The sequence below is a fragment of the Flavobacteriales bacterium genome (genome assembly GCA_016713875.1).
In the GTDB taxonomy this organism is placed as follows: domain Bacteria; phylum Bacteroidota; class Bacteroidia; order Flavobacteriales_F; family PHOS-HE28; genus PHOS-HE28.
Window position 1 is genome coordinate 2286375 of the sequence record JADJOI010000003.1, and the last position, 230686, is coordinate 2517060.

At 64.9% G+C, this 230686-nt stretch carries 185 protein-coding genes, 1 tRNA gene and 4 pseudogenes (2 of these 190 only partly in view); 96 read left to right on the forward strand and 94 right to left on the reverse strand.

Features of this window, described 5'->3' with window-relative positions; all coding sequences use genetic code 11:
* Positions 1-1165, reverse strand: partial view of a tRNA lysidine(34) synthetase TilS gene (tilS, locus tag IPJ87_11325; GenBank protein ID MBK7942443.1) — the 5' portion only. It extends 131 nt beyond the left edge of the window; the window shows 1165 of its 1296 coding nt (coding positions 1-1165); its start codon is at positions 1163-1165; its stop codon lies beyond the left edge, outside the window.
* Positions 1152-2408 (reverse strand): anthranilate synthase component I family protein, encoded by a 1257-nt coding sequence (locus IPJ87_11330; GenBank protein ID MBK7942444.1) that lies wholly within the window; start codon positions 2406-2408, stop codon positions 1152-1154. Before IPJ87_11330 ends, tilS begins: the two co-directional genes overlap by 14 nt.
* Before the next feature lie 225 nt (positions 2409-2633).
* Between IPJ87_11330 and IPJ87_11335 the strand changes: the two genes are divergently transcribed.
* Complete coding sequence (locus tag IPJ87_11335) at positions 2634-3971, forward strand: hypothetical protein (GenBank protein MBK7942445.1); 1338 nt, start codon at positions 2634-2636, stop codon at positions 3969-3971.
* A gap of 47 nt (positions 3972-4018) precedes the next feature.
* Here IPJ87_11335 and lnt read toward each other — a convergent pair whose 3' ends face one another.
* The 3 genes from lnt to IPJ87_11350 are packed head-to-tail and all read right to left on the reverse strand — an operon-like array spanning position 4019 to position 11846.
* Positions 4019-5677 (reverse strand): apolipoprotein N-acyltransferase, encoded by a 1659-nt coding sequence (gene lnt / locus IPJ87_11340; GenBank protein MBK7942446.1) that lies wholly within the window; start codon positions 5675-5677, stop codon positions 4019-4021.
* A 23-nt stretch (positions 5678-5700) separates the two neighbouring features.
* Positions 5701-10821: a hypothetical protein gene (locus IPJ87_11345; protein ID MBK7942447.1), complete on the reverse strand. Its 5121-nt coding sequence runs from the start codon at positions 10819-10821 to the stop codon at positions 5701-5703.
* A complete protein-coding gene (locus IPJ87_11350; protein MBK7942448.1) occupies positions 10818-11846 on the reverse strand; it encodes a PorV/PorQ family protein in 1029 nt (342 codons plus the stop codon). Before IPJ87_11350 ends, IPJ87_11345 begins: the two co-directional genes overlap by 4 nt.
* A 187-nt stretch (positions 11847-12033) precedes the next feature.
* On the opposite strand from IPJ87_11350, the gene IPJ87_11355 reads away from it, so the two are divergent.
* Positions 12034-12831 (forward strand): CDP-alcohol phosphatidyltransferase family protein, encoded by a 798-nt coding sequence (locus IPJ87_11355; GenBank protein MBK7942449.1) that lies wholly within the window; start codon positions 12034-12036, stop codon positions 12829-12831.
* 94 nt (positions 12832-12925) lie between these two features.
* Positions 12926-13183 (forward strand): phosphoribosylformylglycinamidine synthase subunit PurS, encoded by a 258-nt coding sequence (gene purS, locus IPJ87_11360; GenBank protein MBK7942450.1) that lies wholly within the window; start codon positions 12926-12928, stop codon positions 13181-13183.
* A 100-nt stretch (positions 13184-13283) separates the two neighbouring features.
* Here purS and lptB read toward each other — a convergent pair whose 3' ends face one another.
* Genes lptB through tatC form a run of 3 tightly spaced genes read right to left on the reverse strand, consistent with a single transcriptional unit; the run spans position 13284 to position 17399 of the window.
* Positions 13284-14015, reverse strand: a complete 732-nt coding sequence (gene lptB, locus IPJ87_11365; protein ID MBK7942451.1) for an LPS export ABC transporter ATP-binding protein — start codon at positions 14013-14015, stop codon at positions 13284-13286.
* Positions 14012-16507 carry a carboxypeptidase-like regulatory domain-containing protein gene (locus tag IPJ87_11370; GenBank protein ID MBK7942452.1) on the reverse strand — a complete coding sequence of 832 codons (2496 nt, stop codon included), beginning with the start codon at positions 16505-16507 and terminating at the stop codon, positions 14012-14014. Before IPJ87_11370 ends, lptB begins: the two co-directional genes overlap by 4 nt.
* A 1-nt stretch (position 16508) precedes the next feature.
* Entirely contained in the window at positions 16509-17399 is an 891-nt protein-coding gene (tatC, locus tag IPJ87_11375) for a twin-arginine translocase subunit TatC (protein MBK7942453.1), read from the reverse strand.
* A gap of 157 nt (positions 17400-17556) precedes the next feature.
* Here tatC and recQ point away from each other — a divergent pair, with 157 nt between their 5' ends.
* Entirely contained in the window at positions 17557-19737 is a 2181-nt protein-coding gene (gene recQ / locus IPJ87_11380) for a DNA helicase RecQ (GenBank protein MBK7942454.1), read from the forward strand.
* A 50-nt stretch (positions 19738-19787) separates the two neighbouring features.
* Positions 19788-20123 (forward strand): hypothetical protein, encoded by a 336-nt coding sequence (locus tag IPJ87_11385; GenBank protein ID MBK7942455.1) that lies wholly within the window; start codon positions 19788-19790, stop codon positions 20121-20123.
* A 3-nt stretch (positions 20124-20126) separates the two neighbouring features.
* Here the strand turns inward: IPJ87_11385 and IPJ87_11390 are convergent, their stop codons facing one another.
* The 3 genes from IPJ87_11390 to IPJ87_11400 all read right to left on the reverse strand — a co-directional run bounded on the left by IPJ87_11390 (position 20127) and on the right by IPJ87_11400 (position 24955).
* Positions 20127-21269: an amidohydrolase gene (locus tag IPJ87_11390; GenBank protein ID MBK7942456.1), complete on the reverse strand. Its 1143-nt coding sequence runs from the start codon at positions 21267-21269 to the stop codon at positions 20127-20129.
* Between the two features lie 62 nt (positions 21270-21331).
* On the reverse strand, positions 21332-21700 hold the full coding sequence (locus IPJ87_11395) for a sulfite exporter TauE/SafE family protein (GenBank protein ID MBK7942457.1): 369 nt from the start codon (positions 21698-21700) through the stop codon (positions 21332-21334).
* A gap of 3 nt (positions 21701-21703) precedes the next feature.
* Positions 21704-24955: a PD40 domain-containing protein gene (locus IPJ87_11400; protein ID MBK7942458.1), complete on the reverse strand. Its 3252-nt coding sequence runs from the start codon at positions 24953-24955 to the stop codon at positions 21704-21706.
* Between the two features lie 71 nt (positions 24956-25026).
* On the opposite strand from IPJ87_11400, the gene IPJ87_11405 reads away from it, so the two are divergent.
* Complete coding sequence (locus IPJ87_11405) at positions 25027-25677, forward strand: MBL fold metallo-hydrolase (GenBank protein ID MBK7942459.1); 651 nt, start codon at positions 25027-25029, stop codon at positions 25675-25677.
* A 103-nt stretch (positions 25678-25780) separates the two neighbouring features.
* Here the strand turns inward: IPJ87_11405 and IPJ87_11410 are convergent, their stop codons facing one another.
* Complete coding sequence (locus IPJ87_11410) at positions 25781-26647, reverse strand: hypothetical protein (GenBank protein ID MBK7942460.1); 867 nt, start codon at positions 26645-26647, stop codon at positions 25781-25783.
* A 108-nt stretch (positions 26648-26755) separates the two neighbouring features.
* Here IPJ87_11410 and IPJ87_11415 point away from each other — a divergent pair, with 108 nt between their 5' ends.
* Positions 26756-30127, forward strand: a complete 3372-nt coding sequence (locus IPJ87_11415; protein ID MBK7942461.1) for a VCBS repeat-containing protein — start codon at positions 26756-26758, stop codon at positions 30125-30127.
* On the opposite strand, the gene IPJ87_11420 is transcribed toward IPJ87_11415, so the two are convergent.
* From IPJ87_11420 to IPJ87_11435, 4 genes are all read right to left on the reverse strand, one after another.
* The gene (locus IPJ87_11420) at positions 30124-31476 is read right to left on the reverse strand and encodes an FAD-dependent monooxygenase (GenBank protein ID MBK7942462.1); all 1353 of its coding nucleotides are present in this window, start codon (positions 31474-31476) and stop codon (positions 30124-30126) included. The two genes, IPJ87_11415 and IPJ87_11420, sit on opposite strands and share 4 nt — an antisense overlap.
* Before the next feature lie 166 nt (positions 31477-31642).
* Positions 31643-32914, reverse strand: a complete 1272-nt coding sequence (kynU, locus tag IPJ87_11425) for a kynureninase (protein MBK7942463.1) — start codon at positions 32912-32914, stop codon at positions 31643-31645.
* Between the two features lie 52 nt (positions 32915-32966).
* Entirely contained in the window at positions 32967-33857 is an 891-nt protein-coding gene (locus IPJ87_11430; GenBank protein ID MBK7942464.1) for a hypothetical protein, read from the reverse strand.
* 5 nt (positions 33858-33862) lie between these two features.
* Positions 33863-34480, reverse strand: coding sequence for a hypothetical protein (locus IPJ87_11435; protein ID MBK7942465.1), 618 nt, complete (start codon positions 34478-34480; stop codon positions 33863-33865).
* A gap of 118 nt (positions 34481-34598) precedes the next feature.
* Between IPJ87_11435 and gcvP the strand changes: the two genes are divergently transcribed.
* From gcvP to IPJ87_11460, 5 genes are all read left to right on the forward strand, one after another.
* The gene (gcvP, locus tag IPJ87_11440) at positions 34599-37460 is read left to right on the forward strand and encodes an aminomethyl-transferring glycine dehydrogenase (GenBank protein ID MBK7942466.1); all 2862 of its coding nucleotides are present in this window, start codon (positions 34599-34601) and stop codon (positions 37458-37460) included.
* A 203-nt stretch (positions 37461-37663) separates the two neighbouring features.
* Complete coding sequence (locus IPJ87_11445; GenBank protein ID MBK7942467.1) at positions 37664-39505, forward strand: hypothetical protein; 1842 nt, start codon at positions 37664-37666, stop codon at positions 39503-39505.
* Between the two features lie 75 nt (positions 39506-39580).
* Positions 39581-41341 carry a hypothetical protein gene (locus IPJ87_11450; GenBank protein ID MBK7942468.1) on the forward strand — a complete coding sequence of 587 codons (1761 nt, stop codon included), beginning with the start codon at positions 39581-39583 and terminating at the stop codon, positions 41339-41341.
* Positions 41342-41456: 115 nt separating this feature from the next.
* The gene (locus IPJ87_11455; GenBank protein ID MBK7942469.1) at positions 41457-43364 is read left to right on the forward strand and encodes a T9SS type A sorting domain-containing protein; all 1908 of its coding nucleotides are present in this window, start codon (positions 41457-41459) and stop codon (positions 43362-43364) included.
* 134 nt (positions 43365-43498) lie between these two features.
* Entirely contained in the window at positions 43499-45331 is a 1833-nt protein-coding gene (locus IPJ87_11460) for a hypothetical protein (GenBank protein MBK7942470.1), read from the forward strand.
* A 49-nt stretch (positions 45332-45380) separates the two neighbouring features.
* Here IPJ87_11460 and IPJ87_11465 read toward each other — a convergent pair.
* Together IPJ87_11465 and IPJ87_11470 are read right to left on the reverse strand one after the other, a co-directional pair.
* Positions 45381-46144, reverse strand: a pseudogene (locus tag IPJ87_11465) (ATP-binding cassette domain-containing protein).
* On the reverse strand, positions 46141-46881 hold the full coding sequence (locus tag IPJ87_11470) for an ABC transporter permease (protein MBK7942471.1): 741 nt from the start codon (positions 46879-46881) through the stop codon (positions 46141-46143). The pseudogene IPJ87_11465 and the gene IPJ87_11470 overlap by 4 nt, the downstream one beginning before the upstream one ends.
* Positions 46882-47186: 305 nt before the next feature.
* On the opposite strand from IPJ87_11470, the gene IPJ87_11475 reads away from it, so the two are divergent.
* The 11 genes and pseudogenes from IPJ87_11475 to IPJ87_11525 all read left to right on the forward strand — a co-directional run bounded on the left by IPJ87_11475 (position 47187) and on the right by IPJ87_11525 (position 57859).
* Positions 47187-47822, forward strand: a complete 636-nt coding sequence (locus tag IPJ87_11475; protein MBK7942472.1) for a SprT-like domain-containing protein — start codon at positions 47187-47189, stop codon at positions 47820-47822.
* Between the two features lie 13 nt (positions 47823-47835).
* Entirely contained in the window at positions 47836-48927 is a 1092-nt protein-coding gene (locus tag IPJ87_11480) for an NTP transferase domain-containing protein (protein ID MBK7942473.1), read from the forward strand.
* 183 nt (positions 48928-49110) lie between these two features.
* Positions 49111-49880 (forward strand): annotated as a pseudogene (gene ygiD, locus IPJ87_11485) (4,5-DOPA dioxygenase extradiol).
* Positions 49881-49913: 33 nt separating this feature from the next.
* Positions 49914-51044 carry a ribonuclease D gene (locus IPJ87_11490; protein MBK7942474.1) on the forward strand — a complete coding sequence of 377 codons (1131 nt, stop codon included), beginning with the start codon at positions 49914-49916 and terminating at the stop codon, positions 51042-51044.
* A 68-nt stretch (positions 51045-51112) separates the two neighbouring features.
* Positions 51113-51427: a winged helix-turn-helix transcriptional regulator gene (locus IPJ87_11495; GenBank protein MBK7942475.1), complete on the forward strand. Its 315-nt coding sequence runs from the start codon at positions 51113-51115 to the stop codon at positions 51425-51427.
* 3 nt (positions 51428-51430) lie between these two features.
* Positions 51431-52237 carry a sulfite exporter TauE/SafE family protein gene (locus IPJ87_11500; protein MBK7942476.1) on the forward strand — a complete coding sequence of 269 codons (807 nt, stop codon included), beginning with the start codon at positions 51431-51433 and terminating at the stop codon, positions 52235-52237.
* Positions 52238-52359: 122 nt separating this feature from the next.
* Entirely contained in the window at positions 52360-53772 is a 1413-nt protein-coding gene (locus IPJ87_11505) for an MBL fold metallo-hydrolase (GenBank protein MBK7942477.1), read from the forward strand.
* Between the two features lie 103 nt (positions 53773-53875).
* A complete protein-coding gene (locus tag IPJ87_11510; GenBank protein ID MBK7942478.1) occupies positions 53876-54439 on the forward strand; it encodes a YeeE/YedE family protein in 564 nt (187 codons plus the stop codon).
* A 16-nt stretch (positions 54440-54455) separates the two neighbouring features.
* Positions 54456-54956, forward strand: coding sequence for a YeeE/YedE family protein (locus IPJ87_11515; GenBank protein ID MBK7942479.1), 501 nt, complete (start codon positions 54456-54458; stop codon positions 54954-54956).
* Between the two features lie 162 nt (positions 54957-55118).
* Positions 55119-56075, forward strand: a complete 957-nt coding sequence (locus IPJ87_11520; GenBank protein MBK7942480.1) for a c-type cytochrome — start codon at positions 55119-55121, stop codon at positions 56073-56075.
* Complete coding sequence (locus IPJ87_11525) at positions 56072-57859, forward strand: bifunctional metallophosphatase/5'-nucleotidase (protein ID MBK7942481.1); 1788 nt, start codon at positions 56072-56074, stop codon at positions 57857-57859. The genes IPJ87_11520 and IPJ87_11525 overlap by 4 nt, the downstream gene beginning before the upstream one ends.
* Here the strand turns inward: IPJ87_11525 and IPJ87_11530 are convergent.
* Both IPJ87_11530 and IPJ87_11535 read right to left on the reverse strand, forming a co-directional pair.
* On the reverse strand, positions 57844-59436 hold the full coding sequence (locus tag IPJ87_11530; GenBank protein MBK7942482.1) for an STAS domain-containing protein: 1593 nt from the start codon (positions 59434-59436) through the stop codon (positions 57844-57846). The genes IPJ87_11525 and IPJ87_11530 overlap by 16 nt on opposite strands.
* Before the next feature lie 1334 nt (positions 59437-60770).
* A pseudogene (locus IPJ87_11535) lies at positions 60771-61127 on the reverse strand (sodium-independent anion transporter).
* Positions 61128-61357: 230 nt separating this feature from the next.
* On the opposite strand from IPJ87_11535, the gene IPJ87_11540 reads away from it, so the two are divergent.
* From IPJ87_11540 to IPJ87_11570, 7 genes are all read left to right on the forward strand, one after another.
* Complete coding sequence (locus IPJ87_11540) at positions 61358-61771, forward strand: DsrE family protein (GenBank protein ID MBK7942483.1); 414 nt, start codon at positions 61358-61360, stop codon at positions 61769-61771.
* 111 nt (positions 61772-61882) lie between these two features.
* On the forward strand, positions 61883-62674 hold the full coding sequence (locus IPJ87_11545) for an outer membrane porin, OprD family (protein ID MBK7942484.1): 792 nt from the start codon (positions 61883-61885) through the stop codon (positions 62672-62674).
* A gap of 45 nt (positions 62675-62719) precedes the next feature.
* Positions 62720-63202: a hypothetical protein gene (locus tag IPJ87_11550; GenBank protein ID MBK7942485.1), complete on the forward strand. Its 483-nt coding sequence runs from the start codon at positions 62720-62722 to the stop codon at positions 63200-63202.
* Positions 63203-63280: 78 nt separating this feature from the next.
* A complete protein-coding gene (locus tag IPJ87_11555; GenBank protein ID MBK7942486.1) occupies positions 63281-63595 on the forward strand; it encodes a rhodanese-like domain-containing protein in 315 nt (104 codons plus the stop codon).
* On the forward strand, positions 63592-63828 hold the full coding sequence (locus IPJ87_11560; protein ID MBK7942487.1) for a hypothetical protein: 237 nt from the start codon (positions 63592-63594) through the stop codon (positions 63826-63828). The genes IPJ87_11555 and IPJ87_11560 overlap by 4 nt, the downstream gene beginning before the upstream one ends.
* Positions 63825-64136 carry a thioredoxin gene (trxA, locus tag IPJ87_11565; GenBank protein ID MBK7942488.1) on the forward strand — a complete coding sequence of 104 codons (312 nt, stop codon included), beginning with the start codon at positions 63825-63827 and terminating at the stop codon, positions 64134-64136. The genes IPJ87_11560 and trxA overlap by 4 nt, the downstream gene beginning before the upstream one ends.
* Before the next feature lie 2 nt (positions 64137-64138).
* Positions 64139-64543, forward strand: coding sequence for a rhodanese-like domain-containing protein (locus IPJ87_11570; protein MBK7942489.1), 405 nt, complete (start codon positions 64139-64141; stop codon positions 64541-64543).
* Here the strand turns inward: IPJ87_11570 and IPJ87_11575 are convergent.
* From IPJ87_11575 to IPJ87_11600, 6 genes are all read right to left on the reverse strand, one after another.
* On the reverse strand, positions 64540-65217 hold the full coding sequence (locus IPJ87_11575; protein MBK7942490.1) for an acetolactate decarboxylase: 678 nt from the start codon (positions 65215-65217) through the stop codon (positions 64540-64542). The two genes, IPJ87_11570 and IPJ87_11575, sit on opposite strands and share 4 nt — an antisense overlap.
* Positions 65214-66608 (reverse strand): class II fumarate hydratase, encoded by a 1395-nt coding sequence (gene fumC / locus IPJ87_11580; protein ID MBK7942491.1) that lies wholly within the window; start codon positions 66606-66608, stop codon positions 65214-65216. The genes IPJ87_11575 and fumC overlap by 4 nt, the downstream gene beginning before the upstream one ends.
* A gap of 91 nt (positions 66609-66699) precedes the next feature.
* Positions 66700-67797, reverse strand: a complete 1098-nt coding sequence (gene prfB / locus IPJ87_11585) for a peptide chain release factor 2 (GenBank protein ID MBK7942492.1) — start codon at positions 67795-67797, stop codon at positions 66700-66702.
* 46 nt (positions 67798-67843) lie between these two features.
* Entirely contained in the window at positions 67844-69412 is a 1569-nt protein-coding gene (locus tag IPJ87_11590) for an Rne/Rng family ribonuclease (protein MBK7942493.1), read from the reverse strand.
* 191 nt (positions 69413-69603) lie between these two features.
* Complete coding sequence (locus IPJ87_11595) at positions 69604-70125, reverse strand: hypothetical protein (GenBank protein ID MBK7942494.1); 522 nt, start codon at positions 70123-70125, stop codon at positions 69604-69606.
* The gene (locus IPJ87_11600; GenBank protein MBK7942495.1) at positions 70122-70580 is read right to left on the reverse strand and encodes an integration host factor subunit beta; all 459 of its coding nucleotides are present in this window, start codon (positions 70578-70580) and stop codon (positions 70122-70124) included. The genes IPJ87_11595 and IPJ87_11600 overlap by 4 nt, the downstream gene beginning before the upstream one ends.
* On the opposite strand from IPJ87_11600, the gene mutY reads away from it, so the two are divergent.
* The 4 genes from mutY (at position 70483) to IPJ87_11620 (ending at position 74044) form a co-directional block, all read left to right on the forward strand.
* Positions 70483-71550 (forward strand): A/G-specific adenine glycosylase, encoded by a 1068-nt coding sequence (gene mutY / locus IPJ87_11605; GenBank protein MBK7942496.1) that lies wholly within the window; start codon positions 70483-70485, stop codon positions 71548-71550. The genes IPJ87_11600 and mutY overlap by 98 nt on opposite strands.
* A gap of 70 nt (positions 71551-71620) precedes the next feature.
* A complete protein-coding gene (locus tag IPJ87_11610; protein ID MBK7942497.1) occupies positions 71621-72082 on the forward strand; it encodes a single-stranded DNA-binding protein in 462 nt (153 codons plus the stop codon).
* 38 nt (positions 72083-72120) lie between these two features.
* A complete protein-coding gene (gene gldE, locus IPJ87_11615; protein ID MBK7942498.1) occupies positions 72121-73446 on the forward strand; it encodes a gliding motility-associated protein GldE in 1326 nt (441 codons plus the stop codon).
* On the forward strand, positions 73430-74044 hold the full coding sequence (locus tag IPJ87_11620; GenBank protein MBK7942499.1) for a hypothetical protein: 615 nt from the start codon (positions 73430-73432) through the stop codon (positions 74042-74044). Before gldE ends, IPJ87_11620 begins: the two co-directional genes overlap by 17 nt.
* Here IPJ87_11620 and IPJ87_11625 read toward each other — a convergent pair.
* Complete coding sequence (locus tag IPJ87_11625; GenBank protein MBK7942500.1) at positions 73928-75010, reverse strand: COX15/CtaA family protein; 1083 nt, start codon at positions 75008-75010, stop codon at positions 73928-73930. The genes IPJ87_11620 and IPJ87_11625 overlap by 117 nt on opposite strands.
* A gap of 98 nt (positions 75011-75108) precedes the next feature.
* Positions 75109-75636, reverse strand: coding sequence for a heavy-metal-associated domain-containing protein (locus IPJ87_11630; GenBank protein MBK7942501.1), 528 nt, complete (start codon positions 75634-75636; stop codon positions 75109-75111).
* Positions 75637-75728: 92 nt separating this feature from the next.
* On the opposite strand from IPJ87_11630, the gene IPJ87_11635 reads away from it, so the two are divergent.
* From IPJ87_11635 to IPJ87_11655, 5 genes are all read left to right on the forward strand, one after another.
* Positions 75729-76634, forward strand: coding sequence for a DMT family transporter (locus tag IPJ87_11635; GenBank protein MBK7942502.1), 906 nt, complete (start codon positions 75729-75731; stop codon positions 76632-76634).
* 59 nt (positions 76635-76693) lie between these two features.
* On the forward strand, positions 76694-77446 hold the full coding sequence (locus IPJ87_11640) for a glycosyltransferase family 2 protein (GenBank protein MBK7942503.1): 753 nt from the start codon (positions 76694-76696) through the stop codon (positions 77444-77446).
* A 2-nt stretch (positions 77447-77448) separates the two neighbouring features.
* Positions 77449-79056, forward strand: a complete 1608-nt coding sequence (locus IPJ87_11645; GenBank protein MBK7942504.1) for a glycosyltransferase family 39 protein — start codon at positions 77449-77451, stop codon at positions 79054-79056.
* A gap of 195 nt (positions 79057-79251) precedes the next feature.
* The gene (locus tag IPJ87_11650; protein MBK7942505.1) at positions 79252-81051 is read left to right on the forward strand and encodes a hypothetical protein; all 1800 of its coding nucleotides are present in this window, start codon (positions 79252-79254) and stop codon (positions 81049-81051) included.
* Between the two features lie 54 nt (positions 81052-81105).
* Positions 81106-82269 carry an aminotransferase class I/II-fold pyridoxal phosphate-dependent enzyme gene (locus IPJ87_11655; protein MBK7942506.1) on the forward strand — a complete coding sequence of 388 codons (1164 nt, stop codon included), beginning with the start codon at positions 81106-81108 and terminating at the stop codon, positions 82267-82269.
* Between the two features lie 39 nt (positions 82270-82308).
* On the opposite strand, the gene IPJ87_11660 is transcribed toward IPJ87_11655, so the two are convergent.
* From IPJ87_11660 to IPJ87_11735, 16 genes are all read right to left on the reverse strand, one after another.
* On the reverse strand, positions 82309-84720 hold the full coding sequence (locus tag IPJ87_11660; protein MBK7942507.1) for a TonB-dependent receptor: 2412 nt from the start codon (positions 84718-84720) through the stop codon (positions 82309-82311).
* 106 nt (positions 84721-84826) lie between these two features.
* Positions 84827-85378: a hypothetical protein gene (locus tag IPJ87_11665; protein MBK7942508.1), complete on the reverse strand. Its 552-nt coding sequence runs from the start codon at positions 85376-85378 to the stop codon at positions 84827-84829.
* Between the two features lie 189 nt (positions 85379-85567).
* Positions 85568-87742: a hypothetical protein gene (locus IPJ87_11670; GenBank protein ID MBK7942509.1), complete on the reverse strand. Its 2175-nt coding sequence runs from the start codon at positions 87740-87742 to the stop codon at positions 85568-85570.
* Positions 87743-87748: 6 nt separating this feature from the next.
* Positions 87749-89053 (reverse strand): ribosome biogenesis GTPase Der, encoded by a 1305-nt coding sequence (gene der / locus IPJ87_11675; protein ID MBK7942510.1) that lies wholly within the window; start codon positions 89051-89053, stop codon positions 87749-87751.
* Between the two features lie 103 nt (positions 89054-89156).
* Entirely contained in the window at positions 89157-90032 is an 876-nt protein-coding gene (gene era, locus IPJ87_11680) for a GTPase Era (protein ID MBK7942511.1), read from the reverse strand.
* Positions 90033-90102: 70 nt separating this feature from the next.
* Positions 90103-90175: transfer RNA gene (locus IPJ87_11685), tRNA-Met, on the reverse strand.
* Between the two features lie 36 nt (positions 90176-90211).
* A complete protein-coding gene (locus IPJ87_11690) occupies positions 90212-92140 on the reverse strand; it encodes an ABC-F family ATP-binding cassette domain-containing protein (protein MBK7942512.1) in 1929 nt (642 codons plus the stop codon).
* A gap of 111 nt (positions 92141-92251) precedes the next feature.
* Positions 92252-93118: a gliding motility protein GldN gene (gene gldN, locus IPJ87_11695; protein MBK7942513.1), complete on the reverse strand. Its 867-nt coding sequence runs from the start codon at positions 93116-93118 to the stop codon at positions 92252-92254.
* A gap of 20 nt (positions 93119-93138) precedes the next feature.
* On the reverse strand, positions 93139-94791 hold the full coding sequence (gene gldM, locus IPJ87_11700) for a gliding motility protein GldM (protein ID MBK7942514.1): 1653 nt from the start codon (positions 94789-94791) through the stop codon (positions 93139-93141).
* Positions 94792-94843: 52 nt separating this feature from the next.
* Positions 94844-95632, reverse strand: coding sequence for a gliding motility protein GldL (gene gldL / locus IPJ87_11705; protein MBK7942515.1), 789 nt, complete (start codon positions 95630-95632; stop codon positions 94844-94846).
* A gap of 94 nt (positions 95633-95726) precedes the next feature.
* Positions 95727-97076: an SUMF1/EgtB/PvdO family nonheme iron enzyme gene (locus tag IPJ87_11710; protein ID MBK7942516.1), complete on the reverse strand. Its 1350-nt coding sequence runs from the start codon at positions 97074-97076 to the stop codon at positions 95727-95729.
* 104 nt (positions 97077-97180) lie between these two features.
* Entirely contained in the window at positions 97181-98113 is a 933-nt protein-coding gene (locus IPJ87_11715; GenBank protein MBK7942517.1) for a type IX secretion system membrane protein PorP/SprF, read from the reverse strand.
* A 133-nt stretch (positions 98114-98246) separates the two neighbouring features.
* Complete coding sequence (locus IPJ87_11720; GenBank protein MBK7942518.1) at positions 98247-99416, reverse strand: formimidoylglutamase; 1170 nt, start codon at positions 99414-99416, stop codon at positions 98247-98249.
* 128 nt (positions 99417-99544) lie between these two features.
* Positions 99545-102151 (reverse strand): type I DNA topoisomerase, encoded by a 2607-nt coding sequence (gene topA / locus IPJ87_11725; GenBank protein MBK7942519.1) that lies wholly within the window; start codon positions 102149-102151, stop codon positions 99545-99547.
* 167 nt (positions 102152-102318) lie between these two features.
* Positions 102319-103056 (reverse strand): hypothetical protein, encoded by a 738-nt coding sequence (locus IPJ87_11730; GenBank protein MBK7942520.1) that lies wholly within the window; start codon positions 103054-103056, stop codon positions 102319-102321.
* A gap of 22 nt (positions 103057-103078) precedes the next feature.
* The gene (locus IPJ87_11735) at positions 103079-103792 is read right to left on the reverse strand and encodes a hypothetical protein (GenBank protein ID MBK7942521.1); all 714 of its coding nucleotides are present in this window, start codon (positions 103790-103792) and stop codon (positions 103079-103081) included.
* A 137-nt stretch (positions 103793-103929) separates the two neighbouring features.
* Between IPJ87_11735 and miaB the strand changes: the two genes are divergently transcribed.
* From miaB to IPJ87_11810, 15 genes are all read left to right on the forward strand, one after another.
* Positions 103930-105294, forward strand: a complete 1365-nt coding sequence (miaB, locus tag IPJ87_11740) for a tRNA (N6-isopentenyl adenosine(37)-C2)-methylthiotransferase MiaB (GenBank protein ID MBK7942522.1) — start codon at positions 103930-103932, stop codon at positions 105292-105294.
* Between the two features lie 39 nt (positions 105295-105333).
* Positions 105334-106548 (forward strand): sigma-54-dependent Fis family transcriptional regulator, encoded by a 1215-nt coding sequence (locus IPJ87_11745; GenBank protein ID MBK7942523.1) that lies wholly within the window; start codon positions 105334-105336, stop codon positions 106546-106548.
* 101 nt (positions 106549-106649) lie between these two features.
* A complete protein-coding gene (locus IPJ87_11750) occupies positions 106650-107171 on the forward strand; it encodes an LptE family protein (GenBank protein ID MBK7942524.1) in 522 nt (173 codons plus the stop codon).
* A 4-nt stretch (positions 107172-107175) separates the two neighbouring features.
* Positions 107176-108225: a hypothetical protein gene (locus IPJ87_11755; GenBank protein MBK7942525.1), complete on the forward strand. Its 1050-nt coding sequence runs from the start codon at positions 107176-107178 to the stop codon at positions 108223-108225.
* 72 nt (positions 108226-108297) lie between these two features.
* Complete coding sequence (secG, locus tag IPJ87_11760) at positions 108298-108645, forward strand: preprotein translocase subunit SecG (GenBank protein MBK7942526.1); 348 nt, start codon at positions 108298-108300, stop codon at positions 108643-108645.
* Between the two features lie 147 nt (positions 108646-108792).
* Complete coding sequence (gene groES, locus IPJ87_11765) at positions 108793-109086, forward strand: co-chaperone GroES (protein MBK7942527.1); 294 nt, start codon at positions 108793-108795, stop codon at positions 109084-109086.
* A gap of 102 nt (positions 109087-109188) precedes the next feature.
* Positions 109189-110832, forward strand: coding sequence for a chaperonin GroEL (groL, locus tag IPJ87_11770; GenBank protein MBK7942528.1), 1644 nt, complete (start codon positions 109189-109191; stop codon positions 110830-110832).
* Between the two features lie 210 nt (positions 110833-111042).
* A complete protein-coding gene (locus tag IPJ87_11775) occupies positions 111043-113259 on the forward strand; it encodes a tetratricopeptide repeat protein (protein ID MBK7942529.1) in 2217 nt (738 codons plus the stop codon).
* Positions 113260-113583: 324 nt separating this feature from the next.
* Positions 113584-114882 carry a hypothetical protein gene (locus tag IPJ87_11780; protein MBK7942530.1) on the forward strand — a complete coding sequence of 433 codons (1299 nt, stop codon included), beginning with the start codon at positions 113584-113586 and terminating at the stop codon, positions 114880-114882.
* 209 nt (positions 114883-115091) lie between these two features.
* Positions 115092-118193, forward strand: coding sequence for an outer membrane beta-barrel protein (locus IPJ87_11785; GenBank protein MBK7942531.1), 3102 nt, complete (start codon positions 115092-115094; stop codon positions 118191-118193).
* A gap of 32 nt (positions 118194-118225) precedes the next feature.
* The gene (locus IPJ87_11790; GenBank protein MBK7942532.1) at positions 118226-119533 is read left to right on the forward strand and encodes a T9SS type A sorting domain-containing protein; all 1308 of its coding nucleotides are present in this window, start codon (positions 118226-118228) and stop codon (positions 119531-119533) included.
* Between the two features lie 80 nt (positions 119534-119613).
* Positions 119614-121002, forward strand: coding sequence for a T9SS type A sorting domain-containing protein (locus tag IPJ87_11795; protein MBK7942533.1), 1389 nt, complete (start codon positions 119614-119616; stop codon positions 121000-121002).
* Between the two features lie 5 nt (positions 121003-121007).
* On the forward strand, positions 121008-121811 hold the full coding sequence (locus IPJ87_11800; GenBank protein ID MBK7942534.1) for a hypothetical protein: 804 nt from the start codon (positions 121008-121010) through the stop codon (positions 121809-121811).
* Positions 121812-122041: 230 nt separating this feature from the next.
* Positions 122042-123628: a hypothetical protein gene (locus IPJ87_11805; protein MBK7942535.1), complete on the forward strand. Its 1587-nt coding sequence runs from the start codon at positions 122042-122044 to the stop codon at positions 123626-123628.
* An 86-nt stretch (positions 123629-123714) separates the two neighbouring features.
* The gene (locus tag IPJ87_11810; GenBank protein MBK7942536.1) at positions 123715-127239 is read left to right on the forward strand and encodes a T9SS type A sorting domain-containing protein; all 3525 of its coding nucleotides are present in this window, start codon (positions 123715-123717) and stop codon (positions 127237-127239) included.
* Between the two features lie 54 nt (positions 127240-127293).
* On the opposite strand, the gene IPJ87_11815 is transcribed toward IPJ87_11810, so the two are convergent.
* Genes IPJ87_11815 through IPJ87_11825 form a run of 3 tightly spaced genes read right to left on the reverse strand, consistent with a single transcriptional unit; the run spans position 127294 to position 131836 of the window.
* Entirely contained in the window at positions 127294-130536 is a 3243-nt protein-coding gene (locus IPJ87_11815; protein MBK7942537.1) for a CHAT domain-containing protein, read from the reverse strand.
* 2 nt (positions 130537-130538) lie between these two features.
* A complete protein-coding gene (locus IPJ87_11820; GenBank protein ID MBK7942538.1) occupies positions 130539-131261 on the reverse strand; it encodes a hypothetical protein in 723 nt (240 codons plus the stop codon).
* Positions 131258-131836 (reverse strand): sigma-70 family RNA polymerase sigma factor, encoded by a 579-nt coding sequence (locus IPJ87_11825; GenBank protein MBK7942539.1) that lies wholly within the window; start codon positions 131834-131836, stop codon positions 131258-131260. The genes IPJ87_11820 and IPJ87_11825 overlap by 4 nt, the downstream gene beginning before the upstream one ends.
* Before the next feature lie 213 nt (positions 131837-132049).
* Here IPJ87_11825 and IPJ87_11830 point away from each other — a divergent pair, with 213 nt between their 5' ends.
* The 20 genes from IPJ87_11830 (at position 132050) to IPJ87_11925 (ending at position 151950) form a co-directional block, all read left to right on the forward strand.
* Entirely contained in the window at positions 132050-132451 is a 402-nt protein-coding gene (locus IPJ87_11830; GenBank protein MBK7942540.1) for a hypothetical protein, read from the forward strand.
* 30 nt (positions 132452-132481) lie between these two features.
* Complete coding sequence (locus IPJ87_11835) at positions 132482-133027, forward strand: hypothetical protein (protein ID MBK7942541.1); 546 nt, start codon at positions 132482-132484, stop codon at positions 133025-133027.
* Positions 133024-133521, forward strand: a complete 498-nt coding sequence (locus IPJ87_11840; protein ID MBK7942542.1) for a hypothetical protein — start codon at positions 133024-133026, stop codon at positions 133519-133521. The genes IPJ87_11835 and IPJ87_11840 overlap by 4 nt, the downstream gene beginning before the upstream one ends.
* Positions 133522-133524: 3 nt before the next feature.
* On the forward strand, positions 133525-134469 hold the full coding sequence (locus IPJ87_11845; GenBank protein ID MBK7942543.1) for a T9SS type A sorting domain-containing protein: 945 nt from the start codon (positions 133525-133527) through the stop codon (positions 134467-134469).
* A 145-nt stretch (positions 134470-134614) separates the two neighbouring features.
* On the forward strand, positions 134615-136225 hold the full coding sequence (locus tag IPJ87_11850) for a mucoidy inhibitor MuiA family protein (protein ID MBK7942544.1): 1611 nt from the start codon (positions 134615-134617) through the stop codon (positions 136223-136225).
* Positions 136226-136257: 32 nt separating this feature from the next.
* A complete protein-coding gene (locus IPJ87_11855) occupies positions 136258-136929 on the forward strand; it encodes an MBL fold metallo-hydrolase (protein MBK7942545.1) in 672 nt (223 codons plus the stop codon).
* Between the two features lie 110 nt (positions 136930-137039).
* Complete coding sequence (locus IPJ87_11860; GenBank protein ID MBK7942546.1) at positions 137040-139316, forward strand: DUF11 domain-containing protein; 2277 nt, start codon at positions 137040-137042, stop codon at positions 139314-139316.
* An 86-nt stretch (positions 139317-139402) separates the two neighbouring features.
* Positions 139403-139585 carry a hypothetical protein gene (locus IPJ87_11865; GenBank protein ID MBK7942547.1) on the forward strand — a complete coding sequence of 61 codons (183 nt, stop codon included), beginning with the start codon at positions 139403-139405 and terminating at the stop codon, positions 139583-139585.
* Complete coding sequence (locus tag IPJ87_11870) at positions 139585-139728, forward strand: hypothetical protein (GenBank protein MBK7942548.1); 144 nt, start codon at positions 139585-139587, stop codon at positions 139726-139728. The genes IPJ87_11865 and IPJ87_11870 overlap by 1 nt, the downstream gene beginning before the upstream one ends.
* A 23-nt stretch (positions 139729-139751) precedes the next feature.
* Positions 139752-140222 (forward strand): GNAT family N-acetyltransferase, encoded by a 471-nt coding sequence (locus IPJ87_11875; protein ID MBK7942549.1) that lies wholly within the window; start codon positions 139752-139754, stop codon positions 140220-140222.
* Positions 140223-140240: 18 nt separating this feature from the next.
* Entirely contained in the window at positions 140241-142058 is a 1818-nt protein-coding gene (locus IPJ87_11880; protein ID MBK7942550.1) for a class A beta-lactamase-related serine hydrolase, read from the forward strand.
* Between the two features lie 129 nt (positions 142059-142187).
* Positions 142188-143909 (forward strand): hypothetical protein, encoded by a 1722-nt coding sequence (locus IPJ87_11885; protein MBK7942551.1) that lies wholly within the window; start codon positions 142188-142190, stop codon positions 143907-143909.
* Between the two features lie 2 nt (positions 143910-143911).
* Complete coding sequence (locus tag IPJ87_11890) at positions 143912-144541, forward strand: hypothetical protein (protein MBK7942552.1); 630 nt, start codon at positions 143912-143914, stop codon at positions 144539-144541.
* Between the two features lie 353 nt (positions 144542-144894).
* A complete protein-coding gene (locus tag IPJ87_11895; GenBank protein ID MBK7942553.1) occupies positions 144895-145212 on the forward strand; it encodes a hypothetical protein in 318 nt (105 codons plus the stop codon).
* A gap of 24 nt (positions 145213-145236) precedes the next feature.
* Entirely contained in the window at positions 145237-145644 is a 408-nt protein-coding gene (locus IPJ87_11900) for a hypothetical protein (GenBank protein MBK7942554.1), read from the forward strand.
* 240 nt (positions 145645-145884) lie between these two features.
* Positions 145885-147210: a DNA (cytosine-5-)-methyltransferase gene (gene dcm, locus IPJ87_11905; protein MBK7942555.1), complete on the forward strand. Its 1326-nt coding sequence runs from the start codon at positions 145885-145887 to the stop codon at positions 147208-147210.
* Between the two features lie 17 nt (positions 147211-147227).
* Entirely contained in the window at positions 147228-147809 is a 582-nt protein-coding gene (locus tag IPJ87_11910) for an ATP-binding protein (GenBank protein ID MBK7942556.1), read from the forward strand.
* Between the two features lie 97 nt (positions 147810-147906).
* Entirely contained in the window at positions 147907-148767 is an 861-nt protein-coding gene (locus IPJ87_11915; protein ID MBK7942557.1) for a hypothetical protein, read from the forward strand.
* A 3-nt stretch (positions 148768-148770) separates the two neighbouring features.
* Positions 148771-150987: an alpha-1,4 polygalactosaminidase gene (locus IPJ87_11920; protein MBK7942558.1), complete on the forward strand. Its 2217-nt coding sequence runs from the start codon at positions 148771-148773 to the stop codon at positions 150985-150987.
* A gap of 276 nt (positions 150988-151263) precedes the next feature.
* Positions 151264-151950 (forward strand): PD-(D/E)XK motif protein, encoded by a 687-nt coding sequence (locus IPJ87_11925; protein MBK7942559.1) that lies wholly within the window; start codon positions 151264-151266, stop codon positions 151948-151950.
* Between the two features lie 161 nt (positions 151951-152111).
* Here the strand turns inward: IPJ87_11925 and IPJ87_11930 are convergent, their stop codons facing one another.
* The 5 genes from IPJ87_11930 to IPJ87_11950 form a co-directional block, all read right to left on the reverse strand.
* Positions 152112-152852, reverse strand: coding sequence for a transposase (locus IPJ87_11930; protein MBK7942560.1), 741 nt, complete (start codon positions 152850-152852; stop codon positions 152112-152114).
* A gap of 461 nt (positions 152853-153313) precedes the next feature.
* Positions 153314-155716, reverse strand: a complete 2403-nt coding sequence (locus IPJ87_11935) for an ABC transporter permease (GenBank protein ID MBK7942561.1) — start codon at positions 155714-155716, stop codon at positions 153314-153316.
* An 11-nt stretch (positions 155717-155727) separates the two neighbouring features.
* Positions 155728-158178, reverse strand: a complete 2451-nt coding sequence (locus tag IPJ87_11940) for an ABC transporter permease (protein MBK7942562.1) — start codon at positions 158176-158178, stop codon at positions 155728-155730.
* A gap of 11 nt (positions 158179-158189) precedes the next feature.
* Positions 158190-158885, reverse strand: a complete 696-nt coding sequence (locus IPJ87_11945; GenBank protein MBK7942563.1) for an ABC transporter ATP-binding protein — start codon at positions 158883-158885, stop codon at positions 158190-158192.
* 36 nt (positions 158886-158921) lie between these two features.
* A complete protein-coding gene (locus tag IPJ87_11950; protein MBK7942564.1) occupies positions 158922-160109 on the reverse strand; it encodes an efflux RND transporter periplasmic adaptor subunit in 1188 nt (395 codons plus the stop codon).
* Positions 160110-160506: 397 nt separating this feature from the next.
* On the opposite strand from IPJ87_11950, the gene IPJ87_11955 reads away from it, so the two are divergent.
* Positions 160507-160863, forward strand: a complete 357-nt coding sequence (locus IPJ87_11955) for an RNA-binding protein (protein MBK7942565.1) — start codon at positions 160507-160509, stop codon at positions 160861-160863.
* Between the two features lie 146 nt (positions 160864-161009).
* A complete protein-coding gene (locus IPJ87_11960) occupies positions 161010-163502 on the forward strand; it encodes an outer membrane beta-barrel protein (protein ID MBK7942566.1) in 2493 nt (830 codons plus the stop codon).
* A 5-nt stretch (positions 163503-163507) separates the two neighbouring features.
* Here the strand turns inward: IPJ87_11960 and IPJ87_11965 are convergent, their stop codons facing one another.
* The 6 genes from IPJ87_11965 to IPJ87_11990 form a co-directional block, all read right to left on the reverse strand.
* A complete protein-coding gene (locus IPJ87_11965; protein ID MBK7942567.1) occupies positions 163508-164470 on the reverse strand; it encodes an HmuY family protein in 963 nt (320 codons plus the stop codon).
* A gap of 2 nt (positions 164471-164472) precedes the next feature.
* Positions 164473-166701, reverse strand: coding sequence for a TonB-dependent receptor (locus tag IPJ87_11970; GenBank protein MBK7942568.1), 2229 nt, complete (start codon positions 166699-166701; stop codon positions 164473-164475).
* A gap of 67 nt (positions 166702-166768) precedes the next feature.
* Positions 166769-167986, reverse strand: a complete 1218-nt coding sequence (locus IPJ87_11975) for a T9SS type A sorting domain-containing protein (protein MBK7942569.1) — start codon at positions 167984-167986, stop codon at positions 166769-166771.
* Between the two features lie 164 nt (positions 167987-168150).
* Positions 168151-170667: a T9SS type A sorting domain-containing protein gene (locus IPJ87_11980; GenBank protein ID MBK7942570.1), complete on the reverse strand. Its 2517-nt coding sequence runs from the start codon at positions 170665-170667 to the stop codon at positions 168151-168153.
* Positions 170668-170702: 35 nt separating this feature from the next.
* On the reverse strand, positions 170703-173696 hold the full coding sequence (locus IPJ87_11985; protein MBK7942571.1) for a hypothetical protein: 2994 nt from the start codon (positions 173694-173696) through the stop codon (positions 170703-170705).
* A gap of 180 nt (positions 173697-173876) precedes the next feature.
* On the reverse strand, positions 173877-175454 hold the full coding sequence (locus IPJ87_11990; GenBank protein MBK7942572.1) for a glycosyltransferase family 39 protein: 1578 nt from the start codon (positions 175452-175454) through the stop codon (positions 173877-173879).
* Between the two features lie 63 nt (positions 175455-175517).
* Between IPJ87_11990 and IPJ87_11995 the strand changes: the two genes are divergently transcribed.
* The 3 genes from IPJ87_11995 to IPJ87_12005 are packed head-to-tail and all read left to right on the forward strand — an operon-like array spanning position 175518 to position 179770.
* The gene (locus IPJ87_11995; GenBank protein ID MBK7942573.1) at positions 175518-176849 is read left to right on the forward strand and encodes a sensor histidine kinase; all 1332 of its coding nucleotides are present in this window, start codon (positions 175518-175520) and stop codon (positions 176847-176849) included.
* Complete coding sequence (locus tag IPJ87_12000) at positions 176846-177544, forward strand: response regulator transcription factor (protein MBK7942574.1); 699 nt, start codon at positions 176846-176848, stop codon at positions 177542-177544. The genes IPJ87_11995 and IPJ87_12000 overlap by 4 nt, the downstream gene beginning before the upstream one ends.
* A 21-nt stretch (positions 177545-177565) precedes the next feature.
* The gene (locus IPJ87_12005) at positions 177566-179770 is read left to right on the forward strand and encodes a tetratricopeptide repeat protein (protein MBK7942575.1); all 2205 of its coding nucleotides are present in this window, start codon (positions 177566-177568) and stop codon (positions 179768-179770) included.
* A gap of 755 nt (positions 179771-180525) precedes the next feature.
* On the opposite strand, the gene IPJ87_12010 is transcribed toward IPJ87_12005, so the two are convergent.
* The 4 genes from IPJ87_12010 to IPJ87_12025 all read right to left on the reverse strand — a co-directional run bounded on the left by IPJ87_12010 (position 180526) and on the right by IPJ87_12025 (position 185462).
* The gene (locus tag IPJ87_12010; protein ID MBK7942576.1) at positions 180526-182535 is read right to left on the reverse strand and encodes a tail fiber domain-containing protein; all 2010 of its coding nucleotides are present in this window, start codon (positions 182533-182535) and stop codon (positions 180526-180528) included.
* A 159-nt stretch (positions 182536-182694) separates the two neighbouring features.
* On the reverse strand, positions 182695-183699 hold the full coding sequence (locus IPJ87_12015; GenBank protein ID MBK7942577.1) for a hypothetical protein: 1005 nt from the start codon (positions 183697-183699) through the stop codon (positions 182695-182697).
* A 537-nt stretch (positions 183700-184236) separates the two neighbouring features.
* On the reverse strand, positions 184237-184512 hold the full coding sequence (locus IPJ87_12020) for a hypothetical protein (protein ID MBK7942578.1): 276 nt from the start codon (positions 184510-184512) through the stop codon (positions 184237-184239).
* A 194-nt stretch (positions 184513-184706) separates the two neighbouring features.
* On the reverse strand, positions 184707-185462 hold the full coding sequence (locus IPJ87_12025) for a hypothetical protein (protein ID MBK7942579.1): 756 nt from the start codon (positions 185460-185462) through the stop codon (positions 184707-184709).
* Positions 185463-185483: 21 nt separating this feature from the next.
* Between IPJ87_12025 and IPJ87_12030 the strand changes: the two are divergent.
* Positions 185484-186517 (forward strand): annotated as a pseudogene (locus tag IPJ87_12030) (IS630 family transposase).
* Positions 186518-186527: 10 nt separating this feature from the next.
* Here the strand turns inward: IPJ87_12030 and IPJ87_12035 are convergent.
* The 3 genes from IPJ87_12035 to IPJ87_12045 all read right to left on the reverse strand — a co-directional run bounded on the left by IPJ87_12035 (position 186528) and on the right by IPJ87_12045 (position 188737).
* On the reverse strand, positions 186528-186755 hold the full coding sequence (locus IPJ87_12035; GenBank protein MBK7942580.1) for a hypothetical protein: 228 nt from the start codon (positions 186753-186755) through the stop codon (positions 186528-186530).
* Between the two features lie 473 nt (positions 186756-187228).
* The gene (locus IPJ87_12040) at positions 187229-187708 is read right to left on the reverse strand and encodes a hypothetical protein (GenBank protein MBK7942581.1); all 480 of its coding nucleotides are present in this window, start codon (positions 187706-187708) and stop codon (positions 187229-187231) included.
* Between the two features lie 24 nt (positions 187709-187732).
* On the reverse strand, positions 187733-188737 hold the full coding sequence (locus IPJ87_12045; GenBank protein ID MBK7942582.1) for a T9SS type A sorting domain-containing protein: 1005 nt from the start codon (positions 188735-188737) through the stop codon (positions 187733-187735).
* A gap of 1432 nt (positions 188738-190169) precedes the next feature.
* Between IPJ87_12045 and IPJ87_12050 the strand changes: the two genes are divergently transcribed.
* The 4 genes from IPJ87_12050 to IPJ87_12065 all read left to right on the forward strand — a co-directional run bounded on the left by IPJ87_12050 (position 190170) and on the right by IPJ87_12065 (position 192871).
* Positions 190170-190748: a hypothetical protein gene (locus IPJ87_12050; protein MBK7942583.1), complete on the forward strand. Its 579-nt coding sequence runs from the start codon at positions 190170-190172 to the stop codon at positions 190746-190748.
* A gap of 23 nt (positions 190749-190771) precedes the next feature.
* Positions 190772-191383 (forward strand): hypothetical protein, encoded by a 612-nt coding sequence (locus tag IPJ87_12055; protein MBK7942584.1) that lies wholly within the window; start codon positions 190772-190774, stop codon positions 191381-191383.
* Positions 191384-191790: 407 nt separating this feature from the next.
* Entirely contained in the window at positions 191791-192012 is a 222-nt protein-coding gene (locus IPJ87_12060) for a hypothetical protein (GenBank protein ID MBK7942585.1), read from the forward strand.
* Between the two features lie 103 nt (positions 192013-192115).
* Entirely contained in the window at positions 192116-192871 is a 756-nt protein-coding gene (locus tag IPJ87_12065; GenBank protein MBK7942586.1) for a response regulator transcription factor, read from the forward strand.
* Between the two features lie 72 nt (positions 192872-192943).
* On the opposite strand, the gene IPJ87_12070 is transcribed toward IPJ87_12065, so the two are convergent.
* Genes IPJ87_12070 through mraZ form a run of 15 tightly spaced genes read right to left on the reverse strand, consistent with a single transcriptional unit; the run spans position 192944 to position 209298 of the window.
* Positions 192944-193399, reverse strand: coding sequence for a GatB/YqeY domain-containing protein (locus IPJ87_12070; GenBank protein MBK7942587.1), 456 nt, complete (start codon positions 193397-193399; stop codon positions 192944-192946).
* Positions 193400-193410: 11 nt separating this feature from the next.
* On the reverse strand, positions 193411-195030 hold the full coding sequence (gene ftsZ, locus IPJ87_12075) for a cell division protein FtsZ (GenBank protein ID MBK7942588.1): 1620 nt from the start codon (positions 195028-195030) through the stop codon (positions 193411-193413).
* Positions 195031-195075: 45 nt separating this feature from the next.
* Positions 195076-196368: a cell division protein FtsA gene (gene ftsA / locus IPJ87_12080; protein MBK7942589.1), complete on the reverse strand. Its 1293-nt coding sequence runs from the start codon at positions 196366-196368 to the stop codon at positions 195076-195078.
* A gap of 12 nt (positions 196369-196380) precedes the next feature.
* The gene (locus IPJ87_12085; GenBank protein ID MBK7942590.1) at positions 196381-197184 is read right to left on the reverse strand and encodes a hypothetical protein; all 804 of its coding nucleotides are present in this window, start codon (positions 197182-197184) and stop codon (positions 196381-196383) included.
* The gene (locus IPJ87_12090; GenBank protein ID MBK7942591.1) at positions 197181-198551 is read right to left on the reverse strand and encodes a UDP-N-acetylmuramate--L-alanine ligase; all 1371 of its coding nucleotides are present in this window, start codon (positions 198549-198551) and stop codon (positions 197181-197183) included. The genes IPJ87_12085 and IPJ87_12090 overlap by 4 nt, the downstream gene beginning before the upstream one ends.
* Complete coding sequence (murG, locus tag IPJ87_12095; GenBank protein ID MBK7942592.1) at positions 198548-199690, reverse strand: undecaprenyldiphospho-muramoylpentapeptide beta-N-acetylglucosaminyltransferase; 1143 nt, start codon at positions 199688-199690, stop codon at positions 198548-198550. The genes IPJ87_12090 and murG overlap by 4 nt, the downstream gene beginning before the upstream one ends.
* Positions 199650-200837: an FtsW/RodA/SpoVE family cell cycle protein gene (locus tag IPJ87_12100; protein MBK7942593.1), complete on the reverse strand. Its 1188-nt coding sequence runs from the start codon at positions 200835-200837 to the stop codon at positions 199650-199652. Before IPJ87_12100 ends, murG begins: the two co-directional genes overlap by 41 nt.
* 10 nt (positions 200838-200847) lie before the next feature.
* Positions 200848-201360 (reverse strand): hypothetical protein, encoded by a 513-nt coding sequence (locus IPJ87_12105; GenBank protein ID MBK7942594.1) that lies wholly within the window; start codon positions 201358-201360, stop codon positions 200848-200850.
* Positions 201361-201379: 19 nt separating this feature from the next.
* Positions 201380-202714: a UDP-N-acetylmuramoyl-L-alanine--D-glutamate ligase gene (murD, locus tag IPJ87_12110; GenBank protein MBK7942595.1), complete on the reverse strand. Its 1335-nt coding sequence runs from the start codon at positions 202712-202714 to the stop codon at positions 201380-201382.
* A complete protein-coding gene (locus IPJ87_12115; GenBank protein MBK7942596.1) occupies positions 202711-203958 on the reverse strand; it encodes a phospho-N-acetylmuramoyl-pentapeptide-transferase in 1248 nt (415 codons plus the stop codon). Before IPJ87_12115 ends, murD begins: the two co-directional genes overlap by 4 nt.
* Positions 203959-203960: 2 nt before the next feature.
* Entirely contained in the window at positions 203961-205424 is a 1464-nt protein-coding gene (locus tag IPJ87_12120) for a UDP-N-acetylmuramoyl-L-alanyl-D-glutamate--2,6-diaminopimelate ligase (GenBank protein ID MBK7942597.1), read from the reverse strand.
* Entirely contained in the window at positions 205421-207535 is a 2115-nt protein-coding gene (locus tag IPJ87_12125; protein MBK7942598.1) for a transpeptidase family protein, read from the reverse strand. Before IPJ87_12125 ends, IPJ87_12120 begins: the two co-directional genes overlap by 4 nt.
* Positions 207536-207537: 2 nt before the next feature.
* The gene (locus IPJ87_12130) at positions 207538-207942 is read right to left on the reverse strand and encodes a hypothetical protein (protein MBK7942599.1); all 405 of its coding nucleotides are present in this window, start codon (positions 207940-207942) and stop codon (positions 207538-207540) included.
* Positions 207939-208844, reverse strand: coding sequence for a 16S rRNA (cytosine(1402)-N(4))-methyltransferase RsmH (gene rsmH / locus IPJ87_12135; protein ID MBK7942600.1), 906 nt, complete (start codon positions 208842-208844; stop codon positions 207939-207941). Before rsmH ends, IPJ87_12130 begins: the two co-directional genes overlap by 4 nt.
* The gene (gene mraZ / locus IPJ87_12140; GenBank protein ID MBK7942601.1) at positions 208834-209298 is read right to left on the reverse strand and encodes a division/cell wall cluster transcriptional repressor MraZ; all 465 of its coding nucleotides are present in this window, start codon (positions 209296-209298) and stop codon (positions 208834-208836) included. The genes rsmH and mraZ overlap by 11 nt, the downstream gene beginning before the upstream one ends.
* A gap of 389 nt (positions 209299-209687) precedes the next feature.
* On the opposite strand from mraZ, the gene IPJ87_12145 reads away from it, so the two are divergent.
* Together IPJ87_12145 and IPJ87_12150 are read left to right on the forward strand one after the other, a co-directional pair.
* Positions 209688-210449, forward strand: coding sequence for an alpha/beta hydrolase (locus IPJ87_12145; GenBank protein ID MBK7942602.1), 762 nt, complete (start codon positions 209688-209690; stop codon positions 210447-210449).
* A 46-nt stretch (positions 210450-210495) separates the two neighbouring features.
* Complete coding sequence (locus IPJ87_12150; GenBank protein ID MBK7942603.1) at positions 210496-211125, forward strand: YihA family ribosome biogenesis GTP-binding protein; 630 nt, start codon at positions 210496-210498, stop codon at positions 211123-211125.
* 57 nt (positions 211126-211182) lie between these two features.
* On the opposite strand, the gene gldC is transcribed toward IPJ87_12150, so the two are convergent.
* The 3 genes from gldC to IPJ87_12165 are packed head-to-tail and all read right to left on the reverse strand — an operon-like array spanning position 211183 to position 212506.
* Positions 211183-211515 (reverse strand): gliding motility protein GldC, encoded by a 333-nt coding sequence (gene gldC, locus IPJ87_12155; GenBank protein ID MBK7942604.1) that lies wholly within the window; start codon positions 211513-211515, stop codon positions 211183-211185.
* 8 nt (positions 211516-211523) lie between these two features.
* Positions 211524-212033 (reverse strand): hypothetical protein, encoded by a 510-nt coding sequence (locus IPJ87_12160; GenBank protein MBK7942605.1) that lies wholly within the window; start codon positions 212031-212033, stop codon positions 211524-211526.
* Entirely contained in the window at positions 211991-212506 is a 516-nt protein-coding gene (locus IPJ87_12165) for a hypothetical protein (GenBank protein ID MBK7942606.1), read from the reverse strand. Before IPJ87_12165 ends, IPJ87_12160 begins: the two co-directional genes overlap by 43 nt.
* 62 nt (positions 212507-212568) lie before the next feature.
* Between IPJ87_12165 and IPJ87_12170 the strand changes: the two genes are divergently transcribed.
* The 4 genes from IPJ87_12170 (at position 212569) to IPJ87_12185 (ending at position 216221) form a co-directional block, all read left to right on the forward strand.
* Positions 212569-213315, forward strand: a complete 747-nt coding sequence (locus IPJ87_12170; protein MBK7942607.1) for a PorT family protein — start codon at positions 212569-212571, stop codon at positions 213313-213315.
* Between the two features lie 64 nt (positions 213316-213379).
* Positions 213380-214177: an NAD(+) synthase gene (gene nadE / locus IPJ87_12175; protein MBK7942608.1), complete on the forward strand. Its 798-nt coding sequence runs from the start codon at positions 213380-213382 to the stop codon at positions 214175-214177.
* A 12-nt stretch (positions 214178-214189) separates the two neighbouring features.
* The gene (locus IPJ87_12180) at positions 214190-215278 is read left to right on the forward strand and encodes a DUF4421 family protein (protein MBK7942609.1); all 1089 of its coding nucleotides are present in this window, start codon (positions 214190-214192) and stop codon (positions 215276-215278) included.
* A 43-nt stretch (positions 215279-215321) separates the two neighbouring features.
* Positions 215322-216221 carry a hypothetical protein gene (locus IPJ87_12185; protein MBK7942610.1) on the forward strand — a complete coding sequence of 300 codons (900 nt, stop codon included), beginning with the start codon at positions 215322-215324 and terminating at the stop codon, positions 216219-216221.
* Positions 216222-216293: 72 nt separating this feature from the next.
* Here IPJ87_12185 and IPJ87_12190 read toward each other — a convergent pair whose 3' ends face one another.
* The 3 genes from IPJ87_12190 to IPJ87_12200 are packed head-to-tail and all read right to left on the reverse strand — an operon-like array spanning position 216294 to position 217657.
* The gene (locus tag IPJ87_12190) at positions 216294-217049 is read right to left on the reverse strand and encodes a serine/threonine-protein phosphatase (GenBank protein ID MBK7942611.1); all 756 of its coding nucleotides are present in this window, start codon (positions 217047-217049) and stop codon (positions 216294-216296) included.
* A gap of 53 nt (positions 217050-217102) precedes the next feature.
* Positions 217103-217378, reverse strand: coding sequence for a hypothetical protein (locus tag IPJ87_12195; protein ID MBK7942612.1), 276 nt, complete (start codon positions 217376-217378; stop codon positions 217103-217105).
* A 9-nt stretch (positions 217379-217387) separates the two neighbouring features.
* Positions 217388-217657 (reverse strand): hypothetical protein, encoded by a 270-nt coding sequence (locus IPJ87_12200; protein MBK7942613.1) that lies wholly within the window; start codon positions 217655-217657, stop codon positions 217388-217390.
* Between the two features lie 145 nt (positions 217658-217802).
* Here IPJ87_12200 and IPJ87_12205 point away from each other — a divergent pair, with 145 nt between their 5' ends.
* From IPJ87_12205 to IPJ87_12220, 4 genes are all read left to right on the forward strand, one after another.
* Positions 217803-218369 (forward strand): sigma-70 family RNA polymerase sigma factor, encoded by a 567-nt coding sequence (locus IPJ87_12205; GenBank protein MBK7942614.1) that lies wholly within the window; start codon positions 217803-217805, stop codon positions 218367-218369.
* A gap of 3 nt (positions 218370-218372) precedes the next feature.
* Positions 218373-220472 carry a hypothetical protein gene (locus IPJ87_12210; GenBank protein ID MBK7942615.1) on the forward strand — a complete coding sequence of 700 codons (2100 nt, stop codon included), beginning with the start codon at positions 218373-218375 and terminating at the stop codon, positions 220470-220472.
* A 63-nt stretch (positions 220473-220535) separates the two neighbouring features.
* Entirely contained in the window at positions 220536-220772 is a 237-nt protein-coding gene (locus tag IPJ87_12215) for a hypothetical protein (protein MBK7942616.1), read from the forward strand.
* The gene (locus tag IPJ87_12220; GenBank protein MBK7942617.1) at positions 220750-221049 is read left to right on the forward strand and encodes a type II toxin-antitoxin system RelE/ParE family toxin; all 300 of its coding nucleotides are present in this window, start codon (positions 220750-220752) and stop codon (positions 221047-221049) included. Before IPJ87_12215 ends, IPJ87_12220 begins: the two co-directional genes overlap by 23 nt.
* Before the next feature lie 43 nt (positions 221050-221092).
* Here IPJ87_12220 and IPJ87_12225 read toward each other — a convergent pair whose 3' ends face one another.
* From IPJ87_12225 to trmB, 8 genes are all read right to left on the reverse strand, one after another.
* On the reverse strand, positions 221093-222124 hold the full coding sequence (locus IPJ87_12225) for a 2-oxoacid:ferredoxin oxidoreductase subunit beta (protein MBK7942618.1): 1032 nt from the start codon (positions 222122-222124) through the stop codon (positions 221093-221095).
* The gene (locus IPJ87_12230) at positions 222121-223983 is read right to left on the reverse strand and encodes a 2-oxoacid:acceptor oxidoreductase subunit alpha (protein MBK7942619.1); all 1863 of its coding nucleotides are present in this window, start codon (positions 223981-223983) and stop codon (positions 222121-222123) included. Before IPJ87_12230 ends, IPJ87_12225 begins: the two co-directional genes overlap by 4 nt.
* Positions 223984-224078: 95 nt before the next feature.
* Complete coding sequence (locus IPJ87_12235) at positions 224079-224342, reverse strand: NifU family protein (protein MBK7942620.1); 264 nt, start codon at positions 224340-224342, stop codon at positions 224079-224081.
* A gap of 3 nt (positions 224343-224345) precedes the next feature.
* The gene (locus IPJ87_12240; protein ID MBK7942621.1) at positions 224346-225410 is read right to left on the reverse strand and encodes an Mrp/NBP35 family ATP-binding protein; all 1065 of its coding nucleotides are present in this window, start codon (positions 225408-225410) and stop codon (positions 224346-224348) included.
* A 51-nt stretch (positions 225411-225461) separates the two neighbouring features.
* Positions 225462-225893 carry a hypothetical protein gene (locus IPJ87_12245; protein ID MBK7942622.1) on the reverse strand — a complete coding sequence of 144 codons (432 nt, stop codon included), beginning with the start codon at positions 225891-225893 and terminating at the stop codon, positions 225462-225464.
* Between the two features lie 54 nt (positions 225894-225947).
* The gene (locus IPJ87_12250) at positions 225948-226382 is read right to left on the reverse strand and encodes an MGMT family protein (protein ID MBK7942623.1); all 435 of its coding nucleotides are present in this window, start codon (positions 226380-226382) and stop codon (positions 225948-225950) included.
* Between the two features lie 46 nt (positions 226383-226428).
* Positions 226429-227847, reverse strand: a complete 1419-nt coding sequence (locus tag IPJ87_12255) for a hypothetical protein (GenBank protein MBK7942624.1) — start codon at positions 227845-227847, stop codon at positions 226429-226431.
* Positions 227848-227883: 36 nt separating this feature from the next.
* Entirely contained in the window at positions 227884-228564 is a 681-nt protein-coding gene (gene trmB, locus IPJ87_12260; protein ID MBK7942625.1) for a tRNA (guanosine(46)-N7)-methyltransferase TrmB, read from the reverse strand.
* Between the two features lie 85 nt (positions 228565-228649).
* Between trmB and IPJ87_12265 the strand changes: the two genes are divergently transcribed.
* Both IPJ87_12265 and IPJ87_12270 read left to right on the forward strand, forming a co-directional pair.
* On the forward strand, positions 228650-229720 hold the full coding sequence (locus tag IPJ87_12265; GenBank protein MBK7942626.1) for a glycosyltransferase: 1071 nt from the start codon (positions 228650-228652) through the stop codon (positions 229718-229720).
* A 25-nt stretch (positions 229721-229745) separates the two neighbouring features.
* Positions 229746-230686, forward strand: partial view of a DNA/RNA non-specific endonuclease gene (locus IPJ87_12270; protein MBK7942627.1) — the 5' portion only. It continues 298 nt past the right edge of the window; 941 of the gene's 1239 nt are visible here — the first part of the coding sequence; its start codon is at positions 229746-229748; its stop codon lies beyond the right edge, outside the window.

Sequence of the window (230686 nt, forward strand, 5' to 3'; positions counted from 1 at the left end):
CCCGAGACACCTTGGCATCGATCAGGAGATCGCTCACCAGCCGCGAGCCTCGCCCACCATGAGGCCTGAAGCGATCGCCCGCGCGCCAGGGCCGGAGGACCAACGGGCCATGCAATCTGGCCGCTGCAAGCCGCACCACATGGCGTTCGTCCACCACGCCTCCCGGATCATCCCGCAGCAACCGTACTGGTGCTGACCCGGGCAGGGCGAGGTCGGCTCCGATGGTATAGGAGGGACCGGCTTCCGCCGGGCAGGACCAGCGCAGCCGGTCGCGGTCCACCAGCAACTCGCCATCCTTCAACGGGAACCGGGCACCTGTCCGGCGATGGGCCACAGCGCGCAGGATCCGCTCCAACTGGTCCGGATGCACGCCACGATGCCGGAGCGCCTCATGCAGAACGAGCCGGGGCAGCGGGGCCGACTCCAGGAGCTCGAAAGGGATCCCCTCCTCATCGATGGGCCGTTCGGCCGAGTGGGCCTCCCAATGGTCGATGAGCTCGCGCAAATGTCCAACGGACCGGGCGATGGCCCGATCGCACCCCGGGCTCATCCGCCGCATGAGCGGCAGCAGTTCATGGCGTACGCGGTTCCTTCTGAAGGTTGCGTCGGCGTTGCTCGCATCCTCGCGGAACGGAATGGCCTGATCGGACGCATATGCGGCAATGGCCTTCCGTGGGACATCGAGCAAAGGACGGATGAAGGGGCCACTTTGGCGAGGGATGCCGCGCCATCCCCTCAGGCCGGTCCCGCGCATGAGGTTCAACAGCAGGGTCTCGATCACATCGTCGCGGTGGTGGGCGGTGGCCACCGGACGGATGCCGAGCCGAAGGGCCACATCGCGAAGCCATTCAGCACGGGCACTGCGGGCCAGCATCTCCACGGAGCCGTGCGCCGTTCCGCGAAGTCGTGGCACATGCAGGGAGGTGGTCTCGAAAGGGACCTCTTGTTCACGACACCACTGACGGAGCCAGGCCTGATCCTGTTCACCGACCGGGCCGCGCAGACCGTGTTCTGCATGGGCGGCCACCACAGGTTGGCCCAGTTGCCGGAGGATATGGAGCATGACCATGCTGTCCAGCCCCCCGCTCAACGCAACGAGCACGGTTTCGCCCGGGGATACCAGCCGGTGCACGCGAAGCGCCTCCCGCACCTCAGGGATCAGCATCACCCAGGGCGTTGATGACGGAGTTGGCCTTCAGAGCACATTCTTCCCACTCGCGCTCTGGATCGCAGGTGGCGGTCAGGGCACTGCCCGTCACCAACCGGGCATCCCCGGTACGCGCGTCGTATTCCACGGTCCGGATCACCACGTTGAGGTCGAGGTCCCCGGCGCCATCGCACCATCCGAAAGAGCCACTGAAAAGCCCTCGGCGTTGGTCCTCATGAAGGTCGATCAGGGCCATGGCGCGGTGTTTCGGCGCGCCGGTCATGGAGGCCATGGGAAAGGCGGAGAGGACGGCATCGATCGGGGTACGACCATGCGCCAGGCGCGCTTCCACCTTGGATACCATTTGATGCACATGACCGGTGCTGCGGATGCCGCACAGTTCAGGCACGATGACGGACCCCGGCACGGCCACACGGCTCAGGTCGTGACGGACCACGTCCGTGGCCATGACGTTCTCCGCACGCTCCTTCGGGTCATGGGCAAGCTCCCAGGCCATGGCCCGATCGGTGTCGGGGTCGCTCGACCGGCGCCGGGTCCCTTTCATGGGTTCGCAGTGCACGCAGCCGTTCGCGGTCCACAGGAACCGTTCCGGCGAAAGGCAGATGGCGTAGCGGTCGTCCCACGCGTGGAAGGCGGCGAAGGAGGCCTGCGTCGTTCGGATGGCGCGCATGAACGCGGCGTGCGGATCCCGGTCGGGGAGATGGGCCTTTCGCTCCACGCAGTAATTGACCTCGTAGATGTCCCCGCGCTGCACATGCTCAAGCAGTTCGGCCGTATGGCGCAGGTAGGCGTCCTTGTCCGTCGAGAGCGACCATCCGCCCCACGATAACACCGGCTCCTGGGGCAATTGAGCGCACAGCCGGTCCGCCAGTTCGTCCACGGCCGCGAGGTCTGTGCCAAGGAAATGCGTGCGACCACCCACCCAATGGACCATGACCTCGGGGACGAACCAGCGGATCAAGGGCCAGTGACCGGTACGCGGATGCCTGCTGGACTGACCGAAAAGGGATCCACGCAGGTCATAGGACAGGTAACCCATGGAAGGTCCGCTGCACTTCAGCAGTACGCGCCACGCCTCAAGTGCTTGGTCGGTCTCATCGGTTTCCAAGAGCGTCCGGCAGCCCATTCCCAGGACCGCCTCATCCCGGTCGGCGGCGCGGCGATACAGCCACCGCGGCTCGTTGCGCAGGGTGCGCGCATCGAACGGGACCGGATGATCGAGCGTTCTGACCAGCCGCATGAGCGACCGAAGTTATCCCAAGGAAGCAACCCCTGACGACCGATCGCGTCATCCACCAGAAGTCGAACGTTCCAGCCCCCACCCGCATCCAAGCACCTTCATCAAACGCCTGATCTCCAGGAAAATAACAACCAGGTTCCAGGGCACAGGAACCCCAGCTTCGAGGACGCATTTGAAGAAGGGGGGTTGAACTGGTCCGAAGAACCGCATAGATTTGAGGTTGCCATGATGAAAAAGTTACTCACGTCGTCCTGTGTTCTGATCGCCGGTGCCGTCCTCGGGCAGGCCCGGTTGGTGATCAACAACAACGCCTACGTGGTCTTCGACCCGAACACGCCGGCGGCGCAATCCACCTATCTGGTGGTGGACAATCCGAACGCCAACGCCATCACGGTGGCGGGCACCGGAGCGAACATCGTCTCGGAGCGTGAGCGCAACTTCATCCGATGGTCCATCGGAACCAGTACGGGTGCCTACTCCATCCCCTTCACCAACCCCGGCAACGTGAAAATGCCGCTGACCTATACGGTCCTTGCGGCCGGTAGTGCAGGTGGGTCCGTGTTGTTCTCCACCTATAACTACGATGGCACCGACGCGGCTGTGCCTTTGGCCAACCGCTGGAACAACGCGCTGTATCAGCCCTCGGACGTCACGCATATGAACAACTGGGATACCGGGAACAACCTGACGCCGGGCGCGACGAACGAGTCCGGTCATGTGGTGGACCGTTTCTGGATCATCGATACCGAGGCATCCGGCTTCGCCTATGTCAACAAGCCGGATGCGTCCATCGTGTTCCAGTACGATGCAGCGGAGATCACGGCAGGCAACACCATCGGCGTCGGCAACCAGCTCATCGCGCAACGATTCAACTCGGGCACCAACAAATGGGGTGACTATCTGCCCACCTGCGTGTGGAACACGGCTCCTTACTCGGTGGCCGTTCCGGCTGCGGGCGTCATCGCCGACGCTGACTTCTTCCGCTCGTGGACACTTTCAGACATCGGCAACCCGCTGCCTGTCGAGCTGGTGGATTTCAAGGGTGCGTGCGAGGACGGTCAGGTGCTGTTGAACTGGACCACCGCATCGGAGCGTGACAACGATTATTTCGTGGTGGAGAAGTCCCTGAACAACATCGAGTGGATGATGATCGGGCAGGTGGATGGAGTGGGCAACAGCGTGAGCACCACGAATTATTCGTACGTCGACCCGAACCCGACCACGATGGCCTATTATCGACTGATCCAGACCGACCTGGACCGCACGACGACCATCAGCAAGGTGATCGCGGCCGGGTGCGGCATGGGCACGGGCATCGAGATCGTGAACGCGTTCGATGCAGGTGACGTGATGGTGGTGACCGTAAGCAGTTCCTTGGATGATGTCTACGACCTGACCCTTCTGGATGCGCAAGGGAAGGTGATGACCACGCAACCCCGCGCCGCGATCGCGAACGGGATCACCCAGCTAGTGGTTCCTACGGAGTCCATTGCGACCGGCATCTATGTGGTGCAGTTGGAGAACTCCGGCAACCGCATGAGCCGTCGTGTGCACCTCCAGTAAGTGCTCCGGTCTACCTAGCACGAAAAGGCGCCTCCGGGCGCCTTTTCTCATTCCCGACGGCGTGCGGACGGAACACCCCAGGGCAGAAAGGCGGCCAACAGGGCAGTCGCACCGGCCAACAGGGACGCCCACCGCACCACTTCGCCCAGGGCCACGAACGGCGAACGAGCGCCGTTCAGGAGCACGGTGCTGCGGATCACGGCTTCCTGCCACCAGGCCGTGGGTTGGTGGATGATACCCCGTTGGTCGACGAAGCAACTGACGCCTGTATTCGCCGAACGAGCGATGGCGCGACGGCATTCGATCGCCCGAAGGCTCGCGTAGGTCAGGTGCTGTCGGTATCCGTAGCTATCTCCCCACCACCCATCGTTGGTGATGATCGCAATGAGGTCGGCCCCGTTGCGCACGTAATCGGCCACGTAGTCACCGAAGACGGATTCATAGCAGATCACCGGGGCCGCTCCGTACCGGCCGTCGGCTGGGCGGAACACGGTGCGCTCCTCCTGTTGGGCGAGGCTTCCGGTGGTGCCCCCCATATCGATGGAGAGGGCTTCCAGCCCGCCCAGCAACGCCTCGAAAGGAAGCTGCTCCACCCCAGCCACGAGCTTGCTCTTGCGGTAGGCGGCAGCGGGTTCGCCAGGCGCCACATACAAGGCGGCGTTGGCCGCATCATAAAACCGGTCGATACCACCAATGGGGCGGGAGCTCACCGTGCGTTCGTTCCTGTCGAGCAGGCGGGAGCTGGACATACCGGCCAGTACGGCGCACTGTGGATGGCGCTTCTGCCAAGCACGGATGCTACGCACGCTCCCCGAGGCCTCCAGGTCATTCTCCCAAAGGCCTTCGAGCTCCAGCTCGCCGCCATCGGTGATGAACACGCGCGATGCTTCCTGCAGTGCGGTCTCCGGTAGCAGCAGCAAACGTGTGCTGTCGGTCATCCTGGGTTCGGCCAGCTCGAGCATGCCTTCCAACTGCATCAACGGATCGATGCCGCCGAACTTCTCCGAATAGGGATCGATGTTCGGCTGAACGATCAACACCTCCAGAGGGACACCGCGCTCCTCGTAGGTGGTGAAGCGCGCCCAGGAGAGCAGCACGGGCAGGGTCATCACCAGCAAAGGGGCCCATGCCGCCCGGGCCCGACCACCGGAGAGGAACCAGCGCAGTACGAGCAGGTTGGTCAGGAGCACCCACACCGATCCACCCAGGTGTCCGGTGAGCTCGTACCACTGCACCCATTGCGGTCGTGCGGCGAACCCATTGCCCAGCGTCAGCCAGGGCCATTGCAGGTCCCAACGCATGTGCAGGACCTCCCAGGCCATCCACCACCCAGCAAAGGCGGCCCAGCCCGTCCATCGGCCGTACCGGCGTCTCACCCGTCGGCCGATCGCGAAGGGGATGAGCTGCAGACCGGCGTTGGCGAGCATCACGCCTAGGCCCAGCAGCACGCGGGTGCCCCAGCTTTCCTGCACCTGACCGAGCCACGAGGTGGTCACCAGGTTCCAGAGCGCGAGCCCGACGAAAAGCATCCAACCGGTGCCGTGCCGGGCGCATGGCTCACCTGGAGGGCAGCGCAGTTCCACCACCAGCATGAAAGGCACAAGGCCCACGAACAGGAGGGGTGAGAGGCTTCCTGAAGCGGGCCACGCCACAGTGAGCAGGACGCCGCCCAGCAGGGCCAGGCACAGATGGGTGAGGTCGCGCACGATGGCGCCGAAGGTAGCTGGGCTTAGTAGAGCAGATACATCTTGCCGAAGCCCTTCTCGATGTGAGGCGAGGCTCCCGACTCACGCCGTTCCATCTCCTCCCCGTGCAGTTGGGCGATCACACGATAGAGGTAGACCCCACGGCCAAGGCGATCGCCGAACTGGTCGGTACCGTCCCACGCGAACTCGGTGATGTTGCGGCCCACACGCACCGGCCCCAGCTCGGCGAGACCGATCTCCCGCACCACGCGTCCTGTGATCGTGAGGATCTGCACCTTGAGGTAGGTCGGCGGCTCAGTACCGGTCACTGTGAAAACGAAACGCGTGCTTGTGGTGAAGGGGTTCGGGTAGTTCAGGACATCGGTGATGGTGGGCCGGGTGATCACCTCGAACCGGATGTCGTAGTTGCGGTCGCCGGAGATGTTGCCGCTGGCGTCGTTGGCCTGCACGGTGAGCTTGTACACGCCGTCCGCGGTGAACGTGGGCCGGTAATCGATGCGCGCGATGTTGTCGGCACCCGTGGCGGGCATGAACCGCATGACCTCCGCGCCGGCACCGTCGCGGAAGTGGATGCGGCGCACCGAGCCCGAAGGCTCCGTGAGGAACACCTTGAAGTTGACCGTATCGGACGGTTGGTCCATCAGGAGGACGGGGTTCTCGTCATCCAACGTCACCAGGATCTCGGGACGCGCGCTCACGATATCACCGTCCAGGATGTGCACTCCGTCGAAGGTCACGTCCAGCAGCGGATTCTCGTTGTCTTCGCTCACCGTGAAACGGAGCTGGGCGATGTTGTTGAAGTGGTACTGCTCGTACTGGTCGTAGCGCCCGGTCGCGCTGTCCACCGGGTTGGCCTCGATGATGATGGTGTTGAGGCCGCCAAGACCGTTCGTGCTGAACCGGATGGTGTCCATCAGCACGCCACCGGCCGGCAGGGGTGCGTTGCGCTTGTCATGCACGGACCGGCGCTGGCCGGAGGCGTTCACCACCCAGGCATGCATCAGCAGGCTGTCCATGTCGAAGGGGCTGATGTTGTGCACGGCCACGGCCAGCTCGGCCTGCAGCGGTTCTGCGATGCCTGCCAGGTTGCTTACGAAACCCAGCGGGGGATCGATGGCGCACTCCGGCTCCGGCGTCATCAGCAATTGCCAGCGATCGAGCTGGGAAGGCAGCGGTTCGGCGACCGAGTCGTTGAGGAGCTTGGCGCGGAGCCGCACGTAGGGGAACTGGGCCGCATGGATGCCGCTCTGGAAGACCGTCTGCGGGATGGAGTCCAGCGGGCCGCCACGCTCGAACACGAGCTGTTCGGCACCCTGCGGGGACACCCCGTACACCTGGATGTTGACGCTGTCGCGCACATCGTTCGGGAACTCGTCCCAGTAGAGCCCCTTCCACTCTGACGCGGGGCCGGCCCAGGGCGCCACGATATCACCGGCCACCCCCTGGGTGGTGATGAAGGTCGACAGGTCGATGGCCGCATTGCTGGTGGCGCCCATCACCTGGATCACCGACCCGGGATCGCCCTTGGTGCCGAAGAAGATGTAGGGCACCGTGTCCGGAGCGCTCTGCACGTCGGTGGCGCCGATGCCGTTGAAGGCGTCGTACAGGTCCTGCCCTCCGTTGGCGTCCATGCCCGGTTTGTTGAGGCCCACATAGGTCCACATCAGGATGTGGTAGCCGGGAGGCACCTGGTTCTCCAGCAGGTCGGTGAGGCCGGCCATGTGCGAGGGTCGGGAGGGCCAGTAGGAGAAGTACTTCTGGGGCCTGCTGCTGCGCTCGCACAGACTGTCGCAGCTGTTGATGTTCCCGAATTGATGGTCGAGGTCCTGGCCGTTCCAGCAGGTCTTCCACGGCTCGAAGGTGGCGGGGTCGATCACCGACACATGCAGCGCCCGCTCGCCACCGCAGCCCTGGCCATCCACCCACTGCAGATCGATGTAGTAGTTGCACGTGAGCCCGCTGTTGCCCGTCACCTCGCACCGGATGCCGCGCGGGGCGTCGTTGAAGCGGAAGAGCCGCTGCGGACGGTCGTAGATCATCTGCGGGAAACCGTCCTCCTTGAACTGGAAGAAGTGGGCCTGGCCCCAGCCCCGCCGGTCGGTGATGTGCTGGAACGAGGACTCCCGCCAGTCATAGGAGCCGTCACCAGTGCTGTCCGGCGTACAGCGCCAGAAGAACACCAGACTGTCCTGCTGGGTGTTGAGCCCGAAGATCTGCTGGGGCGTCCAGCTGACCACCCCGCCCGGCGCGTTGATCACGACCTCCTCGAACGCCGGACTGTCGTAGGTGTCCACCGTGTCGATCTGGAGCCGGTAGGCACGCATGGGCGCGAAGGGGTCGCCGGTGCTGGCCTTCAGCACGGGGTTCGCATCGGGGATGATGGCGAACTTGAACGGCTCCACGGGGAAGATCTCGCCGCTGGTGATCAGCAAGGAGGCCTGCACTGTGTTGTTGCCCAGGTCATCAACCTCATCGATCAGGTCCTGATCGATGTCCACGCGGATGTTCAAGGCGTTGAGCCCCTGCCCGCCCTCGTTCGCAAGCACCGGCAGCCTGAAGCGCACCGTGCTCCTGAGGGTGTCCGCTGAAACGGGGGCGATCATCGGCTGAAGCACCTGGTTCTCCTCCACCAACCTGCGCTCCAGCACCACGTTGGTGGTGGCCCCGATGCCCTTGCCCAGGTTGGTCACGATCACATCCACGGTGAAGGTGTCCAGGTCGGCGGTCACGGGATCGGGCGAGATCAGCACATCAGGCTCGCTCACCGAGAGATCGGGCAGGTCGAACGAATGCAGGACAAGGGTGGGATCCCCGTGCAGGGTGAAGGTGTGGGTGTTGTTCACGTTCAGGTACCCGCTCCCTTGCAGTTGCTGTTTCGCAGCGTAGCGCATGTGCTCCCCGATGCCGGCGCCGTGGTTCACCTTGCTGAAGCTCCGGTACCACTCCAGCGTGTAGAAATAAAGCAGATTGCTCAGGCCGATGTCCACCGAGGCCATGAAGGCGATGGCGCCCGCATTGGGCACCAGCACGTTCTTCTCACTGGCGCTTTCGGAAGGGGCCAGGTGCACATTGCCCGCATAGCACGAGTTGCCGATGATGGCCGGGTACTTGCCCCCCCAGTTGTAGTTCACCGGGTTGTCGATGGTGATATCGAATCCACCCCCCGAGGCGTGCGCGAAGAAGGTCATCAGGGTCACGCCTTCATCCTCGATCAGGTGCTTCACGCTGTCGGCGGAGGCCTGCCCATAGACGCCCGGTGTGTTCTTGTTGAACTGGGTGACCTTGCCGATGAAGTTGGTGTCCTCGGCGAGAAGCTCATATTGATGCAGGTAACTGTCGAACGCGTCAAACTCCGAGTCTGCGAAGCCGCCGCGGAAGTGGAGGATGTTCTTCATCCAGGGCTCGGGTTCGTCCCAGCTCTCGAACTGCTCCACCTTGGCCCGGTACAGGTCCACATCGGCCGGTGTGCGCGCCGCCAGGCGGCCCACCGGGATCACCATATCCGCGGGATCGCCGTTCAGGCCGAGGGTGAAGCACATGTCGCTGGGCGGGAAGCCGAGCGTGGGCACCAGGCAGGAGGGGTATACCGACGGATCGTCGCGGTGCCCGTTGAGGCCGTTGATGGAGGGCGCCAGCACGGACTTGCCCACCAGGAACAGCGCCCGTGGGTCGGTGTCCCATTGGTCGAGCGTGAACTTGGCGAAGCGGCGGATGGCCAGGGGATGCTTGGGCACACCGCCCCCGAACTGGTCGTACAGCTCATCCACGTCCACCACCACCGCGTTGTAGGGGTTGGTCGGGCTGGTGGCCCGGGTCATGGCGTACTGCTCCGCGGCGGTGCGCAACGAGGCGTGGGTGATGATGAGCATGGCCGAGTCCTGCTGGGCCTGCACGAGGTCCGTGAACTGGCCGGTGGCCGTCACGGGGCGCAGGCCCGTAGGCGCCGTGATCTGCTCCTGGCGGTACATGAAGACCCGCGTCTCCGTGGCGTTGGGCGCGAGCGGGATCAGGGCCTGCCAGAAACCGAAGCCGTCCTGCACCACCTGCACACGGCGAAGGGTATCGCCGTAGGCGTACACCACAGGGGTTCCCCAAAAGCCGATGAAGCGCAGGAAGGCCAGGGTGTCCGTGGTGCCGTTGTGCGGGACTCGCACGTCGGCGATCGGCTCCCCGCCGAAGTTCATCGCGCGGGGGTAGCGGAGCTTGATGTAGGCGATGTTCTGCCGGTCCTGGTAATTGGCCCCGGCGCAGGCCTGCAGGTCGTACACCGCACGTGTCTGGATGTTCGTGGCCCAGGTGTCCAGGGCGCCAGTGGGCAGGTCGAAGCCCAGGCGCCGATACTGGTAGGCGCGGTAGGTGGTGTCCAGGGCCTGCACCAGGTTGGCGCCGTAGTACACCCGCAGGTGGTGGTCGTCGCAGGCCCCGTTGCTCGGGCTGTTCGCGCCGGCCACGGCCATGTCGATGCGCGAAGGCGGTGCGTCGGGCTGCTGGTAGGGGTTCTGCGAGGGCACCTGGAAAAGGAGGGTGCCATCGGCCCCGTAGGTCTCCATCGGCCAGCTTCGGAAATAGCCCTCCCCTTCCACCATGAAGGAGGACGAGGCCCCGAACAGGCCCCGGTCACCGAGGTAATAGGCAAGCCCGAACTGCGACAGGGTCTCGCGCCAGACCCACGGCCGCGGCGTATGCGGCGTGTAGTCGGTGTTGGTGTAGGGCTTCACGCGCCGGGGAGCGGTGGTGCCCACCGTCCACGTGATGTAATACCGGATGCTGTCGTTGTAAAGGCTGTGGAAGGGGTTGCTCTGTGTCCCAGGCACCTCGTACAACGCCCCGTCCATCCAGCCATCGTTGCGCATGGCCTGCAGCTCGATGTGGTCGGCCGTGTTCAGCACGCCATCGGCCTCGCCTTCGATGAAGATGGGCACCTCCTGCTCACGCCCGAAGACCTGGATGGTGCGCGGATCCACCGTACCCACGGGAAATCCCGCGTTGGCCAGGGCGGCGCTGTCGATGCGGTAGATGCCGTCGGCCGCGACGGTGAAGCGCCAGTAGGGCCGGGACGGGTCGATCCACTCGTTGCCGTAGGGCTGGGCACTGACCACCGAAGCGGCCAGCACCGCGAGAAGGACCGATCCCGTTCGCCTCATGAGCCGCTTCGTTTGAAGATGTCGAACCGCAGGCTGAAGACGTTGCTGTACAACGCGATGGAGTTGTCGCCGATGTCGGTGAGGGCGTAGTCGACCGCGATGCCGCGGATCTTGAGCCCGGCGCCGATGTTGGGCTGGAAGTTCAAGCGGCGGGTGTCGGTGATGTCGGTGACGTATTGGAAGTTGTTGACGCCGGCACGGACGAAGACCACACCGGCATAGCCCACCTCCAGACCGAAGCGCGGGTCGGCGCTCCAGGTGCCCGTGCTGATCAAGGTGTTGCGCTGGCCGTCGAAGGTGTTCTCCAGGTTGAGCTCGGTGATGAGGCCGACCTTGTTGCCGAAGCGGAACTCACGCGCGGCGCCCAGGGTCAGCCGGGGCAGGGTGACCTCGGTGCTGTTCTGCGGCAGGTCGTTGTCGGTGAGCTGGAAGGTCTCGATGGTCTGTGGGTCCAACGAATAGCTCCACGCGTTGTAGGTGCCGGTGATGTCGCGGGCCACGGCAGCGAAGCGCCACTTGTCCTTCTCGTACTGGGCGGCCAGGTCGAGGCCGAAGCCCCAGGCGTTGGCGAACTCGCCCACGCGCCGGTAGATCACCTTCACGTTGCCGCCCACCACCAGACCGGGGATGCGCATGCGACGGGCATAGCTGATCAGCAAGGCGTGGTCCGCCGCGGTGAAGGTGCTGATGCGGTCGTAGTCCACGTTGCCGTCGTTGTCGATGAGGGCGGTGGTGTTGGGGATGTCGTCCACCCCGAAGCGCACGAAGGTGACCCCCAGGGTGCTGGCCGTGTCCAGCGGCTTGGCCACGCCCACGAAGTCGTACTTGGCGATGCCGGCGAAGTACTCGCTGTGCATGGCGCCGATCTGCAGATCGCCGCGCACGCGCATCAGGCCGGCGGGGTTCCAGTAACCGGCGGTGACGTCGTTGGCGGAGGCCACGAAGCTGTAGCCCATGCCGAGAGCGCGGGCGCCCACGCCGATGGCGAGGAACTCGTTGCTGTACTTGGGGGCGTCCTGGGCCATCAGGCCCGGGGCGGTGGCGCAGGTGATCAAGGCCGCCGCGATGCCGCGCAAGCCGGTGCTGCTCAAGGTCCTCATCCGTTGGGTGGTTGACGCAGCTTAGAACAGAAGGTGGCCTGCTTTATTGCCCCGAAATTATCCCAATTTCGGCCCGGGACGGTGCCTTCCGGGACCGCCCGCCCGAACCTCCATGGCACGGCTGCCGCGGCTTCCCGACCTGCTCACGACCGCGAACCTAGCCTGTGGCGTGGCGTCCATCCTGCTGGCCTCCCAAGGAGAGCTAACAGCGGCGTGTTGGCTGGTGTTCGTTGCGGCCGTGTTCGATGTGTTCGATGGCCCGGCGGCCCGGGCCCTGGGCGGGGGCTCGCCGCTGGGCGCCCAGCTGGACAGCCTGGCGGACCTGGTGAGCTTCGGGGTGGCACCGGCGTTCGCGTTGTTCACGACCGCATCGGTCCTTTCGGATCCGGGAAGCGTGAACATGGTCCATCCCCGTCTCTCAACTCTACTTGCATCGGTGGATGGCTCGCCCTGGCCGCTGTTCGCCACCGCCATCGTGCTGGTCATCGCCTCGTGCTGGCGCCTGGCCAAGTTCAACTTGGACACCCGTCAGACGAGTGGCTTCCTCGGGCTCCCCACGCCATCGAACGGGCTTTTCTGGGTCTCGATGACACTCGGATCGACCGGTGCCGCGGTGCATCCGGGTCCCGGCCACGACCAGCTCATCGCGACCGCCCGTTCGCTGCTCAGCAGTCCGTTCGCCCTGCTGGCGGTGGCGCTCGTGCTTTCCGGCCTCATGCTCTCCGAGCTCCCCCTCCCCTCTCTGAAGTTCAAGCACTTCCGCTGGCGGGGCAACGAGGTGGTCTACCTGTTGGGGGGCATCGGGGCGGTGTTGGCGGTGCTGTACGGCATCCTGGCCGTGCCGCTGCTCCTGGTGCTGTACCTCCTCAGCCCGGTGTGGGGGCGGCTGTTCGCCAAGGTGGGGCAGTGAACGATGTGGACGGGCATGGTCGCACCCCATTGGTCGGCCCAGTGGGTCGACGCTACTGGCGCGCGGGAAACGCTGTCGTTCCCATCTTTGCCCCATGAAGACCTTCCGCGCCGCGATCGACGTGATGCCCCACGACAACCTGTTGGACCCGCAGGGGAAGGCCGTGAGCGGGGCGATGCCCAACCTGGGCCTGCCCGAGGTCACCGGCGTGCGCATCGGCAAGCACATCACGCTGCACGTGGAGGCCAAGGACAAGAAGGCCGCCGAGGCCAAGGTGGACGAGGCCTGCAAGAAGCTGCTGGCCAACCAGATCATGGAGAAGTACTGCTTCTCGATCGAAGAGCTGGCCTAGCAGGTACCGTGAAGGGGGCCCCAGGCACCCGTAGCGTCGACCCATGGGGTCGACCGATCGGATCCGTCCAGGCCGGTCCGGTACACTGCGGCAGCATGCGCTACACCTTCCGCCGCAGCTCGAAGTTCTTCCCCAGGTAGACCTTGCGCACGGTCTCGTCGGCCGCCAGTTCCTCGGCCGTGCCCTGCTTCAGGATCTTTCCCTCGAAGAGCAGGTAGGCGCGGTCGGTGATGCTGAGGGTCTCCTGCACGTTGTGGTCGGTGATGAGCACGCCGATGTTCTTGCGCTTGAGCTTGCTGACGATGCCCTGGATGTCCTCCACCGCGATGGGGTCCACGCCGGCGAAGGGCTCGTCGAGCAGGATGAACTTGGGCTCGGTGGCCAGGGCGCGGGCGATCTCGGTGCGGCGGCGCTCCCCCCCGCTCAGCACATCGCCGCGGTTGGTGCGCACGTGCTGCAGGCTGAACTCGTTGAGCAGCTCCTCGAGCCGCCGTTCCTGCTCGGGGCGCGGCTTGCCGGTCATCTCCAGGATGGCCAGGATGTTGTCCTCCACGCTGAGCTTGCGGAACACGCTGGCCTCCTGCGGCAGGTAGCCGATGCCCAGCTGCGCGCGCTTGTACATCGGCAGGTCGGTGATGTCGTGGTCCTCCAGCCGGATGCGGCCGCTGTTGGGCTTGATGAGGCCCGTGATCATGTAGAAGGTGGTGGTCTTGCCCGCCCCGTTGGGCCCCAGCAGCCCCACGATCTCGCCCTGGGCGACCTGCACGCTGACGCCGCCCACCACGGTGCGCCGCTTGTAGCGTTTCACAAGGTCGTCGGCACGCAGCATCAGAAGTCGAAGCGGAACTTCAAACGTATGGCGAAGAGCCCGATGTTGGGGTGGTCCTGGTAGGTGAGGCGCCACACGCCGTCGATGCGGATCACGTTCAGGATGTTCTCGATGCCGGCGCTGGCCTCCACGAAGGGGCCGTCGTACAGGCTGTACATGCCGGGCAGCAGCAGCATCTCCTCGCTGTGCTTTCCGTCGAGGTCGCCGATCACGGCCTTGCCGGACACCACTTCGCGCAGCTTGAGCTTGCGCAGCAGCGGCACCTTGTTCAGGAAGAAGCCCTCGAAGTGGTGCTCCAGCTTCAGGCTCACGTACCGGTCGCTGATGAACTCGAAGAAGTTCATCGTGTTGAAGGCGTCATCGTAGTAGTAGAAGGTCTCGTTGCCCGTGTGCAGGATGAGCAGCGGATAGGGGAGTGTGCCCCAGATGCGTCCGCCTTCAAGCCGGTAGCGGGACCAGCCGATGGCCCCCAGCTGCACCCGCTGGTCGATGCGGGCGATGGTCTTGTAGTACTCGTATTCGCTGCCGAAGACCCCGGGGATGCCGACCGCTCCGTAGAACTCGACGATGGGCTTGAAGGTGCCGAGGCTCACCCGGCGGAAATCGCCGCTCACGTATTTCTCGCCCCAGGCGAAGCGGGTGTTGAGGGCCACCTCGAGGCTGGTGATGCTGGGCACCTCGGTGAGGGCGAAGCCGTCGTCGAAGGAAGGCCGGAGGTAGCGCAGGTCGCCGCGGGGGAAGAGGTTGCGGTGCCGGATGGTGAGCTGGTGGTTGAGGCCGGTGAAGGGTTCCAGCTCATAGAAGAAGCGCAGCTCGTCGACCAGGGTCAGCTTGTTGGCGGGGTTGCGGCGGAAGGTGCTGCTGAGCACGTTGTCCGAGCGGAAGGCGCTCTGGCTTTGGCCCAGCTGCTCGATGTCGTGGCGCAGGTACAGGCCGGTGAGCTGGCGCGGCTGTTTGGTGATGAAGGTCTGGCCGCCCACCATGCCCTTCAACGAGCGGTCCAGCAGGCCGTAGGCGGCGTAGCCCTCCAGCTCGGTGCGGCGGCTCCAGTCGTTGCTGGTGCGCAGGCCCGCGCGCAGGCGGGTGCCCTCCACCTCGTTGAAGCTGTAGATCGTGTAATACGGTCCGTACTCGAGCGGGCCGACCGGGTAGTAGCCCGTGACGAGCATGTTCACGAGGTCCACGAAGGTGCGGAAGCGCGGGATGGTCTGGATGGTGTCCACCATCTCGTAGATGGTGCTCTCCCTTTCGTTCAGCGGTTCGTGGCGGCGCCCCTCCCAGTAGTCGGGCGCGCGGGACGCGCTGTCGGCTTGCATGCGCACCAGTTCGGCCCCGTCGTAGAAGGCCGGGTCGGCCGGTTCGTTGATGCTGAAATCGCGGTAGGTGGCGGTGCGGCGGCCATAGAAGCCCTTGGTGCGGCGGCGGAAGATGCTCAGGTCCACCACGAGCGCGTCGCGGGTGAGCATCCACACCTCGTTCTTCACGGGCTCGTACTGCTGCTCCACCCAGAAGCCCTGCACGAAGTTGAGGTTGATGGCCTCCGGGAATCCGGCCTGGATGCGCTTCACCGCATAGGCCGTGTCCGCGATCCACATCTCCCCATCGAAGGCGAGCTCGCTCTTGCGCTTGGGATGGAACTCGAGCCGGTAGCACCAGTTGGTGCCCACCCAGGCGCTGTCCGTGAGGTAGTAATCGTAGAAGAGCCGTCCCCCGTCGGCGATGGGGCTGATGAAGTTCTTTCCGAAGAGCACCAGGAAGTTCTCGTAGATGTTGACGTTCTGGTACATGTCGCCCATCAGCTGCGAGATGCTCTGGTTCTGGATGCCGCTCTGCTTGGTGGCGCGGATCACCTCGCGTTTGGCACGGGGCTGCTGGCGGTAGTGCACATCACTGATCGACTCGCTGATGAAGATGGGCAGGTAGGGCTTGGCGGCCGAGCTGTCCATGTTGTCGAACACGAAGCGGAACGGCTTCCACAGCTTGTTCTCCACGAACCTCCGGGTAAGGTTGTTGACGTCGAACTCCACCTTGTTGTAGGTCTCGTGGCTGTAGTAGGCGAGCTTCTCGCGGTTGTTGGCGGGCTTGTTGGCCACCACGCGGTCCAGGATCTCGAAGGCGGGATTGCGCTCCTGGCGACGGATGGTCACCTCCTGCAGCTCGGCCGTACCGGAGGCCAGGGCGAAGTCGATGCGCTGGTCCCTGTCGCGGCGCACACCCCGGGTCTGTGCGGCGTAGCCCAGCATGCTGGCGCGGAGCGAGTCGGTGGCGTAATACGTATCGAGGGCATAGCGCCCGTCCATGTCCGTGGTGGTGGCCACGCGGCTGTTGACGAAGCCCACGTTGACGAAGGGCAGCGGCTCGTCGGTGCGGGCATCGGTGACCGTGCCGGAGACGCGGGTGGTCTGGGCGGCGGCCACGGCGGTCCAGAGCAGCAGAAGGACGACCACGGCCCGGTGGGACCGGCGCAGGTCGTGACGGAGCGCCTTCACCGGCATCTCAACGCGCTTGGGCGATGGGGGTTCGGGGCTTCTCGGCGGCCAGGGCCTGGCGCTCTACCCGGGCGGCCAGCAGGATGCTCACCTCATAAAGCGCCAGCAGCGGCAGGCTCACCAGGATCTGACTGGTCACGTCGGGCGGCGTGATCACGGCGGCCACCACCAGGATGCCCACAAAGGCATGACGCCTGTAGGTGCGCATGACGGCGGCGCTCATGAGCCCGAGGCGGGCCAGCATCAGCACGGCCAGGGGCAGCTGGAACATGACCCCGGTCCACAGCGGCACGGAGGTCATGGTGCCGATGAAGCTGTCCAGGGCGATGGTGTTGCGCACGGCCTCGCTCACCTTGTAGCCGCCCAGGAACTGGATGCTCATGGGGGCGATGACGTAGTAGCCGAAGGTCACGCCGAGCAGGAAGAGCAGACCGGCGAAGACGACGGCCGACCGGGCGGCCCGGCGCTCCCGTTCGTTGAGGCCCGGGGCGATGAAGCGCCAGACCTCCCAGAGCACATAGGGAGAGGCGGCCACCAGGCCGGCCACGAAGCTCACCTTCAGGTGGGTGAGGAACTGGCCGCTCATGCTGATGTTCTGCAGCTCGAAGCCCAGGTCGCGGATGCAGAGCGCGTCGCCGAGGCCTAGGCGCTGGCTGAGCGCACAGAGGGCGCGGTAGGTGATGAAGCCGGGGTCGCGCGGGGCCAGGATGATCGTGTCGAAGACCAGTTCCTTCCAGAAGAAGGCCACCAGCATGGCCGCCAGGATCACCACGGCGCTGCGCATCAGCGTCCACCGGAGCTCCTCCAGGTGCTCCAGGAAGGTCATTTCCTTGTTGGCCACGGTGATCGGCGCCCTTTTCGACGAAGGGGCAAAGATAGCCGGGGGTCGGAGGGGCATCCGCGGAGGCGCGTCGATCCTTCAACAGCGGAGCCGGCAACAGAAGGAAGCCCTCCGGCGTTGAAGCGGACGGCTGTGCACCGGCAGCTCGTGATCCGGAAAGTTGCCATACCTTAGAGAGCGCCGGAGCACGGCATAGAAGCGTACAGAACTCGTGATGATCAACGTCGACCTGACCCCTCGGGAAGCCCTCGAGCAATTCTTCGGATTCAGCACCTTCAAAGGCACTCAGGAGGCCGTCATCCAGAGCGTGCTGGAAGGCCGCAACACCTTCGTGATCATGCCCACGGGCGGGGGCAAGAGCCTCTGCTACCAGTTGCCCGCCCTGATGAGCGAGGGCACGGCCATCGTCGTCAGCCCGCTCATCGCCCTGATGAAGAACCAGGTGGATGCCATCCGCAGCTTCAGCTCGGAGAGCGGCGTGGCCCACTTCCTCAACAGTTCGCTGACCCGGAACGAGTCGCTGCGGGTGAAGAAGGACATCAAGGACGGGCGCACGAAGCTCCTCTACGTGGCGCCGGAGAGCCTCACCAAGAAGGAGAACATCGAGTTCCTCAGCGACATCCGCATCAGCTTCTTCGCCATCGACGAGGCCCACTGCATCAGCGAGTGGGGCCATGACTTCCGCCCCGAATACCGGCGGCTGCGCACCATCTTCGACGAGATCAAGCGGGTGCCGGTGATCGCGCTGACAGCCACGGCCACCGAGAAGGTCCAGGAGGACATCCTGAAGAACCTGGACATCCCCGATGCGGTGGTGTACAAGTCCAGCTTCAACCGGCCCAACCTGTACTACGAGGTGCGCCCCAAGCAGATGGTGGCGCGGGAGATCATCCGCTTCGTGAAACAGCACGAGGGCCGCAGCGGTATCATCTACTGCCTGAGCCGCAAGAAGGTGGAGGAGATCGCCCAGTTGCTGGTGGTGAACGGCATCAAGGCCCTGCCCTACCACGCCGGGATGGACGCCGGCCAGCGGGCCGACCACCAGGACCAGTTCCTGATGGAGAAGGTGGACGTGATCGTGGCCACGATCGCCTTCGGCATGGGCATCGACAAGCCCGACGTGCGCTTCGTGATCCACCACGACATCCCCAAGAGCCTGGAGAGCTACTACCAGGAGACCGGCCGTGGCGGCCGCGATGGCGGAGAGGGCAAGTGCGTCGCCTTCTACAGCTACAAGGACATCGAGAAGCTGGAGAAGTTCCTGCAGGGCAAGCCCGTGGCCGAGCAGGAGATCGGCAAGCAGCTGCTGCAGGACACGGTGAGCTACGCCGAGACCAGCATGTGCCGGCGCAAGTTCCTGTTGCACTACTTCGGCGAACAGCTCGAGAGCGACAACTGCGGCAGCTGCGACAACTGCCTGAACCCGCGCGAGGGCTTCGATGCGACCGAGGACCTGGGCGTGCTGCTCGAGGCGGTGAAGGAAAGCAAGGAGCGGCACCGGGCCAAGTTCATCTGCGACCTGCTCACCGGCACCGAGAGCGCGGAGATGAAGACCTACAAGGGCTCCGGCATGGAGAGCTACGGCCGGGGCAGCGACCACGACGCGCATCACTGGCTGGCCATCGTGCGGCAGGCCGTGGTGGGCGGCTTCCTGCACAAGGACATCGAGACCTACGGCATCCTCACCCTCACCGACCAGGCGAAGAAGTTCCTGAAGAAGCCCTGGAAGGTGGAGTTCGTGAAGGAGCGGGACTACAGCGACTTCGACGAGGGGGACGAGCCCGAGGGCAAGGGCGGCGCAGCTGCGGACGAGAAGCTCATGGCCATGCTGAAGGACCTGCGCCGCAGCCAGGCGCAGAAGCTCAAGCTGCAGCCGTGGGTGCTCTTCGGCGACCCCTCCCTGGAGGAGATGACGATGCGCTACCCGGTGACCATCGAGGAGCTCACCCAGATCACCGGCGTGGGGCCCGGCAAGGCGCAGAAATACGGCAAGCCCTTCGTGGAGCTGATCAAGCGGTACGTGGAGGAGAACGAGATCGAGCGCGCCGAGGAGGTGGTGGTGCGCAGCGTGGTGAACAAGAGCGGCAACAAGGTCCACATCATCCAGAACATCGACAAGCGGCTGTCGCTGACCAGCATCGCGCGCAGCCGCAACCTCAGCCTGGCGGACCTCATCTCCGAACTGGAGAGCATCGTGATGAGCGGAACCCGCCTGGACATCAGCTACCACCTTGACGAGAGCATGGACCCCGACCTCCAGGAGGAGATCATGGACTACTTCCGCGAGGCCGAGAACGACAGCCTGGAGGCCATGCTGGAGGAGTTCGGGCGCGATGTCAGCGAGGAGGACCTGCGGCTCATGCGCATCCGCTTCCTCAGCGAGGTGGCGAATTAAGGTCGATCGGCCTTCCAGCCCGTTCCGAACGCGGATCACGACGCTCGACCATGAGCCCCGCCGACCTCACCCTCGTCGCCCGCCACGCGGTGAAGCTGCTCGTGGAGCGGCGCTTCGCGGAGCTGGAGCAGGCCACGGGCGGGGTGCGCCTGAGCGTGGACGACATGGAGGCCGCCGTCGATGACATGGGCGCCACACTGGCGATGCCGCCCGAGAGCGTGTGGCGTGAGCTGCGTCCCCGGCCCGTGCGGAACCGGCCCGGGGCCTTCGAGCTCTCCATCCCGCTCTGGACGGCACGCGGCCGCACGCCGCACACGGTGGAGCTCACCGTTCACAGCGCGAACGGCCGTCCGGTGATCGAGGTGGATGACCTCATCGTGGGCTGAGGATCACTGCAGCTCGTTCAGCGCACCCGCCATCATCATCGCCGCTCCCAGCATCATCGCGTCCTCATCGATGTCGAAGGCCGCGGTGTGCAGTCCGCTCTGCGTGCCGGGCTTCCTGGGATCGCCGGTGCCGAGCCGGAAGAAGCAGCCGGGCATCACGTGCGTGTAGTAGGCGAAGTCCTCGGCGCCCATGCGGATGTCCATGTCCACCACGTTGTCCGCGCCCACCAGTTCCACGGCCACGTCCCGCATCCGAGCAGTGAGCGCCGGGTCGTTCTTCACCACGGGCGAGCCCTTCACGATCCGCAGCTCCGCCTCCCCGCCCATGTCCTTCGCCACACCCGTGCACACGCGCGGCAACAGGTCATGGAGCATGGACCGCAGCTCCTCGTTGAAGGTGCGCAGGGTGCCGTCCAGGCGCGCCTCGTCCGGAACGATGTTGGTGGCGCCCTGGGCGAGGAATCGACCGAAGCTCATCAGCATGGGCTCGCCGGCCGGCTTCGCGCGTTCGGCCGCCTCGTACAGCACGGGAAGAAGGCGGGCGGCGATGAGGATCGGGTCCACGAGCTCGGCGCGCTTGGCGGCATGTCCGCCACGGCCACGCACGGTGAGGTAGAGCTCGTCGGCGGCGGCCATGAAGGGACCGCTGCGGAAACCGAGCTTGCCCGAGGCCAGTTCCGGGGTGACGTGCTGCCCCAGGATGCCCGTTGGTGTGGGATCCGTGAGGGCCCCTTCCTTCACGAAAAGGCTGGCCCCGCCGGGCTCCTTCTCCTCGCCGGGCTGGAACACGAGCATCACGGTGCCGCTCCAGGCCTCACGCATGCGGTGCAGCGCGAGGCCCGCTGCGAGCACCATGGCGGTGTGCGCGTCATGCCCGCAGGCGTGCATCACGCCCGGGTTGAGCGAACGATAGCCGTCCTTGCCCACCTCCTGGATCGGCAGGGCGTCCATGTCGGCGCGCAGGGCGAAACAGCGGTCGGACGGGGAGCGGGACCCGGTGACGAGGGCGATGAGGCCCGTGCCGGCCGGCCGGTCCGGATGGCGGGCGAGCCCTTCGCGCACGATGAGACCTTCGGCCTTCAGAACAGAGGCGACGTAGGCGGCGGTGGCCTCCTCGTGGAAGGCGAGCTCGGGGTGCTGATGCATCCACCTGCGCCACTGCACAGGCCGGTCCCCCAGGGCCTCCAGTTCCTTCCGGATGCGTGCGATCACTTGCCGAGGATGAGCTTGAGGGCGGCCACCAACATCACCAGGCCGAAGACACGCTTGACGGCATCGGCGGGGATGCTAAGGGCCATGCGGCTGCCGAGGTATCCGCCCAGCACGAAGGCCCCGGCGATGAGGCCCACGGCGCGTAGGTCGAGCGGGTGCTGGCGGTGGTAGTTCCAGGCGGCGATGGCCACCACGGGCAGCACCAGAACGGCCAGGCTGGTGCCCTGGGCCTGATGCTGGCCGTAGCCCATGAGCCACACCAGGGCAGGCACCATGATGATGCCTCCGCCCACGCCGACGAAGCCGCTGAGCATGCCGGCCAGCAGGCCGATGAGCAGGAGCAGACCGACGGCCGTGGCGGACATGGGTCAGATATCGAGGCTGAGGGAGAGGTGGAACACGGGTTTCAACACGCGGCCGTCATCCACGCCCCAACCCCAATCCGCACGGACGAAGTAGCCGAGCAAGCGGGCACGCAGGCCCGCGCCATAGCTGCCTACGATGGGTTCCCGCTGGTTCTTGATGGTGATGAGCAACGGGTTGCTGTCGATCACCTGCTGGTTGAAGGTGTTCTCCTCGCTGTAGGGATCGGGGCCGGTCCATGCCACGCCCAGATCGCCGAAGGCCACGATCTGGAAGTTCTGGAGGAAGTCCGACCGCATGGGCCGGTTGACGAGGTAGCGGAAGATCGGCCAGCGGATCTCCGTGTTGAGCACCCCGAAGGAAGTGCCATTACGCGCATTGAAGTAGAAGCCCCGCATCGGCGTCGCGTTGCTCTGGTAGAAGTAGTTCTGGTCGAAGTCGATGGGGATGCTGTTGTCCACGCGCGGGAAGAGCCAGTTGTCCACCCCGCCCAGGAAGTGGATGATGCGGCGGCTGCCCAGGCTGGTGGCACCGGCCAGGCGGTTCACCAGCACCAGGTCGCGATGGATGCGCAGGGAATGGCGTGCGTCCAGGCCGAGCACCTGCATGTCGCTGTTGCCCTCGTCCGGCTGGATGTAGTACTCACCGAAGACCTTGAACTTCCAGCCGGTGTAGAGGTTCAGCCCACGGGGCACCGAGCTGTCATACACATACTCCAGCTTGCCGCCGGCCATCTGGTCGTGGAAGTTGGGCTCCTGCAAGCTGAGCAGGTCGGTGCTCTGCAGCACGTAGCGGTCGTGGCGGTACAGAAGTGAGGCGCGCACGCTGGCCAGCTCGCTGAACGGCCAGCTCACCTGGTAGTTGGCCAGATGGGTCTGCACCTTCACCACCCCGAAGCGGGAAACGCCCTGCAGGGTCTGGCGCTGCACGGTGAACCGTTTGTCCAACCGGCGTTTGAGGTTGATGTAGGTCAGGAAGTAGTCGTTGTTGTTGAGGTCGAGCGCCAGGCGGAAGCCACCGATGATCTTGTGGTCCTCGAAGAGGTCGCTGATCCCCATCTGGATCATGCCGCTCAGGCCCGGGTTCAGGTTCTGCGCGCCGGTGAAGGGCTGGTAGAAGGCGGCGTTGTAGCTGTTGTCCACCTGGGTGAGCACCGCGTCGGTGGCGAAATTGACGTGGTAGTTGCGTTGCTCGGGGAACACCAGGGGCCGGTCCGCCAGGGTGTCCCCGGGGGCTGCGGCGGTGGGGTTGGCGGCGATGGTCTGGGGCAGCGCTTCCAACGGACGGGCGGGCGGCGGGGCGCTCTCATCGCTGAACTGGTAGTTATCCACGTTCACGGGTTCCCCGGCAGGACGCTGCACGCGTGGATCCACCTTCACCACCTGGTCCAGCGGATCGGTCAGGTCGCTCAGCGGTTCGCGACGATCGGGGCGGACACCGGACGGGGTCTCCTCACCCAAACCCGCCAACCCCGAACTGGTGCGGCCCATCCGCAGCCGATAGCGGCCGTTCTCGAACACGAGCTCGGCCAGGCGACCGTTGCGGGCGTGCACATCGTGCTCCAACACCGAGCGACGGCCCCGGGTGATCCGGTCGTTGACGGCGAAGTAGCGGTAATGGATGGTGGTGTCCACATGGCTCACCACACTGTCATACCGCACCCGGTAGCGGTCGCGGAGCCCCGAAGCATCACCCAGGTAGGTGAAGGCCACGCTGTCCAGGGGCATCGGGGCCGATTCATCGGCATAGGTGGTGCTTGTGAGCCGGCGCACGAGCGACGATCGGCCGGCGAGGTCGTAGAGGAAGATGTCCTTGTGCCCGTTCACCAGGGCCACTTCCGCGTTGGCCGGCTGGCTGCGCAGGGTGTCGTCCGTGCGGTCACTGGCGAACAGGATGCCGCGGCCGTCCAGGGTGAACGACGGTTCCAGGTCATCGAACTGGTCGTTGGTGAGCTGTTCCTGCCGGTTGCCGATGAGGTAGTAGAGGTACAGGTCCGTGCGTCCCTCCCGCACGGCACTGAACACCATGTTCTGACCATCGTGCGAATAGGCCATGGAGAGCAGTTTCTCAAGCATGAATACCGGCCGGGAGGAGGTCTTGCCGTCGTCCAGGGTATAGGTCTTCAGGTAGAGCTCACCCTTGCGCTCCACGGCGAAGCTGAGGGCGCGGCTGCCCGGATGCCAGGCCAGCACCGGATAGCTGCGGTCCACGATGCGGTTGAGCTTCTTCTCCCCCTTGGCGATGCGCCAGGTGCGCTGCTCGGACAGATCGCGGACGAAGACCTTGTACTGGCCCAGCTCGTTGGTGACCCAGGCGGCGTAGCGCCCGTTGGGGCTCAGCTTGAACTGTGACCACGTGGTGCGCTTGCGGTGGCGGATCGGCAGTTCCTCGAGCGTCAGCGCCTCGCGCATCTGTTCCTCCTTGGTGAACCGGTCCTTGTAATGGCCCAGGCAATCGATGGCGAGGTTCTTCAAGGGCACGCCGAGGACGTACATGAACCCGCTCTCCACGTTGCGGCTCACGCGGGTCATGTACAGGATGTTGGGGATGACGCCCTGGCCGTACACATCGGCCACGTAGGACCAAATGGCCTGGCCCATGAGCACGGCGTCCTCGCCTTCGAGCCTGTTGAAGCGGTCGAAGCGACCCGCGAGGATGCCATCCCGAAGCCGGCTCGCCTGCATCGCGTCCATCGGACCCGACACATGGGCCACCAGCCCCTTGGTGTACCACTCGGGCAGGTTCATCAGGGTGCTGTTCTTGAGCACCTCGCGCCAGTTGCCCCCGAACATCATCTGGTCCAGCATCACCTGGGCCACCCCGCTGCGCACCTGCTGATCCAGCCGCGCATGATCGCCCTCGAAGTACACGAAGACCTTGGTGCCCACGATCCGCGTGACGCCACCGATGTTGTACTGTTCATCACCGGTGATGCCGATGTTGCTCTGGCGGAAGTCCGACAGGGAGTTGTACACCACGAACTGCACCCGCTCGTCCAGGGCGATGTCCAACTGCTTCTCCAGGTCCTTCAGGTGCTTGTGACCGCTGAGGGAGACGTAGCGCGCCAGATCACGCCCGCCCTTGTAGAAGTAGGTCTCGAGCCGGTCGAACCGGTAGTACTGCCACAGGAACTCCTCGTGCTGGACCCGGTTCTTCCCGAACTCCTGCTGGGCGCCGTTGTAGAACTGGCCATGCGCTGAGGATGCCGCCAGCAGGGCGGATAGAGCGAGCAGTGTCGACCGGATGATCCTGAGCACAGCGATGAAGATAACTACATCCGGCCGCCCTTGTTCGGCGCGCCCTGCGCGAAGTTCAGGCTTTTCCGGGCATGCTGTATTGCGAACCGTTCGTCTGCAACCCCTTTCAGGAGAACACCTGGCTGCTTCATGATGGCCGGGAGGCGCTGTTGGTGGACCCGGGCTGCTGGAACACGACGGAGGAGCATCGGTTGGAGGCCTATGTAACGCAGCACGGCCTGCGTGTGGTGCGTTGCCTGAACACCCACGGCCATATCGACCATGTATTGGGGAATGCCTGGGCCCATCGCCGGTTCGGTCTGTTGCCGGAGATCCACATGGACGACTTGGAATTGCTGCGGCGGGCCCCGACGATCGGCCAGCTGTACGGCGTGCCTTGCGAGGCCTCGCCGGAACCCGTGGCCCACCTGGCGGACGGGGATGAGGTACGGCTCGGGGACCTTCGCTTCGAGGTGCTGCATGTGCCGGGCCACAGCCCCGGGCATGTGGTGCTGTACTGCCAAAAGGAGGGGCAGCTCGTGGGTGGCGACGTGCTCTTCCAAGGGAGCATCGGGCGCACGGATCTGCCCGGGGGCGACCGGGAGCAGCTGCTGCACAGCATCCGCACCCGGATGCTGGTGCTGGGCGATGCGGTGGTGGTGCATAGTGGCCATGGCCCGGACACCACGATCGGTGCCGAACGGCGCGGCAATCCCTTCCTTCAGCCTTCTTCGTTCCGGTGAGCCCCGCTGTTGGCCCGTGCAGTGTCGGCCGGCAGTGGCCTGGCCTTCGAATGTCCGCTTCATTGAGCCGCCACCGGCCTTGGGCGGGCAGGGCCTGCGCCGATCACGGGTGGTAGCTGTCCGGCTTGTACACCTTTTTCTTCCCTTCAAGCGCGTTGGGCTTGATGGCAGGTGGGCAGGCAAACCCCTTCGGGTACCGAAGGAACAGGAAACGGATGCTCAGGATGAGCGGGCGGTAGCGGCTGTTGAACCACTGTAGTTGACCAAAGCCCTTGTCCCCGGGCACCACGCTCACCACCGGGGTCTCCAGCGTGGGGATGATGAGCGATCGGCCGCGCGTGCGGAAGCCGTAGCCCACCTTAACGTGCGCCTGGCCGATGAACGACGGCGGAAGTTCCTGATCGGCCAGCACGAACGGATCGCCGGTGTAGCTGCGCGCACTGCCCACGTCAAGGTCGGCGTTCACACCCAGGCTCAGTTGGACGAACTGCCGGTCGGCCGTTTGGAAGAACTTGTTGGCGTTCACATGCACGCTGGCATAGTGGTCGCGGAAGCTGCCTGAACCGGGCAGCACCACGGAGGAGTCCGTTTCGTTCGGTCCGTACCGCAGCACGCCGATGTGGTCCTGGCGACCGTTCAAGCCTTTGTAGGCCAGGCCGAAGTCCCAGTGGTCCAGGATCACCGGATCACGGGTCGCATGGAACCAGCCCACCTCCACATAGGGTCCGAAGCGTCCGTTGGGATCGAAGGTGGCCGTGTAGGTGGTGTCGGCGTTGCGGAACAGTTCGCGTTCCTCGTCGCCGAAGCGGGCCAGGGTGTAGGTGGCGCCGAGGCCGAAGTACAGCCCCCCTCGGCGCATCTTGCCATCCGTGGGGATGATCTCCGGCCGCTTGCGCTCGAACAGCCGTTGAGCGTGCAGCTGCGCGGGCAGGAGCAGGAGGAGCAGCAGGCCGGCGAACGGATGACGCATGGAACGAAGGTCGGTGTCCATGCACGTCCAACGTGGTGACCCGAGGACAACGTATGAACGATCCCCCGTGGGTGCGGCCACCTATCTTGGGCCAACGAACCCCGTCCCATGGCCTTGCGTCCCGTCGCTGTTCCGCTTTCCACCGTCCTCCTGCTGCAGACGCTTCCCGTGATCACCGGTTGCGGTGGCCAGGGATCCGGTGCCATGGAAGGTACGGCCGGCGACAGCGCAGCGGCACCCCGGTTCGTGGTGCTCCCTGGCGACAGCACGGGGCTCACCCTCCGCAACGACCTGCGCGAGTCGCCGGAGATGAACTACTTCGCCTATCCCTACCTCTACCACAGCGGCGGGGTGGCCATCGGCGACGTGGACGGCGACGGTCTGCCGGACGTATACCTCACCACCAACCGCAATGGCAGCCGGCTGTATCGGAACCTGGGCGGCCTACGCTTCGCGGACATCACCGACCAGGCCGGTGTCGGCACGGCCGACCGGTGGTGCACCGGGCCATCGATGGTGGACATCAATGGCGACGGCCATCTGGATATCCATGTATGCGTGGGCGGTCCACCCACCGGACCCGAGCGGCTGCGCGGCCTGGTGTTCGTGAACAACGGTAACGGGACCTTCACCGAACGGGCCGCGGAGCTGGGCCTCGCCCTGCCGATGCATGCCCTGCAGGCCTACCACGCGGACGTGGACGGCGACCTGGACCTGGACGTGTTCATCGTGGCCACGCGCACCGATTTCAAGAACAACACCAAGGTGGCGCGGTACAGCATCGGCCCGAGGTCCAACACCTCGCACCGCCTGCTGCTGAACGATGGCACCGGACGCTTTGAGGACCACACCGAGCAGGCCGGACTGTTAAGCCACGCCTGGGGCCTGAGCGCCGTGATCGGCGACCTCAACGGCGACGACCGGCGCGACATCTACGTGGCGCACGACTTTCTGGAGCCTGATGCCGTGAAGCTGAACGACGGCGGCGGACACTTCACGGAGGCCGGGACCCGCACCCTGCGGCACACCAGCATGTACAGCATGGGGGCCGACATGGCCGACATCAACAACGACGGGCTGGATGACCTGTACGTGTTGGACATGACCCCGCCGGAGCACCAGCGCAGCAAGCAGAACATGGCCAGCATGCGGCCCAGGCAGTTCTTCGGCATGGTGGCCCTGGGCTGGAACCACCAGTACATGGCCAATGTGCTGCAGCTGAACAACGGCGGTGGCAGCTACAGCGATATCGCGCACCTGGCCGGGGTGGACCGGACCGACTGGAGCTGGGCCCCGCTGATCGCCGATCTGGACAACGATGGCTGGAAGGACCTCTTCGTCACCAACGGTGTGTGGCGCGACATCACGAACAACGACTTCAAGAACAAGCTCGATGAACTGACGGCCACCCGCGGCAGCGACCTGCCCTTCAACGAGGTGATGGCCTTGATCCCCACCGAGCGACCGGAGAACTTCATGTTCCGCAACCGGGGCGACCTCACCTTCGAGAAGGCGATGGGGCCCTGGGGCTACCACCACAATAGCGTGAGCACGGGCGCGGCCTATGGCGACCTGGATGCGGATGGCGACCTGGACCTGGTGGTCTGCGATGTGGGCGAGGCACCGAAAGTGGTGCGGAACCTCACGCGCGAGCAGGGCGGCGGGGTCTGGATCCAGTTGGTGTTGAAGGGCTCTGCTCCCAACACCCAGGCCATCGGCACACGCGTCACGGTGCACAGCGGCGACCGCCGACAAGTGGTGGAACAGCGGTTTGAGCGCGGCTTCCAAGGCAGCATGGAGCCCCTCATCCACTTCGGCCTCGGTGCGGCGAAGGCGGACAGCCTGGTGATCGACTGGCCCGACGGTACCCGCAGCGTGCTTCGGGAGGTGGCGGAGAACGCCCGGACCATAGTGGACATGGCCAAGACACCGCGGGCAGCTCGACCGGGCCCATCGGACGAACGGCCCTACTTCACGGAGCAGGCCGTTGCGCTGGGGCTCGACCACCGGCATGTGGAGAGCAGCTTCGACGACTTCGCCACCGAGATCCTGCTGCCGCACCGGCAGAGCGACCACGGGCCCGCGCTGGCGATCGGCGATGTGGACGGCGATGGCCACGATGACGTCTTCGTGGGCGCGGCGGCGGGCAGCCCGGGGTGCCTCTACCTCCAGGGACGCGCAGGTCGGTTCCGCAAGGCGGGTCCCCAACCCTGGGCGGCGCACAGCCACCAGGAGCTCATCGGTGCGCTGTTCTTCGACGCCGACGGCGATGGCGACCTGGACCTGTACACCGCGGCAGGCAGCACCGAGGCGGGCCCCAGTGGAGCCGCCTACCAGGACCACCTGTACCGCAACGAGGGCGGTGGCACCTTCGCCGAGATACGGGATGCGCTGCCGGTGATGCCCGGTTCCACGCAACGTGTAGCGGCAGCGGACGTGGACGGCGACAAGGACCTGGACCTCTTCGTGGGCGGCCGCAACGAACCGGGCGCCTATCCCGCCGCACCACGGAGCTTCCTGCTGGTGAACGATGGCAGCGGCCGGTTCAGCGACGCCACCGCCGACCGCGCTCCCGTGCTCGACCGCGTGGGCATGGTGACCGATGCGCTCTTCCACGATCTCGACCACAACGGACATCCCGACCTGCTGCTGTGCGGCGAGTGGATGGCCGTGAGGCTTTTCCTCAACGACGGCAGCCGGTTCACCGACGGCACCGGACAGTGGCTGGACAGCACGCTGGTGGGCTGGTGGAACGACCTCGAACTGGCCGACCTGGACGGGGACGGTGACATGGACCTGCTGGCCGGCAACCACGGGCTCAACAACAAGTTCCACCCCAGCAAGGACAAACCGCTGGAGATCTACATGGACGATCTGGACGGAACGGGCACCAAGGACATCGTGCTCGCGAAGCACGGCGCGGGCGGTGCCTGCTTCCCGGTGCGTGGGCGCGAGTGCAGCAGCGAACAGATGCCGTTCCTGAAGGACCGGTTCGGCACCTACAAGGCCTTCTCCGAGGCGGACCTCGACGTGCTGTATGGCCGCGAGAAGCTGGCCAAGGCGCTGCACTACAGCGCCACGGAGTTCGCCACCCTGCTGTTCCGCAACGAGGGTGGGCGTTTCCGGGCGACGCCCCTGCCGAACGAGGCGCAGACGGCCCCCTGGCGCGGTACGGTGGTGATGGACGTGAACAGCGACGGCCACCTCGACCTTGTGGGCGCGGGCAACCGGTGGGGCGCCGAGGTGGAGACCAGCCGCTATGACGCGGGCAACGGTTGGGTCCTGCTGGGCGACGGCCGGCTCGGGTTCACCCCGATGCCCGGCCGGTCAAGCGGCTTCCGAGCAGAAGGGCATGCCTGTGCGGTGGCCCCGCTGCGGATCAATGGAAGCACCGCCGTGGTGGTGGCCAACGGCGATGGTCCGTTGCAGGTGTTCATGCACGGATCACGACCGCCTGCGGGCACCGTGGCCCTGCGCTAGATGCGCGGAACGGACTCCAACAGCTCCAGCGCCTTCTTTTCCACCGCCTCGCTCTCCCACTGCTCCTCGATGCGCGGCAGGGCGAGCACCTGCTCCATGATGCGGTCGTGGCGCAGGCCCTCGTTCCACGCGTCGGCATAGGCGATGTCGCTGAACTTCACCTGGCTGTAGAGCGGCAGCCACTTGTCCGGGTGCTTCGCCTGCAGGCGTCCTTCGATCTTCTTGCGCAGGATGAACCGGGGGTCGGCCACCAGGTCGCGCATCTCCACGAAGTTGCGCAGGCTGAGGTCGGCGATGGCGTCGCCATTGGGCTTGCGGGCCTTGTGGTAGGCATCGAGCACCGCGCCCCAATGGTCGTCGCCGTGCGCGTTCAGCAGGTCGTTCAGCACCTTGCAGTCCTCGTAGCCGGCGTTCATGCCTTCGCCATAGAAGGGCACGATGGCGTGGGCCGCATCGCCGATCAGGGCCACCTTGTCGCGGTGCGTCCACGGCGAGCAGCGGATGATGGCCAGGCTGCTCTGGGGGTTGCGGAAGTACTGCTCGGCCAGGTCGGGCAGCAAGGGGATCGCATCCTTGAAGTGCGCATCGAAGAATCGCAGGAGGTCCTGCTCGTCCTTGATGGTGTCGAAGGAGAACTCGCCCTCGTGCGGCATGAACAGGGTGCCGGTGAACCCGCCGTCCTGGTTGGCGAGGCCCATCATCATGAAGAGCCGGCGCGGCCAGATGTGCAGGCAGTTGGGGTCCATCCGCGGCGTGCCGTCGGCGTTGGGCGGAAAGGCGATCTCCTTGTAGTCGTGCTCGATGTAGGTCTGGCTGAAGGTGAACCGCCCCTTCATCATGGACTGGCGTACGGCGCTCGGAGCCCCGTCGGCGCCGAACACGACATCCGCCTTGATGCTCGCCACCGAACCGGTGATGTCGTTGCGGAAACTGCAGCGTGCATGGTCCAGGTCCACCTCCACGCACTGATGGTTGAAGTGCAGGTGCACGTTGGGCAGGGCCTCGGCCTCCGTGAGCAGCACCTTGTTGAGCTCCGCCCGGCTGACGCTGTGGATGGCCCGTCCATCGATGCTGTAGGGCAGTCGCGTGAGCCCGCCGTCGCGGTCGTGCGTCATCCGCGCGTGCACCGGCACCACGATGCGTTCCACCGCCTCGTGCACCCCCGCCGCCCGCAGGGCCGTCCAACCGCGGTGGCTCACCACCAGGTTGATGCTGCGCCCGGCGTACACGTTGGTCCGGCGCGGATCGCCCCGCCGCTCGAACACGTTGACCCGATGACCGCGCTTGGCGAGGAACACGGCCAGGAGGCTTCCGACCAATCCGCCGCCGACGATGGTGATGTTCTTCATTGAATTCGTGAATGGCGAATGGTCAATGGTGAATGGGCGTTGCAAGTAGCGAATGGCGAATGGTCCTTGGTGAGTGGGGCGTGCCGGAGCGATGAGCAGCTGATCGAGCGGGTCCAGCGTTCAAAGAAGGGTTCGTTCCTACCATTCGCCAGTCGCCATTGACCATTCACCGGACCAAGCACTTCTTGAGTATCTCCCCGAACCGCCAAACGTCCTCGAACGAATTGTAAAGCGGCACCGGGGCCACACGGATGACGTTCGGCTCGCGCCAGTCGGCGATCACACCACGTTCGGTGATGCGATCGAAGAGCGCCTTGCCATGACCGTGCGCCAGGATGCTCAACTGGCAACCGCGCTGGGCAGGGTCCGATGGGGTGATCACTTCGAGGCGTGTGCCGGTGGCCTTCTCCACGTCGGCGATGATGAACGCGAGGTAGGCCGTCAATTGTTCGCTCTTCGCGCGAAGCTGCGCGATGCCGGCCCGGTCGAAGAGCTCCAGGGCCACGCGGTGTACGGCCATGCTGAACACGGGCGCGTTGCTCACCTGCCAGGCCTCGGCCGTGGGCATGGGCTTGAAGGTGCGCTCCATCCTGAAGCGTTCACCCTTGTCGTGGCCCCACCAGCCGGCGAACAGCGGTAGGTCCTTGCCCAAATGACGCTGATGCACGAAGGCCCCGGCCACGCTGCCCGGGCCGCTGTTGAGGTACTTGTAGCTGCACCAGCAGCCGAAGTCCACGTTCCAGTCGTGCAGCTTCAGGTGCAGGTTGCCGGCGGCGTGCGCCAGATCGAAGCCGGCGATGGCCCCCGCCGCGTGCGCGGCCTGGGTGATCGTCGCCATGTCGAAGGCCTGGCCCGTGTAGAAGTTCACCCCCCCGAAGCAGACCAGTGCGAGCTCCTCCCCCAGTTCTTCGATCCTGGCCACGATGTCCTCCGTGCGCAGGATGTGCTCTCCGGCGCGGGGCTGCACCTCGACCAGGTCGCTGGCCGGGTCGCCGCCGTGGAAGGCGATCTGCGAGGCGAAGGCATAGGTGTCGCTCGGGAACGGGCGCGTCTCCGTCAGGATCTTCCTGCGCATCCCTTGAGGCCGGTAGAACGACACCATCAGGAAGTGCAGGTTGCTCGTGAGCTGGTTCATGGCCACCACCTCCTCGGGAAGCGCGCCCACGAGCCGCGCCAGCGAAGGCGTGAGCTCCTCATGGTAGCTGTACCACGGGTGCTTCGCCTGGAAATGCCCCTCCACCCCGAAACGCGCCCAGTCATCGAGCTCCTGCTTCAGCGCATCGGCCGCGCCCTTGGGCTGCAGCCCGAGCGAGTTGCCGGTGAAGTAGAGCACGTCACGGTCATGGTGCCGGGGGAACAGGAACTCGTTCCGATAGGCACGCAACGGGTCCGCCGCATCGCGTGCCTGGGCGAAGGCAAGGCTGTGCTCAAAGGTCATGGACGCCGCCAAAAGTAGGCCCCTACCGGTACGCCGGGCTGATGATCGTCGTTCAACCGAGCAGGGTCAGGGCCGCTGCGAGCGGCGGAAGGAAGAGCGTACCGTCGAGGACCAGCCCGTAGTGGAGCATGCCCCGACCGGCCGACGTGCCACCCACGAGCATGGCGACCGCGAGGTAGGCCGCGGCGGCCAGCACCATGTCCATCGGCCAGGGGGCCGGCCCATCGATGGGCCGCAGCGCCCTGCCGACGAACGCCAGGGTGGTGAACACGCCGACCGGGTAGAGCATGAGGAGCGTGGCCAGGGTCCGGGTACCGGGCCCACCGAGCAGCTGCGGCAGGGTGAGCACCACATCGCGATCGATCGCCCGGTCGCGCAGGTCGAACGCCAGGGCCAGGGACAGGAAGAAGCAGCCCTGCATGACGAACAACCAGCCCGTGCCCTGGGGCGGACGGTCCGCTGGTGCGAACAGCAACGGCAGGTGGACGGTGGTCCAGGCCCAGCAACCGGCAATGAGGAAGGCTTTGAGCAGAGGCACCCGCCGCAGACCCATCGTGCGTCCGCGGACCCAGCGCGCGGGCACCACGTAGAGGAGCACGGCCAGGGTGACCGGAGCGCTGCGGAGCAACAGATCCGGCAGGTGCTGTGCGGCCACCCCCAGGGCGGCGATGGCGGTGATCGACGCCACGCCCAGCAGGGCAGTACGATGGCGCAAGGTCCATTGCAGCTGCGGCGCCGCGCCCAGGGAAGGGTGATCCGCGCGCGCCGACCGCATGAACGCATATCCGGCGAAGGTGGCCAGTGCCGACAGCGTTGGAGCACGCCAGCCGGACAGGCCCATCAGGTGCTGCATGAGCCAGGTCTGCGCCGCGGCCCCGCACGCGAGCCACACATGGCCGTAGATCAACACGCGGAGCAGGGGGCTGCGCAGGTCCGCGTCCATCAGCCCTACGGGTCCAGGTTGGGATTGATCACCAACTGGCGCACGGCCAGACCCACGGCCACGCCGGCCAGGGTGCTGTAGAGCGTGCGCAGCACCCGTTTGGTGCGGCCCGTGCTGGCGTACCCGGTGGCGTAATAGGGATCGCCTTCCATCAGCGGGTCACGGATGGAGCCGCGGGTGACGTGGACCCGGGGCAGGGCCATCACCCCGGCGTAGATCGGCGGCAGCAGCAGGGACATCACTTCCAGATCGAGGGCCACGACCGTGCCCGCACCGAAGACGAAGCCACCGATCATGGGCCACAGCGGCCGGTAGCCGTCGCGCGCGTCCTGCTCACCCTTGATGATCCACCGCATCTGGTCCACGCTGTAGTCGTTGCCGAACACGGTATCCATGAAGTACCACACGCGCTCGCGGCCCAGGCTGTCGGTGACGCTGAACACGCTCTCGGTCGGCTCGCTGCGCTCGATGAGCCGCGCCCCTTTGGGCACTTGATAGCGGATCTCCAGGGTGCTCTGCCCGAGGACCCTGCCCTGGACGGTCTGGCCGTTCATCAGCAGGATACGGTCCTGGGCCCGCCCCCCCATGCACAGGAGCAGAAGAAGGAGCCAGAGGGAACGCATCGGAAGCGGCCAAAGATAGGCGGTGCCGAACATCGCGCCGGCCGCGTTGTTGCTGGGATGGAGCGCGCCGACCGGCCTCATCGAGGTCCGTATATTCGCCGCGCCTTCAGGCCACCCCATGAACACCGTCACCTACCAAGAGCGTCACATCGGACCCCATGCTGCGGACACCCAGGCCATGCTGAAGGCCATCGGTGTGACGTCGCTCGATGCACTCATCCAGCGCACCGTACCCCAGGGCATCCGTGCGGCGCAGGCGCTTGCCACCGGCGATGCGTTCACCGAGCGCCAGCATCTGGACCACATGAAAGCGCTGGGCGCGAAGAACAAGGTCTTCCGCAGCTACATCGGCTTGGGCTTCAGCGGCACGGTGACCCCGCCGCCCATCCTGCGCAACATCTTCGAGAACCCCGGATGGTACACGGCCTACACGCCTTACCAGGCCGAGATCGCACAGGGCCGACTGGAGGCGCTGCTGAACTTCCAGACGATGTGCATCGACCTCACGGGGCTGCCCATCGCCAACGCCAGCCTGCTCGATGAGGCCACCGCCATCGCCGAGGCCATGCACATGCTGTACGCCGCTCGCCCGAAGGAGCTGGCCAACGCGAACAAGTTCTTCGCCGACAAGGGCCTCTTTCCGCAGAACATCGATGTGTTGCGCACCCGCTGCGCGCCCATCGGCGTGGAGCTGGTGGTGGGCGATGTGAAGGACCTCGACCCCGCCGGCGGCTACTTCGGCATCGCGCTGCAGTATCCCGCCATGGATGGTAGCGTGAACGACCACCGCGCCATCGTGGCCAAGGCCAAGGCCGCCGGTGTGAAGACCGCCGTGTGCGCCGACCTGCTCGCACTGGTGCTCCTGACGCCTCCGGGCGAGTGGGGGGCCGACGTGTGCGTGGGCAACAGCCAGCGCTTCGGAGTGCCCATGGGATATGGCGGACCGCATGCCGCCTTCTTCTGCACCACCGAGGATTTCAAGCGCCTGATCCCCGGCCGCATCATCGGCGTGAGCCAGGACCGCCGCGGCCGTCGGGGCCTGCGCATGGCGTTGCAGACGCGTGAGCAGCACATCCGCCGCGACAAGGCCACCAGCAACATCTGCACCGCGCAGGCCCTGCTCGCCGTGATGGCCGGCATGTACGGCGTGTACCACGGTCCGGACGGACTGAAGCGGATCGCCCGCAACGTGCACGCCCACACCCGCAACGTGGCCGAGGCCGCGAAGGCGCTGGGCTACACGGTGGCCAACGGCAGCTTCTTCGACACCGTCACCCTCGGCGGTGCCCACGTGGACAAGGTGCGCGCAGCGGCCGGGAAGCGTGGCATCAACTTCCGGTATGACGGCGGCCAGTTGAGCATCGCGTTCGATGAGACCGTGCGCATGAACGATGCGAACGACGTGGTGGCCGCCCTGGCCGAGGCCGTGGGCAAGCCCGCTCCCGCGCTCAGCGGCAACGGCGCCAGCATGGCCGTGCCCGCCGACCTGCAGCGCAAGAGCGACCTCCTCACCCACCCGGTGTTCAACACGCACCATACCGAGCTGGAGCTGCAGCGCTACATCAAGAAGCTCGAGAACAAGGACTTCAGCCTGATGCACGGCATGATCCCGCTGGGCTCGTGCACCATGAAGCTGAACGCCGCCAGCACGCTGATGCCGCTTAGCTGGCCTGAGTGGAACGCCATCCACCCCTTCGCGCCCGTGGAGCAGACGGAGGGCTACCAGGAGCTGTTCCGTGAACTGAGCGACATCCTCGCCAAGGCCACCGGGTTCACCGCCGTGAGCCTGCAGCCCAACAGCGGCGCGCAGGGCGAATATGCCGGCCTGATGGTGATCCGCGCCTACCATGAGGCTCGCGGCGACAAGCACCGCAACATCGCCCTGATCCCCAGCAGCGCGCACGGCACCAACCCCGCCAGCGCGGTGATGGCCGGCATGCAGGTGGTGGTGGTGAAGGCCACCGAGGACGGGCAGATCGACGTGGCCGACCTGAAGGCCAAGGCCGAGCAGTACAAGGACACGCTGAGCTGCCTGATGGTGACCTACCCCAGCACGCATGGTGTGTACGAGGCGGCCATCAAGGACGTGACCGGCGCCATCCACGCCAACGGTGGCCTGGTGTACATGGACGGCGCCAACATGAACGCGCAGGTGGGCCTCACCAGCCCCGGCGAGATCGGTGCGGACGTGTGCCACCTGAACCTGCACAAGACCTTCGCCATCCCGCACGGCGGTGGCGGCCCCGGCATGGGCCCCATCTGCGTGAACGACAAGCTGAAGCCCTTCCTGCCCGGCCACCCGCTGGTGAAGACCGGTGGTGAGGAGGCCATCCCCGCCGTGAGCGCGGCGCCCTGGGGCAGCGCGTTGATCCTGCTGATCAGCTATGGCTACAGCAAGATGCTGGGCGGCAGCGGCCTCACCGATGCCACGCGTTACGCCATCCTCAACGCCAACTACATCAAGGCGAAGCTGGAGAAGCACTACCCCATCCTTTACCTGGGCGATCAGGGCATGGTGGCGCACGAGATGATCCTGGACTGCCGTGAGTTCAAGCGCACCGCCGGGGTGGAGGTGGAGGACATCGCGAAGCGCCTGATGGACTACGGCTTCCATGCGCCCACGGTGAGCTTCCCCGTGGCCGGCACGCTGATGGTGGAGCCCACCGAGAGCGAGGCGAAGCCGGAGCTGGACCGCTTCATCGAGGCCCTGATCGGCATCCGCCACGAGATCGCCGAGATCGAGAGCGGCAAGGCCGACAAGGCGGACAACGTGCTGAAGATGGCCCCGCACACCAGCGACGAGGTCTGCGCTGATGCGTGGAACCACGCGTATGGCCGCGAGAAAGCCGCCTTCCCGGCGAGCGTGAACCGCGACTGGAAGTACTGGCCCACCGTGAGCCGGGTGGACAACGCCTATGGCGACCGCAACCTGGTGTGCACCTGCCCGCCCGTGGAGGAGTACGCGGCGGCTGAGGCCTGACCAGCGGGAACCGTTCACCCTGGAACGCACCACTGCTCATCCGGTGGTGCGTTCGTGTTCCAGGGCGCTCGACCTTCGATGGTCTGTGGCCGCGCCAACCGTTCGTGGAAGGGCTCCGGGTCCGTCACAAAGGCCATCCGTTCCGCCCCTTCGGGCCCACAGCTTCGGCCCGGGTCAGCGTCCGATCGCCGGCCCCAACGCCGATGCGGAACCGTGTGAACCCCCTTCTTCTTTCCCTGGCCAGCACGATGGTGCTCGCTCAGGAACCCGTGCAGCAGATGCCGTTGTGCTGGAATGCGCGCACACCGATGACCCAGGCCCATGGCCATGAGCGCCCGATCGCGATCGCGGAGGAACGTTCAGCTGCAGCAGTGCTTTGGTCGGAGGACTTCGAGAGCGGACTGGGCGGCTGGACGGTGAACACGCAGACCGGAGCCGTGAGCTGGCAGCTCACCAGCACCGGCAACACGGGCGGCTACACGCCCGGTCCCTTGCAGAGCACCACGGGCTATCCGGGCGGCACGTGGATCGTGGCGGACTCCGACGAACAGGGCACGGCGGGTGTGGCCGAGAACACGACGATCACCTCGCCCCCGATCACCGGCCTGGACACGGTGCCGTTCATGCTCCTGCGGTTCGAACAGAGCTTCCGCCAGCTGAACAACGACATCACCCAGGTGGAGGTGAGCAGCGATGGAGGGACGAACTGGACCGTGTTCCCGGTGAACGGGGAGGTGCCCGGCAACCAGAGCACACCCGGCGCTCCCGTGAGCCAGACCGTGGTGCTCAACATCAGTGCAGCACTGAACGGCGGCTCGGGCGACATCCGCATCCGCTTCCACTGGCTCAGTTTCGAAGGCTACACCTACAGCTGGCAGGTGGACGACATCGCCCTGTTGACGGTGGAAGCGAACGACCTGCGCCTGATCTCGGCCACCTACGCTGACTGGAGCCCCGACGAGCCCGACTTCGACGGCCTGCCGTACACCATCTATCCGATCGATGAGCTCCGCGAACTGAAGTTCAAGGCCGTCGCGATCAACAATGGTTCGCAGCCGCAGACCAACGTGCGGCTCAAGGCCGACATCGACGGGCCCGGCACCAACGATGTGGTCCTGTACAGTGCACCGATCACACTTTCTCCGGGGGCCGTGGACAGCCTGTACATCACGGGCTATACGCCCGTGGCCGCGCTGGGCACCTACCTCCTCCAGCTCTCGGTGGTGCAGGATGAACCCGAAGCCCTGCCGGACGACAACGGAAAGGTGATGCGTTTCGAGGTGCAGGTGGACCGCTTCGCACGCGACGAGGATGCGATGCAGGGCGACCGCAACAACGGGATCGACGCCTACGAACTGGGCAACTGGTACCACATCCGCTCCTCCGACCGGACGCTGTACGCCATCGAGGTGGCCCTGAGCGCGCGTACCGACCCGGGCACGCTCATCACCGCATCGCTCTACGACGAGGAGCTCGAGCTGCTCATGGGCACCGAGGAGCACGAGGTCCTGGCGGGCGAGCTGAACCTGCAGGGGCAGCACAAGTTCATCACCCTTCCGCTGATCGCACCCATGCCATTGGAGGAGGACCAGGACTACTTCGTGGCCCTATCGCACTATGGTGGCAATGAGGAAGTATGGACGGCCACGAGCGGCACGAGCGCGCCGCAGAGCTCGCTCATCTTCGATGGCGGCAACGGGCAGTGGTACTACGTGACGGTGACGCCGATGGTCCGCATGAACTTCGACCCCGCGGCGAGCGTGGTCGAGGGACCGGGACGCCCGCACGGGCTCCTGGCCATGCCCAGCCTGTTCGACGACCGCACGACGATCCGGATCGACCTGCCCGTGGCCTCGCAGGTGCGGTGGGAACTGCGGGATGCGGTGGGCCGCATGGTGCGGAGCGGAGAGGAGGGCATGCGGCCGGCAGGCCCGCACGGCATCGACCTGGACGGGGCGGGGCTTGCACCGGGGGTGCATGCCTTCACCGTGATCGACGGCGAGCGACGGTCCACGATCCGCATCGTGCGCAACGGGGCGCGGTGACCGGACCGCTAGCAAGCGGCGAAGCCCCCGGATGACGGGGGCTTCGTGCGTCGCACCGGGCTATCTTTGGCCGCCATGACGCGCCGCCCCCTGTCCGGTCCACCGCCCTTCCGGGCCTTGACCGGCGTGCTCCTCGTTGCCCTCATCCCGGCCTTCGCCACAGCCCAGGTCTGCGTGCTGAACGAGAACTTCGAAGACGCGGCGTTGCCGGCCGGCTGGGACATCGGCCCGGCGGTGGAGCGGATCGATGTGAACGGCGCCGGCACCGGGGAGTTCGTACCCGCCTGGCGCGTAGGCACTGCCGCAGAGGCCAACGCCAACGGCTACTTCCCCGTGCCCGATGGTCCCGTCGACGACCGGTTCGTCATGGTCAACGACGATGCGCCACCCTGCGACTGCGATCTGGACAGCGCCCGGTTGACCACACCGGCCATCGACCTCACCGGCGCGGACCATGCTCTGCTCACCTTCCGGTACTTCCTGGATGGCGCTTTTGGCGGCGATAGCTCGTGGGTGGAACTGACCCTCGATGGCAGCTCATGGACGCGCGTGGCCGACCTCGACCCAGGCACCGGGTGGCAGCAGCGCAGTGTCGACCTCACGGCTGCGGACGGAGCCCCGTCAGCGCGTGTGCGCTTCCATTGGACGGACCGGGGCGGCTGGGCGTCGGGCCTGGCCCTCGATGATGTGTGCGTGCGCGGCCGTGCGCCGCATGACCTGACCTTGGAGCGGCTCGCGTTCGGCGACCTGCACACCTCCCCCTTCAACAGCACCATCCCCGGGCTCGACCCGGCGGAGGTCCCGGTGACCCAGGCCGCATCGCCTTCCATCTCCATGGTGGTGCGCAACAAGGGCCACCTGCCGCTGTTCGGAGTCCACACCACCGTGGACCTTGCACTGAACGGTGGTCCCCAAGGTCAGTGGACCAGTGACACGCTTGCGTTGCTGGCCGCGAACGACGCGGATACGCTGGTGGTGCGGACGGACTGGGTGCCCACGGGACCTGGAGTGCTCACGGCCACCGCCACGGTCGGTTCGGGCGGTTCGGAGGATGTTCCGGGGGACGAGACAGGGACCGTGCAGCGCTTGTTGACCGCGACCGGCTGGGCCGAGGGTGATGGTGCGTACTCACAACGCAGTGGATCCACCCTGGGGGGCATCGATGCCGGGGGCGCGGGCTACATGGCCGGATGCAGGTACGAGTTCCAAGTGGATGACCTGGTGCATGGCCTGGGGGTGCGGCTGGATGTCGGCACCGAGGTGGGCGCCCAAGTGATCGGTCGCTTGCTGAACTCCGATCTGCAACCGGTGGCGAGCACCGACACGTTCCACATCACCGATGCCGACGTTCAGGCGGGCCTGTCCTGGGCCTGGACCTACCTGCCGTTCGATGCGCCGGTGCCGGTGGATGGAGGTACGGATATGATGGCGGTGGTGGAACAGGTCCCGGACAGTGGCCTGATGCGGATCGCCTTGGGCGGCGAGGTGCGACCGGGAACAGCCGTGGTGCACGAATTGAACGCACTGGACTGGAGCTATCCGCTGCGCGCGCCCTTGGTGCGCCTGCACCATAGCCCGGTGGCGGTGGCGCTGGCCCAGCCCTTGGTGCGTCCCGACCTGATCCTCCGGCAGGAGGGGACGCAGCTCGTCATCCGGGCCCCGTGGCCCATCCGAAGGATACGCGTGCTTGATGCGGCGGGGCGGACCGTGCTGGCGGAGGGCCCCTCTGGAGCGACTTCATCTTTACCTGTGGTCGGCTTGGCCCCGGGCTCATACACGCTGGTGGTGGACGGCCCGGACACCAGGGCCACAGCGCGGTTCGTGCACAGCCGCTGAAGCCTTGCGGGGCCTATGGGCCGAACGGTTCCACTGATCTGAGGAACGGGGTGCTTGTGGAAGCAGCGGGATGGCTACCTTGGGCGTCCTTAATCAAGGAACAACCCTTCAACCGATGGTCACTCGATACACGACAGCCCTTTCGTTCATGGGCCTTGCCATGCTGGCGAGCGCCCAGTGGGTCCGCAACACGCCGGCCCGTTCCACGTTCGGTCCCGATGAAGCCACGCCGCTGCGTGCCCAGCCCCTGAGCCAAGGCCAGGCCAAGGCCGGTGGCGATGTGGTGTTCTATGAGGATTTCGCCAATGGCCTTGCCGGCAACAACGGTGTGGGCCCTTGGACCGTGTCCGGCCCCGACGGCAACCTCTGGGTCCACCAGTTCACCGGCCCCAATGGCGCCTACAGCGACCCTGCTCAGGAGATCATCCAGTCCGAGAGCGTGGCCAACGGCTTCATGCTGTATGCGGCCGACTCGGCCAACTGCACCTGGGCCGGTCAGACCCCCACGGCCAACGCCACGTTCGTGAACTGGGAGGGTTCCCTGGTGAGCCCGACGATGGACCTCAGCGCCACGCCCTTCGTGCAGCTTGAGTTCCAGCAGGCCCGTCGCTATTGTTGCGGCGACGCCCCGTACTTCGTGGAAGTGAGCACCGACGGCGGCGCTAGCTGGCCCTTCCGGTTCGACGTGAACAACGGGACCGCGGCCAATGCCGGTGTGGACATCGACGTGCGTTCCGTGAACCTGTCCCAGGCGATCGCCGGCAATCCGGCCAACGTGCAGATCCGGTTCTTCTTCGATGGGACCACGGCCGGAACCTCCCACTACTACTGGCAGGTGGATGATGTGCGCATCATCGAGCTGTACGAGTACGACCTCGCCGTGACGGGTGCGGCGGCGACCCAGTGGGACCCCGCCACCTCGCTGACCTACGACTCGCTGCGCTACTCGCTGTATCCCTTCAGCCAACTGCGCCCGATCGGTCTGAACATGACCGTGCTGAACAACGGCTCCCTGGACCAGTCGAACGTGACCGCGAACTTCCTGGTGGAGCGCTCGGGCACCACGGTGCTGGATCAGGACCAGGCGATCGCCAACTTCCCGGCCGGTGACATCCAGACCGTTTTCGTGAACCCGGACTTCACGCCTCCCGCAGTACCCGGCACCTACGATGTGACGTACACCATCAGCTCCGGCCAGGTGGACAACACCCCGAACGACAACGAAGGCGACGCCTCTTTCGGTGTGGCGGAGTTCGACTATGCGCGTGACCTGGGCACGGTGGCCTCCTTCGAGGACGGCAACGGCAACAACGACCCGTACGAGCTGTGCAACGGCTTCCACATTTCCAGCGCCACGAACCTGTACGGCATCAATGTGGCGCTGCGCAACGGCGGCACGGGCACCGTGGGCCTGCTGATCCGCGGCACCCTCCGCGCCGGTGACCTCACGACGATCATCGCACAGACCCAGGAGCACGAGATCGTGTCCAGCGACCTGAACGGCGCCAACGGCACCAAGTTCATTCCGCTGGTGTTCGATACGCCCCAGCCCCTGGATGCCGCCAGCGACTACATCGTCTGCATCGAGCACTTCGGTGGTGGCCAGCTGCGCATGGGACAGAACGGTGTGAGCGAGGAGCAGTCGTCCTTCATCTATTTCGACGGTCCTGCCGGCCTGGACTGGTACTTCACCACCACCACGCCGATGATCCGCATGAGCTTCGACCCGACCGTGAGCATCACCGAAGCTGACCGTGTTGGCGGTGTGGGCCTGGGCCAGAACATGCCGAACCCGGCCGATGAGAGCACTGCGGTGACCTTCGAGCTGAAGGAAGCCAGCGCCACCACCCTCGAGGTACGCGACCTCAGCGGCAAAGTGGTCCGCATGGACAACCTGGGCAACCGCGGCGCCGGTGCGCACCGGGTGACCATCAACACGGCCGACCTCACCGAAGGCGTGTACTTCTACACCCTCACCGCCGCCGGGCAGCGCCTGAGCAAGCGGATGGTGGTGGTGCATTGATCCAAGACGATCCTTGCGGAAGCCCGACCGGTTGGTCGGGCTTCCGTTTTTCTGGACGGAACGTTCGACAACGATCCTTGCGCATGGAGGAGAACGCCCAAGTACCTTGGCTGAACAACGAACCTACCCCGACCATGAACAGAACCCTACTCGCCTTGATCGCCCTGGCGGCCGCCCATGGACCGCTGAACGCCCAGCAGGTGCGCCAGGTGCCCGAGCACCCTGAGCACAAGCACCACGGTCCGTCGATCGCCCCGGCCACCGGCCCGGCGATCAACCCCAAAGGCTCCGCGTTCTACACTGAACCGTTCGACAACGACCTCAACGGATGGACCGTGGTGAGCGGCATCGGCAGCCTGGATTGGGCCTGGACCAACAGCGGCCCCGGCCCCACCTCGAGCACCTATCCCGTTCCCGCGTTGATCACGAGCACGCCGAGCGGATGGGTGATCATCGACGATGACTACCTGGGCTCTCCGGGGCAACAGGCCGAGAGCAGCTTGGTGAGCCCGGTGATCGACCTCAGCGCGGCACCGACCAACCTGAAGGTGGAGTTCGACCAGTACTTCCAGGAGTTCTCCGATCCCGACGTGGAAACGTGGGTCGGCGTGAGCACCGATGGAGGCACCACTTGGGATGAGGTCCTCATCAATGAAGGCGTGGGCCGCGACGGACGCCCGAACCCGGAAGTGATGGACGTGGACATCAGTGCCTGGGTGGCGGCCAACCCCTCCAATGTGCAGCTTCGGTTCCGCTACCTGGCCACGTGGGATTACGGATGGCAGCTGGACAACATCGCCATCCGCGAGCTGCCGAACAACGACATGGCCCTGGTCGCCTTCGCCAAGACCGACTTCGACTTCGACCTGACGGGCGTGGCGAACATGGACTACAGCATCTACCCGCTGTCCCAGCTTCGGCCCATGCAGATGTCAGGGCTGCTGAAGAACAAAGGCTATCTGGCACAGACCGGGGTGTCGATCACCTCGACGGTGACCGAACCGGGCGGCGCGAACGAAGTGCTGACGGGAGGTGGTCTCAGCTTCGCCCCCGGAGAGACCGTGGCCGTGCCGGTGACAGGCTACACGCCGCCGAACACAGTGGGGATCTACACCCTGGACCATGCCGTGAGCCAGAACGAAACGGACGAAGTGCCGGCGAACAACAGCGGTACGGACCAGTTCGCCGTGAGCACCACGACCTGGGCGCACGACGATGGAGCCGTACAGTCCTTCATCCTACAGGGCCCGGATTTCGCCGGAGAGCAGTTCGGGGTGGGGAACCGCTTCGACGTGGTGGCGGACGCCCAACTGGTGGCCGTGCAGGTGGCGATCCACGACACCACGGAAGCGGGCACCCTGATCGCCGGGGAGATCTACGACGCGGATGACAACCTCCTTGACCAGACCACCGACCATGAGATCGTCCCCTCCGAGCTGAACACGGTCGGCGGCAACACCTTCATCACCCTGACGTTCGATGCACCGATCGACCTCTTCACCGGCAACGCCTACCTGGTGATGGCGCACTACTTCGGAGGCCCCGAGGTCGTGGGTTTCGCCACCAGCGGGGCCAGCGCCGCGCAGGTGAGCATCGTGCACTACCCGGACGATCCGCAGGGCAACTTCTTCTACTACGTCACACGGACGCCGATGGTGCGTGCGGTGCTGGCTGGCGCGATCGGCATCGATGAGGCGAACGGGCTGCTGGCCCGGGCCCCGCTGGCCTGGCCGAACCCCGCCACCGAGCAGACCCGCCTGAGCTTTGAGCTGTTGGAGGCCGTGCCCGTGCGCTTCGAGCTGCACGCGGTGACCGGTGATCTGGTGCAAAGCGCCGATCTCGGCCGGATGAGCGCCGGTGAGCAACAGCACGTGATCGATGTGAGCGGACTGTCCCAAGGCCTGTACACGTGGACGGTGATGCTCGACGGCCGCCGGTTCAACGGCAGGCTGGCCGTGCAGCGCTGAGCGCGGAATGCTGATGCGAAGGCCCTGCTCCGGCGGGGCCTTCGTGCGTTCAGGCCGGTCCGAGCAAGCCTTTCCGCGCCTGCCGCATCAGTTCGCTGGCGAACACGAAGGCCTTCAGTTCCTCGTTGCCCGAGGCGAGCAACGCGTCGCGGTCCCCCGTCCACCAGCATCGGCCCGTGTGCAGGAAGAGGATGTTCTGCCCGGTCTCGATCACCGAGTTCATGTCGTGCGTGATCACGATGGTGGTGGTCCCGTACTCCTCGGTGATCTCCTTGATCAGCTCGTCGATGAGGATGGAGGTCTGGGGATCGAGCCCGCTGTTGGGCTCATCGCAGAACAGGTACTTGGGGTTCATGGCGATGGCCTGGCGATGCCGACGCGCTTCTGCATGCCGCCGCTCAGCTCGGCGGGAAACAAGGCATCCTTGCCTACGATGTTGACGCGTTCGAGGCAGAAGCGTGCGCGCTTCTCCATCTCGGCCACGGTCAGGCTGGCGAACATGCGCAGGGGGAACATCACATTGTCGAGCACGGTCATCGAGTCGAACAGGGCCGCGCTCTGGAACAGCATGCCGATCTCCTGGCGGATGGTCCGTTTCTCGGCCAGGCCGAGCTCGTGGAACGGACGGCCATCGTACAGCACACGGCCCTCGTCAGGCCGGTGCAGGCCCACGATGCACTTGGCCAGCACGCTCTTGCCGCTGCCGCTCTTCCCGATCACCTGGTTCACCACACCCTTGGCGAACGTGGCCGTGATGTCCGTGAGCACACGTGCGTCGCCAAAGCGCTTGCTGAGCCCCAGGACCTCGATCATATGAGCAGCAGCTGGGTGAGCATGTAGTTGGCGATGAGGATCACCACGCTGCTGAACACCACCGCGGTGGTGCTGCTGCGGCCCACCTCCAACGCCCCTCCCTGGGTGTGATACCCGTGATAGGCCGCCACGCTGGTGATGATGAAGGCGAACACCACCGTCTTGATGAGGGCATAGGTGACCGTGAAGGGGTCGAAGTCCCACTGAAGCCCCTGGATGTACGCGTTGGGGGCCACCACGCCGGTGAGGCCGCTCACCACCCAACCGCCGAAGATGCTCAGGAACATGCTGATGACGATGAGGAAGGGGTTGATCAGCATGGCCGCCACGATCTTGGGCAGGATCAGGTAGCTGGCGCTGTTGACCCCCATGATGTCGAGCGCATCGATCTGTTCCTTCACCCGCATGGTGCCGACCTCCGCGGCGATGTTGCTGCCCACCTTGCCGGCGAGGATGAGCGAGATGATGGTGGGGCTGAACTCCAGGATCACGCTCTGGCGCGCGGTGAAGCCCACCACGTAGTCCGGGATCCAGGCCGCATCGATGTTGCTGGCCGTCTGGATGGTGATCACCGCGCCCATGAACACCGAGAGCAGCGCGACGATGCCCAGGCTCTTGACACCGAGCTGATCGATCTCCTCGGCGACGCGACGGCCATACAGGCTCATCCGCTCCGGCCGGCCGAACACCTGGCCCAGGAACTCGAAATACCGCCCGACGTGGTAGAGGATGTTCATGCGCCCGGGGCGAAAATAGGCCCGCCGACCCCAGCCCCCCCGGCTTCCGGTGCCCGAAGGGGTGTTCCCCTACCTTTGCCGGCCATGTGGCGCACCCGGTCCCTGCCCTCGTTCCCGGCCTTGTTGGGCGTGTTCCTGCTGGTGGCGCCACTGATCGGAGGGTGCGCCACACGCCCACCGCACGTCACCAAGCACAAACGCGGGCGGAAATGCGATTGCCCCAAATGGGACCATCACCCACCCCAAGGCGCGCGGGACTGGCGGCATCACGCATGGAACACCTCCTCCGGCGCACGTCCCCTGGCATGAGACCCACGAGCGGACCGGATGCGCTGCGCGAACGGCTGCCTGCCGGAGCCGTGCCGGTGGTGCTGGACTGGCTGCACCGCAACCGGGTGCAGGTGCGGATCACACCCCGCCGGGCCACGAAACTGGGCGACTACCGCACGCCCGTGGCCGGTCGGCCCGCGCGCATCTCGGTGAACCGGGACCTCAACCCGTACGCCTTCCTGGTGACGCTCGTGCATGAGTTCGCCCATCACGCCACCTTCGAAAGCTGCGGCCCTCGTGTGCGCCCCCACGGTATCGAGTGGAAGCGGACCTACGCCGAACTGATGCGTCCGTACCTGGCGCCGGCCGTGCTGCCCGAGGATGTGCGCGGGATCCTGGCCGGCCACCTGACCGACGCGACGGCGAGCAGCTGTTCCGACCCGGCGCTGGTGCGCGTGCTGCGGCGGTATGATGACCATGCGATGCCCTTGCTCGAAGAGCTTCCGGAACACACCATCTTCCGCTTCAATGAGCGCCTGTTCGTGAAGGGCGCGGTACGCCGCTCCCGGGTGGCCTGCCGCTGCCTCAACGACCGCCGCACCTACACCATCGACCGGCTGGCCGGCGTCGAGGTGGGCTCCCCGGTACCGCTCGTCATGCAAGAACCGTGAACGACAAGACACGATGACCGACCCTCGAACCTATTGCGTGATCATGGCCGGCGGCATCGGAAGCCGATTCTGGCCCATGAGCCGCACCGCCTATCCCAAGCAGTTCCTGGACTTCCTGGGCCTTGGACGCACGCTCATCCAGCAGACCTACGACCGTTTCCTCGCCCTCTGCCCCCCGGAGAACATCCTGGTGGTGACCAATGCCCAGTACGCGCCGATCGTGAAGCAGCAGCTGCCCGGCATGAAGGACGCACAGATCCTGTTGGAACCGGCCCGCCGCAATACCGCCCCTTGCATCGCCTACGCGAACCATGTGATCGCCAAGCGCGACCCCGAAGCCCGGATCATCGTGGCCCCGAGCGATCACTTGGTGATGAAGGAACAGGAGTTCCATGACACCGTGCGCCTCGCCCTCCGCCAGGCCACGGACCATGACTGCCTGATCACCCTCGGCATCATGCCCAACCGCCCGGACACCGGGTATGGCTACATCCAGTTCGTGGAGGAAGCGGGCACGGCCCATCCCCGTGTGAAACGGGTGCGCACCTTCACCGAGAAACCCGACCACGACACGGCCTTGCGCTTCATCGAGAGCGGCGACTTCCTGTGGAACAGCGGCATCTTCATCTGGACGGCGCGAAGCATCCGCAACGCCTTCAAGCGGCACTTGCCCGACATGGAACGGGCCTTCGAGGCCGGCGAGGAAGCGTATGGCACGCCGGACGAGCGCGCCTTCATCGCAAGCGTGTACGGGGACTGCGCCAACATCAGCATCGACTACGGCGTGATGGAAAAGGCCGACAACGTCTTCGTGGTCACCAGCGACTTCGGCTGGAGCGACCTGGGCACCTGGGGGAGCCTATACACCCACTTGCCGCACGACGAGGCCGGCAACGCGGTCGTGGGAGACCAGGTGAAGCTCTACGACTGCGCGCGGACCGTGGTGCATGTGCATGATGACCGACTGGTGGTGCTGCAAGGGCTGGAGGACCACATCGTGGTGAGCACCAAGGATGCACTGCTGGTGGTGCGCAAGCACGACGAACAGAAGATCAAGCAGTTCGTGAACGACGCCACCGCGGAGTGGGGCGACAAATACGTCTGACCAGGGTCCGGGGGGTGGCATGCCCCGGATGGGCGCGATGATCTTTCTTTCCATGTAAACTATCTTCGCGGCAGGCACAGGCGGCAGTCCCTCGGGCTCGCCGCCCTTGCGGTCGGCGGTGCGGGTGCCAAGCGCTTGACCGACCTCGACCAATTGAGCCGTGACCTGGGCAGGGGTCCGGTGATGCCAACCGTCCTCATCGGGTATGGAAGCCCGATGAACGCCATCCAGGACAACGACTTCACTCGGTCGCTCGCCCGATCGGGGAGGCGCTTGGACCGGCCGAAAGCGGTGCTGGTGGCACATTGGCTGACCCCGGGCCGGACCATGGTGGCCGTTTCCCCGGCGCCGGAGACCATCCACGACTTCGGTGGGTTCCCCGATGAACTGTTCCAGGTCCGCTATCCGGCCCCTGGTGCGCCGGAAGCGGCGCGAAAAGCCGCGGCCGCGGTCACCAGCGTGCAGGTGCATGCGGACCACGAGATGGGATCGGATCACGGCGCCTGGTCCGTCCTGAAGCACATTTGGCCTGCGGCCGATGTCCCTGTGTTCCAAATGAGCCTCAACTGGGGCATGACCCTGCCGAGCACCACGCCCTGTCACATGAGCTGAAGGCCCTGCGCCACGACGGCATCCTGGTGCTCGGAAGCGGCAATGTGGTGCACAACCTGGGACGGCTGAACTGGAGCGACCCATCCGCTCCTCCCTACGACCGGGCGCAGGAGTTCGACGCCTTCGTGGAGGGGCGGCTGGCCGCCGGGGATCATCAGGCGCTGGTGGACTACAGCTCGCTGGGCGCGATGGCCCGGCTCGCCCATCCCACGAACGACCACTCCCTGCCCCTTTTGTACACCTTGGGCACGGCGGGCATCGACGAGCCGCTCACGGAACCGCACAGCGGTCCGAAGATGGGCAGCATCAGCATGCGCAGCTTCATGCAAGGACCGGGCTGACCGCCAGCGGCTACCTTCGCGCGCCTTGTGCCCATGAGACCCGTTGCCTATCGCACCATCACCACGCAGGAGGACCTGGCCCGGATGACCGAGGCCCTCACCGCCTCGTCCGTGATCGCGCTGGACACTGAGGCGAGCAGCTTCCACCGGTATCGGGTCCGTGTGTGCCTTGTCCAGGTGAGCGATCGGGACCGCACCTGGCTGGTGGACCCCTTCACCGCCGGCGATCTGGCCCCCCTGGGCACCCTGCTGGGCCGCCCTGAGATGGAAGTGGTGATCCACGATGCCGATTACGACCTGCGCATGCTCGCCCAGGAGCAGGGCATCCGCGTGGAGAACGTGTTCGACACACTGGTGGCCGCGGAGCTCCTGAACGAGCCCGAGATCGGCCTCGCCTCGCTGCTGCAGAAGTACATGGGGATCCATGTGGACAAGAAGTTCCAGAAGGCGGATTGGAGCAAACGTCCACTGCCCGATGCCATGCTCGACTATGCCGCCGGCGATACGGCCCACCTCATCGCCCTGCGCGACATCCTGGAAGCCCGGCTGAAGGAAAAGGGACGGTGGAGCTGGGCACAGGAGGAGTTCGCGCTCCTCACGGACGCGCCGTTCAACCTGCAGGAGAACCTCGAGCCGGGCTATCTCCGCATGAAGGGCGCCAAGCTGCTGAAACCCCATCAGCTCGCGGTGCTGCGGGAGGTGCACACCTGGCGGGAAGGCGTCGCCGAACGCATGGACCGGGCACCGTTCATGGTCATCGGTAACGAGGTGCTGCTGGACCTGGCCAAAGCACCGCCGACCGATGAGCGCGACCTATCGGCGCGCAAAGGCATCGGCGAGAAGGTGATGGCGCGACATGGTCGGGCGCTCTTGGAGGCTGTCCGCCGGGGGACCCTCCTGCCCAAGGAGCAGTGGCCGCGCCTGGAACGCCCCAAACGCTGGGACCGTGATCCTGACCATGATGAGCGGCTGAAACGGTTGAAGCTCGTGCGCGACCGCCTCACCACGGAGCACGATCTGCGGATGGGCATCGTGGCCAGCAATCAGCTGCTTCAGGAGATCGCGCGCACGCGCCCCGGCGATCTGCAGGCCCTGGCCGCACTTCCGGGCATCCGCCGCTACCAAGCGGAGCTCTTCGGTGCCGAGCTCCTCGGCGCCGTGTGACGATGTGACCCGGGTCACATTGTAACATAGATATCCCACTATACTTTTGTCCCCGGAACCCGAGGACCATGGCGACCCTGACCCTGGAGGAACGTGTGGGCACCGAGAAGCTGATGCGCGCGAGCGAACTGTTGCGCATGGCGGCGCACCCGCAGCGGCTGGCCATCCTGGACCTGCTCGGCAGGGAGAAGCGGTTATGCGTACTGGAGCTCCGCGAGCGGCTGGGCATCGAACAGGCCATCCTGAGCCAGCACCTCACCCTGATGCGCGACAAAGGGTTGGTCGACTTCGAGAAGGAGGGCCGCTACAGCTTCTACTTCCTGGCACGGACGGAGTTCATGAAGATCATCCGCGACATCGAGACCTGCTGCGACAAGCTTTAGGGCATGGAGATCATCGGGTACATCGGCGCTGTGCTCATGGGCCTGTCCCTGGGCCTGATCGGCGGGGGGGGCTCCATCCTCACGGTGCCCATCCTGGTGTACCTCTTCGGGGTGGACGCGGTGCTGGCCACGGCCTACTCGCTCTTCATCGTGGGTCTCACCAGCCTGATCGGCTCCTTCAGCCACATCCGCATCGGCAACATCCATTGGCGCACGGCCGTCGTGTTCGGCATCCCCAGCATCGTAGCCGTGTTCGCCACGCGCGCCTGGCTGGTGCCGGCGCTGCCCGATCCGCTGTTCAGCCTCGGCGGCACGGCGGTGAGCAAGGCGCTGGGCATGCTCATCCTCTTCGCCGTGCTGATGGTGGCCGCCGCCTACAGCATGATCCGCAGGCCGAAAGCCGCGGCGGCCGGCAGCGACGGCGCCGTGGCCTTCAACTACCCGCTGATCCTCGGCGAAGGCTTGGTGGTGGGCACCATCACCGGTCTGGTGGGCGCGGGCGGTGGCTTCCTCATCATCCCCGCGCTGGTGCTGCTGGCACGCCTGCCGATGAAACAGGCCGTGGGCACCTCATTGATCATCATCGCCGCCAAGAGCCTCATCGGTTTCACCGGCGACCTGAAGGGCGACGAGGTGATCGACTGGAGCTTCCTGCTCCTCTTCTCGGCCATCGCCATCGGCGGCATCATCGCCGGAAGTCTCCTGAGCAAGCGCATCCCGAACGAGAAACTCAAACCCGCCTTCGGATGGTTCGTGCTCCTTATGGGTATCTACATCATCGGCCGCGAATTCTCGCACATGGCAGCTTGAGTACATTCACCACAGAGGCACAGAGAAACCCAAGAACGAATTAGCCACAGCACAAAGCACGATGCACTATTCGCATTCCTCCGTGCCCTCTGTGCCTCTGTGGTGATACTCCCCACAACAACATGAAGATCGAACAGATCTATACCGGCTGCCTGGCGCAGGGCGCCTACTACATCGAGAGCGATGGCGAAGCGGCGATCATCGATCCGCTGCGCGAAACGACCCCCTACCTCGAGCGGGCCGTGGCGCGCAACGCCAAGATCAAGTACGTGCTGGAGACCCACTTCCACGCGGATTTCGTGAGCGGTCACCTCGACCTGTCGAAACGGACGGGCGCGCCCATCGTGTACGGTCCCAACGCCAGGCCCGCATTCGACGCGCACATCGCCACGGACGGTGAGGAGCTGAAGCTCGGCAAGGTGACGATCAAGGTGCTGCACACACCCGGCCACACCATGGAGAGCACGTGCTACCTGCTCATCGACGAGAACGGCAAGCCGCACAGCATATACACCGGCGACACCCTCTTCATCGGCGACGTAGGCCGCCCGGACCTGGCGCAGAAGGCCGGGTCCATCACGCAAGAGGACCTCGCGGGCTACCTCTACGACAGCTTGCACAACAAGATCATGCCGCTGCCCGATGACGTGATCGTGTATCCTGCCCACGGGGCCGGCAGCGCGTGCGGCAAGAACATGAGCAAGGAGACCTTCGATACACTGGGCAACCAGAAGACGAACAACTATGCGCTGAAGGCCGCCACCAAGGAGCAGTTCATCAAGGAGGTGACGGAGGGTCTGCTCCCTCCCCCCGCCTACTTCCCGCAGAACGTGGCCATGAACAAGGGCGTGATCGAAAGCGTGGACACGGTGAAAGAGAAAGGCCTGCGCGCGCTCACGCCGGACCAGTTCGAATTGGTGGATGAGACCGAAGACGCATTGGTGTTGGATACGCGCGGCGCGGAAGACTTCAAGGACGGCTTCATCCCGCGCAGCATCAACATCGGTATCAAAGGCGACTTCGCACCCTGGGTGGGCAGCATGATCCCCGACGTGAAGCATCCGCTGCTGCTGGTGACCGATGAAGGCATGGAGGATGAGGTGGTGACGCGCCTGGCCCGCGTGGGATACGACAACGTGAGGGGCTACCTGAAGGGCGGCATCGCCGCGTGGAGATCGCTCGGCAAGGAGTTGGATGCCATCGATCGCATCGATGCGGAGGATTTCGCCAAGCGCTTCAAGGCAGGCAAGATCCGCGTGATCGACGTGCGCAAGGACGGGGAGTACACCGCCGAGCACGTGGACGGTGCCTGGCACGCCTCCCTGCAGTTCATCAATCAGAACCTGGCCGCCTTCAGCAAGGAGGAAACGAACTACGTGCACTGCGCCGGCGGCTACCGCAGCATGATCGCCGCGAGCCTGCTGAAGTCGCGCGGCTACCACAACATCGTGGAGGTGCGCGGTGGCTTCAATGCCATCAAGAAGACCGACGTGAAGGTGACCGACCACGTGTGCCCGAGCACCCTGCTGAAGTGACCTCTACCGAAAGCGAATGGTGAATGGTCAATGGTGAATGGGCTGCCATCAAGGCATTCCCATTCGCCATTCGCCAATGACCATTCACCAATACATGAAAACCATGCTCGAAAGCCTCAAACACCCCTGGCCCTGGTACGTCGCCGGCATACTGATCGGCCTCACGGTGCCATACCTGCTCCTGGTGGGCAACAAGACCTTCGGCATCAGCAGTTCACTGCGGCATCTGTGCGCCGCCTGCATACCCGGCGACGTGAAGTTCTTCAAATACGACTGGAAGAAGGAGGCGTGGAACCTCTTCTTCGTCGGCGGCATCGCGCTCGGCGCGTTCATCGGCGCCACGCTGCTCGCCGATCCGGCGCCGGTTCAGCTGGCCGCGCCCACCGCGGAATACCTGGCCTCGAAGGGCATCACGGACACATCGCGCCTGATGCCTCCGGAGATCTTCTCCTGGTCCGGCCTTTTCAGCCTGCGCGGCCTGGTCTTCTTCGTGATCGGCGGCTTCATGGTGGGCTTCGGTACGCGCTACGCGGGCGGCTGCACCAGCGGCCACGCCATCATGGGGCTCAGCAGCCTGCAATGGCCCAGCCTGGTGGCCACCATCATGTTCATGGTCGGCGGCATCGCCATGACCTGGTCCATCCTCCCCCACCTGCTCACCCTCTGACCCCGTGGCACAGAACATCCAACGCTCACCGGCGGAACTGAAGGACCTTCAGAACCGCGAGCTCGACGCGATCTGCGTGAACGAGAGCGTGCTGAAGCACCCGTGGTGGTACAACCTGAAGTACAGCGCCTGGGGCATCCTGTTCGGCATCGTGTTCGTGAAGGCGGAGATCATCAGTTGGTTCCGCATCCAGGAGATGTTCCGTTTCGAGAGCTTCCACATGTACGGGGTGATCGGCACCGCCGTGATGGTGGGGCTGATCAGCCTGTTGATCATCAAGCGCACCAAGGCCCGCACCATCTATGGAGAGGAGATCCACATCCCGAACAAGGAGTTCAGCAAGGGCCAGATCCACGGTGGTCTCATCTTCGGAATGGGTTGGGCCATCACGGGCGCCTGCCCGGGTCCGCTCTTCGCCCAGGTCGGCGCAGGTTTCGGCGTGGTGATCGTCACCTTCCTGAGCGCCGTGGCCGGGACCTATGTGTACGGAGCGGTCCGCGACAAGCTCCCCCACTGAACCTGCGCGATGACCGCGCCGCTGATCGTCCTGTTCGCCGCCCTGGTGGTGTGGGTGTACCTCGCCGTGGTCGACGAGGCCACCGAGGTGCTGAGCCGACGCGCCGGCATCCCGCACGACCCGAAGCGGCCCCGCACCGCACGCGCGCTCGTGCTGGTGGTAATGGTGGGTATCATGGCGCTGATGATCACGCCCAAGGACCTGTTCGAGGCACCTCCACGCGTTGTGGCGAGTTGGACCGCGGACAGCCTGTGGCTCGGGCCCGACACCACCGGGCTCGACCGGCTCGATGACGATCATGAGGCGCTCGTGCGCTACGGCCGCGAGCTCATTCGCAACACAGCGCACTACTTCGGCCCGAAGGGCACCGTGGCACAGCTCACGAACGGCATGGACTGCGAGAACTGTCACCTCGATGCGGGAACGCGGCCGTGGGGCAACAACTACGGGGCGGTGTGGAGCACCTATCCCAAGTTCCGCGAGCGAAGCGGTTCGATGGAGTCCGTTGAGAAGCGCATCAACGATTGCTTCGAACGGAGCTTGAATGGAACGGCACTGGACAGCAACAGCCACGAGATGCGTGCGCTGGTGGCGTACATGGAATGGCTGGGCTCCGGCATCCAGAAGGACGTGAAGCCGAAAGGTGTCGGGCTTGTTGAACTGCCCGTCCTCGACCGTGCCGCCGACCCGGTGAAAGGTGAGGCCATTTACACAGCGAAGTGCGAGAGCTGCCACCAAAAGGATGGCGCAGGAATGAAAGCGGCGAGCGGTATCATCTACCAGTATCCGCCGCTCTGGGGCGAGCACAGCTACAACAGCGGCGCCGGGCTCTATCGCATCTCACGCTTCGCAGGCTATGTGAAGAACAACATGCCGCAGGGCGCAACATGGGAGAACCCGATGCTCACCGACGAGGAGGCTTGGGATGTGGCAGCCTACGTGAACAGCCAGCAACGGCCCGAGCACGACCTGTCGGGGGATTGGCCGAACATCGCTGGCAAACCGGTGGACTATCCCTTCGGGCCCTTCGCGGACAGCCTACCGGAAACGCAGCACAAATTCGGGCCCTTCGGTCCGATCGCGGAGATCAAAGCCGCAGCCAAGAAGAACAAACCATGAGCGATATCCAACACCCCGAAGGCTGCACGTGCGGCGCGCACGACGAAGCAGTGAACGCCGTGAGCCGTCGACAGATGCTCCGCTCGCTGGGCGCGCTGGGCGCAGGCTTGACGCTGGGGCCCACCCTCGCCATGGGCGCCTTGAGCGACCCGCAGCGCCGTCAAGAGCTTACCGGCAGTCGTGCGGTGGCGCATGGCATAGCGGATAAATTCACGCTGCTGTTCACGAGCGATATCCACGCGCAGCTCCACACCCACGACGAGTTCTTCCTGGAGAACGGTCAGGTCGTCTACAAGAAGCGCGGAGGCTATGGCGTGCTGAAGACCATGATCGACACGCTGCGCGCGGCGGACCCGGCGAACACGCTGGTGATCGACGGTGGCGACTGCTTCCAGGGCGGTGGCGTGGCGGCGATGAGCGAAGGCCGGGCCATCGTGCCGTTGATGAATCGGATCGGCTACGACCTCATCCTGCCCGGCAACTGGGAGGTGGTGTACGGCAAGGAGAACATGCTGAAGGACCTCGGCGGATACCGCGCAGCGAAGATCTGCGCGAACATGTACCACGAGAAGCTCGCCGACTATTGCGGCGACATGCAAGATCCCAACGCCGACCTCGCGGGCGAAATGATCTTCCAGCCCTACTGGACACGAATGATCGCTGGCATCAAGATCGGCTTCATCGGCTACAACGATCCGCTCACGCCCAAGCGTCAGTCACCGGCATACAGCTGTGGTATCAAATTCACCAAGCCGGAGACCAACGTAGCGAAGTACATCCGCATCCTGCGCGATTACGAGCAATGCGCCATGGTCTTCCTGGTCACCCACATGGGCCTGGCACAACAGGTGGACCTGGCGAACAAACCCGAGGTGGAAGGCGCGGACCTCATCCTCGGTGCCGACACGCACGAGCGCGTGCGCAAGCCCATCAACGCCAAGTACAGCAAGGTGGTGGAGCCCGGCGCCTTCGGCTCGTTCGTGGCGCGCCTGGATGTGGTGGTGGAGGACGGCAAGGTGAAGGACAGCCACTATGAACTGCTCGACGTGGACCCGGAGAAATACCCGGCGGACAAGGGCATGCTCGCGCTCGTGGACGAGGTGAGCGCACCGTACAAGGAGCAGCTCAGCAAGGTGGTGGGCAGCACGAAGAACACGCTGGTGCGCTACTACGTGATCGAGAATCCGATGGACAACCTGATCACGGATGCGCTGATGTGGAAGTTGGAGCCGGACATCGCCATCAGCAATGGCTTCCGCTTCTGCCCGCCGATCGTGGCCGATGGGAAGACCCCCACCCCAATCACCAACGACCACCTATGGAGCATGATACCCGTGGACAGCGAGGCCAAGTACGGCGAGGCGACCGGTCAGCAGCTATGGGACTGGCTGGAGCAGGAGCTGCACAATGTCTTCGCCAAGGATCCCGCGAAGCGCTTCGGCGGCTGGGTGGTGCGCTTCAAGGGGATGACGGCCAACTTCACCATGCACAACGAGAAGGGCAAGCGGGTGAACTGGATCAAGGTGGGCAGGAAGCCCATCGACCTGCAGAAGACCTACCTCATCGCCGCCTGCGAACGGGACGGCGACCCGGACGACACGCTCTGCCGCCTGGAGAAGGTGAAGAACCCGCGCCGTGCGAACGCAACGATGCACAACATCCTGCGCGATTACTTCGCCGCCTTCAGCCCCGTGGCCCCGAAGGTGGAGGGACGCATCACCGCGACGGATGCGCCGCCGACGCTCCTCAGCCAGCTGGAGGGCTACGCCTACGAGTTCCGCTGAGCGCCCGCCAGCGCCATCGCTGAACGCACATCCGGACAGAGCCGGCCTTCCGTCAGCAGGCCGGCATCGCGCAAGGAGTTCCGGACGTCCGGCAGCACATCCGTGAGCAGCACGTGCACATGGCGCCGTTCCATGGTCTCGATGATGTCCGCTAGACGGTGCAGCCCCGTGGCATCGATGAAGGGCACATGGCGCATGCGCAGGATCAGCACGCGGTGCTGATCGCCCACCTTGCGGATCGTCTCGGTGAAGGTCTGTGCCGCGCCGAAGAAGAGCGGGCCGTTGATCTCGTACATCACCACGTGCGCCGGCACCTTGCCGAACTCCGCCTCGAACAGCTTCTCACCGGCCGCGTCCGGCGCGCCCAGTTCGCTCAGCCGCGTGCTGTCGCTCATGCGCTTCATGAAGAGGAAAGCGGCGAGCACCAGGCCGATCTCGATGGCCACCACCAGGTCGACGAAAGCGGTGAGCAGGAAGGTGACGAGCAACACGGCCATGTCGTAGCGGCTGGTGCGGAACACGGCGATGAAGCTGTGCACCTCGGCCATGTTCCAGGCCACCACCACCAGGATGCCGGCCAGACAGGCCATGGGGATCAGCGCGGCCCATTGCCCGGCCACGAGCAGGATCAGCAACAGCACCACGGCGTGCACCATGCCCGCCATGGGTGTGCGCCCACCGTTCTTGATGTTGGTGGCCGTCCGGGCGATGGCGCCGGTGGCCGGTATGCCGCCGAAGAGCGCGGACACGACGTTCGCACCGCCCTGCGCCACCAGTTCCATGTTGCTGCGGTGCCGGCCACCGATGGAGCCATCCGCCACCACCGCGCTCAGAAGCGACTCGATACCGCCCAACAGCGCGATGGCCAGCGCGGGCCGCAGCAGCTCCTTGAAGGTGGCGAGTTCGACCCAAGCGAACTGTGGAGCGGGCAGGCCGGTGGGGATGCCGCCATACCGGGAACCGATGGTGTCCACGGGCAGGTGGAAGCCGGCCACCACCGCCGTGGCCAGCACGATGGCCACCAGTGGGCCGGGCACTGCCGGCAGGATCCGCGGCATCAGTAGCGTGATGGCGATGGTGCCTGCGCCCACCGCGAAGGTCAGCGGGTCGAAGGCCCCGGCATGCCGCACGTAGGTGCTCCACTTGTCCAGCAGGTCCGCCGGCACGTGGGCGATGCCCAGCCCCAGCAGGTCGTTGATCTGCGTGGAGAAGATGATGACCGCGATGCCGGTGGTGAAGCCAACGATGAGCGTGTGCGGGAAATAGCGCAGCAGGGCGCCAGCGCGCATCAGACCGAGCGCCACCAGCAGCACGCCGGCCATCAAGGTGGCGATGGTGAGCCCCTCCACACCGTGCTCCTGTACGATGCCGTACACGATCACGATGAACGCGCCGGTGGGTCCGCCGATCTGCACGCGGCTCCCACCGAACGCGCTGATGAAGAACCCGGCGACGATCGCCGTGATGAGCCCCTTCTCCGGCGCCACGCCCGAGGCGATGGCGAAGGCAATGGAGAGCGGCAGGGCCACGATGCCCACGATCACCCCGGCCAGGGCATCGCGCCGGAACTGCGGCATTGTGTAGCCCCTGCCCAGCACCGAGAAGGATTTCGGCACGAACTCCGACCGGTCCCGATCATGTTTCACAGCGGCGAAAGTACCCGCAGCACATGCGGACGTGTCGTTCCCCACAGGCGGGATGCGCACCGGCGGCGGTTGACGACGGTGCCACCGTCCGTGACATGGATCACCGACCGACCCGGCGCGCCCCGGACGCTGTTGAGCCAGTTGGAGGGGTACGACTACGAGTTCCAGTAGTTCGACGATCCCTGGCCCGCAGGGAGCGTATTTTCACGGCATGGGAAGCAGGCATCTCATCCTGACGACGACCATTCTCCTGCTGGGGGCATGCTCCTCAGCGGGTCCGACGATGCACGATGGGTCCCATCCACCAACGGAGGTGGATGCGCCGTCGGCCATGGTGCCATCGATCGTTCTCTTGGACGCGACGGCCCAGAGTTGGATAGCCGGAATGGAAGGCGGGGGAAGAGGTGTGAACTACCGATTCAAGGTGATGGTCAAAGGGGATGGCCCAGTGCGATTCACGGCGGCCCGGATCGGGGGGACCCTGCACCGTCTGGACACCTATGTGCTTCGTGGGCTTTTCGGAAGTACGGCCATTGAGGTCGCGGCCGGGGACACAGCGGAACTTTCCGCGGTCGAAAGCTCCAGAACCGGCAATGTTCCAGTTCACATGGATGCCACTTTGCATTGGAACTATGCTGATCGCTCGGATTCAGTCACTATCCCGGCCATTCGCGTCCTTCCTCCACAGCTACGTCCTTGAGCGGAGCCGTGCCCGCAAGGATCCTGATGACGCGATGTACCACTTCAATGAAGCCCTATCGCGCCAATTCGATCATGCGCAACATCCTGCCGTAGTGCGTCGCAAAGTTCAGCCCAGGCACACCGCAGGCGCTGTTGAGCCAGTTGGAGGGGTGCGATCATGAGTTCCGGTGATCGATAACCAGGATGGGTTCGATCCCTTGGAACCTCTTTGGAGCTCCAGGGGATCGAGCCATTCTGATCCGTGGGTCGGGTCACACCTGTAACGTCCCTGGTGCAGGAGGTCAAACCTCCAACTTCACCCCCGTCGCCGTGATGCTCAGCGGCGCATTGTTCAATCGTGCCTGGGGCTTGCCGTTCTCCAGCTTCAACACGCCCCGTGGGCACACGGACGCACAAAGGCCACAACCCACGCAACTTGCACGCACGATGTTCTCGCCGCGCTGCGCATAGCTGCGCACATCGATGCCCATCTCGCAGTAGGTACTGCAATTGCCACAGCTGATGCATTGGCCGCCGTTCGTGGTGATGGGGAAACGCGAGAAGAAGCGCCCCTGCAGGCCGTTGATCCGCGTGGAGAAGATGATGACCGCGATACCGGTGGTGAAGCCCACGATAAGCGTATGAGGGAAGTAGCGCAGCAGGGCTTCTGCGCGCACCAGACCGAGCACCACCAGGAGCAGGCCCGCCATCAAGGTGGCGATGGTGAGCCCCTCCACGCCGTGCTCCTGCACGATGCCGTACATGATGACGATGAACGCCCCGGTGGGCCCGCCGATCTGCACGCGGCTGCCCCTGAAGGCGCTGATGAAGAACCCGGCGACGATCGCCGTGATGAGCCCCTTCTCCGGCGCCACGCCCGAGGCGATGGCGAAAGCAATGGAGAACGGCAGGGCCACGATCCCCACGATCACCCCGGCCAGCGCATCACGCCGGAACTACGGCAACGTATAGCCCCTGCCCAGTACGGAGAAGGACTTGGGCACGAACTCCGCTCGGTCCCGTTCGTGCTTCACGGCGACCAAAGTACCGGAGCACAGCGTCGCACGGAGCGTCGCTCGCCCTGCCCTTGCGGACCTGTCCCGGTTGGCAACGACTCGGTCCGGTGACATCGATCACCGGCCTCATGCACAGGGAGCAGGACCTTTGCAGCATGAAACCGATCCTTCTGCTGCTCGCACTTCTGACGGGTCTCACTGCGGATGCGCAGGATCAGGTCCGTCAGCACCGCATTGTGATGCAATTGACCAGCGGGGACACCCTGGTGCACAAGAACCTGATGAAACAGTTCAAGAACATGCTGGAGGCGGCGCCCACGGCGCGGATCGAAGTGGTGTGCCACGGCCCCGGCATGGACATGCTGATGAGCGACCGCAGCGTTGCGCAGGGCAAGGTGAAGGAGTTCGCGGTGAAGGGCGTGGTCTTCCTAGCCTGCGACAACACCATCCGCGAGCGCCAGTTGGACCCCTCCAAGGTGATGACGGAGGCCGGTCATGTGAAGGCCGGCATCATCCACATCGTGGAGCGGCAGGAGGACGGCTGGAGCTACATCAAAGCCGGGTTCTAGCGCATATTCCGTTCTCGAACGGACCGGTCGTCGGGCGGCCTGGCCGCGCTTGCGCTGGCCTCTGCGCTCGTCCTGTCCTGGACCCTGGTCGCCCAGCATGGCGAGCAGGACATGCCCAGCAACGACAGCCTCCGGGGTACCGGTCACCTGTACGACATCATGAAACGCGGCGAGCTTGAAGGCCGATTCCGCCAGTACAACATGTTGACGGTGAACGACGGCACACCTTCGGACTATCACGCAGTCGCTTTCGGAGGCTCCCTGGGCTTCACCTCCCAGCGCTGGCACGGTGTGCGGTTCAAGCTGAGCGGCGGATACACCTTCGACCTGGCCACGAGCGACCTCACGGAACCCGATCCGGTGACCGGTGCTGCCAACCGGTATGAGATCGGCCTCTACGATGTGAACGATCCCCGGCACACGAACGACCTGGCCTACGTCCATGAGTTCCAGCTCGACTGGATGGCGCGCCACCAACGCACGCACGTCACTGTCGGCAAGCAGGAGCTCAACACCCCCTTTCTGAACCCGCAGGACGGACGCATGCACCCCAGCCTGCCCGAGGGCCTCTGGGCGGAGCACCGGACCACGCGTGGTACCGCGTTCCAAGGTGGTTGGATCTACCGGGTGGCCCCGCGCGGGGCCAGCGAGTGGTATGCGGTGGAGGAGAGCATGTCCGCCTTCCCGGCAGGTCGGAACATCCACGGGGAGGGCGCACAATATGGTGAGCACCTTCGCTGCGCAGGGATCCTCGCGGCCAGCTTCGGACAGCACCTGGATCGCAGCTGGCGGGTCACGCTGTGGGACCTGTACACGGAGAACGTGTTCAACAGCGCCTTGGCGCAGGTGGACGTGGGAGGCCATGAGCATGGGTGGAGCGCATCGGCGATGGCCATCCGGTAGGACGCGGCACCACAACGCGGGGGACTTGCGGATACCCTGCTCCACATGCCCGCCAGCGAAGGTTCATGGGCGTTCAGCGCTCGGATCCGGCATGTCCCCGGCCGTTCCCGCTGGCAGCTCAACTACACGTGCATCACGGCCCACGGCCGCTACCTGATGCCGCGCGAATGGGGGCGCGATCCCTTCTTCACCTTCCTGCCACGCGAGCGGAACGAGGGAGCGGGTGACGTGCATGCCGCCACGCTGAACCTCATCTGGCGCACCGACGGCGGTTGGCGCATCCAGGTGGACGGGGGATGGTACAGCCTGCCCGCGTTGGCCGATGTCCGACTGAACGAATACGCGATGCCTTCCTACACCCAGTTCGATGTGAACGCCCAGTACAGGTTCAACGGCGGGTGGAAGGGCCTCGCCGTGCCACTGCTGGCCCTGGTCAAACTACCTGTGGATGAGGACCTCACCGAGAAGGTGGCCATCAACAAGGTGGACATGCTGCACGCCGACCTGATCATCAACTACGTGTTCTGACCGGCCGTCGGTGACGGTGGTCACCGGTGAGGCGGCAAGGCCACGCGGAACTTTGCGGCAGAACGGAACGACATGGGTATCCTGGACATGATCAAGAGCGCTTTGGGCGGTGGACCGAAGGTCGACCTCGGTGCTCTACTGCGATCCGGCGCGGTGGTGCTGGATGTCCGTAGCAAGGAGGAGTTCGCCGCCGGACATGTGAAGGGGGCGAAGCACATCCCGCTGGACCGGTTGGGCTCCCACGTGGCGAAACTGGACCGCTCCAAGCCCATCATCACCTGCTGTCGCAGCGGCATGCGCAGCCGTGCGGCCGCCGACCTGCTGCGCCGCCAGGGATTCGACGCCCACAATGGTGGGTCATGGACCAGCGTACGTGCGCTCAAGGCCCGATGAACCGCCTGTCCTTCCCGCTCCTCCGCTGGCTGAACGGCGCGTTGGGCGTGGCGTTCCTGGCCCAAGCCGTACATGGCGGCGATGGGATCGCTCTCGGCTTGGCGATCCTCTTCGGCTCGAAGGCCCTCCTGAAGTTGGGCTGCTGCTCCACCGGCCCTTGCACCCTACCCGACCGCGGACCCGGACGTCGTGCGATGAGCGAGGCCGCCGGCATCCGAGCGGACCAGCCATGAACACACGACCGCGCAGCTTCCAGGATCTCATCTCCGGCGACACACCGGTGCTGGTCGACTTCTTCGCCGAATGGTGCGGTCCCTGCAAGGCGATGGCACCGATCCTTGAGGACCTCAAACGACAATTGGGCGACAAGGCGGTGGTGGTGAAGGTGGACGTGGACCGCAACCCGGCCGCCGCACAGGCCTATCGCATCCAGGGCGTGCCCACGCTGGCGCTCTTCAAGCAGGGCCGGCTGATCTGGCGCGCGTCGGGCGTGATGAGCGCCGCGCACCTGAAGAACGTGATCACCCCTCACCTCAACTGACCTTGGACAACCGCTCACGGATCGCGCTCAGAACGGGAATGCTCGTTCTCCTCATGACCGTCCTCGTCGCCTGTGGCGCGAGCGGACCGGGGGCGCCGCTTTCACCCGCCGACTTTCAGGCCGCGATGCGTGCATCGGATGCACAGGTGATCGACGTCCGGACCCCGGCGGAGTTCGCTTCCGGTCATCTGGACGGTGCGGTGAACCTGGACTGGACCGGTGGTGTGCTCGAACAGCACACAGCGGAACTGGACCACGATACCCCCATCCTGGTGTACTGCGCCTCGGGCGGTCGAAGCGCGGCAGCCGCGAAAGCGCTTCAGGGGGCGGGCTTTCGCAACGTCTCCGACCTGGACGGCGGCATCAGTGCCTGGCAGGGAGCCGGGCTTCCGGTGGCAGGCCGCTAGCGTCCCACGAGCAGGCGCATCGCTCCGGGTCGCCATGTCACCTCGTCCGCATGGCCCATCCGCCTGCGGTCGGGAGAGATCAGGTGCGTGTGGATGTTGCTGTCGTGATGGGTGAACACGGTGCGATGCGTCGTGGAGAAGAAGCCGACCAACTCCACGGGCTCCTGGGCGAAGCGCACATGCACATCGTACGCGTGGGCCTCCTCCCGCGAACGCACCTGCATGTTCTCGGGCACGGCCAGCACATGGGCCGAGGCGCTGTCCACTTCACCGACCAGACGGAACGCGAACGGGCCGGGATCCGCGCCGGACCGGTCCGTCAGCAAGGCATCCAGCCCGGCCAGGTCCACGACATCATCCGGCAGCGCCACCGGCTCCCATCGCTCCACCCGGGCATGCACGAAGAACGGAGCGCGCACATCCCGGTTCACCGACACCCGCACGCTGTGGTTGATCACCCGGGCCACATGGCACACTCCGTCCACCACCGTGATCTCCCCACGCAGATGCTCCAGCGGACCCACACCGTACAGCCCGGGCCCAGTGAGGCTGTCCATCGCGATCACGCCGGTCCCCTGTCCGTTGAGGATCACATCGCGCATGGCGCCGGTGGCGATGACCTGCGCGGGCAGGTCCGCTGCGGTCAATAGAACGAACAGGGCGAGCGGCCTCATCCTTCGCTGCACATCTTGGCGGGATCCACCCAGCGGTCGAAGTCCTCCGCGCTGACATGGCCGAGCGCGATGGCGGCCTCCTTCAGCGTGGTGCCCTCCTTGTGGGCCTTCTTCGCGATCTCGGCCGCCTTGTAGTAGCCGATGTGCGGGTTGAGGCTGGTGACGAGCATGAGCGAGTTCTCCAGGTGGCGCTTGATCACCGGGCGGTTCGGCTCGATGCCCTCGGCGCACCTGTCGTTGAAGCTCACGCAGGCATCGCCGATCAGCCGGGCGCTCTGTAGCACGTTCGCGGCGATGAGCGGCTTGAACACGTTGAGCTCGAAGTGGCCATTGCTGGCACCGATGCCCACGGCCACGTCGTTGCCCATCACCTGGGCGGCCACCATGGTGAGCGCCTCGGGCTGCGTGGGGTTCACCTTGCCGGGCATGATGCTGGATCCGGGCTCGTTGTCGGGGATCACGATCTCGCCGATGCCGCTGCGTGGGCCGCTGCTGAGCATGCGGATGTCGTTGCCGATCTTCATCAGGCTCACGGCCAGACGCTTCAGCGCGCCGCTCAGCTCCACCATGGCATCGTGGGCGGCGAGCGCCTCGAACTTGTTGGGGGCGGTGACGAAGGGCAGGCCGGTGAGCTCGGCGATCTTCTTCGCCACGAGCACGCTGTAGCCCATCGGCGCGTTGAGGCCCGTGCCCACGGCCGTACCGCCGAGCGCCAGTTCACGCACCATCTCCAGCGCATTGTTCACCGCGCGCAGCCCGTTGTCCAGCTGCTGCACGTAGCCGCTGAACTCCTGGCCCAGCGTGAGCGGCGTGGCGTCCATGAAGTGGGTGCGACCCGTCTTCACCACGTCCTGAAAGGCCCCGGCCTTCTTCGCCATCGTGTCACGCAGCTTCCGCACCCCGGGGATGGTCACCTCCACCGTGAGCTTGTAGGCCGCGATGTGCATCGCCGTCGGGTACGTGTCGTTGCTGCTCTGGCTCTTGTTGACGTCGTCGTTCGGGTTGAGCACCTTCTGGTCATCGCTGAGCTTGCCGCCGCTGAGCACGTGCGCGCGGTAGGCCACCACCTCGTTCACGTTCATATTGCTCTGCGTGCCGCTGCCGGTCTGCCAGATCACCAGCGGGAACTGGTCGTCCAGCGCACCGGTGAGGATCTCGTCGCAGACGCGGCCGATGAGCTCGCACTTCTCCTGCGGCAGCTTGCCCAGCTCCAGGTTGGCGAGGGCGGCCGCTTTCTTCAAATAGGCGAAGGCATGCACGATCTCGCGCGGCATGCTGCCCGGCGGTCCGATGCGGAAATTGTTGCGGCTGCGCTCGGTCTGCGCGCCCCAGTACTTGTCGGCGGGCACCTTCACCTCGCCCATCGTGTCCTTCTCGATCCGGTGGTCCATGTCAATTGCCAGTTGGCAGTATGCAGTAGGCAGTACGATTATCGTGGGTCGGACAACTGCCTACTGCCAACTGGCAACTGCCGACTTGAGCTCAGACCTTCTGACTCTGTCCGTGCATCATCAAATAGGCCTTCAGGAATTCATCGATCTCGCCGTTCAACACGTCGTCCACGCTGCTGGTCTCGTGCTCCGTGCGCACGTCCTTCACCAGCTTGTAGGGCTGTAGCACGTAGTTGCGGATCTGGCTGCCCCACTCGATCTTCTTCTTGCCCGCTTCGATCTCGCTACGCTTGCTGCGCCGCCGCTCCAGCTCGGCTTCATACAGCTGTGACTTGAGCAACTGCAGCGCCTTGTTCTTGTTCTCCAGCTGACTGCGTGTCTCGGTGTTCTCGATGATGATGCCCGTGGGCGCGTGACGCAGGCGCACGCCGGTCTCCACCTTGTTCACGTTCTGTCCGCCCGCACCGCCGCTCCGGAAGGTGTCCCAGGTGATGTCGCTGGGGTTGATGTCGATCTCGATGCTCTCGTCCACCAGCGGGTACACATAGACGCTTACGAAGCTGGTGTGGCGACGCGCGTTGCTGTCGAAGGGGCTGATGCGCACCAGGCGGTGCACCCCGTTCTCGCCCTTGAGCATGCCGAAGGCGAACTCGCCGTCCACCTCCATGGTGGCCTGCTTGATGCCCGCAGCCTCTCCGTCCTGGTAGTCGAGCACCCGCGCGGCGTAGCCGTTCTTCTCGGCCCACATGCGGTACATGCGCAGCAGCATCAGGGCCCAGTCGTTGCTCTCGGTGCCACCAGCGCCGCTGGTGATCTGCACCACGGCGCTGAGGGGGTCCTCCTCGGCGCTGAGCATGTTCTTGAACTCAAGCTCCTCCAGTTCATGCGCGGCCTTGGCGAACTGGGCCTCCAGCTCCTGTTCGCTCACCTCCTTGGCCTTGAAGAAGTCGAACATCACCTCCACATCGTCCAGTTCCCGCTTCACCCCCTCGTACAGCTCCACCCACCGCTTGAGCTCGCGGATCTTCTTCATGGTGGCCTGGGCCTTCTTCTGGTCGTTCCAGAAGTCGGGGTCGTGGGTGTACTTCTCCTCCTCGAGGATGAGCCCGCGCTTGTCCTCGATGGCGAGGTAGCCCTTGAGGGCCTCGAGCCGCTCGCGGAGCGCGTCGATCTTGTCGATGGTGATCATCCGGATGAAGCGGCCGCGAAATTACGCCTTGCGCCGCAGGCCCGGACTAAAGGGGGATGTCCTTGCCCGAGGCATCGACCACCCGGAAGTCGAGGTATTGGCTGGAGCCCTCGCCCACCACCTTGACCCACTTGCGCCAGCGCCACCACCAGCGGTGCTGCACGCTGGGCAGGCCCTTGGTAAGGTAGGCGGCGATGAAAGGGTGCACCCGCAGGGTGAGGCCGCTCATGTCCTTCTCCACGAGCAGGTGGTTCAGGGCGTTCTCAATGCCGTCGATGATCAGCACAGGAGCCCCCACCTCACCGCTGCCGCCGCAGGTGGGGCAGCTCTCGGTGGTATCGATCTCGGTCTCAGGACGCACGCGCTGGCGGGTGAGCTCGATCACCCCGAAGCGGGAGGGCGGAAGCACGTTGTGCTTCGCCTTGTCATCGGCCATGGCATCCTTCAGGGCCTTGTGCAGCTCGCGCCGGTTGTTGGCGTCGTACAGGTCGATGAAGTCGATGGCGATGATGCCGCCCATGTCGCGCAGGCGCAGCAGCCGGGCGATCTCGCGGGCCGCCTCCACGTTGATGTCCAGAGCGTTCTTCTCCTGGTCCTGATTGCCGCCCTTGCGCGCGCCACTGTTCACGTCGATGACGTGCATGGCCTCGGTCTTCTCGATGATCAGGTAGGCCCCGCTGGGCAGCATCACCTGCTTGCCGAAGGCCTGCTTGATCTGCTTGTTGACCCCGAACTGGTCGAAGATGTCCAGTTTGCCCTTGTAGGCCTTGACGATGCCGGCCTTTTCGGGGGCGATACGTTCCAGGGTCTGCCGCACCTCGTCCGTCAGGGCCTCGTCATTGACATGGATGCTGGTGAAGTCCTTGTTGAGGAGGTCGCGCAGCACGGCGCTGGTGCGGTCGATCTCGCCCAGCACGCGCTTGGGCGGGATGGCGTTCCGCAGGTTGTGGAAGCAGGTGTCCCAGCGCTGGAGCAGGTTCTTCAGGTCGGCCTCCAGGTCCTCGGTACGCTTGTTCTCGGCGTTGGTGCGGATGATGACGCCGTGGTTGGCCGGGCGGATCCGCTGCATCAGGTCCTTGAGCCTCCGGCGTTCCTCCTCGTCCTTGATGCGCGTGGAGATGCTCACCTTGTTGGTGAAGGGCACCAGCACCATGTAGCGGCCGGCGAGGGTGACCTCGGCGGTGAGGCGGGGACCCTTGGTGCTGATGGGCTCCTTGGCGATCTGCACCAGCACGCTCTGGCTGGCACTGACCACCTCGGCGATCTTGCCGTCCTTGTGGATGTCGGGGTCCAGCTTCCACCCCGCGAGGTCGCTGGAGGTGATGGTGCCGCTGACGGCCCCCTTGGCGAACTTGAAGCTGTTGCGGTACTGCGGACCGAGGTCGAAGTAGTGAAGGAAGGCGTCCTTCTCGTGCCCCACGTCCACGAAGGCGGCGTTGAGGCCGGGGGCCACCTTGCGCACCTTGGCCAGGTGGATGTCGCCGACGGTGAACCCGCGTTCGGTGCGCTCGCGATGGAGCTCCATGAGCACGGGGTGCTGCCGCCCGGGCACCGTGCGGAGCAGGGCGAGGGCGACCTCACCGGCCGAGGAGCGGATGACGAGATCGACGCTCACCGGAGGAGTGATGTAGGGGGTTCGGGCACGATCCTGAGGGATGTGCGCAGCCGACGCCGACCGGGCGCGTGCCGCTCAGGGCACGGCCCCGGCGCTCAGCTGAAGCGTCCTACCGGAGCTTCTTCTTGTGGCGGTTCTTCCGCAGGCGCTTCTTGCGCTTGTGGGTGGCCATCTTGTGGCGCTTCCGCTTCTTACCGCAGGGCATGGTCCTGTTCGTCTAGGTTGATCCTCAATTCCTCCAATGCCTTGTCCGTGGCCTTTTGGGCCTCGGGGTCGGGCGTCAATTGCCTGTATCGTGTCAACGCTTCGATGGCCGGCAGGATGCTGTCCATCATCGCGTAGCTCTGCCCCAGCATGGACCACGCTTCGGGGAGCGTGCCGGCCGTGTCCAGCTCCACCACCTTGCGGAAGCGGGCCGCGGCCTTGTCCACCTGCCCGCTCTGCAGGCTGAAGAGGCCCAGGTGCCAGTGCACCTCGGGCCGCTCCGGATGCTCCTCGGCCAGCTGGCGGAGCAGCATGATGCCCTGCATGGGCTCCTGGCCGTTCACCAAGGCCACCGCCTCATCGAGGCGGCGTTGCAGGTCATCCGGCGCCGGTGCCGCCTGTTCAGGGACGGGCGCCGTGCGCGGTGTGCGGGGCAGCAGGAATAAAAGAACGACCACCGTCAACGCCCCGGCCACGGCCAGGTAGTGGACGGTGCCCCAACGCCTCATCCCTTGGCCGGGCGGTTCTTCACCCGGTCAACGAAGACGTCCGCCGGCTTGAAGGCGGGCACATCGTGGGCAGGGATGACGATGGTGGTGTTCTGGCTCAGGATGCGGCCGGTCTTCTGCGCCCGGTGCTTCACCACGAAGCTGCCGAAACCGCGCAGATGCACGTCCTCACCCTTCTCCAAGCTGGCCTTCACCTCTTCCATGAAGGCCTCGATGGTCACAAGCACGGCGTTCCGCTCGATCCCGGTACGCTTCGAGATGATGCCGACCAGCTCTGCCTTCGTCATGCCCTTCAGACTTTTTGGGGGCGCAAAGATAGGGTTCTTTCCATACCGCGCAATGCATCTTTGTGCTTGGATGTCAAGCCGTTCTTGGTTCAGCAAGGCCCTGCGCGGCTGGTACGCCGCCGGCCACCGCGACCTGCCCTGGCGCCGCACGCGCGACCCGTACCGCATCTGGCTCAGCGAGGTCATCCTCCAACAGACCCGGATCGACCAGGGTACGGCCTATTACGAGCGCTTCGTGGAGCAGTACCCCACGGTGCAACAACTGGCCTCCGCACCGGATGACGACGTGATGCGGCTCTGGCAGGGCCTGGGCTACTACAGCCGCGCGCGCAATCTGTTGCAAGCCGCCCGGTCCGTGGTGACCGACCACGGGGGGCGTTTCCCCGATACGGTGGATGACTTGCGCGCGCTGAAGGGCGTGGGCGACTACACCGCAGCCGCCATCGCCTCCATCGCCTTCGACCGTCCGGCGGCCGTGGTCGACGGCAATGTGTACCGTGTCCTGGCCCGGGTCGTCGGCATCAGCACCCCCATCGATCCCACAGCGGGGCGTCGGGCGTTCGCCGCCTTGGCCGACGACCTGCTCGACGCGGCTCACCCCGGCGACCACAACCAGGCTGTGATGGAGCTGGGGGCCACCGTGTGCCTGCCACGCGCTCCGCGCTGTGGTGAATGTCCCGTGGCCTCCCGGTGCGTCGCCCGGCGCGAGGACCGCATCGGCGAGCTCCCCGTCAAGGCCGGACGCACCACTGTTCGCGAGCGCCATTTCAACTACCTGTGCATCGACGTGGAGGGCGGCCTGGTGCTCCGCAAGCGCGAGGGCCGGGACATCTGGCAGGGGCTCTACGAACCGCCGCTGCTGGAATCGGAGGCCCCGTTGGAACTGGCCGGATTCCGCGAGGCCCTGCACGACCGGCTGGGTGCGGGTTGGGACGTGACCGGCCGGAACGGCCCTGTCCGCCACGTCCTGAGCCACCAGGTGCTGCATGCGCGGTTCTGGTCGGTGACCCCCCCACGGACCTTTGTGTCTCCGCCCGATTGGCGCTTCGTGCCCGCCAACGAGCTGGATCGGTTCGCCGTGCCCCGACCGATCGAGCGCTACCTCCTTCAACGACGCTCGAAGGACCTGTTCGCCTGAGGACAGTTTTCCACGATCCCGGGGTGACCGGACCCGCGGGGTTACCTTTGGGCATCTTCCACCCCATACCATGTCCGGAGTCAACAAAGTGATCCTGATCGGCAACCTGGGTGCCGACCCCGAGGTGCGCCACCTGCAGAACGGCGCTACTGTGGCCAACTTCCGCATCGCCACCAGCGAGACCTACAAGGACCGTCAGACCGGCGAGAAGCGCGAACAGACCGAATGGCACAGCATCGTGGCTTGGCGCGGATTGGGCGAGATCACCGAGAAGTATCTGCGGAAGGGCAGCAAGGTGTATGTGGAGGGCAAGCTGCGCACGCGTTCCTGGCAGGATCGGGACGGCAACACGCGGTACACCACGGAGGTACATGCCGAAGAGATGACCCTCCTGGACCGGCCCTCGGGCGAACGCCAGGAGTTGGGTGGTGCGACCGGACCAGCCACCGCGGCTTCGGTGACGCGGAGTGCCGAACCCGTGGGCGCCGCTCCGGCCGGCCTGCCCAACGAGATGGACGACCTGCCTTTCTGATCTGAACGCGCCCCTGCCCGTCCACCGTCGGGCCGCCCATGGAGCCTCCGCCTGTTCCGCTCACCACTTTCCTGCTCGCCGGCCTGGATCCGTTGACGGCCACGGCCTTGGTGGTCATCGTTCTGTTGCTGATCGTTTCGGCGGCCATGTCGGCCAGCGAGGTGGCGCTCTTCAGCCTGGACCCCACCCAGCTGCGCGACCTGCGCGAGCGCGGCGGACGCAGCGGGACGCGTGTGATCGACCTGCTCTCCAAGCCGCGCCGGTTGCTGGCCACGATCCTCATCGCGAACAACTTCGTCAACGTCGGGGTCATCATCCTCAGCACCATCGTGCTCAATGGGCTGGTGGACACCACGGGCATGTCGGACCTGCTGGTCTTCAGCATCCAGGTGCTGGGGGTCACCTTGGTGATCCTGCTGCTGGGCGAAGTGCTGCCCAAGGTGTACGCCACCAGCCACGCCATGCGCGTGGCCACCACCATGGCCGCGCCCCTCACGGGGCTGCGCTGGGTGCTGAGCCCGCTGAACGAACTGCTGGTCCGAAGCACCACCTTCATCGAGAAGCGCTACAAGAAGAAGGCGGCCAAGGGCATCTCGGTGGACAGCCTGGGCCATGCCCTGGAGCTCACCAACGACGCCAGCACCACCGCGGAGGAACAGCGGATCCTGAAGGGCATCGTGAAGTTCGGCAGCGTGGAGGTGAGCGAGGTGATGCGCCCGCGCACCGCCATGGTGGCCTTCGACAAGGAGCTCACGTTCCAGGAGCTCGTACCCGCCATCATCGAGAGCGGATTCTCCCGTGTACCGGTGTACGAAGGCACCCTGGACCGCGTCATCGGGGTGCTTCACATCAAGGACGTGCTGCCTTTCCTGGACAAGCCCGACATGGACTGGTTGGCGCATCTGCACGAACCCTGCTTCGTGCCGGAGACCAAGAAGCTGGACGACATGCTCAAGGAGTTCCAGCGCAAGAAGGTGCACCTGGCCATCGTGGTGGACGAGTACGGCGGCACGAGCGGCCTGGTGACCCTGGAGGACGTGATCGAGGAGATCGTGGGCGACATCACCGACGAGTTCGACGACGAGGAGCTCAACTACACCAAGCTGGACGACCGCACCTGGGTCTTCGAGGGGCGTACGCCGCTCAACGACCTGTACCGCATCCTGGGCATCGATGGCCGGGTGTTCGAGGAGAACCGCGGCGACAGTGGCACCGTGGGCGGCTTCGTGCTCGAGCTCACCGGGCGCATCCCGCAGAAGGGCGAACGGGTATCGCTCAGGAACTTCACCTTCGTGGTGGAATCCTCGGACAACAAACGGGTGCGACGTGTCAAGATCAGCGTGGGCGATGAAGCGGCGGCCTGAGCGGGCCTTCGGGGCCTTGGTGCTCGCGCTGGCGGCCGGGTGCACGCCGGAGCCCCGGCCCCTGCCCCATGGCTACTTCCGCATCGACCTGCCACCGGTGGCCTATGTGGCGCACGATGCGGGCTGCTACACCGCCGAGGTGCCGGCCGCCGTGCGGGTGCTGCCCCGTCGTGCGGAAGGGCAGCGTTGCTGGAGCGACCTGGACTACGGCCCCCTCAAGGCCCGTGTGCACCTCACCTACCGCACGGTGAACGGCGACCTGGACCAACTGATCGATGACGCCCATGTGCTCAAGCGCAAGCACGAGCTCAAGGCCGCGCGCATCCGCAGCCACATGGTGCACCGCGACAGCGCCCGGGTGCACGGCACCGTGTTCGAGGTGGAAGGCGATGTGGCGAGCCCGCTGGTGTTCTACCTCACCGACAGCAGTACCCACTTCCTGTATGGCGCCTTGTACTTCATGGCACGGCCCAACGCCGACTCACTGGCCCCGGTGACCGACCGCGTGCGCGCCGACATGCGCCACTTCATCGGCAGTCTCCGATGGAACGACGCGGCCGGTGGCGTGGATCAGGTGGAGCAGCACACTGAGCAGTAGCAGGGCGCCCAGCTGGTGCAGCACCCCCAGGGCCAGCTGCACCGCGGTGAGCAGGGTGGCCACCCCCAGCACGAACTGCAGCACCACCGCTGCGATCAGCCATGGGCCGGTGCGGGCCACGCGCTGGTCGGAACGCAGCACGACGGCCAAGGCGATGCAGGCGAACGCCACCAGCCACGCCAGGTTGCGATGCACGAACTGGACACCATCGCGGTGGTCGGTGAGGTCCTTCACGAGGTCTCCGAAAGCATGCACGTTCTCGGGCATGAACGCCCCGTTCATCAGGGGCCAGGTGGTGTAGATCCGTCCGGCGTCGAGCCCTGCGGTGAAGGCCCCGTACACCACCTGAACGACCACGAGCACCAGGAGGAGGCGTGACCAGCGCGCCGCCTCCGAGCCATCACCCCGCCATGCGCGCCGCCCCCGCCGCAGATCGAGCACCGTCCACAGCACCAGGAGGAAGACCGTGAAGGCCGCGCACAAGTGGATGGCCAGCCGGAAGTGGCTGACGTCAGGGTTGTCGGCCAGGCCGCTCATGACCATGAACCAGCCCAGCGCGCCCACCAGTCCGCCACCCACGAGAATGGCCAGCGTGCGGCGCAGCAGCCAGCCCTGCAGCCGTCCTTGACGCAGGAACAGCGCGAAGGGGATGATGAACACCAGGCCCATCAGGCGGCCCCAGTTGCGGTGCAGATACTCCCAGAAGAAGATGGCCTTGAACCCGTCCAGGTCCATGAGCTGGTTCTTGAGGGTGTACTCCGGGATGCGCTTGTACTTGTCGAAGGCCTCCTGCCATTCGGCCTCGTTCATCGGCGGCAGCGCGCCCATGATCGGCTTCCACTCGGTGATGCTGAGCCCGCTGCCGGTGAGGCGGGTGATGCCCCCGATGGCCACCATGCAGGCGATGAGCGCACAGCCTGTTGCGAGCCAGCGGACAACGGCGCGGTGCTGGGTAAGGTCCGGCATGAGCGGCAAAACTACCAACGCACGAAGCCCGTTCCCGTTCGGGACCTGAACGCGAAAGGGGCCCCATGGCCCCTTTTCACATGGTACGGACCTGGCGATCAGGCCCGCAGGATGAGCGACAGGAGTTCGAGCAGGCTGGGTAGGCGCAGGGCGGGCAGCTCGGCGTTCACTTTGGCATCCGCAGCCTCGGCCGCTTCACCGTCCTCGGATGCGGCGCCGTCGCCCTTCACCTGCTTGGTGACGGCCACGGCCACCACCTTGTACTGTCCATCGTGGATCTTTTGAACGGCCTCCACCAGTTGGGCATCGTTCACCTGGTCGGGGTCGTAGGTCACGATGGCGTGATCGTTCTCATCGCCCTCGACGAACTTGATCTCCGTGGTGCTCACACCCTGGACCTGGGCCAGCGCCTTCTTGATGGCACCTCCGCACATCATCTCGCAGCTCATGCCTGAGATGCTGAGGTCGGCGAAGGTCACCGGGGTGCCCTGGGTGATCACCACCTCGTTGACCACGCGGGCCACGCCGGCCACTTCGGCAGCGGCTTGCTGCACGTCGGTGGAGCCCGAGGAGCACGCGGAGAGCAGGAGGACCGGGAACGAACTGGCGAGGATCCAGGAGCGCATGGGGCGGGAGATGTGGGTGATCATGGGACGCACCGGAGAACGGAATTGTTACAAAAGTAGTGTGCGGGAGACTGCCGATACCTTCGCGCCGCATGCAACCCGCCGGGCGAGGCCCCGATCGGCTGTCCTGGCTTCTGCTGGGCACCCTCGCCCTGATCTGGGGGTCCTCCTTCATCCTCATGAAGCGGGGTCTCTGGGACGACGGTCGCCCGGTGCTGAGCCCGGGACAGGTGGCCTCCGCGCGGCTGGCCATCGCCTGGGCCGTACTGATACCCGCCACCCTCCGGCACTGGCCCACGCTGCGCGCGCATTGGCGCCCGCTCCTCCTCGCCGGGGTGCTTGGGAACGGCATCCCCGCGCTTCTTTTCGCAACGGCGCAGACCCGCATCGACAGCGCGTTGAGCGGGATGCTCAACAGCCTCACCCCGCTCTTCACGCTGGTCATCGGGCTGCTGCTCTTCAGCACTCAGGCGCGGATGACGCAGCTGGCCGGTGTGCTGCTGGGGCTGGTGGGTGCAGTGGGCCTGGTGGTCTTCGACCCGGGCTCCGGGCCGGCGGGGTGGTCGCTGTACGCCCTGCTGCCCGTGGCCGGCACGATGTGCTACGGGGCCAGCGCCAACGTGGTGAAGCACCGCCTGTACATGATGCCCTCCATGGCCACGGCGGCCCTGGCCCTCACCTTCGTGGGCCCCGTCGGGCTTGCCGGATGCATCGCCACCGGGCTCCCTGGCACGCTGGAAAGCGACCCTGCCGCCTGGCCGGCCCTGGGCTTCGTGGCGCTGCTCGCCCTGCTCAGCTCGGCCCTCTCTCTGGTGTTGTGGAACGCCCTGCTGAAGCGCACCAGCGCGGTACAGGCCTCCGCGGTCACCTACCTCATGCCCGTGGTGGCCATCGGGTGGGGCCTGTTGGACGGGGAGCGGCTCGGCCCGATGCAGGTGGTGATGATCGCGGTGGTGCTGGCCGGCGTCTACTTGGTGACCGCCTCGGACCGGGCCTGAGGGTCGGCGCGGGTTGAGCATCTTTGTCCGGCCGGACACCCGGTCAACCGTCGACCTCCATGTACCTGGGCCAGAAAGTCATCGTGGTGCTTCCAGCCTACCGGGCCGCGCTCACCCTGAAGCAGACCTACGACGAGATCCCGTTCGATCTGGTGGACGAAGTGGTCCTGGTGGACGACAAGAGCCCGGACAACACTGTGGAGGTGGCCCGACAGCTGGGCATCCGCCACATCGTGGTGCACGATATCAACAAGGGCTACGGTGGGAACCAGAAGAGCTGCTACGACAAGGCCGGGGAACTGGGCGCGGACATCGTGGTCATGCTCCATCCCGACTACCAGTACACGCCCAAGCTGCTCACCAGCATGATCGCCCTGATCGGGAACGGAGTGTACCCGGTGGTGTTCGGCTCGCGCATCCTTGGCGGTGGCGCGCTCAGGGGAGGTATGCCGCTCTATAAATACGTGGCCAACCGGCTGCTCACCATGAGCCAGAACCTGCTGATGGGCGAGAAGCTGAGCGAGTACCACACCGGCTATCGCGCTTTCCACCGCACGGTGCTCGATGCCTGCCCGTACAGGAACTGCTCGGACGACTTCGTGTTCGACAACCAGATGATCGCGCAGATCTTCTGGCAGGGCTTCGCGATCGCCGAGATCACCTGCCCCACGAAGTACTTCGACGAGGCCAGTAGCATCAACTTCAGCCGCAGCATGACCTACGGGCTTGGCGTGGTGCACACCAGCTGGCGCTACTTCCTGGCCCGCACCGGCCTCATGGGCTGGGGCCTGTTGGGCGCAAGCACCCGTTGACGATGCCGAAGCTCCTGCGCGACCGGCTGGTGATCGTCCTGGCGGCGCTGGTGCTCTTCGTTCCGGGGCTCGGGGCGGTGCACCTCTTCGACTGGGACGAGATCAACTTCGCCGAGATGGCGCGGGAGATGGTGGTGACGGGCGATGTGCTGCGGCCGCAGATCGACTTCAAGCCCTTCCATGAGAAGCCGCCGCTGTTCATCTGGCTGCAGGCGGCGTGCATGGCGCTGTTCGGCGTGGGCGAGTTCGCCGCCCGCCTGCCGAACGCGGTGTGCGGCGTGCTCACCCTGCTCGTGATCCACGGCATCGGCACCCGGTTGCGAGGCCCGGTCTTCGGGCGGCTGTGGGCACTGGCGTACGCGGGATCGATCCTTCCGCACCTCTACTTCCGCAGCGGCATCATCGACCCATGGTTCAACCTCCTCATCTTCCTCGGACTCGACCGCGTCATCCGCGTCTTTGACGGCGCCGGTCGGCGCGATGCGATGCTCGGCGGGCTCTTCCTCGGCCTGGCCGTGCTCACCAAGGGCCCGGTCGGCGTGCTCATCCCAGGCCTCACGGTAGGCGTTATGCTGTTGCCATCGCGCCTGCGGCTCCGCATGCCTGTGATCCCGCTGCTCTGGATGGGGCTCGCCCTCATCGTCACCGTGGGAGCGTGGGCGGCGGTGGACCTTTTGCGGAATGGCCCGACGTTCATGCAGGCTTTCTTCTGGCGGCAGGTGGCCATGCTCACCACGGAGGACGCCGGCCATGGCGGCTTTCCGGGCTACCACATGGTGGTGCTGCTCGTGGGTTGCTTCCCGGCCTCGCTCTTCGCGCTGCACGAGTGGGTCCGCCCGTCGGCACCGGATGATCCACAGCGCGCGCACCGCCGCTGGATGATCGTGCTGTTCCTGGTGGTGCTGGTGCTCTTCAGCGTGGTGAAGACCAAGATCGTGCACTACAGCAGCTTGTGTTATTTCCCGCTCACCTACCTGGCCGCGCTGCGGCTGGCGCACATCTGGGAGAAGGGCGTCCCCTTCGGGCCATCGCGCTACGCCCTGGGGATGCTGGGCAACTTCATTGCGGTGGTGGTGATCGCGGTGCCCTTCCTCGGCATGCGTCCGCACCTGCTCCGCCCCCTGCTGTCGGCCGACCCCTTCGCTCTGGGCAACCTGGAGGCCGTGGTGCGGTGGACCGGATGGGAGGCCCTCGCGGGCGTGCTTCTCACGTCAGCGCTGCTGGCCGCCCACATCCTGCACGGCGCATCGCACTACCGGGCAAGCCTGTTGGTCACCTTCGTCGGCAGTGCGCTCTTCGTCACGGCCACCCTCTATGCCTTCATCGGCCGGATCGAGGCCTACAGCCAGCGCGCCGCGATCGAGTTCTTCATGGCTCGACAGGGCGAACGGTGCCACGTCGCCACCAAGGACTACAAGAGCTATGCACCGTGGTTCTATGGACGGACCACGGAGCCCACGCCGCCGGAGGAGGTGCTCTTCCACGGCCCGATCGACCGGCCAGTGTACCTTTCCTCCAAGGTGACGGGAGTGGCATCGGTGGAGGCCCTGGGCACCTTCAAGGAGACCGGCCGGCGCAACGGATTCGTCTTCTATCGTCGCGATCCGTGATCGCCGGTGACAGGCGGAGCAGTACCAGATCCGCATCGACCCGTTCCCTGTCCGGCAAGGCCTATTCCCATTGTCGATCCTACGGGATCGGGCCGACCGACCGAAGCACCCGTGCCGACCCTCGAAGGAGGCCCGCTCCCTCTGGGTCTGAGGGGAAATCCTAGCTTGCCTTCAGAACCGGACCGACCCACCACCATGACACGATCCTACGCCTTGATCATCGCCGTGCTGGCCGCCACGCTGACCCGCGCACAAGGGGACACCTGCACGACCGCCCTGCCGGTGACGAGCGGTCTGCACCATGCGGATGGTCCGACCACGGGCTGGCCAGGCCCTGGAGGTTGCGGGGGTTCCGGTAACAACGGCGACTGGTACGCGTACGTGGCCACCTTCACCGGCACGATCAACATCACCTCCTGCAACGCATTGAACAACAACACCGATGACGACACCTACGTCAGGGTGTACACGGGGTCGTGCGGCGCGCTCACCTGCGTGGGTTTCAATGATGACATGGGCGGCAATAACTGCCCTGGATACATCTTCGCCACCTACCTGGACGTATCGGTGACAGCGGGCCAGACCTACTACATCGTGTGGACGGACATGTTCGACAGCGATGACTTCCACTGGAACCTGAGCGAGTGCTACGGCACCGTGATGGGCACCACCTACCTCGACCAGAACAACAATGGCCTGCGCGACGCCACCGAGCCGCACGCGCCCGTCGTGCTCGAAGTGGATCCGGGCAACCAGCTCGTTTACGCGGGCCAGGACCCCTACTCGTTCTGCACGGACAGCGGCAGCTTCACCATCACGGTCCCGTCGCCCCCGCTCTACCATGTGGCCGTGCCGGCCTCCCGCAGCTATTCAGTGAACAACCTGGGCGACCTGGTCACCGGAATGGACTTCGGTTTCCAGCCCATCCCGGGTATTTACGACGGTACCGTGAGCATCTGGGGTTGGAGCCCTTGGATCGGCAACAACACCACCTACCACATCAGCTACAACAACGTGGGCACCGAGCCCTTGAACGGAAGCGTGGTGCTGACCCTCCACCCTTTGACCACCTTCGTCTCAAGCACCCCTCCACAGGATTCCATCAGCGGTCAGGTGGTGTACTGGGACCTCGTGAACCTGCAGCCGGGCACCGGCGGTACGATCCACGTCACCTACCATACCGACAGCACCGCGCTCACCACCGATACCGTTACCGCGACGGTGTATCTCAACACCGACCACCTGGACCAGACCCCTCTCGACAACAGCGATGCCATCACGGCGGATCCCACCACCTCCTTCGACCCGAACGAGAAGCTGGTGGACACCGAGCGGGTCACCTTGAACGAGGTGGCGATGGGACGGGCACTGGAGTACACCGTCCACTTCCAGAACACCGGGACGATGCCGGCCGTGAACGTCCGCGTGCGCGACATCATCGATGGGGACCTCGACCTGAGCACCTTCGAGATGGTCGGGGCCACCCATGACCACCATGTCCAGTTCATCGGCAATGAGGTGATCTGGACCTTCCCGCAGATCATGCTGCCGGACAGTGCCTCCGACCCTGAAGGAAGCAAGGGCGGATTCCAGTTCCGCATCGCACCAAAGACCAGTTCGCTGCCCGGCACCCAGTTCGAGAACAGCGTGGGCATCATTTTCGACTACAACCAACCCGTGATCACCAATACGGTGCTGACCGAGGTGACCGTCGAGACCCTGCTGCCGGAGCACGGCACGGGCATGGGCATGACGCTCTTCCCATCCCCGGGCGACGGCCGGGTGAGCCTGCTGTGGTCGCGTCCCGACATGCCCGACGCACGGATCGAAGTGGTCGACCTGGCAGGCCGCAGCGCGCTCCACCTGGCCGGCATCGGCCTTCGCCAGGGCACCCCCTACCCGCTCGACCTCTCGGGGCTCACCGCTGGCACTTACTTGGTCCGCGTGCTCGGCCTGCAGGATGCGGCCACCGCACGGATGGTCGTGCGCCGTTGAACCTTTCTGCGTCTCTCGGGAAGGGCTCCGATCAGGAGCCCTTTCCTTTGAGGCATGTCCGACGACCTATCCCACCTTCTCAACCACCTCGGTGAGGACCGTCCGCACGGCTTCGACGCCGTTGTTCCTCCGGTGGTGCAGAGCGGGAACTTCGCCTACCCGACCGTGGCCGCCATGCGCGCGGTGGTGCAGCAGGAGTTCGACCGGCCGTTGTACACCCGGGGCCACAACCCCACCGTGGCCATGGTGCGGAGGAAGCTCGCCGCGCTGGAACATGCCGAGGATGCCCTGTTGTTCAGCAGTGGCAGCGCAGCCATCGCCGCGGCCGTCATCTCGTTCACCAAGACCGGCGACCATGTGGTGTGCGTGCACAAACCCTACAGTTGGACGCGCAAACTGTTGAGCGAACTTCTTGTTCGGTTCGGGGTGGAGACCACCTATGTGGACGGTACTGATGCGGAGAACTACCGCCACGCCCTCCGACCGAACACCGCCCTCCTCATCACCGAGAGCCCCAACTCGCTCACCTTCGAGTTGCAGGACCTCGCGGCGGTGGCGGCCATCGCCCGGGAGAGCGGCATCGTGACGCTCTGCGACAACAGCTACAGCAGCCCGCTTTTCCAGAACCCGATCGACCTGGGCATCGACATGGTGGCGCACAGCGGCACCAAGTACCTGAACGGCCACAGCGACGTGGTGTGCGGTGTGCTCGCGGGTCGTGCGGAGCACATGCGCCAAGTGATGGCGCACGAGTTCATGACGCTGGGCGCCGCGCCCAGTCCGCACGATGCGTGGCTGCTCATGCGCGGGTTGCGCACGCTGGAGCTGCGTGTGCACCGCAGCGCGGATTCGGCGGAGCGGGTGGCCCGGTTCCTGGAGGCGCACCCCAAAGTGCGGCGCGTGCACTGGCCGGGGCTCGAAAGCCATCCGCAGCATGCGCTGGCCCGCCGGCAGATGCGGCGCTGTGCAGGGCTGATGACGATCGACCTCGATGCACCGGACGAGGCTGCGGTCGAACGCTTCTGCGACGGGCTGCGGCGCTTCCTCATCGCCGTGAGCTGGGGCGGCTATGAGAGCTTACAATGGCCGGTCTGCGCGTTGAAAGGCCCCAGCGGCTATTACACCGACCTGCCCTTCACGCTGGTCCGTCTGTACATCGGTCTGGAGGACCCCGACCTGCTCATCGCCGACCTGGAGAACGCGCTGGCCCGGATGTGACGTGCACACCTGGGCCAGCCTTTGCGCTCGGTTCGTTCGTCAGAACGAAGCGCGCAGCCCGACGGTGAAGTTCCTGCCCGGTGAGGAGATGCCGGAGGAGTAAGGGCGATATCGTTGGTCGGTGATGTTCTCCACGCCGGCCGAAACGAGCAGGACCTTGTTCACCTGATAGCTGCCGTTGAGGTTCAGCGTGCACCAGGAGGGTGCATACGGGTCGCCGTTGGCGTCCTTCGCGTAGATCGCGGTCTTCGCCTGTTCGCTCGGTGGCAGATCGTCGAAGGAGAAGCCGTCGCTGATGTCGGCGAACAGGCGGGCACGCACCCGGCCCTTCTGCCAGGATAGGCCCGCGCTGCCGAACGGCGGAGGCGAGTGGCGCAGGGGCACATCGGTCGTGTTGTCGTCGTCCTGTTCCACACCGTCCTGCCAGTTCAGCCGCAGGTCAAGGCCCAGCCCGGACCACAAGCGCGCCTCGATGGCGATCAAGCAACCGACCACCGTGGCCTGGGCGGCGTTCTGGATGGCGTCCACACGACCGGGCTCCCCGTCGTACAGGATGCTGTCCTCTCCGTTCAGGCTGAACGGCCGACGCACCATCGCGTTGTCCAAGAGCACATAGTATCCGCTGCCCCGCAGGCGAACCCGGTCCGTCACCACCTTCTCCACACCGAGCTCCGCGCTGTAGGCATGCTCGGGCGCCAGGTCCGGGTTCGGCACGATCACCGCACCCGGCTCGCTGTCGAACACCTTGCCGATGTCATCGATGTTGGGTGCGCGGAAACCCGAGCTCAGGTCCAGGGCGATCTTCCAATCCGTGCCCGGTCGGTACACCAGACCCAGATCACCGGTCAGTGCCGTATTGCTGAGGGCCGTCGCAGTGGCCGGATAGGGGAACAACGTGGTATCGAACACGCAGTCGAGGGCGCTCCAGTTGAACCGAAGGCCAGCGGTGAAGGTGAAGCGCTCGGTGGCGTCGAACATCGTACCGGCATACACCGACCCGGTGCTCCAGGTGGACCCGTCCGGATAGCGGGAGTTGATCGCGGCCTCCCCTCCCGTCACCTGATCCACGCGCCGGCCGGTGGAGCTCACCTCGTTCGTGACGTACTCCCCGCCGTAGAACAGCTGTCCGCGACGACCCAGCTCACGCTCCATGTCCAGGTTCACATACACCCCGGTCACCTGTTCCGCCTGTGTGCGAAGGCTCGTATTGCGGAAGTTGCGGTCGTTGCGGCTCTCCGCGTAGGCCTGGTAGGCCACGCTGAGGCGGGCGGTGGTCCACGGTCCGCGTGCTGCGGTGTGCTTCACGGTCAGAGCGCCCATCGCCCATTCCTGCGGGCCGTAGTACCATTCGGCCGAACGCGGTGTGCCGTCGGGGCGGAGCTCGATCAAGCGGTCGTAGCGCGGCACATCGGAGGTGGTGCTATGGTACACGTTCAGGCCGATCTCCAGCGCGTCGACCCGCCGGAAGGCCAGCTTGCCGAACAGCTTGATGTTGTCGTAGCCGCTGCCCAGCTGCAGGTCCGGATCATCGTTCATTACCAAGGAATCCACGCCGTTGATCGTCTCCACGGACCATGGACGTTGGTAGTCGGCCGGACCGATCGACCCGGTGCGCAGGTCGCCGAACCGGTTAAAGGTGGCGCTGCCCACGAAGGCGATGCGCCGGCCGCCCAGGCCGAGGTGGAGATGCCCGCCGAACTCGTTCGCCGCGCTGCCATAGCGTGCGGCCGCACCGCCGCGAAGCATCAGGCTGCTATCCTGGCTGAACCGTGGACGCAGCATGTGGAAGTCCATCACACCACCGATGGCATCGCTGCCGTAGGTCATCGCCCCGGGACCGTGCACCACCTCGGCGCGTTCAATGGCGTTGGCGTCCATGCTGATGATGTTCTGCAGATTGCCGGCGCGGTAAATGGCATTGTTCATGCGCACCCCATCCACCACGATCAGGAGGCGGTTGGCCGCGAAGCCGCGGATCATGGGACTTCCTCCCCCGAGCTGGCTCTTCTGCATGAAGACCTCACCGGAGCGCTGCAGCATGTCGGCGGCCGTGCCGGGGTTGTAGAGGGCCACATCGCGCGGCCGCATCACGGTGATGCGGTCGGGCACGCGCTCCGCACCTTGTTCCCAACGGTTCACGCTCACCACCGCTTCCCGCAGGGTGAACGGCAAAGCGTGCAGCGCCACCGCGGTCTCGCCGGAAGCCAGCGCTGTCCGAGGCACGCGCAGGTCGGCGTATCCCAGTGCCGTGAAGGTGAGGGTATCACCGGTCAACCCATCGATGGAGGCGCGTCCATGCGCGTCCGTCATGCACCCGATGGCGGGGTCGCTGCCTGTGATGACACCCCCCTCAATGGACCGTTGATCGTCGTGATCGACCACCCGCACCACCTGGGCCTTGGCCATCAAGGAGCACAGCAGGAGGACGAGGACCGGAAGGGTCCTGTTCATGGTCATGGTTGTCGAAAGAGATCGGATGTGACGGGGAATTCACGCCCCGACAGGTGCGGACCACCGCGCTGCGGAGCGACCTCGATCCTCCCCGGATGGATGAGGGTCAGCCGTGCGCAGGCCGCTCGGGAGGCGGTGTGCGATCGGTGATCCATCCATCGGCCGGCATGCGGTGCGGTGCCTGCGGCCAGACCTGCGTGCAGCCAAAGCGTTCGGGAAGATCCGGTCCTTCCGGGGGTGCTCCCAGGTGAAGAACCACGTGCACGACCCGCTCGCGCGATCGGGGCACCCGTCCGTCCAGGGCCCTTGCCACGGCCTCCTTCAGGCCGGCGAAGAGCGCGGTCTCCTCATGGTCCGCGATGCACCTCAGCACCACCGTGCCGCTAGGACCGTCGGCGCGTCGCACCACGTCGAACATGCGTCCGTCGGGCAACCGGAACTCACGCCCGGGCTTCACCCAGCGCAGGCCTCGCCATTGATCCTCCGTGAGCGTGAAGGTGGTGAGCTCCTCGTCCGGAACACCGGCCTTCAGCCGGAGCTTGATCGCGCGCTGGATGGCCGCACGCTCGTGCTCGAACCGCAGCAATGCGCCGAACTGTGCATAGCCCAAGGACATCAGGGCCACGAACAACAGCCAGGGTGAGGCCCGCCGGAGCATGCGCGAAGGTAACGGAGCGTCCCTTAGAACCTGTTTGCAATACCCGCATTTGGCTGCGCGTTGGTCTTTAACGACCATACTTCGCCGCGAGAACAGTCACGTAGCTCCGGCTATACTCCTATTCTCGCGTCTCGTCTGGTCGCCAGATCCTCAGCGCTCGCTTCAAAAGGGGGTATTGCAAACAGGTTCTTAGGGTTCCTGCCGCTCCCTGGTCAGCGTGAACCGAAGGTCGCTGATGCTGTGTGCGCCGTGCAGCAGGGCGCTCAGGCCGCGGTGGTCCGGGCCGGGTTCGCGTTCGCCATCGACCTGCAGGATGGAGCGCACGACGGCAGTGTCGCCTTCCAACGTGGTCTGCACATCGAGCGCGGCGGCGGCGGAGTTCCACCTGCCGGAGGTGAGGTCTGTGCCCAGGCGCCACTCGGCCGGAGCGCGTACGGTCACCTCCAGTTCATCCACCTGCCGGAAATCCCAGTGGAAGGGCAGCACGCGCGAGCCCGCCTCGAACGCCTGCGGCGTGGCGTGCATCAGCAGACCGCGCAGGTCGAGGTTCCATGCGCTATCACCGTCCTGCTTCAACCGGGGCCCGAGGTCGAGCTGCTGCACCAGCGGCAGGTCGAACGGCGGATCGGAGCGAAGCGCCCCGGGCTCATGCTGCACCACTGCACAGCGCCCCGCATCCTGGGGACGATGTCCATAACCAGGATGCACCGCGGGGTCGGGTCCGTTATACAACCACGCCCCCCGGCCCACGGTGCTGAACTGCCCGGACAGCAGCACCCGAAGATCCGCGGTGCATGATCCGGTGGCCGGGGCCACCTCCACCGTCAGGACGATGCGCCGCCGGTCGTTCCCGGGATCCGCGACGGGCAGGGTGGTGAACGCCGCGACCCTTGGGCCGTCCAGCGCCAGGCGCGTCACGTCGACAAGCAACGCCCGTGTGCCCGCCCAGTAGAAGGGCAGCTCGTTGGCCAGAAGGCCCGACCGTCTGCGCTTGGGATGCATCCACAGCATGCCCTCATCGTCCGGTATCCCGATCAACTGCTCCAGGTCCCACACCGGGGTCAGGTGATCGGCGGACAGGTGTCCGGAGCGACGGTCGAGGACGTACGCCGTTCGGTGCTGCAGACGGTGCTGCGCGATGAGCTTCACATAGAGGTCGTGCCGGCTGATGTCGCGCAGCACCGCGTCGCTCACCTGGTCGCCCATCCGTTGGTTGGTGCCGCGCAGGTCCGCATACCAGTCGGTGTCGGGGTCGTAGCTGAACTCCATGGCGATGCGCTCGTGCAGCGCTTCAATGCGCCGTGCGGCGGGAGCATGGCCGAGCCCGGACGTCGTGGTGGTGATGAAGTCCTTCACGAGCTGGTTCTGCCGGTCGGGCACCTTCTTGCGCGCGACCCGCTCCAGCCAGAGGGCGTTGGACTCGCGGCGTCGCACCACGTACACCCAGGGCGGCTGCTGCACAGGCATGCCGCTGATGCGGTCACGCGCCCAGTACCGCAGGTCCTCCGCCTCCAGGCGCAGCATGATGTGGGGCAGGTCGTCCGCCGGGCGCGCGTTCACCTCGTCCATGCAACCGGGCAGGTCGGTGTGGTGCCAGATGGCGGTCAGCGCCTCACCTTCTTCGGTGACGATGTGCGGCGGCTCGCCCGCGAAGGTGAGGCCCTGCTTGCGCAGGTAGCGGATGCTCACCTGCTGGTCACGCACGGGAACTGCGTCGTGGAAGAAGATCCGCCAGCTGGTGAGCCGCGCCCAGTTGTCCATCCACGGGTCCGAGCGCCAGCTCTGCGAGGCCGGCTGGTTCACATCATAGGGCACCATCACCTTCCAGCGCAGTTCCACCACATCGCCCGGTACGATGCCGACCAGGTCGAGCACCACGGACGACGCGTGCTCCACGGTGGTGGGGTTCTTCACGGGCCAGCGGCGATGATGCACCACCATCTCCACCGGGCGGGCGGTGCCATCGGCGTTCAGTACGCGGGCCTGAACACGGTCGATCCTGACGTTCATCCAGCGTGGGCCGGGGTTCTCCGCCCGGGGGTCCCACACCCGTTCCCCCTTGTCCATGGGAGGGTCCAAGCTCTCGGGCAGTTGCACATGCCCGTGCCGCTGGATGCCGTCATCATCGGCGAAGCGGATGATGCGCGTGCGCTCGAAAAAGAGGTTCAGGAACTGCGGCTTCACATGCAGGACCCGCACTTCCAACGTATCGGCCAGAACGGCCGTGGAACCGGTATCCATGGACCATGCGGGGTCCCACACGACGGGTTCGGCCCATTCGATGGGAAGAGTGGGAAGCTGAAGTCCCTGCCCACCGGCCACGGTCCCCATCGCGACCAATGAGGCGAGGAGAAGGTGGCGCATGGCGGGTCACTTCTTCCTCAGAAAGATACGGATGGGCACACCGGTGAAGCGGTAGTGCTGGCGGAGCTTGTTCTCCAGGAAGCGCACGTAGGGCGCCTTGATGTATTGCGGCAGGTTGGCGTAAAAGGCGAAGGAGGGCACCGGAGTGGGCAGCTGGTTGATGAACTTGATGCGGATCACCTTGCCTTTGTACATGGGCGGTCCCATCCGCTCCACCTCGGGCAGCATCACATCGTTCAGCTGGCGCGTGGGGATCTTGCGGGAGCGGTCGGCGTGCACCTGCATGGCCAGCTCCATCACCTTGTGGATGCGTTGCTTTTCCAGCACCGAGGTGAACACCACGGGCACATCGGAGAAGGGGGCCAGACGCTGGCGCACTTCGGCCTCGAAGGCCTTCATGGTGTTGGTCTCTTTGGGCACCAGGTCCCACTTGTTCACCACCACCACCACGCCCTTGCCGTTGCGCGCGATGATGGAGAAGATGTGAAGGTCCTGCTGCTGCACGCCTTCGGTGGCATCCACCAGGAGAAGGCACACATCGCTGGCCTCGATGGCGCGCACCGAGCGGATCACACTGTAGAACTCAATGTCCTCGTTCACGCGCTGGCGTTTGCGGATGCCGGCGGTGTCCAGCAGCATCACGTCGAAACCGAACACCGTGTAGCGGGTGTGGATGGGGTCGCGCGTGGTGCCGGCCACAGGGGTGACGATGTTCTGCTCGCGACCCAGGAGGGCGTTGACGAGCGATGACTTCCCGACGTTGGGGCGGCCCACAATGGCGAGCTTGGGTACATCCGGCAGGGCCTCGGCGCTGGGTTTGCGGAACCCGGCCACGACCGTATCGAGCAGGTCGCCGGTGCCGGCACCGCTCTGGGCACTGATGCAGTGCACCTCGCCCATCCCCAGGCCGTAGAACTCCGCCGCGTCGGCCTGCCTGTCGCCGGTGTCCACCTTGTTGGCCACCAGGTGCACGGTCTTCCTCGCCTTGCGCAGCATGCCCGCGATGGCGTCGTCCATGGGCGTGAGCCCCTGGCGCACATCCACCATGAAAAGGATCACATCGGACTCCTCGATGGCAAGCTCCACTTGGCGGCGGATCTCGGATTCGAACACGTCCTCACTGCCGGTCACATAGCCGCCCGTGTCGATGACACTGAACACGGTGCCGGTCCACTCCACCTGGCCGTAGTGCCGGTCGCGGGTGGTGCCGGCGGTGGGGTCCGTGATGGCCTCCTGCTGCTCGGTGAGGCGGTTGAACAGGGTGCTCTTGCCCACGTTGGGGCGGCCCACGATGGCGACGATGTTGCTCATGTGCGTTCGAGTGGCGACTGACGAGTGACGAGCGGCGGTTGGTGATGCACCGGTCCGGAAGGGAACGCGCTCACCGCTCGCCGATCGTCACTCGCTGCTCTCATCAGTATCCGTAGTTCCTCAGTTTGTTCTTGTCCTCCCGCCAGTCGGGGTCGGCCTTCACCTTCAGGTCCAGGAAGACCTTGGTGCGCACGAAGCGTTCGATGGCCTCCCGGGCCTGGGTGCCCAGTCGGCGTAGCGCGCGACCACCCTCTCCGATGAGGATGGCCTTCTGGCTGTCACGCATCACGATGATGTCGGCCTGGATGCGGGTGAGGGTGTCGCCTTCCTCGTAGCTGTTCACGACCACTTCGCAGCTGTAGGGCACCTCCTGCTTATAGAGGGCGAGGATGCGTTCGCGCACGAGCTCTGCCACGAAGAAGCGCATGTTGCGGTCGCTGAGCTCGTCCTTGGGGAAGTATGGTGGATGCTCCGGCAAGGCCTCCACCAAGTGGCGCCGAAGCTCCTCGATGTGAAAGCCGTGCAACGCCGATACGGGCACCACCTTGGCCACGGGTAGGGCCTCCTGCCATCGCTGACAGGCCTGAAGCACCTCCGCCTCGCCGCCCAGGTCCACCTTGTTCACCAGCACCAACAGGGGGCAGCGGGCGCGCCGGGCGCGGTCCAGCAGAGCCTGTGAGCGGTCAGGGCGCTGATGCAGTTCCACCAGCACCACCAGGAGGTCCGCATCGCGCAGGGCGGAATCCACAGCGGCCATCATGCGTTCCTGCAGACCGTACTGGGGTTCCAGGATGCCCGGTGTGTCGCCGATCACCAGCTGGTGATCGGGGCCGTTGAGCAGGCCGAGGATGCGGTGGCGCGTGGTCTGGGCCTTGGGGTTGGTGATGGCCAGGGGTTCACCGAGCAGCGCGTTCAGCAGGGTGCTCTTGCCCGCGTTGGGCATGCCGATGATGTTGACGAAACCGGCGCGGTGGCTCATGGTGCTGCGAAGATGGGGACCACAACGGGCGGGAATGAAGAAGCCCGGTCGGTCGGACCGGGCTCTCTTGTAGCGGGGGCAGGACTCGAACCTGCGGCCTTCGGGTTATGAGCCCGACGAGCTACCATCTGCTCCACCCCGCAGTGGACGTCAAAGGTAACATTCTTTCGTTGCCCCGCTCAGACCTCAACGTCGAGCTCGTTGAGCCGGGCCGCAGCGTACTCCCAGTCGGCCATCACGACGGCGATGCGTTGGGCCAGTTCACCCAGGCGGGCGTAACCCTTGTCCAGCTCGGCGGCGGGCAGGCCTACGGCCATCACTTGGGCCTGCAGGGCCTTCTCCTCCTGTTCAAGGGCGGCCAGCTCCTTCTCGGCGCGCTCCACCTGGTTCTGCACGCGTCGACGCTCCTTGTCGCGCTCCTTGCGCTCGTGGTAGTCGCTGCGCTGCGCGCCGGCGGCCTTGGCGGGGGCGGTCCGGGCGCTGCTGGCGCCCATGTCGGCGGCCTGCAGGGCTTTGCGCTTCTCGATCAGCTCAAGGATGTCCAAGTGCTGGTCGCGGATCCGGCCGCCGTCGAGTTCCAGGATCCGGTGGGTCAGCCCGTGCAGGAAGTCGCGGTCGTGGCTCACCAGGAGGAAGGTGCCGTCGTAGTTCTTCAGCGCCTCCTTCAGCACGTCCTTGCTCTGGATGTCCAGATGGTGCGTGGGCTCGTCCAGCAGCAGGAAGTTGAGCGGACGCAGCAGCATGCAGCACAGGGCCAACCGGGCGCGTTCACCTCCGCTCAGCACTTTCACCTTCTTGTCCACGTCCTCACCGCTGAAGAGGAAAGCCCCGAGCATGGCGCGCACTCGAGGTCGGTTCTCCTCGCTGGCAGCATCCTCGGCGGTCTCCAGGACGGTGCGCTTGGGTTCGAGCCGCTCCGGCATGTCCTGGGCGTAGTAGCCCAGCACCACACCATGGCCCAGTCTGATCTGGCCCTCATAGGGCTCCTCGCCCACCACCATGCGGATGAGCGTGCTCTTGCCCGTGCCATTGGCTCCCACCAGGGCCAGGTGCTCGCCCTTGCCGATGGTGAGCTCCGCATGGCTGAAGATGCGCTTGGGCCCATAGGCCTTGCTCACGTCCTTCACCTCGGCGATGAGCTTCCCGGCATGCGGGGCGGGCGGGAAGCGGACCACCAGCTTGCGGAGGTCCTCGTCCTCCACCTCGATGCGGTCGAGGTTCTCCAGCTTGGTGATGAGGCTTTGGGCGAAAGCCGCCTTGCTGGCCTTCGCGCGGTACTTGTTGATGAGCTCCTGGGTCTTCTCGATGTACTTCTGCTGGTCCTTGGCGGCGGCGAGCTGCTGTTCGCGCTCCACCTTGCGCAGTTCCACGTACTGGCTCCAGGGCACCTTACGGTCGATGAGTTCGCCACCGGTCACCTCCAGGGTGCGCTTGGTGAGCCGGTCCAGGAAGGTCTTGTCGTGGCTGATGAGCACCAGGGCGGCCGGGTAGGTGCGCAGCAGGTCCTCCAGCCATTGGATGGCCGGAAGGTCAAGGTGGTTGGTGGGCTCGTCCAGCAGCAGCAGGTCGGGCTGCAGCAGCAGGATGCGGGCGAGCTCGGCGCGCATCCGCCATCCACCGCTCAGCTCGGCCAGTGGTCGGTGAATGTCGTCGCCCACGAAGCCCAGGCCCTTCAGCATGCGCTCCACCTGCTGGTCATGGTCGCTGACCCCCAGCGCGTTGAGCCGCTCGTGGGCGTGCGCCAGCATGGTGGCCAGCTCCATTTGGTGCTCCACCTCGGTGGCCTGCTCCAAGTCCTTTTCGATGCGGTCCAGGGCGGCGCGCAGGTGTTGTGCTTCCTCAAAGGCCTTCTCGGCCACCTGACGCGGGCTGAGGGTCAGGTCATGGTCCATCTGCTGGGGCAGATAGCCCAGGGTGAGGTCGCGCGGGCGGCCGATGGCGCCCTTGTCGTAGGACTGCTGGCCGGCCAGGATCTTCAGCAGGGTGCTCTTGCCGGCCCCATTGCGTCCAACGAGGCCGATGCGGTCATCGCTCCCGATGAAGAATGACACCCCGTCGAACATGGGGCGTTGCCCGAAATGGAGGGTGAGACCGGAGACGTCGATCATGGCAAGGTGGGCGGAAAAGGCTGCAAAGGTACGGGCTTCCGGGCCAGGGCGGGGCCCTGAACACCGAAGCCCCCCGCGGTGCGGAGGGCTTCGCTCAGCGGCCGGGGCCGCTCAGAAGTTCCAAAGGTCGTGCTCGAACTCGAAGAGGGACTGCTTGATCTCCTCGCCCTCCAACAGCGCATCCAGACCCGTGCGGTATTGGTTGATGCTGCGGTCGTACACGTTGCTCCACTTGATGATCGTGCTGCTGAACTGACGCTTCCAGAAGAGGTCCTCATAGCTCCGCCGTTCCGCATCGTTCTCGCGGTTGAAGACATCCCAGTTGGCGAAGACGTAGCGGCACTCCGGGAAATAGAGCCAGAAGAGCGTCTGGAAGCCTTTCGACTCCCCATCGTCTCCGATCTTCTCCCGCATCGGCGCGATGCCGATGATGCGGATGTCCATCGAGCTGCGTTGCTTGTCGAAGACCCAGTCCTCCTTGATGCGGTACCGTTTGACGTCAGCGGATTCCAACGACGACTCCACAACAACTGGGAGGAATTCACCAGGATTGTCCGGATCCTCCGTGAGCTGGGTGTCCACCCGGAGGAACAACTCCTTCAGCTCAGTGGGAAGTAGAGCTTTTTTGAACTCGTCTTCGTCGCCCAATGCACCAGCACTGTAGGCAGTGATCGAGCCGTCCGTGAGAAGCGCCTGGCGAATGACATCGAACAGGCACTTCCGGTCGCTGATGGGCGTCACCGGGTAGTAAAGCGGGTGATTGATCTTCTCGCGGAGATCGATCTCACGCCAGACCCTTCGCGCCCACATCACATCGGCCTCGCGGATGTGCGCGTAGGGCACCACCCGCTTGGTCTTCGTATGTTCCTTGATGTACGCCCCGTCCAGCACGGTCTGGGCACAGGCGGGACCGGCGAAGGACGCGAGCAGCGCACACCCGATGAGGGCGGCCCGCAGGGAACGAACGACGTGCTTCATGTCCATGTGGATGAGGTGGATCAAGAGACCTTCAGGGAAAGGGATCCGATACCGGTCACAGTGCCATCGGGTTTGCGGACCTTGATGTTGTCCACGTACACCTTGCTCCCGGTCTTCACCTTGCTGAGAAGCTCCTTCTGCTCTGTGCTGAGCTTGTTGCCTTTTGTGCTCTTTTCCGCATAGGTGCCGGAGACGGAGACGCCGATGTTGAACTCCACCACCTCGAACTTCAGGTCGAACTCGAAGCCCTCCATGCGGGCGATGACCCCGGCAGCGGCGGTCAGTTCGGCTTTTTTCACGGTCGCATCACCCGCGCCCTTGTTTGCGAACACAGGTGACGGGTTGGGCACGGACTTCACGCGGAACTTCACGCCTGGCATGCTCTTGCGCTGGCCGTTCGGCATCTCCACGCTCACGTTGACGGTGGCTTCGGTGCCCTTGCCGGGCTTCACGATGTAGCCTTGGGCGGCCTTCGTGATCGAGCCGTTGTCGATGCTGGGGGTGATCTTGTCGGCGCTGAATCCGGGAACGCTGACGTCCACCGGGTTGTCGATGCCCCGGTAGAACACGTTCATCTTCGTGGGGCTCACCACCACGTTCGGTTGGGCCACTTCGTAGTTGGCGTAGAACGGATAACGCTTCTCCTCCTGGCCGGCCTGCTTGAACTTGATGATGCCCTTCCACTCCTTGGAACCGACACCCTGGCCCGGCAGGCGCAGTTTGCCCTTGCCATCGGCCCCGATGGGCACCACCTTCTTGGCACCGATCACCTCCATCTTCACGGTATCGATGGTGCCGTTCTCGCTCAGCTCCACCACGGGAGGGTTCAAGGGGTCATAACCGGCGAGGTACACATCGGCGCGGAACGAATCACCCACGGTGATGTAGTTGCTCACGGGCAGCACCACGGGGGCCAGTTCGGAGAACTTCATCGACTTGCCCTCCACTTCACCCATGAGGTAACCCACGCACTCGTTCTCGATGTTGCGCACATCGCTCTGCAGCTTCGAGAGGATGGTGATGCCGGCGGCCAGGGGGACGTGGTAGAAGTTGATGCTCTCCCAATTGTTCATGGTCCCGGAGGCATCAGCCCGATCACTGAGGTCGAACACGCGGTCCACCTGGGCGGCGAGGCCCGGGTTGTTGGCGGCCACCTGCTTGATCTTGTCGCGGTAGGCCTCGATCTTGGTCCGCAGTTCACGGGCGGTCAGCTCGCCCTCCTTGGGCTTGCCGGGTTCCGAACCCACCATCAGTTCCGTGATCTTGTTGTTGTCGTCCTTTTTGCCCACCAAGGCCAGGTTGATGATGGTGTCGCGGCCTTTCTCGTCCTTGCCGATCACCTTGTCCTCTGGCAACCCTTCGGTGGCCGAAATGACCTTCACCTTGACGCGATCGATGTGGGTGAGCAGGTCGGCGGCCATGGTCTGCACGGCCTGTGCTTCACCCCAGGCCTTACCGAACTTCTTCGGGTTCTCGGCGGCCAATCCGGAGAAGCTCGCGTAGGTCGCGTCCATTTTCTCCTTCAGGGTGAGCTTGGTGGTCTCCAGACCGTTGTTCACGGTCACGAAGCTGTCCAGGATCTCCTTGGACACGTTCAGGGCCAGAAGAGCGGTCAACACGAGATACATCATGTTGATCATCTTCTGACGCGGCGTCTGTTTGCCACTTGCCATGGTTCTACCAGCGGGTGTTGGTCCGTGCTAGGTCAAGGGATGCCGGTGGCGCTCAGCGCACGGTCATGGCGTTCAGCATGTTGCCGTACACCGTGTTGAGCTTCTGGAGGTTGTCGCTCAATTGGGCGATGTTGTCCTTGTAGCGCTTGGTGTCGTCCACGCTGTTGCGCAGGTTGGTAAGCAGTTCGCCCACCCCTTCGAACATCTGGTTGGCGGCCTCGAGCTTCTCGCGGCTGCTGCGCAGCTGCATCTCGTACATCTCGTTGAGCGCGCTGAGGTTCTGGCTCATGCGGCTGAGGCTCTCGCCGGCGCTCTTGCCGGCGTCCACGTTGTCCGTCAGGCCCACGAGGCTCTCGCTGGCCTTGGCGTAGCTGTCGCTGAGGCTGCTCACCTTGGTGCTGGCGTCCTTCAGGCTGTTGGCGTACTCGTTGGTCGCCGCAGCGGCGCCGGTGATCTCGGTCATCTGCTTGGCCTGGTCGCTCAACGAACGCATGCCGTTGCCAAGGCTCTCGATGAGCTCGGGCTCGATCTTGGCGGCCTCCAGCATATCGTCCAGCTGCTCGGTGACCGAACGCTGATCGTCCTTGCGGAAGTCATCGCCCTCGGCGCGTTCACCAGTAGCGAGCTCCGGGTACACCAAGCTCCAATCGGGATCCTCGTGCGGGGGTTCGAAGGCCGAGAAGAAGAAGATGATGGCCTCTGTACTGAGGCCCAGGATGAGGAAAAGGTCCGCAGCGGGCCAGTGCTGGATCTTGAACAGCGCGCCCACGATCACGACCGCGGCACCGATCCCGTACAACTTGGCCATGAAGTTCTTCCACTTCTTGCTACCGGGTTTCATCGTTCGTCCTTGCGTTTAGGGTTGGTCTGAAGAGTTGGTCCTTGCTATCGAGCAGCCCCCTTGCAGGTTCAGTGCGGAGGCGGTTCTTCTGTTCCTAGAGGTCTTCGGCGTTCACGGCCTTTCCGCGACCCAGGTAGGTCATGACGCTGCGGAAGCCGATGTAGCACTTGGAGGTGTCCTGGTATTCGTAGCTGCGTGTGCCGGTCTGCAGGTACCACCCGATGTCCTTCCAAGAGCCACCGCGGATCACCTTGCGCTTCAGCGAGGGCGGATCGTTGGCCAGGGCGTCGTAGCTGTACTCGGGGTTCAGGTCGTGGTCGAAATCATACACCGCCTCATCGAAGGCTGTGCTGGTCCACTCGGCCACGTTGCCGGCCATGTTGTAAAGGCCATAGTCGTTCGGCGAATAGCTGTCGATGGGTACGGTGTGGAAGCCGCCATCGTCGGTGTAGTTGCCGTGCAGCGGTTTGAAGTTGCCCAGGAAGCAGCCTTGGCGGTTGCGGATGTAGGGGCCGCCCCAAGGGTAGGGCTGGAGGTCCAGACCACCGCGTGCGGCGTACTCCCACTCCGCCTCGGTGGGCAGGCGGAACCGGTTCACGAAGGGCTCCTCCTGGGAACTGAGCCAGCTGTTCATCAGCATCGAGCGCCACACGTTGAACGCCGTCGCCTGGGTCCACGTGATGCCCACCACTGGATAATCGTCGTAGGCCGGATGCCAAAAGTAGTTCTCCGTCATCGGCTCGTTGAACGAGTAGGTGAAGTCATGCACCCAGGCAAGCGTGTCCGGATACACATTGATGACCTCTTTGATGATGAACTTGCTGCGGTCACTGTGGCCGCGGATGGCGTTGTTCTGTCCTTTCGTGTTGGTATAGCTCAGGTCGAGGTCACGCCCGGACTTCTTGGCGGCCTCCTTGAGGTCGATCCAATAGTACTCGAACATGAGCTTGCGGGTGTCGATCTCCTTGCGGCGATAGAACTGCTCGCTTTCGCTGTAGAACATGTCGGCGAGCGCTTCACGCTCCTCCTCACCCCACCAGTTGATCCGCTCGCGCCAGTTGATCACCGGGGGATCGATCTCCTCGCCGAACTCGTCCTCACTGATGACGTGTTCGCCAATATCGTCCTCGCCCAGCAGCCGTTTGGCGGTGCTGTCGACCACGTAGTACACGAACTGACGGTACTCGTTGTTGGAGATCTCCGTCTGGTCGATGTAGAACGCCTGGACCGAGACGGTCTTGCTCTTGGAGACCATGGCGTAGGGGGCGTCCTGGTCGCTGGGGCCCATGGTGTAGCTGCCCATGGGGATGTAGTTCATCCCGTAAGGGTCCACCTGGTACCAGTCCGGACGTCCGACGACGCCGATGAGCTGCCCCTGACCGCCGCCGCCGCAACTGGCCAGCAAGCCGACAGCGCCGATGTAGATGATGGGACGAAGTTGCATGGTTCCTCCGTTTGTGCCGTTCGATCGTTGGGGCCTTGGGGTCCGGGTAAGCGAACACTTCAGGCTAGACTTCGTACGGCCGTGCAGGTGTTTGGGTTACCGACTTACAGGAAGCGGATGTTCCGGTAGATCTCGAGCTTCTCCGGCTTGATGATCTTGAAGCAGTAGTTCAACATCACCTCGTGGCTGCCGCTGCTGTAGTTGCTGAGCTGGGAGGTGGTCACGTCGTAGCTGTACCCCAGTCGGATGCTGGAGTTGCCGCTGGGGAACTTGTACTGGTAGCCGATCATGGGGGCGATGGCATCCTCGGTACGGTAGGTAACGCCCAGCCAGACCATGTCATTGTAGAGGAAGGTGGCGTTGATGTCCAGCTGTGTGGTGGCTGCGTCGCTCTTGACCAGAACGCTGGGCTGGAGCACATATTTCTTATTGCCGCCGATGGCCCAGTCGTAGCCGCCCTGCAGGAAATAATGGCGGGCGTTCTTGATGCTGACATCCTCCAACGCGGTCTCCGGCAGCTGGGTGCTGCTGATCCCCACCCAGAAGGTCGGTGCCACATAATAGAGGCCGGCGCCGAGGTCGAAGCCGGCATCGGACACCCCGGCGTCAGGGATCGCGTCGTCATTGGCGACAGGGTCCACAGCCACCCAATCACTGCCCAGGGAGCGGCTGGTCATGCCCGCATAGATGCCCACCCCGAAGGTACCGGGCCCGAACTTGCGGTGGAAGGAGTAGCTGAGCCGGGCGATGGTCCCCTTCTGTTGCCCGAGCTGGTCCATGTAAACGGACAGGCCCACCCCACTGCTGATCTTGCTGATCGGCATCTGGAAGTTGAAGAGACCTGTCTTGGGCGCACCATCAAAGCCGCTCCACTGCTGGCGCAGGAGGGCCGTGACGCACATGTTGCCGCTGGTTCCGGCCACGGCCGGGTTCACCGAGAGGCGGTCGAACATGTACTGGGTGTACTGCGGTTCCTGCTGGGCGTGCACAACACCCATCAGGCCCGCGCAAAGCGCTGCGGTCAGTTTCCCCCTCATCCTTGGTTCCGTTCTGGGCCGGGCCGTCCGGGGACGATGTTCCCCTCGGGACCGGCGTTGATCCCGGCGCCAATATAGCAAAGATCCGGACCGGCCAAATTTCCCCAAGCCCAGCAGGGGCGGGCGAAGGCGGTCAAGCCAGCTTCTGGAAGGTGCGCCACCAGCGGTCCGGCACCTCCTCGCGGCAGGCCATCTGGTAGTCGGCGTAACTGCAGGGCACCAGATGATGGCGCTCGAAGCGGGCCTCCTGCTCGGCGCGGTAAGGCACGTCCATCCACCAGCGGTCGCTCACCGCGCTTTTGTAGAACACCAGTTCCTGCTCGTTGCCGCGGATGGGGATCCGGAACCGGGTGAAGCGTTTGCGGTCGAGCCACGGCAGGTCGTTGGTCCGCGAGCGGAAGCCGTCGAGGAAGCACCAGATCAACTGCGCAGCCAGCTGGGCGGTGACCCCGTCCTGGTCACGCCCGGGATCCAGTTCGTAGAGCCCCACGGACGAGATCTTCTCGCTGATGCCGGCATAGCGCATGAGCTGGCAGACCTCTTCGGCGTGGAACCCGTTCGGGCCGGGTCGGGTGGTACCGGGGGCATCGCTGCGGCGCACCGCCGAGAGGTCCACGCTCAGGGTGTCGCCGTTGCGGAGCACGGGTTCGGCATCCGCCAGGTGGTCCCGCAGCTCGCCCAGACGATGCGCATCGAAGAAGAGCTTGTCCATGAGCTCGATGCCGGGCTGGTCCACCAGGTAGGTCTGGAAGCCGAGGTTGCTGTAGTTGAACAGGTAGTTGGGCTGGCGCAGCACGATGTGACTGAGGTAGCTGCTGTCGGCGAGGCCCTGCCCAGGCTCGCCCAGGTCGAACCGCGCATCGATGCAGACCAGGTTGGCCGTGCGCTCCAGTTTCTCGTAGGCCAGGTACTGGGTGAAGGTGTGGCCCTGCCCGCCGCCCAGGATGATGGGCACGATGCCGCGCCGCACCAGTTCGGCGACGGACTCCGCGAGGGCGTGCTGGGTATCCTGTGCGCTCGCACCGGGGTGGATGTCGCCGAGGTCCACCAGCTGCAGCCGCCCCTGCGGACGGAAGAGCGGATACAGCTGCTCGCGGATGGCATCGGGGGCCTCCACACAGCGCCGTGGGCGGGCGTGGCCGGGATCGTCGAGCACGCCGAGCAGGGCCACCTGTGCGCCTTCCAGTTCCGGAAAACCGGACGGCCCGTGGAACTGCGCCCCATCGCCCAGGGTGTGGGCCCCATGGTCAGGGCGCTGGGCGCCGAAGCGGGGGCTTGGGCGGAAATAAAGGCTGATGTCCATGCACGGGCCTGACCGAGGGTGCGGTCACTGCGAAGGTCCAACGCACCCGGGCGACCGCTGCACCGCACCGCACCGAGCTACGCACAAGGTGCTGTTGGCAACCCTGGACCGGATCCGCGTGTCCGGGGTCAGGCCTTTTTGGCGGCGGCCTTCTTCGCCGAAGCCTTCTTCGCAGCGGCCTTCTTGGCCGGTGCTTTTTTCGCCGGCGCCTTCTGCGCCGGTGCGCTGCGTCCGCGTCCTTTCCGGCCACCCTTCTTCTCGGGCGCCGCGGCCAGCAGCTCGGTGGCCTGCTCCAGGGTCACGTCCTCGGGCTTGGTGCCCTTGGGCACATTGGCGTTCCTGCCACCATCGGTGATGTAAGGACCATAGCGCCCGTCGAGCACCTGGATGGCGCTGTTGGGGAACTCCTTGAGCACGATCTGGCGGGCGCCGGCGAGCTTGGCCTCCACCAGTTCGATGGCGCGCTCCAAGGTCACTGCGTTGGGATCCTCGGTCTTCGGGATGTTGGCGTAGGTCTTGCCGAACTTCACGTAGGGACCGAAGCGGCCACGGCCGGCCACGATCATCTCGCCCTTGTGCTCGCCCAGGTCGCGGGTGGCGCTGGCGACCTTCTTCAGGTCGATGAGCTCGATGGCACGGGCCAGGTCGATGCTGAGCGGATCATCCTCAGAGGTGAGGCTGGCGAAGGTGCCGCCCAGGCGGACGTAGGGTCCGAAGCGACCGATGGCCACGGAGACCACCTCGCCATCGCGCTCGCCGAGGGTGCGCGGGAGCTTGAAGAGGTCGAGGGCCTCCTCCAGGGTGATGGTGCCGATGCTCTGGTCCTTGCGCAGGCTGGCGAACCTGGGCTTCTCCTCGTCCTCGGCGTCGCCGATCTGGATCATGGGACCGAAGCGCCCGATGCGCGCCACCACTTTGCGGCCGCTGGTGGGGTCCATACCCAGTTCGCGCGATCCGGTGGCCCGCTCGGCCGTCTCGCTCACCGTGCCGATGGTCTTGTGGAAGGGCGCGTAGAACTCCTTGAGCATGGCGCGCCAGTTCATGGTGCCTTCGGCGATCTGGTCGAACTCGCCCTCCACGTACGCCGTGAAGTTGAGGTCCACGATCGTGGGGAAGTGCTCCACCAGGAAGTCGTTCACCACCATGCCGATGTCCGTGGGGAAGAGCTTCTGCTTCTCGGCGCCCACGTTCTCCACGGCGGTGCGGTCCGCGATGGCGCCGTCGGCCAGGGTGAGGATGCGGTACGGGCGCGGGGTGCCTTCGCGGTTCTCCTTCACCACGTAGCCGCGCTTCTGCACGGTGCTGATGGTGGGCGCGTAGGTGCTGGGGCGGCCGATGCCGAGCTCCTCGAGCTTCTTCACCAGGCTGGCCTCGGTGTAGCGGGGCGCGGGGCGCTCGAAGCGCTGGGTGGCGGTCATCTCCTGTAGGCCGAGGACCTCGCCCTGCTTCATGTCGGGCAGCAGGCCCTCCTGCTCCTCGCTGTCGCCCTCGTCGTCGCGGCCTTCCATGTACACCTTCAGGAAGCCGTCGAAGAGGATCACCTCGCCTTGGGCGACGAGGTCATCGCCCGGATGGCCGCTGATGGCGATGTTGACGACGGTCTTCTCCAGCTCGGCGTCGGCCATCTGGCTGGCGAGGGTGCGCTTGCTGATGAGGTCGTACAGGCGTTCGGCATCGCGGTCGGCGCCGGCGGTGCGCACGTTAAGGTCGGTGGGACGGATGGCCTCGTGGGCCTCCTGCGCGCCCTTGCTCTTGCTCTGGTAGCGGCGGGTCTTGCAGTAGCGTGCGCCGTACTGGGCGGTGATGGCCGCCTCGGCGGCGCCGATGGCCTGCTCGCTGAGGTTCACCGAGTCGGTACGCATGTAGGTGATGTGCCCCTGCTCGTAGAGCCCCTGGGCGATGCGCATGGTGCGGTCCACCCCGAAGCCGAGCTTGCGGCTGGCCTCCTGTTGCAGCGTGCTGGTGGTGAAGGGTGCGGCGGGGGTGCGCTTGCCGGGCTTCTTCTCCACCGCGTTCACGGTGAAGGTGGCGCCCAGGCAGCCCTGCAGGAAGGCCATGGCCTCGGCCTCGGTGGCGAAGCGCTTGGGCAGTTCGGCCTTCACGGTGGCCTTGCTGCCGGTGGTGAGCAGGGCGGTGATGCGGAAGGCGCTCTTCTCGGCGAACCCGAGGATCTCGCGCTCGCGCTCCACGATGAGGCGCACGGCCACGCTCTGCACCCGGCCCGCGCTGAGGCTGGGCTTCACCTTGCGCCACAGGATGGGGCTGAGCTCGTAGCCCACCAGGCGGTCGAGCACGCGGCGGGCCTGCTGGGCATCCACTAGGTGCACGTCGATCGAACGCGGGTTCTCGATGGCCTTGAGGATGGCCGGCTTGGTGATCTCATTGAAGGTGATGCGCCGCACCTTGTCCTCAGGCAGCTTCAGCGCTTCCTTCAAATGCCAGCTGATGGCCTCCCCTTCGCGGTCTTCATCGGTCGCGAGCCACACGATGGCCGCCTTGTCGGCTTCCTTCTTCAGCGCGTTGAGGCGGTCCTTCTTGTCGTCGGGGATGATGTAAGTGGGCTCGAAGCCGTTCTCCACGTCCACGCTGAGGTCGCGCTCGGGCAGGTCGCGGACGTGGCCGTAGCTGCTGAGCACGGTGTAGCCCTCGCCCAGGTATTTCTCGATGGTCTTCGCCTTGGCGGGCGACTCCACGATCACCAGGTCGCCGCTTGCTGCTTCCTTCTTCTTTGCCATGGGATGCCGTTCTGAGGCCGCAAAAGAACGATCATCCGGAGCGGTGCGGTCCATGCCGCGCCCCCTCTCCCCTTCCTTCCCCTACGGGGAAACTTTTTTCAACAGGGACGGGGCCTCGCGCGGTGGCGTGTGCCACGCACGCGTGCGCATGGGTACGCGCACGAGGCTCACCGGACCGGTGGCCGCATCCATTCGGTGAGGGCCATGCGCTTGGTGGTGAACGCCCATCCCAGGCGCACCCCCGACTCCCAGGAGCGCGAGCCGCCACCGGTGCGGATCATGGGCACCAGGCTGAGGGCGGTGAAGGGGTCGATGACCAGTTCACCGCCGGGGGTGAGCGGAACGCGGATGCCCAGTCCCAGCAGGGCCCGCAGCTCGCCGCCGAAGCCCTTGGGGTCGGCGTCCACGAGCGTTTCGTTCACCGGGCCGTTGAGGCCCCAATAGGAGCGGGTGCCGTTCATCCGGCCCGCGACCACCGCCCCTATCGCCAGTCCGAAACGTACCCTGGTGGTCCCGGCCCGGTCCAGGTCCACTTCGGGCAGCAAGGCCACACGTACGGTGTAAAGCTCCACGGAGGCCGAGGTGGCCTCGCCGCTGCCCAGGCCGCCATCGGACCAAGAAGCGCTGAACCGGCGTCGATCGACCTGCAGTTCGCCCCCCAGATGAATGCGGCCCGGCGCGTGCTCGCGGTAGAAGACGGCCATCGACCAGGCGGGCTGGTCGACCCCGTCGAAGTGCAGCTGGCCGGAGGTGTTCTTGCGCTTCCGTTCCTGCAGGTCGAGATGGGCCGCGCCGACCGTGATGCCCACTGCGTATTGGGCCGTGGTCGTGTGGAACGAAACAGCCCAGATGGCCAGCATGCACAAGCGGGGCAGACCGCGGCAAGGACCGCTGGTCGTCTTCATGGCTTCGTTCCGGGCGATCACTTCAGGGTGTGTTCGGTGCCCCGGCACGCACGGTTTCCCACAGCGTTCGGCGCTTCATCCTGAGCCCGACGGACACATTCAATCCGAAGTCGATCGACATGAACCTGGGATCATCCTCCTTCATGGGTGTGATGCTCACACTGGCGTAGGGGTCGACGGAGAGGCTGAGCCGCTGGTGCAGCGCGGACCAGAAGCCGAAGCCCAGGAACCATCGCACATCACCATGGTAGTCGAGATCATCCTGGCGGAACGTTTCACTGTCGGAAGGGCTCAGTGTGCTCCATCCGGAATAGGTACCCCGGGCGTTGCCGCCAACGAAGAAGCCGAACTGGGGTCCGGTCCGCAAGTTCAGGCGCCCCTTCCCGTCCAGACGAACTTCAAGGCCGACGTACGCATGGACGAAATCCGCATTGACAGCGGTCTCGTAGTTCGAACCGTAACCCAGCCCACCCGTGGTGTAGTCCGCTCGGAAGGACCGGTGTGTCCATTGGCCCCCAAGGCCAAGACCGACCCCCTTTGCGCTTCGTTCCCGGTACCAAACACCAACGGTGTACGGTATCACGTCGCCCGGTCCGAAAGAGCCGCCCCCCCTGGAGTTCCTGGAGGTGGACATCGCGGCGTGGAACACTCCACCGGACAACCCCACCTCGTACTGCGCGGAGATCCGAACGTGCCCGATCGCGAGAAGGGCGATGACGAACAAGGCAGCACGCATGGCCGAAAGGTCGCCGAAATGTAGGGGCCAGCCACCCTCTGCCACCTTGTCAGTTCCACGGGACCAACCCTTACCTTAGCAGCCCTTCCGACGAACCGGTGAGCAAGCGCGTCCACATCGAGAGCTACGGCTGCCAGATGAACTTCAGCGACAGTGAGATCGTCGCGAGCATCCTGGCCAAGGACGGCTACACCGTGGTGGACAAGGCGGAGGAGGCGGACCTGGTGCTGCTGAACACCTGCAGCATCCGCGACAAGGCCGAGCAGACGGTGCTGAACCGCATCGACGGGCTCAACCACCTGAAGGGGCGCAACCCCGACCTGCGCGTGGGCGTGCTGGGCTGCATGGCCGAGCGCATGCGCGAGGACCTGCTGGAGAAGAAGAAGCTGGTGGACCTGGTGGTGGGCCCCGACGCCTACCGCACCCTGCCCGCGCTGCTCGACGAGGTGGAGGGCGGGCAGAAGGCCGTGAACGTGCTGCTGAGCCGCGAGGAGACCTACGCGGAGATCGAGCCCGTGCGCCTGGGGAGCAACGGCGTCACCGCCTTCGTCACCATCATGCGCGGCTGCGACAACATGTGCGCCTTCTGCGTGGTGCCCTTCACCCGCGGCCGGGAGCGCAGCCGCGATCCCGACACCATCGTGGACGAGTGCCGGCAGCTGGTGGCGCAGGGCTACCGGGAGGTGACACTGCTGGGGCAGAACGTGGACAGCTACCGCTGGAACGTGGACGGCCGCGGCGCGGTGAAGGACCCCGCGGTGCCGGTGACCGACTTCGCCGACCTGCTGGAGCGGGTGGCCGGGGTGAGCCCGCTGCTGCGCGTGCGCTACAGCACCAGCCACCCCAAGGACATGACCGACAAGGTGCTCACCGTGATGGCCAGGCACCCCAACATCTGCAAGTACATCCACCTGCCCGTGCAGAGCGGCAGCAGCGCGGTGCTCCAACGGATGAACCGCGGCTACGACCGGGCCTGGTACCTGGACCGCATCGCGGCCATCCGGCGTTACATGCCCGACTGCGCCATCAGCACCGACCTCATCACGGGCTTCTGCGGCGAGACCGAGGAGGAGCAGCGCGACACCTTGAGCCTGATGGAGGCCGTGCGCTACGACATGGCCTACATGTTCAAGTACAGCGAGCGCCCCAAGACGCTGGCCGCCCGGAAGTACCCGGATGATGTGCCCGACGAGGTGAAGGGCCGGCGCCTGCAGGAGGTGATCGACCTGCAGATGAAGCATGCCGGCGAGCGGAACCGGCGGCACGTGGGCCTGGTGCAGGAGGTGCTGATCGAGGGCGTGAGCAAGCGCAGCGAGGCGCACCTGTTCGGGCGGAACAGCCAGAACGCGGTGGTGATCGTGGCGCGCGTGCATGTCGGAACGGAGCTGATGCCCGGCGACCTGGTGCTGGCACGGATCGTGAGCGGCACGAGCGGCTCGCTGCAAGGCGAAGTGACGGAGGTGGTGGCCCGGCGCCCGGAGGCGATGGCGGTGGCGCCCTAGGACCAACGGGCGGGAACGCCCACCAGAGAACGGCACGGCATGAACGTACAACCCATCAAACAGCGCTTCGGGATCATCGGCGGTTCGCCGATGCTGGAACGCGCCATCGAGATCGCCGCGCAGGTGGCCCCGACGGACCTGACCGTGCTGATCACCGGGGAGAGCGGCTCGGGCAAGGAGGTGATGCCGCAGATCGTGCACCAGCTCAGTTCGCGCAAGCATGGCCCGTACATCGCGGTGAACTGCGGCGCCATCCCGGAGGGTACGATCGACAGCGAGCTCTTCGGCCACGAGAAGGGCAGCTTCACCGGGGCGCACGAGGCGCGCAAGGGTTACTTCGAGGTGGCCGACAAGGGCACCATCTTCCTGGACGAGGTGGGCGAGCTGCCGCTGACCACGCAAGTGCGCCTGCTGCGGGTGCTGGAGACCGGCGAGTTCATCCGCGTGGGCAGCAGCAAGGCCCAGAAGACCAATGTGCGCGTGGTGGCCGCCACGAACGTCAATATGCTGCAGGCCGTGCAGCGGGGCAGCTTTCGCGAGGACCTGTACTATCGACTGAACACCGTGCCGATCCACGTGCCGCCGCTGCGCGAGCGGCGGGAGGACATCCACCTGCTGTTCCGCAAGTTCGCCAGCGATGCCGCCGACCGGTACCGCATGCCGGCCATCACCCTGGAGCCCGATGCGCAGCACCTTCTGACGGAGTACCGCTGGCCGGGCAACGTGCGGCAGCTCCGCAACATCGTGGACCAGCTGAGCGTGATCGAACAAACGCGATCGATCGGCGCGGCCACGCTGCGGCAATACCTGCCGGAGGAGAGCACGGCGCTGGTGCCGGCGGCGGCAGGACGTGCGGCCGGGCTGGACAGCGTAAGCGAACGGGAGCTGATCTACAAGTTCCTGTTCGACATGAAGAACGACCTGACGGTGCTGAAGGAGCAGGTGGCCGCCCTGACGCATGGGAAACCGCTGCCCGCCGTGGCGCCACCGACCTACCGGGAGGAGATCGTGCTGCCCATGGAGGGGACCCCGTCGGGCACGGTGAGCATCCAGATGCCGTCCCGTCCGGGGGAAGTGGACCAGGACATCGAGCACACCGAGGTGGAGGAATCGCTGAGCCTGGAGGAGAAGGAGAAGGAGCTGATCAACAAGGCGCTGGCCAAGCACCGGAACCGCCGCAAGACGGCCGCGGCCGAGCTGGGCATCAGCGAACGCACCCTGTACCGCAAGATCAAGGAATACGGGCTGCAGTGATGGGAGGTGCGAACGTGCAAGGGTGCGAGGGTGCGAGGCCCACTTCCGCTGAAGCTCCGGCGAGGCGGGGTGCGAACGCCACGGGGCGGCTCATCGGCCGGATGGCGCTGTTCTTTCCCCGACGATCGGTCCAGGTCCTGATCCTGATCCTTCTGCTGACCCCGGCCGGCTGCAAGGTGAACTACTCCTTCACCGGCGCGGACATCCCTGCGGGCGCGTCCACGTACGACGTGGCGGTGTTCGATGCCCGGGCCCCACTGAGCACTCCACGCACCGCGCAGGTGTTCACCGAAACCCTGCGCGACCTGCTGCAGGCCCAAACGCCCCTGAAGCTGGTGCGTGAGGGTGGCGACCTCCGGTATGAAGGCGCGATCACGGGCTACGACGTGCAACCGGTGTCCATCCAGGCCAATGAGACCGCCGCCCTGAACCGGTTGACGATGACGGTGAGCGTGACCTACACCAACGGCTTGGACGCCACGCGCAGCAGCACCTTCACGGTGAGCCGGTTCGCCGACTACGACAGCGCGGCCGACCTGGTGACGGTCGAGGAGGGCCTGGTGCGGACCATCAGCGACCAGTTGGTACAGGATATCTTCGACCGCACGCTGGGCAACTGGTGACCCCATGGACCGAGAACGGCTGAACACCTTGCTGCAGGAACCCACGGCCGTGGGCGCCACGGATGTGGCGGGGTTGCGCGAGCTGGCGGGCCGCTACCCGTGGTTCAGCGGCGCGCAGGTGCTGCTGACGGTGGGCGAAGCGGCCACGGGCGGTGTGCTGTACGACGAGCATCTGCGCCAGGTGGCCGCCCACCTGCCCAGCCGGGCGCGTGTGCACGACCTGGTGCATGCGGATGCGGGGCCGACCCCCCGTCAACGGGCGACACCGGTGGATGCAGGACCGCTGACCGTGCCGATGACGCTGGAGCCCGTGGCGCCCGCACCTGGGGCGGTATCCCTTGAACCGGTCCACGAGGAGCCGACGGCCGGGCCCTCCGCCGCGCTTGGCGCAACCTCCGAGCTTGCGGCCCAGAGCGCACGTCCGGCACAGCCGCCCCCTGCGCCGCCGGACGACCTGGACGACCAGATCCGCAGTGCCGCGCTGGCCACGGTGTACGACCTGACATGGTCCGCGACGCAAGCCCGCGAGGAGGTGCCGGAACCGACCGCCCCGGTCCCTGCTGAGGAACCGGCCTCGCCCACCGCCGCGGTCCCACCCGATGCGGAGCGTCCATCGGAAGCGCCGCTCCACGCGTCCACCCGACCGGAGCGTATGCGGTTCACGGCCTGGTTGGAGGAGGCCCCCGAAGTGACCGCACCGGCGACCGTGTCGGCTGCGCCCAGGAAGGTCGTGGCGGACGCACTGACGCCGAAGGCCTCCCCCGCTCAGCCCATCCCCGGCGGGATGGACACCAAGGCGTTGATCGAGCGGTTCATCCAGGGTCAGGCCACGCCGGCAGCGCGGAAGGCCGAGTTCTTCACCCCCCAGCAGGCCGGCAAACGCAGCTTGGAAGAGCATGCCGAGCTGGTGACCGAGACCCTGGCGCGGATCTACGAGCAACAGGGCGACACCACCCGCGCGGCCGCAGCGTACAGGCGGCTGGCGGAACGGCATCCGCAGCGTAGGGCGGAGTTCCTGGCCCGTGCCATCGCGGCGGAAGGCGGCAAGGGTTGACCGCCGGATCGCCAAGATCCGTTTACTTTGCGCCCCCGCTGAACAGCGGACCTGTTCCAACGCTCCTTCGCCATGGTCGTCGTCTCCGTCCTCATCATCATCGTGGCCGCCCTGCTGGCCCTCGTCGTGCTGGCCCAGAACCCGAAGGGCGGTGGACTGGCGGCGGGTTTCACCGGCGCCCAGCAGATCGGCGGCGTGCAACGCACGGCCGACTTCCTGGAGAAGGGCACGTGGACCCTGGCCGGCGCACTGATGGTGCTGTGCCTGGTGAGCGCGGCCGTGCAAACTGGCGGCTCGGCCGAGCTGGATGAGCTGGACGCTCCCACCGAGCAGGTGACCAGTGGCGAAGTGGCCCCCGAGGACGTGGCACCGACCCAGGAGGAGGCGCCCGCCCAGGAGCCCGCCCCGGCAACCCCGTAACGCGTCAGGCTGGCAGCGCGGCTGTCAGGTGGTTGGCTCTCTCCGGGCCGAGCCTTGCAAGATCGTCAGTCGTGTGGCAGAGGATGCTGTGTTGGCATGGCGGTTGACATGCGCGGCCCGCAAACCAACCGAACGATCCAATTCACCATGGCTACGAAAGTGAAGCCCCTGGCGGACCGTGTGCTTGTGGAAGCCGCAGCCGCCGAAGAGACCACCAAGGGTGGCATCATCATCCCCGACACGGCCAAGGAAAAGCCGCAGCGCGGCAAGGTGGTGGCCGTAGGCCACGGCCGCGTGGCCGATGATGGCAAGGTGACCCCGTTGAGCGTGAAGGCCGGTGACGAGATCCTGTACGGCAAGTACAGCGGCACCGAGCTGAGCTACGACGGCAAGGACTACCTGATCATGCGCGAAAGCGACATCTACGCCATCCTGAACTGATCGAACGGGCGACATTCATGTCGCCCTTCCATTGTCCCCTCGAGATCCAAGTACGGGCGATGTGACCATCGCCCCGACAAAAACCAAAATCCCAGAACTGCCATGGCAGCCAAGAACATCCAATTCGACATCGACGCACGCGACCGCCTGAAGCGCGGTGTGGACCACCTCGCGAACGCCGTGAAGGTGACCCTGGGCCCGAAAGGCCGCAATGTGATCATTGACAAGAAGTTCGGTGCTCCCCAAGTGACCAAGGACGGCGTTACCGTGGCGAAGGAGATCGAGCTGAAGGACCCTGTGGAGAACATGGGCGCCCAGATGCTGAAGGAAGTGGCCAGCAAGACAGCTGACGCCGCTGGTGATGGTACGACCACCGCCACCGTGCTCGCCCAGGCCATCGTGACCGCGGGCCTGAAGAACGTGGCCGCCGGTGCCAACCCCATGGACCTGAAGCGCGGCATCGACAAGGCCGTGATCGCGGTGGTGGACGAGCTCAAGAAGATGAGCAAGAGCGTCGGTGACGACAACGCCAAGATCAAGCAGGTCGCTACGATCAGCTCCAACAACGACGAGACCATCGGATCCCTGATCGCCGAGGCCATGGCCAAGGTGAAGAAGGAAGGTGTGATCACGGTGGAAGAAGCGAAGGGCACCGATACCACCGTGGAAGTGGTGGAAGGCATGCAGTTCGACCGCGGCTACCTCAGCCCCTATTTCGTGACCAACGCGGAAAAGATGGAGGCCGACTTGGAGAACGCCTACATCCTGATCTACGACAAGAAGATCAGCACGATGAAGGAGCTCCTTCCGATCTTGGAGAAGAGCGCGCAGACCGGCAAGCCCCTGCTGATCATCAGCGAGGACGTTGACGGTGAGGCGCTCGCCACCCTGGTGGTGAACAAGATCCGCGGCGCCCTGAAAGTTGCTGCCGTGAAGGCCCCGGGCTTCGGCGACCGTCGCAAGGCCATGCTGGAGGACATCGCGATCCTCACCGGTGGCACCGTGATCAGCGAGGAGCGCGGCTTCAAGCTGGAGAACGCCGACCTGAGCATGCTGGGCAAGGCCGAGAAGATCAGCATCGATAAGGACAACACGACCATCGTGAACGGTGCCGGCAAGAAGGCCGACATCACCGCGCGGGTGAACCAGATCAAGGCCCAGATCGAGACCACCACGAGCGACTACGACAAGGAGAAGCTGCAGGAGCGCCTGGCGAAGCTGGCCGGCGGTGTGGCCGTGCTCTACGTGGGCGCCGCCACCGAGGTGGAGATGAAGGAGAAGAAGGACCGCGTGGACGACGCCCTGCATGCGACCCGTGCGGCCGTGGAGGAAGGCATCGTGCCGGGCGGCGGTGTGGCCTACATCCGCGCCCAGAAGGTGCTGGAGAAGATGGAAGGCGCCAACAATGATGAGACCACCGGCATCGGCATCGTGCGCCGCGCCATCGAGGAGCCGCTGCGCCAGATCGTGGGCAACGCGGGCCTGGAAGGCAGCATCGTGGTGCAGAAGGTGCGCGACGGCAAGGCCGACTACGGCTTCAACGCACGCACCGAGGAGTACGAGAATCTGCTCGCCGCCGGTGTGATCGACCCGACCAAGGTGACCCGCGTCGCTTTGGAGAATGCCGCTTCCATCGCCAGCATGCTGCTCACCACGGAGTGCGTGATCAGCGAGGAGAAGGAAGAGAAGGCTGCACATGGCCATAGCCACGGCGGTGGCATGGGCGACATGGGCGGGATGATGTAAGCATCGGTCCCCGGACCATGAAGGAGCCCCCGGCCGCAAGGTCGGGGGCTCTCTTTTCCATGCGATCGAACGTGACCTTCGCGCCATGGGACCAGGTGGAACGCCGCGCAGTTCGCTAAGAGCAGGAGCTCATCGAGCCTGTGCAGGCTTCAAGCCGGACGAGACGCCTGCTCGGCCCGCCAGTGTACCTTGGATCTCTGGTTCAACCTGATGCCAAGCTCTTTTCTTCGCCGGTCCATCCACCTCGTGTTCGTGTGCGGTGTGTTGGGCGGATACGCCCAGGATCAGGAGAAGCTGCGCAACGCATGGCAGCGCTACCACGATCAGGCGCTCTCCTCCCACGAACGCCTGGTCGCGCTGGACGATGTGATCTACCATGTGTCCCGGGTGGATCAGGACAGCAGTCTGGGGTTGTCGCGGCGGTTGTTGTCCGAAGCGAGGGCACATGGCGATACGCTCATGGTGGGGCAGGCCTTCCGGAACATCGGCATCGCCACGTTCCGCACCGGGGGAGGAGAGATCGCCTTGGTGTACCTGGACAGTTCATTCCGCTCCTGCTCGTTGCGAACGGACTCCGCATACCTGCGGGGTGCGGGGGCCACACTGAGCAACATGGCCACCATCCATCAGTCCCTGGGCCGGATGTCCGAAGCCATCTCGTACTACCACCAAAGCCTGCTCAAGCATAGCGCAGCGAACAACCAGCGCGGCCTGGTATACTGCTACAACAACATCGGTGCGGTGCATGAAACACAAGGTCGGCCGGATAGTGCATTGATCTACTATGAGAAGGCGGCGCTACTGGCCCAGCATGTCGGCCTGCAGGACATGGCAGGCACGGGATACAGCAACATGGCGAACGTGTATGCCGAGACCGGCAAGGTGGGAGAGGCCATAGACATGATGTATCGCTCCATGGCCATCCAGGAGGCCGCCAACAACGCGAGCGGTGTCGCCCAGTGCCTATCCCAGATCAGCGACCTAAGGTCCGCCCTGGGAGAGAAGGCTGACGCTCTGGCGTTCATGCGCCGCGCGTATGACCTGTATCGCCAGGCGGATGACCGGCAAGGGATGATCGATGCCAGTGGTGGCATTGGCAGCATGTTGATCGAACTGGGGCGTTACGACAGCGCGGCCGTGCTGCTGGAAGAGGCACTGCGAATGGAGCGCGAGGGACGGTTCACCCACCTGATGGACCACACCTTGCTCGACCTGGGGACGGTCTACCGGCTGATGGGGCGCCACAAGGAGGCGGAGCACGTGCTTGGTGAGGCCTTGGAGCTGGCACGAACGGTCGGCGATGACCCGCATGCTTCCCTGGTCCTGGCCGAGACCGGTCTGGTGCAGCTGGCCCAAGGCAGGGCGGAAGGCGCGATCACGCACTGCAAAGAGGGCCTGAAGCTGGCGCTGGCCACCGGGTCACGCTTCGGAAAGCGGAACAGCTGTGAATGCCTGTACCGCGCGTACAAGGCGGCCGGGAACATGGGACAGGCATTGGCCTACCATGAGGCTTACATAGGGCTCCGTGACAGCCTCACCACGGAGCAGGCCCAGCGCCGATTGACGCAACGCGACCTGCACTACACGTTCGGCAAGAAGCAGCTGGCGGACAGCCTGCGCTACTCCGGAGAACGCGAGCAACTGGAGAACGAGCGCACGATCGAAGCACTACGGGCGGACCAGAACCGGAACAAGGCGCTGGCCACCGGAGCGGGGGGCCTCCTGTTCATCGCAGGCGGCACCGCCTGGTTCATGGCCGACAGGAGGCGCAGAAAAGAACGCTTCGAGAAGGAGGCCGCGACGTTGGAGACCCAGGCGCTGCGCAGCCAGATGAACCCGCACTTCATCTTCAACGCGCTGAACAGCATCAACGCCTACATGCAGCACAACGACCTGGACAAGGCGAGCACCTACTTGAGCAAGTTCGCGCGCGTGATGCGTTCCGTACTGGAGAACAGCAGGCATGCCGAGGTCCCCCTGCAGGACGACCTGGATGCCCTTCGGGCCTACATGGAACTGGAGCGCATGCGCATGGATGGAAAGTTCGAGATCAGCATCCAGGTGGACCCTTCCTTGGCTGCCAGCGACGTGCTGGTGCCCCCGCTCGTCGTTCAGCCCTTCGTGGAGAACGCGATCTGGCATGGCATGGCCGGGAAGGACGGCACGGGCCATATCTCCATCACGGTGGATCAGCGGGACGGGCAGATCGTCTATTCCGTGGAAGATGATGGCGCTGGCCGGCACGCACCCAAGCAAGGAACGGCCGATGGGGTGGTCACGAAGAAGACCTCGCTGGGTACCGCGATCACCCGTGCACGCTTGGATCTGGTGCAGAAGCAGCACGGTGGCAGGGCGGGTTTCCGGTATACGGACCTTTCACAAGGCACACGGGTGGAAGTGGAGATGCCGTTGTTGAGGGCGTTCTAGGGACCAGGGCCCTTGCGGACCGGGCCGTGTCGAACGATCCGCTCCGGGCCGCCTCCTGGTGACCCGCCCATCATGCACATGACCGGGATCTATGCTTCGGTCATCGTTGCGTGAGATCCGCATGGACATGGGTGCGCTTGAGGCATGCCACCGTTCACATGGGCCTTACCCGGAAGATCCCCTTGGGGCGTGGGTCGGTCCCTCGACCCCTTCCGTTGAGGACGGGCTTCTCCCCCAACTGAACGGTCGCACGGTAACGCAGCGCTAGCGAAGCTTAACCTTCCGGTAGGAAGGGCTTCACGCGGGCCTTCGTGCTTTGCGGCCATGCCGCGCACAACACCCACCGGGCAGGGGCCCACTGGAGAACCAGGGGAGGAACTCCCGCTGTTCACCGCGGCCGTGCAGGCGGGTCGATCGGACCAGGCCATCTTCCGGCATTACACTTCCGGTCCGCCCATCGATGTGCATGATCCGAGGCTCGACGCCGACCCTGCGACGCTGACCGAACGGCTCCGCGGCCACTCCGGCCAAACCTGGCGCAAACAGCGCGATGAGGACGGCGCCGAGGATGCACCCATGCGACCGTTCGCACCGGACGGGTTGATCGAATTCCTGCCCCGGCCGTTCGGACGCTGCTACCTCCATCCTTCCGCCGTGCCGGAGCCGATGGTGGATGAACTACCTCTGCTGTTGGGGCACGACGGCAGCGCCGGCAACACCTTCCTGGTCCTTGCGCTGGAAGGACGAGGCGTGCATCCGTTCGTGCACGCCACCACCGCGCTTCCGCACGCCCAACTGGCCGGCAGCGGCCGACGGACCGTGGTCCTGCCGCGACATACGTTCGACCCGAAGGGGAACGTCCGGGACAACATCAGCACCTGGGCCTTGGAGCGTTTTCGGGAAGTGTACGGCTCGCTGCCCATCCGGCACGGGCACGACCCAGGGTCGATCCCGCCCTCCTTGTCGGAGGTGCGAGCTGCCCGGGCCCAAGGCATCCGCCGGCGGCCATACCGCAAGGCCACGACCGATCGCTCCATCACCAGCGCTGATGTGCTCCATTACACCTACGCGGTGATGAACGACCCCGGCTGGAGCATCCGGTCGGAGGAGGGTGTGGCCCCGCCCGGGCCGATCCGGATCGTGCTCCATCCCGATCTGGAGGCCTGGTGCAGCATGGGGCAGGAGCTTCTGGAACTTCACCTCGGCCACGAGATGCTGGAGGGGTGGCCGCTCACGGTGACGCCACTGCCTGCGCCCCTCCTCGAGCGGATCGTGCACGACGACGATGGGGCGGCCCACCTGTGGCGGTTGCGCATGCGCGTGGACAAGGCGGAAGGCTGGATCGAGATCGACGGAAGGATCCGGGTCGATGGTGTGCCCGCGCGCGCCTGGGACCTGATGATGGGAGGACGGTCCGCGCTCGACCGTATGATCGACCAGTACAAGGAGATGGTGCTGCATCCGGGACGCAGTGCCAAGGAGGAGCGGCTGGCACGTGAACGTTACCTGGACCGTTTCGTCCGCACGCTGCGCCGGGTGTGCCGCTTGAGCCTGGAGACCCAGCGCATCCAGCAGCTGATCGGTGCACTGCCGCATGCGATGCCGGCCGGCCAACCAGAGTAAGTCCCGTTCGACCGGATCGTTACGCGTACGTGAACACTTCCGGGTCCCACGCTTGCGTACACTGATCGCTGTTCCGGCCGAACACCGCGCCGATCATGCGGAAGCGGAGCGTGGTGCCTCATGGGTCGAAATAGATCATGCTTAATGGAAGCGGAACGCTCAGCCCACAGGGGCCCCGGACCTTCGCCGACCCGGAAGGGACCATCGTCATGAAGCCGCTCCATCACTTATTGGTCCTGCTCGCATTGAGCTGGTCGTTCGTCGCATCCGGGCAGGGCATCCTGCGGGGCAAGGTGACCGATCAGAACGGCGAGCCCATGATCGGAGCTTCCGTGATGCTGAAGGACAAGCCGAACGTGGGCACCGCCGCCGATCTGGACGGGAACTACTCCCTCGCGATCAAAGATCCGGGGCCGGTGGTGGTCACGTTCGCCTCGTTCGGCTTCCAGCCCATGGAACGCACGCTGGATCCGAAGGGAGGAGAGGTCATCATCCTGAACGTCGCACTGAGCCAGCAGAGCACCGAGCTCAAGGAGTTCACGGTGGAATCGAAGGCACGGAGGACCGGCGAGACGTATCTGGAACGGATGAAGATCAATTCAGCGACCAGCATGGACTACATCTCCGGTGACCAGATGGTGAGGACCGGGGATGGCGATGCCGCCCAAGCGGTGAGAAGGGTCACCGGGGTCTCCACGGTGGGGGCTTTCGTGTCCGTCCGCGGCTTGGCGGACCGGTACATCGTGACGACGGTGAACGGGAACCGGATCCCCACGTTGGATCCCCTGACCAACAACCTGAGGCTGGACCTCTTCCCCACTGGCCTGATGGACAACATCGTGATCACCAAGACGGCTTCGCCCGACCTGCCGGGGGATTGGTCCGGTGCGTTGATCTCCCTGAATACGAGCGACTATCCGGAGCGCCTGCGCGTCGGGGTCAGCGCCACGGTCGGATACAACCCGAACTCGACCTTCAAGACCATCACCACCGCACCAAGAAGCTCCACCGACTGGCTGGGTCGTGATGATGGGCTACGCGCCATCCCTGACGGGGTCTCGGAGAACGCCGAGGAGTTCCCCGACTTCATCGAGCCCGACCTCTACCAGCAGCTGGTCCTTCTCGGACTGGGGTCGTACCTGAACGACCATGGCATCGTGTCCAGCACCCCGGGCTTCCAATCGACGAACATGGGCACAGAGAACGCGCTGCAGCACCTGGCCCTCACGGAGCTGGGCTTGCTGGCTCCCGCTCTGCTGAACGACCCGGTGGCGGTCCAGGCGGCGGTGAACACGTACAACGAAACGTACGACCTGGGCTACTTCTCACCTACGGTGAACGCCGGCCTCGCCGAGGTCAACAGCCGGTTCAACAACTCCACGTGGCGGGTGATCGGGTCCACCGGGAGGCCCAACTACAACCTATCGTTCAACATCGGCAACCAACTGTCGCTGTTCAAGAAACGCGATACGCCCATGACCTTGGGTTACCTGGTGGGACTCCGGTACAACTCGGAAACGGAGCATGACCCAGCATCGACCATCACGCGGACCGGTGAGCCCTATGAAGATCCCACGCCGGGGGATGATTACGGCCAGAAAGGCGACCAGCGCATCAGCGTGATCTCCGAGGGGTGGAACGCCATCGGCAACCTCTCGTTGAAGATCAACCGGAACAACAGCCTGTCGCTGATGGTGATGCCCAACCAGCTCGGGCAGAACAACGGCCGCTATCGCACCTTCCTGAACCCCAACATCGGAACGGAGACCTTCGTGGCCGAGGATCAGTTCTACGAGGAACGGAACCTGTGGGTGTACCAGTTCGGGACGCGCAACCTGGTGCCGGGCCTGAACAACCTGAGGATCGAAGGTGATCTCTCCTACAGCAAGGGTGAGCGTGACGTGCTCGACCTGAAGACCGTTCAGTACATCCTTCCGCCGCCGGGCGCGCCGCTCTCGGAGGTGGACGGGGCCCTTGGGCAGCCGCAGCGCATCTATCGCTTCCTGGATGAGTCCATCATGGACGGGCGGCTCACATTCGAGCTGCCGCTGAGCGTGGAGAACCCGCGGGCCAACAAGATCAAGTTCGGCGGGGGCTACCTGAACAACACGCGCAAGAACCGGCAGACCTTCTTCGGCCTGTTCGGTGCCCCCGGGCCCGAGCAATGGGAGGACCAGGAGCGCTTCGAGATGCGCGAGGACGGCCGGTTCACCACGCGGTATTACGCGGCTGGGACCTTCAAGGACAACGACGTCGGCATCCTGAAAGTGACCAGCGCGTTCGCCATGGCCGACCTGGCCGTGACCCAACGCCTGCGGGCCGTGTTCGGAGCCCGTGCCGAACACACGGACATGCTCACCGACATCCTCCGCTACTGGGAGGATGGCATTGCCGCGGACGATACCACGCGGGGCACGGTGGGCGATGTGGCCATCGGTGGAGGTTCCAATCCCGAGCCCAAGCCCGCGGTACCAGGCACGATCGAGCAATGGGATATCCTGCCCAGCGTCAACCTCATCTACAAGCTCATCGACGACCAGGAGCGACCGATGAACCTGCGCGCGAGCTACTTCCGCTCGTTGGGCCGTCCGAGCTTCCGCGAGTTCTCCGTGGTCCAGTTGTTCGACTACATCCTCACCGCTCCGGTCTACGGCAACCCGGATCTGGAGATGACCAGCATCGACAACTACGATTTGCGGCTGGAGACCTTCTTCAGGAAAGGCAACAACGTATCGCTCAGTGCTTTCCACAAACGCTTCCGCAACCACATCGAGCTGCTGTACACGGTGGCCGGCGGATTCACCTGGCGGAACGCCGATATCAGCACGGTGACCGGGTTGGAGCTCGAAGGGCGGGTGGGGCTGACGCGCTGGCTCGAATGGCGCGGCAACTTCACGTGGATGGAGTCGAAGAGCACCCTCACCACGGTGCTGACCGCGGAACCGACCACCTACAGCACGCCGATGTTCGGACAGGCGCCGTACATCGTGAACTCGATGCTCACCTACAAGGGCGACAGCCTCGGGCTCGAGCTCAGCGTTTCCTACAACGTGCAGGGCCCGAAGCTGGCGATCTCCAACTCCGAAGTGAACCCCGAGGGCATCCGCGCCTATGAGATGCCGCGCCACATGATCGACGTGGTGCTCAACAAGACCTTCGGCAAGCACTGGGGCGTGCGTCTGCGTGGCCGCAACATCCTGAACGCTCCGCTGCGCAGGGCCTATAAGTTCGAACAAGGGTATGTGGTCGATTTCGATCGCTATGCCTACGGCCCGGAGTACTCGCTCACCCTCTCCTACACCATCCGATGATGACCCGGAGGCACCATCCATCGAACCTGCGGATGGCCCGCTCATGGCCTTTCCTTCTGATGGGCCTGATCGGCACCGCGGCCCATGCTCAAGGTGAACTGGAGAACGTCATCGTGGAGACCTACTATGTCTCCGACACGAACGACGCGACGGACATCATCGGCGGCGGGCTGATCACTGGATCACGCACCTACCGGGTGTACGTGGACCTGTGCGACAGCTGTGCCTTGCGCGCGGTTTACGGGGATGCCTCGCATCCGATGGATGTGAGCAGCACGCAACCGATCTTCAACAACCTGGACCGTGGGCGCACCTTCGGGCATGAGATCAACAACGGCGCCTTGGACGAGAACACGGTGGCGCTCGACTCGTGGTTCGCGATGGGCGCCGGCAGCACGCAGAAGTTCGGTATCCTGAAGGTCGACGACCCGGACGGCAGCATCCTGGGCGGCAACGATGGTGGCAGTGCGATGATCCCCGGCGGATTGCTTCAGAACACGGACCCGCTCGCCGGCGCGCCGCTGGATTCGTTGGACGGCCTTGTGCCCTTGAACGGCGGCACGGCCCTGCCTCCCGGTTTCGCCGTGGTCGGCACCAGTCCGGACAGCCTGTTCAAGGACAGCATCAGCGGCTCGGTGTTCCAAACGACCGATACGCGGATCAGCTGCACCACGCCGGGCGTACAGGGTCCCACGGCGGACAACCGCATCCTCATCCTGCAGGTGACCACGGCCGGTGAGCTCACGTTCCATCTGAACATCGAGGTGGAAGAGACCGACGGAACGATCATCAAGTATGTGTGGAACGACACGCTCCTGGCGGCGGATGAAGTGCCGAGCGGCCTGTTGGTATATCCGCCCGAGTGCGGCTGCATGGACCCGAACTTCCTGGAGTACGACCCCGCCGCCGGTTGTGATGACGGCTCCTGCCAAACGGCCATCGTGTTCGGATGCACCGACACCCTGGCCTGCAACTTCGACCCCGCGGCGAACTTCAACATCCCGCTGCTGTGCTGCTATGGTCCGGACGACTGCAACGGTCTGGACATCACGATCGTGTGCCCGGATGTCTCCACGCCGGATGCCTTTCAGCCCGGAGCGGAGTGGCGGTTCTTCCCGAACCCGCTGTCCGGGGACCTCCTCACGCTCACCTGGACCGGTCAGCAGGTCGAGGCCGTGCGTGTGCTCGACCAAGCCGGCCGTTTGGTGCGGGAGGAGAGCATGCGTGGCATGGCGCAGGGCCACCGCGAGCTCGATCTGGGCGGACTGCCCGCAGGGACCTACCTCATCCAACTGATCACTGATCGCGGTCCACAGGTAAGGCTGCTTGTGCGCGACTGAAGCGATTCACGATCTGGTAACCCAAGCCTCTCATGGGCGCAATACCCCGGGGATAGTTTCGCCCGCTCAACCGCCGAACCATGCATCGCTCGCTGCTTCTCACCGTCCTGCTCACCGCCACTGGCGCCCGCGCCCAGTACACACCGCCGGACCCCTCCGGGCTGGAAGGCATCTTCGTTGAACGCTACTACGTGGCCGATGCCAACGATGCCGCGGACACGGACGGCAGCAGTGACCTGTCCACGGGGGAGGTCACGTATCGCGTGTTCGTCGACCTCAAGGCGGGCTACAAGCTGATCACCGTGGGCGGCTTCCCCGGCCACGACCTGAGCTTCAACAGCACCACGAGCTTTTTCTACAATGACGACCGTGGTGAGTCCTGGGCCAGCGACATCAACGACATCCACCTGTCGAAGAACACGGTGATGCTTGACAGCTGGCTCACGGCCGGCGCCGCTTCGGACGCCCACTGGGGTGTCCCGAAGGATGAGGACACCGACGGCACGATCCAGCCGAACAACGACGGTGGTAGTGCAGGTGGCGGACCGCTGCTCGCCCACGCCGATCCGCTGGCCGGCATTCCGCTGAGCACGGCGGACGGGCTGCTGGCAGGAAGCCCTCCGGGCATCCTGTCCGTGGGCGTGGCCCCGACGATCCTCAACGACTACGGCGGCGCCACCTACAGCTCGGACAACTTCGCCTGGAGCAGCAACATCGGCAACGTGGAAGGTCCGACGCCCTCGAACAAGATCCTCATCGGCCAGTTCACCACCGACGGCACCTTCACCTTCTGCCTGAACCTATGGGTGCGCATTCCGGACAGCCTGGTGTGCCAGGACCCCAACTGCCACGAGATCCTGGAGTTCTACTCGGAGATCATCCCGGCGGACACATTGGGCGGCGGTTTCCAGGTGCAGAACAAGTTCAGCCATCCGACCCTCTGCTTCGATTCCTCCTCCCAACAAGTCGACTGTGAAGGTGTCCCCGGCGGTCCTGCCGTACCGGGCAGCACCTGCGATGACGGCAACGCCGACACGCAGAACGACGTGTACAACGCAGGCTGCCAGTGCGTCGGTGAGGACTGCGAAGGCGTGCTGGGTGGCAATGCCCTCCCCGGCCAGCCCTGCGACGACGGGGACCCGAACAGCGTGAACGACACCTGGCAGACGGGCTGCATCTGTTCCGGGGTCGTCGGTCTCAATGAACAACTCGGTGCTCTCGCCGAGGTCGTCGTGCTTCCCAACCCCGTTCACGACCGGATGATCGTGCGCATCGTTGAGGCGACCGGGGCGCGCGGCACGCTCGATCTGCGCGATGCGCTGGGCCAGCGGGCTCTGGGGCGCGACCTGGGCCTTCTGGGGGCTGAGCGCACCGAAGTGCTCGACGTAGAGCAGCTTGCGAGCGGCCTTTACTTCCTGGAGATCACCGTCGGTGGGACCCGTTCGGTGCATCGTATCATCAAGCGATGATCGCCATGCGGCCGCTGATTGTCCTCGTGTTGTTCCTGGTGACGGCCGCACCTCGCTTGGCCGCGCAGGAGGCCATCGACAGTGTGTTCGTGGAGGTGTATCACGTGCAGCCTGCCGAGCGGCCCAGTGAGCCGGCGATGGTCACGTACCGCATCTTCGTGGACCTCGCCGAGGGCCACGAACTGCAGATGGTGTACGGCGACCAGGCGCACAAGCTCCGGTTCTGGACGACAACGGCCTTCGAGAACGATACGGTGCTGGGTGCCAAGTTCGGTCACCTGATCCAAGCCGGCCGCCTCAACGAGGGCACCCTTGCGCTGGACTCCTATCTGACGATCGGTGCGGCGGATAACGAGCACATGGGCGTGCCACGGGCATGGGACCAGGACGGTTCGGTGCTGACGTGCCCGCCCTACCCGGGGTCCCGGTCACGCAAGGGCGATGCCGGAGGGATCCTCGCTCCGCTCTGCGTCACCGATGGTCTCATGGCGTATGAGGAGATCCGTGAAGTGGTGGACTTCCGGTTCGCTTCGGGCTACCTGTACAAAGCGCGTGGTTTCGACATCGAAACCACCGACGGCGCCTACGCGGTGCTGGGTGGCAAGCGTGGTGTCACGGATAGGAACGTGCTGCTCATCGCTCAGCTCACCACCACCGGCGAGCTCTCCTACATGATCAACCTACAGATCGAGACCCTGGAGCACGAGCCCGTGAAGTACGTGGCCCGCGACCCCGGCCCCGGTGAGTTCACGCATCCCACGCTCACCTACGGGAAGTTCAGGACATCGGCCCCCGCCATGGGCCACTGACGGCGAAGAGGAGGTGAAGAGGGCCGATGCGGTGCATCGGCCCTCTTTGTTTGTTACGCCGGCGTTTCCCGTGGATGACGCCATGATCAGTTCGGCGCACCGAGCGCGGAGGAAAACGTAATCAAAGCATAGGCCCGCGGTAATGCAGGCCCAACAAGGGGCCGCGAGTTTTGACCCGCTCGATCGAGCACTCGACGAAGAACCCCAAACCCCAAAACCCTTCAAACAAGATGAACACGAAGCGAAAGCTGACCATGGCGGCGATGGCCGCGATGGTGGCGACCGCCGGCCAGGCCCAATCGATCGGGTCGGCCTGCGGATGTCCGAACGTCTCCTCCCGACCGAGCGTGAACCTGAGCACACTGGCGGATGTGAACGGCAACCTGCCGGTGGGCAACACCAACCTGACGTGCAACACGCTGTACGTGCTGGACCGGAAGATCTACGTGCCCGATGGCGGTGACCTCAACATCGAGCCCGGCACGGTGATCAAGTGCGTGGACAACAGCGGCATCAACGCCAACGCACTGATCGTGACGCGCGGCGGCCAGATCTGGGCCAACGGCCAGGAGAGCTGCCCGATCATCTTCACCAGCACGGCCGACCCGCTGGACGGCAGCTATGCGGTGACCAACCGCGGCAAGTGGGGCGGTCTGATCCTGCTGGGCCGGGCCTTCAACAATGTGCGCAGCACGGACCTGAAGGATGGAGGTCCTGCGGCCAGCACGTCGATCACCGGCACCGATGGTGTGGGCCTGATCGAGGGCCTGGCGGGTGGCGACAGCCGCCACTTCTACGGCATGCCCATCGGCCAGGAGGTGCCCAATGACAACAGCGGGATCCTGCGTTACGTGAGCCTGCGCCACGGCGGCGAACTGCTCGGCACGGCCAACGAGATCAACGGCCTCACCATGGGCAGCGTGGGCAGCGGCACGATCATCGAGCATGTGGAGGTGACCAGCAACCTGGATGACGCCTTCGAGTGGTTCGGCGGCACGGTGAACGGCAAATATCTGGTGGCCATGCACTGCGACGATGACTACATCGACTACGACCAGGGCTGGACGGGCAAGGTGCAGTTCTTCTATGGCCTGCAGGGCCCCGACAACACCGGTGGTTCAAATAACCAGGGCGACAACGGCATGGAGTGCGACGGGGACGACGGACCAGGCAACGGCGCGGCCAAGAGCGACCCGGTGATCTACAACGCCACGATCATCAACCGCATCCTGCCGGGCGCCGACGAGGGCATCGAGGCCCGCCGCGAAGTGAAGGGCACGATCGTCAACAGCATCTTCGCCAACCTGGCGCGCGGTCTGAACATGACCAACGACGCGGCCACCAACTGGAACGCCGGCACCTTCAACGTGCGTGGCTGCACCTTCCAGGGCGCCACCACCCCGCTGCGCATCAACGGCGTGGCCCCGGTCGGCGGCAGCCCCGAGCAGATCAAGTTCAACACCACCGACGGCAACCAGAGCGTGGCCGACGGCAGCCTGATCGATGCCAGCTTCGCCATCAGCCCGCTGACCAGCAACACGGTGACCAACCGGGTGAACCCCGTGCCGGCCGCCGGCGCCCCCGCCGCACAGACCACCTTCCTGCCGCCCAACGACAGCTTCTTCAGCTTCGCCAAGTACCGCGGAGCCTTCGAGCCGGGCGGTGAGAACTGGATCCCCAGCTACTCGGTGGCCGTGGACATCGGTTCGGACCTCAGCGCGGTGGCCGGCTGCACCGGTGACCTGAACCGCGACGGCATCGTGAACGCCACGGACTTCGGCCTCTTCGTGAACGCCTTCAACAACACCTGCTACTGAGCAACCCCTGAACGGTCCCCGGGGGGGGCGGGTCCGCCCCGACCCCCTCCCCGGGAACACCGTTCACCCCTTCAATCACACGAACCATGAACCAGAACTTCAAGAACCTCCTGCTGGGGACCGCCCTTTGTTGCGGCTCCCTGGCGGCCCAGGCCCAGGGCCTGGAAGGCATCATCGTGGAGGAATTCCACACGGTGACGCAGGCCGATGCCGACGTGATCAACAACGACCTCGGCAACAGCAGCTTCACGATCGCTCCGGGATCGAAGGTGTACCGTGTCTTCGTGGACATGGCCCCCGGCTACAAGCTGAACCAGGTGTTCGGTGCGCCGGAGACCAGCCCGGGCAGCGGCGTGAGCCTTAACCCGTTGGATCTCTCGACGACGACCACCTTCTGGAACGACGACAACTTCGGCGCGGACATCCCGGGCCAGACCCGTCGCATCGATGAGGGCACGGCCTTCGACAGCTACATCACGGTGAACACGACGGGCACCGCCGGCGGCACCGCCGGTTGCGGCAGCGCCACCCAGCAGTTCGGCGTGCTGCGCACCGCGGACACCAACGGTGACCTCACCACCTGCGGCGTGTACCCGGGCTTCACGGGCAACGATGGCAGCATCCCGGGCACGGGCCCTGCGCTGACCTACAACATCAGCGGCCTGCTCGACCTCACCGCGCTCACCGGCGCAGCGGCCAGCTTCCAGGTGATCAACGACGCCTGGACGACCCTGCCCGCCAGCCAGGGGGTGGACCCGAGCGGCACCAACCGCGTGCTGATCGGTCAGTTCACCACCGCCGGCACCTTCAGCTTCCATATCAACGTGCAGCTAAGCGACCCCAACAGCCAGCTGGAGACCTACGTGTGGAACCAGGCCGGTTCGGGTGAGCAGGTGAGCCCCTTCCTCACCTACCCCCAGCAGCTTCCCCCGGACTGCCTCGGCGTGCCGGGTGGTTCCGCCCTACCTGGCACCGCCTGCAACGATGGCAATGCCAACACGGGCAATGACACCTGGGATGCCAATTGCGTGTGCGTGGGCCAACTGATCGACTGCCTGGGCGTGCCGGGTGGCCCCGCTCTTCCGGGCACCGCCTGCAATGACGGCAACGCCAACACGGGCAACGATACCTGGGATGCCAACTGCACATGCGTCGGCCAACTGATCGACTGCCTGGGCGTACCGGGTGGCTCCGCTCTTCCGGGCACCGCCTGCAACGACGGCAACGCCAACACGGGCAACGATACCTGGGATGCGAACTGCGTGTGCGTCGGCCAACTGATCGACTGCCTGGGCATACCGGGTGGCTCCGCTCTTCCGGGCACCGCCTGCAACGACGGCAACGCCAACACGGGCAACGATACCTGGGATGCCAACTGCACCTGCGTGGGTCAGCTGATCGATTGCCTGGGCGTACCGGGTGGCTCCGCTCTTCCGGGCACAGCTTGCGACGATGGCAACGCGAACACGGGCAACGACACCTGGGATGCCAACTGCACCTGCGTGGGCCAGCTGATCGACTGCCTCGGCGTGCCGGGTGGCAGCGCCCTGCCGGGCACCGCCTGCAACGACGGCAACGCGAATACGGGCAACGACACCTGGAGCGCGAACTGCACCTGCGTGGGCCAGCTGATCGACTGCCTCGGCGTGCCGGGTGGCAGCGCCCTGCCGGGCACCGCCTGCAACGACGGCAACGCGAATACGGGCAACGACACCTGGAGCGCGAACTGCACCTGCGTGGGCCAGCTGATCGACTGCCTCGGCGTGCCGGGCGGCTCCGCTCTGCCGGGCACCGCCTGCGACGACGGCAACCCGAACAGCAGCAACGACGTGTATGACGCCAACTGCAACTGCTCCGGTACTCTGGCCAACGACTGCCTCGGTGTGCCGGGCGGCCCTGCCCAGCCGGGTACCGCTTGCGATGACGGCCTGGCCACCACCGGCAACGACCTGTGGGACGCCAACTGCGTATGCGTGGGACAACTGATCGACTGCCTCGGCGTGCCGGGCGGCAGCGCCCTGCCGGGCACCGCCTGCAACGACGGCAACGCGAATACGGGCAACGACACCTGGAGCGCGAACTGCACCTGCGTGGGCCAGCTGATCGACTGCCTCGGCGTGCCGGGCGGCTCCGCTCTGCCGGGCACCGCCTGCGACGACGGCAACCCGAACAGCAGCAACGACGTGTATGACGCCAACTGCAACTGCTCCGGTACCCTGGCCAACGACTGCCTGGGCGTGCCGGGCGGCCCTGCCCAGCCGGGTACGGCCTGCGATGACGGCCTGGCCACCACCGGCAACGACCTGTGGGACGCCAACTGCGTATGCGTGGGTCAGCTGATCGACTGCCTCGGCGTGCCGGGTGGATCCGCTCTGCCGGGCACCGCCTGCGACGACGGCAACCCGAACAGCAGCAACGACGTGTATGACGCCAACTGCAACTGCTCCGGTACTCTGGCCAACGACTGCCTTGGTGTGCCGGGCGGCAGCGCCCTGCCGGGTACGCCCTGCGATGATGGCCAGGTTCAGACCGGCAACGACACCTGGGATGCCAACTGCAACTGCATCGGCCAGCTGATCGACTGCCTCGGCGTGCCAGGCGGCAGCGCCCTCCCGGGCACCGCCTGCAACGACGGCAATGCGGCCACGATCAACGACGTGTACGGCGCGAACTGCGTGTGCGCTGGAACGCCGATCGGCAACTGCACGGAGATCCTGTCGCTGGACATCACCCTGGACAACAACGGCGCTGAGACCACCTGGGAAGTGCGTGACCAGAGCGGCACCACGGTGATCGCCTCCGGCGGTCCCTACCAGAACGGTCAGGCCGGCGTGATCGTCACCGAGACCATCTGCCTGAACCAGCTCTGCTACCGCCTGGTGGTGAACGACGCCGGTGGTGATGGTATCAGCGGTGGTGGCTTTGTCCTCACGGACGCCAGCGGCCACCGCATCGTGGACGCCAACGGTTCCTTCACGAGCACCAGCAGCGTGGCCAACGAGTTCTGCCTGCCCCTCAGCGCGGCCCGTCTGATCAACGCCAGCTGCGACCGCACCAACCTCACCTACAGCAGCAGCACCCAGATCTACGCCAGCTTCTACCCCGGGGCCAGCGGCTACCAGTTCTGGATCTTTGATCCGCATGGTTCCTACAGCCGCCGCGTGTTCAAGACCACGCAGAACTTGGTGCCCGCCAACCTGGTGACCAACCCGGTGCCCGCCGACCTCGACCTGAACGTGCGCGTGCGCGCCCTGGTGAGCGGCAACTACACCGCGTTCGGCCCCGCCTGCCGCTTCCGCCTCAACACCCCGGGTGGTGGCGGTCGTGAGGCCATCCTCTTCGATGAGGCCAGCAACGTGACCATGAGCCTCTACCCGAACCCCAACCGGGGTGAGGTGGTGAACGTGGCCTTCGACGGCATCGCCGCCGCCGAACGGATGGACATCGATGTGATGGACATCTTCGGCAAGCGCGTGAGCGCTTCGCAGATCGCCGCTCCGGGTGGTGCCTTCGTGCACACCATGGACCTGAGCTCCCTGGCCCCCGGCGTGTACATGGTGAACGTCCGTGTGGGCGAGCGCCTCTACACCCAGCGCCTGGTCCGCCAGTAAGCTGATCGACCTCAAGGCGAAGGGCCGCTCCTCACGGGGCGGCCCTTCGTGCGTTCAGCGGGTCCCTTGGCGGCGAACCCGCCAGGCTCGCCAGCCCAGCAGCAGGACCGCGACCAAGGCGATGCCTGCGAACAGCCAGGACCAGGGGAAGCCACGATCCAGCTCCACCGGCCGCACATCCCCGACCAGCACGAGCCCGGCCCAGTAGTATGGCTGAAGAAGTTCGTCCTGGGCCGCCTGCAGGTGCTCGAGCTTCGCCCGCCGCAGCGCCTCGTGCTTGGGCAGCCCGTCGGCGAGGTGCGCATAGAAGCGTTCGATGATCTCCGAGGAGACCTGCTCATCGATGCTCCAGAGCGCCATCACGAGGCTGGGACAGCCGGCATAGGCGAAGCCGTAGCCCAGGGAGCGGACGCCTTCGCCGTCATCGGCGCCCGCACCCGACTCGCAGGCGGCGAGCACGGCGAGCTGCGCGCGCAGGTCCAGTTCGTAGATCTCGTACGCGTGCAGGTAGCCATCGCTGTCGGGCGCCGTGCCATCGCCATCCTTGTTGAGCACCAGGCGCGAGTACATCGGGTTGGTCGCGTTCATCTCCGCATGCGTGCCCAGGTGCAGGATCCCGTGATCACCCAAGGCCGACCGGAGCCCCCCTTCGGTGGCGCTCGTGCCGATGAGCAGGCTCGCATTGAGAGTGCGGCCCAGGTCCTCCGCGGTGCGCAGGGCGAAGGGCTGCCTCACATACCGCAGGTAGTCGCGGTCGACACGAACACTGTCCTGCGCGTGGGCCAGGTAGCTCCGTTTCACCTCATCGGTGAACCCCGGCGCCAACGCGAGCGCACGACGCGACCGTTCGCGCGCAAGTTCCGCGAACTGGATCGCCGTGGTGGCACTGAGCAGGTAGGCGATCGTGTACCGATGAAGAAGCAGGGAGCTCCCGTCCCCGGTGGCGGCCGCAGGTCTGGTGTGAAGCACCTCGAAGTTCACCAGGCGCAACGGCCCATCGGGAATGATGAGCAGCTCGGCACCCTGCAGATGGGGGGCCAGGGGCGCCATGACCTGTTGATGGAGCGCGAACGCCGCCGACCGGTAGGCGACATCGTCTCGCCGGACGATGGCCTCATTGAGGCCGGCCACCCGTTGGGCGAGCCCATCGGCCTCCAGTTCGATCAGCGTGGCCTCGGAGGGGCCCACGACCAGCGCGTAGAGCGCCGAGCCGCTCAGTGCGTAGGAGATCACCGTGCGACCCGGCTTCAGCAGGTGCTTGCGCAAGCCCTCGATGGACGTGGTGGCCTCCTCGTGGCGCAGGGCGAAGTAGGCCGGGTGTTCCTTCCGGAGACGATCGAGGAAAGCGGTGTAAGCCTGTTCATGGGAATGCAACCGGGTGGCGCTGGCGGGGTGGTCCGGATCGACGGTGAGGGCTTGGAGGAGTTCCTGTTCCTGCGCGATGATGCTGTCGGGCACGCCGGAGAAGCGGAGCCCCTTGAAGGCATTGAGCCGTTCCTTCAGCAGGATCGAACGATCGGCCTCCGACACACTGAGGAAGCGTTCGCACGCCACATCCATGCCCAAGGTGGTGTGGGAGGCATAGGCCAGGTCGAGGGCCAGGCCGAAGAGGCGCTGCTGCGCGCCGGTCAGGAGGAGTTTGGAGGCGGCATCCTGCACATCGGCCTTGTTCCGGGCAAGGGCGGCAATGGCCAGGTCCACATCGGCGTTCCAGGCGCTCCACTGATCGGCGGCGACGCGCTCACCGCTGATCGCCCGTTCCACCTTCACCTTCCAGTAGATGGCATCGGGCACCAGCTGTGGCTCGGGATCCGTGCTGGGAAGCGGGCTGCCGCGCAGGGCCGCGATCCGACCATCCAGCGTGTGAAGCGCCTGTGCGGCATAGGTCCGCGCCGCAGCGGGATCGCCGTTGGCGAACGCGGCCTCCGCGCAAAGCACATCGATCTGCGCCACCTTGTGGTGACCGGCCTCATGGATGCCCGTCAACACCTGCCGCGCGCGAAGGAGGTCCGTCAATGCATCGGCCGGCCGACCGGCGCGGATGCGCGCCGATCCACGCAGCTTGAGCGTGTGCGCGAGCATCGCGTCCGTTTCAGGGTCCCGATCGATCGCTCCGGCGGAGAGGCTGATGCCGAACAACGAGTCGGCCTTGGCGTACCGCCCCTGTTGCGCGAAGGCGTCGGCCAGTTTCGCCGAGGCCCGGATGTACTCTTCGCTCCGGCGGCCGAAGCTTCGCTCACTGGCCTGTACGTAAGCCTCCAGCAGCTCCTGGGCCCTGGCCGGATCGCCTGCGTTCATCTCGAGGTCGGCGTACCGCTCCTTCACGGCCAGCAGTTGCGGATCATCGGCTTGCAGCACCAGGCTGCGGTCGCGCCAGGCCATGTCGAGCAGCTCGCGTGCCTGCCCGTTGTCGCCTCGTTCGAAATAGACCGTGGCCAGGTTCACATAGGTCCGCGAGCGGTTCACCAGCATCTCGTCGCGCGTGAACTGGTCGTCGGTGGAGGCCAGCAGCCGCTCGTAGATCAGCAGGTTCTCCTGGTAGTGCTGCTGCGCCCGGGCCATGTCACCGGCGGACTGCCAGAGCACCGCGAGGTTCCCGTAGGCGGTGGCCTTGCGGTTGAGGACGGCTTCGGAAGTGCCGGCGCCCAGCTTGTCCAGGGCTTTCATGTAATAGGCCTCGGCCTCGCGCACGCGGCCCAGGTGCCAGGCGGCCACGCCCACCGCGGTATAGGACTCGGCCCATTGCGCCACGGGGACGGAATCGGCCTTCTCGTACTGCGCGAGCGCATCGCGTGCCCATTGGCCCGCCCGGCGATGATCACCGAGCACGCTGTGATCGAAGGCCAGGTATTGCCGTGCGCGTCCACGCTGGGTGAACGGGATGGAAGGGTCGCCATCGGCCACCTGCACGGCCAGGGAGTCGACGCGTGCGCACTGCTTCATCTCACCGGCTTCGTAATAGACCCAGCTGAGGTCGAAGAGCGCCTCGAGCTCATGGTCCGCGACCCCTCGTGCCTTCACCAGGGCCAGGATGCGTTCCCCTGCGGCGGTGCTGGCGGCGGCGTCCTTCACTTTGCGGTGAGCACGAGCATACTTGTAGAGGTAGCGGTGGAGCGAGTCGGCGTAGGTCGTACGGGCCACTTCGCGCAGCTGGACCTCGACCTCGTGGATCAGCTCCGGGAACCGCTGGGCCTCGTAGAGCTCGCCGATCCGCTGGTGGCGTGCCCGCACCGCATCGGGCTGGGCCTGCACGGCCAGTGCACCCCAGCAGAGCATCGTTGCCAGCAGCCCGCGCATGGCTATCGCAGGTCGTTGAGCACAGCCTTCGCCCGTTGGGCATACGGATGATCCTCAGGGAAGGGCAGCGCGCGGGCGGCGGTGAGGTCGCCATGGCGTACCAAGGCGAGGAAGGCGTACCAGCGGGCCTTGGTGGCGAACGCCGAACCAGGGAGCTCGGCGATGGGCATCAACCACGTCACGGCCTTCGAGGCGCGGCCGGTGTTCAGTTCAGCGCAACCGATGTAGAAGCGCAGGGTGTCGTTGGACGGCTTGGCCTTGAGCTGTGCCGACCACTTGGCGATGGCCTCATCATGCTCGCCGAGCTTGTAGGCCACCATGGCATCGTGGAAGGCATGGTCATCGGTCGCGCTCATGGCCACGGGCAGGCCGGGATCGGGGGTGAAGTGTTCCGCGAACAGGCGTTCATGGGCCGGCGGCCGCATCATCCACCAGAGGGCCACGCCCAGGAGCACGGCGATGCCGGCGGCGTATTTCAGCAGCCCGCCCCAGGCTGGGCCGCCTCCCCGGCGCAGCTCCGCGTCGCCGATCGCCTTCAACGACCGCTGCAGGCCACCCAGTTCCACGGCGAGCATGTGCTCACGCTCCAGGTCCACTTCCGCCCGCAGGGCGGGATCGCCGGCCAGCCGCTGACCGAAGGCAGCGCGCTCCTCCGACCCCATGCGGTCGAGCACGTAGGCTTCGATGGCCTCGAAGGTGGTCCGGTCCGGTGCGCTGTGGCTCATGGTCGGTCGTGGTCTTCGCCGCCGATGGCATCGCGTTGGGCGCGCAGCTTCATCATGCAGCGGTACTTGATCGTGCGGATGCTCTCCTCCTCCACCCCCAGTTCCTGCGCGATGGTCGCCAGGTCCTTGCGTTCGAAGTAGAACCGGTCAAGGACGGTGCGGCACTTGTCGTCGAGCTGCTCATAGATGGACCGGAGCCGCGAAAGCCGCTCCTCCACGCCGTCTTCCGGTTCCATGGCCGCCGCATGCATGCGTTGATCGTGCACGACGTTCATATGGCGGCGGGCTGCGGACCGGACGGTGTCCAGCCATTTGTTGCGGGCGATGCTGAACAGGAAGGCCCCGGGGTCTGTGCCGGGGGCCAGGGTGCCTTCGCGGGCGCGGAGCCAGAGGATGGTGATGGCCTCCTGGAACACGTCGCGGGCATCATCCCCCGTGCCGCTGTTGGCCAGCACGAAGGTCCGCACCTTGCCGAAGTGCGCGGTGTAGAGCGCGCGCAGGCTGGCGGGGTCGTTCCGCAGGAGACCGGCGAGCCGATCGTCGGCCGCGGGAAGCGAATGGGCGGGCGTAGGCACGGGCTGGCCACGCGATGATACGGCGAAAGAGCGTCGAGGTCCATGGGGCGTGCCGGGCTTACAGGATGCACATCGGGGAGGCCGCCCGAATGTGAACGATCGGGAACCCGGAAAGCGGGATCGTTCACATTCCCCCACCCATCCCGATGATGGGGCATGGAACGGACCATACCCTCCCCCTCGAGCCGGCTTCCCCAAGCGATCCGCCGGGTCGTGATCGCCGTGGTGGACCTGCCCGAGGGCGGTCCCCAGGGAGCGATCATCCGCAGCGGCCACCTGATCGATGTGGATGGCATGGTGCCGGTGCAGGAGCTGATCGCGGGTCTGTTGAACCGTCCGCCGTGCGTGCCGATGCAACCCGGGGTGGAGCGCGTGGAGGTGCAGGTGATGCGCCGCGAAGCCCGCCCCGAGATCCGCTTGAGCCCACGTGAACATCAGGTGCTGCAGGCCCTCGTGGCCGGGCTGAGCTACAAGATGATCGCGGACCGTCTGGGCATCGGCTTCCAGACGGTGAGCACGCACTTGAGGCACATCTACACGAAATTGGGCGTCCGCACCAACACCGAGGCCGTGGCCATGGCGCTGCGGTGCGGGATGCTCGCCGAACGCGCCTGAACACGAACAACAACCAAACCCTGAACCGACATGATCCAACGACCGACCCTCCTTCTTGGCTGTGCCCTGCTGCTGGGGACCTCCGTGCACGCGCAGCTCCAGCGCATCGTCGTCCAAGGCACCGGCGCTCCGCAGGTGTTCACGTCCATCTATGATGCCGTGGCGGCCGCCCAACCGGACGACAAGCTCTATTTCAGCGGCGGGACCTTCCTGGCTGACACGGGCCTCACGCTGACCATCCCGCTGCACTTCATCGGTGCGGGCATCCACCCCGACAGCACGAGCGTGACCACGCCGACCATCCTGACGACGAACGGGAGCACCGACTTCATCTTCACGACCGGTGCGAGCGGCAGCAGTTTCACCGGGATCCAATTCAATCCTGGAGGTGAACTGTACTATGGGCACAACGGCGCCGACGATGATGCGGTGAACATGGTGTTCGAGCGGTGCTCGTTCAAGTTCGTCCGCCTTGGGTGGGTTGAACCCGCCACGTCGAGCAGCACATCAATGAGTGCATCTTCTACGGCGGGGTATCGGGCTATGGAGGTTCGGCCACGATCGATCGGTCCGTGATCCAGGGTGGGCCGGTCAATCTTTTCCGCCCCAGCGGCCTCACCATGAGCAACAGCGTGATCTTGAACCAGCAGTTCACGAATTCGGGGAACGCGATCGTTCAGAACTGCGTGTTCACCTACAACAGTGCCCCGCTCTGGCAGGTGAACGGTGTGCAGATCACCAACTGCATCATCAACAGCACCGGGATGTTCAGCAACTCCAGCGGCAACACGGAGACGAACACCATCTACAGCCAGACGCCGGCGATGACCTTCGTGAGCGAGACGGACGGCGCCTACCAGTTCAGCGACGACCTGCACCTGCTGCCCGGTAGTCCGGGGATCGCTGCGGGCAACGACGGGACGGACATCGGCCTTTACGGGACGAGCTCGCCGTACAAGCCCGGCAACGTGCCCTACAACCCGCACTTCCGCCAGGCCACCATCGCCCCGGCCACCAACCCCAATGGCGACCTGCCGGTGAACATCCGCGTGGCCGCGCAACCCAACTAGGCCATGCGCAGCTTGATGATACTGCCTGCCCTCGCAGCGATAGGCTGCGTGCAGGCGCAACAGATCAACGGCTATCGCTACTGGTTCGATGATGACGTCGCCGGTGCGGTGACGACCAGCGTGGGTGCGACCGATGAGCTGACGCTCGCCACAGCGTGGCCGACCGGCACCATGGGCCCGGGTCATCACCTCGTAAGCTTCCAGTTCCGCGACACCGATGGCCTCTGGTCGGTGCCCTCCACCGAACTGTTCGTCCGCGGTGGACAGGACATCGTGGGCTACCGGTACTGGGTGAACGATGACATCGGCTCGCTCATCACCGGTACCGTGGGCCCGGCCCAGGTGGCGGACCTCAATTCCCTGATCGATACCGGTACCTTGACCAAGGCCTTCAACACGGTCACCATCCAGTTCTCGGACGCCGACGGCTCGTACACCGTGCCTCGGACCCAGTACGTCACCGCGCACAGCGGCCTGGTGAACGGCTATCAATACTGGATCGATGATGACATCGCGAACAGCCAGAGCGGGAGCCTCGCTCCGTCCGATGTGGTGGACCTGATCGCGGACCTGCCCGTGAACACGACCAATGGGATCCACGTCTTCACCATCCGGTTCAGCGGAGCGAACGGCTCCTGGTCGGTGCCGCTGAGCGCAGAGTTCTCCTTCACCACGGCCGTGGAGGAGCTTCCGGGCGTCACGGACCTGCTGCTCTTCCCCAACCCGGTGACCGAGCAACTCGGTCTGCGGCTGACGACCGACGAGGCGCGCACCCTGAGCCTGCAGGTGCTCGACCTCTCGGGATCCATCGTGGCCGACCTGAACACCTGGAGCGTGAGCGCCACGGCGCACCGCAGCTGGGACGTCAGCGCATTGGCGAGCGGGAGCTACCTGCTCCGGATCACCGGCGAGCACGGCGCATGGACCACCCGGTTCGTGAAGCCGTGAACACTGACCTGACCGGCTGATCGGCCGTTCGCGCGCGGAAAAGGGCCGTTCCTGACCAGGGGCGGCCCTCAGTGTGCTGAACCGATCGGCACGCCGCGTGTACGGGGGGCTGGTCGGTGCTTCCTTTGCACTGAATCTCCCACCCATGCGCACGCTCCTGTTCCCGTTCCTGATCGCCACCACCCTGCTGCACGCCACCGAGGGCGAACGACCCGTCACCAGCCGGATCACCGCGGCCAAGGTGTTCCTGAGCGGCGCGCAGGTGAGCCGGTCCGCATCGGTCACCGTGCCGGTCGGGCGCACCACGCTGGTGTTCGCGGGCCTCAGCCAGGAGCTGGACCCGATGAGCATCCAGGTGACGGGCAAGGGCGGCTACACGATCCTGAGCGTCAACCACCGGATCAACTACCTCACCGAAAGCCCGAAGAAGAAGGAGATCGAGGAGCTGAGGGAGCGGATCAAGAAGCTCGAACACGACTGGAACATCGAGAACGGTCTTCAACAGGTGTGGGTGAACGAGGAGCAGCTGCTGCTGAAGAACAGCACGGTGGGCGGCCAGCAGAACGGGCTCACCGCTGCGCAGCTGCAGGCCGTGAACGACTACGTGCGCGAGCGCATGAAGGCCATGAAGGCCGGCTGGGTGGCCCAGGAGGAGAAGAAGCAGGCCATCCATGAAGAGGCCGAGAAACTGCGCCAGCAGCTCGGTACGCTACAGGCTCAGGCCCCACGCCCCACGAGCGAGGTGGTGGTGGAGCTGGACAGCCCGGCGGAGGTGGCGGCCAGCTTCACCCTGGGCTACTTCGTGCACAGCGCGGGATGGACACCGGCCTACGACCTCCGCGCCAAGGCCGTCGGGCAGCCCATCGAACTGCTGATGAAGGCCCAGGTGGTGAACAACACCGGCGAGGACTGGACGAAGGTGGACCTGGGCCTGAGCAGCGGCAACCCCACGCAGGGCGGCGTGATGCCCGAGCTGCAGCCCTGGGTCCTGGACCAGCCGGTGATGCTGGAGTCCATCTCCATTCGAGGAGCGCGGAGCAAGAGCGAAGCCTACCGCGAAGCGCCACCGGCCGCCATGGGCGATGTGAGGATGCTGGCGGAGGACATGGACGCCGTGACGACGGTGAACAACACCGTGGTGTACCGCACCACCACCGTGGAGTTCGCCATCGAAGCGCCGTTCAGTGTGCCCAGCGACGGGCAGGCGCACACGGTGGGTGTGCGCACGCACAGCATCCCAGCGGTGTACAAGCACTACTGCACGCCCAAGCTGGACCCCGACGCCTTCCTCTATGCGCGCACCACCGGATGGGAGGACCTGAACCTGCTGCCGGGTCAGGCGAACGTATTCTTCGAGGGTACCTACGTCGGCCAGAGCTACCTGGACCTGAGCCGGCCGCAGGACACCCTGAACGTCAGCCTGGGCCGCGACAAGGGCGTGGTGGTGGAGCGCGCGCGTCGCAAAGGATCGGACGACAAGGCGGTGATCGGTGGCAAGCGCACGGTGACGCGTGGATGGGACATCACGGTCCGCAACACCAAGTCCACCGCGGTGGACCTGGAACTGCACGACCAGCACCCATTGAGCCCGCGCAGCGAGGTGGAGGTGAAGCTCGAGGACGCCGGTGGTGCCGCAGTGGACGAGCAGCGCGGTCGCCTCACCTGGCGCTTCAGCCTGGAGCCCAAGGCCACGCGCAAGCTGGGCTTCGTCTACAGCGTGAAGCACCCCAAGGACCAGCCTGTGGTGGTGGAGTAGCTTCGCGTTACATCGCACCCAGCGGCACGCGCATGCGTTCTCCTCTCCTAGCGATCGTCCTACTCCTGATCGCCGCATTGCCGTTGCGCGTGTCCGCGCAGCGCGTGAACGCCACTTTCATCGGCAACTGTGCGTTCCGGATCGGGCTGGAGGACTGGACGCTGTTCGCCGACTTCCCCTACCAGCCAGGGTATTCCGGGTACGACACGTATGAACTGCCGGCCGATATAGCGAGCGTCCGCGGCACGGCCCTGATCACGCATGGGCACCTCGACCACTTCGACAGCAGCCGCTTCGCCGGGACGCGCCTCGACCTGATCGCACCGTTCCAGGCAGAGGACGCGCAGGCCTCCGCGATCTCCCGGCTCGAGGCGCAGGGCATCTACATCTACCCGCAGGCCACCCCGCATGCGGACATGCCCCACGCCTCGTACATCGTCAGCATCCGGGGTCGCCGTCTGTACATCGCGGGCGATACGGAGGACCCCGCGCACCTGCTGGCCTCCCGCGACCTGGCGGTGGCCTTCGTGACACCGTGGCTGTTGCGTACGGTGCAGGCACAGGGCAAACGCATCGATGCACGAGCCGTGGTGGTGATGCACCACGAGGCCGCCACGGTCGAGGGTCTGGACCTTCCTGCGCCATGCGACGGGTGCCGCTTCATCATCCCGCGTCAGGGCGAGGTGATCGAGCTCTTCCGCTGAGCGGAGCGGGTGATGGGCGCGGGCCACGAACAGGCCCCCGTGCAGATCTATGTGCGGTGCCGATCCGGGCGCCCACGCCCTGCAGGAGCTTTACGGAAAGCCCGTCGACCATGCACCGCCCGCTCGCCCTCCTCGCCGTGGCGCTCAGCTGCACAGCGCATGCCCAGTTGTGCACCACTACGGCCAACCCGATGCCCGCCGGGCAGTACCACAACCTGGTCGACGGCATGCTGCACCCTGACGGTGGCGGACTGACGCTGGCCCTGTTCAACACCCCCACCGGTCCGATCGCCACGCGCTGGGCCGCCGATGGTCAAGTGACCTGGAACAGCAACTTCAGGCATATGGACCCCAGCAACTGGGCCTATCCGGTGAACGTCTCACCAGTGGCCGGGGGCGGAGCAGTGATCAACGGTCCGTTCATGCCGCAACAGGCCTCCTACACGAACATGTACGCGGCCGAGCTTGGTGCGGACGGCAGACCTGTGTGGGCCCGGATCTACATGCTCGACTCGGTGGCGGTGATGAGCCCCACGCCCCGCGGCTTGATCCGCACGCCGGACGGGGGATGGCTCTTCCCCATCTGGACGGCGCAAGGCCTCAGCCTCTCCAAGCTCGATGGCATGGCGGTACCGGTCTGGACCAGGCGCTACCGGGCCTCGATGGGGTTCAACGGCATGCAAGCCTTCGTGGAAGCCAACGGAGAGATCACGCTCATCGGCTGGAAACTGGGGGCCTCGACGTTCATGGCCCGGCTCGACGCGGAGGGCACGGTGCTCTGGAAGCGCAGCTGGGCTCATCATTGGATACCGGCCGCACAGGCCATGAACGGTGATCTGCTCCTCATGTCCGACGACTACGTCAGCCAATGGTATCTGGCGCGGATGGATGGACAGGGTCAGGTGCTGTGGCACCGCTCCTTCCCGTATCCGCAGATGAACGCATGGTTCAACGGGGGTGTGCGCGAGCTGGCCAACGGGCACTTGCTGATGCTGGGCGAGTTGGGCGCGCTCATCGAGACCGACGCGAACGGGGCCAGCCTCGGGGCGTGGACCGTGGGCGGCTACGGCCTCAGCGGGCGTTTCATCAACGCCGAACAGCCGAACGGCGACACCCTGATGATCGCCGGCGACACTTACAGTGGCCAATCCGCGTGGACCGGTATGCTCACTGCGTCCAGCCCGGCCGATCTGGGCTGCGCAGGCACTCCCGGCACGACCACATCCACGCTGCTCGGCCTGCCGGCGGAGATCATCGATGACACGCTCATGATCGTCCGTGATTCGCTGAAGACATGGACCATGCTCTTCGACCCGTCCTCCCCGGCCCTGGTGCTCGACCCCCAGGCATTCGTGAACGCAGGTCGCGCCCGACCGGGCTTCGATCATCGCGCTTACGGGGTCATCACCAACAATTCCCTGCACACCACCGGCCCCATCACCGCCACGCTCACCGTTGCGCCGGAGCTCACCTACCTCGGCGCTGCACCCGCCCCGCAACAGGTGAACGGTCAGACCATCACCTGGCAACTGCCCGCCATGGGGCCGAACGGCCAGCGCATCCTCGCCGTGGACCTTGCCACGCCACCGGACCCGCAGCTCCTCGGCACCGCCATTCCCTACACCTTCTCGTTCACACAGGACAGCACCGAGGTGAGCCTGGCCAACAACAGCTCCACCGTGACCTATACCATCGTGGGGGCGTACGACCCGAACATCATGGAAGTGAGCCCATCGCCCTACTACCATCTGCTGAACGATAGCGTATTGAACTACACCATCCACTTCCAGAACACCGGGAGCGCAGAGGCCACGAACGTGGTGGTGCGCGACACCCTGCCCGCAGCGCTCGACCTCAGCACTTTCGAGCTCGGGGCCCGCTCACATCCGTGCACATTCTCACTCTCCGGCAACGGCCTCCTGACGTTCACCTTCGCGAACATCAACCTGCCCGACAGTACGAGCGATGAACCTGGCAGTCACGGCCAGGTGAGCTACCGCATCAAGCCCGGGCCTGGGCTCTTCGTGGGCCAGGAGATCACGGACCAGGCAGACATCTTCTTCGACTTCAATCCGTCCATCCGTACGCCGGATGCCACAGTGACCGTCACGGACGTGGCCATGTTGCAGCCAGATGGGACTGATGCCGGTCTGCGCGTGTTCCCGGTGCCCACCTCCGCCGACCTGATGATCGCGATGCCCGGAGGCGTCGTGCCATCCGCGGCTTGGGCCGTGGGCGTGGATGGTCGACGGATCCCGCTGTCCCATCGGACGGTGGGCGATGGGCTGCTCCGGACCTCGGTGCAGCAGCTCGCATCGGGTCCCTATGTGCTTGTTCTGACCGACCGGAGCGGTCGGCGGTGGAGCGCACGGTTCGTCAAGGAGTAAGCCACCAAGGTGGCCGTCCTCCTGCATCGCTGGGCGTTCACCGGCCGGTCGGGCGAGCGTCCCACTATTCGCGCGACCTTCGGGGTATGATCATCGGTGTGGCCGGCCCCTATTCGGCAGAAGCACTGGCGCAACGCAACGCGAACCTTGATGCGGTGAACGCCGCTGCCGCTCGCCTGCTGGAAATAGGGCACATTCGCCTGATCGGCATGAACGCGGCGATCCCTGTGCTCGTGCAAGCGAATGTGCCCCATCGCAATAAGCCGTGATGGATATCTCGCTCGCGGTCATGGGTGCGTGCGATGCCTTGCTGCTCGCTGGCGAGAGCCCAGCCGCCAACAAGGAGCGCGACCTCATCCTTTCCCAAGGCAAGCCGGTCTACCTGCGGATCGAAGACGTGCCGAAGCCATGATCACGGCAACAACTGAACGGATCATGCTACGCGACCTGGATGACCGGGATGCCGCGAACATCTTCCTGCTGAACAACGACCCTGAAGTACTGAAGTACGTGCACGATGAGCCGTTCAAGGACATCGAAGCGGCACACAAGTGGATCGCGAACATCGGTTCGCAGCTCCCGCATGGCACAGGTCGTTGGGCGATCGAGGCCAAGGATGGAACGTGGATCGGCCGCTGCTCCTTGCGCCGCCAATCCGAAGGCGAAGTGCTGATGGGGTATCGCCTTCTGCGAGCGCACTGGGGCAAAGGCTACGCGAGCGAGGCGGTAGGCGCGATGCTCGATCTGGCGTTCAACACGCACGGTCTGGCGTACGTGGCTTCGAAAGTGGCCCGCGAGAACCGCGCCAGCATCCGCGTGATCGAAAAGAACGGAGGCGTCTTCTGGAAGGAGGATGCCTGCGGGCACTTCAGCGATGCATTCGTCTACCGCTTCGAGCGACCTTAACCACCACCTTCGCCAACCATGCGCTACCCGATCCTACTGCTCGTTCTCGCCTTTGCAGCCTGCCAAGCACCCACCCGCACCGACGACCCCACCGAGTCCTTGCGCCGACACGTGGAAACGGGCCTTTGTGAACAGGTCCTCATCGAGGGTGACAGCACTTGGACCGTCGAGGAGCGCATGAAGCACTACGGCGTGCATGGTATGAGCATCGCCATCATCGACGACTTCAAGATCGCGTGGACGAAGAGCTATGGTGTGATGGACACCACAAGCAACCAACCCGTCACTGACAGCACCTTGTTCCAGGCCGCGTCCATCAGCAAGCCGGTCTTCGCCATGGCCGTGCTGAAGCTCGCGGAGCAAGGTGTGCTGGATATCGATGCGGATGTGAACACCATGCTCACCTCGTGGAAGATGCCGGAGAATGAGTTCACCACTACAGAGAAGGTCACGCTGAAGCGCTTGCTGGGGCATGTGGCGGGAACCACAGTGCACGGCTTCCAAGGCTATCGACATGGCGACACGTTGCCGACACTCCTGAACATCCTCAACGGTGAAGCGCCCGCGAATTCGCCACCGGTGGTGGTGGATCAGATACCGGGCACTGCTTGGCGCTACTCTGGCGGTGGCTATTGCGTGGCTTCGCAGGTGATCCTCGACAAGATGGGCGGCACCATTCCGCAGCACATGCGCGACCTGGTGCTGCAACCGCTCGGCATGTCGCGCAGTTCGTATGAGCAACCCATGCCTGCGGCCATGGAACACAACGCGGCTAGCGGCTATGTGCCCGACGGTTCAATGGCGGTCGGCAAGTGGCACATCTACCCGGAGATCTCGCCCGACGGCTTGTGGACCACGGCCACCGATCTCGCGCGTTTCGTGATCGACATGCAGAAGACGATCACCACCGACAGCGGCCAGGTGCTGAGCCGTGCTACCGCCATGCAGATGGTGGAGCCGTATCTGGACCCGAACACGGCCGTGGGCCTGATGCTGGACAACAAAGGCAGCGAGCGCTACTTCGAGCACGGCGGTTGGAACGAGGGCTTCTGCGGCCAGATCTACGGACATGTCAAGAACGGCAAGGGCGCCGTGGTCCTCATCAATGCCAACCAACCCGCCTTCATGTTCGAGGTGATGCGCTCGATCGCACGCGCCTACGACTGGCCCGAGTTCGTTCCACAACGTAAGGAGGTGCCGATGGACAGTACTTCACTGAAGGTGTTCACCGGACGTTATCGAGGCGGAAGCGACAACATGGTCACCATCGCCCTGCACAACGGAAAGCTCTTCCGCGAACCGTTGCGCGAGCCGCCCACGGAGCTCGTTCATATCGGCGACGGCGAGTTCATTGGTCGCACCGATGAACGCAGCCGACGCTTCTTGAAAGACGCTGCGGGCGAGATGACCTTGCAAGTGAGTGAGACGAAGACCGGCGATGTGCTCTCTACGCTGCCCCGCATGAAGGACGATGAGCACATTCCCTTCGAGTACGTGCAGCGCGGCGATCGCGATGCCGCATTGAAAGCATACGCTGACCTGAAGGCCGCCAACCCGAACGATGAAGCCGTGAACGAAGAAGCGCTGAACAACTTCGGGTACACGCTCCTTAGCGCGCATTTGACCGAACAGGCGCGTGACCTCTTCTTCATCAACATGAGCCTGTATCCGAAGAGCGCGAACGTGTACGACAGCTACGCGGAGGCCTGCCTGAAGCTGGGGGATAAGAAGCAGGCGCTGGAATACTACAAGCGCACCCTGTCGATGAACCCGCAGAACCCGAATGCAACACACATCGTGGCGGAATTGGAGAAGGAAGGGGTGAAGGTGAAGTGACCCGGGTGATCATACCTGTTCATGGCCGTTCATAGCGCCTTGGCGTTATGAATGGGCAACACTCACGACAAGGCCGGTCGCGCGCTTCCGAACAACCGCACTGTCCACAGCGCTCGCCACCTTCGCACCATGAAGATCCCATTGGACCGGCTGGAGGAGGTCATTGACGCACGCATCGTGCAGCGTGGCTTGAAGTATTACGAGGACGGCGCCGTGGACGAGCCCGAAGAGATCGAAGCGGACGTGTTCGAGGCCTTGGTGCAGGGCAGTGATGACTACACTGTTCGTGTGCGGTTGAAGGGCGACGCCATCATCGAGCACGAGTGCGATTGCCCCTACGACCTCGGCCCCGTGTGCAAGCACGTGGTGGCGCTCATCTTCCATTTGCAGAACGAACAGCTCGGCAACTCGGGCAAGGCCCAAGGCGCGAAAGCCGGCAAGAAGAACTCAACACCGAGGAAACCCACCGTGGCCGAGCAGGTGGAGAGCGCGCTGGCGGCTGCACCACAGCAGGAGTTGATCGCCTTCGTGCGCGCCCGTTGCATGGCGGATGCCGCCTTCCGCAAGGATCTCCTCGTGGCCTGTGCCCCGCGGTCCATTTCGATGGATCGAAGGGACCACTTGAGAACGCTGCGTTCCGAAATGCACGCCATCGCGGGCCGCAAGCGCTTCATCGACTACCACGAGGCGACGGAGGCCGGAGGTGTGCTCTACGATATGCTCGACCAAGCCAAGCAACTGGTGCAAAAGGGGCACCCCGAGCGCGCACTGCCCATGCTCACCGCTGCGATCGAGGCGGGGGCCGAGGCCATACAGGACGCTGACGATAGCAATGGCGAGATCGGTGGCGGGATCGAGATGGCCATGCAACTGCTTGCGGACCTTGCCCGCAAGAAGCACAAAGAGCCATTCCGCCAGGAACTGCTGGCCGAAACACATCGACTGCTCACTGACAAGACGGTGATGGACTGCGACTGGAACGGCACCCTGGAGCCGATCGCCGCAACGCTTGTGCGCACTGTGGAAGAAGCCGCCCCCGTCATCGCCGCGCTGAAACGAACCGCGAATTCAGACTTCGGCGGTTCCGCTGCCCGGGATGCACTGCTCGACCTTACGCGCCGATTCAAGGGCGATGCGGCCGCCAAAGCGCTGGAAGACGGCTTCCTGGTGTATACCGATGTGCGCGATCGGGCCATCGAAGCGGCCATCAAGGCCAAGGACTGGTCGCGGGCAAAGCAGCTCGCCGAGGACGGCAAACGCGTGACGCGCAACGGCCGACCCGCCGCACACGAGCACTACTGGACCCCGCATCTGCTGCGCATCGCGCAACGCACCAAGGACAAGCCCGAGGTGCTCCGCTTGGCGCGGATACTCTTGATCGATAGCCACCACAACAGCATGGAGCACTACAAACTCCTGCGCAAGGAAGTGCCCACTGCCGAATGGCCGACCTACGTGGACAAGCTGCTGAAGGACCTGCGCAGCGGCAAACGCGGCCATGATCGCAGCCTCATCGCCGACATCTGCGCGGCGGAGCAACGCTGGGACGAGGTGATGGCCGAGGCGCGGAAGGAAGCGGACATTCCCTACCTCATCCACAGCGTGCTCGATGAGTATGAAGCTGAATTGGGCAAGCGCTACCCGCAGGAAGTGGCCACCACGTTGGCCGAACGCGCCGAATACTTCGCCAGCAAGATGAACCCTAAGCGCGACGACTACCTGCAGGCCACGAAGCTGCTGCGCCGCATCAAGAAGCTCGGCGACCAACAACTGGTGGATGCCCTCACCGCGGATTGGCGCGTGCGGCTGGCGCGGCGCAAAGGGCTTATGGAGCAACTGAACAAGCTCTGAGCATGAAAACTCCCGTGATCCATTGCACCGGCAAACTCAGCAGCTTGCTGGGTGTGAAAGCCGCACCCATTGCGGCCGATGCCGACGCGTGGAACGCCAACCTGTTCGCGTACAACGGCCGCAAGTGCGTCATCCTCGTGCATGCCCGCACCAGCTATTGCCTGCTCGCGTTCGATGTGGTGAAAGCGGACCTGAAGGACTTCCCGCACGTCTTCCGCCAGTTGCTCCATCACCAGCTCGCGCACGAATGGCCGATGCACGCGGCGCTCATCGAAGCATGGATGGCTCAGTTGCCTCCCGCCATCGCCGCGGCCACCAACAACGACCGCTCCACGCTCGGCATCATCAACCGCTACACGCGGACCGTGCAGTACGTGCTTTCACGCCACCATGAACCGCTCGGCGAACAAGCCGCCTTCCTCGAGGCGTGGAACCTCAACGACGGCATCATCGGTTCCGACTCCAAGGCAGGCAAGGCCAGCGGTGAGAAGTGGGGCTACATCCCCGGCGAACGCATGGCCGCGCACGTGGGCATCCCGTTCGATCGTAAAGACTATTCCGAGCGGCAGAGCAAGGCGCTGCGGGCGGTGACTTCCGGAGAAGATGACAAGTGGATGAGGGTGGTGCACTGAGGCCGAACGCACCGTTTTTGAAGAACGCCTTCAGGCGGTGCGTTCACTTTCGCCTCTCCCATACACCGCCCCGGCTCCACCGATCGCCAAACCCACATGGTCCCCGCCCACCCACCGCCACCTGCCCATTCATCCGCGCCGGCGGCACCAATCTCGTACTTGGGGTCCCTTTGGCGGCAGCCAGACCGGCCTTTGCCTGAATCGGAGCCAGGGACACAGTCCCAAAGGCCCTGGGAAGTTATTGCGGTAAGCATCGCATCCGTGCCCTGAATGCCTTGATTAATTCCTGCCCATGAAAGGTACATCCTCGACGCCTCATCCACCGGTCCCCTGACGGGAAACGGTGCGTAGCGGTGGACGATGCGCTGGCAGAGGAGATCCTGGAGTTCATCAAGGCGGATCCCAGGATCAGGAAGAAGTTCAAGTACATCACCCAATTGATCCTCCTAGGACACCGAGCACCCGAACTCTACGACAAGGAAGACATCGAGAAAGGCTGCGAAGGCGTGATGGCCATGAAACTGCTGAAGGGCGCCGAGAACGCGCGCATCTATTGCAGGGAAGTGTATGTGAGGGGGAAGTGTACTTCGTGGTCATCGCCTGAGAGGTCATCGAACACAAGAGCAGCCAGAAGAACAGTCACCGCGAAAGAGAAGTCATCCGCCGGGTAGCCACCTACGAATACGTGAAGATCCATGAGCCCTAAGCACCTCAAAGACCCCAAGGCCGTGAAAGCCGCGTTCGCCAGCGTGCTGAACGATCTCAGCGAGGAAGAACTCCTGCAGATGGAGGCGCTCGCCATCGGCCACGCCTACCTGAGCGAAGCCCAGCGCATCATGGATGAACGCGTCATGCTCCGAAAGGAACTGGCCCAGAAGATGAAGGTCTCCGCGAGCTTCCTCACACAACTCTTCCGCGGAGACAGGCCGGTGAGCGACTATCACAAGGCGCAACTGGCACGCATCCTAAAGATCAAGTGGGAGGTGGCGGCGGTTGCAGTGCGGAAGTCCTATGCCAAACCGAAGGCGATGAGTTTGGCGGCGGAGCCGGTGGCTAGCTATGCAAGGACCACCAAGCGGCGGGTGAAGGTGAAGCAGTGTTGAACGGCGTCCTGGATGGAGGAGGTTTGGGCGTGCCCCCTCGCAAAGCCTCGGGGTCCGGCTTTCCGCTGCTGCTCCTCGGCCGGATGACCGGCCTGTGAGGCATTCGCTCCAATCCGTCACGCGAAATGCGGGGGCTGACCATCAGTTCTTGTGTACATCGGAGGAAGGTGTGAGTTACTGTGTGGAAACACGGGGTGTCGGACAGTTCACGATGCCAGCAATTGTCCGCATCTTGGGACCATGCGCTTTGTCGATTTATTCGCCGGTCTCGGAGGGTTCCACGTTGGTCTCGAAAGACTGGGGCACGAATGCGTATTCGCGAGTGAACTGGACCCAGTTCTACAGGATATCTATGAGAAGAACCATGGCATCCGACCAGCAGGGGACATCCGTAAAGTGACATGGAGGAATGTTCCGGAGCACGACATCCTCTGTGCAGGTTTCCCATGCCAGCCATTCTCCAAGGCCGGCGAGCAAGCTGGGTTCGATTGCCCGACCAATGGCTCGCTGATCGATGAGGTCCTGCGGATCATCCGATATCGGAAACCAGAGTTCGTGGTGCTTGAGAACGTGCCAAACCTGCGTAAGCACGATGAGGGTCGTACTTGGGCAGCAATCAAGCAGGAGTTGGTGAGCATGCGATACGCTGTGGATGAACAGGTCTACTCCCCACATGAATTTGGCATTCCGCAGATCCGCCAAAGGCTTCTGCTTGTCGCACGACGCGATAGCCTAGGTGCATTTGAATGGCCCGAGCGTCCGGTCAACCCCGATCCGCAACTGCGCGAGATTCTTGACGTTCGACCTAGCGAGGCACGACAGTTGACGCCGCAGGTGATTGATTGCCTGAACGTCTGGCAGGACTTCTTGAATCGCATTCCGAGCGACGTTCGGTTGCCGTCATTCCCAATCTGGTCAATGGAGTTCGGGGCAACATATCCTTTTGAGGACCGCACACCATACTCAGTGAGCAAGCGAGCACTTCGCGCGTATCGGGGTTCTCATGGGATGCGCCTCGATGGCAAGGATGTGAAAGATCCTCTTGAAGTGCTGCCATCTCATGCACGGACCGAAGAGGACCTGTTCCCATCTTGGAAGAGGAGCTTCATCCGCTCCAACCGCGCCTTCTACGCGGCACACAAGCGTGAACTGAAGTCATGGATGCCAGAGATTCTTCGGTTCCCGCCGTCGCTACAGAAGTTCGAGTGGAACTATAAGGGTGGGGAGCGCGACGTTTGGAAGCACGTGGTCCAATTCAGGGCGTCAGGCGTTCGTGTGAAGAGAGCTGACACCAGCCCATCGCTTGTGGCAATGACAACCACGCAAGTTCCGATCATCGGCTGGGAGCGGCGGTACATGACCACCAAAGAGTGCGCTAGGCTGCAATCACTCGATTCCTTGAAACATCTCCCAGCAACGGAGACACGGGCATTCAAGGCATTGGGGAATGCAGTGAACGCCCGACTTGTCGAGATCATCGCCGGTCACTTGCTGGAAGAGGAAGCTGTGGCCTATGTCCCACGCACCAAGGCACCGCGATCCGCGCAGACGGCCGTTGTAGCCTGACCGATCCTTCACTGATCATGGAGACTGTCAACATCCGACCTGGTGTCAACATTCTTACCGTACTCGGGCACCTGAGCTACAAGCCTTGGTATGCGTTAGGCGAGTTCGTCGACAACGCGGTGAACAGTGGTATCGAGCGAAATTGGAACCGGCTCCAATCACTCCATGCACACTCATACAAGCTAAAGGTCACTATCAAGCGTGATGTTGATGGCGGTAGGATAGTTGTCCGCGACAATGCGGCAGGGATTGCCCGAATTGAGTATCAGCGGGCTTTTCGAACAGCCGAGTTGCCAGTGGATAGCAGCGGTCTATCTGAGTTTGGCATGGGCATGAAGAGTGCGGGCTTTGGGTTCAGCAACACCTGGACTGTTCGAACGAAGGCGATCGGAGAGAAGGTGACGGGAAAGGTGTCCTTCGACCTTAAGAAGATAGTTGCTGAAGGGTTGGAGCATCTCCCTGTTGAGGAGGAGCAGGAGAGAATGGAAGAGCATTTCACCGAGATCACGCTGATCCAACCCAGCAAGATGCCCGTCAAACGGGCTGTAGGCAAGATCAAAGAACATCCTCACCAGCATCTACCGCCAGTTCATTCGTGATGGCAAGCTCGAACTGGTTTTCGATGATGAACCACTCGTCTATGTTGATCCCAAAATTCTTGTCGCAGCCCATCTGAAGCATCCCACCAGTGCTCCGGTGACGTGGAAGAAGCCGATCAAAATCGAACTTGGCAACAAGCGCATCCACGGCTTTGCTGCCATTAGGGAGGAGGCGAGTGTCGCTGAAGCTGGATTCGCGCTATTCAGGCGCGGACGGCTCATTGTTGGAAGCGCTGATGAAGGCTACCGGCCAACCTCGGTCTTTGGTCAACCCAACAGCTACCGGTATCAGAGAGTATTCGGTGAATTGCACCTTGAAGGTTTTGGGGTCAGCCACACCAAGGACGCCATACAATGGGATGGGTTGGAGGAGGATTTTCTAACGGAACTGCGCAAACAGATGGATGCGGAACCGCTCCCTCTCCTGCGCATGGCTGAGGAGCATCGTGTACGGCCCAGAACGCCCGCTATTGCCAAGGTCGCACAAACGGCCGTCGCCTCAACAGCACGGGCGCTTACTGACGGAGCGGCTGTTATTGACGCGCAGCGCCACGACCAGCCACAAACGGCACCACCACCACCATCGCTACCGGTACCGTCGGAAACAGCCGCGACAAAGGAGTTCAAGCTGCATTTCCAAGACCAAGACTGGCTAGTGACGATCGATCTGGTCAACGATGCTGCCATCGAGGCTTGGCTGGATATCTCAGATGTGAAACGCGAGGGCGGTCAGAGGAAGGTCGGCATTCGCGTGAATCTTGCCCATCCTTTCATGCAACGGGTCAGCGGAGCATCGGGCGAGCATGTAGAACCACTGTTGCGTGTGGCTGCTAGCCTTGCGATCGCAGAAACTGTGTCGGGTGATATCGGTATGCGATACGCAAGCACTATTCGCCACAATGTGAATGACCTGCTTCGCAAGGCCTTGAGTGGTCCAGGCGATTCCTTATCCGAATAGCCAATGTCCGATACCCATACGATCGAACTGGACATGACGACGGGGAACAACCAATGGCAACCTGCGATCGGTCAGGAAACGAGCGACCTATTGGATCACTTTGGGACCAAGCTCGACGATGCTGGTAGGCAGAACCTTGTTCAATCCACCCAGCGCATTCTCGGGCAATGTGCCGCGACCGTCGGAGAACCTACCACAAGCACTGGACTTGTCGTAGGCTATGTCCAAAGCGGCAAGACCATGTCGTTCACCACGGTCACAACGATGGCCGTTGACAACGGCTATCCAATAGTGATCGTGATAACCGGGATCTCGAACAACCTCTATCGCCAATCCGCAGAACGTCTTGAGCGTGATCTTCGGCTGAATAGTCGGCAAGACCGAAAGTGGCAGCACTTCAAGGAACCGCGACAGAACGAGGCTGAGCGTATCAGTCAGATCCTTCGTGATTGGCGCGACCCAACTGTGCCTGAGCGTGAACGTCAATTCCTGCTCATCACGATAAAGAAGAATTGGAGCGTACTGCGCAGGCTCATAGCCATCCTGCGGAACTGCGAGTTGAGGGGGCTTCCCGCGCTGATTATCGACGACGAGGCAGACCAAGCGAGCCTGAACACGAAGGTGAACGACGACGACGAGAGCGTGACGTACGCTCGGATCCGAGGACTACGGAACCTATTCGCCTGTCACACATTCCTTCAGTACACGGCCACCCCCCAAGCCAATCTTCTGATCAACATTCTGGACAGTCTTTCGCCAGACTTCGCGGAGTTGCTCGTTCCTGGTGAAGACTACACGGGAGGTATCGAGTTCTTCGGTCAGGACATGATCCTGGTCCGGGATATACCGGTAGGTGAATTGCCAGATCGCCGTGATCCGAATCCGCAACTCCCTGCGACTCTTGCTAAAGCTTTGAGGCTGTTCTTCGTGGGTGTTGCGATCGGACGGATTAAGGGTGAAGCATACCAGGGCAAGAACCGCAGCATGCTGATTCATCCCTCCCGTGAGACGATCCCGCATGGACAATATGCGCAATGGGTTAGGGGCTTGATGCGGCACTGGGAGACCGGTCTTTGTCTTCCAGAAACGGACACGCTACGGGGCGAACTTCTTGACGATTTCCGCGAAGCATATGATGATCTGCGTGCGACAGTCCATGACGATGCCTTTCCAGATTGGCCGTCGGTGGCTGCTGATTTGAAGCGCGCGATTGCCCAGACCGTTAGCGGCGAAGTGAACTCCACTGATCGCAGGATAGCTGATATCGATTGGCGAAGGGACTATGCCCGTATCCTGATCGGAGGACAAGCGTTGGACCGCGGCTTTACTGTAGAAGGATTGACTGTCACTTACATGCCCCGTGGGCTCGGGTCTATGGGAGCCGCCGACACATTGCAGCAACGTGCTCGCTTTTTCGGTTACAAGCGGAGCTACCTTGGATACTGCAGGCTCTACTTGGACGCGGATGTCCGAGGTGCGTTCCAAGATTACGTCGCTCATGAAGAGAGCATGAGAGAGGAGTTGAATGACCTGCGGACCAGAAGCGTTCCGCTGAAACAATGGCGTCGTGCATTCATTCTCTCTTCGCGACTAGAACCGACCAGGCGGAACGTGCTATCGCTGTCCCATCTGAGAGATTCTTACGCTGATCGCTGGTTCTGGGTGAAAGCCCCTCATGTTTCCGATGAGTCCTGCCGCGCTAATCGCCAGGCCATCGACTCGTTCATCGCAGAGAGGCAGTTCGCAGCACTCCCGACGACAGCGTTTGGTGCTCCGGCGGCCAGACATACGGGCATTCGGGGTGTGCCTCTTGCTGATGTATGTGAGCAGTTGCTGTTCAACGTGGGCGTTCCTGAACCCGAAGAGAACCAAGCCTATGTTGGTGTCCTGTTCCAGATTGATCGGTTCCTGAGGGACCATCCGCAGGAGTTATGCGATGTCTATCTCATGCGTCCGGATGACAATGCGCGACGTGCTGTAAACGCCGGGGATGAGATCGACAACATTTTTCAAGGTTCGAATAGACAGCCAGGAGACCCAGAGTACTATCCCGGCGATAGAGAGATCCATGCTGATGGTCGATTAACCATCAAACTACGGCGGCTCACATTGACGAGAGACGGAAATGAGGTCGCTACCGACGTTCCCGTTCTGGCAGTCTGGGTTCCGGCGTCGATGGAGCAACAGTGGCTAGTCCAAGAACCGCTTCCTCAAGTGTGACATGGCGGATGTGAGCGAGTTGGTCAGAGCTTTCGCCGCCCTTGCCCCATCTGTTTCACCAGTCGGGCACTGTTGCGTTACCAAGCCATACCAATCCCGACATCTCAATTCGTCTCCCTCAGCAAGTCCGCCGCCGGAGAGGCGGTGCTTCCGATCCAGACAGCTCCAAGTTCGGATTTACTACCAGCACCGCTACGGTTGGAGCACTTGACTGTTCAACACGGTATCTCAGGGAGCGTTCAAATCGCGCAGAGTAGGCAACATGGCCTTTTTTCCTTGGTCGTGCTGCACGGCGGGAATAAGGTGCTAGTGGAAATGTTCTTGCGCTTTGCTCTCGCACTTGCTGAGCAAATCTCGGCTCAACCTACGCCGTCGACCGTTGCTGCCTTGATCCAAAGGTTCGTCACCCTTCTTCAGAGTCTTCGTAGGCCCAATGCTAAAGTCATACAAGGGCTTTGGGCTGAGTTGTTCGTGATGACTGCTCAAAGTGATTCGGGAGCTTGGGTGATTGGTTGGCATACCGATCCAATGAGCCTGCATGATTTCGTTCTTGGTGCTCGTCGAGTCGAGGTCAAGAGTTCCGCAACAGGGGAACGGGTACACCGCTTCTCACATCGTCAACTCTCTCCGACCGCAGAAACTTCGCTACACGTGGCATCCGTGCTAGTCGAACGCATTGGACAAGGGTCATCCGTTTTCAACCTAGCCGAGGAACTTCATCGACGCCTATCACCAGAGCAGTCATTGGTTTTGGACAATGGAATTGCCGCCGCTCTTGGTGCTGACTATTTCAAAGCGGAGCAGCATCGGTTCGACGAGTCGCGAGCGCGAGGCTCATTGCGCTACTTCCCTTTGAGTGTAATCCCGAGACTGCAAGCAGACGTGCCTACGGGAGTCAGTGAAATTTCCTACACAGTACGCCTGTCAGACGTTGATGGTGAAACGGTCTTGGTCCTCGCGTGAGCGATTATTCTATGACGTGTGCAAGGGGTGTTCGTATCTCGTAAGGCACGCCCTTTCGGATCACGGCACAGACACGGTGGATGAGCTTGTTGCGCATGGCGTTGAAGACAAGCATCTTGTGTTTTCCCTCGGCCACCTTGCGGTCGTAGTAGGCGCGGAACTCACCGGGGAACCGGATGAGGCCGACCACCGAGACATGCAGTAGAGCCTTGAGCGTATGGTTGGCATTGTGCGATACGCGGGTGCGCCCCTCTGATGCTGGTGCCTGACCTGTTCTCGAAGGGTGCGCAGCCGGCATGGCAAGCTAGCTGTCGCGGTGAGGTGAACCGCGTGAAGCCGTCGGTGAGGGCCAGCAGGTGTGAGCCCAGGATGAGCCCAACGCCTTCCACGGACTTCAGCAGCTCGAAGCGCTTGCTCAATTCGGGCTCCGCGTTGATGGTGTCCTCGATCATGCCTTGCAGTTCGTTGATCACCTTGTCGAGCGCTTTGATCTGTGCCTTGTCGAACCGGGTGAACGGCCCGCGCAGGCCCTTGTCCATGAGCTTGTTCATGTCCATCGCCGCTGGTGCATGGTCTTGCGCATCACGTAGTTCTGGCGCTTGCTCAAGAGCTGCTTGAGCTTGTTCATTTTCAGGCTGGTCAGCCGTGAACAACCGTGACTTGTCTTGGAAGCGACGGGCGTAGTCGGCGATCCTGAGCGCATCCACCCGGTCGCTCTTCCCCCGGGTCATGCCAATGCTCTGCTTGATGTCGTTGGGATGAGCAAGCCAGGTGGGGATCTCCAATTCCACCAACACTTCCAGCAGCGCATGGCCGTAGTAGCCCGTGGGCTCCAGGCAAGCCAGGTATTCCCCTGTGACCAGTGTGTACTCCTTGGTCCATCGGCGCAGTAACGCCTTCACGCTCTGGTGGTGTTCTCCACCTTGATCTCTGCGGTCAGTGTCCCGCGTTCATCCAACAGGGCCACATCCAGTGTCGCCTTGCTCCGTCGATCCCGATCCAGTGCTTCATGTTCGTTTAATTTTTGGTGACACACGATCCCCTGGGGGAGCGCTGAGCATCGGGTCCTGAACTTGACAACTCTAGTAGGCCGTGAGCCTCACATTCTATCCAAGCCTCAGACCTGAGGGACCGCAGGTACCGATAATCGCTATAGGTCATCACACCTTCGCAGCGGACTGGTTCACCTGTGATCCTGCTCAGCCTCCTTCGGAGGAATTGTTCACTTCGAAGATGCTTCATCTTCCAAGCGTCCAAGTGTAGAGTTGCAGCGGAAACCCCGCAAGCCCTGTAATCAGGGCGCGGAGTTGTAGCGGAAAGCGCGACGGTGAGGCTTTGCGAACCGGCACGCCCAAACCATCACCTACTCATGCCTCAACGCCCGCACCGGATCCGTCTGCGCCGCCCGGATCGCCCGGAAGCTCACGGTGAACGTCGCGATCAGCAGCACCACAAGCGCCGCGCCCACGAACACCAGCGGCTCGATGGCCGTGCGGAACGCGAAGTTCTCCAGCCAGCGGCCCACGCCGAACCACGCGAGCGGCACGGCCACCAGCGCGCCGATGAGCACGAGGAAGAGGAAATCGCGCGTGACGAGGTAGGTGATCCGCAACGTATCAGCGCCCATCACTTTGCGGATGCCGATCTCGCGCGTTCGTTTCTCGGCGGTCCAGGAGGCGAGGGCGAAGAGGCCGAGGCAGGCGATGAAGACCGCGAGCAATGAGAAGATGCCGACGAGCTTCGCCAGGCGGCCCTGTGCTTCGTACTGCATGTTCAGTTGGTCCTCGAGGAACTGGTACTCGAAGGGGAATTGCGTGGTGCGGCTGTTCCACTCCTTACGCGCGGCTTCGATCACGGGCGTGGGATCACCGCCCTCGGTACGGATGTAGATGTAGCGCAGCCATTGCCCGATGTCGGTGGTCATGTCGAACACGAAGGGTTGCACGGCCTTGAAGAGTGGATCGAAAGCAAAGTCCTTGGTGACGCCGATGATGCGCTCTTTACCGTGCGGCGTGTCCATACGATCACCGATCGCCTTGGCGGGATCATCGGGATGCGTTTGGCGTGCGAACGTCTCGTTCACGATCACGCTGAGCGAATCATCGCCGGGGAACTCGCGCGAGAACCAGCGACCGGCAAGGAGCTCGATGTCCATGGCTTGCTGGAACTCGGGATTCACGTAGAGGCACGGCAGGTAGGTCCACTTGCCCTGCTCCATGGTGCCCCAGTTGAACTCGTGCGTGTTGTGCTTTTTGCCGATGATGTCGTTCGCCCAACTCACCGCCTTTACGCCACTGATCTTCTTCAACTCCGGCAGAACAGCCGTGTACACATCGTACATCGGTGCGCGCACCGGGATGAGGATCACCTGCTCCTTGTTGAAGCCAAGGTCCACGCTCTGCAGGTGGTCGTGCTGCTGCTTCACGAACACGGTGCCGATGATGAGCACCAGCGCTATGGCGAACTGCACCACCACGAGCAACTTCCGCAGCGCTTGCCCTTTGGAGGTGCCCGCCGCGTTCGCTTTCAGCACCACCGCCGGCTGGAACGAGGAAAGGAAGAACGCCGGATAGATGCCGCTCAACAAACCCACGATCACGGCGATGCCCAACACGCCGGGGACGAGCATCGACGGAAGTGGGATCGCCTCGCCAGCGAGCTGATTGAAGGCAGGCATCAGCAATTGGATCAGCAGCAACGCGATCAACGCCGCGATCAGGCTCATGAGCACGCTCTCCGCCAGGAACTGACCGATCAACTGACCGCGAGTGGCGCCGTTCGTCTTGCGCACGCCCACTTCCCGCGCTCGGTACGCACTGCGCGCCGTGGCGAGGTTCATGAAGTTGACGCCCGCCAGCACGATGATGAAGAAGCCGATCGCCCACAGGATGTTCACGCTGCCCTTGTCGCCGTTCTGGTGCATCTCGAAATCGAGCTTGCTGGTCAGGTGGATGTCCGTGAGCGGCTGCAACTCGTGCCCGATCTGCTCCTTCAAGAAGTCCGGGTAATACTTGTGAATGAAGTCAGGGAAGATCCTGTTCACCTCAGCCGCGCTGATACCCTCATTCAGCCGCACGTAGGTCCAGCAGGGGTTCCACACCCAGTTGTGCTGCTCGATGTTCCGCCAGAACTGCGTGATGGTGTAGAACGAGACCAGTCCTTCGAACTTGATGTGCGAGTTGCGAGGGATCTCGCCGAGGATGCCGGTCACTTGCACGTCCATCGCGTTGTCCCACTTCATCATCTGGCCCATCGGGTCGGCATCGCCGAAGTACTTCTTCGCCAGCTCCTGCGAGAGCACGATGCTGCCGGGCTTGGTGAGCGCCGTCTTCGGATCACCCGCCAGCAGGGGGTAGTTGAAGATGTCGAAGACCGTGCTGTCCACCAGATAGAGTCCGCTCTCGGTGAACATCTTGTCGGTGCTGAGGCTGTCGCCCACCTTCAATGTGTGCTGCGGATCCTGGAAATCGAACCAGCGGCAGTAGCGTTCGATCAGTTCGGGGTGGTCGCCATAGAGCGTTGGTCCGAGGCCGAAGACCATGCTGCTTGAATGCTCGCCCTGGCCCTCCATCTCGATCTCGCCCACTACGCGGTACACGCGCTCGTTGTGCGGCACGAAGCGGTCGAAGCTGCGCTGGTGCTGCACGTAGAGCCCGATGAGCACGAAGCAGGCGAGCCCTGTGGCCAGACCGAGCAGATTGATGAGCGTGTAGAGCTTCTGCTTCCAGAGGTTGCGGAAACCGGTGAGGAGGAGGTTCTTGAGCATGGGGCTGCGCTTTATTCGTACCGCAACGCCTTCACCGGATCTGCCACCGCCGCGCGATACGCCTGCACCGATACCGTGAGCACGGTCACAACGAGCGTGATCAGCAGCGCGGCAGCGTAGAGCATCGGTGAAATGTCCGTGTGGTAGGCGAAGGTCTCCAGCCACCGGCCGATCGCATAGAACGCCAGCGGGAAGGCCACCAGCAGCGCCAGACCGAGCAGCATAACGAACTCCTTGTTGAGCCTGCGCACGATGTCCCACAACGGCGCGCCCATCACCCGGCGGATGCCGATCTCGCGTGTGCGTTGTCGCGCGGTGAAGTACGCGAGGCCATAGAGGCCCATCACGGTGAGCAGGATGGCGAGCACGGCGAATGCGGAGAAGACCCGGTAGAGATCATCCTCTGCATGATAGAGCTGCGCGATGCCATCCGTGAGAAAGGTCGCCTCCCAATCGTCGTTCGGGCGCAATGCCTTCCAGCGTTCCTGAAGGGATGCGAGTTGCTGGCGCACATCGCCGGGCGCGAGGCTGAGCACGAGGTTCTCAACGCCGTATCGCCGGTCGCCCTGGAACATGCACAACGGCTCTATGGGCGTGTGCAGGCTCGTGTAGTGGAAGTCCTTCACCACGCCTATCACGTTCAGTTCGTGCTCGCTCGTGTCGCCGGGCACATACACCTTCTCCGCAAGCGGATCCGTCCAGCCGAAGGCCTTCACCGCGCTTTCGTTCACCACCACCGCCCGGTCGTTGTCGCCGGGGATATTCGTATCGAACATCCGGCCGGCCAACAGCTTCAGGCCGATCAGCGCCGGGAAGTCGGGATCCACGTTCATGGTGGGCATGGGCTTGTCGATCTTGCCTTCGGGCGTCTTCACGCGCAGCACCCAGCGCCCTCCTTCCTCACCGGGCAGGTTCTGCGTGAACGCAGCTCCGGTGACGAAGCTCTCGCGCATCAGTTCCTGCTTCAAAGGCCGCAGGGCATCCCAGGCAAGCGTGTCCTGCCCTGGAGGCGATGGCATGGTGATGCTGAGCAGATCCTCCTTGCGGAAGCCCATGTCGGTGCTGCGCAGCCAGTGCAATTGCGCGAACACCGCCAAGGTGCCCACCACCATGAAGAGCGCGATGGCGAACTGCACGCCCATGAGCACTTTGCGCACCCGGTTGCGCCCAGCGCCGCTCGCCACGCCTTCCTTCAGCAGCAGCTGCGGTGCGAAGCGCGAAAGGAAGAAGGCGGGATAACTCCCCGCCACGACACCGATGCACAGTACGATGACCAGAACGACGGCCACGAAACTCCCACGCAACAGATAGCCCATGCCGATCTCCTTGCCGGTAATGCCATTGAAGGCGGGGAGCGCCAGCCAGAGCATGCCGAGCGCGACGAGGATGCCGATCACCGCGATCATGACGCTTCCGCCGATGAACTGCGCAACGAGCTGCCCTCGCTCCGCGCCGCAGACCTTGCGCAAGGCCACCTCCTTCGCGCGGCGCGTGGCGTCCGCAGTGCTCATGTTGATGTAATTGATACAGGCGATGGCGAGGATGAGCACGGCCACGATGGCGAAGAGCGTGACATAGGCCTTGTTGCCCTTCTTTGGCGTGTCATAGATCAAGTCGTTGTTGAAGTGCACATCGCGCAAGGGCTCCAGGTTGAAGGTGATCTCGCCCTTGAAGCCCCAGCCGCCCCAGCGTGGGATGATGAACTTCTCCACGAAGGCGTCCATCTTTCCCTGGAAGTCCTGCGCGCTCACGCCCGGTGCCAGCACCAGGTAGTTGAAACAGCTGTTGTTGCCCCAACTCTCGCTCAGCTGCTCGCGCGCTTGCGGTGGCATGCCCAGGCGGCTCATGAACACGCCCATGGGGATGTGCGTGTTCTCGGCCTTCTCATCGATCACGCCGGCCACCTTCAAGGTGCGGCCGTTGCGCGTCACCAGCTTGCCGATGGGATCCTCCGCGCCGAACATGCGCACGGCCATCTCCTGCATGATCACGATGTTGTCCGGCTCGTCGAGCGCATCAGGACCGCCCTTCACCCAAGTGAAGTCGAAGACGCGGAAGGCGCTGGTGTCGGCGTTGTAGCCGTTCTCTGACAAGTAGGGCTTTCCCGCATACTCCAGGGTTGTTTCTCCCAGCTGGAACAGCGAGGCACCGCTCTCGATGTCCGGGTACTCTTTCAGCAGCGCCTCCATGATCGGGAACGGCGTGATGCCGAAGTCATCCTTGGTATCACCGAAGTGGTAGTGCGCCTGTATGCGGAAGATGCGGTCGGACTTGCGGTGGTTCGCATCGAAGCTCAGCTCATCCTGCACATAGATGTAGATGAGCATGCAGGCCACCACGCCGATGGCCAGGCCGATGATGTTGAGCACCGCGAAGAGCTTGTCGCGTTTGAGCGTGCGCCAGGCCGCCGTCGCGTAGACGCTATGGCGGCCAATGGCGATGAGGAGGTAGTTCTTCCACATCTGATCAATGGCTATAGCAACGCCTGCGCTGGCACGTTCCCCACCACCACCTTTCCGTCCAGCAGCTTGATCGTGCGTTGCGCGTAGCCTGCATCGCGCAGGCTGTGCGTGACGATGATGATCGTCGTTCCCGACTTGTTCAAGTCGGTGAGCAGGCCCATGACCTCCTCGCCCATGGCGCTGTCAAGGTTACCGGTAGGCTCGTCGGCGAGGATCAGCTTGGGGCTGTTCACCACGGCGCGAGCGATCGCAACACGTTGTTGCTGGCCACCGCTCAGCTGTTGCGGGAAGTGCTTTGCGCGATGACCAATGTTCATGCGATCCATGGCGGCCTGCACCCGTTGCTTCCGCTCGGCCTTACCGAGGCTGGTGTAGATCAACGGCAGCTCGATGTTCTCGGCCACGGTCAGCTCATCGATCAGGTTGAAGCTCTGGAACACGAAGCCGATGGTGTTCTTGCGCACCTCTGCCCGTTTGCGCTCGTTGTAGCCGCTCACGTCCTCTCCGTTCACGAAGTACTGGCCGTTGCTGGGCGAATCGAGCAGTCCGATGATGTTGAGCAGCGTGGACTTCCCGCAGCCGCTCGGTCCCATGATCGCCACGAACTCGCCCTGGGCGATGTCGATGCTGACCTGGTTGAGGGCGGTGGTCTCCACGGTATCCGTGCGGTAGATCTTCGAGAGGCTGGTGGTCTTCAGGAGGCTCATGGGATCGGATTTGTCGGGGCGGGAAATTTCCCGCCCTTACTGTTGGATGATGAGTTCGTCCGCGTCATTGAATGCGGCATAGCGGCTCGTCACCACCCGTTCGCCGGGTTGAAGGCCCTCCAGCACTTCGTACACATCGGGGTTCTGGCGACCGAGCTTCACGTCGCGTTTGGTGGCGGTGCCTTCCGGATCCACCACGTAGACCCAGCCGCCGCCTGTGTCCTGGAAGAAGGGCCCGCGTGGCAGGAGCACCGCCTGCATGTCCTCGCTCAACTGGAGCCGCACCTGAAAGGTCTGGCCGCGGCGCACGGCGGGCTTGTCACCCACGAAGCGCATGTCCACATCGAACTCGCCGTTGCTTACCTCGGGATACACCTTGAAGATCTCGATGGCATGTTCGCGTCCCGCATGCGTGAACGTGCCTCGCAGGCCGATGCTCACGCGGCTCACATAATGCTCCGGTATCCGCGCGCGCACCTTGAAGCTCTCGAGCACATCGATCTGGGCGATGCGTTCGCCGCGCTGCCGGGTCTGGCCCAGCTCCACGTTCAACCCGCTGAGCTGCCCGTCGATGGGCGCCCGGATCACCAGGTTCTGCAGGTTGTCGCGCAGGAAGCGCAGGTTCTGCTGGATGAGCTCCAGGTTGCCGGTGATGGAGCCGAGCTGGCTGAGCCGGAAAAGCGAGTCGGCGCGCACATTGGCGGCCACGAGCTTGCGCTTCTCTCGCATGTACTCCAGGTTCTCACGATCGGCCATGTAGGTGTTCTGGGCGAGCAGTGAATCCCGGAGCAGTCGGTCGTTGACGTGCTGGTCGCGTTCGAGCCGCTTCAGGTCCTTGTCGAGGTTCAGCAGGTCATCGCGTAGGCGGGTGGTCTGCTGATCCATCGCCAGACGGGTGTTGCGCAGGTTGTTCTGCTGATCCAGCAGCTGTGCCTCCCGGTTGATGGCGTCCATGTGCAGCTGCGGATTGCTGAGCTCGATGAGGGGATCGCCCGCCTTCACGTGCGTACCGTCCTCCACGAAGCGGTGCTTCACGGTGCCTCCTTCAAGCGCGTCCAGGAAGACCGTCTGGATCGGCTGCACCGTGCCGGTGACGGGGATGAACTCCTTGAACAGCCCCTTCTCCACGGTTCCGATGCTGACCTTGGCGGTCTCCACGCGGACCCTGCTGGTGGCGAACGAGCTGCTCCACAAGGCCAGGGCGACGAGGATCGCAACGGCCATTCCTCCGAAGGCGATCAGGCGTCTCCTCCGGGCCGGCCGGGGGTCGATGACACGGTCCACGGCCCGAAACTGCACGTTGCCCGGCTCCCGGGCCCACGCCAAGGGACGGACCGGTGGGCCGATGACCGGCAGGGACGAACAGGGAGCGTGTGGTCCCGGAAAGCCCCGACCAGCTTGACCATGGTGCCCATCGGCATCCAGGGCAACACGGTCCGGGCGGTCGGCCGTGATCGCGGTATCGGGGACCAGGAAGGCCCGATGGGAAAGACCTGCCGGGCAGGGGGCGCTTGCCGGGATCGGACTTCTGCCTACTTTCGTGCCGCCCAACGGCCGAAGTGTGCTTTGGCGAGACCACTACGGCACAGGCAAAGACCAACCAAACACGTCAGTAGAACGCATGAACATTTACGTCGCCAACGTCCCTTACTCTGTGAAGGACCAGGACCTCCGTGAGCTCTTCGAGCCTTACGGCGAGGTCACTTCGGCCAAGATCATCATGGACAAGGCCACCAACCGGAGCCGCGGCTTCGGTTTCGTGGAGATGTCCGATGACAACGCCGGCCGTCAGGCCATCGAGGCCACCAACGGCAAGAATTTCCACGGCCGTGACCTCGTGGTGAACGAGGCCCGCCCCCGTCCGGAGGGCGACCGCCCCTTCCGTGGAGGAGGTGGTGGCGACCGTGGCGGCTACCGCAACGACCGCGGCGGGTTCCGCGACCGTGGCGAGCGCTCTTACCGCCGCGACGAGGAGTGATCCATCCCCATTCCATCCAAGGGGCCCCGCTTCGGCGGGGCTCTTTCGTTCGTGCCCTGCTGGGTGCCTGTGAAAAGATGTTGATCTCGACCGGGGCCGCCGGCCCGCGCTCGGCCGCCATCGGGCATCCCGGTAGCTTTGCGCCCATGTCCCTTCCCCCCCTCCGGGCCCTGCTCCTGGTGGCCGTCATCGCGCCGCTCACGGTGCTGATGGCCCAGCGCCCCGGCAGTGGCGGGCGACCGGTGAACGGCCGGATCTACGGCAAGGTGATCGATGCGGCCAGCAGCAAAGGGGCGGAATTCGCCACGGTGACCCTGTTCGCCGGCGGGCGAGACAGCGTGATCACCGGCACCATGGTACGCGGCAACGGCGATTTCCTGCTGGAGCCGGTGCCCGGCGGACGCTACCGCCTTCAGGTGAGCTTCCTGGGCTACCGCGCCATCGAGCAGGCCGTGGAAGTGACCCGCGAAAAGCCTGAGGTCGATCTGGGCAACCTGAAGTTGGAGGCGGATGCCGGAGTGCTGCAGGAGGCCACGGTGGTGCGCGAGAAGAGCCCGATGCAGATGCTGGTGGACTGCAGGGTGTTCAACGTGGACAAGGATCTGGCGGCACGCGGCGGATCGGGGGTGGACGTGATGAAGAACGTGCCCGGCCTGAGCGTGGACGTGGAGGGCAACGTGGAGATGCGGGGTGCCCGCCCGCAGATCCTGGTGGACGGACGCCCTTCATCGCTCACGCTGGAGCAGATCCCTGCGGAGGAGATCGAACGGGTGGAGGTGATCACCAACCCCTCGGTGATCTTCGACGCCAACAGCACCGGAGGCATCATCAACGTGGTGCTGAAGAAGAGCACCAAGCCCGGCTACAGCGGGCAGCTCCAGGCCGGGCTGGGCACGAACGACCGGTACCAGGCCGGCGGCAACATCAACCTGCGCGAAGGCCGCTGGGGCTTCACCCTCAGCGCCAATTACAACGACGGCACCAACGTCACCGACGGGCTCACGCTCCGCACCGACCTGGCCCAAGGCCTGCCGACAGGCACGTTCGAGCAGGACACGGACAGCCGGTCGGGACGGCGCATGTTCGGCGGTCGCTTCGGTGTGGATGTGCAGGTGAGCAACCGCAGCGTGCTGTCCGTGTCGCAGGGCGTCCGGTTCCACGACATGTCGGGCCGCGAGCGCCAGGCCTTCGAGAGCCGCACGGCGACCGGCCAGGTCAGCTCAGCGGGCACGCAGGTGAACGACTCGGAGAGCGACACGCGAAGCCTGACCTCACAATTGGCCTTCCGGCACAAGGGCCCCAAGGAGGGCAAGGAATGGTCGGTGGACCTCACCTATAACCGGTGGGACCGCGACAGTGAGTCACGGTTCGACCTGCGGCGCTTCATCGCCGATGGCGGGCCCGACACCACCACGCCGCGCATCCAGGACAACCTGGGCGGGTCGTACTACGACCAATGGTCCTTCCAGTTCGACATGGCGGATCCGCTCAGCGAACGCAGCAAGCTGGAGTACGGCGTGAAGAGCAACCTGAAGTGGGACCGCACCTGGCTGGACGTGCTGCTGACGACGCCGCAGGCGCCCACGGGCGAGCTCGACAGTGCGCTCACGAACGACTACCGCATCACCGACCTGATCAACGCGGCCTACGTGAACTGGACGCGCACGCTCACCGAGCGCTGGAGCCTGCAGGCGGGGCTGCGCTTCGAGCAGACCTGGTTCGAGACGGCACTGATCGGCAAGGACCAGGTGTTCAGCTACAAATACCCCGATGGCGGGCAGGACCTGCTGAAGGCGCTGTTCCCGGCGGTGTACCTGGTGCATCGCTGGCCCGGAACCCTGCGCGAACTGCAGGTGAACTTCTCGCGAAAGATCGACCGGCCGCGCTTCTGGCAGATCATGCCCTTCATCATGTTCAGCGACGCCCGCAACGTGCGCATCGGCAACCCGGGTCTTGCCCCGGAGATGAACAACCTGGCCGAGGTGAACCACCTGCTCCCCTTCTGGAAGGGGAAGGCCAGCTGGCTCACCAGCGCCTTCGGTCGCTACACCGAGGATGTGATCACGGGCTACAGCACCCCGCTGGCCACGGACAGCACCGTGCTGCTGAACACCTTTGTGAACGGCAGCCACAGCGTCACGGCCGGTTGGGAGAACGTGCTGAAGGTGGAACCGGTGCGGGGCCTTCAGTTCACACTGAGCGGCACCGCGCAGTACCTGGATGTGGCGCTCTCGTCCGTGAACGGCGGCGAGCGCAACCAGGGCTTTCTGTGGAACGCCAAGCTGCTGGTGAACTACCGACTGCCCAAGGACTGGTCCGTCCAGGTGAACGGCGAGTACGAAGGGCCGCGGATCCAGCCGCAGGGGCGCACCCTGGAACAGTACGGCGTGGACCTCTCGGTGGGCAAGGACATCACGCGCCGGTTGAACGCCGTGGTGTCGGTGAACGACGTGTTCTTCACGCGGCGCTGGGGCAACACGGTGGAGACGGCCTCCTTCGAGCAGGAGAGCTATCGTCGCCGCGAGATGCGCTTCGTGCGCTTCACCCTCACCTGGAAGTTCGGCGAGCAGAACAGCTCGTTCTTCCGACGCAGGCAGCCGCAGCGAGATGCGAACGACGGCGGTGGCATGGAGATGTAGGTGCGCTAGAGCTCCCGCACCTCCCAGGTGGGGCAGCCCACCGTGCCCATGTCGTCATAGAAATCCAGGAAGTGCAGCTTGTGGAACAGGCCCTGCGCGTCGTGGATGATGTACACGATGGTGGGGTCCACCGTGTAGACACCATTGTCGAACGAGTAGGTCTTCCAATCGAACCCGATGGCATCGCGGGCGGTGCTGAAGGGATGCTGCATCGTGTCCGCCAGGCTCACTGCGGCCATGTCGGCACCGGTGATGCGCGCTACACGGACCCCGGGCGGCGTGAGGATCCCCGTGACGATGTAGGGGATGAAGGGCTCGTGGAACTGGTGCGTGTACTGCGTGAAGACCATGTCCCAGCTGCCCGTGGTCGGCTCGACATCCACGGGCCCCGTGGCAAAGCTGAACATGGTGGAGGCGGAGGCACCGGACTTGGCCAGGGTGTGCTCCTGAACCCCGGAGCCATCCAGCGCGGCCGTGCGGAACACGTAGGCCGTGGTGGTGACCTGCAGGAGCTGCAGTTTGCGGACGCCCAGGTGGGCGCCGAAGGCGTTGTACCCGAGATCGATGAGGTGGATGTCCTGCGCCCCGCGCCAGTCACCGATCGCCGTGCTGTCCGGATGCCCGCTGGGCGCGTCGATGCGGCGGCCCAGCGACATGCCCGCGGTGTCGGCCGGTGCGGCCATGTCGCCCGCACCGACGGACCAGGCGGTCATCAGGCGGCTTCCGTTCAGCCACACCCGCCAGGTGTCCGGTCCGCTCTCGAAGGCCAGGTCCCAGGCGGTCTTCGGATTGCTGCGCACCACGCTGCGCGTGGACACGTCCACCCACAGCTGGTCCTGGTAGCCGCTCCCCATGCAGAGCTGCACCTGCTGGGCCTCACCGCGCGGGCGCGCGGGTATGGGCAACTCCTCCTTCAGGCAGCCGGTGAGCAGCAGGAAGGAGAGCGGGAGCAGGGCGGTGGCACGCATGATCAGGATCGCTTGCGCAGTTCAACATCGAGGCGCAGGAACCAGGTGCGCCCGGTGGTCATCGGCACGGCATTGGACCCGGCGGAATGCGCGCCCTCCGCCATGGTGGCCGCCAGGTTGCGCACATCGAACAGGTCCTTGCAACCCACCGTAAGACCGAGGCGGCGATCAAGGAAGGACTTGGTGAGGGTGGCATCCGCCAAGTGGTAAGCGCTGATGGTGCCGCGGGTCACACTGCCCTCGGCATCGGCGATGTAGTTGGCCAGCTCACCCTGGTACTTGTAGAAGAGCGAGGCGCTGAGCCCGATCCGGCGATGATCCCATGTGGCCGAGGCACGCGCCTCGGGGCTCCATAGGGCGGCCGGTGACACCGCGTCCGCGCGACCCGTGATGGACCCGCCGGTGGTGAACGCCCATCGTCCATTGTCCCAACCTGCGCCCAGGGTGCCCCCATAGGTGCGCAGCGACCCGATGTTCACATAGGTGTACCGTGCGCCGCTCACCTGGGCCAGGCTGATGAGGTCCTCCACATAGTTGTGGAAGGCCGAGAGCTCGGCCGTCCAGGTGCCGCGCTCCTGTTGCGCCCGGTAGGTGAGGCCGGCGCTGCCGTGGTGCGCGCGTTCCGGTCGCAGCTCGGGGTTGCCCACGATGTCATGGTTCACGTCCACGAAGTAGAGGTGCAGTTCCTTCAGGGACGGGGCACGGAAGCCACGTGCATAGGCAGCACGCACGGTGAGCGCGGGCGTCGCCGCCCAACGAAGGTTCAATGACGGGATCAGCGGGGCCTCAAAGCGCGTGTTGAAGGCATAGCGCAGACCCGGCCGCAGCGTCAGCCTGCTCCACGGACGCAGCTCCATGCTGGCGAAGGCCGCCAGGTCGCTGATGGTCTCACCGTCGCCGGCCATGCGGTCCCCACTGCCGGTCTCGTGGTTGAGGTCGGTGCCCACTTCCCAGGACAGCCAAGCGCTATCGGGTGCCGATGCCCAGGTGGCGCGCAGGTTGGTGAGGGTGAAGCGTGAGGTGTCCTGGGTGCCGGACGTGGTCACCAGCTGCTCGCTGAGGTCGGTGAGGTCGCGGAACCACGTGTTGCGGATGCGGCGGTAGCGCTGGTGGGCGAGCAGGGCATTGAAGCGGCGGCCCTGGCCGAGACGCCCCTCCACGAAGACCGCATTGTCCAGTCGGTGCGTGAGGAATTGCTCGTCGAAGGCGGTCTCGTGATAAGGTGCGCGCGGCCTTCCCCTGTTGGTGATGCGGTCCTGGAACACCTCGCCCTTGTAGCCCAGGTCCCAGCGGTCGCCACGCCAGCGGTGATTGAGGCGCGCGAAGAGCTGCTCACGCGGCTTCCACTGCTGATGGCGCGTGCTGTCGGCCAGGGTGGGTGTGGGGTCGTACCAGCCGCCGGTGGCCGGGTCCCAGCCGGCGAAGGCATTGCGGCCGCCGGTGAGCACCAGGTCGTGGCGACCGAGGCGCGAGGTGGCGGTACCCGTGAGGTTGAGGCGTCCGATGTGCTCGGCGTAGGCCGTGGCCTTGGCGCTGGCGCGGTCGTTGGAGCGTTTACGGGTGATGAGGTTGATGGTGCCCGCCAGAGCGTTGGTGCCGTAGTTCACGCTGAGCGGGCCCTCGACCACTTCCACGCGTTCGATGCCCGTGAGGTCGAGCTGCGCGAGGTCGAGGTTGCCATCCTGTCGACCGATCACGGGCACCCCGTCCACCAGCACCTTCACGTTCTCGCCCCCCAGACCCTGCATGCTCACCGCGGTGCCGAGGATGTTGTCCTGACCGAGCCTCACGGTGAGCTCATTGCGCAGGGCATCACCGAGGCTGTTGGCGGCCATACGATCGAGCCTGCCGCGGTCGATCACGCGCACTCGATGCACGGCGTTCTCCGCCATGTTGGCCCCATACTGCCCGGTGACCACCAGTTCGGGCATGTTGATCGAGGTCGGGCTGAGGCGCAGCACGTGGGGGCCTGCACCGAGCAGGGTGTCCTCAAGGACCGAGAATCCCATCATCCTGACGGTAAGGACCAGGGGTCGGCCCGGGTCCGCCGGCAGGGTCAAGGCGCCGCGGTCATCGGTCTGCGCCGTGATGGCCTCACCGTGTGGCCACCACGTCACGGTCGCGAAGGGCACCGCCGCACCGTTCTCCGCCCTGCACTGCACGCGCACCTGGGCGGAGAGCACGGACGGAAGGGCGGCGATCGTGAAGAGGAAGAGCCGGACGGCACCCATCGGGAAAAGCTCCGCAAAGGACCGCACGCGTGCGCGGGTGCACGGTCACGGTCGCGTCAGGAGTGGATCAGCGCAGCAGCACCCGGGCCACGGCCGGACCGCGGTCGGTGGTCAGGCGCAGGGTGTACATCCCCGCTCCAAGGCCATGGAGATCGAGGGTGAAGGGCGTCAGGTTCACTGCATCACGGGAACGCACGACCCGGCCGGCAGCGTCCAACACATCCAGACCGAGCACCCGGGCGTCACCCGCATCGATGGTCACACGGCCATCGAGCGAGGGGTTGGGCCAGGTGCGCAGCTCCGGGGCAAGGTCGTTCTCCGCCAGGCCGGTGGCGCTCACGAACTCCTGGGTGAAGTCCATCGTACCGGAGGTGCTTCCACCGAAACCGGTGAAGACCAGATGCCACACCCCGCCCAGCTGGTCCTTGACGAAATAGCTGAGCGAATCCTCGATCACCCACTGGAAGGTCTGCATGTCGAAGCGCTTCCAGTCGAAGCCGATGGTGTTGATGTGCCCGCTGTAGGCAGCGGTGGTCCAGTCGGCGTCGGCAGGAGGCACACCGGCCACCCGCGCGGCCTCGATGCCCTTGTTCTGCAGGACACCGGTGACCCCATAGGGCTGCGGGATGAAGGAGACGTACTTCACGAACGTGAGGTCCCAGGCATCGTTGGCCGGTTCGCGGTCCACCAGGGCGTTCGCCTCCAGGTCCCAATAGGCGAAGTTCTTCGTGCTATAGGCGGCCTTGTTGATCTGGCCGGTGAGCTCATTGCTGCCGTCGATGTTGGCGTGGGTGAAGGTGTAGGTGCCCGTGGCCAGCCCGTCGATGCGGAGCTTGCGCCAAGCGCCCGAGCCGAGATGGACCAGGAAGATGGTGTCTCCGGCCACCACATGGGTGATCATGTTGTAGTTGCCCCAGCCCAGATCGAACTCATCGGCGAAGGGGCCCTGGTTGAGCGCGCCGAAGCTCCAGCTCGTGTCGGCATTGTGGGCGCGCGGCCATGTGGAAAGGCCGGTGGTATCCACGCTGCTCCATTCGGCGATGCTGAAGGGGCTCTTCACCACTTCCACGCCGGCCTTCTGGGTGTTCACCAGCACGCTGGCCGTGAATCCCTGGATCTCGAAGGCCAGGTCCCAGTTGTTCACCGGGGCGGTGCCCACCACGCCGTTCTGCAGGCTGTACCACACCTGATCGGCATAGCCCGGGGCGATGCTCACGGTGACGGGGGTCTGGGCATGCAGGCCGGTGAAGAGGAGGACGGTGGTGAGGAGCAGTGTTGAACGCATGGATCAGGTTTCGGGAGTGCAAAGCAACTGCTGCTGCACAGGGTGGAACAAGGGGATCGAGGCCTGTCGGGTCATGGAACTGCAACATGAAAAAATCAGCGGGGCCCGGGTTTCACCGACTTGCGTCGGATCCACCCGGGCCCCACCTTCACCGGACCTCGTGATCAGTCCACTTTCGTGAACCGCTGCGTAATGACCCCATCGCCGATCGTTAGGCGCAGGATGTACTGGCCGGGCACGAGACCGGCCACATCGACCGTGGTCCGGGTCTCACCCTCGCCGGCGTTCACCGCCAGCGCAGGAATGGCCTCCTGGCCCAGGATGTTGATCACGCTCATCTCGATGCGGGCCTCCGAGTAGGTGGTCAGCTCGATGTTGAGCACATCGCGGGCCGGGTTCGGCCACAGGTTCAGTTCAGCCAGCGGCATGTCCTGCTCGATGGCCTTCAGCATTTGCTCGTCAAGCACGCGGCCATCGCTCAGCACCAGCGACCGGGTGCCGTCCTGGTCCACGCCGAACACCCCATTGAGGATGGCGCAGAGGAAGGGACCCACCACCAGATACGGGGCACCCGTCACGTCAAGGCTGGCGCAGATGCTGCCACCGCCCTGGATGAGCAGGCTGTTCACATCAAAGCCGGTGGTGACGCCGAACTGCACGATGGAGAGGTCCAGCGTGGCCGGGTCGTACACCAGCGTATGGATGCGGTAGAAGCCGAGCTGCTGCACGGTGAACACCGGGGTGGCGCTCACCTGCTGGATCGTGAGGCCGAAGCCGCGCGTCAGCACGTACACCGTTTGGTAGCCGGCCGGTACCACGGCGTTGCCACCGGGCAGGCCAACCAGCGTGGCATTGCCACCGACGCGGCACACCACGAAGTCCTGCGGAGCAATGGTACCGGCATCGGCCAGGCACTCATCCGTGCAGGTGCTCACGTTGAACGGCGCACCCGGCACATCCAGGCTGGCGCAGATGCTGCCGCCGCCCTGCACCAGGAGACCGTTCACGTCGAAGCCCGTGGTCACGCCCAGCTGCACGATCGACAGATCGAGCGTCCCGGGGTCGTACACCAGCGTGTGGATCGTGTAGGTGCCGTCAGCGTCCACGTCGAAGCTCGGGTCCGGACCCGCGTTCACGATGGTCAGACCGGCGCCCTGCGTCAGCACATACACCGTCTGGTAGCCGGCCGGCACGTTGGCATCGCCATTGGAGGTGGCGGCCACCGTGGCCACACCATTCTCCAAGCATACATCCGTGGCCACGGCGGTCAGGGTGCCAGCGTTCGGGCTGGCCACGGTGAAGGCCGCACCCGGCACGTCCAGGCTGGCGCAGATGCTGCCACCGCCCTGGATCAGCAGGCTGTTCACATCGAACCCGGTGGTCACGCCCAGCTGCACGATCGAGAGATCGAGCGTTGCGGGGTCGTACACCAGCGTGTGGATCGTGTAGGTGCCGTCAGCGTCCACGTCGAAGCTCGGGTTCGGACCCGCGTTCACGATGGTCAGACCGGCGCCCTGCGTGAGCACGTATACCGTCTGGTAACCGGCGGGCACGTTGGCGTCGCCGTTCAGCGTGGCCGTCAGGGTCACCGCATTGCCGTCGCCGCAGATCGACGCGCCGCCGCTCAAGGTACCCGCATCAGCAAGGCACTCCAATGGGCACTCGACGGTGGTGATCACAGCGCCGGTCACATCGAGGCTGGCGCAGATGCTGCCGCCGCCCTGCACGAGCAGACCGTTCACATCGAAGCCGGTGGTCACACCCAGTTGCACGATGCTCAGGTCGAGCGTCGCGGGGTCGTACACCAGCGTGTGGATCGTGTAGGTACCGATCGCGCTCACGGCGAAGTCAGGCGTCGGGCTCAAGTTCTGGATCACCAGACTTGCGCCCTGGGTGAGGACATACAGGACCTGATAACCAGCAGGCACGACCAGATCACCATTGGGTGCAGCGGCGATGGTCACCGTGCCCTCTTCGAAGCAAACCTCATCGGCCACTGCGGTCAGGGTGCCGGCGTTCGGGCTGGCCACGCTGAAGGCCGCACCCGGCACGTCCAGGCTGGCGCAGATGCTGCCACCGCCCTGCACCAGCAGGCCGTTCACATCAAAACCGGTCGTCACGCCCAGCTGAACGATGCTCAGGTCGAGCGTCGCAGGGTCGTACACCAGCGTGTGGATCGTGTAGCTGCCGTCGTCGGTCACATCGAAGCTCGGGTTCGCACCGGCGTTCACGATCGTCAGACCGGCACCTTGCGTCAACACGTACACCGTCTGGTAACCAGCGGGCACGTTGGCGTCACCGTTCGGCGTGGCCGTCAGCGTCACCGCGTTGCCGTCGCCGCAGATCGAAGCGCCACCGCTCAGGGTGCCCGCGTTCGGGCTGGCCACGCTGAAGGCCGCACCCGGCACGTCCAGGCTGGCGCAGATGCTGCCACCGCCCTGCACCAGCAGGCCGTTCACATCAAAACCGGTCGTCACGCCCAGCTGAACGATGCTCAGGTCGAGCGTCGCAGGGTCGTACACCAGCGTGTGGATCGTGTAGCTGCCGTCGTCGGTCACATCGAAGCTCGGGTTCGCACCCGCGTTCACGATCGTCAGACCGGCACCCTGCGTGAGCACGTACACCGTCTGGTAACCGGCAGGCACGTTGGCGTCACCGTTCGGCGTGGCCGTCAGCGTCACCGCGTTGCCGTCGCCGCAGATCGAAGCGCCACCGCTCAGGGTGCCCGCGTTCGGGCTGCCACGGTGAAGGCCGCGCCCGGCACGTCCAGGCTGGCGCAGATGCTGCCACCGCCCTGCACCAGCAGGCCGTTCACATCAAAGCCGGTGGTCACGCCCAGCTGCACGATCGAGAGATCGAGCGTTGCGGGGTCGTACACCAGCGTGTGGATCGTGTAGCTGCCGTCGTCGGTCACATCGAAGCTCGGGTTCGCACCCGCGTTCACGATCGTCAGACCGGCACCCTGCGTGAGCACGTACACCGTCTGGTAACCAGCGGGCACGTTCGCGTCACCGTTCGGCGTGGCCGTCAGGGTCACCGCGTTGCCGTCGCCGCAGATCGAAGCGCCACCGCTCAGGGTGCCGGCGTTCGGGCTGGCCACGGTAAAGGCCGCACCCGGCACGTCCAGGCTGGCGCAGATGCTGCCACCGCCCTGGATCAGCAGGCTGTTCACATCAAAGCCGGTGGTCACGCCCAGCTGCACGATCGAGAGATCGAGCGTTGCGGGGTCGTACACCAGCGTGTGGATCGTGTAGCTGCCGTCGTCGGTCACATCGAAGCTCGGGTTCGCACCCGCGTTCACGATCGTCAGACCGGCACCCTGCGTGAGCACGTACACCGTCTGGTAACCGGCAGGCACGTTGGCGTCACCGTTCGGCGTGGCCGTCAGCGTCACCGCGTTGCCGTCGCCGCAGATCGAAGCGCCACCGCTCAGGGTGCCCGCGTTCGGGCTGGCCACGGTGAAGGCCGCGCCCGGCACGTCCAGGCTGGCGCAGATGCTGCCACCGCCCTGCACCAGCAGGCCGTTCACATCAAAGCCGGTGGTCACGCCCAGCTGCACGATCGAGAGGTCGAGCGTCGCGGGGTCGTACACCAGCGTGTGGATCGTGTAGCTGCCGTCGTCGGTCACATCGAAGCTCGGGTTCGCACCCGCGTTCACGATCGTCAGACCGGCGCCCTGCGTCAACACGTACACCGTCTGGTAACCAGCGGGCACGTTGGCGTCACCGTTCGGCGTGGCCGTCAAGGTCACCGCATTGCCGTCGCCGCAGATCGAAGCGCCACCGCTCAGGGTGCCCGCGTTCGGGCTGCTCACGGTGAAGGCCGCGCCCGGCACGTCCAGGCTGGCGCAGATGCTGCCACCGCCCTGCACCAGCAGGCCGTTCACATCGAAGCCGGTGGTCACGCCCAGCTGAACGATGCTCAGGTCGAGCGTCGCGGGGTCGTACACCAGCGTGTGGATCGTGTAGCTGCCGTCGTCGGTCACATCGAAGCTCGGGTTCGCACCCGCGTTCACGATCGTCAGACCGGCACCCTGCGTGAGCACGTACACCGTCTGGTAACCGGCAGGCACGTTGGCGTCACCATTCGGCGTGGCCGTCAGCGTCACCGCGTTGCCGTCGCCGCAGATCGAAGCGCCACCGCTCAGGGTGCCCGCGTTCGGGCTGGCCACGGTGAAGGCCGCGCCCGGCACGTCCAGGCTGGCGCAGATGCTGCCACCGCCCTGCACCAGCAGGCCGTTCACATCAAAGCCGGTGGTCACGCCCAGCTGCACGATCGAGAGGTCGAGCGTCGCGGGGTCGTACACCAGCGTGTGGATCGTGTAGCTGCCGTCGTCGGTCACATCGAAGCTCGGGTTCGCACCCGCGTTCACGATCGTCAGACCGGCGCCCTGCGTCAACACGTACACCGTCTGGTAACCAGCGGGCACGTTGGCGTCACCGTTCGGCGTGGCCGTCAAGGTCACCGCATTGCCGTCGCCGCAGATCGAAGCGCCACCGCTCAGGGTGCCCGCGTTCGGGCTGCTCACGGTGAAGGCCGCGCCCGGCACGTCCAGGCTGGCGCAGATGCTGCCACCGCCCTGCACCAGCAGGCCGTTCACATCGAAGCCGGTGGTCACGCCCAGCTGAACGATGCTCAGGTCGAGCGTCGCGGGGTCGTACACCAGCGTGTGGATCGTGTAGCTGCCGTCGTCGGTCACATCGAAGCTCGGGTTCGCACCGGCGTTCACGATGGTCAGACCGGCACCTTGCGTCAACACGTACACCGTCTGGTAACCAGCGGGCACGTTGGCGTCACCGTTCGGCGTGGCCGTCAGGGTGACGGGGGCACCGCCGTTGCTGCAGACGGAAGTTCCTCCGCTCAGCGTACCGGCATCGGGTGCGAGCACGGAAACCTGGACACCGGCCACATCCAGAGCAGCACAGATGCTGCCGCCACCTTGGATGAGCAGACCGTTCACATCGAAACCGGTGGTGACACCGAACTGAACGATGGAGAGGTCAAGCGTGGCGGGGTCGTACACCAACGTATGGATGGTGTAGTCACCCGGTGTGTTCACTTGGAACTCACTGTCGCCGTTCACGGCCTGGATGACCAAGCCGGGCCCTTCGGTGAGCACGTAGAGCACCTGGTAGCCGGCGGGGACGATGGGGTTGGTCGCCGCTCCACCCGAAACGAAAGTGCCGCCCGCATCGAAGCACACTTCCGGCTTCTGGGTGGTGAGCGTTCCGGCGTCCGCCACGCAAGAGGCCGTGATGTTCACGGTGTAGTCCTCCACCTCGCCCAGGGCGAAGTTGGCACAGGCACCTTGGTAGATGAGCGAGCTCATGCTCACCCGCATCCGGGTGGCACCGGCCGGAGCGTTGGCCGGCACAGCGATGGTCCCGTTCACCTGGCCGAAGCCCGATCCCTGGAATACCAGTTCATTTCCGGCGAACACGCCATTCTGGTCCCAATCCACCCACACGCGGTAGCGCCGCTGCAAGAAGAAGAGACCGTTACCGTCCAGCGCGATGGTGGTCGACGTGCCCGGGGTGACGGTGGCGGCCAGAGATGTGAAGTCCCCGTAGCCGTCGTTGTCGCCCGAGGTGTTGTCGATGCCAGCGAACTGCACACGCTGGATGTTGAACGTGTTGCCCGTTCCACCGTCACTGGGACAGTAGGTCTGGGCACTGATCGGGGCGGCCGCCAGCAAAAGGGCGGTCGCCACGGTCGCTCGACGCGCTCGCCGTGCTCGGCGCGTCGTTTGACCAGGGGGAGGGGTTTGCTCCATGATCGTGGGGTTGGATGGGTTCCTGCCGGAAGGCAGATGTTTATGGTTTTTTGACCAACCTTAAACACGGTGTTCGGCCAAGTGTTCGCGACAGGCAGGAAAAAGGCGGAGCGGCCTTTAGAACCGCACGATCACGCGCTCTTCCAACAAGGCCTCGCGCCGCGTGGGCACGAGGAAGTCGAGGCCGATCACTTGCACGCGCACATCGGGCCAGGAAGCGACGCGCACGGGTGCAAGACCTGCGGCCCGCAAGGCGGCCTCGTGCGTGGGGTCCGTGTAGATGTGCACACCGGGACCGATGACACGGGCGGCCTCCTCCACGTTGGAGAGCCAGGGTACGGTGAAGCCCGCGTATCGATCCAGTGCGGTGCCGGCCACTTGCAGCCCTTTGAACCGGTCAGGGCCCAGTCCGTGCTGTGCGGCCCACCGGCCGGCGTGGGCGTTGGCCTGGTACGCGAGCAAGGCTGGATACACATGAAGGTTGAGCGCGAGGCCGCACAGGACGACGGTCCCCACGGTGCGGCCGATCACCGCGGTGGGCGCGGCCGACCGCCAGGCAGTCGCTACCCATGCGATCGCCAGCAGGCCCACCGCTGCGAAGGTCGTTCCGACCGGTGATGCGAACGACCATCCGCAGACCAACGCCGAAAGCCCGAGCACGATGACAAGCACCACCAACTGGGCGCGCCACCATCCCTTCCCGAGATCGGGCATCCCACGGGCGGCCACCACGGCGAAGAGCGGCAGCGCGACGTAGATGTAGTGCGGAAGCTTGAACTGCGAGAGCGACAACGCGACCAGCACGGACAGCCCACCGAACAAGGACACCTGTTCATCGCCGGTCCTCAGGTGGCGCATCGCAACGCCCAGCCCGGCGACGAGGAACAGGGTCCAGGGCAGCAGCAACCAGGGCAGTTCGTGCAGGAAATAGAGCACCGTGGAGTCGTCCTTCCAGCGGTTCGCGCCGGTGATGCGGCCGAAGCTCTGTTCCCAGAAGAAGAAGCGGATGCCATGCAGGCCATGCTGTTCGTAAAGCCCGATGAGCATCGGCGCCAGCATCAGCCCGGCGATCGCAGCAACGATGAGCCAGGCGGGATCCAGGATCCGGCGCCACCGTGCGCGCCAGGCGGCATCGAGGGCGAGGGCGAGGGCCGGAGCCACCGCAGCGATGGGACCCTTGGCGAGCAGGCCGGCCCCCAAGGCGATGCCGCACCCCACCAGCGCCCACCAGCGGCGGCGCTCCATCCACGCCGAGCCGGTCCAGATGGTGGTGATCACCGCGGCGGTGAGCAGGGTGTCCGTGCGCACGTCGTTCGTCATCAGCAGGAAGGCCGCACTGCAACCCATCACCAGCACGGCCCGCCGGGCGGTGTCCGGATCGTGATGCACCCGGGTGAAGCGGTACAGCGCGAACAACCCGAGGAAGGCGGCGAGGACGGACGGCAGGCGGTAGCTCCAGTCGCTCACGCCGAACAGGGCATGGGAGGCGGCGGCGCTCCAGAACAACAACGGCGGTTTGTCCAGGTAGTCGGCGCCCCGGAAAACGAGGTGGAGCAGGTCGCCACGGTGCATCATCTCCTGCGTCATGGCCGCATACTGGGCGGCGTCCACCTCCATCAGGTCGAGGCCGAGGCCCGCCAGCACCACCACCACCAGGCCGAGGAGCGACCAGCGGAAGAGGGCGGGGCTGACCATGGATCGAAAGGATCGTTAACGCAGGGGCGGCCAAGATCGTGAACCTGTAACATTGTCCGGAGCATGAAGCGCCGCGGACTGGCCACCCTGGTGATCCTCGCCACGTTGAGCGTGGTGGGCGTGGTGCTCATCCAGATCCTGTGGCTCGACCGGGCCTTCCGCATGCAGCGCGAGCAGCTCACCCTGCAGCGCCAGCAGCAGGTGCAGCTCGACAAGCAGTTCAACGACCGGGTGGTGATCGCCCTCACGGACGTCACCGAACGGATCCTGTCCATCAACAAGGACCCCTCCGACCTGTTCGACGCCGTGAAGCAGGAGCGGCCCAACTACTTCGTGGTCACGATCAACGATACGCTCCACCCGTACCTGCTGGAGTCCATGCTGAAGAAGGAGTTCCAGCGCCGGGGCATCAGCGAGGACTTCGAGTACGGGATCTACGACTGCTTCACGGATTCGATCGTCTACGGCAACTATGTGGGTCTGGACTCGGTGCCTTCGGACACCACGCACTCCCACCTGATGAAGCTGGACAAGGACGGGCACTATTTCGGGGTGTACTTCCCCCGTCGGCACAGCGCATTGTGGAACCCCGAGCCTGCGAGCAGCGGCACGTGGGTCTACCCGGCGATCGTCACCCTCATCGTCTTCGGCTTCTTCGCCTACAGCGTGTGGATGATCATGCGGCAAAAGCGGTTGAGCGAGATGAAGAACGATTTCATCGGCAACATGACGCATGAGCTGAAGACCCCGATCAGCACCATCGCCCTCAGCAGCGAGGTGATCGCCGATCCGTCCATCGCACGCGAGCCGGACCGGCTGGCATCGTACGCCCGCATCATCCGCAGCGAGACCGAACGCCTGCGCGCCCAGGTGGACCGTGTACTACAGCTCACCACCCTGGAGCGCGACGGGCCTTCGCTGAACACCGAGGCCATCGACCTGCACGCACTGGTCCGCGAGGTGGCCTCCTCCTTCGCGCTGGTGCTGGAGGAGCGGAACGGGGAGCTCACCCTTGACCTGAAGGCGGCGCGACCGGTGGTGAAAGGCGACCGTGTGCACCTCTCCAACGCGCTGTCCAACCTGATCGACAACGCCATCAAGTACAGCCCGGAGGCCCCGCATGTCACCGTCTCCACGCGGGATGAAGGCGGTGATCTGGCCGTGGAGGTGGCCGACCGCGGCATCGGGATCGCCCGGGAGCACCTGCGACACGTCTTCGAGCGCTTCTACCGGGTGCCCACCGGCAATGTGCACGACGTGAAAGGTTTCGGCCTGGGCCTGCACCACGTGCAGCAAGTGATCAAGGCGCACCACGGATCGGTACGGGTGCACAGCGAACCCGGACGGGGCAGCCGCTTCATCCTGCTCCTTCCCCGCACCACCCCATCCCCATGAGCGACAGCAAAGGCCACATCCTGCTGGTGGAGGACGATCCCAACCTGGGCTTCGTCATCCAGGACGCCCTGGCCCGCAAAGGCTACACCGTGCACCTGTGCCGCGACGGCAAGGAAGGGCTGCGCTACTTCAACAGCAACCCGTACGACCTGTGCGTGCTCGATGTGATGCTGCCACAGAAGGACGGTTTCAGCCTGGCGGAGGACATCCGCATCACCAACGAGCAGGTGCCCATCGTGTTCCTCACGGCCAAGAGCCAGACCGAGGACCGCATCGCCGGGTTCAAGGCCGGCGGCGATGACTACCTCACCAAACCGTTCAGCCACGAGGAGCTCGTGCTGCGCATCGAGGCCATCCTGCGGCGCACCAAGGGCAAGGGCGAGGACAAGCGCCAGCGCGAACGCTTCGAACTGGGCACCTACCTCTTCGATCACCGCGACCTGAGCCTCAAGCATCCGGCCGGCGACCGCAAGCTCACCCGCAAGGAGGCCGACGTACTGCGCCTGCTGTGCATGCATCAGGACCAGGTGCTGCCGCGCGAGCTGGTGCTCAACATGGTGTGGGGCGACGACACCTACTTCCTGGGGCGCAGCCTCGACGTGTTCATCAGCCGGCTGCGGAAGTACCTGAAGGCCGACGCCTCGGTGCAGATCGTGAACGTGCACGGGGTGGGCTTCAAGTTGCAGGTGGGCTGACCGTCCGGTTACCTTGGGCGGGTGAGCCTGCCCCTCCGTCCCCTGCTGTGCGTGTTGCTCCTCGGTGCTGGTGCATCGGGCGCTCGTGCATCGGCCACGGACCCGCTATGGGCGCGTTATCAGGATCCCGGACTGAGCGCACGCGAGCGGCTGACAGCGTTGCATGAGGTGATCCACGGCCTTCGGTCAAGCGACGTGGACAGCAGCAGGGCCCTCGCCGAACGCATGCGCGCCGAGGCCGTGGTGGCCCGTGACACCTTGATGATCGCGCTTGCCGAACGCGACCTCGGGCTGGCCGCCATCCTCCAACGCGACAACGACCGTGCCCGTCTTCACTTGGAACGCGCCCTGGCGCTGTACCTGAGCGAAGGTGACAGCGCCGGGCATCGTGGTGCGGGAGCCACGCTCAGCAGCCTGGGCATGGTACACAAGAACGCCGGCCGCATGCAGGAGGCCGTGGCGGCATACCGGCGTTCCATGTCCGAACACGTGCTCGCGCGCGATGAGGAAGGCACGGTGTACGCGCTCAATGGCCTGGGTCGGGTGCACGAGATCCAAGGCGCCTATGACAGTGCCCTGGTGTACTACAGCGCTGTGGCGGAGGTGGCCGCACGGGTCGCCCTGCCCGAGATGGAGGCCGCCGGATACGGCAACATGGCCAATGTGAACGCCGAACTGGGCCGCTTCGGAGAGGCCATCGACCTCACTTACCGCAGCCTGGCCCTGATGGAACGGCTGGGCGACAAGCGCGGCATGGCCACCTGCCTCACCGGCGTGAGCTCACTGAAGGATGCGCTCGGTGAGCACGACGACGCCTATGCCCTGTTGCACAAGGCCCATGCGCTCTACACCGAGGTGGGCTACCGGCAGGGCATGATGACGGCCGGCACCAGCCTCGGTGCCATGCTGCTGGCACGCGGGAAGGTGGACAGTGCCGCGCTGGTGCTGGAGCGCGCCCTCTCGCTGGTGCGCGAAGCCGAGGCCCGCGACCTCATGGGACGTCCACTGCGTGACCTGGCCGCGGTGCGGCGGGCGCAGCATCGCCACGCGGAGGCGGAGACCCTGTTGAGCGAGGCCGTGGCGCTGGCCCGCGAGCTGGGTGATGCCCCCGGTGAGGCCCGCGCCCAGATCGGGCTGGGGCTCACCGCGCTCGCCGAAGGGCGTGCGGTCGAGGCTGCGCGCCGGTGCATGCTCGGGGAGGAACTGGCCAGCGACCACCAGGCGGTGGAGGAAAGCATCGAGGCGTGCAGCTGCCTGCATCAGGCGCTGAAGGCCCAGGGGCGCGGCATGGAGGCCCTGCGCTACCACGAGACCTGGGTGATGCTGCGCGACAGCCTGGCCAACGACCGCACGGCGCGGCAGCTCACGCGGCGCGACATGCTGCACTCCTTCAACAAACGCCAGCTGGCCGACAGCATGCGCCACGCCACCGAACTGGATGAGCTGGAGACCGCACGCACGATCGAAGCCCTTCGTGCCGACCGCAACAGGGCCCGGGCCTGGGCCGTGGGCGGCGGGGGCCTGCTTCTGCTGCTGGGCGGTGGCCTCTGGTTCCGCACCGACCGCAAGCGCCGCCGCGAACGCTTCGAGAAGGAGGCCGCCCACCTGGAGACCCAGGCCCTGCGCAGCCAGATGAACCCCCACTTCATCTTCAACGCCCTCAACTCCATCAACGCCTTCATCCAGCGCAACGAGTCCGACGACGCCTCCAGCTACCTCACCCGCTTCGCCCGCGTGATGCGCAGCGTGCTGGAGAACAGCCGCCACGCCACCGTGCCCCTGCACGACGACCTGGAGACCCTGCGCGGCTACATGGACCTGGAGCGCCGACGCCTACAGGAGAAGTTCGACTTCACCATCCGCGTGCATCCCGACATCGACCCGCAGGAGGTGCAGGTGCCTCCGCTGGTGGTGCAGCCCTTCGTGGAGAACGCCATCTGGCACGGAGTCACGCACATGGAGGGCAAGGGCCACATCACCCTGGCGGTGGAACCGCGCGGCACCCAGTTGCTGTGGATCATCGAGGACGATGGCGTGGGCCGCAACGCCCCCAAGGCGCAGCACACCGAGCAGCCCACGAAGAAGACCTCGCTGGGCACGGCCATCACCCGCAGCCGCCTGGACCTGGTGCAGAAGCAGCACGACGGGCACGCCGGCTTCCGCTATGTGGACCGGCCCACCGGCACCCGCGTGGAGGTGGAGATGCCGTTGCTCAGGGACGTGTAGGGGTGTGAACGCCCCTCCTGCGCGTGGGGCGCGCCATGCGCCGGGCAAGCAGGGGCCTGACGCAATGAACCCCCCTCCTGCGCGTGGAACGCTCCACGCGCCGGGCAAGGAGGGGTCCGCCGTCGCTGTGCTATGGCGGACAAAGTTGGGGGGAGGTGGCAACTCAGGCATGCCGGGATCGCATGCGGATCGAAACCACCCCGTGCCCCTCCTTGTGCACCCGCAGCGAGCGATCGCTGCTCAGGAGGGGGCTTGATCGGATGAACCCCCCTCTTGCGCGTGGAACGCTCCACGCGCCGAACAAGGAGGGGTCCGCCGTCGCTGTGCTATGGCGGACAAAGTTGGGGGAGGTGGCAACTCAGGCATGCCGGGATCGCATGCGGATCGAAACCACCCCGTACCCCTGCTTATGCACCCGCAGCGAGCGATCGCTGCTCAGGAGGGGACTTGATCGGATGAACCCCCCTCCTGCGCGTGGATCGCTCCACGCGCCGAACAAGGAGGGGTCCGCCGTCGCTGTGCTATGGCGGACAAAGTTGGGGGAGGTGGCAACTCAGTCATGCCGGGATCACGTGCTGATCGAAACCACCCCGCGCCCCTCCTTGTGCACCCGCAGCGAGCGATCGCTGCTGGGGAGGGGGATTGAGATCCATGTGCCCATCCCGCTGGGGCGGAACAAGTCGTGCGCATGTGCCCCAACGCCGAGGGCCACCCCGCGAACGCGAAGCGGCCCTCGGCCAGGGTTCAGCACAACGTTACCGCGCCACCTTCACGGCCTTCTTCACCACGAAGCTGTCGTTGAGGTACAGCGTGCAGTGGTAGGTGCCCGGCGCCAGGTCGGTCGTGGTCCAGTCGTGGGTATACGCGCCCACCTCACGCACGGCCTCCTCCAGCACCTCCAGCCGCTTGCCGCTGGCATCGCTGACCTCCAGGCGCGTGCGGCCCGGCGCGGCCACCGTGTAGCGCAGCTGCGTGAGGTCCGCCACCGGGTTGGGCAGGATGAAGAGATCGGTGCGCAGGGCTTCGTTTGCACCCGCTCCTGTCCCTGCCCCTGGGCTCATGGTGCGCTGGTCAGTTCCTCCGTTGGCCGTGCAGCAGCTCGCGAGGTCCTGCTGCATCGCAGCGAGTTGTTGCTGGAGCTGAGCGACCTGGTCTTGCAGAGCGGCCATCTGCGCGCCTTGTTCGTTGCTCGCCCCGACAAGCACCGGGATCAGCCCGCCGTAGTTCACGGCCTTGAAGGTCACCGCCGGTTGAAGGACGTTCCCCAACGAGTCGACCTCCGCAGGCTGGGTCACCGTTCGGACCAGATCGGGCAGAACGGCCTGAAGATCGCCAGCCATGATGCCATCGTGGGTGCCTTCCGGTAGACCCAACTGGGGGTAGTCGGCCGTCCTGAACTGATACCGCTTCGGCTGCAACTGGGCGAGTATATCCGAGGCATCGGTCAGGTCCGTGACATTCTGCTTCAGCATCGCATCGGAGCTCTGCCACACACCGGCCGAATGAAAACCCGCGCCGACGAAATAGGCCGCCCAGCGATTGGGATAGTTCGTGTGCTGCGTGCTGCCATATACGCCGGCCAATAGGACTGCGCTGCTCGAGTCGCTCGGGGTGGTGTACACATAACCATGCACGCCGAAACCCTTGGTGGTGGGCAGCCCGCTGCTGTAGCCTTTTACACCATACGCATTGGTGGCCTGCCCGGATCCGTTCTCCGTGTCCCCGTAGACACCCATGTTGTCCGTGGTGGACTTGCCGGTGTTGAGCCAGCCCCGGCCATATACACCATAGTTCTTCACAGCCCCGTCGTAGGCCCGCGTATGCACGCCATAGTGTTCGTTGCCCGAGGTCTGGCCGCTGGCCGTCTGCACCACGCACTTCAGCCCAATGTTCTCAGTGCCGTTGTTATCACCTTTCGTGTACACCTGGATCCCCAGGTCGTTGGACGAGGTCTGGTTGCGCAGCACGTCCAGTTTGGCTTCGGGCGAACTGTCACCGATCCCTACGTTCTCGGCATCGTCGGGGCATGCACCGTTGGCCGCACCCACTGCAGTGATCACATGGTTCGGGGATGTGCTGCTCATGGTCCATTCGCAGTTGTCGGGCAGGTTGGCCAGACTGCGCCAATGCAAGCGCCCATCATTATCGGTCACCACGACCCGATCCAGCTCCTGGTTCTCGTAATCGGGCACCAGCCTGCGGATCATGATCGTGCGGTCCAGCACGTCCAGCCGCTCATCGGGCGTGGCGCTCTGGCCGAACCAGTCGCCGATGCCCACGAACACCTCCGAACCGCTGTCGTGCGGGTAGAGCTGCATGGCCTCCAAGCCCTCCATGGAGTTGCTACCGGTGGGGCTGGAACTGCTGTACTCCGAGGTGAAGATGAAGCGCATGCGATCGCTGAGCCAGGTGCCCGGGTTATCGCTCCACTGCACGATGGCATCGGTGTAGTCGTTCAGTTCACCGGACTCGGGCTCCTCGGGATTGTCGTAGGTGTACTTCTGCCCGATGTACATCTGGTCGCTGTTGCCCGTGAAGGTGACGCCGTTGCGCATCCACGGCCGGTAGCCGATGCTCTGAAACCCATAGGCGCCAGGCTCCGCCAGATGTAACCGGCTGAATGTACCTGGGCCATTGTCCCAGAAGTAGCTGCTGGGACTGATGCCTACAAAACCCGCTGTGGGGATCGAAGAGAAGCTTCCAATGGTGTAACTATTCTCTTCGTTCACGACCAAACGGACCTTGTCATAGGTGCGGATGGTCATCTCCACGGCATCGGTCGTACCTAGAAAATGGGTCCCAAATGACGTGCTGCCATTTCCTGTGATATGCCAATCAACTACCTGTGCCGTGCTAGTGAGGCTGAGTATCACAGTTCCAACTAACCATGTCGTTCTCATGTCGTCAGGGTTTGGCCCAACGACCTATTCCACCTTTGTCCATTTCGCTGTTCCGCGCCAACCCGCGCCAATAACCTCGACCACGTACGTTCCGGATGCCAGGTTGTGTGTATCGATGGTCATCTGTGGACCTTCGTCAATCACACTAGCTTCCAACACACTTCGCCCCCGGAGATCCCAAATGACCAACCGGTCTACCGATGGTACTCGATCCCAACGCACCGTCAATGAGCCAGGTCTGGACCACACGGCAGGGGCCGGTGCGATCGACTGGACCTCACCGATTACCTCCACCACGACTGCATCGAAGTAGTAGTAAGCATGATTGAACCCGAAGTTCCCCGCCACTGGTAGTACCTGTGTTCCGGCGTTGTCGGTGAAGGAGCCGATCACCATGAACCGCTCACCACCAGCAGCCACGATCGTATCCTCCACGTGCATCCAATCGTCCTCATCGATGTAATAGGCCGCGTCGTAGAACACCGCTTGCGGTACCACAGGTAGGGCTCCAGGGATCGGCATTGTGGGATCGAAGACCGTGTCCACCGAGAAGAAAGCACCGATCGTGTTCACGGCTTGTTGGCAACAGTCCGGTATGGAGATCTCCATTGCCACACGATATGCGTGCCCTGCTTGAAGGGGCTGCGTGAGCCCCACTTCCATGTAATCTTTGAGCTCCGACAGGTTCTGTTTCAGGTATGCTCCCGCAAAGCGGTTCCCGTGATAGGGCGCTTGGTAGCAGATCAGGCCGATCGTTTCTGTCGTATCCATGTACACCCCACACGGGCTATCGTCCATGTTGTAGATGTCCGGCGTGGCATAGTTGGCACTGAACCAGGGCGGGGCCACCAGGATGGGGTTGTCGGCGGTGGTGCAATACGCGGTGTCCTCGAACGACCAGTTGGGCACCAGGTTCTGGGCTTTGCCGGGGTGCGACGACAGTACAAGCGAAACGGACAGGCCCGCGCGCAGCGCGAAGGTGACGACCGCGCGCGGGCAGGTGGAAGGAAGATCGTTGAGCACGTTCATGTTCTTCGCCTTCTTTTCGCCTCCGCCTCTTTGGGCACATGCAGGACGGGCCCGACACATGGTCGCGCTGCCTGCCGCGCAACACCTGGTGCTGCGGGTGCTCGCCGCCGCGGGCCGGCGTGCGGCTGTTCCGGCCCGGGTCGGTACCTTTGCGCTAGCTCGTGTTCATGTTCCCATGCCTTAGGGGGTGAATGTTGAGCGACCAGAGCCCTCGGTGTTCATAGCGCCGGGGGCTTCTTTCATCGATCGTTGGTGAGGTTGCCTTGGTAGGTCCCAGGCTTGTCGGCCTCCAGCTTCCGGCCTCCAGCTTCCGACTTTCGGCCGCCAGCCCCAGGCTTCCAGCTGCCCGCTGCAGGCTTCCTGTTTCCAGCCCTCCGCCGCCAGCAAAGGCCTCCCCAGTGCAGCCGGGCATGCGGTGCAAGATGATCCTGAATGGAGGCGGTGGAGGTATGGCGGTTCAAGGTAAGGTTCACTGACAGGATAGGTTCTTATTGTTCAAAAATCGTTGTTCTCAACCGATTTCTGTTCGATCGTTCCTTACGACGAGATCACCATGTCCGTGCTGTCGTGCCCATAGGAACGCTGGCCGATGTACGCGTGATCGTGGTTGCCTGTGAGCGTGACGCCGTTGCGCATCCACGGCCGGTAGCCGATGCTCTGGAACCCGTTGGCACCGGGTTCTGCCAGATGCAGCCGACTGAAGGGGCCCGGCCCATTGTCCCAGAAATAGCTGCTGGGGCTGATACCCACGAAGCCCGATGTGGGGATCGAAGAGAAGCTCTCAATGGTGTAATTGTCCTCCTCGTTTACCACAAGGCGAAACTTGTCGTATGTGCGCAACGTCAGTCGCACATCATCAGTGGTTCCAAGAAAATCAGTGGTCCAGTCCGTTCCTGTATTACCAGTCTCTATCCACTGACCCCTAACGGTGAAAGTGCTCAGGGTCAACATTCCGAGCAGTACGCTGTTCTTCATCTGTTCAGGTATTTCTGCCCGAGAGCTTCCATTCATTTGATGAACTTCAACACAGACGTCCCTGTGGATGAGGTCGCCCTGGCGATGTATGGTCCCTCGGCCAGATCAGGCGGCAATGGAGTACAGCCTTCGTTTCCTGTTAGCGGATTGACCCTTAGAACAAGTCGTCCGCGCGTGTCCAAAACCAGCAACTCCCAAAGTGCCGCGTTGCCTTGCCATCCGATGTGCCCAGCAAAAGACCATAGACGAAGTATCGAAGCCAATGGCGAGTTTACTGCCTGTACTGTGACCGCTTCAACCGCAACAGCGTCAATGTAGTAGTAGGCATTATCTGATGGCCACAACGGCATCAGATCAATTCCAATCACCTCATCATCGTTCTGAAACGTACCAAGCACCATCCAACGTTCGCCACCCACTGCCAGAAACGTATCCACGAGTTGAGTCCAAGCAGTGTCAACCAGATAGGGGCTCATCGGATCACGAAGTTCCACTTGCGGCGTAACTGGCAAGGCTGTTGTGATTTGCGCATGGATACTGTCCGGTCCGAAGTAGACACCGATGTGGTCAATTGCACGTCGATGGCCTTTCGGGCGGGCACAATACATCGACACTCGGTACGCCTGGCCAGACACAAGGTCCGTCTGCAACCGGGTGCTCAAGTACTCCCGAGTACCAGCAGTGCCTCCAGGACCATACCAGTGAAATCCACCGGCAAATCGAGACCCATCAAATGCAGCCTTGTAGCCCTTTACTGAGACGGTGACAAAGAAGCGGTCGATCGGCACGATCTGTGGATCGAGCTTGACATGAAGCGAACAGATGCGCGAAGCCTCAGCGATGAGGCGCTGAACGAACGATTGCGGCAGGCGGTGCGCTGCCGCTTGCAAGGTTGCGGGCTGAAAGAGTCTTCCGCGCTGTGCAGCCTTGGGCTGACGGCGGCCAATGATGCTTGGCAACGCTATCAGCGCGGGGGATGGAGAGCCGTTGAGGTATGCCGCAGCGGGCGGCCGCAAGGCAGCGGCATGATCCTGACGCAAGAGCAGCAGAAGCAGACACTTCGGCTGATCGCTGACAAGATGCCCGATCAATTGAAGTTGCCCTATGCGCTGTGGTCACGCAAGGCCATCGCGCTGTTGATCAAAGAACGCTTCGGCGTAGTGCTGCCCGAACGCACGATGACCGACTACTTGAGCCGTTGGGGCTTCAGCGCACAGAAGCCGATGCGCCGCGCAGCAGAACAGCGGCCCGAACTGGTGCGCAAGTGGCGTGAAGAGGTCTATCCGGCGATCAAGCGCAGGGCCGAATTGGAGGGCGCGGACATCCATTGGGGGATGAGACCGGCCTGCGCAATGATGATGTGCGTGGACGGAGCTTCGCCAAGCGTGGCAAGACGCCGGTGGTGCGTGTGCTGAACAAGCGCTTCGGCCGTTCGATCATCTCCACCATCACCAATCGCGGCCAGATGCGGTGGATGGTCTTCAAGGGCGCCCTTGATGCGGAGATCTTCCAGGATTTCCTCGCACGTTTGATCAAAGGGGCAAAGCGCAAGGTGTTCCTCATCCTGGACAACCTGCCGGTGCATCATGCCAAAGTCCTGCGCCCATGGCTGGAAAAGCACAAGGAGCGCATCGAACTGTTCTTCATGCCGGGCTACTCACCCGAACTCAACCCCGTGGAGGTGGCCAATGCCGACCTGAAGAAGAACGTGACCAGCGCTCCGCCGCCGCGCACCGAGGAGCAACTCGTTGAGAACATCTTGGCCCATTACCGAAGCGTGTCCAAGAAGCCCAAGCACATCAAAAGCTACTTCGGTCACCCCGATGTTCGATATGCCGCATGAAACCGGATCTTCACCACCGGCTCAGTATCTGGATTCCTGAGTCTGTTGCATCCATGAATCGGCCGCATGGTGCAATGGTGTCGCAATCCCAGATATCAGGCGTAGCCAAGTTGGCGCTATACCAGCCGACCGCCTCCTCGTAAGGCGGTTGATACAGGGAGCAATGGGTGGTGTCCTCGAAGCTCGGGTTGGGCACGAGGTTCTGAGCCGTCGCCATCGCGGCGAGGGCCAAGTTCATCAAGTGAAGAAGGAGTGCTCTGGGCATAGACGTTCTCCTTACTTGTTGCGGCGCTCCTGGTCGCCGGGTAGACCGCGCATCGCATGGATGCGCTGCCTTCCCGTACGGATCGGCCTTGGGCCCTCCGTTGCGACCGGCACCATTGGGGCCATGCGCCTGCTCCCCAAGGGTCTGTACCTTTGCCCTAGCTCGTGTTCATGTTCCTATGCCTTAGGGGGTGAATGTTGAGCGACCAAAGCCCTCGGTGTGTCAAGCGCCGGGGGCTTCTTTCATCGATGGTTGGTGAGGTTCCCTTGGTAGGTCCCAGGCTTGTCGGCTTCCAGCTACCAGCTTCCAGCCTCCGGCCTCCAGCAGGCCTCCGCGTGCTCCGCGTTCACTGGAGATGTGGTTCACGGCAGCCATGGCAGGTCGAAGATAGTCGACATCAAGGAAGCTGGTGCTCGCGGTTGAAAACTTCATGTGGGTTTCACCGATCAGATCGTACGACCGAGCCAGGTGCCTGGGTTATCGCTCCAGTGGATCACCATGTCCGTGCTATCGTGACCATAGTAGCGCTGGCCCACATAGCCGTGGTCGCTGTTGCCTGTGAAGGTGACGCCGTTGCGCATCCACGGCCGGTAGCTGATGCCCTGGAACCCGTTGGCACCGGGTTCCGCCAGATGCAGCCGACTGAAGGGGCCCGGCCCATTGTCCCAGAAATAGCTGCTGGGGCTGATGCCGACAAAACCCGCTGTGGGGAGCAGACTGAAGCTGCCGATGTCGTAGTTGTCCTCTTTGTTCACCACCAAACGGACCTTATCATAGGTGCGTATGGTGAACTGTACATTGTCCGTTGTCCCCGCAAAATGGGTCCCAAAGGACGTACTGCCGTTCCCAGTGATGTGCCAATCCACCACTTGCGCCGAGCTGCTGAAACCAAGCACTAAAGCTCCAACTAACCAAGTCGTTCTCATGTCGTCAGGGTTTGGCCCAACGACCTATTCCACCTTTGTCCATTTCGCTGTTGCGCGCCAACCACCGCCGATGACCTCAACCACGTATGTACCTTGAGCCAAGCTGTGCGTATCCAAGCTGATCGTCGAGCCCTGCTGTCGCACCCCGGTTTCCAACACACATCGTCCGCGAAGGTCCCAAATGACCAGACGATCGAGTGTTGGCAGGGACTCGGTCCTCACGGAAAGCCATCCCGGACCAGACCAAACGACGAACGCATCCTCAACTACTGCTGGCTCCCCAACCTCCTCAACCACGATCGCATCAAAATAGTAATAGGCGTGCGGGAATGGTGTATTCCCTGGCACCTGAAGGGTAGCTGTCGAGGCATTGTCCGTGAAGGACCCGATGAGCATGAAACGCTCTCCGCCATTCGCAACGATGGTATCCTCCACATGCATCCAATTTGTTTCGTCCGTGTAGAAGGCAGGTTCGTGGAAAACAGCCTGAGGGACAAACGGGAGCACACCAGGAATAGGTAGCGTTGGATCGAAGATCGTGTCCATCGAAAAGTGGGCTCCCAGTGTATTCACGGCCCTTTTCCAGCAGTCCGGCAGTGAGATCTCCATTGCCACGCGGTACATTCGGCCGGCCACCAGACTTTCAGTAAGGGAAACCTGCATATATTCCTTCAGCTCAGTCGTGGTTTGCCAGAGATATTCCCCTGCAAAACGATTACCGTGGTATGGAGCTTGAAAACAGATAGCCCCGATAGTTTGGTTTGGGTCCATGTACACCCCGCACGGACTATCATCCATGTTGTAGATGTCCGGCGTAGCGTAGTTGGCACTGAACCAGGGCGGGGCCACCAGGATGGGGTTGTCGGCGGTGGTGCAATAGGCGGTGTCCTCGAACGACCAGTTGGGCACCAGGTTCTGGGCTTTGCCGGGGTGCGACGACAGTACAAGCGAAACGGACAGGCCCGCGCGCAGCGCGAAGGTGACGACAGCGCGCAGGCAGGTGGAAGGAAGATCGTTGAGCACGTTCATGTTCTTCGCCTTCTTTTCGCCTCCGCCTCTTTGGGCACATGCAGGACGGGCCCGACACATGGTCGTGCTGCCTGCCGCGCAACACCTGGTGCTGCGGGTGCTCGCCGCCGCGGGCCGGCGTGCGGCTGTTCCGGCCCGGGTCGGTACCTTTGCGCTAGCTCGTGTTCATGTTCCCATGCCTTAGGGGGTGAATGTTGAGCGACCAGAGCCCTCGGTGTTCATAGCGCCGGGGGCTTCTTTCATCGATCGTTGGTGAGGTTGCCTTGGTAGGTCCCAGGCTTGTCGGCCTCCAGCTTCCGGCCTCCAGCTTCCGACTTTCGGCCGCCAGCCCCAGGCTTCCAGCTGCCCGCTGCAGGCTTCCTGTTTCCAGCCCTCCGCCGCCAGCAAAGGCCTCCCCAGTGCAGCCGGGCATGCGGTGCAAGATGATCCTGAATGGAGGCGGTGGAGGCATGGCGGTTCAAGGTAAGGTTCACTGACAGGATAGGTTCTTATTGTTCAAAAATCGTTGTTCTCAACCGATTTCTGTTCGATCGTTCCTTACGACGAGATCACCATGTCCGTGCTGTCGTGCCCATAGGAACGCTGGCCGATGTACGCGTGATCGTGGTTGCCTGTGAGCGTGACGCCGTTGCGCATCCACGGCCGGTAGCCGATGCTCTGGAACCCGTTGGCACCGGGTTCTGCGCTTCGCAGCGGAGATGCGCAACGAACCCCAGGCGGCCCAGCAACAGGCCAAGGTCTGCGCCCGACCACCTGAGGTTCATCGCTTGGCAGGTCATCGTTCGTTCGTGTTGACCGGGATAGCGGCCCGGTCTTCTTCCGCTCCATTCAAGTCCTTGTCCGTCGCGGGGTGCGGCAAGGCATCCCGATGATAGAGACCGGTCGGGGGCCGGTGGTCACTGCCGGCGATGCGATCTCGTTCTACCGGGCCAGGTGCCGTCCACCTCGGGGAGACTGCCACGGCGCCCAGCGCACCACCCACCACGCATGCGCCTCGCAGTGACGATGCGGAGATGATCCGTACCTGAACCGGTCTTTTCCAACCCGTCATCGGGACGCTCCTGAAAGGGAGGGATCGACCACCCGGAATTGGAACTCATCCCATCCACCATGGGGAGACTGCCACGGCGCCCTGCGCACACCCCACCCACACAAGCGCCTCGCAGGGACGGCAAGGAGGTGCTCGGAGGATGGACCGCCCATTTCGAGCCCAACGTTCATGATGGAGCCTGCTCCTGTTCCTGCCCCTGCCTCGTCTGCCGAAGCCTTCGGCGAAGGCATGGCCCCTGTTCCTGTTCCTGGTCCTGCCCCTGGTCCTGGTCCCGCCACTTGCTCCCCCACCCCCGCCACCTGCTCGGCCGGGCTCACCCACCCCCCTCCCGCGGGGCTTGCTTTGGCCCACCAACGACACGGACCCCCAACGCCCAAGGCCATGAACACCCTCGCCACCCTCCACCAGTTCGCCCTCGCCGCCACCCTTTTCGCCGCGGCGACCGCCCACGCCGAGGAAGCCCGCGTGCTCCGCATCGACGGCAAGGTGCTGAGCAGCGAAGCCCTCACCGGCGCCACGCTCACGGTGCTTCAGGACGGTGCGGCCTTCACCCGCATGGAGCAGGGTCTGGCCCAGTTCCAGTTGGACCTGCCGCTGGGCCATGAGTACCGCCTGAGCTTCGAGCGGCCGGGCACCATCGCCAAGGAACTGGTGTTCGACACGCGCCTGCCGGGCGATGTGCAGCCGCGGAAGGACTTCCTTTTCCACTTCCAGGTGAGCCTGCTGGCCCAGCCGGCCGAGGGGCCCATGCGCTATGACGGTCCCGTGGGCCTCATCGCCTTCAACAGCAAGGAGGGCGACTTCGGTTATGAGCACCTGCGGACGGCCCGTTTGATGCCAGCGGAGAGCCCTGCGGCGGCCCCCGCCAAGCGTGTGCGCCGCGAAGCCGCCCCCTTCGTGGACCCCACCATGGAGCTGGCCGCCTGGGTGGAGACCCAACGCGCCGAGGCCAAGCAGTGAACCCCTTGAGACCCAGTTGCCGTATGACGCCCCGAAGCCACGCCACCACGCCCATGCATCCCTTCCTGGAGACCCTCAAGCGCCGCCTCGCCCGCAACGGTCCGGGGTGGCCGTGGAGCCGCTCCGCCAAGGACGCCGATGCCTCGATCCCACCGTTCAGCGTGATCCGCAAGGCGCTCGACGACCTGGACCGGGATGACTGGCGGCCCAGCCCGACCTCAGGCCCCCTGCAGGTGCGGGGTCAGGTGGAAGGCATCAACGACCTTCCGTGTGCGGTGAGCATCGTGCTCAACGAGCGGCTGGCCCAGGTGATCGACACCGACGAGGAGGGCCGTTTCGCGCTGCAGCTGCCCGACGATGCCGCCATCCGCCTGGTGCTGGTGCAGCCGGGCCACTTGCCCCGCATGATCGAGATCCGCCCCTGGGAGGGCCGTCCGGCGAACGACCACGGCAAGCCACTGCCGATCCCCTTGCAGGTGATCCTGACCCCGCGCGATGGTGCCGCCGTGAAGCCCATGGCCGAGCGGATCACCTTGCTGGACCGCCATGGCCGGCTGCTGGTGGAATGGGACAGGACCCGCGGTGTGCGGGAAAGCGGTCCCCACCCGGCTCCCCTGCTCCGCCGCGCGGTCTGACCCGGCCGAGCCGCGTTCCCTCCGACGGCCACCGATCCGTCGGTCGCAGCCCCGCCGCCTGCCTGAGGTCACCTGCTTCACGCCGCCTGCCACCGGCCGCCCGCTTTCCGCCTCCCGCCCCTGCCCCTGCCCCCTCAGCGGACTATGCACCTCTGCGTGATGGGCATTCCTCACCTGCCACCGGCCGATCGGCCCCTGCTCCCGCCCCTGCCTCGTCTGCCGAAGCCTTTGGCGAAGGCATGGCCCCTGCCTCGTCTGCCGAAGCCTTTGGCGAAGGCATGGCTCCTGCCCCTGCCGTTCTCCTTCCCGCCACTTGCTCCCTGACAGCCACCACCTGCTCGGCCGGGCTCACGCTCTCCCTGGTCCTGGGGCTTGCTTTGGGTCACCAACGAACCCCGATCCCCGCCATGAACCGCCCCGCCACCCTCCGCAGCCTCCTGGTCCTCGTGAGCTTCCTCACCCTGGCCCAAGGCAGCTTCGCCGCCGCGCCCCGCAAGGCCGCCAAGGGCAAGGCCGCGCGCACCGAGCGCCGCATGGTGTCCCCGTTCGTGGACCCCACGATGGACCTGGCCGCCTGGACCGAGCAGCAGCGCGCCGCGCAGGCCGCCCCGGTCCGCATGGCCCGCTGATCCCACCATCCGCATCCGATCGAAAGGCCCCTTCCCGGGGCTTTTTCGGTTCCATGGCGCCCCGGACGACAGATGCTACCTTGCCCTCCTCAACCGATCGAGCATGAGCACCCTAACGGCCGTCATCGTGGACGATGAACAGCACTGTCGCGATGCCCTCAGCGGACTGTTGCAGCGCAAGCATCCGGAGATCGACCTGCTGGGCATGGCCACCAATGTGCCCGAGGGCATCGAGCTGTTGAGCAAGGTGAAGCCGAAAGTGCTTTTCCTGGACATCGAGATGGGCAAGCAGACGGGCTTCGACCTGCTGCAGGCGATCGGGCCCGACCGGCCGCATGTGATCTTCACCACCGCGCACGAAGGCTACGCGGTGAAGGCCATCCGCTTCAGCGCGCTGGACTACCTGCTGAAGCCGGTGGACGCCGAGGAGCTGGCCACGGCCATCGGCAAGGTGCGGCAGGAGGAGCGCACGCCGCAGAGCCCCGACCAGTTCATGGCCCTGCTGAAGAACCTCACACGCCCCGCCGGGGCCGAAAAACGGATCGCCCTTCCCGTGGCCGACGGGTTGGAGATGGTGGACGTGGACAACATCATGTACTGCGAGAGCGACAGCAACTACACGGTGGTCCACCAGAAGGACAAGAAGCGCCTGGTGATCAGCCGCACGCTGAAGGAGTTCGAGGACATGTTGGACCCCACGCAGTTCGTGCGCGTTCACCACAGCTACCTGATCAACGTGAAGCACGTGAAGAAGTACATCCGCGGCGAGGGTGGCGAGGTGATCATGACCGACGGCACCAACGTGGCGGTGAGCCGGCGGAAGAAGCAGGAGCTGATGGACAGCCTGGCCAAGCTCTAGCGCCGGCCATCGTGTATTCCGAACACGAAGGGGCGCCCTCGGGCGCCCCTTGCTCGTTCCGTGCAGGATGGATCAGCCGGCCAGCAGGCGCTTCACCAGCGCGGCGACCGCAGCACCATCGGCCTTGCCCGCCAGCTGTTTGTTCGCCTCGCCCATCACCCGGCCCATGTCCTTCATGCCGCTGGCACCGGTGCTGGTGATGATGGCCCGCACGGCGGCCTCGAGCTCCGCTTCGCTGAGGCGCGCGGGCAGGTAGGCCTCGATCACCCGGGCCTGGGCCTCTTCCTCACCGGCCAGGTCGGTGCGACCCTGCTGGTGGAAGATGGCCGCCGCCTCGGCGCGCTGCTTGTGGAGCTTCTGCACGATGCGCAGGCCGGCCTCGTCGCTGATGCCGGCGGTGCCTCCACCTTCCTTGGTCAGCTCCAGCAGGATCGCGCTCTTGATGGCGCGCAGGGCGTTCAGCCGGTCCTTGTCACGGGCCAGCATCGCGGCCTTGATGTCCGCATCGATGCGCTGTTGGAAGTCCATGGGCGTTCGCGTCAGTCGACGTTGTCGTGCAGGAACGGGTTGTTGCGCTTGAGCTCCACGCGGCGCTCACCGTTCTCGTCCTGGTCCTCCGTCAGGGTGTAGCGGCTCACGTTGCTGTCCGTGCTGCGGGGTCCTTCGCTGAGGGCGATGCGCTTGCGGACATAGGCGGGTTCGCGCTCCATGTCATTGATCCCGTTGGGCGAGCGGAGGCGCATGGTCATCTCCCGCATCCGCATGAGCCGCTCTTCCACGCGGGCCTGGTGCTCGGCCGGGTTCAGGCGGGCCTGGGCGGGCTCGTTCACCGTGTTCACCGCGGTGGGCGGGGCCGGCACGCTCGTCGGCGTCGCAGGTGCTTCATACAGATCAAAGCGCACCTTGCCTTCGGCGGGCGGGGTCACCTCCAGTTCCACGGTGCGCTCGTTCACCGGGGTCACCGGCCGGGCCAGCTCGTTCGCCAGTGGATCCGCCTGCGGGGTGGCCGACTTCAGGTAGGGCTCGAACGCGGCGTTGACGGGCGGCTCCGGGGTCATGACCTCCCGCAACGGGGTCGTAGGTGCGGACGGAGCGGCGGCCACCGGGTTGCTGATGGGCTGGGTGATCATCGTGGGCACGTCGGCGTCCAGCGGGATCACCTTGCGCGCTTCGGGCACATGCCCCACGGCGCCGGTCTCCGGGTTCACCTGGAAGCCCGTGGCGATCACCGTCACCCGCAGGCGGTCGCCCAGGCTCTCCTCGCGGCAATAGCCCCAGATCACGTCGGCGCTGCTGCCGGCCGCATCCTGGATGTGGTCGGTGATCTCGCTGATCTCGTCCATCAGCACCTCACGGGCGCCATGGCTGATGTTCAACAGGACGAACTTGGCGCCCTTGATGTCGTTGTCGTTGAGCAGCGGTGAGGCCAGCGCCTCCTGGGCGGCACGCAGGGCGCGGTCCTCCCCTTCGGCCTCGGCCATGCCCATGATGGCCGCTCCGCTGTTGGACATCACGGTCTTCACGTCCTCGAAATCGACGTTCACCTTGCCGGTCATGGTGATGATCTCGGCGATGCCGCGGGCCGCGGTGGTGAGCACGTTGTCGGCATGGCCGAAGGCGTTGTCCAGGCTCAGGTTGCCGAAGAGGTCGCGCAGGCGGTCGTTGTTGATCACCAGCAGGGTGTCGACCGAACGGCGCAGGTCGTCGATGCCGCTCACGGCCTGGAGCTTGCGCTTGCGGCCCTCCCACTGGAAGGGCATGGTGACGATGCCCACGGTGAGGATGCCGAGCTCACGGGCGATGCTGGCGATCACCGGCGCGGCGCCGGTGCCCGTGCCCCCGCCCATGCCCGCGGTGATGAAGACCATCTTGGTGCGCGCGCTCAGCAGCTGGCGCAGTTCGTCGAGGTTCTCCTGGGCGGCGTCCTTGCCGCGCTCGGGGATGGAGCCCGCGCCGAGGCCATCGGTGAGGGCGGGACCGAGCTGCACCTTCACGGGCACCGGGCTGATGTCCAGCGCCTGCTTGTCGGTGTTGCAGATGATGAAGTCGACGCCCTTGATGCCTTGGGCGTACATGTGGTTCACGGCGTTGCTGCCGCCGCCCCCCACACCGATCACTTTGATGATCGAGGAGAGCTCACGGGGAAGGTCGAATTTCATGTCGTTCGGGATTGGAGAGTGGAACTGCGGTGGCGGGGATGCGGTCTAGATGTCGTCGTCGCTGAGGATCTCGGAGGCGCCCTTGATCACCTTGTCGAAGAAGCTGCCGACACGGCTGCCCTGGCTGTGGCCCTTCACCTTGGGGGCCTGGGCCGGCGCAGCGCCCTGCTTGGCGCGCTGGCGGTGCAGGAAGTCGAAGCCCTTCATCACCAGGCCCACGCCGGTGGCGAACAGGGGACTGGTCACCTGATCGACATTGCTCTTGGCCAGATGCTCGTTGGGGTAGCCGATGCGGGCGGTCATGCCGGTGATGTATTCCACCAGCTGGCGCAGGTGCTTGAGCTGGGCACCGCCACCGGTGAGGACCACGCCGGCGATGAGCTGCTTCTCCAGCCCGCTGTTCTTGATCTCGAAGTGGACGTGCTCAAGGATCTCCTCCATGCGGCTCTGGATCACCTCGGCAAGCATGCGCAGGCTGATCTCCTTGGGGTCGCGGCCGCGCAGACCGGGGATGCAGACGACCTCATTGTCCTTGTTCTCCGCGGCGAGGGCGCTGCCGAACTTCACTTTCAGCAGCTCGGCCTGCTCGCGCATCACCCCGCAGCCCTGGCGGATGTCCTCGGTGATCACGTTCCCGCCGAAGGGGATCACGGCCGTGTGGCGGATGATGCCGTCATAGAAGATGGCGATGTCCGTGGTGCCTCCGCCGATGTCGACGAGCACCACACCGGCCTCCTTCTCCTCGGCGCTGAGCACCGCGTCGGCGCTGGCGAGCGGCTCCAGGATGAGCTCCGTGACATCGAGGCCCGCGCGGTGCACGCACTTGTTGATGTTGCGCGCGGCGGTGACCTGGCCGCTGATGATGTGGAAGTTGGCCTCCAGGCGCACGCCGCTCATGCCGATCGGATCTCGGATGCCCTGCTCGCCGTCCACGATGTACTCCTGGGGCAGCACATGGATGATCTCCTCTCCGGGCGGCATCACGAGCTTGTACATGTCGTCGATCAGAAGATCGATATCGAGCTGGCGGATCTCCTCCTCCAGGCTCTGGCGGGTGATCATGCCGCGGTGGTGCATGCTGCGGATGTGCTGCCCGGCGATGCCCACGTTCACCGTGCCGATCTCCACGTTGGCGTTGGCCTCGGCCTCCTTCACGGCTGCCATGATCGAGTCCACCGTCTTCTGGATGTTGGCCACCATGCCGCGGCTCACGCCTTCGGAGCGGCTGCGGCCCATGCCGAGGATCTCGATCTTCCCCTGTTCGTTCTTGCGCCCGACGATGCAGGCGATCTTGGTGGTGCCGATGTCCAATCCGGCCACGATCTCTTGTTGGTCCATGTGTACAGCGTGTTAGGGCGTTGTGCGTTGGGTGCAGACGACCTGCCCGTCGAAGCGCAGGTCGATGATGGCATGGCGACGCCAGTCGGTCTGATCGATCCCCTGGCGGTAGAAGAGGCGGAGCTTGGCGAAGCGTTGTTCAAGGCGGTCGGTGCCACCGATGCGGATGCGCTGGCCGCCCACGCGGGGCACCAGCTCGAACTCGCCTTCCGGGGTGACGACGATCTGGTCGATGAGCGCCGCCCAGAAGGGGTCCTGACGCAGGAAGGTGGCGATGCGGTGCACTTCGGGCAGGTGCGATGCGGTGATCAGGCTGTCGGTGCCGCGCAGGTCGATCACCCGCTCGGCCGCGCCCTGGAGATGCACCGTGCCCAGTGCCACCGGCACTCGGGCCGTGTGCTGCGTGCTCAACGGCATCGTGTGGCCCTCCGCATCGAGGTAGTAGCCGCGGCCATCCTGGTCGAGCACGCGCACGATCGGAGCGCGTTGCTCCACGCGGACGTGCAGGATGCCGTCGAGGGTGTGATAGGCCTCCGCGGCGCTCACCCACGGCACTGCGCGGAGCCGGTCCTCGATGGCCTCCAGGTCCATTTCGGCCACGGGTACGCCCACGACCTCCTCGCCCATGCTCAACACCTGCTCGCGCACCTGCTGCGGGGTGATGAACCGCGCGTCGTCCACTTCGCGTACATCGATGGCGAGATCCTGCACCGGCCGGCGGTCGGCGGTGCGCTCCACGAAGCCCAGGGCCACCACGACCAGAGCGGCGGTGGCGACGAGCAGCACGGGACGGACGAAGGCACGCGGGGCGTTCATGCGGCAGCAGGGTGTTGAAGGGCGTCGGCGATGCGGGGCACGAGCCGGTCGATGTCGCCGGCGCCCAGGGTCAGCAGCAGTTCGGGAGGCTCGGCGGACAGGCGGGCGATCAGTTCATCCCGGCCCACGAGGTGCTTGTCGGCCAGGGCGATGCGGTCGAGCAGCCAGGCCGAGGTGATGCCGGGGATGGGCTCCTCACGCGCCGGATAGATGTCCAAGAGATACAGCCGGTCCGCACCGGCGAGGCTCCGCGCGAAACCGTCGGCGAGGTCGCGCGTGCGGGTGAAGAGGTGCGGTTGGAAGACGATGGTGAGGCTGCGCGTGGGATGTAGCTCACGGGCCGAGCGGATCGCCGCGTCCAGTTCGGCGGGATGGTGGGCGTAGTCGTCGATGAAGACCGTGGCCGGTCCGCCGAGGATCGTCTGGAACCGGCGCTCCACCCCCCGGAACGATGCGAGCGCGGCGCGCAACGCCTCCGGTGCCACACCGGCGCGCAGCGCCATCGCGGCGGCGGCCGTGGCGTTCTCCACGTTATGCCGCCCGGCCATGCCCAATCGCAGCCCGCGCAGGGTGACGCCTCCGGCCACCAGGTCGAAGTGGTAGGCGCCCTCACGCACCTCCACCTGTTCGGCGCGGGGTACGCCGTGGCCACCGATGGCATAGGTATCGGCCTTCAGGGCGGGGAGCGCGGCCTTCACGCGCTCATGCACGAGCAACGCCCCGGAGCACAGGCCCGCGAAGGCGGTGTAGGCCTCGAGCATCGCCTCGGGCGTACCATAGATGTCCAGGTGGTCGGGATCGGCCGCGGTGATGATCGCATCGGTGGGGCGCAGCTGCAGGAAGCTGCGGTCGTATTCATCGGCCTCCACCACGTTCGCCACGGCGCCTTCATCCAGCAGCACATTGGTGTTGTAGTTGGCGCTGATGCCACCAAGGAAGGCGTTCACCGGCACGCCTCCGCTGTGCAGCAGGTGCGTCAGCAGGGTGCTCACGGTGGTCTTGCCATGCGTTCCCGCGACCGCATACGTGTGACGGTCCCGGGTGACGAGTCCGAGCAGTTCGCTGCGCTTGACGATGCGGGCACCAGCGGCGGTCCACCAGGCCAGCAACAGGCTGGAGGCGGGCACGGCGGGGGTGCGTACCACCAGCACATCGGCCGGCCGCTCGCGCAGGGGCTCGGGGATCGAGGCGGGGTCATCGTCGAAGTGGATGGCCATGCCCTCCGCGGCCAGGCTCTCAGTGAGCGCCGACGGTGTGCGGTCGTAGCCCCCGACGACAGCGCCGGCGCGTCGGAAATAGCGGGCCAGGCCGCTCATGCCGATGCCGCCGATGCCGACGAAATAGAGGCGCTGGACCGCGGTGCTCATGGGCGCGTGGTGGTGTTGGCGAGCGCGATCACTTCATCGGCGATGGTGCCGGCAGCGTCGGGTCGGCCGAAGGCGGAGATGGCCGTGCGCATGCGTTCGCGGGCCGGGGCATCGTTCAGCAGGCTTAGCACCGTGGGCCCAAGCTCCTCCCTAGTGTCGTTGTCGCGCACGAGCAGCGTGGCACCGCGGTCGGTGAGCGCTCGGGCGTTGGCGGTCTGATGGTCCTCGGCGGCGGTGGGCAGCGGCACCAGCACGGCGGGCAGCTTCACCAGGCAGAGCTCACTGATGCTGATGGCCCCGGCGCGTGCGACCACCACATCAGCGCAGGCGTAGGCCAGGTCCATGCGGTCGATGAAGGCGCTCACCCTGCACCGGTCGAACGCGAGGTCCGCCACCGCCTTGCGGGCCTGCTCGAGGAAGGGGGTGCCCGTCTGCCAGATCACCTGCACCCCGGCCCCCTTCCAGCCCGCCAGGGCCGCGGCCACGCCATGGTTCACGCCGCGCGCGCCGAGGCTCCCGCCGGTCACCAGCACGATCGGCGCATCGCCGAGGAGGCCGAAATGAGCGAGCGCTTCGGCACGCTTGCCCTCCAGCTGCACGGTGGCGCTGCGCACCGGATTACCGGTGAGGCGCAGGCGGTCCTTCGGGAAGTACTTCTCCATGCCCGGATAGGCCACGCAGATGCGCTGGGCACGGCGGCCGAGGTGGATGTTGGTCTTGCCGGCATGGCTGTTCTGCTCCTGGATGAGCGTGGGCACGCCCATGCGCTGGGCCACGGCGATCAAGGGGCCGCTGGCGTAACCGCCCACGCCCACCGCCACATCCGGGCGGAACGTGCGCACCAGACGCCGCGCCTTGAGGAAGCTCCGCAGCAGCATCCACGGCAGGCCCAGGTTGGCCAGCACGGCCCCCCGTTGGAAGCCGCGGATGGGAAGGCCCTCGATGCGATATCCGGCAGCGGGCACCTTGGTCATCTCCATGCGGCCCTCCGCGCCCACGAAGAGCACCTCCGCATCGGGCAGCCGTTCCCGCACGGCGCTCGCGATGGCGATCGCCGGGAAGATGTGCCCACCGGTGCCACCTCCGCTGATCATCAGCCTAAGCGGCCGCCGGAGCGGTGCGGGGTTGGGGTTCGACATGGTCGTTCGCGGGTTCGTCGTACACGCTGCGGCTCACGCTCAGCACGATGCCGATCATGAGACTGGTGAACCAGATGGAGGTGCCGCCCATGCTCACCAGGGGCAGCGGCTGTCCGGTGACGGGCACGAGGTTGACGGCCACGGCCATGTTCACCAGGGCCTGCAGCACCAGGCTGAGGCTCAGGCCCAGCGCGGTGAGCGCGCCGAAGGGCTTGGGGCAGAGCCGGGCGATCTTCACGGCGCGCCCCATCAGGATGAGGTAGAGCAGCAGCAGACCGAGCCCACCGAGCAGGCTGCCGTACTCCTCGATGATGAACGCGTAGATCATGTCCGAGTACGGGTGCGGCAGGAAGTTGCGCGATGTGCCGCTGCCTGGTCCGTTGGGCAGCAGGCCACCGCTGGCGATGGCGATCTTGGCGTGCTCCACCTGGTAGTTGGCATCGCTGTCGGCCGAACCATGGTTCTCCAAGCGCGCACGCCAGGTCTCCACGCGCGGCAGCAGCCCGAGGTCGGCGGCCTCGTTCACCGCCACCAGCAGGGCGAAGGCGCCGGCGGCCACACCGATGGAGGCCGCGATCCACTTCAGCGGCACGCCGCCCAGGAACGCCACCATCATGCACACGGCGAAGAGCAGCGCGGCCGTGCTGAAGTTGGCCGGCAGGATGGTGCCGCACACCGCACCGATGGGCAGCATGAGCTTGAGCACCACATCGCGGAAGGCCCAGGGCGCGGCCTTCTGTTTGGCGATGGCGCGCGCCACGAACACGATCAGCACCACCTTGGCCAGGTCGCTGGTCTGGAAGCTCTGGCCGATGATGGGGATGCGCAGCCAGCGACTGGCATCGTTCAGGTTGGTGCCGAGCAGCAGGGTGAGGACGAGCAGGCCGACGGTGACCCCGAGCAGAAGCTGCGACAGACGCCCGTAAACGCCGAAACGGAGCCGGTGCGCCCCGTACATGATCGCACCACCACTGGCGAGCATCAGGCCGTGCTTCATCAGGAAGTGCAGGGTGCTCCGTCCCTCCTGCTTGAACGCCAGGGAGGCGATCGAGCTGTACACGGCCAGCAGGCTGACCACGCCCAGCAGCAGCGCCACCATCCAGATGGTGCGGTCGCCGCGCAGGTGTTCGTGGAAGAGGCGGTTCATGGGCGTCGGATCAGAGCTCGCGCACGGTGCGCTTGAAGGCGTGTCCGCGTTCCTCGTAGTTGGCGAATCCACCGCCGCTGGGGCATGCGGGGCTGAAGAGCACCACCTCGCCACTGGTCGCGAGCTCATGCGCCAGGAAGACGGCCGTGCGCAGGTCGCCAGCCTGGAAGGCCTGGCCGAGGGCCTCGCGGATGCCGTCGGGCACGTCGCTCATCCCGGGGGTGCACAGGATCAGGGCGCGCACGCGGTCGCGCAGGAAATCGAGCACGGCCCCATCGCCCAGGCCCTCCGGCAGATCGCCCGTGATCCACAGCACGGGCTTCTCGATGGAGGCCATGGATTGCAGGGCGGCATCGAGGAAGGTGGCGCGGGAATCGTTGATGTACTCCACGCCGCGCATGGTGCCGACGAACTCCATGCGGTGGGGTGCGCTCCGCAGCTCACCAAGGGCGCGCGCACGGGCCTCCACCAGACCGGCGCGGGCCTGACGGACGTTCAGCAGGTGCAGGGTGTCCTTGTCCATGGTATCGGTGTTTCCGGGGTCACAGGGCCTTGACGGCGGTCTTGAACCGGCGTCCGCGTTCCTCGTAGTTCTCGAACAGGTCGAAGCTGGCGCAGGCGGGGCTGAGCAGCACCGCATCGCCCGGCTCGCTGAGGCCGTAGGCGGTGCGCACGGCGGCCTCGGCGCTGTCGGTATCGGTGATCGTCGGCACCATGCCGGCGAAGGCGGCATGGACCTTGGCGTTGTCCTTGCCCAGGCAGACGATGGCCTTCACACGCTGTTTCACCAGCGGCACGAGCGTGCTGTAGTCGTTGCCCTTGTCCACACCTCCGGCGATCCAGATCACGGGACGGTCCATGCTCTCCAGGGCGTACCACGCGCTGTTCACGTTGGTCGCCTTCGAATCGTTGATGAAGGTGACCCCGTTCACGGTGGCGACACGCTCCAGGCGGTGCTCCACGTTCTGGAAGTCGCTCAGGCTCTCGCGCAGGGACTCGCTGCGCACGTCGAGGATGCGCGCGGCGATGCCCGCCGCCAGCGAGTTGTACACGTTGTGCCTGCCCTGCAGGGCGAGTTCGAGGATGGACATGCGGAACTGGTTTTGGTCGGTGTGGATGTGGATATGCTTGTCGTCGAGCCATCCGCCCCGGGCGAGGGGGCGTTCGATGGAGAAGGGCCATCGCTGCGCGTGCACCGGGTGCAGGTCGAGCCCGCGGACCACCTCGGGGTCGTCGGCGCAGTGGATGAAATGGTCCCGGTCGGTCATGTTCATCGCGATGCGGAACTTGCTCGCGACGTAGTTCTCCATCCGGTACGCATAGCGGTCCAGATGGTCCGGGGTGATGTTGAGCAGCACAGCGATGTGCGGGCGCAGGGTGCGGATGCCGTCCAGCTGGAAGCTGCTCAGCTCGAGGACGTACAGGGCATGCTCGCGTTCGGCGACGAGGCCGGCGAAGCTGCGCCCGACGTTGCCGCCGAGCCCGGCGTCCATTCCGGCCTTCGTGAGGATGTGATGCGTGAGGAGCGTGGTGGTGGTCTTGCCGTTGCTCCCGGTGATGGCCACGATGGGCGCCGTGGTGTGGCGGGCCGCCAGTTCCACCTCGCTGATCACCGGGATGCCGCGGTCGCGAGCGGCGGCCACGAGCGCCGCGGTGTCGGGGATGCCCGGGCTCTTCACCACCTCATCGGCGGCGAGCACGCGCGTGGCGGAATGCCCCCCCTCCTCGAAGGGGATGTCGTGCGCCTCGAGCACCTCGCGGTAGCGCGGCTTGATCGGCCCGCCATCGCTGACGAACACGGGCAGACCGAGCTTGCGGGCCAGCAGCGCCGCGCCCACTCCGCTCTCCTGCGCACCGAGCACCACCAATGAGCTCATCGCAGCTTGAGGGTGACGATGCTCAACACGGCGAGCATGATGCCGACGATCCAGAACCGGCTCACGATCTTGCTTTCGTGGATGCCCTTCTTCTGGAAGTGATGGTGCAGGGGCGACATCAGGAAGATCCGACGGCCCTCACCGTACTTCCGTTTGGTGTACTTGAACCAGGAGACCTGCATCACCACGCTCAGGTTCTCCACCAGGAAAACGCCGCACAGCACGGGGATCAGGAGCTCCTTCCGCACCAGGATGGCCAGCGTGGCGATGATGCCTCCGAGCGCGAGGCTGCCGGTGTCCCCCATGAAGACCTGCGCCGGATAGGCGTTGTACCAGAGGAATCCGATGCACGCGCCGAGCATCGCACCGATGTACACGGCCAGTTCCCCGCTGTCGGGGATGTACATGATGTCCAGGTACTCCGAGAAGATGATGTTGCCGCTCACGTAGGCGAGCACGCCCAGGGCCAGCACCATGATGGCGGAGGTGCCGGTGGCGAGCCCGTCAAGGCCGTCGGTGATGTTGGCCCCGTTGCTCACCGCGGTGATGATGAAGATGACCACCAGGATGTACAGCACCCAGGTGTAGCGGCGCGCCTCACGGCCGAAGAGGCCGAGCACGGAGGAGTAGTTGAACTCGTTCCCCTTCACGAAGGGGATGGTGGTGTTGGGGCTCTTGCGGTCCAGCAGGTGGTGCACGGTGCCATCCTCCTCCACGAACGTGCTCAGCGCCGCGGGGTCGAGCTGCTCGGCGAGCACAGGAGGCACCTCCACCTTGGTGCGGATGGAAGGATGGAAGTACACCACCGCACCGACGATGATGCCGATGCCGACCTGGCCGACGATCTTGAACCGGCCCGCGAGACCGCGCTTGTCCTTCTTGAAGACCTTGATGTGGTCATCGATGAAGCCGATGACACCGAGCCAGACGGTGACGGCCAGCATCAGCAGGATGTAGATGTTGTCCAGCCGCGCGAAGAGCAGCGTGGGAACGAGGATGGCCGACAGGATGATGAGGCCGCCCATGGTCGGTGTGCCCTGCTTGCCCATCTGGCCCTCGAGGCCGAGGTCGCGCACGGTCTCACCCACCTGCATGCGGCGCAGCAGACGGATGATGCCCTTGCCGAACCACAGGCTGATGAGGAGCGACACGAAGACCGCTATCGCGGCGCGGAAGGAGATGTAGTTGAAGGCCCCGCTGCCGGGGAGTGCGAAGTCGAGGGCCTTGAACAGGTGGTACAGCATGGTCAGCGGTGCATCAGTTCAAGGGTCTCCTTCAGCACGGCGGCATCGTCGAAGGGATGGCGCACCCCCGCGATCTCCTGGTAGGTCTCATGCCCCTTCCCGGCCACGAGCACGGCATCACCGGGAGCGGCCATGCTCACGGCCTGGCGGATGGCCTCGCGGCGGTCGGCGTTCACGAACACACGGTCGGCATCCCCTGCGGCGACACCGGTGCGCATCTCGGCGAGGATCGCCATGGGGTCCTCGCTGCGCGGATTATCGCTGGTGAGCACCACGCGGTCGCTGAGCTCGGCGGCGATGCGCGCCATCACCGGACGCTTGGACCGGTCGCGGTCGCCGCCGCAGCCCACCACGGTGATCACGCGTTGATCGGCGCTGCACACGCCGCGCATGGTCTCGAGCACGTTCCGCAGGGCGTCGGGGGTGTGGGCGTAGTCCACCACGCCCAGCACGCCGCCGGGGCCGCGCACCGCCTGGAAGCGCCCGCGCGGCGGCTCCAGGTCGCTCAGCGCGGTCAGCACGTCCATCGGCGCCGGCCCCAGGTGCACGGCCACGGCGTACACGGCGAGCAGGTTGCTCGCGTTGAAGGCGCCCACTAGGCGCGTGTACACGTCGTGCCCGTCGATGTTGAGATGGAGCCCGGTGAGCTGGTTCTCGATGATGCGCGCGCGATGGTCCGCCATGCCGTGCACCGCGTAGCTGCGTTTGCGTGCGGCGGTGTTCTGCACCATCACCCCGCTGTTGGGGTCGTCGGCGTTCACAAGCGCCAGGGCGTCCGCACCGAGCTGGTCGAAGAAGCGCTTCTTGGCCTCGATGTAGGCGGCGAAGGTGCCATGGTAGTCCAGGTGGTCGTGCGTGATGTTCGTGAACACGCCCACATCGAAATGCAGGCCGGTGATGCGTTCCTGCACCACACCATGGCTGCTCACCTCCATGAAGCAGTGCGTCACCTTCTCGTCCACCATCTCGCGCAACAGGGCGTTCAGCCGCACGGCATCGGGCGTGGTGTGCGTGGCCGGGATGGTGCGCTGCCCGATGCGGACCTCCACGGTGCTGATGAGGCCGCACTTGTGGCCGAGCGCACGGAACAGTCGGAACAGCAGGGTGGCGGTGCTCGTCTTGCCGTTGGTGCCCGTGATGCCCACGAGGGTCAGTTCACGCGAGGGATGGTCGTGGAAGTTGGCGGCCGCCACGGCAAGCGCATGGGCGCTGTCGGCCACCCGCACGTAGGACACGCCCTCCTTGATCCGCTCGGGCATGCGTTCGCACACGATCGCCGTGGCACCGCGTTCCACCGCCTGATCGATGTGGTCGTGCCCGTCGACCCTGGTGCCCTTCAGGGCGAAGAAGGCCGTGAACGGGACCACCTCACGGCTGTCCGCACAGAGCTTCTCGATGGCCGCGTTGGTGCTGCCCACCACCTGTTCCAGGCGTGCCCGGTAGAGGATGTCCTTCAGCAGTTTCATGTGGTGAGCTCGAGCAGGATGGTGGTTCCCGGAGTGAAGCGATGGCCGGGGGTGAGCGACTGCCTGCGCACCATGCCCGCACCGGTCACCTGCACGCGCAGACCGCGGTTCTCCAGGAGATAGAGCGCATCGCGCAGGCCCATGCCCTGGACGTTGGGCACCACATGTTGCGCATCACCGGGCAGGCCACGCGGCCGCAGCACCACGCTGGTGTCCGCGGCCTGGGACACGACCCATTCGCCCTCACCTTCATGCTGGACGGGCACACCCAGACCGGCAAGGGCCGTGCGCAGATCGCCAGCGTGGCCACCGAAGGTCACCGGCGTGCGTTCCTGGGGAGGTGCCAAGCCGGCCAGCCCCGTCTGCATCTCCAGGCGATTGCTGTGGATCTTGTCGGCGATCTCCTTGAAGATGGGTCCGGCCACCACGTTGCCGTAGTAGCCGCTCATGCTGGGGGAGCTCACCACCACGATGCAGCTGTAGCGCGGCGCATCGGCGGGGAAGTAGCCGGCGAAGGAGGCCTGATAGCTGACACCCGCGCTCTTGTAACCCGAGCGCTCCTTGGCGATCTGGGCCGTGCCGGTCTTGCCGGCGATCCGGAAATGCGCGGCCTTCAGGTTGGTGGCGGTGCCCGTGTCCACCACGCCCTCCAGCATGCGGCGCACCTGCTCCAGCGTGGAGGGCGAACAGATCCGCTCGTTCAGCGCCACCGGGTCGAAGCGCTGCAGCTCTTTGCCGGCGCGGGTCACGTGCGACACGAGCTGCGGCTGCATGAGCCGGCCGTTGTTGGCGATGGCGTTGTAGAAGGCGAGCACCTGGAGCGGCGTGAGGCTGATCTCGTACCCGATGCTCATCCACGGGAGGCTCACTCCGCTCCAGCCCTTGTCGCCGGGATCACGCATCACCGGCAGGCCTTCGCCCGGGATGCGCACACCGAGCGGCCGGTCGAGACCGAGGCGGCGCAGCCCGGCCACGAACCGCTTGGGGTCGTTGCGATAGGCCGTGTTCACCACCTGCGACACGGCGGTGTTGCTGCTCACCTCCAGCGCGCGATGCACGGTGATGCGACCATAGCCCCCCTCGTGCGAGTCCTTCATGATGCGGTCGTGGAAGCGCACCTGTCCGTTGCGCGTGTCCACCGTATCGGTGGCCTTCACCACAGCATCCTCCAGGGCCACCATCAGGCTGGCCGTCTTGAAGGTCGAGCCCGGTTCGGTGGTGAGGCCCACGGCGTAGTTGAGGTCCTCGACGTAGGTGCTGTCGCCCTGGAGCGTGAGGTTGCTGATGGCCTTGATGTAGCCGGTGGCCACCTCCATCACCACCACACAGCCGTGGTGGGCACCGTGCTTTCGTAGTTGGGCCTCCAGGGCGGCATCGGCCACGTCCTGCAGGTTGATGTCGATGGTGGTGTGCACGTCGCTGCCGGGCACGGGGTCCTGACCGTTGCCATCGTCCATGGGCATCCAGATGCCCCCGGTGAGGCGGCGCTCGAGGCGGCGGCCGGTGACCCCGCGCAGCCAGGTGTCGAAACCGCCCTCGACGCCGATGGCACTGCTGTCCTTCAGCACATAGCCGACGGAGCGCGCCGCCAAACGCCCGAAGGGGCGGACACGGACGGTGCGCTTCTCCAGGATGAGACCGCTGGCGTAGCGGCCGCGCCGGTAGAGGGGCATCTCCTTCACCACCTGGAGCTGCTCGTGGTCCACCTTGCGCTTCACCAGGTGATAGCGGTCGCGGCGCGCGCGTGCGGCGAGCAGGTCACGGCGGTATTCGGCGGCGGTGCGATCGCCGAAGAGGTCGCTCAGCGCCTGGCACAGCTCGTCGATCTCGGCCCGCAACAGCTCGTCGCTGAGGCCATCGGCCATCATGTCCATGCGCACCTCGTACTCCGGAACGCTCGTGCTCAACAGGCGGCCGTCCTCGCTGTAGATGTGCCCGCGGTCGGGCTGTACGGTGCGGTAGGCGGTGGCCACGTGCTCGGCGCGGGCCGTCCACCGTTCGCCCTCCACCAGTTGGATGGTGAACAGCTGCACGGCGATGGCGAGCGCGAACAGCAGTAGCGCGCCATACACGAGCATGGTGCGGAGGCGGAAGGCGCGTTGCGGGTCCATGGTCAGCGCACGGCCTCGGCCTGTTCGGGTTCAACGGTGAGCTTGCGGGGGGGGACGCGGCTCTCGCGCAAGCCGAGCCCTGAGATGTCCTCGGCCACCTGGCTCTGCTGCTCGGTGCGGTCCAGGTGGCTGCGCACCGTGATGTACTCGCTGCGCAGCTCCTTCAGGTCGGCGTCGGTGCGGTGCAGGTCGCGCACCGTGCGCTCGGTCCAGTAGCCGTAGCCGATGTACACGAGCATGAGGCCGGCGATGAACAGCAGGAAGGGCATGTTGCCCAGCACCTGCTCCCGAGTGAGGAAGGAGCCGTTCAGCACGCCGGCGAGGAGGCCGGGCCGCTTGGTGCGCTGCGGCGCGGCCGCGCCTGCGGCTGCGGGTTCCTCCGGGGTGCGGGGTCGGTTGCCTTTCACGTTCGTTCTGCGATCCTGAGCCTGGCGCTGCGCGCCCGGGGGTTGGTGTTGATCTCTTCGTCGTCCGGTCTGATCGCCTTCGTGTTCAATGGCCTGAAGGGTCGGAGGCTGTTGCCGTAGAGGTCCTTCCGCTCCACTCCGCCCAGGTCGCCCGCGCGCATCCAGTTCTTCACCAGCCGGTCCTCCAGGCTGTGGTAGCTGATCACCACCAGGCGACCTCCGGGCCGGATGATCCGCGCGCTCTCGGTGAGCAGGCGCTCCAGGGAGCCGAGCTCATCGTTCACCGCGATGCGCAGGGCCTGGAAGACCTGGGCGAGGAATCCGCTGGCATCGTGGCGCGGCGTCACCGGTCGGAGCACGTCCAGCAGCTGCTGGGTGGTGGTGATGCGCCGGACGGCCGCGGCGTGGAGGATGCAACGGGCCACCCGAGGCGATGCGTCCACCTCTCCGTAGGCGCGCAGGATCCGCGTGAGCCCCGCCTCGTCCGCCGCGTTCACCAGGTCGGCCGCGGTACGTCGCCCACGACGGTCCATGCGCATGTCCAGCGGACCCTCGTGGCGGAAGCTGAAGCCGCGCGCCGCGGTGTCGAACTGGTGGCTGCTCACGCCCAGGTCCGCCAGCAGGCCATCGACCGGAAGGCGGCCGAGGAACCGCAGGTGGTTGCGCACCCAGCGGAAGTCGGAACGCACCAGGGTGAACCGGGGGTCCTGCAGGGCCCTTGCCCAGGCATCCGCATCACGATCGAAGGCGATGAGCGCCCCATCAGGACCGAGGCGTTCGAGGATCGCCCGGCTGTGACCGCCGCCGCCGAAGGTGACGTCCACATAGACGCCGTCGGGGCGGATGTTCAGGCCATTGACACAAGGTTGGGAAAGAACGGGAGCGTGGTACTCACTGGCCATTGGCGTTGCCTAGGCTGCCCATCACCTCTTCGGCGAGGGCGGTGAGGTCCACGGCCTCGCGCTGCATCCGGGCATGGCCTTCCTTGCTCCAGAGCTCCACCCGGTCGAGCAGGCCCATCAGCTTCAGGTCCTTGCCGATGCCGGCATGGTCCATCAGCGGCTTGGGCAGCAGGATGCGGTCGCTGCCATCGAGCTCCACCCGTGTGGCCCCGTTCGTGAAGCGCCGGATGAACTCCCGGTTCTTCTCCACGAAGGGGTTCAGGCGGGCCATCATGGCCTGCGTCCGCTCCCACTCGCTCATGGGGTACAGCACCAGGCAGGGCTTGAACACATCGCGGGCGATCACGAAGCCTTTGGTGGCCACCTCGGCGAGCTGTCGCTTCAGCCCGCTCGGCAGCACCAGACGCCCTTTGGCGTCCAGCCGCAGATCGTATTCACCCAAGAGGTTCAGCATGCGGATGCGCGTGCGAGACGGCAGCGAAAGTAGAGGTTTTGCCCCACTTTGCTCCACTCACTCCCACTTCTTACCCTTCTGTCGATAACTTGTCAACGGCGAAGCTCGGAATTTGTTGCCAAACCCTGCATGAACACTAAGAATATTCACCCTCCGCGAGGTGGGAGAAAGTGGGAGTAATTAACAAGTGCACATCCCCCGGCGTTCCGGCCGGCCCACCCCCGTCCAATGACCTGCCGAAGCTCCCCTCAGGTCATCGCGTGCCTGCACGCTCTGTGTCCGGCTTGCTCACACGGCCTTGTGGATAGCGCGCTGGGGGACCGGAACCCGACGGGAGCGCTTCACTACATTTGGACGGATGCGGTCCCCCACAGGACCGCGCGGTATCGATGCTGCAAGGGTTGAAGGAGGAAGGCGAGTTCCGCTACGTGGAGGAGGGCGATGGTCCCGTTCTTCTGTTCCTGCATGGCCTGTTCGGGGCGCTGAGCAACTTCGAGGAGGTGTTCCGCCATTTCGCAGGGCGGTACCGGGTGGTGGTGCCCATGCTGCCCCTGTACAGCATGCCCATGCTGAGCACCAATGTCCCCGCCCTGGCCGATTTCCTGCACCGGTTCGTCCGGCACAAGGGCTACACCGAAGTGAACCTCCTGGGCAATTCGCTCGGTGGACATGTGGCCTTGATCCATTGCGCCCGCCGCCCCGAGGGCGTCCGCACGCTGATCCTCACCGGCAGCAGCGGCCTGTACGAGAACGCCTTCGGCGGCAGCTTCCCGCGCCGGGAGGACAAGGAGTACCTGCGCAAGAAGATCGCCCTCACCTTCCACGACCCGAAGCACGCCACCGATGAGCTGGTGGACGAGTGTTATGGGACGGTGAACGACAAGGCCAAGCTCATCCGCATCCTGGCCCTGGCCAAGAGCGCCATCCGCCACAACATGGCGCGCGACCTGCCGAAGCTCCGCATGCCGGTGTGCCTCATCTGGGGCAGGCAGGACGGCATCACGCCCCCCGAGGTGGCCGAGGAGTTCCACCAGTTGATCCCCGGCAGCGAACTGCACTGGGTGGATGAATGCGGCCACGCGGCGATGATGGAACAGCCTGCCGTGTTCAACCGCATCCTGGACGAATGGCTGTCGCGCAAGCTGGCGTGAGCACAGCGCCGATGGCCCGCGACCGGCGCCTCACCCCCATGGCGCCATGCGCACACTGAACGCCACGCACCTGGGCAGCGGCCGGGAGGCCCGGCACTGGCCCGCGCCCACCCTGCCGGAGTACGCCTTCATCGGCCGCAGCAACGTGGGCAAGAGCTCACTGGTGAACATGCTCGTGGGCATCAACAAGCTGGCGCGGGTGAGCGCCACCCCGGGCAAGACCAGGAACGTGGAGCACTTCCGGGTGGAGCCTGCCCGGGGCGACGTGGCGCAGCCGTGGTTGCTGGCCGACCTCCCGGGCTACGGCTTCGCCCGCACGAGCCGCACCGAACGGGAGGAATGGAAGCGCATGATCGACCGCTACCTGCTCACGCGGGAGAACCTGCAGTGCGTGTTCGTGCTGGTCGACGCACGGCTCGAACCCCAGAACAGCGACCTGGACATGATCCAGTGGCTGGGTGAGAACGGCATCCCCTTCGTCATCGCGTTCACCAAGAGCGACAAGCTGGCCCAGCCGAAGGTGCAGAGCCATGTCGCTCTGTTCCGCCGCACGCTGAAGAAGACCTGGCAGAACCTGCCGCTGATGTTCATCACCTCCAGTGAAACACGTCAGGGACGCGAGGTCGTTCTGGAGTACATCGACGGCATCAATGCGCAGTGGGCGGTGGGACGGTGAGCCACGGGCGGCGTGGCTCGCGCCGCTCATCGCGCGATCCCCGACCGCGCAAGCCCCTCACTTCTCCGGCTTCACGCCCAGCATGTGCTCGGCGAAATAGGCCCCGAAATCACGCATCTGTGCGGCCATGCGTCCCTCCCCAGTGGCCCGCTCGAAGGTGTCGGCCATGGTGAGGATGTTCTGGTGGAAGAACCGCTTCATGTCCTCCACGCTCATGGTCTTCGTCCATAGGTCGATGCGCAGGGTGTTCTGCTCGCGTTCGTCCCACAGCGCGAGCAACATGGCGCGCGCCTCACTGCGCGCGCCGCCGTCCTCGGCCTCCCAGTGGATGCGTTCGGGCACATGGTTCTCGTCCAGTTGCACGTCGATCCGGATCTCCGATGTCCTCATGGTGGTCTTCAGTCGCGGGGCTTGTAGGCCTTAAGGATGGTGCGGGCGTCGAGCCCGTTGAACAGGTCGGGCAGGCGGGTACCCGGGTGCTCCTTCAGATAGGCCTGCACCATGCGCTGGCCGATCCACTCGCCGATGTGGCCCGGGCTTTCGCGGGGCAGGCCGCTGGTGAAAGGGCCATCGTTCAGATAGGCGGCGATGCGCTCGGGGTCCTTGCTGAACAGATGCCCCTCGCTGACCAGGGTGCGCCAAATGTTGAACTCGTTGGCCTCGCACCAGGCCAACTGCTCGGACGTGAAGGCCAGCTTCAGGTCGGGCCCGACATCCGGCAGCAGCGCCTCCAACAGCACCATCACCTTGCCCACCTCCACCATCTGGGTGAGCAGGTCCTCCCCGGAGGCATCGCGCAGGTAGTGCACCATCAGCCATCCCTTCATCGCCGCAGGCACGAGCATGTCCGGCACCATGCGGCGCTTCACATAGTTCGGGAAGGCCTCCGGGGCCAGCAGGCCCACCACGGGTGGTCGGCACCGATGAACCACTCGATGCCCACGCCCAGCACGCTGTCCGTGGGAAAGATGCCGTAGTTGTACCCGGCGTTGAAGATGACCACGCGCGGCACCAGGCTGTCGGGGAAGAGGGTCTTCAGCCTTCCGAAGGCCGACCCGAAGGCCGCACGTTCCGGGGCCATATCCCCGAAGAGACTGTCGGCGGCGGCCTGCGCCGCGGCCCAGTCCGGATCACGCGTGAAGTGCATCAGGGCCATGCTGAGCCGCGGATCGTTCACGGGTGCGGCCCGGAGCACCTGCTCCACGTAGATCCGATGGAACTCCCCCAGGTCGGCGTAAGCGCGGAGGTTCGCGCCCGCGAGCGAATCCGGCGGAGCGTGGAACATCAGTTGGTCGAGGCGATAAGGCACCACCACCACCGGAGAGGACTCCACCACCAAGGGCTCCGAAGTATCGCCGCAGGCGGTGAACAGAAGGAGCAACGCGCCGGAGAGGGTGCGGACGGCCCGATTACCTTTGGCGCCAACGAACATCGCGCAAACCTATGAAGAAGGCGTTCCTTCCCCTTGCGATCGCGGCCTTGCTGGCCCTTCCGTCCACGGCCCAGGAGTCCAAGGGCTTCAAGCTCGGCATCAAGGCCGCACCCAACCTGGGCTGGATCAAGTCCACCACCAAAGAACTGGAAGGCGATGGGGTGAACCTCGGCTTCTCCTTCGGCCTGATGACCGACTTCCGTCTGGGCAGCGACAACTACGCGCTGAGCACCGGCCTCTATATGAACCTCCTGGGCGCGAACCAGACCAGCAAGTCGTACAAGACGGCGATCGGCGGCTTGGAGCGCACCGTCCCCGCCTTTGAATTCGCCAGGCGCTATCAGTATGTGGAGCTGCCGATCATGATCAAGTTGAAGACCAACGAGATGGGTTACATGACCTACTTCGGTCAATTGGGCTTCGGATCCGCCTTCTGTGTATCGGCCAAGAGTGACGAATACAGCTACAATGCGGTGAGCACCGGCATCGGAGCGGACGCCAGGTTCGACCGCGAGGAGAAGGCCAACATCCTGAAGGAGACGGTGCCTTTCAGAGCGTCGTTGGTGGTGGGCGTCGGTGCGGAGTACAAGTTCGCCGGCAACACCGCGCTGGTCTTCGGCATCAATTACAACAACGGGTTCACCGACACCTTCGACAAGGCCGTCCTCTTCGACCGGAAGGATGCAGAGGTGGGCGACCAGGTGGAGGCGCATGGCAAGCTCCACTATGGGGAGCTGCTGCTGGGCGTGTACTTCTGACCGCAGGCATCCCTGGTTCGAAAGGCCCTGCGCACCTTCGCGGGGCCTTTCCATTTCATCCCCCATGGACAGCATCGCCATCGCCGACCACATCACCGACTGGTTGAAGGAACAATGCACGCGCACCGGTCAGCGGGGCTTCGTGGTGGGCGTCAGCGGCGGGGTGGACAGCGCGCTCACCAGCACCCTGTGCGCCCGCACGGGCCTGCCGACGCTGTGTGTGGAGATGCCGATCCACCAGTCCCGTGCGCAGGTGCAACGCGCGCAGGACCATATCAGCTGGCTGGGTGCGCGCCACCCCAACGCGCGGATGGAGGTGGTGACGCTCACCCCGGTGTTCGACCAACTGATCGCCACGCTTCCGGTGTTCCACGACCAGGCCGTGATGGAACTGGCGCAGGCGAACGCGCGGGCGCGGTTGCGCATGACCACGCTCTACTACTTCGCCGGGCTGCTGCGCCATCTGGTGGCGGGCACCGGTAACAAGGTGGAGGACTTCGGCGTGGGCTTCTTCACCAAGTACGGCGATGGCGGCGTGGACCTCTCCCCCATCGCCGACCTCACCAAGACGGAGGTGTTCGCCGTGACGAAGGCACTGGGCGTCATCGACAGCATCCTGCAGGCGAAGCCCACCGACGGGCTGTGGGGCGATGACCGCAGCGACGAGGACCAGATCGGCGCGAGCTATCCGGAGCTGGAGTGGGCCATGGCGTTGCGCGAGCGTGGAACGGACCCGGCGACCCTGGAGCTCACGGGCCGTCAGCGCAGTGTACTGGCCATCTACGACCAACGCAACGCCGCCAATCGCCACAAGATGGAGCCCATCCCCGTCTGCGTCGTGCCATCGTCGCTCAAGTCCTGAAGGTCCAGGCCCGTGCGTCGACTTCGTCCGGTGTTCCTTTTCGCGGCGCTGTCGGCCGGAACGCCCCTGTTCGGCCAGGTCGAACGCTGGGCAACGCCCACCAACGGAGGCTTCGACAGCAGCTACGTGCTCGATCTCACCCACCTGCTGACCCTGCGGGTGTACATGAGCACCAAGTTCAACTCCATCGAACTGCGCGATGCCGCTCGCGAGAGCCGGGTGAGCTACCGGCCCAACACCACCATCAACCTCGGCCTGGGCGCCAGCTACCGCGGCCTCACCGGCAACCTGGGCTTCGGGTTCGGCTTTCTCAACAACGACGACGCGGATCTGGGTGAGACCCGCTACCTCGATGCGCAGGGTAATCTGTTCGGTCGGCGTTTCGCGGTCAACCTGTTCGCCCAATCGTACAAAGGCTACTACATCGACGTGTTGAACTATCCGGGCTCCGCGGAGGGCGACACGCTGTATGCGCGCATCCTGCGCGAGGACCGGCTGCGTCCGGACCTGGTGCAGGAGAACCTCGGGCTGAGCGTGCTGCACATCCTCGGCAACCGGCGGTTCAGCTACCGGGCCGCCTTCAACCAGGATGCATGGCAGCGACGGAGCGCGGGATCCATGCTCGTGGGAGGCTACGGGGTGTTCCAGGCGATGCGGTCCGAGCGGCCGGAGATCCCATCGGAACTCGACAGCTTGTTCGCGCCGGTGCTCAGGTTCCGTCGGCTGGAGCAGGCGGAGCTCGGCGGCCTGATCGGTTATGCGCACAGCTTCGTCATCCGGCGGCATGTGTTCATCTCGTTGTCCATTGCCGGCGGTCTCGGCCTGGTGCGCAGCGAGGGCTGGTACCCGGAGGCGGACACCGACCGGCGCGACGTCATCTGGTCGGCCGGCCTGCGCAGCCAGCAGCGCATCGCCCTCGGCTACAACAGCGCGCGTACCTGTGTCGGCGTGTCCCTCTCCAACGAGACCTCCAGCACGAACCCCGACCGCGACGCGACCTACGCGTGGAACGTGGGCAACCTGCGCCTCTTCGTCGCCTATCGCGTTCCCGTGCGGCTGGGCATCGTGGACAAGGTGATGTCCCGGCTGGGGCTTTTATGAGCCCGATCATGCCGACACGCCACCCTGGAGGTAGTTTCGCGGCATGAAGCACCGCGCCCCCTTCCTCGCTCTCGCGTTCCCTGCCTTGTTGTCCGCCGTCCCCGGCCTGCTGCACGCACAGGACCGATCGGCCAGCGGTCTCCTGCTCAACTGGACGAACACCATCGTGGTGGAGCAGGACACCTTGCTGAACAAGACCCACAAGCTGCGGGCGCATGCGTTCATGGTCCACGAAGCGGACCCTGGCGCGGCCTTGAACGCGTTGAAGGCGGCCTACGCCGGCCAGAACGCGAAGTTCAGCGGGTCCGACCCCGTGAGCGGCCTGGTGACCGTCAGCGGTCTGGGAGAGGCCCCGATCCTGCTCATCGCTTCCGCCGTCAAGGACAAGAAGGCGGGTGCTGCGCGGATGCGCGTGGTGTATGCCGCCAACGACAGTAGCGCGCTCGAAGGCGGGCGCGATGCGGCCCATGCCCTGGCCATCCAGCTCAATCGGGCGATCGTGCAACAGCAGATCGACGAGCAGCAGAGGGTCGTGGACAAGGCCGGCAGCAAGCTGGAGAGCGCCCAGAACGATCAGGCCAAGGCCCAGAAAAAGGCCAGCAGCGCGGCCAGCGACCTGGAGAAGGCGAAAAAGGAAAAGAGCAAGCTGGCGGACAAACAGGCCCAGCTGCAGAAGGATCAGCAGCGGCTCCAAGAACGCTACAACAGCAGCCAGGCGCCGAAGGACCTGGAGAAGCTCACCAAGGTGCAAGGGCAACTGGTGAAGGTCCAACAGGACCTTGCGAAGCAACTGAAGAAGGAGGCCGATGCCCAGAAGACGGCGAACAAGCGGCAGGACGAGATCCCCGACGCCCAGAAGGAGCAGCAGGGCCACCAGGTGACCAAGGAGCAGGCCGTGAGCGAGCTCGAAGCGCTGAAGCGCAAGCTGGAAGCGATCCGCTGATCAGAGCCGCACACCCAGCACGAGCACATCGTCCACGCTGGGCCGGTCCTGTTGCCAGAGCGCCAGTGCGCCCTACACCCTGTGCAACTGGTCCTGCATCGGCATGGCGGCGATGTCGGCCAGGAGCTCCTTGAGCCGTTTGCGACCGAACTTCCGGTCCGCCGGACCGCCGAGCTGGTCCTGCAGGCCGTCCGAGCAGAGGTAGAGCATGTCGCCTGGGCGCACATCGAGTGTGTGTTCCGTGAACGGACAGCCCGCTTCCGGCATCAGGCCCACCGGCATACGGTCGCCGGCGACATCCGTGAGCTCGCGGCCGCGGACCCGGTAGATCGGATGCATGGCGCCCGCGAAGCGCAGCGTTCCGGTGCGGTGATCCAGTGCACAGATGCCGATGTCCATCCCGTCCTGCGGGCCCTGGCGTCCCGGTCGCTGCAGGGCGCGGATCACCGCTTCGCGCAGGCGGTCGAGGATCTCGGCCGGTCGATCCACGCGCTGTTCCACCACCACGCCGTGCAGCAGAGTACAGCCCAGGATGCTCATCAGCGCGCCTGGCACGCCATGCCCGGTATGGTCCGCAACGGCCCACACGGTGCGTCCTTCCACAGGAGCGCACCATGGCAGGTCGCCGCTCACGAAGTCCTTGGGGCGGTGCAGCAGGAAGTGGCCGGCGGTGTACCGGTCGAGGAGGATGGTGTCCGGCACTACGGCCTGCTGGATGTGCTGGCTGTAGCGGATGCTGTCGGTGAGGTCGCGATACGCGGCCTCGATCACGGCGCGTTGCTCCTGGGCCTCGGCGGTGCGGGCCCGCCGGTCCTCGCGGAGGCGCACCTCCCGTTATGTGAGGCGATGCCGGTTGTGGGCCATCACAGTGGAGATCACCATCACCGCAGCGAGCAGGGTGCCCCAAGGGCCATCACCTCGGCCGGTGCCAATGCGCTGTGCGCCCTGAGGAAGAACACAATGGCCGCGGCGGTGAGGCCGAGCACGGCGAGGCCCCAGGCCAGCGGCCATAAGATGATCATCGAGGCCCCGACGAAGAGCACCGCGTACGCCAGCGCGTGCAGTCGGAACAGGTCGGGGCCCATGAAGCTCCACATCCAGGCGTTCTCCAGGCTGATGAGCGGGAACGGCACGAACACGAAGGAGGCGGGGCTCATCAGCAGCCTTCAGCGCCCGAGGAGCAGCAGCACAATGGTGGCGCTCACCAGCAGCCGGAGCGCGAGGAACTCCGTCCAACGCTCGGGCATCACCGCATGGTCGTTGAACGCGAAGAGCGGGTTGAGCAGGGCGGCCACCCAGCTGCCGAGCACGCGATGGCGCCAGGCCGTGCGGTCGAGCTCGGCGCGCCAGGCCGGGACCGGAACCCGCTCCGGGGTTCGGAACAGACCGGCGATCGCCCCGAAGGGCGACCGGACCGCGAGCGCGCGTGCGGGCATCGCCCCGTCCACATGCGGGCGAAGGAGAGGTTCGGGGAGCAGGGTAGGATGCACTAGCTAGTAGCCCAACCTTGCCCCATATCGATGGTCGGTACCTTGGGTCACCTTCCTGTCCTTCCTGCATCAAGGGGAATGACGGATCCCAATGAGCGACCAGGAGATCATCGGCCAACTGCGAACAGGGCAACAGCACAAGGCCCTTGTGAAGCTCTATGCGCATCTGCCCAAGGTGGAACGCATGGTGCGGAACCACGGCGGCACCAGCGCCGATGCCAAGGACCTGTTCCAGGACGCGCTGATCATCCTGCTCGGAAAGGCCAAGGACGAGGCATTCACGCTCACTTGCTCCATCGGCACCTACCTATATGCCATCTGCCGCAACAAGTGGCAGGAGGAGTTGCGCAGGCAGGGCCGCTTTACGCAGGAACTGGATGCCTTGCCCGACGAGCTGAACGACCTGGGTGCCTTGCTCGCTGATGAGCGCCACTTCGGTCTGGCCGAGCGCGCGTTGCAAGCCTTGGGTGATAAGTGTCTGGAACTCCTCAAGCGCTTTTACCTGCTGAAGGAACCGCTGCTCACCATCGCCAAGTCCATCGGGCTTGCGGGCGAGGGCGCGGCCAAAACGCGGAAGTACAAGTGCTTGGAAGAGGCCCGCAAGCGCTACCGCTCATTGCTCGCACAGGGATCCGTCGCAACCATCCAACACCATTGAACGATGCGCGACGAACCGACCCTGATCGAACTCGTCGACCGGTACCTGCACGGCGAACTGAATGCCACCGACCATGCCGCCTTCGAGGAGCGCATGCGAACGAATGCCGAACTGCGCGACCTGGTGGAGGACCAACGTGCGCTGCTTGGCGGCATGGAGCGCCTCGCCATGCGGCCTGCCGTGAACAAGGCCTACCGGAGCTACAAGCTCGGCAAGTGGGCGCCGGGCATCGGTGGTGCAGGGGTGATCGCCATCCTTGCTCTAGGCGGATGGATGCTGGCGAAGGAAAGCGGGCATTCAATGGAAGCCAGCCATGATCCATCGGCGCAGGTCGAACAACTGCGCACGCTGAGCGACACCACAGGAACCGGTCTACCTGCGTTGGTAATGACCATCGACCCGAAGGCGGACACCACGATGATCACACCGAACGGCCTTGTCGTGGACATCCCGAAAGGTGCCTTCATCGATGAGGCCGGCAAGGCGATCACCAAGCCCGTGCGTGTCACGCTGTTGGAAGCGATCGATGGCGTGGACATCATGAAGGCGGGCCTCAGCACCATGAGCGGCGACACGCTATTGGAGACCGGCGGCATGTTCTACGTCGATGCGCAGGTGGATGGCAAGCGCGCGGGCATTGATGCCACGAAACCGTTGACGGTGATGGTACCGAGCGAGCAAGCCGACCCACGCATGATGCTCTACGAAGGCGTGATGACCGAGGATGGCATTGTGGATTGGCGCAACCCGCAACCCCTAGCACGCACCTTGGTGCCGGTGGACATCAGCACGCTGGACTTCTACCCGCCGGGGTACTTGGCGAAGGTGGCGGAGCTGGGCAAGGATGCGACGGACAAGGGGTACACGGATAGTTTGTACTTCGCTTTCGGAGGAACATTGGAGCGCAAATGGCTCATGGGGCCTAAAGCGAACAACGTCCTGACCATCGACAAGGTCATGTCCGACACGATCTACTCAGCCTATGCTTCCAGTGACTCGACTACCTATCGTGACGTTGGCATCGACCCCGCCAAGGTCCAAGCCATATGGAACGAGCGCTTCAACGGAACCAACCTTGCCACGCGGGGGTTCGAGGAGCGCATGCGCGATATCCACAGCACCTGCGACAACCAAGTGTTGGACCTCTACGCCAACAACCTGGACAAGAACCTGAGCCAACTGGATTCGATGGCCGTGCGCATGGGTCATGGTGCCTTTGTCTCCTTCGCCTTGCGGAACGATGGGCGGGTTCAACTACCAGACCATGCGGCGGAGCGGTTAAGGAACGTATACACCGAATGGAGCCAACGCTATGCTGAGGCGGCCCGCAAGACCCAGGAGGTGTTCTACCGCAAGGAAGCTGAGGTCGACCAACAAGCCTACAAGCAGCAGTTGGGCCGGCAGATGAAAGACGCCCAACAGGAGCAAGATCGATTCCGTCAGGAGTTCGATGCCAATCTGAAGGATGCTCTACGACAACTGGGAATCGAGAAGAATGGCCCAACGCGGGAGCCACCCATCACCGCCTATGTCGCCAACGTGACGAATCCCGGCTGGTGGAATGTTGACCGGGCAGTATTCCAGTCAACAGCAGACCGTAATTCCATGTCCTTCACCGACACCAACACCGGTAAGACCGCCACACTCACCTACACACCCATCACCATCGAGATCGCCGAGAAGGATAGCTTCAGCGAACTGCGCGTGTACCTGACCCCGAAAGCACTGAACAGTTACCAGCGGGTGATGGAAACCAACGACGTCTTCACCGAAAAGCTGAACGCGCTCTTCGAATACGACCTCGTCTGCATGGGCCGAAAGAACGGTCAATTGTACGCTGATTCACAACAGAGCATCGCGGCTCCGGGATCGATCACGATCACTATGCAACCCACCGACGAGGAGACCATGCGGCGAATGGTACACACCCCGCAAAAGACGGCCTCTTTGGTGAGCGACCTGGTGGAACAGGCCCGCCACTTGGGATGGCTGGAGCTGGTGGCGAAGCGGCAGCAGGCGCGGGCGAAGCGGGAGGGGTTCAGGAGCGCGTTGATGGCGGTCGTGTTCCCGTGTTTGGGGGAGGAAGGGTACGCAGAACCATGAAGCAGGATCGAGCACCTCCTTCCTGCCTCACACCCATATCTTTGGAACACTGAACCTCCCTCCATGAGCACCGATGCGATGAAGCTCGAACTGATCGAGTGGCTGACCAGGCTGAACGATCCCGGTGTGCTCGCTTCCTTGCTCAACTGGAAGAAGGCCAGCGAAGTGAAAGACTGGTACACATCACTTTCACCCGAACAGAAAGCCTCGATCGATCGTGGGCTGGCCGATGCGGCCGCAGGCAGGACGGTCACATCCGAAGAGGTCTGGAAGCGTTATGGCCGCTCCGCAAAAGGTTGAGTGGACCCCCGAAGCGCTCGATCAGTTGGAGCGCATCCACGCATATGTGAGGGGGCAATGGAACCAGCGCATCGCTGACCGTTTCATCACACTTGTCATCGAGTTCGAGGAACTGATCATCCGCTACCCGAACGGGTTTCCCTGTTCTTCCCTGCATCCGGAGTTGCGCATGGGTCCGATACACCGCAACGTCAGGGCGGTCTACCGTGTGGATGCGGATCGGATCTTGATCATCACCTTGCTCGATAACCGGGCGGACAATAGCGCCTGGTTCTGAGGGCTGATCGATGAAGTGAACAGGCCGCATGCCTGTTCGACCTTCACCCGATCGTCCAGGTGTGCTCGCCCTTGAGCAACGCGTCAAGGTCGCCCTCGCCCTTGCGCTCCTTCGCCGCCTTCACCTGCGCGGTCATCTTCGCCTCGTGCGTGGCGCGCTCGTTCACATAGAACACGCCGAACGGACGCGGGAAGCCGCCTTCCATCCGCGGGTCGTCGAAGAGGCGCACGAGCAACGAGGCCTTGAACGCGTCGCGCTCGTCGTGCACCCAGCAGTCGTCCGCGGAGAACGCCGGACCGATGTCGACCACGCGCGGCCGCATGTCCTTCAGGCAGATGCCCTTGGTGCCGTTGGCGAACAGCAACGGCTTGCCGTGCTCCACGAAGAGGCTGTGGATGGGCTTGGTGGCCTTTTCGGTGAAGGTCTCGAAGGCGCCGTCGTTGAACACGTTGCAGTTCTGGTAGACCTCCACCAGGCTGGTGCCGCGGTGCGCATCGGCGCGGGCCAGTACCTCGCGCATGTGCTTCGGGTCGCGGTCCATGCTGCGGGCGATGAAGGTGCCATCGGCGCCCTTCACCAGCGCGAGCGGGTTGAACGGATGGTCCGTGCTGCCCATGGGGGTGCTGCGCGTCACCGCGCCCTCGGGCGAGGTGGGTGAGTACTGTCCTTTGGTGAGGCCGTAGATCTCGTTGTTGAAGAGCAGCACGTTCACGTCCACGTTGCGGCGCAGCAGGTGGATGATGTGGTTGCCGCCGATGCTGAGCGCATCGCCATCGCCGGTGATCATCCACACGCTGAGGTCGGGGCGCACGCTGCGCAGGCCGCTCACGATCGCGGGCGCGCGGCCGTGGACCCCGTGCAGCCCGTAGGTGTCCAGATAGTACGGGAAGCGCGAACTGCAGCCGATGCCACTGATGAAGACGACCTCCTCCTTCTTCCTGCCGCTCTGCTCCAGCAGGGTCTGCACCTGCTTCAGGATGCTGTAATCGCCGCAACCGGGGCACCAACGCACTTCCTGATCGCTGGAGAAGTCGACCTTCACCGGTGCGCTGGTCGTTCCGTTCGTGGTGCTCATGACTTCAGCAGGTTGAGCGCGGTGGCGTGGATCTCCTCGCTGGTGAAAGGCATGCCCTGGATCTTGTTGAGCCCCTGCGCGTCCACCAGGAACTCGGCGCGCAGCAGCTGGCGCAGTTGTCCGCTGTTCATTTCGGGCACCAGCACGCGGGTGTACTTCTTCAGCAGCGGACCGAGGCCCTTGTTGAAGGGGAAGAGGTGGCGCAGGTGCACGTGGGCCACGCTGTGCCCCTCGGCCTGTAGGCCCAGCGCGGCGGTGCGGATGGCGCCGTAGGTGCTGCCCCAGCCCACGATCAGCAGCTCGCCCTCCGGCGGACCGCTGTCGAGGCGGATGGGCTTGAAGCGGTCGGCGATGCGGGCCACCTTCTCCGCGCGCAGCCGCACCATCTTCTCGTGGTTGGCCGGATCATAGCTGATGTTGCCGGTCCTGTCCTGCTTCTCGATGCCGCCGATGCGGTGCTGCAGCCCCGGCTGGCCGGGCAGCGCCCAAGGCCGCACGCCGCGCTCGTCACGCAGGTAGGGCAGGAACGCCTCGCCGTCGTTGGGTCCCTTGATGAAGTTGGGCGTGATCGCCGGGAGATCCTTGGACGCAGGGAACCGCCAGGGTTCTGAGCCGTTTGCGATGTAGCCGTCGGTGAGCAGGATCACGGGCGTCATGTGCTCCACGGCGATCTGCACGGCCTCGAAGGCCATCTCGAAGCAGTCGATGGGCGTGCTGGCGGCGATCACGGGGATCGGCGCCTCGCCGTTGCGGCCGTGCACGGCCTGCCACAGGTCGGCCTGTTCGGTCTTGGTGGGCAGACCGGTGCTGGGGCCTCCGCGCTGCACGTTCACGATCACCAGCGGAAGCTCCAGCATGAAGGCCAGGCCCATGGCCTCGGTCTTCAGCGCGATTCCCGGGCCGCTGCTGGCGGTGACGCCGAGCGCGCCGCCGTAGCTGGCGCCGATGGCCGAGGCGATGGCCGCGATCTCGTCCTCGGCCTGGAAGGTGAGCACGCCGAAGTTCTTGTGGCGGCTCAGCTCGTGCAGGATGTCGCTGGCGGGCGTGATGGGGTAGCTGCCGTAGAACAGGTCGAGCTTCGCCTTTTGCGCGCCGGCGAGCAGGCCGAGGGCCGTGCCCTGGTTGCCGGTGATGCTGCGGTAGGTGCCCCTGGGCATCGGCGCAGGCTTCACCTCGAAGCGCGTGGTGAAGGTCTCGCTGGTGTCGCCGTAGTGGTAACCGGCCTTCAGCGCGCGCAGGTTGGCGTCGAGCAGCTCGGCCTTCTTCCCGAACTTGTGCTGCAGGAAGCGCTCGCTGTTGGCGAGGTCGCGGCTGAACATCCAGTTGATGAAGCCCAGCACGAACATGTTCTTGCAGCGGTCCTTCTCCTTCATGCCGAGGGGGGTGCCCTCGAGCGCGTTGCGCGTCATCTTGGTCACGTCCACGCTGTGCAGCGTGTAGGCGGCCAGGGTGCCGTCGGTGAGCGGATCAGCCTCGTCGATGTAGCCGGCGAGGCGCATGTTCTTCTTGTCGAAGCCGTCGGTGTTGGCGATGAGGGTGCCCCCCTCCTTCAGCTTGTGCAGGTTGGCCTTGAGCGCGGCGGCGTTCATCACCACCAGCACATCGCAGCGGTCGCCGGGGGTGAACACCTCCACGCTGCCGAAGTGGAGCTGGAAGCCGCTCACGCCGGCGAGGGTGCCCTGCGGCGCGCGGATCTCGGCGGGGAAGTTGGGGAAGGTGCTGACGTCGTTGCCGAACAGCGCGTTGGTGTCGGTGAACTGCGCGCCGGTGAGCTGGATCCCGTCGCCGCTGTCGCCGGCGAAGAGGATCACCACGTTGCGGCGCGACTCGACGGTCTTCGTCCGGGAGGGGCTTTCCATGGGCAAATGCGCGGCAAAGGTACGGGGCGGGGTATGGCGCTCCGTGATGGCGGTCACCGGCGAAGCAACACGTGGGGCGGCCGGATGTTCCGGGCTCAGACCACCTCGCCCATGTTCACGGCCTCGACGGCCTTGATGGAGGGGGCGACGCGTTTGATGGCCTCCTCCACTCCGGCCTTCATGGTCATCGGGCTCATGGCGCAGCCGCGGCAGGCCCCGTGCAGGCGCACGCGGACGATCCCCTCCGGTGTGATCTCCTCCAGAGTGATGTCGCCGCCGTCGGCCTCCAGAAAGGGGCGCAGGTCGCGCAGGGCCTCCTGAACGCGCTGTTCGAGCTGGCTGTGTTCGCGACGGGGCATGGATCAGGCGGTGACCGGCTGCCGGAGGCGCTCCAGCAGGACGGAGCAAAGGTCGGTGAAGGCGGCCGCGCTGGGGGTGCCTTCCTGCAGCACGGCCGGCCGGCCCACGTCACCGGCCTCGCGGATGCTCTGCACCAGTGGGACCTCCCCGAGGAAGGGCACGCCGAGCTCCTCCGCCAGGGCCCGGGCGCCGCCCTTTCCGAAGATGTGGTAGCGGTTGTTGGGCAGTTCGGCCGGGGTGAACCAGGCCATGTTCTCCACGATGCCGAGCACGGGCACGTTCACGCTGGGCAGGCGGAACATGCCCACGCCCTTGCGGGCATCGGCCAGGGCCACGGGCTGCGGGGTGCTGACGATGATGGCGCCGGTGAGGGGCACGGCCTGCACCAGGCTGAGGTGGATGTCGCCGGTGCCGGGGGGCAGGTCCACCAGCATCATATCGAGCTCGCCCCAATCACCGTCCTTGAAGAGCTGTTCCAGGGCCTTGCTGGCCATGGGGCCGCGCCACACGATGGCCTGGTCCGGTTCGGCGAAGAAGCCGATGCTGAGGAGCTTCACCCCGTGGGACTCAACGGGCACGATCACCGGTTTGCCGTCGCGTTCGGCGGTGCGCGGTCGCTCCTTCAGCACATCGAACATGAGGGGCATGCTGGGCCCGTGGATGTCCGCATCCACCAGGCCCACCTTCAGCCCACGCGCGGCCAGTCCGGCGGCCAGGTTGGCCGTGATGGTGCTCTTGCCGACCCCGCCCTTGCCGCTGGCCACGGCCACGATGTGCTTCACGCCCGGAAGCACCTTGCGGATGTTGGCACGTTCGCCGCTGAGCGGGTTCACTGTCACCCGCACCTGCACGTCGCTGCCCAGCTCCTTTTTGAGCTGGAAGGTGACCGCCTCCTCCATGCGCTTGCGGCTGTGGAGGGCGGGGTTGCTCACCTCCACGGTGACATGCAGCGTGTTCTCGTCGACGACCACCTCTCGCACAAGGTCCAGCGCCAGGATGTCCTTCTTGAGGTCGGGTTCGATGACGCGCGACAGGGCGGCTTGGATGGCTTCGTCGGTGATGGGCATGGCCATGGGGACGCGAAACTAACGTGCAGGCGCCGCCCGTGTTCGGCTGGGTCAGCCAGGCACCGCGGCCCGTGCACCGGACTTGTCCATCAGCCACAGCTGCGCGATCGAGGGGTCCTGGAAGAAGGCGATGCTGTACGGCACCACGGCGGCGGTCGCGCTCACCATGCGGTCCACCGCGATCTGGTTGAGGACATCCTCGCTGCTCACGATGGCGATGCGCTCCACCCCGGCCTTCACCAGCTGGGGCACGAACTCCTCCAGGGTCCACGCCTGGTCCGCGATGAGAATGGGGCCCATCCGCCGACCGTCGCTCAACCAGTGCCGCAGTTTGCGCTGCGTCACCGCGTTCAGCAGGCGCAGCAACGATCCCCGATACGTGGCCCCGGACACCGGGCGCTTCCACGTCAGCCGCACCAGACGCTGGTCGGGCAGCACCTCGATGCGGGTGTCGTCGTCGTCGTGCTCCACCTGGATCACCATGGCCGGAAGGGTTGGCCCGCTGAAAGTACACGATCCGCGAACAGCGGTCGGCCTCTAGAGCCCCAGCTCCACCGCCGGATCCCAGAACCTCTTCCGGAAGTCCACCACCTGGTCGTCCTTCACCTTCACGCCTTCCTTCTTCAACAGGTCCTCCATGCGCGTGGGCGTGGCGAAGTGGTGCTTGCCGGTGAGCAGGCCGCTGCTGTTCACCACCCGGTGGGCGGGCACGGGCGGCTTCACCACGTGGCTGTTGTTCATGCAATAGCCGACGATGCGGGCGGAGCGCGCCGCGCCGAGGTAGCGCGCGATGGCCCCGTAGCTGGTCACACGGCCCTTGGGGACCTGGCGCACCACGTCCATGACGTCGGCGAAGAAGTCGCGCTTGTCCGCCGGAGTTTCGCGCAGGGGGATGCGTTGCGGCCGCGCGATGGCGGGCTGCTGCACCGCGCTGTCGCGAAGTTGTTTCTTCCGCTCCCTCTGTGTGCGCATCCGTTCAACGGGGTTGCATGCGTGATCCGCCTCGGTCGGGCGATCGTCAGGGCTGGATGACAACCCGCACCAGGCGCGGCACTCCACTCGCCGCGACCTCCACCACGTACGATCCCGGCTCCAGCGAGGCCAGGTCGATCCGGGCGACCGGCCCTTGCAGCCGCCCCTGCCAACGCTCCCGACCGATGGGATCGCGGACCACCACCTGCGTCGGGCCGTCCAGCGCGATGTGCAGTGGTCCGGTGGTCGGGTTGGGCCAAGCACGGATCTTCGCATCACCGCCGAACGCATCGACCACGGCGGTGCTCCGATCCACCTGCCAGGTGAACACCTGAAAGCCGCCTTCGTCGGCGTAGTAGGGCTGCGGCGGCCAAAGCACCAGGGAGTTATCGATGTAGCCGAGCACCACCAGGCTGTCGTGCACATCCACGCCCCAGGCCACCGCGCTGTCGTTCGGATGGATGAATCCACCGACGAGCCGGGGTGTGACCGGTGCGGTGATGTCATAGACCAACACCTCGCTGTCCGCACCACTGAGGAAAAGCAGGCTGTCATCGGCCGCGGTGATCAGCTCGTTGGTGTGGCCATCGCTCCCGAACCACGAGCCGCCGTTGCAGTTCCAGGGGTTCTCCCAGGCCATCTGCTCCATGTGCGCCACGTCCGCGATGTCCACCACCTCGAAACCGCAGAAATCCGTGGCTACATAGCACACGTCACCGACCACCCGCACATGGTTATAGGCGTTGGCCGTGTTGGGCGGATGCAGCGGATTGAAGTAGCGGCCCACCTCGGTGGGCTGGGCGGGGTCGCTGACGTCGATCGCGCGCAGGGCGCCGGCGTCGTAGCCCAGGAGCAGGGTATCGCCTTTGAAGTCGATGCCCCGGGCATTGGGCGGATAGTTGACCACGCCGGGCCAGGTGGGATCGGGCGCGAAGACCGACACGAACGCGATCTGCGCCGGGTCGGAGACGTCGAGCACCACCAGACCTTTGTCCATCGCACCGAGATAGGCGAGGCCGTTGCGCACCCGCACAATGGCGCTTCCGGTGGAGAAGGCGGCGCTGTCCCATTGGTCCAGGACCACCGCATTCACCGGATCGGTGATGTCGAGCACGGCGAGGCCGGCGCTCTGGGTGAGCCCATGGAAGCCGCCGAGACTGACATACAGCCGATCGCCGTCCTGATGCAGGTTGGTGGGCTTCAAGCCCCCGAGGTCCGGTGGCCAAAGCACACCGATCTCGACAGGGGAGGTCGGATCGCTGATGTCGTAGGTCCTGAGCCCGTGCTCCACACCCGCAGTGTACAGGTAGGGGCGGTCCATCCGGTCGACCAGGGCGGAAAAGGTGGAGTACACGAAGGGATGGTGGACAAAGGCCTGCTCGCTGAGCAGGACCGTATCGATCACCTGGGCATGGAGCGACCTCGCGCAGCCCATAGCGAGACCGATCAGGATCACCCGGCGCATGCCCCCGAAGCTAACGCGATCCGCGGAAGTCCAAGTTCACCCGATGGCGAACCGCACGTAGTGGATCTTCCGTCCCTCGGTGAGCCACATCGACTCGTAGAAGGTGCGGATGTTCAGCACGGCCTGTTCCGCAGGGCTGACGCGGCCGACGAGGTCGGCGTAGACATCGGCGCTGTGCTCCAGCAGGGGCAGCTTGTGCGCTTCCACCTGTTCCAGGGTGTACTCGTACAGCAGCGGGCTGTCGGTCTTGAGGTGTACCAGCCCGCCCGGCCTCAGCACCTGCCGGTAGCGCTCCAGGAAGATGGGACTGGTCAGCCGTTTACGCGGCTTGCCGATCTGCGGATCGCTGAAGGTGAGCCAGATGGCGTCCACCTCCCCCGGAGCGAAGCAATGCAGGAGATGATCGATGTGCGTGCGGAGGAATCCCACATGGGCGATGCCCCGTTCCCGTGCGGTGCGCGCCCCCCGCCAGATCCGCGCGCCCTTGATGTCGACGCCCAGGTGGTTGTGCTGCGGGTCCAGGGCGGCCAGGCCCAGGGTGTACTCCCCTTTTCCACAGCCCAGTTCCAGCACAAGGGGCGCCTCGCGGTGAAAGAAGTCGGCGTTCCAGCGTCCCTTCAACGGGAAGCGGCCCTCCACCAGGTCCGCGAACGCCGGCTGCACCACCTGTTCGAAGGTGGCGTTCTCGGCGAAGCGGAACTGCTTGTTCTTGCCCATGGCGGCGCGAAAGTAGGCGGTGCGCCAGGTGCACGACCGGTGGACGTAACGCAGGCTTCACGATCGGCTGCGCACCTTCGCGGGCATGTCCGGTCTGCGCGATGCCCGCGTGCTGGTGGCCCCCCTGGACTGGGGGCTGGGCCATGCGGCGCGCTGCGTGCCCGTGGTGCGTGCGCTGCGCGCGCGTGGGGCGCATCCCGTGCTGGCCGCGGATGCGGGACCACTTGCGCTGCTCCGTGCCGAGTTCCCCGAGCTGGAGCATGTACGGCTGCCCGGTATCACCGTGCGGTACGCCGCCGGAGGGAGCCAGTTCTGGAGCATGGCGCGCCAGTTGCCGGCGATGGTGCGGAGCGTGGCGGCGGAACGCGCGGCCTTCGACCGCATCGCGGCGGACCTGCGGCTGGACGCGGTGATCAGCGACCAGCGGTTCGGGGTACGCAGTGCGCAACTGCCCTCGGTGCTCATCACCCATCAGCTCTTCCCCTTCACCCCGTTCGCGCAGAGCGCGCTACGGCGCCTCAACCTGCAGCATGTGTCGCGCTTCGATCGCTGTTGGGTGATGGACGAGCCCGCGGTGCCGGGACTGGCGGGCGAGCTGTCGCACGGAACGCGCCTGCCGCCGAACGTGCGTTACATCGGCCCGGTGAGCCGCATGGCGGAAGGTGCCGGCACCCCTCGGTCCGACCATCGCGTGGTGGCCGTCATCAGCGGACCCGAGCCGCAGCGCACCCTGTTGGAGGCCATCCTGCTGGAGCAGCTTGCCACCTTGCCGGGGGAGCATCTGCTGGTGCAGGGACTTCCGCAGCGGCCGGGCACACGCCGCGTCGGTCGGGTGGATGTGGCCGGCCATCTCACCGGCGAAGCGCTGCGCGAGGCCCTGCTGGGCGCATCGCTCATCGTTTCCCGCAGCGGCTACACCACCTTGATGGACCTGGCGGCGCTCGGGCGCAGCGCCCTGATCATCCCAACGCCCGGCCAGCACGAACAGGAGTACCTCGGTCGCCTTCACGCACGCACCGGCAGGTTCCTCGTGCAGCAGCAGCGCGCCATCGATCTGGCGGCCGCGCTCGCGAGGCCACCCTCATCCGCAAAGGCATCCACCGGGAACGCACTGCTGTGTGCGGCCCTCGACGAGCTGGCGGGGATGCTGCGGTGACGCGCATCCGTTTACTTTCGTCGGAATGAACCCACGCGCCCTTCCGCTGGCCCTTTTCGTGCTGATCGGTCCTGCCCTGTGGGCACAGGACGGACCGGAACAGCGGCTGCGCGACCTGCAGGCGCGGGATCAGGAACTGCGCGCGGCGCGCGAAGCGCTGGCGGCTCCGATCGATTCGCTGAAGCTGGCCATCATCCGCCGTGACCTGCTCGCCCTGGCCCTCCCGGCCTTGGAACCCGGTGACGAGCTGGTGGAGCATCCCGGCCATGTGTTGGTGTACAGCGAGCGCCATGAGCAACCCAAGTGGACCGCGCACATCGCCACGCCGGACGTGATCACGGGCAACCTGGCCCGCATCGACACCTTCCTGATGGACACCAAGGTGCGAACCGGCACAAGCACGGTGGAGGACTACTGGTTCAGCGGATTCGACCGCGGACACTTGGTGCCCAGCGCGGACATGCGCTGGAACAAGGAGGCGCTGACGGCGACCTACCTGTATAGCAACATCAGCCCGCAGCGGCCCGAGTTCAACCGCGACAGTTGGAGCGACCTGGAGGACTGGGTGCGGCGCACGGTGCGCTTCGGCGGCGAGCGGGTCTTCGTGATCACCGGTCCGGTGCTGAACGAGGGCCTGCCGGCGATGGACAACCCCGGGCACAAGAACGAGGTGAGCATCCCCGAGCTTTTCTTCAAGGTGTTGGCCGACCTGGACGGGCCGGAGCGGAAGATGATCGGCTTCGCCATGCGCAACGGGGTCAACGAATACCCGACCATCAGCTACGCCGTGCCTGTGGACAGTGTGGAGCGCCTCACCGGCCTCGACCTCTTCCCCGCGCTGGACGATACGCTGGAGGCCCGTCTGGAAGCGCAGCGCGACCCGCAGGCCTGGTACCACCCCGGCGATCCCTTCATCGGCGAAGTGGAGCCGCTGCCGGCACCGCTGCCCAAGGGCATGTTCAACAC

What these genes read in the sequence shown, in the direction of transcription:
- murG (MBK7942592.1), bottom strand. Translation starts at nt 199,690, where the DNA reads ATGTCGAACCCCAACCCCGCACCGCTCCGGCGGCCGCTTAGGCTGATG.
- IPJ87_11640 (MBK7942503.1), top strand. Translation starts at nt 76,694, where the DNA reads ATGTACCTGGGCCAGAAAGTCATCGTGGTGCTTCCAGCCTACCGGGCC.
- IPJ87_11975 (MBK7942569.1), bottom strand. Translation starts at nt 167,986, where the DNA reads ATGCGTTCAACACTGCTCCTCACCACCGTCCTCCTCTTCACCGGCCTG.
- IPJ87_11595 (MBK7942494.1), bottom strand. Translation starts at nt 70,125, where the DNA reads ATGAGGCGTTGGGGCACCGTCCACTACCTGGCCGTGGCCGGGGCGTTG.
- IPJ87_11480 (MBK7942473.1), top strand. Translation starts at nt 47,836, where the DNA reads ATGACCGACCCTCGAACCTATTGCGTGATCATGGCCGGCGGCATCGGA.
- IPJ87_12055 (MBK7942584.1), top strand. Translation starts at nt 190,772, where the DNA reads ATGACGCCCCGAAGCCACGCCACCACGCCCATGCATCCCTTCCTGGAG.
- IPJ87_11370 (MBK7942452.1), bottom strand. Translation starts at nt 16,507, where the DNA reads ATGCCGGTGAAGGCGCTCCGTCACGACCTGCGCCGGTCCCACCGGGCC.
- IPJ87_12235 (MBK7942620.1), bottom strand. Translation starts at nt 224,342, where the DNA reads ATGCCCCGTCGCGAACACAGCCAGCTCGAACAGCGCGTTCAGGAGGCC.
- IPJ87_11525 (MBK7942481.1), top strand. Translation starts at nt 56,072, where the DNA reads ATGAGCGATATCCAACACCCCGAAGGCTGCACGTGCGGCGCGCACGAC.
- IPJ87_11575 (MBK7942490.1), bottom strand. Translation starts at nt 65,217, where the DNA reads ATGAGGCCGCTCGCCCTGTTCGTTCTATTGACCGCAGCGGACCTGCCC.
- IPJ87_12200 (MBK7942613.1), bottom strand. Translation starts at nt 217,657, where the DNA reads ATGCCCGCACGCGCGCTCGCGGTCCGGTCGCCCTTCGGGGCGATCGCC.
- IPJ87_11450 (MBK7942468.1), top strand. Translation starts at nt 39,581, where the DNA reads ATGACGCGCCGCCCCCTGTCCGGTCCACCGCCCTTCCGGGCCTTGACC.
- IPJ87_11520 (MBK7942480.1), top strand. Translation starts at nt 55,119, where the DNA reads ATGGTGGGTATCATGGCGCTGATGATCACGCCCAAGGACCTGTTCGAG.
- IPJ87_11940 (MBK7942562.1), bottom strand. Translation starts at nt 158,178, where the DNA reads ATGTGGAAGAACTACCTCCTCATCGCCATTGGCCGCCATAGCGTCTAC.
- IPJ87_12245 (MBK7942622.1), bottom strand. Translation starts at nt 225,893, where the DNA reads ATGGTGATCCAGGTGGAGCACGACGACGACGACACCCGCATCGAGGTG.
- IPJ87_11865 (MBK7942547.1), top strand. Translation starts at nt 139,403, where the DNA reads ATGATCATCGGTGTGGCCGGCCCCTATTCGGCAGAAGCACTGGCGCAA.
- gldM (MBK7942514.1), bottom strand. Translation starts at nt 94,791, where the DNA reads ATGGCAAGTGGCAAACAGACGCCGCGTCAGAAGATGATCAACATGATG.
- era (MBK7942511.1), bottom strand. Translation starts at nt 90,032, where the DNA reads ATGAGCCACCGCGCCGGTTTCGTCAACATCATCGGCATGCCCAACGCG.
- gldL (MBK7942515.1), bottom strand. Translation starts at nt 95,632, where the DNA reads ATGAAACCCGGTAGCAAGAAGTGGAAGAACTTCATGGCCAAGTTGTAC.
- IPJ87_11810 (MBK7942536.1), top strand. Translation starts at nt 123,715, where the DNA reads ATGAACCAGAACTTCAAGAACCTCCTGCTGGGGACCGCCCTTTGTTGC.
- IPJ87_12090 (MBK7942591.1), bottom strand. Translation starts at nt 198,551, where the DNA reads ATGAGCACCGCGGTCCAGCGCCTCTATTTCGTCGGCATCGGCGGCATC.
- IPJ87_11860 (MBK7942546.1), top strand. Translation starts at nt 137,040, where the DNA reads ATGCACCGCCCGCTCGCCCTCCTCGCCGTGGCGCTCAGCTGCACAGCG.
- IPJ87_11475 (MBK7942472.1), top strand. Translation starts at nt 47,187, where the DNA reads ATGAGACCCACGAGCGGACCGGATGCGCTGCGCGAACGGCTGCCTGCC.
- IPJ87_11720 (MBK7942518.1), bottom strand. Translation starts at nt 99,416, where the DNA reads ATGGACATCAGCCTTTATTTCCGCCCAAGCCCCCGCTTCGGCGCCCAG.
- IPJ87_11805 (MBK7942535.1), top strand. Translation starts at nt 122,042, where the DNA reads ATGAACACGAAGCGAAAGCTGACCATGGCGGCGATGGCCGCGATGGTG.
- IPJ87_11430 (MBK7942464.1), bottom strand. Translation starts at nt 33,857, where the DNA reads ATGGACGCGGACCTGCGCAGCCCCCTGCTCCGCGTGTTGATCTACGGC.
- IPJ87_12205 (MBK7942614.1), top strand. Translation starts at nt 217,803, where the DNA reads ATGAGCGACCAGGAGATCATCGGCCAACTGCGAACAGGGCAACAGCAC.
- ftsZ (MBK7942588.1), bottom strand. Translation starts at nt 195,030, where the DNA reads ATGAAATTCGACCTTCCCCGTGAGCTCTCCTCGATCATCAAAGTGATC.
- IPJ87_11955 (MBK7942565.1), top strand. Translation starts at nt 160,507, where the DNA reads ATGAACATTTACGTCGCCAACGTCCCTTACTCTGTGAAGGACCAGGAC.
- IPJ87_11880 (MBK7942550.1), top strand. Translation starts at nt 140,241, where the DNA reads ATGCGCTACCCGATCCTACTGCTCGTTCTCGCCTTTGCAGCCTGCCAA.
- IPJ87_12035 (MBK7942580.1), bottom strand. Translation starts at nt 186,755, where the DNA reads ATGAACTTGGCCCTCGCCGCGATGGCGACGGCTCAGAACCTCGTGCCC.
- IPJ87_11645 (MBK7942504.1), top strand. Translation starts at nt 77,449, where the DNA reads ATGCCGAAGCTCCTGCGCGACCGGCTGGTGATCGTCCTGGCGGCGCTG.
- miaB (MBK7942522.1), top strand. Translation starts at nt 103,930, where the DNA reads ATGAACTTCAGCGACAGTGAGATCGTCGCGAGCATCCTGGCCAAGGAC.
- IPJ87_11730 (MBK7942520.1), bottom strand. Translation starts at nt 103,056, where the DNA reads ATGAAGACGACCAGCGGTCCTTGCCGCGGTCTGCCCCGCTTGTGCATG.
- groES (MBK7942527.1), top strand. Translation starts at nt 108,793, where the DNA reads ATGGCTACGAAAGTGAAGCCCCTGGCGGACCGTGTGCTTGTGGAAGCC.
- secG (MBK7942526.1), top strand. Translation starts at nt 108,298, where the DNA reads ATGGTCGTCGTCTCCGTCCTCATCATCATCGTGGCCGCCCTGCTGGCC.
- recQ (MBK7942454.1), top strand. Translation starts at nt 17,557, where the DNA reads ATGATCAACGTCGACCTGACCCCTCGGGAAGCCCTCGAGCAATTCTTC.
- ftsA (MBK7942589.1), bottom strand. Translation starts at nt 196,368, where the DNA reads ATGGACCAACAAGAGATCGTGGCCGGATTGGACATCGGCACCACCAAG.
- IPJ87_11350 (MBK7942448.1), bottom strand. Translation starts at nt 11,846, where the DNA reads ATGGCCCAGGACGCCCCCAAGTACAGCAACGAGTTCCTCGCCATCGGC.
- IPJ87_11620 (MBK7942499.1), top strand. Translation starts at nt 73,430, where the DNA reads ATGAAGCGGCGGCCTGAGCGGGCCTTCGGGGCCTTGGTGCTCGCGCTG.
- IPJ87_11875 (MBK7942549.1), top strand. Translation starts at nt 139,752, where the DNA reads ATGCTACGCGACCTGGATGACCGGGATGCCGCGAACATCTTCCTGCTG.
- IPJ87_11355 (MBK7942449.1), top strand. Translation starts at nt 12,034, where the DNA reads ATGGCACGGCTGCCGCGGCTTCCCGACCTGCTCACGACCGCGAACCTA.
- IPJ87_11635 (MBK7942502.1), top strand. Translation starts at nt 75,729, where the DNA reads ATGCAACCCGCCGGGCGAGGCCCCGATCGGCTGTCCTGGCTTCTGCTG.
- IPJ87_12215 (MBK7942616.1), top strand. Translation starts at nt 220,536, where the DNA reads ATGAGCACCGATGCGATGAAGCTCGAACTGATCGAGTGGCTGACCAGG.
- topA (MBK7942519.1), bottom strand. Translation starts at nt 102,151, where the DNA reads ATGGCAAAGAAGAAGGAAGCAGCAAGCGGCGACCTGGTGATCGTGGAG.
- IPJ87_12045 (MBK7942582.1), bottom strand. Translation starts at nt 188,737, where the DNA reads ATGAACGTGCTCAACGATCTTCCTTCCACCTGCCTGCGCGCTGTCGTC.
- IPJ87_11800 (MBK7942534.1), top strand. Translation starts at nt 121,008, where the DNA reads ATGCGGCCGCTGATTGTCCTCGTGTTGTTCCTGGTGACGGCCGCACCT.
- IPJ87_12250 (MBK7942623.1), bottom strand. Translation starts at nt 226,382, where the DNA reads ATGCGCACACAGAGGGAGCGGAAGAAACAACTTCGCGACAGCGCGGTG.
- IPJ87_11505 (MBK7942477.1), top strand. Translation starts at nt 52,360, where the DNA reads ATGAAGATCGAACAGATCTATACCGGCTGCCTGGCGCAGGGCGCCTAC.
- IPJ87_11670 (MBK7942509.1), bottom strand. Translation starts at nt 87,742, where the DNA reads ATGCGCCACCTTCTCCTCGCCTCATTGGTCGCGATGGGGACCGTGGCC.
- IPJ87_11530 (MBK7942482.1), bottom strand. Translation starts at nt 59,436, where the DNA reads ATGCCGCAGTTCCGGCGCGATGCCCTGGCCGGGGTGATCGTGGGCATC.
- trmB (MBK7942625.1), bottom strand. Translation starts at nt 228,564, where the DNA reads ATGGGCAAGAACAAGCAGTTCCGCTTCGCCGAGAACGCCACCTTCGAA.
- IPJ87_11490 (MBK7942474.1), top strand. Translation starts at nt 49,914, where the DNA reads ATGAGACCCGTTGCCTATCGCACCATCACCACGCAGGAGGACCTGGCC.
- IPJ87_12070 (MBK7942587.1), bottom strand. Translation starts at nt 193,399, where the DNA reads ATGGACTTCCAACAGCGCATCGATGCGGACATCAAGGCCGCGATGCTG.
- IPJ87_11960 (MBK7942566.1), top strand. Translation starts at nt 161,010, where the DNA reads ATGTCCCTTCCCCCCCTCCGGGCCCTGCTCCTGGTGGCCGTCATCGCG.
- IPJ87_11965 (MBK7942567.1), bottom strand. Translation starts at nt 164,470, where the DNA reads ATGCGTGCCACCGCCCTGCTCCCGCTCTCCTTCCTGCTGCTCACCGGC.
- IPJ87_12105 (MBK7942594.1), bottom strand. Translation starts at nt 201,360, where the DNA reads ATGGACAAGGACACCCTGCACCTGCTGAACGTCCGTCAGGCCCGCGCC.
- IPJ87_11790 (MBK7942532.1), top strand. Translation starts at nt 118,226, where the DNA reads ATGGCCCGCTCATGGCCTTTCCTTCTGATGGGCCTGATCGGCACCGCG.
- IPJ87_12145 (MBK7942602.1), top strand. Translation starts at nt 209,688, where the DNA reads ATGCTGCAAGGGTTGAAGGAGGAAGGCGAGTTCCGCTACGTGGAGGAG.
- kynU (MBK7942463.1), bottom strand. Translation starts at nt 32,914, where the DNA reads ATGACCTTTGAGCACAGCCTTGCCTTCGCCCAGGCACGCGATGCGGCG.
- IPJ87_11755 (MBK7942525.1), top strand. Translation starts at nt 107,176, where the DNA reads ATGGACCGAGAACGGCTGAACACCTTGCTGCAGGAACCCACGGCCGTG.
- IPJ87_12115 (MBK7942596.1), bottom strand. Translation starts at nt 203,958, where the DNA reads ATGCTGTACCACCTGTTCAAGGCCCTCGACTTCGCACTCCCCGGCAGC.
- IPJ87_11600 (MBK7942495.1), bottom strand. Translation starts at nt 70,580, where the DNA reads ATGCGGTACGGGTCGCGCGTGCGGCGCCAGGGCAGGTCGCGGTGGCCG.
- purS (MBK7942450.1), top strand. Translation starts at nt 12,926, where the DNA reads ATGAAGACCTTCCGCGCCGCGATCGACGTGATGCCCCACGACAACCTG.
- IPJ87_11470 (MBK7942471.1), bottom strand. Translation starts at nt 46,881, where the DNA reads ATGAACATCCTCTACCACGTCGGGCGGTATTTCGAGTTCCTGGGCCAG.
- IPJ87_11660 (MBK7942507.1), bottom strand. Translation starts at nt 84,720, where the DNA reads ATGAACAGGACCCTTCCGGTCCTCGTCCTCCTGCTGTGCTCCTTGATG.
- IPJ87_11410 (MBK7942460.1), bottom strand. Translation starts at nt 26,647, where the DNA reads ATGCGTCATCCGTTCGCCGGCCTGCTGCTCCTCCTGCTCCTGCCCGCG.
- IPJ87_11950 (MBK7942564.1), bottom strand. Translation starts at nt 160,109, where the DNA reads ATGGCCGTTGCGATCCTCGTCGCCCTGGCCTTGTGGAGCAGCTCGTTC.
- IPJ87_11900 (MBK7942554.1), top strand. Translation starts at nt 145,237, where the DNA reads ATGAGCCCTAAGCACCTCAAAGACCCCAAGGCCGTGAAAGCCGCGTTC.
- IPJ87_12240 (MBK7942621.1), bottom strand. Translation starts at nt 225,410, where the DNA reads ATGCCCATCACCGACGAAGCCATCCAAGCCGCCCTGTCGCGCGTCATC.
- IPJ87_12120 (MBK7942597.1), bottom strand. Translation starts at nt 205,424, where the DNA reads ATGAAACTGCTGAAGGACATCCTCTACCGGGCACGCCTGGAACAGGTG.
- IPJ87_11665 (MBK7942508.1), bottom strand. Translation starts at nt 85,378, where the DNA reads ATGCTCCGGCGGGCCTCACCCTGGCTGTTGTTCGTGGCCCTGATGTCC.
- IPJ87_11945 (MBK7942563.1), bottom strand. Translation starts at nt 158,885, where the DNA reads ATGAGCCTCCTGAAGACCACCAGCCTCTCGAAGATCTACCGCACGGAT.
- IPJ87_12060 (MBK7942585.1), top strand. Translation starts at nt 191,791, where the DNA reads ATGAACCGCCCCGCCACCCTCCGCAGCCTCCTGGTCCTCGTGAGCTTC.
- IPJ87_11990 (MBK7942572.1), bottom strand. Translation starts at nt 175,454, where the DNA reads ATGGTCAGCCCCGCCCTCTTCCGCTGGTCGCTCCTCGGCCTGGTGGTG.
- IPJ87_11735 (MBK7942521.1), bottom strand. Translation starts at nt 103,792, where the DNA reads ATGCGTGCTGCCTTGTTCGTCATCGCCCTTCTCGCGATCGGGCACGTT.
- IPJ87_11745 (MBK7942523.1), top strand. Translation starts at nt 105,334, where the DNA reads ATGAACGTACAACCCATCAAACAGCGCTTCGGGATCATCGGCGGTTCG.
- IPJ87_11510 (MBK7942478.1), top strand. Translation starts at nt 53,876, where the DNA reads ATGCTCGAAAGCCTCAAACACCCCTGGCCCTGGTACGTCGCCGGCATA.
- gldE (MBK7942498.1), top strand. Translation starts at nt 72,121, where the DNA reads ATGGAGCCTCCGCCTGTTCCGCTCACCACTTTCCTGCTCGCCGGCCTG.
- tatC (MBK7942453.1), bottom strand. Translation starts at nt 17,399, where the DNA reads ATGCCCCTCCGACCCCCGGCTATCTTTGCCCCTTCGTCGAAAAGGGCG.
- IPJ87_11420 (MBK7942462.1), bottom strand. Translation starts at nt 31,476, where the DNA reads ATGAAGAACATCACCATCGTCGGCGGCGGATTGGTCGGAAGCCTCCTG.
- der (MBK7942510.1), bottom strand. Translation starts at nt 89,053, where the DNA reads ATGAGCAACATCGTCGCCATCGTGGGCCGCCCCAACGTGGGCAAGAGC.
- IPJ87_11795 (MBK7942533.1), top strand. Translation starts at nt 119,614, where the DNA reads ATGCATCGCTCGCTGCTTCTCACCGTCCTGCTCACCGCCACTGGCGCC.
- rsmH (MBK7942600.1), bottom strand. Translation starts at nt 208,844, where the DNA reads ATGGCCAGTGAGTACCACGCTCCCGTTCTTTCCCAACCTTGTGTCAAT.
- IPJ87_11970 (MBK7942568.1), bottom strand. Translation starts at nt 166,701, where the DNA reads ATGGGTGCCGTCCGGCTCTTCCTCTTCACGATCGCCGCCCTTCCGTCC.
- IPJ87_11625 (MBK7942500.1), bottom strand. Translation starts at nt 75,010, where the DNA reads ATGCCGGACCTTACCCAGCACCGCGCCGTTGTCCGCTGGCTCGCAACA.
- IPJ87_11610 (MBK7942497.1), top strand. Translation starts at nt 71,621, where the DNA reads ATGTCCGGAGTCAACAAAGTGATCCTGATCGGCAACCTGGGTGCCGAC.
- IPJ87_11415 (MBK7942461.1), top strand. Translation starts at nt 26,756, where the DNA reads ATGGCCTTGCGTCCCGTCGCTGTTCCGCTTTCCACCGTCCTCCTGCTG.
- IPJ87_11870 (MBK7942548.1), top strand. Translation starts at nt 139,585, where the DNA reads ATGGATATCTCGCTCGCGGTCATGGGTGCGTGCGATGCCTTGCTGCTC.
- murD (MBK7942595.1), bottom strand. Translation starts at nt 202,714, where the DNA reads ATGAGCTCATTGGTGGTGCTCGGTGCGCAGGAGAGCGGAGTGGGCGCG.
- IPJ87_12100 (MBK7942593.1), bottom strand. Translation starts at nt 200,837, where the DNA reads ATGAACCGCCTCTTCCACGAACACCTGCGCGGCGACCGCACCATCTGG.
- IPJ87_11545 (MBK7942484.1), top strand. Translation starts at nt 61,883, where the DNA reads ATGCCCAGCAACGACAGCCTCCGGGGTACCGGTCACCTGTACGACATC.
- IPJ87_11785 (MBK7942531.1), top strand. Translation starts at nt 115,092, where the DNA reads ATGAAGCCGCTCCATCACTTATTGGTCCTGCTCGCATTGAGCTGGTCG.
- IPJ87_12230 (MBK7942619.1), bottom strand. Translation starts at nt 223,983, where the DNA reads ATGGAAAGCCCCTCCCGGACGAAGACCGTCGAGTCGCGCCGCAACGTG.
- IPJ87_11835 (MBK7942541.1), top strand. Translation starts at nt 132,482, where the DNA reads ATGATCCAACGACCGACCCTCCTTCTTGGCTGTGCCCTGCTGCTGGGG.
- IPJ87_12265 (MBK7942626.1), top strand. Translation starts at nt 228,650, where the DNA reads ATGTCCGGTCTGCGCGATGCCCGCGTGCTGGTGGCCCCCCTGGACTGG.
- IPJ87_11455 (MBK7942469.1), top strand. Translation starts at nt 41,457, where the DNA reads ATGGTCACTCGATACACGACAGCCCTTTCGTTCATGGGCCTTGCCATG.
- IPJ87_11540 (MBK7942483.1), top strand. Translation starts at nt 61,358, where the DNA reads ATGAAACCGATCCTTCTGCTGCTCGCACTTCTGACGGGTCTCACTGCG.
- IPJ87_12210 (MBK7942615.1), top strand. Translation starts at nt 218,373, where the DNA reads ATGCGCGACGAACCGACCCTGATCGAACTCGTCGACCGGTACCTGCAC.
- trxA (MBK7942488.1), top strand. Translation starts at nt 63,825, where the DNA reads ATGAACACACGACCGCGCAGCTTCCAGGATCTCATCTCCGGCGACACA.
- IPJ87_11405 (MBK7942459.1), top strand. Translation starts at nt 25,027, where the DNA reads ATGCTGTATTGCGAACCGTTCGTCTGCAACCCCTTTCAGGAGAACACC.
- IPJ87_12255 (MBK7942624.1), bottom strand. Translation starts at nt 227,847, where the DNA reads ATGCGCCGGGTGATCCTGATCGGTCTCGCTATGGGCTGCGCGAGGTCG.
- mutY (MBK7942496.1), top strand. Translation starts at nt 70,483, where the DNA reads ATGTCAAGCCGTTCTTGGTTCAGCAAGGCCCTGCGCGGCTGGTACGCC.
- IPJ87_11885 (MBK7942551.1), top strand. Translation starts at nt 142,188, where the DNA reads ATGAAGATCCCATTGGACCGGCTGGAGGAGGTCATTGACGCACGCATC.
- IPJ87_11920 (MBK7942558.1), top strand. Translation starts at nt 148,771, where the DNA reads ATGTCCGATACCCATACGATCGAACTGGACATGACGACGGGGAACAAC.
- IPJ87_11330 (MBK7942444.1), bottom strand. Translation starts at nt 2,408, where the DNA reads ATGCGGCTGGTCAGAACGCTCGATCATCCGGTCCCGTTCGATGCGCGC.
- IPJ87_11345 (MBK7942447.1), bottom strand. Translation starts at nt 10,821, where the DNA reads ATGAGGCGAACGGGATCGGTCCTTCTCGCGGTGCTGGCCGCTTCGGTG.
- IPJ87_12000 (MBK7942574.1), top strand. Translation starts at nt 176,846, where the DNA reads ATGAGCGACAGCAAAGGCCACATCCTGCTGGTGGAGGACGATCCCAAC.
- nadE (MBK7942608.1), top strand. Translation starts at nt 213,380, where the DNA reads ATGGACAGCATCGCCATCGCCGACCACATCACCGACTGGTTGAAGGAA.
- gcvP (MBK7942466.1), top strand. Translation starts at nt 34,599, where the DNA reads ATGAACACCGTCACCTACCAAGAGCGTCACATCGGACCCCATGCTGCG.
- IPJ87_11710 (MBK7942516.1), bottom strand. Translation starts at nt 97,076, where the DNA reads ATGCAACTTCGTCCCATCATCTACATCGGCGCTGTCGGCTTGCTGGCC.
- IPJ87_12225 (MBK7942618.1), bottom strand. Translation starts at nt 222,124, where the DNA reads ATGAGCACCACGAACGGAACGACCAGCGCACCGGTGAAGGTCGACTTC.
- IPJ87_11995 (MBK7942573.1), top strand. Translation starts at nt 175,518, where the DNA reads ATGAAGCGCCGCGGACTGGCCACCCTGGTGATCCTCGCCACGTTGAGC.
- IPJ87_11335 (MBK7942445.1), top strand. Translation starts at nt 2,634, where the DNA reads ATGATGAAAAAGTTACTCACGTCGTCCTGTGTTCTGATCGCCGGTGCC.
- IPJ87_11750 (MBK7942524.1), top strand. Translation starts at nt 106,650, where the DNA reads ATGGCGCTGTTCTTTCCCCGACGATCGGTCCAGGTCCTGATCCTGATC.
- IPJ87_11935 (MBK7942561.1), bottom strand. Translation starts at nt 155,716, where the DNA reads ATGCTCAAGAACCTCCTCCTCACCGGTTTCCGCAACCTCTGGAAGCAG.
- IPJ87_11385 (MBK7942455.1), top strand. Translation starts at nt 19,788, where the DNA reads ATGAGCCCCGCCGACCTCACCCTCGTCGCCCGCCACGCGGTGAAGCTG.
- IPJ87_11715 (MBK7942517.1), bottom strand. Translation starts at nt 98,113, where the DNA reads ATGAGGGGGAAACTGACCGCAGCGCTTTGCGCGGGCCTGATGGGTGTT.
- IPJ87_11550 (MBK7942485.1), top strand. Translation starts at nt 62,720, where the DNA reads ATGCCCGCCAGCGAAGGTTCATGGGCGTTCAGCGCTCGGATCCGGCAT.
- IPJ87_11650 (MBK7942505.1), top strand. Translation starts at nt 79,252, where the DNA reads ATGACACGATCCTACGCCTTGATCATCGCCGTGCTGGCCGCCACGCTG.
- IPJ87_12220 (MBK7942617.1), top strand. Translation starts at nt 220,750, where the DNA reads ATGGCCGCTCCGCAAAAGGTTGAGTGGACCCCCGAAGCGCTCGATCAG.
- IPJ87_11435 (MBK7942465.1), bottom strand. Translation starts at nt 34,480, where the DNA reads ATGCGTTCCCTCTGGCTCCTTCTTCTGCTCCTGTGCATGGGGGGGCGG.
- IPJ87_12040 (MBK7942581.1), bottom strand. Translation starts at nt 187,708, where the DNA reads ATGAGAACGACTTGGTTAGTTGGAGCTTTAGTGCTTGGTTTCAGCAGC.
- IPJ87_12195 (MBK7942612.1), bottom strand. Translation starts at nt 217,378, where the DNA reads ATGAGCCCCGCCTCCTTCGTGTTCGTGCCGTTCCCGCTCATCAGCCTG.
- IPJ87_11630 (MBK7942501.1), bottom strand. Translation starts at nt 75,636, where the DNA reads ATGCGCTCCTGGATCCTCGCCAGTTCGTTCCCGGTCCTCCTGCTCTCC.
- IPJ87_11855 (MBK7942545.1), top strand. Translation starts at nt 136,258, where the DNA reads ATGCGTTCTCCTCTCCTAGCGATCGTCCTACTCCTGATCGCCGCATTG.
- IPJ87_12125 (MBK7942598.1), bottom strand. Translation starts at nt 207,535, where the DNA reads ATGGACCCGCAACGCGCCTTCCGCCTCCGCACCATGCTCGTGTATGGC.
- IPJ87_11845 (MBK7942543.1), top strand. Translation starts at nt 133,525, where the DNA reads ATGCGCAGCTTGATGATACTGCCTGCCCTCGCAGCGATAGGCTGCGTG.
- IPJ87_12050 (MBK7942583.1), top strand. Translation starts at nt 190,170, where the DNA reads ATGAACACCCTCGCCACCCTCCACCAGTTCGCCCTCGCCGCCACCCTT.
- IPJ87_12150 (MBK7942603.1), top strand. Translation starts at nt 210,496, where the DNA reads ATGCGCACACTGAACGCCACGCACCTGGGCAGCGGCCGGGAGGCCCGG.
- fumC (MBK7942491.1), bottom strand. Translation starts at nt 66,608, where the DNA reads ATGGACCACCGGATCGAGAAGGACACGATGGGCGAGGTGAAGGTGCCC.
- IPJ87_11460 (MBK7942470.1), top strand. Translation starts at nt 43,499, where the DNA reads ATGAACAGAACCCTACTCGCCTTGATCGCCCTGGCGGCCGCCCATGGA.
- IPJ87_12185 (MBK7942610.1), top strand. Translation starts at nt 215,322, where the DNA reads ATGAAGCACCGCGCCCCCTTCCTCGCTCTCGCGTTCCCTGCCTTGTTG.
- IPJ87_12010 (MBK7942576.1), bottom strand. Translation starts at nt 182,535, where the DNA reads ATGACCATCCGCACCTATGACAAGGTCCGTTTGGTCGTGAACGAAGAG.
- IPJ87_12085 (MBK7942590.1), bottom strand. Translation starts at nt 197,184, where the DNA reads ATGAACGCCCCGCGTGCCTTCGTCCGTCCCGTGCTGCTCGTCGCCACC.
- IPJ87_11820 (MBK7942538.1), bottom strand. Translation starts at nt 131,261, where the DNA reads ATGAGCCACAGCGCACCGGACCGGACCACCTTCGAGGCCATCGAAGCC.
- IPJ87_11500 (MBK7942476.1), top strand. Translation starts at nt 51,431, where the DNA reads ATGGAGATCATCGGGTACATCGGCGCTGTGCTCATGGGCCTGTCCCTG.
- IPJ87_11445 (MBK7942467.1), top strand. Translation starts at nt 37,664, where the DNA reads ATGCGGAACCGTGTGAACCCCCTTCTTCTTTCCCTGGCCAGCACGATG.
- IPJ87_11910 (MBK7942556.1), top strand. Translation starts at nt 147,228, where the DNA reads ATGGAGACTGTCAACATCCGACCTGGTGTCAACATTCTTACCGTACTC.
- gldN (MBK7942513.1), bottom strand. Translation starts at nt 93,118, where the DNA reads ATGAAGCACGTCGTTCGTTCCCTGCGGGCCGCCCTCATCGGGTGTGCG.
- IPJ87_11850 (MBK7942544.1), top strand. Translation starts at nt 134,615, where the DNA reads ATGCGCACGCTCCTGTTCCCGTTCCTGATCGCCACCACCCTGCTGCAC.
- IPJ87_11775 (MBK7942529.1), top strand. Translation starts at nt 111,043, where the DNA reads ATGCCAAGCTCTTTTCTTCGCCGGTCCATCCACCTCGTGTTCGTGTGC.
- dcm (MBK7942555.1), top strand. Translation starts at nt 145,885, where the DNA reads ATGCGCTTTGTCGATTTATTCGCCGGTCTCGGAGGGTTCCACGTTGGT.
- IPJ87_11655 (MBK7942506.1), top strand. Translation starts at nt 81,106, where the DNA reads ATGTCCGACGACCTATCCCACCTTCTCAACCACCTCGGTGAGGACCGT.
- IPJ87_12170 (MBK7942607.1), top strand. Translation starts at nt 212,569, where the DNA reads ATGAAGAAGGCGTTCCTTCCCCTTGCGATCGCGGCCTTGCTGGCCCTT.
- IPJ87_11560 (MBK7942487.1), top strand. Translation starts at nt 63,592, where the DNA reads ATGAACCGCCTGTCCTTCCCGCTCCTCCGCTGGCTGAACGGCGCGTTG.
- IPJ87_12065 (MBK7942586.1), top strand. Translation starts at nt 192,116, where the DNA reads ATGAGCACCCTAACGGCCGTCATCGTGGACGATGAACAGCACTGTCGC.
- IPJ87_12015 (MBK7942577.1), bottom strand. Translation starts at nt 183,699, where the DNA reads ATGAACGTGCTCAACGATCTTCCTTCCACCTGCCCGCGCGCGGTCGTC.
- gldC (MBK7942604.1), bottom strand. Translation starts at nt 211,515, where the DNA reads ATGAGGACATCGGAGATCCGGATCGACGTGCAACTGGACGAGAACCAT.
- IPJ87_11395 (MBK7942457.1), bottom strand. Translation starts at nt 21,700, where the DNA reads ATGTCCGCCACGGCCGTCGGTCTGCTCCTGCTCATCGGCCTGCTGGCC.
- mraZ (MBK7942601.1), bottom strand. Translation starts at nt 209,298, where the DNA reads ATGCTGAACCTCTTGGGTGAATACGATCTGCGGCTGGACGCCAAAGGG.
- IPJ87_11390 (MBK7942456.1), bottom strand. Translation starts at nt 21,269, where the DNA reads ATGCATCAGCACCCCGAGCTCGCCTTCCACGAGGAGGCCACCGCCGCC.
- IPJ87_11495 (MBK7942475.1), top strand. Translation starts at nt 51,113, where the DNA reads ATGGCGACCCTGACCCTGGAGGAACGTGTGGGCACCGAGAAGCTGATG.
- IPJ87_11815 (MBK7942537.1), bottom strand. Translation starts at nt 130,536, where the DNA reads ATGCGCGGGCTGCTGGCAACGATGCTCTGCTGGGGTGCACTGGCCGTG.
- groL (MBK7942528.1), top strand. Translation starts at nt 109,189, where the DNA reads ATGGCAGCCAAGAACATCCAATTCGACATCGACGCACGCGACCGCCTG.
- IPJ87_11780 (MBK7942530.1), top strand. Translation starts at nt 113,584, where the DNA reads ATGCCGCGCACAACACCCACCGGGCAGGGGCCCACTGGAGAACCAGGG.
- IPJ87_11690 (MBK7942512.1), bottom strand. Translation starts at nt 92,140, where the DNA reads ATGATCGACGTCTCCGGTCTCACCCTCCATTTCGGGCAACGCCCCATG.
- IPJ87_11890 (MBK7942552.1), top strand. Translation starts at nt 143,912, where the DNA reads ATGAAAACTCCCGTGATCCATTGCACCGGCAAACTCAGCAGCTTGCTG.
- prfB (MBK7942492.1), bottom strand. Translation starts at nt 67,797, where the DNA reads ATGATCACCATCGACAAGATCGACGCGCTCCGCGAGCGGCTCGAGGCC.